This is a genomic window from Mucilaginibacter aquaedulcis, from assembly GCF_030409325.1.
Taxonomy (GTDB): domain Bacteria; phylum Bacteroidota; class Bacteroidia; order Sphingobacteriales; family Sphingobacteriaceae; genus Mucilaginibacter; species Mucilaginibacter aquaedulcis.
In genome coordinates this window covers 2,364,532-2,580,745 of sequence record NZ_JAUFPR010000002.1, presented here as the reverse complement: position 1 = coordinate 2,580,745, position 216,214 = coordinate 2,364,532, and the positions used below count along the sequence as shown (strand labels likewise).

The 216,214-nt window shown below is 41.8% G+C and carries 198 protein-coding genes and 1 pseudogene (1 of these 199 cut by a window edge); 126 read left to right on the top strand and 73 right to left on the bottom strand.

Going from position 1 to position 216,214, the window contains the following annotated elements; all coding sequences use genetic code 11:
* Positions 1-105 (bottom strand): annotated as a pseudogene (locus tag QWZ01_RS15215) (glucosamine-6-phosphate deaminase); the annotation flags it as partial.
* 556 nt (positions 106-661) lie between these two features.
* Here QWZ01_RS15215 and QWZ01_RS15210 point away from each other — a divergent pair.
* Complete coding sequence (locus tag QWZ01_RS15210; protein WP_290324570.1) at positions 662-3,442, top strand: DNA gyrase/topoisomerase IV subunit A; 2,781 nt, start codon at positions 662-664, stop codon at positions 3,440-3,442.
* Between the two features lie 53 nt (positions 3,443-3,495).
* Here QWZ01_RS15210 and QWZ01_RS15205 read toward each other — a convergent pair whose 3' ends face one another.
* The gene (locus QWZ01_RS15205; protein WP_290324568.1) at positions 3,496-3,840 is read right to left on the bottom strand and encodes a hypothetical protein; all 345 of its coding nucleotides are present in this window, start codon (positions 3,838-3,840) and stop codon (positions 3,496-3,498) included.
* A 107-nt stretch (positions 3,841-3,947) separates the two neighbouring features.
* On the bottom strand, positions 3,948-4,814 hold the full coding sequence (locus QWZ01_RS15200; protein ID WP_290324567.1) for an aldose 1-epimerase family protein: 867 nt from the start codon (positions 4,812-4,814) through the stop codon (positions 3,948-3,950).
* A 421-nt stretch (positions 4,815-5,235) separates the two neighbouring features.
* Between QWZ01_RS15200 and QWZ01_RS15195 the strand changes: the two genes are divergently transcribed.
* Positions 5,236-5,832 carry an HD domain-containing protein gene (locus tag QWZ01_RS15195; RefSeq protein WP_290324565.1) on the top strand — a complete coding sequence of 199 codons (597 nt, stop codon included), beginning with the start codon at positions 5,236-5,238 and terminating at the stop codon, positions 5,830-5,832.
* Between the two features lie 256 nt (positions 5,833-6,088).
* On the opposite strand, the gene QWZ01_RS15190 is transcribed toward QWZ01_RS15195, so the two are convergent.
* On the bottom strand, positions 6,089-6,565 hold the full coding sequence (locus tag QWZ01_RS15190; RefSeq protein WP_290324563.1) for a DUF6702 family protein: 477 nt from the start codon (positions 6,563-6,565) through the stop codon (positions 6,089-6,091).
* A gap of 68 nt (positions 6,566-6,633) precedes the next feature.
* Here QWZ01_RS15190 and QWZ01_RS15185 point away from each other — a divergent pair, with 68 nt between their 5' ends.
* Together QWZ01_RS15185 and QWZ01_RS15180 are read left to right on the top strand one after the other, a co-directional pair.
* Positions 6,634-7,224 (top strand): HupE/UreJ family protein, encoded by a 591-nt coding sequence (locus tag QWZ01_RS15185; protein ID WP_290324562.1) that lies wholly within the window; start codon positions 6,634-6,636, stop codon positions 7,222-7,224.
* Positions 7,221-9,557, top strand: a complete 2,337-nt coding sequence (locus QWZ01_RS15180; protein ID WP_290324559.1) for a M1 family metallopeptidase — start codon at positions 7,221-7,223, stop codon at positions 9,555-9,557. The genes QWZ01_RS15185 and QWZ01_RS15180 overlap by 4 nt, the downstream gene beginning before the upstream one ends.
* A gap of 50 nt (positions 9,558-9,607) precedes the next feature.
* Here the strand turns inward: QWZ01_RS15180 and QWZ01_RS15175 are convergent, their stop codons facing one another.
* Positions 9,608-10,000, bottom strand: coding sequence for a DoxX family membrane protein (locus tag QWZ01_RS15175; protein WP_290324557.1), 393 nt, complete (start codon positions 9,998-10,000; stop codon positions 9,608-9,610).
* A gap of 241 nt (positions 10,001-10,241) precedes the next feature.
* On the opposite strand from QWZ01_RS15175, the gene QWZ01_RS15170 reads away from it, so the two are divergent.
* On the top strand, positions 10,242-11,084 hold the full coding sequence (locus QWZ01_RS15170; protein ID WP_290324555.1) for a 5'-nucleotidase, lipoprotein e(P4) family: 843 nt from the start codon (positions 10,242-10,244) through the stop codon (positions 11,082-11,084).
* 99 nt (positions 11,085-11,183) lie between these two features.
* On the opposite strand, the gene QWZ01_RS15165 is transcribed toward QWZ01_RS15170, so the two are convergent.
* Positions 11,184-11,708, bottom strand: coding sequence for a DinB family protein (locus QWZ01_RS15165; RefSeq protein ID WP_290324553.1), 525 nt, complete (start codon positions 11,706-11,708; stop codon positions 11,184-11,186).
* 324 nt (positions 11,709-12,032) lie between these two features.
* Here QWZ01_RS15165 and QWZ01_RS15160 point away from each other — a divergent pair, with 324 nt between their 5' ends.
* The 4 genes from QWZ01_RS15160 (at position 12,033) to QWZ01_RS15145 (ending at position 18,697) form a co-directional block, all read left to right on the top strand.
* A complete protein-coding gene (locus tag QWZ01_RS15160; protein ID WP_290324551.1) occupies positions 12,033-13,346 on the top strand; it encodes a DASH family cryptochrome in 1,314 nt (437 codons plus the stop codon).
* Positions 13,347-13,529: 183 nt separating this feature from the next.
* On the top strand, positions 13,530-16,349 hold the full coding sequence (locus QWZ01_RS15155; RefSeq protein WP_290324549.1) for a 2-oxoglutarate dehydrogenase E1 component: 2,820 nt from the start codon (positions 13,530-13,532) through the stop codon (positions 16,347-16,349).
* A gap of 111 nt (positions 16,350-16,460) precedes the next feature.
* Positions 16,461-18,035, top strand: a complete 1,575-nt coding sequence (gene odhB / locus QWZ01_RS15150; protein ID WP_290324547.1) for a 2-oxoglutarate dehydrogenase complex dihydrolipoyllysine-residue succinyltransferase — start codon at positions 16,461-16,463, stop codon at positions 18,033-18,035.
* 467 nt (positions 18,036-18,502) lie between these two features.
* On the top strand, positions 18,503-18,697 hold the full coding sequence (locus QWZ01_RS15145; RefSeq protein WP_290324546.1) for a hypothetical protein: 195 nt from the start codon (positions 18,503-18,505) through the stop codon (positions 18,695-18,697).
* Between the two features lie 66 nt (positions 18,698-18,763).
* On the opposite strand, the gene gldB is transcribed toward QWZ01_RS15145, so the two are convergent.
* Entirely contained in the window at positions 18,764-19,801 is a 1,038-nt protein-coding gene (gldB, locus tag QWZ01_RS15140; RefSeq protein ID WP_290324544.1) for a gliding motility lipoprotein GldB, read from the bottom strand.
* A 128-nt stretch (positions 19,802-19,929) separates the two neighbouring features.
* Here gldB and QWZ01_RS15135 point away from each other — a divergent pair, with 128 nt between their 5' ends.
* Both QWZ01_RS15135 and QWZ01_RS15130 read left to right on the top strand, forming a co-directional pair.
* Positions 19,930-21,579 carry an NAD+ synthase gene (locus QWZ01_RS15135; RefSeq protein ID WP_290324542.1) on the top strand — a complete coding sequence of 550 codons (1,650 nt, stop codon included), beginning with the start codon at positions 19,930-19,932 and terminating at the stop codon, positions 21,577-21,579.
* Positions 21,580-21,670: 91 nt separating this feature from the next.
* Positions 21,671-25,417 (top strand): S8 family peptidase, encoded by a 3,747-nt coding sequence (locus QWZ01_RS15130; protein ID WP_290324540.1) that lies wholly within the window; start codon positions 21,671-21,673, stop codon positions 25,415-25,417.
* A 67-nt stretch (positions 25,418-25,484) separates the two neighbouring features.
* Here the strand turns inward: QWZ01_RS15130 and QWZ01_RS15125 are convergent, their stop codons facing one another.
* Positions 25,485-25,979 carry a hypothetical protein gene (locus QWZ01_RS15125; RefSeq protein WP_290324538.1) on the bottom strand — a complete coding sequence of 165 codons (495 nt, stop codon included), beginning with the start codon at positions 25,977-25,979 and terminating at the stop codon, positions 25,485-25,487.
* A gap of 244 nt (positions 25,980-26,223) precedes the next feature.
* Here QWZ01_RS15125 and ggt point away from each other — a divergent pair, with 244 nt between their 5' ends.
* The 4 genes from ggt (at position 26,224) to QWZ01_RS15105 (ending at position 30,298) form a co-directional block, all read left to right on the top strand.
* Positions 26,224-27,942: a gamma-glutamyltransferase gene (gene ggt, locus QWZ01_RS15120; protein ID WP_290324536.1), complete on the top strand. Its 1,719-nt coding sequence runs from the start codon at positions 26,224-26,226 to the stop codon at positions 27,940-27,942.
* A 139-nt stretch (positions 27,943-28,081) separates the two neighbouring features.
* Complete coding sequence (locus QWZ01_RS15115; RefSeq protein WP_290324534.1) at positions 28,082-28,525, top strand: MarR family winged helix-turn-helix transcriptional regulator; 444 nt, start codon at positions 28,082-28,084, stop codon at positions 28,523-28,525.
* 159 nt (positions 28,526-28,684) lie between these two features.
* Positions 28,685-29,188, top strand: coding sequence for an FKBP-type peptidyl-prolyl cis-trans isomerase (locus tag QWZ01_RS15110; protein ID WP_290324532.1), 504 nt, complete (start codon positions 28,685-28,687; stop codon positions 29,186-29,188).
* 120 nt (positions 29,189-29,308) lie between these two features.
* Positions 29,309-30,298, top strand: coding sequence for an FKBP-type peptidyl-prolyl cis-trans isomerase (locus QWZ01_RS15105; protein ID WP_290324529.1), 990 nt, complete (start codon positions 29,309-29,311; stop codon positions 30,296-30,298).
* Between the two features lies 1 nt (position 30,299).
* Here QWZ01_RS15105 and QWZ01_RS15100 read toward each other — a convergent pair whose 3' ends face one another.
* The 6 genes from QWZ01_RS15100 to trxA form a co-directional block, all read right to left on the bottom strand.
* A complete protein-coding gene (locus tag QWZ01_RS15100; RefSeq protein WP_290324527.1) occupies positions 30,300-31,613 on the bottom strand; it encodes a cryptochrome/photolyase family protein in 1,314 nt (437 codons plus the stop codon).
* A complete protein-coding gene (locus tag QWZ01_RS15095) occupies positions 31,606-32,517 on the bottom strand; it encodes a TIGR01777 family oxidoreductase (RefSeq protein WP_290324525.1) in 912 nt (303 codons plus the stop codon). The genes QWZ01_RS15100 and QWZ01_RS15095 overlap by 8 nt, the downstream gene beginning before the upstream one ends.
* A 21-nt stretch (positions 32,518-32,538) precedes the next feature.
* Complete coding sequence (locus tag QWZ01_RS15090) at positions 32,539-33,984, bottom strand: SDR family oxidoreductase (protein ID WP_290324524.1); 1,446 nt, start codon at positions 33,982-33,984, stop codon at positions 32,539-32,541.
* A 111-nt stretch (positions 33,985-34,095) separates the two neighbouring features.
* The gene (locus QWZ01_RS15085; protein ID WP_290324522.1) at positions 34,096-35,457 is read right to left on the bottom strand and encodes an ABC1 kinase family protein; all 1,362 of its coding nucleotides are present in this window, start codon (positions 35,455-35,457) and stop codon (positions 34,096-34,098) included.
* Between the two features lie 9 nt (positions 35,458-35,466).
* Positions 35,467-36,120 (bottom strand): TetR family transcriptional regulator C-terminal domain-containing protein, encoded by a 654-nt coding sequence (locus QWZ01_RS15080; RefSeq protein ID WP_290324520.1) that lies wholly within the window; start codon positions 36,118-36,120, stop codon positions 35,467-35,469.
* A gap of 310 nt (positions 36,121-36,430) precedes the next feature.
* Positions 36,431-36,727, bottom strand: a complete 297-nt coding sequence (trxA, locus tag QWZ01_RS15075) for a thioredoxin (RefSeq protein WP_290324518.1) — start codon at positions 36,725-36,727, stop codon at positions 36,431-36,433.
* Between the two features lie 122 nt (positions 36,728-36,849).
* Here trxA and QWZ01_RS15070 point away from each other — a divergent pair, with 122 nt between their 5' ends.
* A complete protein-coding gene (locus QWZ01_RS15070; protein WP_290324516.1) occupies positions 36,850-37,740 on the top strand; it encodes an alpha/beta hydrolase in 891 nt (296 codons plus the stop codon).
* A gap of 474 nt (positions 37,741-38,214) precedes the next feature.
* Positions 38,215-40,623, top strand: coding sequence for an ABC transporter permease (locus tag QWZ01_RS15065; RefSeq protein ID WP_290324514.1), 2,409 nt, complete (start codon positions 38,215-38,217; stop codon positions 40,621-40,623).
* Between the two features lie 27 nt (positions 40,624-40,650).
* On the opposite strand, the gene QWZ01_RS15060 is transcribed toward QWZ01_RS15065, so the two are convergent.
* Together QWZ01_RS15060 and QWZ01_RS15055 are read right to left on the bottom strand one after the other, a co-directional pair.
* Complete coding sequence (locus QWZ01_RS15060) at positions 40,651-42,321, bottom strand: ArnT family glycosyltransferase (RefSeq protein ID WP_290324513.1); 1,671 nt, start codon at positions 42,319-42,321, stop codon at positions 40,651-40,653.
* Between the two features lie 522 nt (positions 42,322-42,843).
* Positions 42,844-43,458: a 3-keto-disaccharide hydrolase gene (locus QWZ01_RS15055; RefSeq protein WP_290324510.1), complete on the bottom strand. Its 615-nt coding sequence runs from the start codon at positions 43,456-43,458 to the stop codon at positions 42,844-42,846.
* Between the two features lie 397 nt (positions 43,459-43,855).
* On the opposite strand from QWZ01_RS15055, the gene QWZ01_RS15050 reads away from it, so the two are divergent.
* Positions 43,856-45,109 carry an alkaline phosphatase family protein gene (locus tag QWZ01_RS15050; protein ID WP_290324508.1) on the top strand — a complete coding sequence of 418 codons (1,254 nt, stop codon included), beginning with the start codon at positions 43,856-43,858 and terminating at the stop codon, positions 45,107-45,109.
* Positions 45,110-45,199: 90 nt separating this feature from the next.
* Here the strand turns inward: QWZ01_RS15050 and QWZ01_RS15045 are convergent, their stop codons facing one another.
* The 5 genes from QWZ01_RS15045 to QWZ01_RS15025 all read right to left on the bottom strand — a co-directional run bounded on the left by QWZ01_RS15045 (position 45,200) and on the right by QWZ01_RS15025 (position 52,060).
* Positions 45,200-47,755, bottom strand: a complete 2,556-nt coding sequence (locus QWZ01_RS15045) for a phosphocholine-specific phospholipase C (RefSeq protein WP_290324505.1) — start codon at positions 47,753-47,755, stop codon at positions 45,200-45,202.
* A 252-nt stretch (positions 47,756-48,007) separates the two neighbouring features.
* Positions 48,008-49,174 carry a TIGR03364 family FAD-dependent oxidoreductase gene (locus tag QWZ01_RS15040; protein WP_290324501.1) on the bottom strand — a complete coding sequence of 389 codons (1,167 nt, stop codon included), beginning with the start codon at positions 49,172-49,174 and terminating at the stop codon, positions 48,008-48,010.
* Positions 49,175-49,187: 13 nt separating this feature from the next.
* The gene (locus QWZ01_RS15035) at positions 49,188-50,534 is read right to left on the bottom strand and encodes a DUF5690 family protein (protein ID WP_290324499.1); all 1,347 of its coding nucleotides are present in this window, start codon (positions 50,532-50,534) and stop codon (positions 49,188-49,190) included.
* Between the two features lie 4 nt (positions 50,535-50,538).
* Positions 50,539-51,225 carry an HAD hydrolase-like protein gene (locus QWZ01_RS15030; protein WP_290324497.1) on the bottom strand — a complete coding sequence of 229 codons (687 nt, stop codon included), beginning with the start codon at positions 51,223-51,225 and terminating at the stop codon, positions 50,539-50,541.
* A gap of 256 nt (positions 51,226-51,481) precedes the next feature.
* Positions 51,482-52,060, bottom strand: a complete 579-nt coding sequence (locus QWZ01_RS15025) for a helix-turn-helix domain-containing protein (protein ID WP_290324495.1) — start codon at positions 52,058-52,060, stop codon at positions 51,482-51,484.
* A 190-nt stretch (positions 52,061-52,250) separates the two neighbouring features.
* Between QWZ01_RS15025 and QWZ01_RS15020 the strand changes: the two genes are divergently transcribed.
* The 6 genes from QWZ01_RS15020 (at position 52,251) to QWZ01_RS14995 (ending at position 61,016) form a co-directional block, all read left to right on the top strand.
* Positions 52,251-52,835 carry a phosphonate degradation HD-domain oxygenase gene (locus QWZ01_RS15020; protein WP_290324493.1) on the top strand — a complete coding sequence of 195 codons (585 nt, stop codon included), beginning with the start codon at positions 52,251-52,253 and terminating at the stop codon, positions 52,833-52,835.
* A 179-nt stretch (positions 52,836-53,014) separates the two neighbouring features.
* Positions 53,015-56,311 (top strand): SusC/RagA family TonB-linked outer membrane protein, encoded by a 3,297-nt coding sequence (locus QWZ01_RS15015; RefSeq protein ID WP_290324491.1) that lies wholly within the window; start codon positions 53,015-53,017, stop codon positions 56,309-56,311.
* A gap of 18 nt (positions 56,312-56,329) precedes the next feature.
* Positions 56,330-57,931 carry a SusD/RagB family nutrient-binding outer membrane lipoprotein gene (locus tag QWZ01_RS15010; RefSeq protein ID WP_290324489.1) on the top strand — a complete coding sequence of 534 codons (1,602 nt, stop codon included), beginning with the start codon at positions 56,330-56,332 and terminating at the stop codon, positions 57,929-57,931.
* Between the two features lie 97 nt (positions 57,932-58,028).
* On the top strand, positions 58,029-59,123 hold the full coding sequence (locus QWZ01_RS15005) for an alkaline phosphatase family protein (protein WP_290324486.1): 1,095 nt from the start codon (positions 58,029-58,031) through the stop codon (positions 59,121-59,123).
* Positions 59,124-59,148: 25 nt separating this feature from the next.
* Entirely contained in the window at positions 59,149-59,967 is an 819-nt protein-coding gene (locus QWZ01_RS15000) for a glycerophosphodiester phosphodiesterase family protein (protein WP_290324484.1), read from the top strand.
* Between the two features lie 200 nt (positions 59,968-60,167).
* Positions 60,168-61,016: a metallophosphoesterase family protein gene (locus QWZ01_RS14995; protein ID WP_290324483.1), complete on the top strand. Its 849-nt coding sequence runs from the start codon at positions 60,168-60,170 to the stop codon at positions 61,014-61,016.
* A gap of 1 nt (position 61,017) precedes the next feature.
* Here QWZ01_RS14995 and QWZ01_RS14990 read toward each other — a convergent pair whose 3' ends face one another.
* The 6 genes from QWZ01_RS14990 to QWZ01_RS14965 form a co-directional block, all read right to left on the bottom strand.
* Entirely contained in the window at positions 61,018-61,983 is a 966-nt protein-coding gene (locus tag QWZ01_RS14990; protein ID WP_290324480.1) for a Gfo/Idh/MocA family protein, read from the bottom strand.
* A gap of 123 nt (positions 61,984-62,106) precedes the next feature.
* On the bottom strand, positions 62,107-63,174 hold the full coding sequence (locus tag QWZ01_RS14985) for a hypothetical protein (RefSeq protein ID WP_290324478.1): 1,068 nt from the start codon (positions 63,172-63,174) through the stop codon (positions 62,107-62,109).
* Between the two features lie 68 nt (positions 63,175-63,242).
* A complete protein-coding gene (locus tag QWZ01_RS14980) occupies positions 63,243-64,829 on the bottom strand; it encodes an N-acyl-D-amino-acid deacylase family protein (protein WP_290324476.1) in 1,587 nt (528 codons plus the stop codon).
* Positions 64,830-64,836: 7 nt separating this feature from the next.
* Positions 64,837-65,724, bottom strand: a complete 888-nt coding sequence (locus QWZ01_RS14975) for a class I SAM-dependent methyltransferase (protein ID WP_290324474.1) — start codon at positions 65,722-65,724, stop codon at positions 64,837-64,839.
* Positions 65,725-65,929: 205 nt separating this feature from the next.
* Positions 65,930-66,682, bottom strand: coding sequence for an ABC transporter ATP-binding protein (locus QWZ01_RS14970; protein ID WP_290324472.1), 753 nt, complete (start codon positions 66,680-66,682; stop codon positions 65,930-65,932).
* Positions 66,679-67,410, bottom strand: coding sequence for an MlaE family ABC transporter permease (locus QWZ01_RS14965; RefSeq protein WP_290324471.1), 732 nt, complete (start codon positions 67,408-67,410; stop codon positions 66,679-66,681). The genes QWZ01_RS14970 and QWZ01_RS14965 overlap by 4 nt, the downstream gene beginning before the upstream one ends.
* Before the next feature lie 1,050 nt (positions 67,411-68,460).
* On the opposite strand from QWZ01_RS14965, the gene QWZ01_RS14960 reads away from it, so the two are divergent.
* The 4 genes from QWZ01_RS14960 (at position 68,461) to QWZ01_RS14945 (ending at position 71,921) form a co-directional block, all read left to right on the top strand.
* Entirely contained in the window at positions 68,461-69,165 is a 705-nt protein-coding gene (locus QWZ01_RS14960; RefSeq protein WP_290324469.1) for an SDR family oxidoreductase, read from the top strand.
* 158 nt (positions 69,166-69,323) lie between these two features.
* Positions 69,324-69,923 (top strand): PspC domain-containing protein, encoded by a 600-nt coding sequence (locus QWZ01_RS14955; RefSeq protein ID WP_290324467.1) that lies wholly within the window; start codon positions 69,324-69,326, stop codon positions 69,921-69,923.
* A gap of 85 nt (positions 69,924-70,008) precedes the next feature.
* Positions 70,009-70,989, top strand: coding sequence for a toast rack family protein (locus QWZ01_RS14950; protein WP_290324465.1), 981 nt, complete (start codon positions 70,009-70,011; stop codon positions 70,987-70,989).
* A 221-nt stretch (positions 70,990-71,210) separates the two neighbouring features.
* Positions 71,211-71,921 carry a carboxypeptidase-like regulatory domain-containing protein gene (locus QWZ01_RS14945; RefSeq protein ID WP_290324463.1) on the top strand — a complete coding sequence of 237 codons (711 nt, stop codon included), beginning with the start codon at positions 71,211-71,213 and terminating at the stop codon, positions 71,919-71,921.
* A 1-nt stretch (position 71,922) separates the two neighbouring features.
* On the opposite strand, the gene QWZ01_RS14940 is transcribed toward QWZ01_RS14945, so the two are convergent.
* Complete coding sequence (locus QWZ01_RS14940; RefSeq protein WP_290324461.1) at positions 71,923-72,546, bottom strand: NUDIX hydrolase; 624 nt, start codon at positions 72,544-72,546, stop codon at positions 71,923-71,925.
* 41 nt (positions 72,547-72,587) lie between these two features.
* On the opposite strand from QWZ01_RS14940, the gene QWZ01_RS14935 reads away from it, so the two are divergent.
* A complete protein-coding gene (locus QWZ01_RS14935; RefSeq protein ID WP_290324458.1) occupies positions 72,588-72,842 on the top strand; it encodes a hypothetical protein in 255 nt (84 codons plus the stop codon).
* Positions 72,843-73,138: 296 nt separating this feature from the next.
* Here QWZ01_RS14935 and QWZ01_RS14930 read toward each other — a convergent pair whose 3' ends face one another.
* Positions 73,139-73,858: a hypothetical protein gene (locus tag QWZ01_RS14930; protein ID WP_290324457.1), complete on the bottom strand. Its 720-nt coding sequence runs from the start codon at positions 73,856-73,858 to the stop codon at positions 73,139-73,141.
* 127 nt (positions 73,859-73,985) lie between these two features.
* Between QWZ01_RS14930 and QWZ01_RS14925 the strand changes: the two genes are divergently transcribed.
* The 34 genes from QWZ01_RS14925 to dnaK all read left to right on the top strand — a co-directional run bounded on the left by QWZ01_RS14925 (position 73,986) and on the right by dnaK (position 95,868).
* Positions 73,986-75,245 (top strand): prephenate dehydrogenase, encoded by a 1,260-nt coding sequence (locus QWZ01_RS14925; RefSeq protein WP_290324455.1) that lies wholly within the window; start codon positions 73,986-73,988, stop codon positions 75,243-75,245.
* 210 nt (positions 75,246-75,455) lie between these two features.
* Positions 75,456-75,935: a hypothetical protein gene (locus QWZ01_RS14920; RefSeq protein WP_290324453.1), complete on the top strand. Its 480-nt coding sequence runs from the start codon at positions 75,456-75,458 to the stop codon at positions 75,933-75,935.
* Between the two features lie 336 nt (positions 75,936-76,271).
* Complete coding sequence (locus QWZ01_RS14915; RefSeq protein ID WP_290324451.1) at positions 76,272-77,126, top strand: ATP-grasp fold amidoligase family protein; 855 nt, start codon at positions 76,272-76,274, stop codon at positions 77,124-77,126.
* 445 nt (positions 77,127-77,571) lie between these two features.
* A complete protein-coding gene (gene rplC / locus QWZ01_RS14910; protein ID WP_290324448.1) occupies positions 77,572-78,189 on the top strand; it encodes a 50S ribosomal protein L3 in 618 nt (205 codons plus the stop codon).
* A gap of 1 nt (position 78,190) precedes the next feature.
* Positions 78,191-78,823, top strand: coding sequence for a 50S ribosomal protein L4 (gene rplD, locus QWZ01_RS14905; RefSeq protein WP_290324446.1), 633 nt, complete (start codon positions 78,191-78,193; stop codon positions 78,821-78,823).
* Positions 78,824-78,825: 2 nt separating this feature from the next.
* Complete coding sequence (gene rplW, locus QWZ01_RS14900) at positions 78,826-79,116, top strand: 50S ribosomal protein L23 (RefSeq protein ID WP_290324443.1); 291 nt, start codon at positions 78,826-78,828, stop codon at positions 79,114-79,116.
* 7 nt (positions 79,117-79,123) lie between these two features.
* Positions 79,124-79,951, top strand: coding sequence for a 50S ribosomal protein L2 (gene rplB, locus QWZ01_RS14895; protein ID WP_290324442.1), 828 nt, complete (start codon positions 79,124-79,126; stop codon positions 79,949-79,951).
* Positions 79,951-80,217, top strand: coding sequence for a 30S ribosomal protein S19 (gene rpsS, locus QWZ01_RS14890; protein WP_076377419.1), 267 nt, complete (start codon positions 79,951-79,953; stop codon positions 80,215-80,217). The genes rplB and rpsS overlap by 1 nt, the downstream gene beginning before the upstream one ends.
* 6 nt (positions 80,218-80,223) lie before the next feature.
* Positions 80,224-80,652, top strand: a complete 429-nt coding sequence (rplV, locus tag QWZ01_RS14885; RefSeq protein ID WP_290324439.1) for a 50S ribosomal protein L22 — start codon at positions 80,224-80,226, stop codon at positions 80,650-80,652.
* A 6-nt stretch (positions 80,653-80,658) separates the two neighbouring features.
* A complete protein-coding gene (gene rpsC, locus QWZ01_RS14880; protein ID WP_290324438.1) occupies positions 80,659-81,558 on the top strand; it encodes a 30S ribosomal protein S3 in 900 nt (299 codons plus the stop codon).
* Positions 81,559-81,605: 47 nt separating this feature from the next.
* A complete protein-coding gene (gene rplP / locus QWZ01_RS14875) occupies positions 81,606-82,028 on the top strand; it encodes a 50S ribosomal protein L16 (protein ID WP_076377413.1) in 423 nt (140 codons plus the stop codon).
* A gap of 82 nt (positions 82,029-82,110) precedes the next feature.
* Positions 82,111-82,320: a 50S ribosomal protein L29 gene (rpmC, locus tag QWZ01_RS14870; protein ID WP_290324435.1), complete on the top strand. Its 210-nt coding sequence runs from the start codon at positions 82,111-82,113 to the stop codon at positions 82,318-82,320.
* A 20-nt stretch (positions 82,321-82,340) separates the two neighbouring features.
* Positions 82,341-82,595: a 30S ribosomal protein S17 gene (gene rpsQ / locus QWZ01_RS14865; protein WP_090462782.1), complete on the top strand. Its 255-nt coding sequence runs from the start codon at positions 82,341-82,343 to the stop codon at positions 82,593-82,595.
* Position 82,596: 1 nt separating this feature from the next.
* On the top strand, positions 82,597-82,965 hold the full coding sequence (gene rplN / locus QWZ01_RS14860) for a 50S ribosomal protein L14 (RefSeq protein ID WP_073405786.1): 369 nt from the start codon (positions 82,597-82,599) through the stop codon (positions 82,963-82,965).
* Between the two features lies 1 nt (position 82,966).
* The gene (gene rplX / locus QWZ01_RS14855; RefSeq protein ID WP_290324429.1) at positions 82,967-83,311 is read left to right on the top strand and encodes a 50S ribosomal protein L24; all 345 of its coding nucleotides are present in this window, start codon (positions 82,967-82,969) and stop codon (positions 83,309-83,311) included.
* Positions 83,311-83,874, top strand: a complete 564-nt coding sequence (gene rplE / locus QWZ01_RS14850; RefSeq protein ID WP_290324427.1) for a 50S ribosomal protein L5 — start codon at positions 83,311-83,313, stop codon at positions 83,872-83,874. Before rplX ends, rplE begins: the two co-directional genes overlap by 1 nt.
* Positions 83,867-84,136: a 30S ribosomal protein S14 gene (rpsN, locus tag QWZ01_RS14845; RefSeq protein ID WP_290324426.1), complete on the top strand. Its 270-nt coding sequence runs from the start codon at positions 83,867-83,869 to the stop codon at positions 84,134-84,136. Before rplE ends, rpsN begins: the two co-directional genes overlap by 8 nt.
* 150 nt (positions 84,137-84,286) lie before the next feature.
* On the top strand, positions 84,287-84,685 hold the full coding sequence (gene rpsH, locus QWZ01_RS14840; protein WP_166095868.1) for a 30S ribosomal protein S8: 399 nt from the start codon (positions 84,287-84,289) through the stop codon (positions 84,683-84,685).
* Positions 84,686-84,702: 17 nt separating this feature from the next.
* On the top strand, positions 84,703-85,260 hold the full coding sequence (rplF, locus tag QWZ01_RS14835; protein WP_290324423.1) for a 50S ribosomal protein L6: 558 nt from the start codon (positions 84,703-84,705) through the stop codon (positions 85,258-85,260).
* Positions 85,261-85,265: 5 nt separating this feature from the next.
* A complete protein-coding gene (rplR, locus tag QWZ01_RS14830; protein ID WP_290324421.1) occupies positions 85,266-85,616 on the top strand; it encodes a 50S ribosomal protein L18 in 351 nt (116 codons plus the stop codon).
* A 12-nt stretch (positions 85,617-85,628) separates the two neighbouring features.
* Positions 85,629-86,147 carry a 30S ribosomal protein S5 gene (rpsE, locus tag QWZ01_RS14825; protein ID WP_290324419.1) on the top strand — a complete coding sequence of 173 codons (519 nt, stop codon included), beginning with the start codon at positions 85,629-85,631 and terminating at the stop codon, positions 86,145-86,147.
* 6 nt (positions 86,148-86,153) lie between these two features.
* A complete protein-coding gene (gene rpmD / locus QWZ01_RS14820; protein WP_183556590.1) occupies positions 86,154-86,333 on the top strand; it encodes a 50S ribosomal protein L30 in 180 nt (59 codons plus the stop codon).
* A 4-nt stretch (positions 86,334-86,337) separates the two neighbouring features.
* Complete coding sequence (gene rplO / locus QWZ01_RS14815) at positions 86,338-86,784, top strand: 50S ribosomal protein L15 (protein WP_290324415.1); 447 nt, start codon at positions 86,338-86,340, stop codon at positions 86,782-86,784.
* 6 nt (positions 86,785-86,790) lie between these two features.
* On the top strand, positions 86,791-88,131 hold the full coding sequence (gene secY / locus QWZ01_RS14810) for a preprotein translocase subunit SecY (protein WP_290324413.1): 1,341 nt from the start codon (positions 86,791-86,793) through the stop codon (positions 88,129-88,131).
* An 8-nt stretch (positions 88,132-88,139) separates the two neighbouring features.
* A complete protein-coding gene (gene map / locus QWZ01_RS14805; RefSeq protein ID WP_290324411.1) occupies positions 88,140-88,931 on the top strand; it encodes a type I methionyl aminopeptidase in 792 nt (263 codons plus the stop codon).
* Positions 88,932-88,995: 64 nt separating this feature from the next.
* The gene (gene infA, locus QWZ01_RS14800; RefSeq protein ID WP_022833270.1) at positions 88,996-89,214 is read left to right on the top strand and encodes a translation initiation factor IF-1; all 219 of its coding nucleotides are present in this window, start codon (positions 88,996-88,998) and stop codon (positions 89,212-89,214) included.
* Positions 89,215-89,222: 8 nt separating this feature from the next.
* Positions 89,223-89,339, top strand: a complete 117-nt coding sequence (gene rpmJ / locus QWZ01_RS14795; RefSeq protein WP_074487407.1) for a 50S ribosomal protein L36 — start codon at positions 89,223-89,225, stop codon at positions 89,337-89,339.
* A gap of 71 nt (positions 89,340-89,410) precedes the next feature.
* The gene (gene rpsM / locus QWZ01_RS14790) at positions 89,411-89,788 is read left to right on the top strand and encodes a 30S ribosomal protein S13 (RefSeq protein ID WP_290324410.1); all 378 of its coding nucleotides are present in this window, start codon (positions 89,411-89,413) and stop codon (positions 89,786-89,788) included.
* A gap of 132 nt (positions 89,789-89,920) precedes the next feature.
* Complete coding sequence (rpsK, locus tag QWZ01_RS14785) at positions 89,921-90,310, top strand: 30S ribosomal protein S11 (RefSeq protein ID WP_090529224.1); 390 nt, start codon at positions 89,921-89,923, stop codon at positions 90,308-90,310.
* 67 nt (positions 90,311-90,377) lie between these two features.
* Complete coding sequence (gene rpsD, locus QWZ01_RS14780) at positions 90,378-90,986, top strand: 30S ribosomal protein S4 (protein ID WP_290324406.1); 609 nt, start codon at positions 90,378-90,380, stop codon at positions 90,984-90,986.
* 95 nt (positions 90,987-91,081) lie between these two features.
* Complete coding sequence (locus QWZ01_RS14775; RefSeq protein ID WP_290324405.1) at positions 91,082-92,074, top strand: DNA-directed RNA polymerase subunit alpha; 993 nt, start codon at positions 91,082-91,084, stop codon at positions 92,072-92,074.
* A gap of 160 nt (positions 92,075-92,234) precedes the next feature.
* Positions 92,235-92,822, top strand: a complete 588-nt coding sequence (gene rplQ, locus QWZ01_RS14770; RefSeq protein ID WP_290324404.1) for a 50S ribosomal protein L17 — start codon at positions 92,235-92,237, stop codon at positions 92,820-92,822.
* 345 nt (positions 92,823-93,167) lie between these two features.
* Positions 93,168-93,650, top strand: coding sequence for a nuclear transport factor 2 family protein (locus tag QWZ01_RS14765; protein WP_290324402.1), 483 nt, complete (start codon positions 93,168-93,170; stop codon positions 93,648-93,650).
* A gap of 307 nt (positions 93,651-93,957) precedes the next feature.
* On the top strand, positions 93,958-95,868 hold the full coding sequence (gene dnaK / locus QWZ01_RS14760) for a molecular chaperone DnaK (RefSeq protein WP_290324400.1): 1,911 nt from the start codon (positions 93,958-93,960) through the stop codon (positions 95,866-95,868).
* A 240-nt stretch (positions 95,869-96,108) separates the two neighbouring features.
* On the opposite strand, the gene QWZ01_RS14755 is transcribed toward dnaK, so the two are convergent.
* The 3 genes from QWZ01_RS14755 to QWZ01_RS14745 all read right to left on the bottom strand — a co-directional run bounded on the left by QWZ01_RS14755 (position 96,109) and on the right by QWZ01_RS14745 (position 100,853).
* Entirely contained in the window at positions 96,109-98,373 is a 2,265-nt protein-coding gene (locus QWZ01_RS14755; protein ID WP_290324398.1) for a glycoside hydrolase family 31 protein, read from the bottom strand.
* Between the two features lie 362 nt (positions 98,374-98,735).
* A complete protein-coding gene (locus QWZ01_RS14750; RefSeq protein ID WP_290324396.1) occupies positions 98,736-99,638 on the bottom strand; it encodes a nucleotidyltransferase family protein in 903 nt (300 codons plus the stop codon).
* A gap of 99 nt (positions 99,639-99,737) precedes the next feature.
* Entirely contained in the window at positions 99,738-100,853 is a 1,116-nt protein-coding gene (locus QWZ01_RS14745; RefSeq protein WP_290324395.1) for a M42 family metallopeptidase, read from the bottom strand.
* A gap of 285 nt (positions 100,854-101,138) precedes the next feature.
* Between QWZ01_RS14745 and QWZ01_RS14740 the strand changes: the two genes are divergently transcribed.
* A complete protein-coding gene (locus QWZ01_RS14740; RefSeq protein ID WP_290324392.1) occupies positions 101,139-102,011 on the top strand; it encodes a DUF6340 family protein in 873 nt (290 codons plus the stop codon).
* On the opposite strand, the gene QWZ01_RS14735 is transcribed toward QWZ01_RS14740, so the two are convergent.
* Positions 102,001-102,414: a GNAT family N-acetyltransferase gene (locus tag QWZ01_RS14735; protein ID WP_290324391.1), complete on the bottom strand. Its 414-nt coding sequence runs from the start codon at positions 102,412-102,414 to the stop codon at positions 102,001-102,003. The two genes, QWZ01_RS14740 and QWZ01_RS14735, sit on opposite strands and share 11 nt — an antisense overlap.
* 685 nt (positions 102,415-103,099) lie before the next feature.
* On the opposite strand from QWZ01_RS14735, the gene pruA reads away from it, so the two are divergent.
* Positions 103,100-104,737 (top strand): L-glutamate gamma-semialdehyde dehydrogenase, encoded by a 1,638-nt coding sequence (gene pruA, locus QWZ01_RS14730; RefSeq protein WP_290324390.1) that lies wholly within the window; start codon positions 103,100-103,102, stop codon positions 104,735-104,737.
* Between the two features lie 162 nt (positions 104,738-104,899).
* On the opposite strand, the gene can is transcribed toward pruA, so the two are convergent.
* The 6 genes from can to QWZ01_RS14700 all read right to left on the bottom strand — a co-directional run bounded on the left by can (position 104,900) and on the right by QWZ01_RS14700 (position 110,133).
* The gene (gene can, locus QWZ01_RS14725; protein ID WP_290324389.1) at positions 104,900-105,562 is read right to left on the bottom strand and encodes a carbonate dehydratase; all 663 of its coding nucleotides are present in this window, start codon (positions 105,560-105,562) and stop codon (positions 104,900-104,902) included.
* Positions 105,563-105,591: 29 nt separating this feature from the next.
* Entirely contained in the window at positions 105,592-106,329 is a 738-nt protein-coding gene (locus QWZ01_RS14720; protein WP_290324387.1) for a YoaK family protein, read from the bottom strand.
* 246 nt (positions 106,330-106,575) lie between these two features.
* Positions 106,576-107,043 carry an N-acetyltransferase gene (locus QWZ01_RS14715; protein ID WP_290324383.1) on the bottom strand — a complete coding sequence of 156 codons (468 nt, stop codon included), beginning with the start codon at positions 107,041-107,043 and terminating at the stop codon, positions 106,576-106,578.
* 342 nt (positions 107,044-107,385) lie between these two features.
* On the bottom strand, positions 107,386-108,108 hold the full coding sequence (locus QWZ01_RS14710; protein WP_290324382.1) for a carbonic anhydrase: 723 nt from the start codon (positions 108,106-108,108) through the stop codon (positions 107,386-107,388).
* 9 nt (positions 108,109-108,117) lie between these two features.
* Positions 108,118-109,722, bottom strand: a complete 1,605-nt coding sequence (locus QWZ01_RS14705) for a SulP family inorganic anion transporter (protein ID WP_290324380.1) — start codon at positions 109,720-109,722, stop codon at positions 108,118-108,120.
* A 78-nt stretch (positions 109,723-109,800) separates the two neighbouring features.
* Positions 109,801-110,133 (bottom strand): hypothetical protein, encoded by a 333-nt coding sequence (locus QWZ01_RS14700; RefSeq protein ID WP_290324378.1) that lies wholly within the window; start codon positions 110,131-110,133, stop codon positions 109,801-109,803.
* Positions 110,134-110,239: 106 nt separating this feature from the next.
* Between QWZ01_RS14700 and QWZ01_RS14695 the strand changes: the two genes are divergently transcribed.
* Entirely contained in the window at positions 110,240-111,781 is a 1,542-nt protein-coding gene (locus QWZ01_RS14695) for an acyl-CoA carboxylase subunit beta (RefSeq protein WP_290324377.1), read from the top strand.
* A gap of 346 nt (positions 111,782-112,127) precedes the next feature.
* Here QWZ01_RS14695 and rpsJ read toward each other — a convergent pair whose 3' ends face one another.
* From rpsJ to QWZ01_RS14630, 13 genes are all read right to left on the bottom strand, one after another.
* Positions 112,128-112,433, bottom strand: a complete 306-nt coding sequence (gene rpsJ, locus QWZ01_RS14690) for a 30S ribosomal protein S10 (protein WP_022830652.1) — start codon at positions 112,431-112,433, stop codon at positions 112,128-112,130.
* Positions 112,434-112,545: 112 nt separating this feature from the next.
* On the bottom strand, positions 112,546-114,657 hold the full coding sequence (gene fusA, locus QWZ01_RS14685) for an elongation factor G (protein WP_290324376.1): 2,112 nt from the start codon (positions 114,655-114,657) through the stop codon (positions 112,546-112,548).
* A 150-nt stretch (positions 114,658-114,807) separates the two neighbouring features.
* On the bottom strand, positions 114,808-115,275 hold the full coding sequence (gene rpsG, locus QWZ01_RS14680; RefSeq protein WP_076377343.1) for a 30S ribosomal protein S7: 468 nt from the start codon (positions 115,273-115,275) through the stop codon (positions 114,808-114,810).
* 19 nt (positions 115,276-115,294) lie between these two features.
* Positions 115,295-115,708 carry a 30S ribosomal protein S12 gene (rpsL, locus tag QWZ01_RS14675; protein WP_002993550.1) on the bottom strand — a complete coding sequence of 138 codons (414 nt, stop codon included), beginning with the start codon at positions 115,706-115,708 and terminating at the stop codon, positions 115,295-115,297.
* Positions 115,709-116,185: 477 nt separating this feature from the next.
* Positions 116,186-116,356: a hypothetical protein gene (locus QWZ01_RS14670; protein ID WP_290324353.1), complete on the bottom strand. Its 171-nt coding sequence runs from the start codon at positions 116,354-116,356 to the stop codon at positions 116,186-116,188.
* Positions 116,357-117,144: 788 nt separating this feature from the next.
* Complete coding sequence (locus QWZ01_RS14665; RefSeq protein ID WP_290324352.1) at positions 117,145-117,351, bottom strand: cysteine-rich CWC family protein; 207 nt, start codon at positions 117,349-117,351, stop codon at positions 117,145-117,147.
* A gap of 198 nt (positions 117,352-117,549) precedes the next feature.
* On the bottom strand, positions 117,550-119,922 hold the full coding sequence (locus QWZ01_RS14660) for a ribonucleoside-diphosphate reductase subunit alpha (protein ID WP_290324351.1): 2,373 nt from the start codon (positions 119,920-119,922) through the stop codon (positions 117,550-117,552).
* A gap of 204 nt (positions 119,923-120,126) precedes the next feature.
* Positions 120,127-121,098: a ribonucleoside-diphosphate reductase small subunit gene (locus QWZ01_RS14655; protein WP_290324350.1), complete on the bottom strand. Its 972-nt coding sequence runs from the start codon at positions 121,096-121,098 to the stop codon at positions 120,127-120,129.
* A 568-nt stretch (positions 121,099-121,666) separates the two neighbouring features.
* Positions 121,667-122,038 carry a methionine-R-sulfoxide reductase gene (locus QWZ01_RS14650; RefSeq protein WP_290324347.1) on the bottom strand — a complete coding sequence of 124 codons (372 nt, stop codon included), beginning with the start codon at positions 122,036-122,038 and terminating at the stop codon, positions 121,667-121,669.
* 383 nt (positions 122,039-122,421) lie between these two features.
* The gene (locus tag QWZ01_RS14645; RefSeq protein ID WP_290324344.1) at positions 122,422-122,820 is read right to left on the bottom strand and encodes a (R)-mandelonitrile lyase; all 399 of its coding nucleotides are present in this window, start codon (positions 122,818-122,820) and stop codon (positions 122,422-122,424) included.
* 90 nt (positions 122,821-122,910) lie between these two features.
* Entirely contained in the window at positions 122,911-123,684 is a 774-nt protein-coding gene (locus QWZ01_RS14640; protein ID WP_290324342.1) for a TlpA family protein disulfide reductase, read from the bottom strand.
* Positions 123,685-124,700: 1,016 nt separating this feature from the next.
* Entirely contained in the window at positions 124,701-125,588 is an 888-nt protein-coding gene (gene sucD, locus QWZ01_RS14635) for a succinate--CoA ligase subunit alpha (protein ID WP_290324341.1), read from the bottom strand.
* Between the two features lie 145 nt (positions 125,589-125,733).
* A complete protein-coding gene (locus tag QWZ01_RS14630; protein WP_290324340.1) occupies positions 125,734-126,312 on the bottom strand; it encodes a PPC domain-containing DNA-binding protein in 579 nt (192 codons plus the stop codon).
* 188 nt (positions 126,313-126,500) lie between these two features.
* Here QWZ01_RS14630 and QWZ01_RS14625 point away from each other — a divergent pair, with 188 nt between their 5' ends.
* Positions 126,501-127,502 (top strand): hypothetical protein, encoded by a 1,002-nt coding sequence (locus QWZ01_RS14625; RefSeq protein WP_290324339.1) that lies wholly within the window; start codon positions 126,501-126,503, stop codon positions 127,500-127,502.
* 451 nt (positions 127,503-127,953) lie between these two features.
* Here the strand turns inward: QWZ01_RS14625 and QWZ01_RS14620 are convergent, their stop codons facing one another.
* On the bottom strand, positions 127,954-129,180 hold the full coding sequence (locus QWZ01_RS14620; RefSeq protein ID WP_290324337.1) for a dicarboxylate/amino acid:cation symporter: 1,227 nt from the start codon (positions 129,178-129,180) through the stop codon (positions 127,954-127,956).
* 569 nt (positions 129,181-129,749) lie between these two features.
* Between QWZ01_RS14620 and QWZ01_RS14615 the strand changes: the two genes are divergently transcribed.
* From QWZ01_RS14615 to QWZ01_RS14575, 9 genes are all read left to right on the top strand, one after another.
* Positions 129,750-129,980 (top strand): hypervirulence associated TUDOR domain-containing protein, encoded by a 231-nt coding sequence (locus tag QWZ01_RS14615; protein WP_290324335.1) that lies wholly within the window; start codon positions 129,750-129,752, stop codon positions 129,978-129,980.
* Positions 129,981-130,060: 80 nt separating this feature from the next.
* The gene (locus QWZ01_RS14610; protein ID WP_290324333.1) at positions 130,061-130,825 is read left to right on the top strand and encodes an ABC transporter ATP-binding protein; all 765 of its coding nucleotides are present in this window, start codon (positions 130,061-130,063) and stop codon (positions 130,823-130,825) included.
* A gap of 104 nt (positions 130,826-130,929) precedes the next feature.
* Complete coding sequence (locus QWZ01_RS14605; RefSeq protein WP_290324331.1) at positions 130,930-132,030, top strand: ABC transporter permease; 1,101 nt, start codon at positions 130,930-130,932, stop codon at positions 132,028-132,030.
* Between the two features lie 88 nt (positions 132,031-132,118).
* Entirely contained in the window at positions 132,119-132,892 is a 774-nt protein-coding gene (locus QWZ01_RS14600; RefSeq protein ID WP_290324329.1) for a DUF2490 domain-containing protein, read from the top strand.
* Between the two features lie 95 nt (positions 132,893-132,987).
* Positions 132,988-134,283: a phosphopyruvate hydratase gene (gene eno, locus QWZ01_RS14595; RefSeq protein WP_290324326.1), complete on the top strand. Its 1,296-nt coding sequence runs from the start codon at positions 132,988-132,990 to the stop codon at positions 134,281-134,283.
* A 58-nt stretch (positions 134,284-134,341) separates the two neighbouring features.
* Positions 134,342-134,662: a DUF7683 domain-containing protein gene (locus tag QWZ01_RS14590; RefSeq protein ID WP_290324323.1), complete on the top strand. Its 321-nt coding sequence runs from the start codon at positions 134,342-134,344 to the stop codon at positions 134,660-134,662.
* A gap of 78 nt (positions 134,663-134,740) precedes the next feature.
* Positions 134,741-135,280: a signal peptidase II gene (gene lspA, locus QWZ01_RS14585; RefSeq protein WP_290324321.1), complete on the top strand. Its 540-nt coding sequence runs from the start codon at positions 134,741-134,743 to the stop codon at positions 135,278-135,280.
* Between the two features lie 309 nt (positions 135,281-135,589).
* The gene (locus tag QWZ01_RS14580) at positions 135,590-136,948 is read left to right on the top strand and encodes a DEAD/DEAH box helicase (RefSeq protein WP_290324320.1); all 1,359 of its coding nucleotides are present in this window, start codon (positions 135,590-135,592) and stop codon (positions 136,946-136,948) included.
* Between the two features lie 152 nt (positions 136,949-137,100).
* The gene (locus QWZ01_RS14575; RefSeq protein WP_353959402.1) at positions 137,101-137,424 is read left to right on the top strand and encodes an FtsB family cell division protein; all 324 of its coding nucleotides are present in this window, start codon (positions 137,101-137,103) and stop codon (positions 137,422-137,424) included.
* An 88-nt stretch (positions 137,425-137,512) separates the two neighbouring features.
* Here the strand turns inward: QWZ01_RS14575 and QWZ01_RS14570 are convergent, their stop codons facing one another.
* From QWZ01_RS14570 to QWZ01_RS14555, 4 genes are all read right to left on the bottom strand, one after another.
* The gene (locus tag QWZ01_RS14570) at positions 137,513-138,682 is read right to left on the bottom strand and encodes an acyltransferase family protein (RefSeq protein WP_290324318.1); all 1,170 of its coding nucleotides are present in this window, start codon (positions 138,680-138,682) and stop codon (positions 137,513-137,515) included.
* Between the two features lie 54 nt (positions 138,683-138,736).
* Positions 138,737-140,818 carry a vWA domain-containing protein gene (locus tag QWZ01_RS14565; RefSeq protein WP_290324316.1) on the bottom strand — a complete coding sequence of 694 codons (2,082 nt, stop codon included), beginning with the start codon at positions 140,816-140,818 and terminating at the stop codon, positions 138,737-138,739.
* A gap of 287 nt (positions 140,819-141,105) precedes the next feature.
* Complete coding sequence (fabG, locus tag QWZ01_RS14560) at positions 141,106-141,849, bottom strand: 3-oxoacyl-[acyl-carrier-protein] reductase (protein ID WP_290324315.1); 744 nt, start codon at positions 141,847-141,849, stop codon at positions 141,106-141,108.
* Positions 141,850-141,929: 80 nt separating this feature from the next.
* A complete protein-coding gene (locus QWZ01_RS14555; RefSeq protein ID WP_290324313.1) occupies positions 141,930-142,322 on the bottom strand; it encodes a lipocalin family protein in 393 nt (130 codons plus the stop codon).
* A gap of 135 nt (positions 142,323-142,457) precedes the next feature.
* Here QWZ01_RS14555 and purH point away from each other — a divergent pair, with 135 nt between their 5' ends.
* The 11 genes from purH to QWZ01_RS14500 all read left to right on the top strand — a co-directional run bounded on the left by purH (position 142,458) and on the right by QWZ01_RS14500 (position 154,777).
* Positions 142,458-143,984 (top strand): bifunctional phosphoribosylaminoimidazolecarboxamide formyltransferase/IMP cyclohydrolase, encoded by a 1,527-nt coding sequence (gene purH, locus QWZ01_RS14550; RefSeq protein ID WP_290324311.1) that lies wholly within the window; start codon positions 142,458-142,460, stop codon positions 143,982-143,984.
* Between the two features lie 250 nt (positions 143,985-144,234).
* Positions 144,235-145,257: a rod shape-determining protein gene (locus QWZ01_RS14545; protein WP_090651245.1), complete on the top strand. Its 1,023-nt coding sequence runs from the start codon at positions 144,235-144,237 to the stop codon at positions 145,255-145,257.
* Between the two features lie 87 nt (positions 145,258-145,344).
* Entirely contained in the window at positions 145,345-146,178 is an 834-nt protein-coding gene (gene mreC / locus QWZ01_RS14540) for a rod shape-determining protein MreC (protein ID WP_290324309.1), read from the top strand.
* Positions 146,171-146,689, top strand: coding sequence for a rod shape-determining protein MreD (locus QWZ01_RS14535; RefSeq protein WP_290324308.1), 519 nt, complete (start codon positions 146,171-146,173; stop codon positions 146,687-146,689). Before mreC ends, QWZ01_RS14535 begins: the two co-directional genes overlap by 8 nt.
* Positions 146,686-148,698 (top strand): penicillin-binding protein 2, encoded by a 2,013-nt coding sequence (gene mrdA / locus QWZ01_RS14530; protein ID WP_290324304.1) that lies wholly within the window; start codon positions 146,686-146,688, stop codon positions 148,696-148,698. Before QWZ01_RS14535 ends, mrdA begins: the two co-directional genes overlap by 4 nt.
* A 1-nt stretch (position 148,699) precedes the next feature.
* Positions 148,700-149,962 (top strand): rod shape-determining protein RodA, encoded by a 1,263-nt coding sequence (gene rodA / locus QWZ01_RS14525; protein WP_290324302.1) that lies wholly within the window; start codon positions 148,700-148,702, stop codon positions 149,960-149,962.
* 561 nt (positions 149,963-150,523) lie between these two features.
* The gene (locus QWZ01_RS14520; protein ID WP_290324300.1) at positions 150,524-150,727 is read left to right on the top strand and encodes a hypothetical protein; all 204 of its coding nucleotides are present in this window, start codon (positions 150,524-150,526) and stop codon (positions 150,725-150,727) included.
* 190 nt (positions 150,728-150,917) lie between these two features.
* Complete coding sequence (locus QWZ01_RS14515; RefSeq protein ID WP_290324298.1) at positions 150,918-151,115, top strand: hypothetical protein; 198 nt, start codon at positions 150,918-150,920, stop codon at positions 151,113-151,115.
* Positions 151,116-151,230: 115 nt separating this feature from the next.
* Positions 151,231-151,416: a hypothetical protein gene (locus tag QWZ01_RS14510; protein ID WP_290324296.1), complete on the top strand. Its 186-nt coding sequence runs from the start codon at positions 151,231-151,233 to the stop codon at positions 151,414-151,416.
* A 70-nt stretch (positions 151,417-151,486) separates the two neighbouring features.
* On the top strand, positions 151,487-152,653 hold the full coding sequence (locus QWZ01_RS14505) for an HlyD family secretion protein (RefSeq protein WP_290324295.1): 1,167 nt from the start codon (positions 151,487-151,489) through the stop codon (positions 152,651-152,653).
* A 12-nt stretch (positions 152,654-152,665) separates the two neighbouring features.
* On the top strand, positions 152,666-154,777 hold the full coding sequence (locus tag QWZ01_RS14500) for a peptidase domain-containing ABC transporter (protein ID WP_290324294.1): 2,112 nt from the start codon (positions 152,666-152,668) through the stop codon (positions 154,775-154,777).
* A 65-nt stretch (positions 154,778-154,842) separates the two neighbouring features.
* Here the strand turns inward: QWZ01_RS14500 and QWZ01_RS14495 are convergent, their stop codons facing one another.
* Positions 154,843-155,850, bottom strand: coding sequence for a DUF8457 domain-containing protein (locus QWZ01_RS14495; RefSeq protein ID WP_290324291.1), 1,008 nt, complete (start codon positions 155,848-155,850; stop codon positions 154,843-154,845).
* A gap of 75 nt (positions 155,851-155,925) precedes the next feature.
* On the opposite strand from QWZ01_RS14495, the gene QWZ01_RS14490 reads away from it, so the two are divergent.
* The gene (locus QWZ01_RS14490) at positions 155,926-156,498 is read left to right on the top strand and encodes a thymidine kinase (protein WP_290324289.1); all 573 of its coding nucleotides are present in this window, start codon (positions 155,926-155,928) and stop codon (positions 156,496-156,498) included.
* 158 nt (positions 156,499-156,656) lie between these two features.
* Positions 156,657-157,025 (top strand): response regulator, encoded by a 369-nt coding sequence (locus tag QWZ01_RS14485; RefSeq protein ID WP_290324287.1) that lies wholly within the window; start codon positions 156,657-156,659, stop codon positions 157,023-157,025.
* A 56-nt stretch (positions 157,026-157,081) separates the two neighbouring features.
* On the opposite strand, the gene QWZ01_RS14480 is transcribed toward QWZ01_RS14485, so the two are convergent.
* Positions 157,082-159,253: a TonB-dependent receptor family protein gene (locus QWZ01_RS14480; RefSeq protein ID WP_290324285.1), complete on the bottom strand. Its 2,172-nt coding sequence runs from the start codon at positions 159,251-159,253 to the stop codon at positions 157,082-157,084.
* A gap of 316 nt (positions 159,254-159,569) precedes the next feature.
* Here QWZ01_RS14480 and QWZ01_RS14475 point away from each other — a divergent pair, with 316 nt between their 5' ends.
* Positions 159,570-159,761, top strand: a complete 192-nt coding sequence (locus tag QWZ01_RS14475; RefSeq protein ID WP_290324629.1) for a cold-shock protein — start codon at positions 159,570-159,572, stop codon at positions 159,759-159,761.
* Positions 159,762-159,870: 109 nt separating this feature from the next.
* Here QWZ01_RS14475 and QWZ01_RS14470 read toward each other — a convergent pair whose 3' ends face one another.
* The 4 genes from QWZ01_RS14470 to QWZ01_RS14455 form a co-directional block, all read right to left on the bottom strand.
* Positions 159,871-160,404 (bottom strand): DinB family protein, encoded by a 534-nt coding sequence (locus QWZ01_RS14470; protein ID WP_290324284.1) that lies wholly within the window; start codon positions 160,402-160,404, stop codon positions 159,871-159,873.
* A gap of 171 nt (positions 160,405-160,575) precedes the next feature.
* Positions 160,576-161,436 carry a sigma-70 family RNA polymerase sigma factor gene (locus tag QWZ01_RS14465; RefSeq protein WP_290324282.1) on the bottom strand — a complete coding sequence of 287 codons (861 nt, stop codon included), beginning with the start codon at positions 161,434-161,436 and terminating at the stop codon, positions 160,576-160,578.
* A gap of 303 nt (positions 161,437-161,739) precedes the next feature.
* A complete protein-coding gene (locus QWZ01_RS14460; RefSeq protein ID WP_290324280.1) occupies positions 161,740-164,202 on the bottom strand; it encodes an AsmA family protein in 2,463 nt (820 codons plus the stop codon).
* A 94-nt stretch (positions 164,203-164,296) separates the two neighbouring features.
* On the bottom strand, positions 164,297-164,887 hold the full coding sequence (locus QWZ01_RS14455; protein ID WP_290324278.1) for a DUF4202 domain-containing protein: 591 nt from the start codon (positions 164,885-164,887) through the stop codon (positions 164,297-164,299).
* Positions 164,888-165,166: 279 nt separating this feature from the next.
* On the opposite strand from QWZ01_RS14455, the gene QWZ01_RS14450 reads away from it, so the two are divergent.
* Positions 165,167-165,865 (top strand): Crp/Fnr family transcriptional regulator, encoded by a 699-nt coding sequence (locus tag QWZ01_RS14450; RefSeq protein ID WP_290324276.1) that lies wholly within the window; start codon positions 165,167-165,169, stop codon positions 165,863-165,865.
* A gap of 81 nt (positions 165,866-165,946) precedes the next feature.
* Here QWZ01_RS14450 and QWZ01_RS14445 read toward each other — a convergent pair whose 3' ends face one another.
* Both QWZ01_RS14445 and QWZ01_RS14440 read right to left on the bottom strand, forming a co-directional pair.
* Positions 165,947-167,794, bottom strand: coding sequence for a chloride channel protein (locus tag QWZ01_RS14445; protein WP_290324275.1), 1,848 nt, complete (start codon positions 167,792-167,794; stop codon positions 165,947-165,949).
* A gap of 87 nt (positions 167,795-167,881) precedes the next feature.
* Positions 167,882-168,535, bottom strand: coding sequence for a Crp/Fnr family transcriptional regulator (locus QWZ01_RS14440; protein ID WP_290324273.1), 654 nt, complete (start codon positions 168,533-168,535; stop codon positions 167,882-167,884).
* Between the two features lie 246 nt (positions 168,536-168,781).
* On the opposite strand from QWZ01_RS14440, the gene QWZ01_RS14435 reads away from it, so the two are divergent.
* Positions 168,782-170,662: a chloride channel protein gene (locus QWZ01_RS14435; protein WP_290324271.1), complete on the top strand. Its 1,881-nt coding sequence runs from the start codon at positions 168,782-168,784 to the stop codon at positions 170,660-170,662.
* 12 nt (positions 170,663-170,674) lie between these two features.
* On the opposite strand, the gene QWZ01_RS14430 is transcribed toward QWZ01_RS14435, so the two are convergent.
* Both QWZ01_RS14430 and QWZ01_RS14425 read right to left on the bottom strand, forming a co-directional pair.
* Positions 170,675-170,959, bottom strand: coding sequence for a hypothetical protein (locus QWZ01_RS14430; protein WP_290324270.1), 285 nt, complete (start codon positions 170,957-170,959; stop codon positions 170,675-170,677).
* Entirely contained in the window at positions 170,949-171,320 is a 372-nt protein-coding gene (locus QWZ01_RS14425; protein WP_290324269.1) for a DUF488 domain-containing protein, read from the bottom strand. Before QWZ01_RS14425 ends, QWZ01_RS14430 begins: the two co-directional genes overlap by 11 nt.
* Positions 171,321-171,458: 138 nt before the next feature.
* Here QWZ01_RS14425 and QWZ01_RS14420 point away from each other — a divergent pair, with 138 nt between their 5' ends.
* The 4 genes from QWZ01_RS14420 to QWZ01_RS14405 all read left to right on the top strand — a co-directional run bounded on the left by QWZ01_RS14420 (position 171,459) and on the right by QWZ01_RS14405 (position 174,787).
* The gene (locus tag QWZ01_RS14420) at positions 171,459-172,523 is read left to right on the top strand and encodes a hypothetical protein (protein WP_290324267.1); all 1,065 of its coding nucleotides are present in this window, start codon (positions 171,459-171,461) and stop codon (positions 172,521-172,523) included.
* 46 nt (positions 172,524-172,569) lie between these two features.
* Positions 172,570-173,139 (top strand): porin family protein, encoded by a 570-nt coding sequence (locus QWZ01_RS14415; RefSeq protein WP_290324265.1) that lies wholly within the window; start codon positions 172,570-172,572, stop codon positions 173,137-173,139.
* Between the two features lie 92 nt (positions 173,140-173,231).
* Positions 173,232-173,807, top strand: a complete 576-nt coding sequence (locus tag QWZ01_RS14410; protein WP_290324264.1) for an RNA polymerase sigma-70 factor — start codon at positions 173,232-173,234, stop codon at positions 173,805-173,807.
* Positions 173,804-174,787 (top strand): FecR domain-containing protein, encoded by a 984-nt coding sequence (locus QWZ01_RS14405; protein ID WP_290324262.1) that lies wholly within the window; start codon positions 173,804-173,806, stop codon positions 174,785-174,787. Before QWZ01_RS14410 ends, QWZ01_RS14405 begins: the two co-directional genes overlap by 4 nt.
* Before the next feature lie 176 nt (positions 174,788-174,963).
* On the opposite strand, the gene QWZ01_RS14400 is transcribed toward QWZ01_RS14405, so the two are convergent.
* The 4 genes from QWZ01_RS14400 to QWZ01_RS14385 all read right to left on the bottom strand — a co-directional run bounded on the left by QWZ01_RS14400 (position 174,964) and on the right by QWZ01_RS14385 (position 179,746).
* Positions 174,964-176,745 (bottom strand): peptidase associated/transthyretin-like domain-containing protein, encoded by a 1,782-nt coding sequence (locus QWZ01_RS14400; protein WP_290324260.1) that lies wholly within the window; start codon positions 176,743-176,745, stop codon positions 174,964-174,966.
* A 182-nt stretch (positions 176,746-176,927) separates the two neighbouring features.
* Positions 176,928-177,719: a CHAD domain-containing protein gene (locus QWZ01_RS14395; protein ID WP_290324259.1), complete on the bottom strand. Its 792-nt coding sequence runs from the start codon at positions 177,717-177,719 to the stop codon at positions 176,928-176,930.
* A 102-nt stretch (positions 177,720-177,821) separates the two neighbouring features.
* Positions 177,822-179,069, bottom strand: a complete 1,248-nt coding sequence (locus QWZ01_RS14390) for a sensor histidine kinase (RefSeq protein ID WP_290324258.1) — start codon at positions 179,067-179,069, stop codon at positions 177,822-177,824.
* Complete coding sequence (locus QWZ01_RS14385) at positions 179,066-179,746, bottom strand: response regulator transcription factor (RefSeq protein WP_290324257.1); 681 nt, start codon at positions 179,744-179,746, stop codon at positions 179,066-179,068. The genes QWZ01_RS14390 and QWZ01_RS14385 overlap by 4 nt, the downstream gene beginning before the upstream one ends.
* Before the next feature lie 157 nt (positions 179,747-179,903).
* Between QWZ01_RS14385 and QWZ01_RS14380 the strand changes: the two genes are divergently transcribed.
* The 30 genes from QWZ01_RS14380 to QWZ01_RS14235 all read left to right on the top strand — a co-directional run bounded on the left by QWZ01_RS14380 (position 179,904) and on the right by QWZ01_RS14235 (position 213,950).
* Positions 179,904-180,674, top strand: coding sequence for a phosphatase PAP2 family protein (locus QWZ01_RS14380; protein WP_290324255.1), 771 nt, complete (start codon positions 179,904-179,906; stop codon positions 180,672-180,674).
* 141 nt (positions 180,675-180,815) lie between these two features.
* Positions 180,816-181,544: a helix-turn-helix domain-containing protein gene (locus tag QWZ01_RS14375; RefSeq protein ID WP_290324254.1), complete on the top strand. Its 729-nt coding sequence runs from the start codon at positions 180,816-180,818 to the stop codon at positions 181,542-181,544.
* Positions 181,545-182,013: 469 nt separating this feature from the next.
* Positions 182,014-183,066, top strand: a complete 1,053-nt coding sequence (locus QWZ01_RS14370) for a response regulator (RefSeq protein WP_290324252.1) — start codon at positions 182,014-182,016, stop codon at positions 183,064-183,066.
* Positions 183,067-183,527: 461 nt separating this feature from the next.
* Positions 183,528-184,292 (top strand): polysaccharide biosynthesis/export family protein, encoded by a 765-nt coding sequence (locus QWZ01_RS14365; protein WP_290324249.1) that lies wholly within the window; start codon positions 183,528-183,530, stop codon positions 184,290-184,292.
* A gap of 42 nt (positions 184,293-184,334) precedes the next feature.
* A complete protein-coding gene (locus QWZ01_RS14360) occupies positions 184,335-186,647 on the top strand; it encodes a GumC family protein (protein ID WP_290324247.1) in 2,313 nt (770 codons plus the stop codon).
* 249 nt (positions 186,648-186,896) lie between these two features.
* Complete coding sequence (locus tag QWZ01_RS14355; RefSeq protein ID WP_290324246.1) at positions 186,897-187,442, top strand: UpxY family transcription antiterminator; 546 nt, start codon at positions 186,897-186,899, stop codon at positions 187,440-187,442.
* The gene (tviB, locus tag QWZ01_RS14350; protein WP_290324244.1) at positions 187,429-188,718 is read left to right on the top strand and encodes a Vi polysaccharide biosynthesis UDP-N-acetylglucosamine C-6 dehydrogenase TviB; all 1,290 of its coding nucleotides are present in this window, start codon (positions 187,429-187,431) and stop codon (positions 188,716-188,718) included. Before QWZ01_RS14355 ends, tviB begins: the two co-directional genes overlap by 14 nt.
* Positions 188,719-188,729: 11 nt before the next feature.
* Positions 188,730-190,169 carry a lipopolysaccharide biosynthesis protein gene (locus QWZ01_RS14345; RefSeq protein WP_290324243.1) on the top strand — a complete coding sequence of 480 codons (1,440 nt, stop codon included), beginning with the start codon at positions 188,730-188,732 and terminating at the stop codon, positions 190,167-190,169.
* On the top strand, positions 190,166-191,341 hold the full coding sequence (locus tag QWZ01_RS14340; RefSeq protein WP_290324241.1) for a DegT/DnrJ/EryC1/StrS family aminotransferase: 1,176 nt from the start codon (positions 190,166-190,168) through the stop codon (positions 191,339-191,341). The genes QWZ01_RS14345 and QWZ01_RS14340 overlap by 4 nt, the downstream gene beginning before the upstream one ends.
* Positions 191,338-192,195, top strand: coding sequence for a glycosyltransferase family 2 protein (locus tag QWZ01_RS14335; protein ID WP_290324240.1), 858 nt, complete (start codon positions 191,338-191,340; stop codon positions 192,193-192,195). Before QWZ01_RS14340 ends, QWZ01_RS14335 begins: the two co-directional genes overlap by 4 nt.
* 25 nt (positions 192,196-192,220) lie before the next feature.
* A complete protein-coding gene (locus tag QWZ01_RS14330) occupies positions 192,221-193,342 on the top strand; it encodes a glycosyltransferase family 4 protein (RefSeq protein WP_290324238.1) in 1,122 nt (373 codons plus the stop codon).
* 34 nt (positions 193,343-193,376) lie between these two features.
* Positions 193,377-194,144, top strand: a complete 768-nt coding sequence (locus tag QWZ01_RS14325; protein ID WP_290324237.1) for a DUF2334 domain-containing protein — start codon at positions 193,377-193,379, stop codon at positions 194,142-194,144.
* A gap of 30 nt (positions 194,145-194,174) precedes the next feature.
* Complete coding sequence (locus QWZ01_RS14320) at positions 194,175-195,446, top strand: DegT/DnrJ/EryC1/StrS family aminotransferase (protein WP_290324236.1); 1,272 nt, start codon at positions 194,175-194,177, stop codon at positions 195,444-195,446.
* 9 nt (positions 195,447-195,455) lie between these two features.
* Entirely contained in the window at positions 195,456-196,067 is a 612-nt protein-coding gene (locus QWZ01_RS14315; protein ID WP_290324234.1) for a sugar transferase, read from the top strand.
* A 3-nt stretch (positions 196,068-196,070) separates the two neighbouring features.
* Positions 196,071-197,306, top strand: coding sequence for an O-antigen ligase family protein (locus QWZ01_RS14310; protein ID WP_290324232.1), 1,236 nt, complete (start codon positions 196,071-196,073; stop codon positions 197,304-197,306).
* Between the two features lie 22 nt (positions 197,307-197,328).
* Positions 197,329-198,390 (top strand): glycosyltransferase family 4 protein, encoded by a 1,062-nt coding sequence (locus QWZ01_RS14305; protein ID WP_290324230.1) that lies wholly within the window; start codon positions 197,329-197,331, stop codon positions 198,388-198,390.
* Between the two features lie 21 nt (positions 198,391-198,411).
* Positions 198,412-200,253 (top strand): asparagine synthase (glutamine-hydrolyzing), encoded by a 1,842-nt coding sequence (gene asnB, locus QWZ01_RS14300; protein WP_290324228.1) that lies wholly within the window; start codon positions 198,412-198,414, stop codon positions 200,251-200,253.
* Between the two features lie 22 nt (positions 200,254-200,275).
* Positions 200,276-201,007: a GNAT family N-acetyltransferase gene (locus QWZ01_RS14295; RefSeq protein WP_290324226.1), complete on the top strand. Its 732-nt coding sequence runs from the start codon at positions 200,276-200,278 to the stop codon at positions 201,005-201,007.
* Positions 201,004-201,918: a glucosamine inositolphosphorylceramide transferase family protein gene (locus tag QWZ01_RS14290; protein WP_290324224.1), complete on the top strand. Its 915-nt coding sequence runs from the start codon at positions 201,004-201,006 to the stop codon at positions 201,916-201,918. The genes QWZ01_RS14295 and QWZ01_RS14290 overlap by 4 nt, the downstream gene beginning before the upstream one ends.
* A 7-nt stretch (positions 201,919-201,925) precedes the next feature.
* A complete protein-coding gene (locus tag QWZ01_RS14285) occupies positions 201,926-202,990 on the top strand; it encodes a glycosyltransferase (protein ID WP_290324222.1) in 1,065 nt (354 codons plus the stop codon).
* Positions 202,991-203,039: 49 nt separating this feature from the next.
* Positions 203,040-203,492, top strand: a complete 453-nt coding sequence (locus tag QWZ01_RS14280) for a hypothetical protein (protein WP_290324220.1) — start codon at positions 203,040-203,042, stop codon at positions 203,490-203,492.
* Positions 203,493-203,686: 194 nt separating this feature from the next.
* Positions 203,687-204,784, top strand: a complete 1,098-nt coding sequence (locus QWZ01_RS14275; RefSeq protein WP_290324217.1) for an NAD-dependent epimerase — start codon at positions 203,687-203,689, stop codon at positions 204,782-204,784.
* 193 nt (positions 204,785-204,977) lie between these two features.
* A complete protein-coding gene (locus QWZ01_RS14270) occupies positions 204,978-206,408 on the top strand; it encodes a pectate lyase family protein (RefSeq protein ID WP_290324215.1) in 1,431 nt (476 codons plus the stop codon).
* A 259-nt stretch (positions 206,409-206,667) separates the two neighbouring features.
* Positions 206,668-207,810 carry a glycosyltransferase family 4 protein gene (locus tag QWZ01_RS14265; RefSeq protein ID WP_290324213.1) on the top strand — a complete coding sequence of 381 codons (1,143 nt, stop codon included), beginning with the start codon at positions 206,668-206,670 and terminating at the stop codon, positions 207,808-207,810.
* 51 nt (positions 207,811-207,861) lie between these two features.
* Positions 207,862-208,665, top strand: coding sequence for a phytanoyl-CoA dioxygenase family protein (locus QWZ01_RS14260; protein ID WP_290324211.1), 804 nt, complete (start codon positions 207,862-207,864; stop codon positions 208,663-208,665).
* A 37-nt stretch (positions 208,666-208,702) separates the two neighbouring features.
* Positions 208,703-209,674 carry a hypothetical protein gene (locus QWZ01_RS14255; protein WP_290324209.1) on the top strand — a complete coding sequence of 324 codons (972 nt, stop codon included), beginning with the start codon at positions 208,703-208,705 and terminating at the stop codon, positions 209,672-209,674.
* Positions 209,671-210,177 (top strand): GNAT family N-acetyltransferase, encoded by a 507-nt coding sequence (locus tag QWZ01_RS14250; RefSeq protein WP_290324206.1) that lies wholly within the window; start codon positions 209,671-209,673, stop codon positions 210,175-210,177. Before QWZ01_RS14255 ends, QWZ01_RS14250 begins: the two co-directional genes overlap by 4 nt.
* Before the next feature lie 25 nt (positions 210,178-210,202).
* Entirely contained in the window at positions 210,203-211,231 is a 1,029-nt protein-coding gene (locus tag QWZ01_RS14245) for a GNAT family N-acetyltransferase (protein WP_290324204.1), read from the top strand.
* A gap of 113 nt (positions 211,232-211,344) precedes the next feature.
* Entirely contained in the window at positions 211,345-213,228 is a 1,884-nt protein-coding gene (locus QWZ01_RS14240) for a polysaccharide biosynthesis protein (protein ID WP_290324203.1), read from the top strand.
* 284 nt (positions 213,229-213,512) lie between these two features.
* Entirely contained in the window at positions 213,513-213,950 is a 438-nt protein-coding gene (locus tag QWZ01_RS14235; protein ID WP_290324201.1) for a hypothetical protein, read from the top strand.
* Positions 213,951-214,030: 80 nt separating this feature from the next.
* Here QWZ01_RS14235 and QWZ01_RS14230 read toward each other — a convergent pair whose 3' ends face one another.
* A complete protein-coding gene (locus QWZ01_RS14230; RefSeq protein WP_290324198.1) occupies positions 214,031-214,462 on the bottom strand; it encodes a hypothetical protein in 432 nt (143 codons plus the stop codon).
* 208 nt (positions 214,463-214,670) lie between these two features.
* On the bottom strand, positions 214,671-216,214 hold the 3' portion of the coding sequence (locus QWZ01_RS14225) for a CHAT domain-containing protein (protein WP_290324196.1). The gene runs 1,231 nt beyond the window's last position; 1,544 of the gene's 2,775 nt are visible here — the last part of the coding sequence; its start codon lies off the right edge, out of view; the stop codon is at positions 214,671-214,673.

The following is a 216,214-nucleotide window of genomic DNA, read 5'->3' as shown; positions in this document are numbered from 1 at the left end:
CGCTATCCGTTGTGCTACCGCTAATGACGCTTCCTGCTGGGTGCTGTATACGCTTACCGGCAGCTTCTCGTACCGGGTCTCTTCCAATAAATTTAATCGGGCCATAATTTTCTAAGAACTTGTGTTTTAGCTATATGTTGAATAAAAAAAGTCACTATACAAAAAACCCCCGCCGAAACGAGGATTTATCAAACCAATTAACAAAATCTTTTAAACCTCACCGACATAAGGCTAAAGTAAATTCCGTTGAGTAAAATGCTATACATTGTGTTACAAACTTAATAAAACTAAATTTCAATTTAAAGTACTTTTTAAATTTTTTTAATAAGTAAAAGATATGACCTGATTATTATTCCCGGATTAAATAAAAACTAAGAGAGTTCCTGATGGGCAGGAACTCTTTAGTCAATTGTAAAACATAAATATGAGAGAAGAGAGTTGCAGGGGCGAGAGTTGAACTCATCCATTGCTGCCGTATCAGCGCCTGCTATAGTTATTAAATGAACCACCATTTACAAACCATCTGCAGCAAATATAAATAATAAACTATTAAATCTATATATTTAGTAGATTAAAATAAATAATTAAATCAAATCGGCCCTCTCCGTACATCCGAGCATAATTTTTTATCTTTACCCATCCAAAAATTTTTTAGCATATAATGAGTGAAGATCTGAATCAAAACGATATACCCGCCAATAATGACGAAAAATTAAATCACAATGTTACCTCACTTGACGGGTTATACGAAAACTGGTTTTTGGATTATGCCTCTTACGTAATTCTTGACCGCGCCGTTCCGCACATCAATGATGGCTTAAAACCTGTACAACGCCGTATTCTGCACTCTTTAAAGGAAATGGACGACGGGCGCTTTAACAAGGCTGCCAACGTAATTGGTAATACCATGAAATATCACCCCCATGGCGATGCATCTATAGGTGATGCCATGGTACAAATAGGGCAAAAAAACCTGCTGATTGATTGCCAGGGAAACTGGGGCGACCCGGTAACAGGCGATTCGGCAGCGGCACCGCGTTATATTGAGGCGCGTTTATCAAAATTTGCTCTTGATGTTGTTTTTAATGCTGATACTACTATTTGGCAGGCCAGTTATGATGGCCGTAACAAGGAGCCCATTACGCTGCCTGTAAAATTCCCTTTGCTGCTGGCCCAGGGAGCCGAAGGTATTGCGGTAGGTTTGGCCACCAAGATATTGCCGCATAACTTTATTGAATTGCTTGATGCTTCAATAGCCGTATTAAAAGGCGAGCGCCCTAACCTGGTGCCCGACTTCCCTACGGGTGGTATGGCCGACACCTCTATGTATAATGAGGGGCAGCGCGGTGGTAAGGTGAGGGTGCGGGCCAAGATTGTAGAGCGCGATAAAAAAACGCTGGCTATTACCGAGATACCTTTTTCAACTACAACCGGCAGTTTAATTGATAGTGTAATATCTGCCAATGATAAGGGCAAGATCAAGATCAAAAAGATTGAGGATAACACGGCCCAAAACGTTGAGATCATTATTCACCTGGCACCTGGGATATCGCCCGATGTAACTATCGACGCGCTGTACGCCTTTACAGATTGCGAGGTATCCATATCGCCAAATACTTGCGTTATCCAGGATGATAAGCCGCGCTTCATGAGTGTGAATGATATGCTCACCGAAAGCACCTTCTTCACCAAAGACCTGCTTAAACAGGAACTGGAGATCAGGCTGAAGGAGTTGATGGAGAAAATATTCTTTAGTTCATTACTAAAAATATTTATCCAGGAGGGCATGTACAAGCATCCTGAATACGAGGGCTCGGGTAACTTTGAAACTGTACTGGAAGTGTTGAACCGTTTGTTTGAACCTTTCTTTTCGCAGTTTTACAGGGAGATATTACCCGAAGACTATAAAAAACTGATAGATAAGCCAATGAGCAGCATCACCCGCTTTGATGTTAAAAAAGCGGATGAGCTCATGAAAACGCTTGAGAACGAAATAAAACAGGTTAAACATCACCTGAAACACCTTACCGATTATACCATTGCCTGGTTTGAAAAGCTGAAAGAAAAATATGGTAAAGATCGTGGCCGTAAAACCGAACTACGCACCTTTGATAAGGTAGAGGCTGCACAGGTTGCCCTTGCCAACGTAAAACTATATGTAAACCGCGAAGATGGTTTTATAGGCTCGGGACTTAAAAAAGATGAGTTTGTGGGCGATTGCTCCGATATTGATGAGATCATAGTTTTCAGGGCTGATGGCCGTTGCATTATTACTAAAGTGCAGGATAAGGTATTTGTTGGCAAGGAGATCATTCATGTAGCCGTGTTTAAAAAGAACGACGAGCGTACGGTTTATAACATGATATATAAAGATGGTACCAGCGGTATCAGCTATATCAAGCGTTTCTCGGTTGTGGGCGTAACCCGCGATAAGGAATACGACCTTACCAAAGGAACCAAGGGCACCAAAGTACTTTACTTTTCGGCAAACCCTAACGGCGAAGCCGAGGTGGTTAACGTGCAGCTTAAACCTCACTCCAAACTCAAGAAACTGCAGTTTGATGAGGATTTTGCATCGATCGCCATTAAGGGCCGCGGATCAATGGGTAATATTATTACCAAGTACCCGGTTAAAAAGATCATACTTAAAACCAAGGGTGTATCAACACTGGCCGGCCGTAAAATATGGTATGATGATATTTTAAAACGCCTTAATGCCGATAGCCGTGGTAAATACCTGGGTGAGTTTGATGGCGACGACCGGATACTGACCGTAATGAGCAACGGTATTTATGAGTTGACCAGTTTTGATCTGAATAATCATTTTGATGATAAAATGATGCTGATCGAAAAGTATGATCCTAAAAAGGTTTTCTCGGTTATTCACCTGGATGGTAAATCAAAAAATTACCTGGTTAAGCGCTTTGTGTTTGAGAACATTGTACTGGGCAAACAGGTAAGTGTTATTAGTGAAGAGCCGGGCTCAAAACTGATCATGCTGGCTAAAACGGCACCTCTGGTAAGCGTGGTGCAGCTTAAAGGTAAAGATCAAACACCGGAAACCGTTGAACTAAACCTTGCTGATTTGATTGACGTGAAAGGCATGAAGGCAATGGGTAACCGATTGTCGCAATTCCCGGTAAAATCAGTTGAATTAATTTCTGAGGGCGAAAGTGCAGAAGAAGCGGTTGATGTGGAAGAACCAGAAGTTGAACCGAATGAGGAAAACGGCACAGATGAATCGCCTGAGCAATTAGCTGAAGAAACATCTCTCCCAAAAGCGGAGCAGGCAAAACCTGATGAAAAGTCGGCTTCTACCTCTGAGCAACCAACTAATACACCGGAGCCTGAACATAAGGAGCCGCATAAGAAAGTCGACTTTGAGATCACCAACCCCGATGATATTGATATAGACGATAAAGGGCAATTAGGATTGTTCTAAACATAAAAAAGCCTCCTGATAAATCATCAGGAGGCTTTTTTATGTGGAGCAAATTATAATATCAGGATCAATACTAAAATGATGATGATAATTGCACCTACTGAAAGGTAAATACCACCACCGCCAAGGGCGTTTGCTTCGTGTTTAAGGCCTTTAAGCTCATGACGCAGTTCTTTCTTATCTTCCCTGGTAAGTTCAGACTTGTCCATCGCTTTTATTTCGTTCACTCTTGCTTTAATTTCTTCTACGCGGGCTTGTTTTTGCTCGGTGGTCATGCTGGCTATTTGCTCTTTGCTTAGTATGGTTAAAGCACCATCGGTAGCGGTAGAAGCATAACTATTAAACGCGCCAATAGAAAGCAGCATGGTAAGAGCAATTAGATAGATCTTCTTTTTCATAGTGAGTAATTTAAATATGTATCGTTTTAAATATGTGTTTAATTATTGTAAATAAAAAAGTGAGTAAAATGTTTTGTTATTGCACAATATTTTACAAAAAAGCGTTATTACAGACTTATAAAATAAGGTGCTTCAAAAACATGCCCTGCATGCAGCGATTGTATGGCTTCTTTTTTATTGATGTTTACCTGGTGGTTTTCGGTATCGGCGCAGCCAAGCCATGGCTCAATGCACACAAAGTCGGCACCGGGTTTGGCCCACAATCCCATATAGTTATAATGCGGAAACTCTACCGATATGGATTGGTCATGTTTTTTGCTTTTGATGCTGATCATCCTGGAGTTCAATTGTTTAAAAACAAGGGCATCGGCATCAAACAGATGGCGGGTTAAGTATAGTTTATTGCCGGGAGTAGGTACCGTATGGGTTTCGCCTGTAAAAAAGCCATTGGCCGATAGCATATTTGCTTCTAAATGTTCGTCGGTTTCAAACTCCAGGTAATAATCCTCATAGCTTTCACCCTTAAAAAACGGAACGTTGAATGCAGGGTGCGCCCCAACAGAAAAATATATGGTCTTTTTATCCAGGTTAATCACTTTGTGCGTAACGCGCAGCGAGTTATCAATAAGCATGTACAAAACCTGGTAATCAAACTTGTATGGGTATACCTGCAGCGTTTTTTCGCAATATGGTAACGAGAAACTGGCCGATACTTCATCGGCTTCCAGCAATATAAATTCAGATGTTCTGGCAAATCCGTGCCGGTTCATTTCATAGGCCTGTCCGTCAACCATAAGCTGGTTATTAATTAAACCACCAACAACCGGGAAAAGGTTAGGGGAGTGCCATGGCCAAATGTTGGCATCGGCTTGCCAAAGGTGTTCAACGCCGGTTTTTTTGTTATAAAACGAACTAAGTTGAGCGCCCTTCAGATCAATGGTTACTTTAAGATATTCGTTTTCTAATACAGTCATAAGTCAACGGTAATTATTCAGAAAAATTAACTATTACGCATCCAAGTTACAATGATTTTTTGTGAAATAAACAGGTAAATCAATGTTCATAATTAATATAAATAAGCTATAAGGATTTTTTGAAGGATGGATGATGGATAAAGGATAACTCTTTTTAGAATATTCAAATTATTTTTGGCTAAAGCCCTCGTGGTTTTTGTTTATCTCCGTTCACTAAAGTGGAACGGCGATGAATCGTGCTGGTATTGGTACGCATGCTTCTGTTCATTGCCGTTTGGCTTCAGCCAACGGTATATTTATATCTGTAATGAAGGCTTTAGCCAAAGTTTTTACTGCTAATGTGTTTTCTATTTAAAAGACAATGAATCCTCAACAGAACCCGGTATAAACATTATATTTGCAATGCTTAAACATAACAAATATGAATTTTGAGCAACTTCAACAGCAAATAGCCTTTATCCACGAGATTGATAAAGTAAAGTACATCCAACGTAAAACCCGCCTTTTTAACAGTAACCGAAATGAAAATGATGCCGAACACAGCTGGCATTTAGCGGTAATGGCCATTATATTGGCCCAACATGCCAACGAACCCGTAGATACCCTGAAAGTAGTAAAGATGCTGCTTATTCACGATGTGGTTGAAATTGACGCAGGCGACATTTTTTTGTATGATACCGTATTGAATCACTCCAACTCCGAAGCGGAACGCAAAGCTGCCGAACGCATATTCGGTTTGCTGCCACCAGAGCAAGCTGCCGAACTGATTGCCATATGGGAAGAGTTTGAGGCCGGTGAAACACCCGAAGCTAAATTTGCCCGTTCCATGGATCGCCTCGAGCCGCTACTGCAAAATGTATCAAACAATGGCGGAACGTGGCAGGAGCACAACGTAAAATATGAGCAGGTGGTGCAAAAGAAAAGCGTTATTAAACAAGGTTCAGAAACGCTTTGGACTTTTGCTAAAACCTTGATAGATGGCAGCGTGGAAAAAGGAATATTAAAGAAAGAGGAGTAGGCGATAAAAAGGCATAGCCGTTGATTTGAATGGTGTATAAAAGACTCATCCGCCCGTTGCTTCGCTCGGGCACCCGCTCTTCGCCTTCGGCGGAAAGAGGGAACTTGAAAATGGGTGAAACATAAAGGAATAAAGAATTTTTTCTACACCCTCTTTCCGCCGAAGGCGAAGAGAGGGTAGACAAGCGTAGCGATGTCGGGGTGAGTCGATAGATAGCCAGATTTTATGAACTATTATTAAAGAAAGAGGAGCGGCGTTAAAACCCAAAGGAAGCATCGCTTTCCGGGTTATCAAGCTTGGTGCTCTTGCGCAGGCCACCAACGGTTACATGCAGCATATTGATCTGCTCAGGATGTTCGCTGAAAAGCAGATCGTCGTGTACTTCAAACTTTTTTACCTTGCTGATGCCTTTAACCTCAAAATAGGTCCAGGCAGCATCTTCCTGAATTTCATAGCCAACGTAACTTAGGGTAACCAGCTTGCCATCGGCCTTAATGATCAGGTGCTTTTTAATGTAATCGGTTAGCAGCTGGTTTACTTTATTTTTATCGGCAGGCTTCACAATGTCAACCCGGGTGTGGTATTGTTTTTCGAGGGCATGTTCCAGATCGTCATAAAACATGCGGCAGCTTACCTCTACAGATTGGGTGCGCGAGTTGTGGTTTATTTCGGTAACACTAACGAAAAACGGGTGAAAAAAGCTTAGCCAGCTGATGAATATTAATTGCAACATGATTGCGTTAAATAGTTTTATTTTACACAAAAAACGCTATTTTTATTCGCAAACACGAATTATACTGCATGGATGAGTTTTCTTTGTACTTCCAGTTAGGCTGGCAGCACATATGTAATTGGGAGGGATATGATCATATTTTATTTGTGACAGTGCTATGCGGTACCTATCTCCTGGCCGACTGGCGCAAAGTATTGGTATTAGTTACTGCCTTTACTATTGGTCATTCTATAACGCTGGCTTTGAGTGTTTTAAATATTATACACATCAACACCTCACTTATTGAATTTCTGATACCGGTTACCATCGTATTTACCAGTTTGGTTAACGTGCTCAATAAAAAACGCACGGCAATTACTATGCGCCTTAATTATACACTGGCGCTTTTTTTCGGACTTATACATGGTATGGGCTTTTCAAACTACCTCAAAAGTTTACTGGGCAGCAGCAGTAATATTACCGCGCAGCTGTTTGCTTTTAACATCGGGCTTGAGTTTGGGCAGGTGTTAATTGTAATATCTGCGTTACTTTTCTCGTATTTGCTCATTAAGTTTGCCCGGGTGGCACAGCGCGAGTGGACAATGTTCCTCTCTTCGGCTATATTTGGAATTGCTTTTATCATGTGCATTGAACGCTTTTTACTCATAAAATTCAGATGAATAAATTTTACCTCTCTTTACTTTCCTGTACTTTATTAACCACTGCCGCTTTTGCGCAGTATGACAACAACCCAGGTTCAAATCATGGCAACAGGTTTGAGCAACTGGGCACCATGGTATCCACACCGAATGAATACCGCTCGGCATCCGGTGCACCCGGCCCAAAATACTGGCAGCAAAAGGCCGATTATGACATCAGCGCTACCCTTAACGATGATAAGCAGCGTTTAGATGGTGTTGAAACCATTAACTATACCAATAATTCGCCCGATCCGCTTACTTACCTGTGGTTGCAGCTTGATGAAAATCAGCATAAAAAAGATGCTGAAAGTGCCAAGTTTGATGAAAGCAAAATGCAAAGCAAAATGAGCATGCGCCAGCTGCAGGCCATTATGGGCCATGATCTGGATCTGGGTAATCATATCGTGAGCGTTAAGGATGCTAATGGTAATGCTTTAAAGTATACCATTAATGAAACCATGATGCGTATTGAACTGCCGGTAACTTTACAGGCAGGGCAAAAAATCCGTTTTAAAATTAACTGGTGGTATAATATATCTGACCGTTTAACTATTGGCGGTCGTGGCGGTTACGAGTTTTTCCCGGAAGATGGCAATTACCTGTACACCATGACGCAGTGGTATCCACGCATGGCCGTTTATAGCGATTTCCAGGGCTGGCAAAACAAACAATTCACTGGTCGCGGTGAGTTTGCTTTAACCTTTGGCGATTTTAAAGTAAGCATGAATGTGCCTGCCGATCACGTTGTAGGTGCTACCGGCCAATGCTCCAACTATGCGCAAACATTAACCGCTTCACAGCTTAAACGCTGGAACGCGGCGCAGTCGGCTACAAGTCCTCAGGAAATTGTTACGCTTGATGAGGTTAAGCAAAGCATGAAAAGCCATGCCACAGCCCGTAAAACCTGGATGTTTCATGCAGAAAATGTACGTGACTTTGCCTGGGTATCATCCCGCCGCATAGTTTGGGATGCTATGGGCACCCAGATTGACGGAGGTAAAAAAGTGATGGCCATGTCTTATTATGGCCCCGAGGCTTATCCATTATATCGTAAATATTCAACCAAAGTTGTAGCACACACGCTTAAAACATATTCAAAACATACCTTCCCTTATCCATACCCGGTTGCTATTTCTGTAGAAGCATCAAACGGTATGGAATACCCGATGATCTGCTTTAACTATGGCCGTGCGGAAAAGGATGGAACCTACAGCGAGGCTACCAAGAATGGTATGATCGGTGTAATTATCCACGAAGTTGGGCACAACTTTTTCCCGATGATCGTAAACTCAGATGAGCGCCAGTGGACATGGATGGACGAAGGCTTGAATACTTTTTGCCAGTATATGGCCGAGCAGGAGTGGGACAGCAAATTCCCGTCGCAACGTGGCCCTGCCTATAAAATAGTTGATTACATGAAGCTGCCCAAAGATGAATTGGAGCCTATCATGACCAACTCAGAAAACATTGTGATGTTTGGCCCTAACGCCTATGCCAAGCCCGCAACAGCTTTAAACATTCTGCGCGAAACCGTAATGGGGCGCGAACTGTTTGACTACGCCTTTAAAACCTACGCTCATCGCTGGGCATTTAAACACCCTACACCTGCCGATTTTTTCCGTACCATGGAAGATGCTTCGGCAGTTGATCTGGACTGGTTTTGGAGAGGCTGGTTTTTCGGCACCGAGCCTGTTGACGTATCTATCGATAGCGTAAAATACTATCGCCTCAATACTAAGAACCCGGCTGTTGAAGCCACGGCTGATCGTGCACAGTTTGATCGTAACCTGGAGAATATCAGCACCACCCGTAACAAAGAGGCAGGAACCAAATTTGCTGTTGAGGCAGATACTTCCCTGCAGGATTTTTACAGCAAATGGGATCGTTTCGCGGCAACTCCTGTTACCACACAGAGCTATCAAACCATGTATAACGCCCTGAGCCCAGATGAAAAGAAGCTTTACGATAGCAAGAGTTATTTTTATGAGGTCAACTTCAGTAATAAAGGTGGTTTAGTTACCCCATTAATTATTGAATGGACTTACACCGACGGCACTAAGGAGCTTGAAAAAATACCGGCATACATATGGCGTAAAAACGAATTTAAAATAAGCAAGGTGTTCGCTAAGACCAAAGAGGTAAAAGGCCTTAAGCTTGACCCATACCGCGAAACCGCTGATATAGATGAAACCAATAACAGCTGGCCGCGCGAATATCAGCCATCAAGATTTGAGCTGTTTAAGCAACAAACTTTGCCTCGCGGCGCTACCTCAGGGCCTAACCCAATGCAGGAAGCCAGGAAAAATCAATAACAAAAAAGTCCCCGATAATTATCGGGGACTTTTTTGTTTATCAACAGATTTTATAATGTTGGTACAGCGGTGAATATACCTGAGTAATATTTGCGGTAGGCGAGGCCCAAAAACAAATTAAGCAAAATAACAGCTGTGCCTATAGGTACGCCATAAGGCGCCAGGATCAAGTGGAATAAAAATATATTCACTGAAATAGGGAAAAGGATCAATAAAAAGAACGCGGTATAACGATTAAACAATATGGCCAGTCCGCTCACAATTTCAATAATTTTCATGTACTGGAAAAAGTAACCTGAGCCCCATAGTCCGCCACTAAAAGCCTGTGCCTTGGCCGACATTGGCGGTGGTGTCATGGGAATAAACTGGAAAAAGAAATTAAGACCAAATACTACGAAGATGAGACCCAGCAAAACGCGGGCAATTAATACTGCAATTTTCATGAATTTAGGTTTTAGTGAAAGTGTACTTACTAAATTAATGATTAAATTAACATATTCAAATGGTGCATTTGTGCATGAATTTGACTGACATTATTTAACAATAATGCTATTAAGTGGTACTGCACATTTGTTATCCGGCCAAAACTGAATAAATTTGCCGGGCAGTATACATCAATTATAAAGTCTCGTTTTTTAGAAATTGACTTTATGATACATCCTCGGCATTATGGCCATTTATAAAATGAAAAAAATATCTTCTTATCTAATATCATCCTTATTGATCTTAAGTGCCTGTTCATCGGCTAAAAAAGTAAATACTACAGCAGTTAATACTCCTGCTGGTAATACAAATTCAGGAAACACATCTATTGCTAATGATGGTAAAGTATGGGCCTCTTTATGGCAGCAACGGGCGGCCGAATATCGCGCGCTATGCTTTCAGGCTTATAATATTGCTAAGTTACGGGTAGATGAAGGCGTTAAAAAAGTAAGCACCAAGCCATTGGCCATTGTTACCGATATTGACGAAACGCTATTAGACAACAGCCCCTATGATGCAACCCGCGCCCTACAAAACGAGGAATACAGCGATAAAACCTGGAAGGGGTGGACAGATAAAAGCAAGGCTGATACAGTACCTGGAGCACCGTCGTTTTTGAAATATGCGGCTTCTAAAGGCATCACCATATATTACATTACTAACCGAAACGAGAATGAACGCGGTGCCACCTTATATAGCCTGCAGCATTACGCTTTACCCAATGCCAATGATGAGCACTTGTTGCTTAAACAGGATAATTCAAGTAAGGAAAGCCGCCGCCAGGAGGTGTTAAAAACACATGATATCCTGCTGCTATGTGGTGATAACCTGCCCGATTTTGATCTGCTGTATGATAATCATCCAACCGAAGAAAGCCGCATGGTCACTACTCAAAAACTTCAAAAGGAATTTGGAAGCAGGTATATCGTGATACCAAACATTTCTTATGGCGATTTTGAGGGAGCTTTGTTTCAGTATAATTATAAGCTGAACGGCGCTCAAAAAGATTCCGTGATCAGGGCCAAAATTAAAATTGACCAATAGTAAAAGGGATTCTCCTTAAAAAATATACTACCAAAACATCAAAGCCCCGCTTAGCGGGGCTTTGATGTTTTAAGATGTTACTGTGAGCGTTGATCAGCCTTAGAATAACATTTCTTGCGGTGGCGTTACTCCTTTTAACCTGAGGTATAAAGTAGCTTGCCCGCGATGGTGTGTTTGATGTTCAAAGCCTTTTGCAAGCAGTAAGCCTCGGGTTGCTTTCTGCTTGCCTAAAGTTACTTCTTCCGCAAATTGAGCTTCGGTTAGGGCCTGTGTAACACCTATTGCGTAATCATAGCTGTCTAATACGGCTTTGGTGGTAGCCTCTTTGGTTGGCTCGATTGTTTTTTCTAACGATACGCCTTTAGCCAGCGGACTTGGTTTGCCGCTTACGAGGCTTAAAAAAAGATAGTTAGCATCGGCCAAATGCAGCATCTGCCCCGCAAAGGAACGAACCTCTGGTGTGGCTTTAAAAGTATAGCCATCGGCAGGCATGGCGTCTAAATAGGTTTTGGTGTACGCTTTGGCGCGTGTCCACTCGCTAATAATTTGGTCTTTGGTTAGTTGTGCAAATGCCGCGGTACAAGTGCATGTAAGCATCAGCAACAGGAATGATATTTTTTTCATGATGGTTTGGTATTAATTGATTAAAAATACAGAGAAAATGTAAATTATTATAAAGCTAAAGATAAAACCCAATCCATGTTAAAATAAAGATGGATAAATAAGAGGTATTGCATTTTAACAGATATAGCTTATATTTATCTAATTTAAAGGCTCAAAATAAGGCCTTTAATAGGTAACTTAAGGCTTGTCAATACGATGTTATAACTGTATAAAAAACAGCAATAATGTTGAAAAGATGTCAAATATTGCAACAAAGTGTGTAAATGACACAAATAAATTGCAAATTTGTGATCTTCATAATTTCAGTTAACACCCTGTTTAACTATGAGCGAAAAGACGATACTGGTTTGGTTTAGAAATGACTTGCGGATACACGATAACGAAATTTTGTTAGAGGCTGTCAGGAAGGCTGATAAAGTATTGCCGGTATATTGTTTCGATCCTTATTATTTTCAACGTACACCATCGGGTGCTTCTAAAACAGGTAATTTCAGGGCCCGCTTTCTTTTAGAAGCCGTAGCCGATCTGCGTAAGAATCTGCAGGCTTATGGCGCCGATCTGATCATCAGAACAGGAAATCCAGCCGAAATACTTCCAAAACTCTCAGAGGAATACCATGTGAACGAGGTATATCATCACCGCGAAGTAGCCTACGAAGAAACCGAAATATCGGAACAAGTGGAGGCTGCTTTATGGAAAATGAGGCTTAACCTTAAACATTTCATCGGGCATACGCTGTATCATAAAGAAGATCTTCCTTTTCCTATTAAAGACATTCCGGATAGCTTTGCCGTTTTTAAGAAAAAAGTAGAGCGCGACAGTAATGTACGCCCGGGGGTACCGACTCCTGATCATATCATAACCCCCGAAATTACAGATGCAGGCGAGTTGCCAACCCTACAGCAATTAGGGCTTGATGAACCGACTGACGATCCGCGGGCTACCAACTATTTTCAGGGTGGTGAAACCGCGGCATTAATTCAGCTGCACAAATATTTTTCACAAACTGAGCAGGCCGTTAAGCCTAAAAACGCTCGCGGCATAGGGGCAAATAATTCATCTAAATTATCACCCTGGCTGGCTGTAGGCTGTATATCGCCAAGGCAAGTGTACTGGGAAATATTTAAACACAGCCAGGATAGTTACGCGCAAAATGCCAGTATGCTAAAGCTCGAACTCCTGTGGAGGGATTATTTCAGGTTCATGTTTAAAAAGCATGGGCAAAAATTTATCAAGGCAGAAACAACTGAAAACAACGGCCAGGCATCAGCTACCAACCAACTTGATTTTAATAAATGGGCAAATGGCGATACCGGCATACCATTTATTGATGCCTGTATGCATGAGTTAAATGCTACCGGTTTTATATGCAACCAATGCAGGCAAATTGTAGCCAGCTACCTTGTGCATGACCTGCATGCCGACTGGACCCTTGGTGCAGCCTACTTTGAAGAAAAACTGATAGATTATTCACCAGCCAGCAACTGGGGCAACTGGGCCTTTGTAGCAGGTGTAAATGACGCCAAGGAAAGCAAATATGTTATAGCAACACTGCAACCCAAAGATGCCGTGAGCGATTTTGTGAATACCTGGCAGCACGCCACCATTGATGAGGCTGGCGATATGGTGCATGCATAAAAACCTGTTAATACCTTATCTTCATTAAACTATTCCTCAAATTAGTACTCTATAAAATATCGCTTTTGCTCAATAATATGTGTTTAACGCGGCTATTGGCCAAAAGCAAATTTCTTTGCAATTAATTATGAAGTATATAAGCCTATATGCTTACTTTTGTACCGTTTTAAAGATCAGTTTCTCATGGATCGTCTCAATTATATAAATAGCGGCAACGCAGACTACATCAATACCCTATACGATAGTTATAAAGAAAATCCCGAATCTGTGGATTTTGGGTGGCAAAAATTTTTTGAAGGCTTTGATTTTGGCAGGGATACCCAAGCTGCTGCCGGAACAACCGCACCAAGCGCGGGAGATAAAACTCCTGATCACTTTTTAAAAGAGATCAACGTATTAAATATGATTGATGGGTACCGCTCACGCGGGCACCTGTTTGCCAAAACTAACCCGGTGCGCGAGCGCCGTCATTACTTCCCCGGGAAAGAACTGGATACTTTTGGCCTGAGCGAGGCTGATATGGATACCGTTTTTAACGCCGGTGTTGAAGTTGGTTTAGGAGCCGCAACACTCCGCGATATTCGTCAGTTGCTGGAAGATACTTATTGCCGTGCCATTGGTGCAGAGTATAAATACATACGGAACCCTATAAAGATCAAGTGGTTTGAGGAGCGTATGGAAAGCCGCCGCAACACACCTTCATTCACTATTGACGAGAAAAAGTTAATATTGGATAAGCTGAACGAGGCTGTAACCTTTGAAAACTTTTTAGGTACCAAGTTCCTGGGTCAAAAACGTTTTTCTCTGGAAGGTGCCGAAGCACTGATCCCATCACTCGACTCTGTTATTAAAAAAGGTGCCGACCTGGGTATCGAAGAATTTATTCTTGGTATGGCTCACCGCGGCAGGCTTAACGTACTTACCAACATCATGGAGAAAACCTATAAAGAGGTATTCTCTGAGTTTGAAGGTAAAAACTTTGATTCTGAATCACCTTTTGGCGGCGACGTTAAGTACCACCTTGGTTTTTCAACAGACGTTATCACATCAAACGGTAAAAAGGTTCACCTGAGCCTTTGCCCAAATCCATCGCACCTGGAGGCTGTTGATCCGGTTGTTGAAGGTATTACCCGTTCAAAGATCGACTTTAAATACAATGGTGATCACTCTAAGATCGCTCCTATATTAATTCATGGCGATGCTTCAGTAGCAGGCCAGGGAATTGTTTATGAAGTTTTACAAATGGAAAAACTGGATGGCTACCGCACAGGTGGTACCATTCACCTGGTTATCAATAACCAGATAGGTTTTACCACCAACTATAAAGATGCCCGTTCAAGTACTTATTGTACCGATGTGGCTAAAACAGTGCTGTCACCAGTATTTCACGTAAATGGTGATGATGTTGAGGCATTGGTTTACGTAGTGAACCTGGCAATGGAATACCGTCAGGTGTTTAATGAGGATGTGTTTATCGATATTTTATGTTATCGCCGTTATGGCCATAATGAGTCTGATGAACCAAAATTCACCCAGCCATTATTATACAAAGCCATTGATGCACATCCAAACCCGCTTAAAATTTATAACCAAAAATTGGTTGACGAAGGTAGTATTGATGCAGGTTTCCTGAAATCAATCGAAAAAACCTTCCGCGATGAGTTACAGCAAAAACTGGATGAGATAAAATCGGAAGACAGATTTACAGAAACCATAGCCATGTTTGAAGGTGCCTGGAGCGGTTTACACTTAGCCAGCCACAAAGAGCTTGTTTCGGCAGTGGATACTTCAGTACCAAAAGAGGAGATCATTGAGATAGGTAATAAAATCACCACTTTGCCTCCTAAAATGGAGTTTTTCAAGAAAATTGAAAAACTGTTTGAAGACCGCAACAACATGGTGAATAATACCCAGGTATTTGACTGGGCTATGGCTGAATTGCTGGCATACGGAACCTTGTTAAAAGATGGTTTCCCGGTAAGGCTGAGCGGCGAGGACGTTAAACGTGGTACTTTCTCTCATCGCCATGCGGTACTTACCCTAGTTGATTCTGAAGACGAATACACCCCGCTGGCCACCATTGATACCGAGGCTAAGCTAAGTATATATAACTCATTACTATCTGAGTATGGTGTTTTAGGTTTTGAATACGGCTACGCGCTGGCAAACCCTAACGCCCTTACTATATGGGAAGCGCAGTTTGGCGACTTCTTTAACGGCGCGCAAATTATTGTTGACCAGTATATAGCCAGTGCCGAAACCAAATGGCAGCGTGGTAATGGTTTAGTAATGTTGTTACCGCATGGATATGAAGGTCAGGGCCCTGAGCACTCATCTGCACGTGTTGAGCGTTTTATGGAGCTTTGCGCCGATGATAATATCCAGGTAGCCAATTGTACTACACCTGCAAACTTTTTCCACATATTACGCAGGCAAATGCACCGCGATTTCCGCAAGCCGCTGATCATCTTTACACCAAAAAGCTTGCTGCGCAGCCCTAAATGTGTATCACCGATAGAGGACTTTACCAACGGTAAGTTCCACGAGCTGATTGACGATACTTACGCTGATGTTAAAAAGGTAAAACGCGTACTGCTTTGTACCGGAAAGATTTACTATGACCTGTTAGAGAAACAGCAGACTGATAAACGCAAGGACGTAGCCATTGTGCGTATAGAACAATTGTACCCAACACCGGTTACACAGATATTGAAAATTAAAGCTAAATACGATAAAGCTACCGAGTTTATCTGGGTACAGGAAGAACCTGAAAACATGGGTGGATGGCCTTACATTTGCCGTAAATTCCACAATGATAAATTTTTAAGGCTGAATGTGATCTCCAGGATCGAAGGCAGTAGTACAGCTACCGGTTTTGCCAAACAGCATGCCGCACAGCAAGCCTATATAGTTTCAAAAGCGTTTGAAGCACCGGCAGGTAAAGCAGTTAAGGAAGTAATAAAGAAAACAACAAAAAAAATGGCTGACGCCGGAGCGGATTAATACGTTGTAAGTATTACGTTGTACGTTTTGCGCAAGTATAAACGTGCAACCAGAACGTATAACGTACAACATAAAACGTACAACCCTCTTTACAAATACAATTACTAAAATATGAGTTTAGCGATCAAAGTTCCGCCGGTAGGCGAATCAATAACAGAAGTAACCCTATCGAGCTGGAAGAAAAAGGATGGCGACCACGTGGAAATGGATGAGGTTATTGCCGAATTAGAATCAGACAAGGCCACTTTTGAAATCACTGCCGAAAAAGCAGGCACTTTACAAACAGTTGTCAAAGAAGGCGATGTTTTAGCTATTGGCGCTGTTGTTGCCAATATTGAAGAGGGTGCCGCCGCTGCTGCCCCTACAAAAGAAAGTGCACCTGCTGCCCAGCCTCAGGCTGCCGCTGCTGCACCTGCTCCGGTAGCTGCTGCTCCTGCAACTGGTGGTGGTTCGTTAGAAATAAAAGTTCCGCCTGTAGGCGAATCAATTACTGAAGTTACTTTATCTCGCTGGATCAAAAAAGATGGTGATGCCGTTGAAATGGATGAGCCATTAGCCGAACTGGAATCAGATAAAGCTACTTTTGAACTTACTGCCGAAAAAGCAGGTATATTAAAAACCTTAGCCAAAGAAGGCGATGTGTTGCCAATTGGCGCGGTAGTTTGCACCATTGAAGGTGCGGGCGCTGTTGCTGCATCTGCCCCGGTAACACCTGCTGTTGTTAGCGCAACAGACGAGTCGCCACGCGGCGGTGCTGTTACCACTACTGAAGGTGCTGTTACTTATGCTTCAGGTACTCCATCGCCTGCTGCTGCCAAAATACTGGCAGAAAAAGGTGTTGATCCGAAATCAGTAAATGGTACCGGTGTTGATGGCCGCATTACCAAAGGCGATGCTCTTGGTGCGCAAACTCCGGCTGCTCAGCCTGCTGCTGCACAACCTGCCGCCGCTCCGGCCCCTGCCGCTGCACCAGTTGTAGCAGGCGAAAGAAGCGAAAAACGTGAAAAAATGACCTCGCTGCGTAAAACAGTTGCCAAACGTTTGGTATCTGTTAAAAATGAAACAGCTATGCTTACCACCTTTAACGAGGTTGATATGCAGCCGATCATGGAACTGCGCGGTAAATACAAAGATAAATTCAAAGAAAAACACGGCGTTGGCTTAGGCTTCATGTCGTTCTTCACCAAGGCTGTTACCGAAGCCTTGAAAGACTGGCCTGCTGTAGGTGCACGTATTGAAGGCGAAGAAGTAGTATACAGCAATTTTGCTGACGTATCTATCGCTGTATCGGCTCCTAAAGGTTTGGTTGTTCCGGTGATTCGCAATGCTGATAGCATGAGTCTTGCCGAAATTGAAAAAGCCATTGTTGTATTAGCAGGTAAAGCCCGCGAAAATAAATTGACCATTCCTGAAATGACAGGCGGTACATTCACCATCACTAATGGTGGTGTGTTTGGTTCTATGCTGTCAACGCCGATCATCAATTCACCGCAGTCGGCTATATTGGGTATGCACAACATTATTGAGCGCCCGGTTGCTGTTAACGGCCAAGTGGTAATTCGTCCGATGATGTACTTGGCTCTTTCATATGATCACCGTATCATTGATGGCCGCGAATCGGTAAGCTTCCTGGTACGTGTAAAACAATTACTGGAAGACCCAGCAAGATTATTGTTAGGCGTATAGTTTCCCTGATATTATCATATTTAAAAAGCCCGGTTACTTGTGTAACTGGGCTTTTTGTTATATAATTTGTAAGTGTTCTGGAGAAATAAAATGGAAGAATGATGGGTTGAAATACTCGAAAAAGCGGACTGTCAACCTGATCCCCTTCGAAGAGTAGGGCGCAGAGGCCTGCCCACCATGCTTCGACGAAGCTCAGCATGACAGCTTTTTTTAACACTGCTATTACTCTTGAATGGTACAAGAAAGATTTTCATCGGATGTGGTTATTTATTGAAACAACTCATAACTATCTCCCTGCCACCGCACAATTCCCACCGCACCACTTCCAAAGGCGGGAATTAAAAATCTTCCTAACATCTGTAGCCATCTTTAGAAACATCTATTCTAATTACTGCGATAAAATCATAAATAATGGTGGCATTTTCGGTAAACATTTCTATTTTTGCCAAACATTAAACAATAGTACAATGGAGTCAACACAAAACGCTAATTCAGAGCAACATTATAAAATATTGGTTATAGCTATTGCCATAGGCATTACAGGTGTTTTCATTCGTTTTTTGGGCGATGAGAACTCTACCTATTTTTCATGGATAGCGAACGTGTTATTGATTTTAGCTGTAGCTATAGGTTTAAGAACCGTTTTCAAGATCATCGAATAATTATTATTCCCGATATTATAAAAAAAGCGTTGAGATTACCTCAACGCTTTTTTTATGCCCAGTTTTTTATTTGGGCCTATATTTTGACTGATTCAATATTTTTTGAGCGTCCTTTTCGGCCATTAGCTGGGGCAGGGTAACTTCAGGATGTTTGTCCATATATTCCCGCACAATTTGCCAGCCAGTCCAAACCGCAAGTTTGGGTGCCGATTCATTTCTTTCACCCAGTCCCGGGGTAAATGGTGCTTCCGATAGATATTTCTGAATTTTAGGATAATCAGTTTCGTACAATAGATTTTCTTCCAGGAAATAGGCCCATATTTTTCCTTTAAAATCATTGCACCATTTCAGTTGTTCGGTGGTATAACCAATTTTTGTTGTGTCGGCAACATCGGGCATAATACGATCCATAAAATACATGATCTTGCCGTTGTATATCATTTTGCCCAGTAATGAGCGGTCGGCATCATCTTCCGGAAACATATCTTCACGGGCCATACCCTCCACCACCCGCGGGGTAATATTATCGGGCGTGAAATGTCTTGATAAATAATGCGGGAACGCATTGGTAAGTGCGGGATAAAACCTTGAATTGGCCCCTAAAAATAGATCGAGCCCAATGCCGAAATAGCCATCACCGATAGAGGTTTGTGCCTGGAAACCCGAAAAATAGGCATATACCTTTGGTAGTTTCTTTTGAGGATAATAATATTTAATGTATTTAAAGGCTTCGGTAAGGCTGGCGTTTTGCGCATCCATGTTGGGGTAGGTGGCCTCTACATCGTGCTTAAGATCAGTGTATGCTTTGCCATTAAAAACTTCACGCAGGGTTTTAAAATACACGGTGTCGTTGGTGCTGCCGGCCTGCAGAACGCGGCTTATAAAATCGGGATAAAAGGCGCCATACTTTTGCTGCAGGTATGCAGCTTGTGTGCCCATGGGTTTGGTACGCATGGCATCAAAATCTTGGTCAAAGCGCTCTATCTTAACATCAGCCTGAATATTGCTCAGATCAACTTTTTTGTTACGTCCGCATGACGCTAATATCAGGCCGATGGAAAAAATTAAGTAAATTTGCTTTGCGTTGAAACGGGTAGCTGTCATGGTTATCCTTTGAGCAAAAATAATTTTTATTTGTATTAATACGTTAGTATAATACTAAACATAAAACCATTGTGAGTTAAACGTAGCGCACAGTAGCTTTATCACTTTCAAAGAAATAATTATAATTGATGAAAATTGCATTAGCCCAGCTCAACTATCATATAGGTAATTTTGAATCGAATACCGCAAAAATTATTGATCATATACAAAAAGCTAAACAAAACGGTGCCGACCTCGTAGTGTTTGCGGAGCTATGCGTTTGTGGTTACCCCGCACGCGACTTTTTGGAATTTGATGAGTTTATTGGTTTGTGCGACGACGCTGCAAAAAACATAGCTGCCGAATGTACCGATATAGCCTGTATCATTGGCCTGCCAACATTTAATCATAAGGACGAGGGTAAAGACCTCAGTAACTCTGCATATTTTATTGAAAACGGAAAGGTAAAGGCTATTGTAAATAAGGCCCTGTTGCCTAATTATGATGTGTTTGATGAGTATCGCTATTTTGAACCATCAACCGAGTTTAATTGTATTGAGTTTAAGGGTAAAAAAATAGCGCTTACTATTTGTGAGGATCTTTGGAATACCATCGAGAATCCCTTATACGTAACAAGGCCAATGGATAGCCTTATCCACCAGCAGCCTGATGTGATGATCAATATTGCGGCATCGCCGTTTTCTTATAATCATGATGAAGAGCGTATTGCCATATTAAAGGATAATGCCAGCCGTTATCATTTACCGCTGCTTTATGTGAACCATGTTGGCGCACAAACCGAGCTGATATTTGATGGCGGATCATTAGTGTTTGATAATACCGGCAAGCTGATTGACGAAATGCCATACTTTGAAGAAAGCATGGCTTATTATACTTTAAATGACGATGCTTCAATAACCTTTGAGCATCCTACAACGCTGAAAACTGAGCGCCCGAGCGATATAGAACAGATACACCAGGGTATTATATTAGGTATCCGCGATTATTTTTATAAATCGGGCTTTAAACAGGCCATACTTGGTTTGTCGGGCGGTATTGATTCGGCGGTGGTTTGCGCGCTGGCTGCGGAGGCACTTGGCGCTGAAAATGTGATGGCTGTGTTATTACCTTCACGTTTCTCCAGCGATCATTCTTTAACCGATGCTGAAGACCTGGTGAAAAACCTGGGCTGCAAAAGCGAAACTATAGCCATTAAAAACATTACCGAAGCTATTGAAACTTCCCTGCATCCGCAGTTCAATAACCTTCCGTTTAACATTGCCGAAGAGAACATTCAATCACGTACACGCGCTATTTTATTGATGGCAATGTGCAATAAGTTTGGTTACATTTTGCTGAATACCAGTAACAAGAGCGAAGCTGCGGTGGGCTATGGAACTTTGTATGGTGATATGTGCGGTGGTATATCTGTAATAGGCGATGTATACAAAACACAGGTATTTGAACTGGCAAGGTACATTAACCGCGATCAGGAGATCATCCCTATAAATTCTATCATTAAACCACCTTCGGCAGAGTTAAGGCCTGATCAAAAAGATACTGATTCGCTGCCTGAATATGACGTGTTGGATAAGATACTGGCTGAATATATTGAGAACCGTTGTTCATCAGCTGAAATCATTAAAATGGGTTATGACGAACATACCGTTCGCCGGGTGATCAGACTTATTAACCTGGCCGAGCATAAGCGTTATCAAACCCCACCTATACTCCGGGTATCGCCTAAGGCATTTGGTATGGGGCGCAGGATGCCTATTGTAGGTAAATATCTTTCATAATTTACTTAAAATAAACAGTTTGGCTCAAAGGCTTTAATAAGTAAGGGAATATTTATAGATTTAAAGGTTCAAACACGCCTATATTAAATCCATGAATAAACCTTACACAGCAATATGTGTTTGTATTTTGTTGTTGTGTACAGCAGTTCAAACGTTTGCCCAGCAACAACCTTTGGTGAGCGAGGCAAAGCGTACGGCACTGGCCAATTTTTCGGCCCAATATAAAAATACCTATAGCGCAAGTTATAAGCAGGCAATGGCACTTGCGGCCAGCAAGGGTTGGCAGGTGCAGCGGCGTACCAAAAATGGTAACCTCATATCTTTACAGGGTTTAAATAAGATGGGTTTTCCCGTTTATCTTATTACGCATAATAATGCTATATCGGCAGCTACTACCTCTACCAATACCGTACAGCCGGGCGGGGCGCTTGGTTTAAGCTTATCCGGCTCCAGCACATTTTTAAATAATAAACTGGCTATATGGGATGGCGGTTCGGTATATGCGGCCCATCAGGAGTTTGCCGGCAAAAGTATCACCAATAAAGATAATGGATCGGTACTTGACCATAGCACCCATGTTGCCGGTACCATGATAGCCAAGGGCGTTTATGCCCCGGCAAAAGGTATGGCATTTAACGCGGCAACCCTGCAATCATATGATTTTAATAATGATATAACCGAAATGAGCACCGCGGCATCGGGCTTGTTATTGTCGAATCATTCTTACGGCGACGAGGCAGGTTGGAACTTTAACGACTCCCAAAACCGCTGGGAATGGTATGGCTTGCCCGGCGATTCGGTTGATTATACCTTCGGATTTTATGATACCCGCGCCCAGTCATGGGATAAAATTGCCTATAACGCGCCCTATTACCTGATTGTTGAATCGGCAGGTAACAGCCGTTCAAGCAATGGCCCGGCAGTGGGGGAAACCTATTATGGGTATAAGAGCAAGACAGATCAAACCATAATTAGCAAAGGGCCAAGGCCGGCTGGTATAAGCGATAACGGGGGGTACGATATTATAAGTACCACAGGTAATGCCAAAAATATACTTACTGTTGGTGCCGTAAACCCTTTGCCATTTGGCCCCAAGGTACGCGAGGATGTGAGCGTTGCCTATTTTAGCGGATGGGGGCCTACCGATGATGGCCGCATTAAACCTGATATTGTAGGCAACGGGGTGAATGTATTATCTGTTGGGGTGCAAAATCCTACATCATACCTTACGCTTTCGGGTACCTCCATGGCCGCGCCCAACATTACAGGCTCACTTTATTTGTTGCAGGAGTATTATGCTCAAAAGAATAATGGGGCATTTATGCTGGCCGCAACATTAAAGGGCCTGGTATGCCAAACAGCCTTTGATGCAGGCAATGTTGGGCCCGATTATATTTATGGCTGGGGTTTATTGAACACACAAAAAGCCGCTCAGGCCATCACCGATAACGGAACCAAAAGTCTTATTAAGGAAAACATCCTTCAGCAGAGCCAAACACAAACATTTACCGTAGTAGCTTCCGGCAATGATGTATTGGCCGCAACCATATCCTGGACAGACCCTGAAGGTTCAATTACTCCTGATGGCACGATAAACAGCCGTACCCCAAAGCTGGTTAATGATTTGGACATAAAAGTAAGCGACGGTACCACAACCTATAATGCCTGGGTTTTAAACCCGGATGCACCGGCCGCGGCCGCGACAACCGGCAATAACATCCGCGATAATATTGAGCAGGTTTATATCCCGAATACCACACCCGGTAAAAGCTATACCATAACGGTTTCGCATAAGGGTACATTAACATCGGGTTCGCAGGCATATTCGCTTATTGTTACGGGTGCGGGCGGTGTTGCCTATTGTGTCTCAGCCCCGGCGTCAAATGCCGATTCACGGATCAATAATCTGAAACTATCAAATATCAACAATACCCCGGCCGCGGGCTGCACAGGTTATTCTGACTATACCAACCTGACCGTTCAGTTGGAGCAGGATAAAACGTATCCCTTAAGCCTTACATTGGGTACATGCGGTAATAATTTTAACAAAGCCGCCAAAGTATTTATTGACTGGAACAGCAATGGGGTTTTTGATCCGGGCGAGCTGGCGGCCACTACAAATGTGATCAGCGCTACCGGAACATCGGTGGTGGGTATTAAAGTGCCTGGTTCTGTTATCCCGGGTAATTTTAGTTTAATGCGGGTAGTTTTAACAGAAACAAGCGATACCGCAAGCATACAAGCCTGCGGCGCCTACAATAAAGGTGAAACGCAGGATTACCGGGTGCAGTTTCTGCAAACCAGTATTGATGCCGGTGTGGTTGCTATTGTTAGCCCCGGTACTGATGGTACATGTTCGGCAAGTACGCCGGTTACCATCAGGCTTAAAAACTTTGGCAGTGCCAATATCTCTAATATTCCGGTTACGGTTACCATTACAGCGCCTGATAATACCCAAACCACCTACACCGAAACTTATACAAGTATACTGGCACCCCAGGCTGAGGATAATTTTACTTTTAGTCAGCAGTTTAATGCTTTGCCGCAGGCTACCTATACCATAACGGCAACCAGTAACCTGGCCAATGATCCGGTTACGGCCAATAACAGCATAACGGCAAGTGTTCTAATCAACAGTCCTGCGGCAATAGGCGCGCTTAGTGCCTATTATTGTACAGATAGCAAGCAGTACTTGTTATCGGGCACAGGCGATGGCACATTGCTTTGGTATCAGAACAGTACAGATGCCATTCCTTTTGCTTACGGCTCCCCTGCATTTACATCTCTTGCCCCGGTAAATAATACTTACTATGCAGGTATCAATGATTTTAAAGGATCGGTAGGTCCTGCAACCAAAAGCGCGTTTACTGCAGGCGGATATAACCAGTTTACTCCAGCCGTAAATGTAAGCACAAGTATACCTTTGGTAATTAAAAGTGCCCGGTTGTATGTAGGTAATTCAGGTAAGATAACTTTTAATGTAAATAACAGTAACGGGCAAACGGTTGCCAGCACTACCATTAATGCCAAGGCTACCCGTACCACACCGCTACCAGGACAACAAGCTGATGATCCGAATGATCAGGGAAAAGTGTATGAGCTTGATCTGGAATTGCCTGCAGCGGGTGATTATACCATATCTGCCGAGTATGACGCTACGGCAACCATTTATCGCAGCAATGGCGGGGTAACAGGCTATCCCTTTAAAATTGGTAATGTATTCAGCATAACCGGTAATAACGCAGCATCAGATGACCCTACGGATACAGCTTATTACAAAAACTTTTATTACTATTTTTATGATATGCAGGTGCAAAGCTTAGGCTGTTCATCGGCACAAAGGCAGGCGGTTACTATAAGTAAACCTGTTATAACACAAACAGCTAATACACTGAGCTCCAATTTTACAACCGGCAATCAGTGGTATTTGAACGGTAAGCCTGTAAGCGGGGCCACAGCCGCAAAGTATGATCCCTTGCAAAGCGGCGACTATCAGGTAGCCGATACGCTGGCTGGTGGTTGTGTAGCCTTGTCAGATGTTTACAAATACGCTCGTACGGTTGAAAACCCCGGCAATGCAACCGACATTGGCTTGGCAGTATTCCCCGTTCCAACAAATAATCAGCTTAATGTTGTATTTGCGGCAAAGGCTGCGTCAGATTTGAAATTATCATTGATCAATTCGGTCGGGCAAACCGTTTACCAGGACAAACAGAGTTTGCCGGAAGGTAATTACAGCACGGTGATCAATGTTTCGGGGCAGATACCCGGAGTTTATATATTGAAGTTGTTGTTGGGGCAAAAGATATACGCCCGGAAGATAATTATCAGTAAATAACAAAACAAGAAAGGCTCCTGAGTGGAGCCTTTCTTGTTTTATGTTCTTGATGTTTATACAGGTAAACTTAAAAGGTATATTTTAAGCCCAGCCCGGGTGCGAGGTCAAAAAATGGCCCCCTTGCCAGTTCAAGGCGCGGGTTAAGGTCAAGGCTTATAGCTATCGGCGCATTGGGTATGGTATATTCCAAACCCAGCGTAGCATCTGCACCAATTAAAATATGCTTCCCGTTATAGTATTCATCGTCGCCGCCAATACGTTTGTAAAAGCCGCTGCCTACCGAACCCAGGTGACCACCAAAGCCGTAGTAAAAGTTCAGCTTATCAACACTAAAAGCCGGCTGATGTATCTCATATAAACCGGTTATTACCACACCATGATCGCGGATACCAAGTATACCTTCAAGAGCGGTGTTTTTATCCATAAAGTATTTTATAGAAGGGCCTATTTCATAGGCACCGAATTTTAATCCAACGGCTGTTTGATAATCCTGAGCCTGTGAGCGTTTACTTACCAATAAGAACGAAACTGAGAGAAATAAAATGTAAGCTAATTTTTTCATGAAGTGATTTTAGTTAACGAATTAAATTATATACAACAACCATAAACACCTGCATAGCCGTGTTTTAGGCGTAATGTATCCTGCAAATAAACGGCAGATTTGAAATTTTATGGCATTTTAACCCGAAAACTACGCTTAGAAATTTCCATAGTGCTGATTTTCAGGTTAAAATAATGAGGCTTTAATATTTAAATAATATGATCAAATGGAGTATTTTAGGCAAAATAATCTATCTCTGATACTCATGAGTAAATTTAATAATAAGCCAAACAGGTACTTCGATGCGCTTTTAATGGTATTGTTTATTGTGCCTGTAGCCTGTGTGCAAAAGCGTTTAAGCGTAAACGGCAATGATGGGCAGTACCGTAATGGCATGGTAGTATGCGCTTATCCCGATGCGGCCAAGGTTGGGCTTGATGTATTAAAAAAAGGAGGTAACGCGGTTGATGCGGCCGTTGCTGTACAGTTTGCACTCGCTGTAACCCTGCCCGAAGCGGGGAATATAGGTGGTGGCGGCTTTATGGTTTACCGGTCAACCGGTGGCGAAACCAATACACTTGATTTCAGGGAGAAGGGTCCGGCAACATCCAATGCCAACATGTACCTTGACCAGGCCGGAAATGTGATACCTGATATGAGCCTTTACACACACAAGGCATCCGGCGTTCCGGGATCTGTTGATGGTATGGTACAGGCCCACGCTAAATATGGCAAACTAAAATGGGCCGATCTGGTGCAGCCTGCTATTGATCTGGCTCGCAAGGGCTTTAAAATAACCAAGCATCTGGCTTCTGATTTGAATTACGCGAGTGCCCAGTTTAAGCAACTGAATCCGGGTAAGAATTATTTAGTAAAAGATACACAATGGCAGGAGGGCGATTTGCTGGTGCAGGAAGATCTGGCTAAAACTTTTGAGCAGATACGCGACAAGGGCCGTGATGGTTTTTATGATGGTATAGTAGCCGACCAACTGGTTGCCGAAATGAATAGCGGAGGCGGTATCATATCAAAAGCTGATCTGCAGAATTATCATTCGGTTTGGCGTAAAGCTATTATCGGAACTTATTTGGGTTACAAGATCATTACCATGCCGCCACCATCAAGCGGTGGGATAGCTTTACTACAGTTATTAAAATCGGTTGAAAAATACCCTTTACAAAGATGGGGTTACAACCAGGATTCGACCGTAAGGCTGATGGTTGAGGCCGAGCGCCGGGTTTATGCCGATCGTTCCAAGTATCTGGGCGATCCGGATTTTTATAAAGTGCCTGTTGATAGTTTGTTAAACCCGGTTTACATTGCATCGCGCATGAATAATTTTAGCTGGGATGCGGCTACCCCAAGCACCAGTATTCAACCCGGAACCTTTGTAGGGTATGAGAGTGATCAAACCACCCATTATTCCATTGTCGACCGTGAGGGCAATTCAGTATCCATTACCACTACGCTGAATGATACCTTTGGTTCCCGAATATTTGTAAAAGGTGCAGGCTTTTTGCTGAATAATGAAATGGATGATTTTAGTTCCAAGCCGGGTGTGCCGAATATGTACGGGCTGATAGGAGGCAAGGCTAATAGTATACAGCCTGGTAAGCGCATGTTATCATCAATGACGCCAACCATAGTTGAAAAAGATGGAAAGTTGTTTATGGTAGTGGGTACGCCGGGTGGTTCAACCATTATAACATCAGTTTTTCAAACCATCCTGAACGTGATCGCATTTAACCAGAATATGCAGCAGGCTGTTGCCTCCAAACGCTTTCATCATCAGTGGTTACCCGATGAAGTGACCGTTGAAAAAGGTGCTCTTGACAGTGCAACCGTAATAAAACTGCAAAATAAAGGCTATAAAGTAACAACCCGCGGCGGTATTGGTCGTGTTGATGCCATATTGAAAACTCCGCAAGGTTATTATGAGGGCGGTGCTGACCCGCGCGGTGATGATACTAAACTGGGTTGGTAGAGTTTTACGTTGTAAGTTGTACGTTTTTTTGATCGCATGTTAAATTGATTTTTTTGCCTAAAACGTACAACGTATCACTTATAAGGTATAACATTTTTCGCTTGCGTAATCAACAGGCATTTCTTACGTTTGGTATTGCATGCAAAACAATGTAAAACATCAGGAAACCATTGATTATTTTTTAAAGATAGTTTGGCAAACCGTTGCCAACAGGTATAACCAGTTGGTTACAGAGTTTGGCATTACGCAATCAATAGGCTATTTGCTGATCAATATCGACGAAAAGGAGGGTACCACCGTTTCGCAGGCGGCTGCTTTGCTGGGGCTTAAATCAACCAGTTTATCGAGAATGCTTAGCCAGCTCGAAAAAACCGGCCTCATTTACCGGGAATCAAACAAAGGGGATAAAAGGTCGGTTAAAATTTACCTTACCGAGCTTGGGAAAGAAAAACGGCACCAGGCCCGTGCGGTTGTAAAGCAGTTCAATAATTATTTAGATTCCCACATCAGCGAGGCTGATAAACAATATCTCACCGAAATGCTTAAAAAGGTAAACAAACTCACGCTGAATTATAAGCCCTGAGTAATGCGGTTTGCCACACTTTTACTAAAAATTGAACGTTTTATTCAGGAAAATACGCCTAAAAGAGAGAGGATTTTAGGGGCTGCATTTTTATTAATTGTTAAAAAATGTTAAGCTGCCGTTTTTCTATTATAAAAGAATAAATTTGCCTTTTGAAAAATGAACAGGACGCTGTTAGTTTTATTGTTTTTAATTGTAAGTTTTGTTGCATGTCAAAAATCGGCGACCGATCCTTTGGTACAGTATAATGCACAAAAAGCTATTGATGATTCGCTGGTGAGTAATTATTTAAAGGCTAATCCGGGTCTTGGTGCCAAGCGTGTCACTGATACATCAGGTGTGTACTATATTATAAAACCAGGTGAGGAGGGTTCCGGGAACGATTTGTTCACTAACTCGACCCAAGTTACTGTTGGCTATACCGCGCAGTTATTAACTACAGGGAAGCTGATTGTGCAAACCAGTAACTTTCATCCATCGTACACGTTGGGGCAGGTTATAAGGGGATGGCAACTGGGTATACCGCTTATTAAAAAGGGTGGTAAAATAAGGCTGATCGTACCATCGCGCTATGCGTACGGGCCTTTTCCGCAGGACTCAATAGGGTTGCCGGCTAATGCCATACTTGACTTTAATATACAGTTGTATAACGTGATTAACTAATAACAAAAATAAATACAGGTAAAATGGTGTGTTTAATGAGCCATTAGCCAACAAACAAATAAAAGTAAATGAGCAGAGCAACAGGCCGCCCATTTATTAGCCAAAAACAAAATTGACTAAATGAAACAAACAATTTTTACGCTTTTATTAATCACTTCAATCGGCTTAATATCCTGCCGCAAAACAGGTAATGATCCGAATATTAAGCAGCACGACGATACCCAGATACAAAACTATATTCAAGCCAATGGATTAACCGGTATGAAAAGGGATACTTCTCATGGCGATACCAGCGGTATATATTATCAGATACTTTCACAAGGTTCAACTGTTGGTAAACAACCTATTGACTATGCTGATAGCATTTCCTTTGTAATATCAGTTAAAACATTTGATGGTAAATACATTAATCAGGATACACTTAACCTTGCACACTATGATGGTGTGGTCGGATATATTTCAACACTTGCAAGTAATGGCCCTATTATGGGTTTTACCAAAGGTTTGCAATCGGCTATACATGATCTGGTTAAATACAAAGGTACCAGGGCAAGAATATTAGTGCCATCGCGGGTGGCTTACGGTGTTAACGGAGCCGGTTCGGGAAGTTCAAGCAACGTAAATAACCGTATTGCGGGTAATCAATGTATTGATTACTATGTAAATGTGCTTACCTCGCAGCCAGTATACGATGATTACATAATTCATGAGTATATGACTAAAAATGGCCTTACCGGTTATATTCCTGTAACATCGGGCCGTGCAAAAGGATTGTATTACAAAGTAACCACACCAGGCGGCGGTACCGGTGATGTGATGCAAGATATTTCCAATTTTACAACCAACTACACAGGTAAATGGCTAAACGGTGCCACATTTGCAAGCACAGCTACAGATGTAGACACAAAAGGCACAACCACACTTTCCTCATTTACTTTAGGCTCGCTTATAGTTGGTATACAGGAAGCCTTGAGAGGACAAACTGCAGGTGCAGCAGTTTCCATGCTTATACCATCAAGGTTAGGTTACGGACAGGCCGGTACCTCAGGTATTGGTGCCAATGTTTGTTTGTATTATGATTTTACGGTAGCGACAGTTAACAATCCATAAATTATTTTGCCAGGGCCGCTTTAAAAGCTTTTAGGCAGCGGTCACGTGCAAAGGAATGATCAATAATGGGTTCCGGATATTTGCTGAAGTCGGCATATTCCGGAACCCATTTTTTTATGTACTTTAATTCCGGGTCAAACTTTTTAGTTTGCGCATCGGGGCTAAAGATCCGGAAATATGGGGCCGCATCGGTGCCCGAGCCTGCAGCCCATTGCCAACCGCCAACGTTACTGGCCATTTCATAATCAAGCAGTTTGCGGGCAAAATAATGTTCGCCCCAGCGCCAGTCAATCAGCAGATCCTTACTTAAAAAGCTGGCCGCTATCATACGCACACGATTGTGCATAAAGCCGGTGGCATTTAATTCGCGCATACCGGCATCAACAATAGGGTAGCCGGTTTTACCCTCGCACCAGGCTTTAAATTGTTTTTCATCATTCACCCATTTAATGCGGTCATATTCAGGCCTGAAGGCATGATCCATTGTTTGAGGAAAATGATGCAATATCATCATATAAAACTCGCGCCAAATGAGCTCATTGAGCCATGTTTTTTCGTGTTGTGCATGTGCGGTACGGGCCAGTTCGCGGATGCTCACGGTACCGAAGCGCAGATGCATACCCATATGCGATGTGCCTTTAATTGCCGGAAAATCTCTTTTCTCCTTATAATCGCCAATTACATCTTTGTACTGCTGATCGGGAAAATGCATTTGGCTTTTTTCAAACTCCATTTCCGCTAAAGTTGGCAGATGGAGGTTTTTAGTTTTAATTAAGTTCTTTAAATATTTTTCGGTAGGGTAGGCCTTCAGGTAAAATGGTTTAAGCGTGCTGTACCATTTGCGCTGATAAGGGGTGTAAACGGTGTAGGGTTTGCCATCGTCTTTAACAACCTCGTCCTTTTCAAAAATTACCTGATCTTTAAAGGTTTTAAATTCGATGTTGTGTTTGGCGAGCTTTTCTTTTACCGCATTGTCGCGTTTGGTTGCGTAGGGTTCATAATCATGGTTGGTATAAACCGCGGCAATTGTATGATCTTTAATGATGGTGTTCCAGGCATGTTCGGCTTTGTCATAAATTACCAGCAGGCTGCTGCCACGTTTATGGAGTTCCTGGCGTAAATTTTCAATGGTTTGATAAATAAAGGTAACACGGGCATCGTCCTTGTCTTCCAGTTCGTCAAGGATCTCTTTATCAAAAATAAATAGAGGCAATACCGGGTTGCCGCTTTTTAAGGCGTGATACAAGCCGGCGTTATCATCTAAACGCAAGTCGCGGCGAAACCAGAAGATGGTTAAGGGTGTTTTGTTATCCATAAATTTCTTTTAATGCAGCAGGCAGTTCGGTATAACTGAATTTAAAACCTGCATCCTGTATTTTTTGTGCCGATACCCTGGTGCTGCCCAGTACAACACTGCTCATCTCGCCCAATAATAATTTTAATACAAACGCGGGTACCTTTGGGGCCCATAGCGGTTTTTGCAGTTGTTTGGCCACCGCCCGGGTTAGCTGCAAATTGGTGACGGGGTTAGGGGCAACCATATTATATACACCTTTTAAACCGGTGTTTTCAATTCCGTGTAGGTACATGTTCACTACATCCAGCCAGTGTATCCAGGGCACCCATTGTTTGCCATTTCCCAATGCCGACCCTATATAGAACCTGATGGGCTTAGCCAGTGTAGGCAGTGCACCGCCATCTTTATCAAGCACTACCCCGGTGCGGAATTTTAATACCCGTAAACCAAGTTTTTCGCCCTCGTCAACAGCGGCTTCCCAAAGCACGCAGCAGTGGGCTATAAAATCATTAGCGGGGGTATCGGTTTCAGTCATCAATTCATCGCCGCGGTTGCTGTAATAGCCAATACCTGATGCCGAAACAACGGCGGTTACCTGGTGTTGCGTCTTTTTTAACAGCTCATATATCAAACCTATTGATTTGGTTCGGCTGTCAATCAGTTTTTTTTTGCGGGCATCTGTCCAGCGTTTTTCGGCAATTCCGGTTCCTGCCAGGTGTACTATGGTATCAACGCCCTCAATACAATGTTCATCAATAATGCTCTTGTCAACATCCCACACATAAGTTTTGATGTTAGGATTGTTACCCGGCTTGCGGCTTAAATGGCTAACTGTGTAACCCTTATTGAGTAATGCCTTGGTAAGCTGCCTGCCTAATAAGCCCGAACCGCCAGTTATTAATATGTGTTTTTTTAAGCTCATTAGTTTGTTGGTTACAGGTAACTATACGCCTTCGCCGTAATGTACAATTTCGCGGGCCATGCCGTTAAATATAAATAAATGGAAAGGCCACATGGCATACCAGTACAATCGTCCCCATAATCCGTTGGGCCTAAAGGTAGCTACCTGGCTCAGATTTTTTTTACCGTTGCGTTCAATTATTTTAAATTCCAGCCAGGCCTCGCCCGGGAGTTTCATTTCAGCATACAGCAGCAAGCGTTTGGCTTGTTTATCGGCCAACAATACCCTCCAAAAATCAATTACATCGCCCGGCGAAATATTAATGCTGCTGGTACGGCCCCGGCGCGATCCTACTCCTCCGAATATCTTGTCCAGGAAACCGCGTATATTCCAGATCCAGTCCCAATAGTACCAGCCCCGGTTGCCACCTATCGACATGAAATTACTGAATACCTCATCGCTGCCCCGTTCAAAGGGCATTTTAACTTTATACTCCAGCGTGCCGTTTTGCGGTACCTTGATCTGATCCATAAAACCCGAGTTAAGGTAACCCATATTCAGCGCATCCTTCCAGCTGGAAACTATGGAGTTTTGCTCAATTTTTACAAAGGCCAGGTTCAGGGCCTCCTCATAGGTTAAACATTTGCGGGGCACAATATCATCAATATTATGCTCGTGCATAATGGTTTCGTTCTTCATGCTGTTTACCAGGCTCTGGGCAAGCGTGTAACTTACCGAAGTAACAAAATAAAGCCAGTACGATGATATTTTGGGCGAAAGGAAAGGTATGGTAATGATGTATCTTTTAAGCTTACGCACCTTGGCATAGGTAAGCATCATTTGTTTAAAGGTTAAAATATCGGGGCCGCCAATATCAAAACAGCGGTTAAAGGTTTTCTCATTGAGCATTACGCTTTCCAAATATGCCAGAACATCGCGTATGCCTATGGGCTGGCAGCGGCTATTTACCCAGCGCGGCACAGTCATAACCGGAAGTTTTTCGGTAAGGTCACGGATGATCTCGAACGAGGCGCTCCCGGAACCAATGATGATGGCAGCCCTCAAAACCGTAAGTGCCGATTTCCCTTCCTTCAGTACATCCTCTACATGCCTGCGCGATTCAAGATGTTTGGAAAGGTTGCCATCATTAACAATGCCGCTCAAAAATATGGTTTGCCGGCAATTAGTTTTATCAAGCGAGTGGATGAAGTTATAGGCCGATAGCGCCTCGAGCATGGCAAAATCCTGCGTTTGTGACATGGAATGCACCAGGTAGTAAGCAGCCTCTATATCCGTTGGGAAATCCTCAATGCTTTTTTCTTTAAGTAAATCGCCGGTGATGAGTGCAACGCGATCGCTGAAGTCGCTGTGTTCGTGAAAACGCCTTTTATCGCGCACCAGGCAAACCACATCGTGGCCCTTCTCCAATAAAATTGGGATAAGCCTTGTACCTATATAGCCATTAGCACCAGCAATTAACACCTTCATGTAATGGTCAACAACTGAAAAGGCAGGGTGTTTTAAAATTGAACACCCTGCCTTGTAATATGTTTAAACAGAAGAGCTATATGTTGTGCTATTAGCTGCAACTGTTTCGCCTTAATACTCCAGCACCACGTGTGGTTTATAGGTATCGGTTTTAACCTCGGCTTTTAGCTCGTGCAGGATATTGTAGAGGCCAAAATTGGTGCGGTTTACATAAATGAAATGCTTTACGCCGCGGGCCTGTTTAAATTCGGGCATTTTTTTAAGGCGCTCGCCAAATTTGTAGAGTTTATCAAAAAAAGCTGTTTCGCTAAAGTCGAAATGATCGTTGATGTAAGGCATGGCAAACAGCTCGATCATTTCCTTATACTGGCTGTAAAAAAACTCTATCTGCGCCGGGGTATCATCCTTATGGATCATATCCAGCAGGCGAAAGGCCTTGATGGTTTCTTCCTTGTTATCCAGTAAATTGGTTGAGGTAAGGGAGAAGAAGGGGTAATAAAAATCCTCGGGCATCTCCTTGATACAACCAAAATCAATAACGCCTAAATTACCCTCGGGAGTAATCATGAAATTACCCGGGTGCGGGTCGGCATGTACAGCGCGGAGTTCGTGCTGCTGAAAGTTATAAAAATCCCATAGGGCCTGGCCAATCTGGTTGCGCAGTTCCTGCGATGGGTTGGTAGCCAAAAACTCACGCAGGTGCAGGCCTTCCAACCAGTCCATGGTGATGATACGCTTGCTTGATAGTTCCGGATAATAGGTAGGGAAAACCACATGATTTAGAACAGCACATGCGGTTGAAAACTCAACAGACCGGCGTACTTCCAGTTCATAATCTGTTTCTTCCAGCAAGCGTTCCTCTACCTCACGCATATAAATGTCGAGTTCTTTTTCGCTCATGCCCAACATCCGGAAGGCAAAGGGTTTAACCAGTTTCAGATCAGATGAGATGGAATCGCCTACACCCGGATACTGGATTTTTATGGCCAGTTTTTTACCATTCAGCTCGGCCTCGTGTACCTGGCCAATAGATGCCGCGTTGGTGGAGCGGATATTGAATTTATCAAATATCTGATCAGGGTTTTTGCCGAAATACTTTTTGAAAGTTTGAACAATCAGCGGCCCCGAAAGCGGCGGTGCATTGTATTGCGATTGCGTAAACTTATCTACATAGGCCTGTGGTAGCAGGTTTTTATCCATGCTGAGCATTTGCGCCACTTTAAGGGCGCTGCCTTTAAGCTCGCTTAGCGATTGGTATATGTCGGTCGCGTTATCCTCATTCAGCTCAGATCTGTCCAGATCAGGGTTAAACAGTTTTTTGGAATAATGCTTGATATAGTTACCGCCAATTTTTACTCCCGTGGTAATAAATTTGGCCGAACGCTGAACTTTTGTGGTTGGTATACTATTTTGTTCTTTCTGAACCTCTTCTGAATCATTCCCGTTAGGAGCGACTTTATTGTCATCTGCCATAATCAATTTTTAAAACCCCATTCTGTCTTTAATACCACCGTTTTGCACCAGGAATTTGCCATACTCAAACAGGTTGTCAATCGGCGAACGCTGAAACAGATCAAACGTTACATTAACACCTTTCTCAATGGCCTCATCGGTTTTTTCAAACCCGGTAGAGTTATCATTTACCCAAAAGTTAAGTACAAATACAAACTGTATCCACAAGGCATCTTTGTAACGTTTGCTGAAAAATTTACGATCGTTCAGCTCAGAGGTTTCGATACCCTCTTTCAATATTTCTTCGGCAAAGTTTTCATAAATAGCTTTTAGCTGTTCAAATACCCGCGGAGTGGTAAAGCCTTTGGGTTGTTTGTTAATGCTATACACAACAAAACTCCGGCTGCTTTTAAGCAGCTCAAAAAAGGCGTAAAAAAACGATAGTGCCTTTTCGCGGGCGGTGTACCCTGCCCAAACTTCCTGTGCCCTGATCTCGGTTAAGGTTTTCCGGGCAAAATAGGCCCAGATGTTTTGCTCAACGGCTTCAAACGAACCAAAGAACTGGTAAAACTCAGCCTCGGTCATTTCATTTTGTTTGGCGAAGATATAAACCGATTTTGGTTGCATGCCTTCTGTAAGCACAAAATCAATATACGCGTTCTGGATGCTTTCGGTAGTTGCCATAATAGGATTGCTTTAGTAATTAATACGTTAAAGTTATAAATGTAGTATTGGCCCTCGCTTAAAATGCAGTTTCATCGAATCAGGCTGTTCATCAACTCACCCCGACATCGCTGCGCTTGTTACCGCTCTCTTCAGCTTTGCTGAAAAGAGGGTGAGAGCGTTTTTCTTTTATCCCTCATCCATTTTTTAATTCCCTCTTTCCGCCGCAGGCGAAGAGAGGGTGGTCCAGCGAAGCGTAGACCGGGTGAGTTATTTGTATGCCCTGCCCTTTCAAAAATTGTTCCTTTTGAAAGGGCAGGGCTGAGGCGCCTTATATAAACTGCTCGACAGCTTGTTTCAACTGGCTGGCCTGTACCACGCCGCTCTGGCGCCATTTGGTTTCGCCTTTTTTAAATATCATGAGCGTTGGTACACTCTGAATACGGTAGGCATTAGCCGCCGAAGGGTTTTTGTCGATATCAATTTTGATGATCTTCACCTTGTCGCCAAGCGCGTGTTTAACGTCTTGTAATATAGGGGGCATCATTTTACACGGGCCGCACCACTCGGCCGAAAAATCAACCAGTACAGGTGTTTCTGATGCTATAATTTCCTGAAAATTTGCCATAACATTCTTGTTAAATTGTTGACCGTAGCCAAAGGCTACTGGCCTAATTATTAAACCATTAAATTAAGTAAAAGTTTACGCACATAACTACAAAAAGGCGCCTGTTAAGCTATATTTACTTTATGCAAACAAAACTATCCAATTACCTATGCCTGCTGCTAATTGCCCTGCCAATTTGGGCTATGGCGCAGGATAAACCTACTGTAATACCACTTTGGCCCAATGGAGCTCCGGGCTTTGAAAATCGCCGTAATGAGCCTGAGCAGGCTAAAGATTACTGGGTTAAAAACATCCACAATCCTTCACTCACGGTATTTACCCCACCTGCCGGTAAGGCCAATGGGGCAGCCATAGTAGTATGCCCGGGTGGGGGGCACCGTTTGCTGGTTTACACCGCCGAGGGTATTGATCCTGCCAAATATTTAAGCGACCTGGGTATTACCGTTTTTGTACTTAAATACCGCCTCGGGCGCGATACGCTTTCGCCGTATAAAATTGATGTGCATGCCAAACAGGATGGCTACCGAGCCATGCGCCTGGTGCGCAGCAAGGCTGCCGAATATGGCCTGGATATCAACCGCATAGGTATGATGGGCTTCTCGGCAGGGGGCGAGGTGGTTGATATGGTGGCCTATGGCCAGGGCATGGGTGATGCCAGTGCTCCTGACCCTATCGACAGGCTAAATGCCCACCCTAACTTTGTGATACAGATATATCCTGGTCCGCTGTATATACCTGATGTGCTCCCTGCCGATGCGCCGCCCGCCTTTTTGCTGGCTGCCAATGATGATGTCTGTTGTTCGCCATCTGTAGTGAAATTGCTGGATAGGTACCGGGCCGCCAAAATTCCGGTAGAGCTGCATCTGTATACCCAGGGCAGCCATGGGTTTAATATGGGTAACCGGTCAAAGCTGCAATCTATCCATTCGTGGCCGCAACGGATGGCCGATTGGCTGGCTGATAATAATTATTTAAATCCCGTAAAAACGGAGCGCCCCAAAGTGCTGCATTAATTGTTATATCCCTACTTTTTAAAATTTTATTTTAACATAAAATCGATCAAAAAAAGGCAGAAAAACTTCAGAAATTATGCGTTTTTGGGCTTTTTAACAGCTTTTGCTTTGTTTTTTACCGGATTTGGTAGCTTTTTTGAGCTTTAAAAAGTGTTAATGTTCTGATTATTAATATGTTGTTTTGGATTTGGTGATCCTGGTGATCTTTTTGCTCTTTTAATCAAATAGCCCGGCTCTCCTTTAGGATGGCCGGGCTATTTGGTTAATACAAATTTACGAAAAATTAGGTTGAGGTATCTTGTTTATAGAAAAACAACATCATTAAAATTAGCTCCTTAAAGGCTTACTGAAATAGACCCAACCTGCTTTTGTTAAAGTTTGTTAATTAGAGCAGGGCGACATATTGAATATCAAAAATGTTAACGTACTTTATATTGATATTGGCCTTACCAATAAGTACTTAAAATAAAACCTATGCTGAAAAATTACTTTAAACTTGCCTGGCGAACCCTCTGGAAAAATAAGGTTTTTTCGCTCATTAATATTTTTGGTTTATCAATAGGGATTGCTTTTACACTACTTATTGGCGCCTATGTGTGGGATGAGCTGCGAGTGAACCACCAGCTTAAAAATTCAGAAAATCAGTATATTTTACTAAGTAAATGGACCGACGCTAACCTTGGTAATGAGATTGGTACCATAGCACAACTTCCCAAAGCGCTGAAAGATAATTACCCGCACCTGCTAGCCAATTATTACCATTTTGACGCGGTTACCACCAATGTATCGTTAGGTGATATGCATTTTAGGGAAAGCCTGCAACTGGGCGACAGCACCTTACTTAAAATGTACGGCTTTAAGCTGTTACAGGGCGATGCCAGCACGGCGCTGAATGATCCTTTTTCGGTAGTGTTAACAAGCGCCATGGCCAAAAAATATTTCGGACGTACAGATGTAGTGGGGAAAACGCTCAACTTTGAAAGTTTTGGCGGCGAAAAGCACGATTTTTTAATTACCGGTGTGTTGGATGCTACACCGCGCAATTCGGTAACAAATTTGAACTCCAATATTAATTCTGGCTTCTTTTTTACGGCAGCCTCCGCTAAATTCTTTAAACGTAACCTTGAGGGCTGGAACAATACGAATATTGTTAATTATATAGAACTGCAAAAAGGTGTTACCGCTAAAAACCTGGAACAGCCCATCAAAGAGCTTACACTTAAAAACGCTCCCGAACAGATCAGCAAGAATGTTACCACCAGGTTGGTTGCATTGCATGATTATAACCTCATTGCTGATGGGGGCCTGGTAAAAAAAATGTTGTATACCCTAAGCTGTACCGCCTTGTTTATTTTGCTGATGGCGGTTATCAATTTTGTGAATATCTGTATCGGCCGTTCATCTGGCCGCATGAAGGAGATGGGGATACGCAAGGTTTTGGGCGGCCTGCGCAAGCAACTGATATGGCAATTTTTAACCGAGTCGGTTTTATTGGTGATAATAGCAACTGTGCTGGCACTGGTTATATTTTTAATTGCCCGGCCATATTTTAGCCAGGTGCTGGGTAAGGATATTACGGGGCTTTTCAGCTTCCCGGTTTATTTTATACCTGTTCCGTTCTTGTTTGCACTGCTGGTAGGGGTATTGGCGGGCATTTACCCGGCGCTGGTATTATCAGCCTTAAAATCTGTTGATTCTTTAAAGGGGAAATTGAGTTCGGTTAAGGAGAGCGTGCTGTTTCGCAGGGTGCTGGTGGCCTTTCAGTTTGGTACAGCGGCTATTGTATTTATAGGGGCCATCATCATATCTAAACAGATCAGCCTGTTTTTTGATAAAGATCTGGGCTATAACCGCGATTATGTGGTTTATGCCCAGGTACCGCGTGATTGGTCGGTAAAAGGGGTGCAAAAAATGCAGGCCATCAGGCAGCAGCTGGCCCAAATGCCGCAGGTGCAAAACGTATCCTTGTCATGGGAAATTCCAGACGGCAGTAACGGAGGCAACTCGCCAATATACAGGCAGGGGAGTAATCCGGCCCAAGCTATAACCTCGCAAAACATGGCGGCCGATAATCAGTATGCTTCCACTTATCATATCCCGGTGAAAGCCGGAACGTTTTTTAAACCGGTTTTTATGATAGCAGATACCGCAAAGGTGGTTATCAACGAAACCGCTGCTAAAGCCTTAGGTTTTGCTGCCTCCGAAAATGCCATAGGGCAAAATATCATGATACCTGGTGTTAGCATCCCTTTTACTATTTGTGGTGTTACGGCCGATTTTCATTTCGGATCAATGCGCGGGCTGATACAGCCTATGGTGTTTTATAACGTTAACTATACTACCTTTTATCGCTTTTTTTCAATCCGTATTAAGCCCGGCAACATGCAGAACGATTTGCAGGCTCTCCGGAAAAAATGGGCCGAGCTGATGCCCGGGGCACCTTTTGAATACAGTTTTGTTGACGATGCCCTGAAAAAGGTTTATCAGAACGAAATTCAGCTGAAACAGGCATCTTATATTGCAACTGCACTGGCCATTGTTATTGTATTGCTGGGCGTATTGGGCCTCATATCCTTAAGCATTCAAAAACGCACCAAAGAGATAGGTATCCGCAAGGTACTGGGTTCGTCGGTAGCGGGCATCATCAGTTTGTTTATGAAGGAGTTTTTGGGTGTTGTGCTTATTGCGGGGCTGATTGCCTGTCCGGTGGCTTATCTCATTATGCATAACTGGCTTAATGATTATGCCTACAAAATAGTGATCAACCTAAACCCATTCATGATGGCTATAGGAATGCTTACCCTGGTTACTGCCGTGTTAATTGCTTTGCAAACCATTAAAGCGGCACTGGATAGCCCGGTTAAAAGTTTACGATCTGAGTAAATCGACTTTGCGATTCTATCTTACCTGTTACTTAACCGGCTCCAACAGCACTACCTGTGTTTCTGAAAGCTCCTTATCGCGGGTATTATGGTTTAAAAACGCGGGTTTAAGTCGGGTTACCGGGTAGCGTTTAAAGGTTTTGAGCACTGTAAAACTCCAGCCATGCGCTTTGTAATCATTAATAACGCCGGTATTGGCATATAATATTGAAGGGCCGGTTATAACACCTTTTGCATCGGGCTTAAGCTCGGTTAGTGGTTCATCAAGGTAAAATATCGCATCATCATGAAACATGCCATCATCAATAAAAACCGGCAGCTTTTGCGGGTTGTTTTTGTTGAGCCAAATGGCCGCCTCACTGCCCGACTGGTAATGCAGTAGCGATGGGTAAAAGCACAAGTTAAGGTAAACGTTTACAATAAATGCCGCCAGCAAGGTGCGCACAATGGTTTGCTGCATACCTGCAGCTATTTTGGCCGGTACAAATACCAGGGCAATAAACAAAGCAAAAATGATAATGCAGGGTAGCCAGCCAAAAGTTTCGGGCCGGTAAAAATATTGAAGTACTGCTATCACAAGCAGCATCAGCACAATTACAACCGTTTGGGTAATCCGCACAGCCTTGATGCTTTTGGCCGATGTTAAATGAAAAAGGTATTGCGCGGTAATAATGGCAAAAAACGGGAACACGATCACGATGTAATGTGGCAACTGAAACTTGGATGCCGAGAATAACAGGAAGGTGATCATCGATCCGCAAAGGCAATACCACTCCTGCGCCTGTACATTTTTTATCCCTTTTTTGATGAACTGAAATATCGCGGCGAATAATAACAGCGACCAGGGTAAAAATGCCCAAAGCGTGGTATGCACAAAAAAGGAAGGATCGCCGTGCCCTTTAATTGGTCCGGTATTAAAAAAACGCCCAAACTGGCTATCCCAAAAAAAGAACTTGATGCCCGATACTCCTGTACGGCCAAACACTATTTTTTCGGGGTGAATATCAAACTGGCGATACAGGCACCAGATCTCGGGTATAATAAACAACAGTACCAATACCATAGCGAGCAGCCATCGCCAGTGAAAAAGTTGTTTCCATTGCCGGGTGATAATCAGGTGCCCTACAATAGCACCACCAATGGTGATGAGGGCAAACATGCCTTTGGTCATCACTGCGCAGGCGGTAAACAGGCAGGCCAGTACCAATTGCCCCAGTTTATTGCTGGTATAAGCTTTATAAAAACAGTAAACCGCCGCTATGATGAGCCCGGTTAAATAAGGCTCGGCACGTACATCGTTGTTGGAGAGGATGATATGCTGCGAGGTGAGCAGTATCAGCACCGCCCATAATGCTATTTGTTTGTTGTACAAGGCTTTGGCAAAGCGGTAGGTATATGCTGCGCCCATCATCACAAACAAAATACCCGGCAGCTTATATGCCCATGTACTAAAGCCGAAGCATTTGAAGAACAGGGCCGTAACCCAAAACGGAAAATGTGGCTTATCGAGCCAGTCATTACCCCAGGCGTACAGATTGGCGTAGTTATTACGCTGTACCATGGTTTTGGCGATGGTGGCGTATAAATTGCCGTCGGGCCCGATAATGGTGATGAACAAGCCACTAAAATTTAATACAACGGCCAGGCCTATAAAAAGGTAAAGCCATTTGGTTTGGTTAGTGGTGTTCGGTTGATCCATATAAAATAAGCCCGGGTAAGCGGCCGTAAATATAAACAGATTTGGTTGTAGGAGGGGAGTCTTAAAATAAAGGAAAACTTACGAAGTTTTGAAAACTCTCACCCCGACATCGCTACGCTTGTCACCCCTCTCTTCAGCTTGGCTGGAAAGAGGGACGGGAATTTTTTCTTTCGCTCTTTATCCATTTTCCTACCCTCTTTCCGCCGCAGGCGAAGAGAGGGTGGTCCAGCGTAGCGTAGACCGGGTGAGTCGGCTATATGCCAGTAACTTAGACCATTACTCCCAGGTAGTCTTCAGACTACCTGGGAGTAATGGTCTAAGTCAGAGACTTCGAACAGCGAAGGGCTTAAGCATCGAGAACGACTTTCATTCGCCGGTCATTACGAGGTATGAAGCAAAAGCCCCCTCTAAATCTCCCCCAAAGGGGGAGACTTTAAACTGTTTTTTTAAGCTCTCTCCTTTGGAGAGGGTTGGGTGAGGCCCTTGCTTCATACCTCTCAATGGTGCCTATATAGAAGTCTATTACAACTCCTTTATCTGGATATGGCGGTATTCCATCTGCCCGCGGTCGCCTTCCAGGCCTATGGGGCCGGTTGAGGGTAATATGAGGGCATCTTCCAAAACCTCGCCGTTACATTCGCAGTGAGCTATGTTATCTTTCACGGTAACTATGATGGTGTTCCAGTCCTGTGGTTTGTAGTTTTTTAAATCTTTATAAGGGCCAGCTACCAGGTAATCGCGGCATTGCAGTTGTTTGCCCCGCAGGAAAATACCGCTATCGGCATTTTTTGATGCGCGGAACTGGATCTTCAGGATAAAGTTTTTAGGAAACTCGCGCAGGGTCCAGGATTCCTGTACTTTCCGTTCAACCCCAACCGGATAATTTACGGTTAAGATACCATTTGTGGCAGAGTAACGCCCATCGGAAGATGCCGTTTTACCATCGAATTTCTCGGTTACCTGACCCGCCTTGCTCCGGTAACACCAGCCGTTGAGGGTACTGCCATCAAAAAGGCTTTCAAAACCTGCGTCCGGTTTCCAATTCTCGGCCTGGGCGCTGGCCCGAAGTGTTGTAAACATAAATCCGGCTACGATCATAAAAACCGGTACAAGGGCACGCATGTTCATTTTTTTCATAGTAATAGGTTATAGCATTTGGTAAATTGGTTAACCAGGTATCCCTATCATTCATCAAGATAACAAACTGTACGGTAGGCGATAACGGCACCCAAAAGGTAGAAATAAAGTTGGAGAAGAACAATAGGGACTGTGGGACTTTTGGGACTCTTGGACTGGGAGATTTATGGACTCTGAGACTGTGGGACTTTAGGACTTTTGCGATTCTTAGATTATGGGAGGAAGGAAAGAGATAAAATAATTCAAGATAAATGCATTCCTACTCCATTTAACTTATCCTATTGTCTTAAAGTCTCAGAGTCCAAAAGTCTCCCAGTCCACGAAAAACATAACAATTTATTAACGCCTTGATTTTTGTAAGGCCGTAGTTTAGTACCTTGTACCACTGATGTTTAATATGATGCGAAACCCCCTTAAACTTGGCGTAGCTATGCTGATGCTGTTGGCAACTCATAGCCTGAGCGCCCAAACAAGAACTAAAAAAGCTGTTTTTATAATTGCCGATGGCATCCCTGCCGATGTAATTGAAAAGCTGAATACCCCCAACCTCAAATTAATTGCTCAACAAGGAACCTACCTGCGAGCGCATGTAGGTGGCGAAAAAGGAGGTTACTCGCAAACGCCAACTATATCTGCCAATGGCTATAATAGCTTACTTACCTCAAGCTGGGTAAATAAGCATAACGTTTGGGGTAATGACATCAAAGACCCTAATTACAACTACTGGAATATTTTCAGGATGTTTAAAAACGCCTATCCTAACGGGAAAACGGCTGTTTTTTCGAGCTGGACAGATAACCGCACCAAACTCATTGGCGATGGCCTGCCGCAGGCGGGCAACATTCACCCGGATTTTGCTTATGATGGCTATGAGCTGGATACCGTAAAGTTTCCGCATGATAAGGCCGGCAATTATATGCACCTGATTGATGAACAGGTGGTAACATCGGCGGCGGCATGTATCAAGGATAAAGCGCCCGACCTTTCATGGGTTTACCTGGAATATACCGACGATATGGGGCACCGTTATGGCGATAGCCCACAATATTATGATGCCATTGAAAAAATGGACGCGCAGGTTGGCCGCATATGGCAGGCGATACAATACCGCCAGAAAAACTTCAAAGAGGATTGGATCATTTTTATCACCACCGATCATGGCCGTAGCGAACTGAATGGTAAAGATCATGGTGGTCAAAGCACACGCCAGCGGTCTACCTGGATGGTTACCAGCTACAGGCCGCTTAACAACTACGCCAAATATTACTACCCGGGCATAGTTGATATTACCCCATCTATCAACACCTTTTTAAATGTAAAAGTACCTACTGCACAGCTGCGCGAAATAGATGGCGTATCGCTCATCGGCCAGCTTTCGGTAGTACAACCCGATGCTAATTATGTACAAGGTGCGCTTGACGTAAGCTGGAAAGCCATGAGCGCCACAGGTAAAGTGAAGATATGGGTAACAGCAACCAACAACTACAAAGAAGGCAAACCTGATGATTACCAGTTACTGGCCGAAGTCCCGGTTACCAACGAACATGCTTTGATCAATGTAAAAAATATCCCATCCAAGTTTTACAAGGTTTGTATAGAGGGAGAATTTAATACTGTGAACAGGTGGGTTGTGCTGGAGGATAAGAAGTAAGAGCCTCACCCAATAACGAATAGCTTTAAACAAAACAGGCCCTGATATTAATGTCAGGGCCTGTTTTGTTATACTTGTATGTTCTTTAGCTTACGCTATCACTTTACCCATCAGCGGGTCGGTGTAGCTGTGCTGGCCAGTTTCAACGCGACCGGCGTAGCGTTTTTCATACGTTTGGCTGCCGGTTACCTTAATGCTGAAATCGTACCAGCCATGGCTTTGGGCAAGGTTTAGCAATTGTGTACCCTGACCTTTGGCCGCTATCACCTTTTGATGATTATTAGCTTTATATGCATGGTCAATAATTTGAATGGTGCATGGTTTGCTACCCGTGTTGCTCAGTTTCAGGGTGATGTTGCCGGTAAGTTTGTTGAGGGTATTAAGCTCATAGTCGCAAGCTACATCAAGCAGTGGATCGGCCGTGGTGCCTTTGTATTCGCGGAAAAAGCCATTTGGGCCATACACACGCAGGTGATATTCGCCGTTCTCAAACTCCTGAAGCGGCCAGTGGTCGGCAAGGGTGTCGCCCGCGGTAAGGGCATAGGCCCAGGTGCGCAACGGCTCCATTTGCTGCGGATTATCCAAACTGGCATATTTGCCTGGTGCATACACGTTAAATGGTGAACCCACGGCTTTTTGGCCAAATGCCTTATTGCTTGCTGTAAATTTAATCTCAAATGATTTTTTATCGGCACTTAGCTTGCCATCGGCATAAAGCTGGTAAGGTAGGGCACATGATGGCTTAATACCCGGTTCCTGCTGTGGCATGTGCGGCGATGAATGCGGATCGTGATTGATCTGCACTATTTCATCGGCAGTAAGCAACTTATAGGTTGGGAGTTGTTTAAACTTGGCTTTATGGATGCTCTCCACAAACTCATCTTTAACAACAAATTCAGGCTTGGCTATCTGATCACCGGTATAGGGGCGAAATACACTTGTTAAGTCGCCGCAGATGGTACGGCGCCAGGTGCTGATATTGGGTTCGGTAACTTTTTTACCTGTTTTTTTGGTTAAGAAATCTTCGAGAAACTGCAGGGTAGAGGTATGGTCAAACACCTCTGAATTTACCCAGCCGCCCTTGCTCCACGGTGAAGCAATCACCAGCGGCACGCGGTAGCCTAAGCCAATTGAACTTTCACGATCATATATTTCAGGGAAGCCGTTGCGTGCCTTTTCCTGCTCCAGGGTTACAAACTCAACGCTGGTATCAATACCTTTAGAGGTTAAGCCGGTGCCCGGTTTTTTAGAGTGAGGTACAACAAATGGTGGCACATGGTCAAAATAGCCGTCGTTTTCATCATAGGCTAAAATGAAGATAGTCTTTTTCCAAACCTCGGGGTTGTTTGTCAGTATCTCCATAACTTCCGACAGGTACCATGCGCCATACCAGGCCGCACCCGGGTGATCAGAAAAATTCTCAGGGGCCACCAGCCATGAAACGGTAGGTAGCTGCCCGGTTTTTACGTCCTGCCTGAATTGGTGCAATACATCACCTTTGGGTACCAGCAGCTCGCGAGGAGTGCCATTATCATCGTATTTTAAAGTTTCCAGTTCGCGGTAATCAGCATCGCCGGTGTTTACAGCCAGGCCTTTTTGATGCAGGTTTTTCTCAAGCTGTGAAAGCCTGGCGAATTTAGCCGGATCAAGGCTGGCCATTTCCTTTTTGGTATTTTCAAGATCGCGCTTTTTTTGACGCAATTGTTTTTGCAGCGGGGCAGCATTGGCATCGCCTGCGGGTAAAGCGGCTATTTGCTTTTCCAGGGCGGCTATCTCATCGGGCAAAAGGGTTGATTTCTTTTGCAGATGGCTTATGTGCTTATCGTATAGGTTAACATTGTAATGGTCAAAAAACTCCAGCGGGTTGTCGGTAAAGTTGGATAACCAGGCATCATAATCGCCCTGTAAGCCTGTATCAATTGAAAGTTCGTTCTGGTAAACTTTCCAGGGGATACCCGCGGCTTCCAGTCTTTCTGGGAAAGTAGCCCATTTCAGTGTGCCGAAGTCCGAATCATCGTTCCACACATGGGCACGTGAGTTTTCATGCTGCTCCTCACGAATTGTACCGCTCCAGAAAAACAGACGGTTAGGTGTGGTACCGGTAAGTGACGAGCAAAAATTCTGATCACATACGGTAAAGGCATCGGCCAGGGCATAGTAAAACGGAATATCCTCCCGGTTGTAATGCCCCATGGTAAGCGGCATATGCGCGTAATCTTTATTACCGGAATGTTTTACGTTGAGCCATTGGTCATATTTGCCATCGTTGCGGGCATTTACCTGGTTTGACCAAGAATGCGGTAACGACGACATCCAGGTAGCTTTGGTGCCCTTAATATCCAAACGGAAAGGGGCATAAGTTTCGCCTTTACTGTTTGATTGCAGCCATACCTTGTTTTTATTGGGCAGGTCAATTGCCCGCGGATCATTAAAGCCACGTACTCCTTTCAGCGTACCATAGGTATGGTCAAAAGAGCGGTTTTCCTGCATCAGTATAACTATATGCTCAGCATCCATATAAGTACTGCCAGGGGCCGGGTTAATGGCCATGGCTTTTTGTATAGATGCGGGCAAAATACTTGCAAAACCTGCGGCACCGGTAAGCAGGGCCGCTTTTTTTATAAAATCTCTCCGGGTATGAGACATATGGTAATGAGTGGTAAGTAGTGAGTTTTGAGTTCTTATCAGTTATTTAAACATTTTATTATTCCCTCCCTTGGGAGGGGTGAGTGAGGTTGCGCATGAGCAGGGAGGGGTTTCTACGTTAAATTAAATAACCGCATAAACCCTTTCCTTCTCCTTCCCCAGGGAAGGAATCGCACAAGCCTGCGCTTATTTTAAAAGTACAAACAAATTTATAAATCCATGAACTATCAACAAGAGTCCATTACCCAAAAACTACCCAACCCTTGCGGCAATTACCTCTTCGCAGAGGCCGAATGAAAGTGTCATGCCGTTGCCGCCTACGCCGTTTATTACGGTTACACCGGGTTCAATTTCTACTATCAGTTCGGTAGCGCCGTTGGTCATTTTGGGATAGATTCCGTGCCATGATTGTAGTAAGCTCCAGTCCTTAAAGGTGGCAAAAGTATGTAAGTACTCAGTTATCAAATTATTAATAAATGCCTTGTCAAATGGGTCGTGTACTAAGCCATATTCGTGCGAGTCGCCGATGGTGAGCTCGCCGCTGCCATTTTGTGATACCATTACGTGGATGCCCCATTTTAAGTGGGTGGCGTATTGTTCTTCATAACGTTTGCGGAGTGCAGGTAATGAGGCTGCTGCCTGAAAGCCGGGGTAATGGATCATGGATAAACCACCGCATAACGATGGGCCTATGCGCCATTCATCGGGCTGTGTAACCAGGCGCATCATTTGCAGTTTGCACTTGGTTATAGGAGTTTGCGCAAAAAGCTCAGGATAAAGCGTTTCAAATTCGGCACCACTGCATACAAATATCTCGTCGGCCTGCCAGCTTTGACTGCCCGAAATTACTTTGGGATGCTCAATACGGCTGATGGCGGTATTCCAGTGAAATTCTACGCCATACTTTTCGGCCAGGTATTTAGCAACCTGCCCTACAGCCTCGCGCGATTCAACGATCATATCCTCACCGCTCCATAAAGCGCCTTTTAAACCATTAGGGTTAACGGCGGGAGATTTGGAAAGCGCCTGCTCGGGGTTCAGCAGGGCGCAATCGCGAAAGGAGTGGTTAACGTCCACATATTCTTTTATTACCTGTAACTCATCATCATGATAGGCCAGGTGTAATGAGCCAACTTCATTATGCCATATACCTGCTTCGGTACAAATGGTTTTCCAGATGCTGCGCGATAGCATGGCACGGTCAAACAACGGGCCGGTGGCCTGGCCAATAGGCCATATCATACCAAAATTACGGATGGAAGCTCCAACCGCGCGTTCGTTACGTTCAAACACAGTTACTTTATAACCACGCGTGGCTAAAGCCCTGGCAGTGGCTAAACCCACAATGCCCGCGCCTATGATAATTGCAGAGCGCTCCTGCCCACTGAAGGGGGAGTTTTTTGATTGATCTTGATTCATATGATAAATATGATCAGGTTAATGATGTTATCAGATCATCAGTCTCCGGATCGTTTTTTTTTGAATTTTGACTTTTTAATTTTGAATTACTTCCCCCGGCACTTTGTAAAAAGTATAGGAGCGATAGCACGCCGCAAATACCGCCCACAACGGCTACGATCATGACGCCTTCTTTAAAAAAGTTACCCCAGCTAATGTTAGGGCGACCCAGTTCCTTTACCAGCAAAATACTTACGCTGCCCAGGTAACCCATAGAGTCTGCCACGTACATGATAAAGCCCACGTTGCTGCGATAGTTAAAGGTAGCTATCATGCGCTCAAAAAATATGGCGTTGTAGGGTACGTATCCTAAATAAAGACCGAGGCCGGCCATGGTCATCCAGCTTACGGAGCTAATGAGTTTCAGCGTGAACAGCATGGTTGAAACACCAACCAGCACACAGCCGCCAATAATAAGCAGGTGAATGATGCTGAAAGCTTTCAGGTTTTTTTTGACCAGGATAAGTAAGCTCATGGCCACCAGTACGATGACTGATATAATGGAATCAATATTGGTATAAATGCTGTTGCTTTTTACACCCAGATCGGCCCATATCTCTACCTCGAAATTATCACGTACATCGCGCATTATGGTGAGTAGTACATATATGATAATGGTGAGGATGATACCCGGCAAAAAGCGCATCAGGAATTGTTTACGCTCGGCCGCGTTCATAGGGCTGCGTTCGGCACGTTGTTGTTTATCTTCTGCAGTGGGGGCTGGCATCAGTTCCATGCAAAATACAAACAGCAGCAGGGGCAATACAAATATGGCGCCTGTTAAAAACGGCATATGATATTCGTTCACATGAAAAACGGTAAGCAGCGTGCGCCCAACCGTTTTTACAAAACCCGATGCAAATATTAAGCTGATAGACAACACCGCGGCCATAAACTCGGTAGAACGGCGGCCTTCCAGATAACCGAAAACCAAGCCCCAGATAAGGCCCAGGGGAAAGCCGTTAATAAACAGGAAAACAATATTATATGGGGCAGGCACCACGGCAAAGGCCAGCAGGGCCAGCCAGGCAATACCAATAAGCGTTAAAATATAACGCGCCCTGTTTTTGCTGTTTACCTCGGCAATAAAGCGGATACCATAAAACTTGCTGAAGGTGTAACCGATAACCTGTGTAATTACAAGCCAAACCTTATAATCAATATGCAGGTATTGTTGCCCGGTAAAAGTGCCGGCCGCAAATGCCTTTCGAAACGCATACATGGACGTATACAACCCAAAGGCCGCAACAGCTGCCATTACCGATAGCAGGGCGTATGGCCATTTGGCTACCCTTGCCCGCAATTGATCAATCAGCTTCATAGCCTTATTGGTTTATGATGTCAATTACTTGTGCTATATCATCAATAATATGGGTAGGGTTGTAGGTTTCCAGTTCGGCGCGCGAAAATATGCCGGTGGTTACACCTATAACATAACGGCAGCCTGCATTTTGCCCTTCGCGTACATCAACCTCGGTATCGCCAACTTTGGCTACTTCCAACGGATCGGTTATGCCGCCTTCGTTCATCATTTTCTGGATCATGTAAGGGTGCGGGCGACCAAGTTCTACTTCGTCTGACCCTACCACATGGTCAATCAGTCCTTTTTCACGCCATTGCAGGCGGGTAACAATGGTATCGGCAATATCACGTGAAAAACCGGTGTTAATACCTACCTGTACACCGGCCGCGCGCAGGGCAGTCAATGTTTCTTCAACATGGGGGAGTGGCTCAATACCGGGTTCAAACTGGTAAAAATTGATCATTTGCTGCACAAACTCTTTGTGAATGGTGTTTACCAAATCATCGGTGATCAGAGCGGTATCCGGCTCATGCTCATGAAGCATTTTGCGGATAGCCAGCGTTTTTTCATAACCCATCAGCGGATCAATTTTGGCTATCTCAACCTCGTATCCTGATTTTTTCATCGCTGCCTGAAAGGCTTTGCTTACCTCGTGATCGTCTTTAACCGTAGTGCCGGCAATATCGAATACTACTAATTTAATGGCCATAATAACATGTAATAAAGTTTAGCAATACTAAACTTTATTTATTAATACCAAACTAAATTAGTGTTAAGGTTGGGTTAAGGGAGGAGGATATGTAGAAACACGCCTAATTGCGAGATACGAAGAGCAGAAGCCTCACCCAACCCTCTCCAAAGGAGAGGGCTTTAAAATGCATTTATTAAGTCTCCCCCTTTGGGGGAGATTTAGAGGGGGCTACTGCTTAATAGTCGCAGCAATGCTCAATAAGAATAAAGGCTCCCTATTTTTTTTCTTCAAAAAAATAGATCACCAGCATGGTGGCGGTAATATTGCCCAGGTTTTTTGGGGTATGGGGTATGCGGCCGTCAAACAGCATCGAGTCGCCCTGGTGCAGGGTTACCTTGTCATCATTAAACTGGTATTCTACCTCGCCCTGTAAAATGTATTTGTATTCAAAGGCATCGGTTTCAACCAGTGGACGTATGGCGTTTGGTTCCAGTTCAAGTATCACTATATCAACCGTGGATTGGTTAATGGATTGCGTGAAAATGCGTTGATAATGAAAGCCTGTAGCATGTTCTTTTTCAAAATGTTCGTATTCGGCTTTTCGCTTTACTAAAACAGGCAGGTGATCGCCTTTGGTGCGGATATCTTTAAAAAACTCGTTCAGGTCAATTTCCAGAGCTTTAACAATATCAATCAGTACAATGAGCGATGGTATGGTGCGGCTGTTTTCAATTTGCGAGATAAGGCCTTTACTTACGTTGGCCCGGAGGGCAAGTTCCTGTACGGTGATATTTTTTTCGCGGCGGCGTTCTTTAATACGGTTACTGATCTGTATCAGTATGTCTTCTTCCATTATAACGTTATTACATATTAATTAAAAGCCGAATGTAGAACTCCAAAACCAAAACTCAAAATTCAAAAAAGTTAATGGTATGTTAAAAAAACGAAATCGGGCAAAGCTATGTTAAGCATGAAGTATATTTCACAAACATTTAATGTTTTGATAATGTGCAGGCCTTTTATTTGCAAACAAAAACCAAATTATGACTTTTTCTCAGTATAATCCGCAGGCCGTTGTTAAGGAAGTATTTTCTCTTTACGAAAAATTTGGTGACGAAGACTACATAGGCGAACCGGTTTCGCAGTTAGAGCATATGTCGCAGGCCGCGGCTTTGGCCATGGCCGAGGGTTATGATGATGAGGTTGTACTGGCTGCTTTTTTTCATGACATAGGCCACTTATGTGCCGATGCCGACGAGGCCGAAAGTATGGATGGCATGGGCAACGTTGATCATGAAAAACTGGGTGCCGATTACTTGCTGGAGCGTGGTTTTTCTGAAAGGGTGGCTAACCTGGTGCAGGGCCACGTAATTGCTAAAAGATACCTTACTTATAAATATCCTGAATATTATAATCGCCTGTCTGACGCCAGTAAGGGTACGCTGGAGTTTCAGGGTGGGGTAATGACCGAAGAGGAAGCTAATGACTTTGAGCTTAACCCCGATGCCGAACTTATTGTAAGGCTACGCTACTGGGATGATATGGCTAAAGAGATGAATGTACCTGTAAATAACATGGAACTTTTGAAGGCCATGGCTTTAACCCACCTGCAACTGGTTAATAGTTGATAAAGCTTGTTAACTTTTTGTAAGCATGATGTAACGCTCCTGTTACATAAATCAGCTGCTTAACGCAGGGTGAACATAAGATTAAGCATAGTTTAATACTAAGTTGGTTTACTAATAATAAACAAAGTTTAGTATTGCTGTATGAAAAAATCTTTCTCCTCACCCTTAAATTTTTGCAGATGAACAAGTTTTACCTGAAATTGAAAACCCTGATCACGGTTTTACTATTTTGTGTGGCTCCATCTATTTTATTTGGACAAACCAAAATAAGCGGAACAGTAACCGATGAAAACCACTTGCCGCTTCCAGGGGTAAGTATTATGTTAAAAGACCAGAAAAAAGGTACCATTACCGATGTTGACGGTCATTACTTCATCACCGCTACTGCCGGTCAAACCCTCACCTTTACATTTATAGGTTACGCACCACAAAATGTTGTGGTTGGCGATAAGGCCGTTATAAATGTAAGCATGAACGGCAACAACAAAACACTTAACGAGGTTGTGGTTACAGCCCTCGGTGTTAAAAAAGAAACACGCCGTATTGGTTATTCATTACAAGCCGTAAGCGGTGCCGATGTAACTACTGCCCGTGACCCTAACCCTATTACCGGTTTAACTGGTAAAGTGGCAGGTTTATCGGTAGGCCCATCGGCCGAGTTATTGGGTAACCCTTCGGTATTAATAAGGGGTAACTCGGTATCGTTATACGTTGTTGACGGTTTCCCGATCAATACGGATACTTACAATATCAGCCCTGATGATATTGAAACTTACACCGTGTTAAAAGGTCCTGCCGCGGCAGCATTATACGGTAGCCGTGCGCAAAACGGCGCTATTTTGATCACTACTAAAAAAGGTGATAAAAACAAAAAAGGATTAACTGTTGATATAAACAGCAGTACGGTTATGAATACCGGTTTCCTTGCCTTCCCACGTACACAAAATAAATTTGGCGCGGGCGAAAATACTTTTTACACATTTGTTGATGGTAAAGGTGGCGCACCAGGTGGTGTGGATAGTGATTACGACGTTTGGGGCCCTTACTTTGCAGGCCAGCTGATACCTCAGTATGACAGCCCTATTGTTAACGGCGTACGCCAGGCAACCCCATACACTGCCCGTGGTAAAGACAACTTGAAAAACTTTTTGAAAACAGGTTATCAAACCAACAACAACGTTTCATTAGGAGCAGTTGGCGATAATTATGTAACCCGTTTCTCTATTTCGCAACAGCACCAAACCAGCTATATCCCTTCACAGTATTTAGATATAGCCAACGCTAACTTTTATGCTTCATTTAACCCAACTTCAAAGTTGAAATTTGAAGCCAACGTTGATTTCAACAGACAATCAACTGATAACTTTCCAGACGTTCAATATGGTCCTAACAGTATCATCTATAACATAGCTGTTTGGACTGGTGCCGATTGGGATATCAACGCACCTGATATTAAGGCTATCTGGGCACCAGGTAAAGAAGGTGTACAATCAGTATTTGCTGAGTATACCCGTTACCACAACCCATACCTGCTTACCGAAAAATGGACAAGAGGTCATTACAAAAATGATACTTACGGTTACTTATCCGGTAACTATAAGTTCAATGATAACCTGAACGTTACCTTACGCTCGCAGATTGATACCTACAACATTTTACGTACAGAGGATCTGCCGTTTTCGGCTCACCCTTATGGCCGTGAAGGTAACCAGGGCGATTACCGCGAAGACCGCCGTAACCTGTTTGATAATAACACCGAGTTATTCATCAACTATAACTACACCATTGCCAAGTTTCTTAACTTATCAGGTTTAGTTGGTTCAAACCTGCGCAGCTTTAACTACAACTCCAGCTGGACCTCAACTGATTATTTGAACGTTCCTGAAGTTTATTCATTCAGTAACTCTAAAAATCCTATCCAGGCAAGCAGCTTCAGTTCACAGGAGCGTGTATTTAGCCAGTATTACTCTTTGGATGCTTCGTTTGGTAAATATGCTACCTTATCAAGCACCGGCCGTGTTGATAAATCATCGGCTTTCCAAAACGTAACTACTTATTACTATCCAAGTGCATCGGCAGCAACTGTAATTTCTGATTACATTAAATTGCCAACCGTAATTTCATTCTTAAAAGCAAGAGCTTCTTACTCAACTGTAAAAGCCGATGCTTCAAGCCCAACAATTGGTTCGGCTCCATTTAATGCTATCTCGGTATATGGTGGTCAAACAACAACCAGCAATCCAAAAGATAATCCTTTGTTCTTAAATCCGCTGGGTTACGGTACCGTTTACCAGTCGCCATACAATGGTCCAAGCTACCAGCTTAATCCGTTTTACTTAACCAGCAAACCATACAACGGTCAGCCTGCTGCATCAGCTTCAGACTTTTTGTATCAGAACAACATTAAAACCTCAACCCGTGTAAACTATGAAGAAGGTTTTGATATTAAATTCTTACAAAACCGTTTAGGTTTATCAGCTACAGCGTTCCAGTACATTGATGGTCCGCGTATTTTGGCTAATGATATATCAACCTCAACAGGTTATACAACTTTATATCTGAACGCGCTTAAAACCCGTAAAACAGGTTATGAAGTTTCAGTAGAAGGTACACCGATCAGGAACCTGGGTGGTTTCACCTGGAACGTATTGGTTAACGTATCAACCTTTAAAGAAGTTTACAAAGAACTGCCACCGGGACAAAGCACTTATCAGCAATTCTTTAAAGTTGGCGATCGTACCGATAAATTATATGGTACCGCGTTTGCCCGTACACCACAAGGCCAGATCATTAATGATGCTGCCGGTAAACCCCTTATATTACCTGTTGCTCAATACTTAGGTAACGAGAATGCAAAATACGCATGGAGCGTTGCCAATAAAATACGCTACAAGAACTTTAACATGGGTTTCCAGTTTGATGGTTCTGTTGGTGGTGTTATTATTGATTACATGCACAACAAAACCATGCGTGGTGGTTCAAACATTGAAACTGCTACCGGCGCACTGGGCGATGCCCGTTATAAAGACTGGCAAAACTTTGGTAAGGCAGGCTACAACGGCAGCTACGTGGGCGAGGGTGTAACCGTATCAAACGGAGCTTCAATTAACTATGATCCTGTAACCGGTAAAATAGTTAACTACACAGCTTTGCAGTACTCACCTAACAAGCAAACCGCCCTGGTGCAGGATTATGTTAGTAAGTATTACAATGCCGACGAGTCAAACCTGATGAGCAAAACATTCTCAAAACTGCGCGAGGTAACCCTGGGTTACGATTTCCCTAAAGCGTGGTTAGATAAATCGTTCATCAAAAAGGCTGCATTATCAGTTTACGGGCGTAACCTGCTGTATTTCTACGGTGATAAACGCTTTAAGGATGTGGATTTAGATCAATACAATACAGCTGTTTCAAGCACTGGTTTGCAATCGCCAACAGTACGTAGCTACGGTGTAAACTTAAATGTATCATTCTAATTAAAATAAGGAATAATCATGAAAAAGATATTTAGAATTTGCTTACTGCCGGTATTAGCGATAGTACTTACGGTAACAGGATGTAAGAAAAGCTTTGAGGACCTTACCAAAAACAACAACGTGCCAAGCACTGTGCCTGCATCGCTGTTATTTAACGGTGTAATTTATAAACTGGCCGATTTCCCTCAGAGTAACAACGAAATTTATTGCCAGTATTACCTGTATAACTATGATTATTATGGTAACAACCGTTATGATGCTTTTGCCAGCGGCGGTGATAATTACTACAGCACTATTAAAAACGTAATAGCCATGGAAAAACAGGCTGCTGCTTCGGGCGGTGCCGCAGTTAATCCGTATGAGGCTTTGGGTAAATTTTTCAGGGCTTACTTTTTCGCTAAAATGAGTTTGGAAGAAGGCGATATCCCAATGACCGAAGCTTTAAAAGGTTTGGATAACCTAACCCCGGTTTATGACAGCCAAAAAACAGTAATGACACAGGCACTGGCCTGGCTTGAAAGCGCTAATACCGATCTGGCGGCGCTTATAAAAGACCCTACTGTAGGTGGTGCCGGTGTTGGCGGTACTTTAGCTAATGACATTTATTTTGGTAACGATCTTTCTAAATGGCAAAAAACGGTAAATACCTTCCGCGTTAGGTTATTGCTGGCATTAAGCAAAAAAACAGCTGATATTGATGTTAAAACTCAGTTTGCCAACATCATTGGCAATCCAACACAATATCCTTTAATGGCAAGCAACGATGATAACATGCAATTTAAATTTGCTACGCCAAGCAATTACTATCCGCAAAACCCTGATAACTTTGGTCAGAACGGTTCACGTCAAAACATGTCTGCAACTTACGTAGGTTTGCTTACACAGTTAAAAGATCCGCGTGTATTTGTAACTGCCGAGCCATCACGTTACAGTGTTGATACCTTGAAGAAAAGCCCAACCAGCTTTGATGCCTTTATTGGTGCCGATGCCGGGCTTGACCTTGGTGTAATGTATAACAACGCTACCCTGCAACGTTACTCGTTCCTGAACCGTAAACATTTTTATTCAACCTATACCGGCGAACCTGCTATACAAGTTGGTTACCCAGAGTTAATGTTTAACATTGCCGAAGGTATTAACCTTGGCTGGGCAAGCGGCGATGCCGAAGCTTATTATACCAAAGGTATCCAGGCTTCGTTCCAGTCATACGCTATCCCTACATCAGGTATATTCACAGCTTACTTTTATCGCCCTGGTGCAACAAAAGGTCCGGCAGATCAAAGCAGCTATGATACATTCCCTATCACTGTTGACTGGAACGCGTATTACGCGCAGCCTGCTGTAAAATATGCCGGTGGTGCTAATGGCCGTACGCAAATATTACAGCAAAAATACCTGGCCTTGTTCCGTCACTCAGGGTTAGAGTCATACTTTACTTACCGCCGTACCGGGGTGCCAACCTTTACAACCGGCCCGGGTACAGGTAACGGTGGCCGTATAGCCCTGCGTTTTGAATATCCAACTTCAGAAAGAACTGTAAATGCTGCCAACTATAATAAAGCATTGAGCCAGTTTGGCGGTACCGATGATATAAACGGTATCATGTGGGTATTACAATAACAACATGAATAATCAATAAATAATGATAAAGGCTTCCCTGCATAGCAGGGAGGCCTTTGTTAAATAACATCGTCACTATCTAAAAACAATTATACCCATGAAAAAGCTGATTCTGATATTATTACTCTCGGCATCATTTACTTCACTTTTTGCTCAAAAGCACAAAACCGAAAATGTAATTATTGTAACCATTGATGGATTGCGCTGGCAGGAGATATTCCGCGGTGCCGATTCTGCGCTTATCAACTCCAAAGAAACCAATGACAAGGCCGAAGTGCGTAAAAACTTCTGGACTGATGCTGTAAATGAGCGCCGCAAAATGCTGGTGCCGTTTTTTTGGTCGACCATAGTACAACATGGTCAGTTGTACGGTAACCGCGATATTGGCAGTAAGGATGAAGTGGCCAATCCGTACCACTTTTCGTACCCGGGTTATAACGAAATATTTACCGGCTTCCCTGATCCCCGAATGAACACTAACGAGGCTATCACCAACCCCAACATGAACCTGCTGGAGTTCTTAAATAAGCAAAAAGGTTTTGAAAACAAGGTTGCCGCTTTTTCATCATGGGAAAGGTTTCCACAGATCCTGAACACTCAGCGTTCGGGTATTGTGAATAATTCAGGTTACATGAAACTGAACACACCGGGCATGAATGATCGTTTACAGTTTTTAAACGAGATTCAAAACGAGGGCCCTCATTTCCTGGGCGATTCTACCCGGATTGATTACCTGACCTTTGAATTTGCAAAAACCTACATGAAGCAATACAAACCACGGGCGCTTTATGTAGCTTTTGACGAACCTGATGATATGGCTCATGGTGGTAACTACAAGGTTTACCTTGACCGCATTCACCAGGAAGACGATTATATTAAACAACTGTGGGATTTTGTACAAACCGATGCGGCCTACAAAAATAAAACTACCCTTATCATCACCTGCGATCATGGCCGTGGCGATGTGCCTTTGCTGAAATGGCGCGATCATGGTAAGGAAACCACAAATTCTGAACAAACATGGTTTGCTGTTATTGGACCGGATACTCCGGCATCTGGTGAGATGAAATTACCAACCACCACTTATCATAAACAATTGGCACAAACCATTGCCAACTTGCTGGGCTTTGATTTTAAGGCAGCTGCAGGTCATGAAGTTGGTGATGCCATTGGCAGTGTAACCGGCAAATAATTCTGTACCGTTAAAACAGCAACAAATGCGTTTAGCTATAATATCAACACTTTTGTTTTTATTATCGGGAAATGATAACTGGCAGCCTAACCCCACTCCGGTATCAAAACATAAATTCATCGTGGCCGCCCATCGTGGCGACCACGTGATTTATCCCGAAAATACCCTCGCGGCCTATCGTGAAGCCATCAGGAATGAAGCCGACTATGTAGAGATAGACCTCCGAACAACCAAAGACGGCGAACTGGTTAGCATGCACGATGGCAGCGTGAACCGCATGACCAGCGGTCAGGGTTTGATCAAGGACCTTACCCTTGCCAACCTTCAGGACTTAAAGGTTAAAAGCAGAGATACCACTGATCATGAAACCTACCGTATCCCTACATTTAAGGAGATCTTGCAGTTATGCAAAGGCAAGATCAATATCTATCTTGATTTTAAGGCTGCCGATCCGGCTCAGGCTTATGCCATGATCAAACAATTTGGTATGGAAAAACAGGTATTGGTTTACATTAACGGTGCCGAGCAATTTACCGGGTGGCGCAAGGCCGCTCCCCAAATGCCGTTGATGCTGAGCCTACCCGATAGTGTTAAAACAGTAACGGCTATGGAAACCTTTATTGATAAATACCATGTGGACATACTGGATGGAAGTTATAAACAATACAGTACCGAAATGGTAAAGCTTGCCGAAAGCAAACACGTGCCCGTTTGGCCCGATATCCAGAGTGCAGGCGAAGGCCCGGCCGATTGGGATCAGGCGCTGGCAAAGGGTCTGTCAGGTTTACAAACTGACCACCCGGCAGCATTGGTAAAATATTTGAAAGGGAAGGGGTTGAGGTAGATTTAATAAAAATTGTCATTGCGAGCGAAGCGTGGCAATCGCGAATATTAAATGTTGAATCTGCATAGTTCGCCATTGCTTCGTTGTCCATTCGCCATTACAATTTTTTGTTATACCTCCCAGGCAGTTTATATTAATATTCCGCCCACCCTTAACTATCCCTTAACACACGCGCCTTACATTTACATAAAATTTATTCCATGACTACCCGCAGAGATTTTATTGGAACCGGTTTGGCCGGTATTGCAGCTTTAACTTTGTTGCCTGCAGTTAACACTTTTGCAAGTGTTAATAACGACTATAACCGCCATAGTAAAGGCAAGTTAAAATTACGCTTCGCCCTGGTTTCTGATATTCATTACGGCCAGCCAAATACCGATTATGCTACCAACACCGGTAACATGGTGAAATGGATAAATGCAGATCATGACAAGAACCACCTGGATATGGTGATCGTCAACGGCGACCTGGTGCACAACCGTCCTGATCTGCTGCCCGAAATAAAAACAAACTACCTCGATAAATTAAATGCCCCTTATCATACCATCCCTGGTAACCATGACTTTGCTGATGCCGCGCTTTGGCAAAAGAACTTTGGGTATGAGGATAAGTACACGGTAGATTTTGGCGATATAGGTTTTGTGCTTGCCAACACTGCCGATACTAAGGGCACTTACCTTTGCCCGGACAACGCCTTTATTAAAGCATCATTAGAGAAATTTAAGGATAAAAAGATCGTGTTTGTGATACTGCACATCGCACCGTTCAAATGGCAAAAGGATGATTTTTTTGTCGACTGCCCCGAAACTATGGAGTTATTGCACGGCTATCCGAATGTAAAGGCCACCTTTCACGGGCATGACCACCTGCTGGATGGCGTGCGTTATACCGGCAATAAGTTTCCGCACTTTTTTGATTCGCACATAGGCGGCGACTGGGGTACCGATTACAAAGGCTACCGTATAGTGGAGGTAGACAATGATAATGCTATTTATACCTACCAAATCAACGCCAGCCAAAACCCAACGCTTAACTCTAATAAATTGTAAATTATTTTTCTGAAGGGAATTTTAAACCGATCTCGGCACGGGCTCTGTCTATCAGGTTGATCATTTGTTTTGATAGTTGATGACTGATGATAGGGCTTTCTGTTTTGCCTGCTTTAATCAGGTCACAAAAATGGGCTATCTCATAATTTAATCCGCCTGCGGTAAAAGGTTCATGTAGTTCAATGCTGCGGCTGTCGAGGTAGTCGATAGTGGCACGAGCGGGATTCCACCAGTTTTTATGAATGGTGATATGGCCCAGCGGTCCGGCTATCAGCGCATCACCCTTGCCATGCATATCAAACCCCGCGTAAAGTTGGGAGTAACCACCGGTATGCAGCGTTTGAAACACCGCGAACATATCAATCCCCGTTTCGCCAAAGCGGCCCATTGCCTGCACATCCTGCAATTCGCCAAGCCAGTCTATCGCCAAAAAGGCTTCATAAATACCTATCTGCATTAGCGCGCCGCCAACCAGTTCATAACTAAAGTTAGGATGATCAGGAGGGCAGTCTGCCACGGATGATCCTGCGCGCACATAACCCGCAGGGCCGATAGGATCAATAGCCAGGTGTTCTTTTAAGCGGATGTATAAAGGGTAAAAGGCCGGTTTCATACCTTCCATAAAGAGCAGGTTGCATTCCTTGGCCACGGCAAGTACCAGCTCCAGTTCTGGCAGGTTAACGGTAAGCGGTTTTTCGCAGAGTACGTGTTTGCCTGCTTTAAGAGCAGCTATGCTGTAAGCGGCATGGCTATCGGGCAGGGTGGCAATGTAAACGGCATCAATATCGGTAGCCAGCAACTCCTCAACACTGGCGCAAGCTATGCCACCATGCTCGGCCACAAAGGCATCAACCGTAGTTGCCCTCCTTGACCATGCCGATACCAGTTCCGTATCAGGCATCTCACGCAAGCCCTGCATAAACCTGTGGGCAATGCGCCCGCAACCTATAATACCCCATTTAATCATTTGAGTAAAGAGTTTTAAGTGATGAGTTTTGAGTTTCCTTTAACGTAAAAAGTGATGAGCTTTGGGTGCCGGCCAATTGATTGCCAAAACTCAAAACTCATCACTTTTAACTTAAACAGCTATCTATTGGTATTGGATGTAGATAGGGTATGGTTTGTATCTTGATAAAACCTCCTCAGGGGTTAACATGTGGTGAGGAGCTTTCTTAATATCATTTTTATAGAACAATTTGAAACCTGTAAACTGAACCGGCTCCTGGTTTATGAAGTAACGGTAAGTTCCGGTTTTCAGATCGGGCTCACCCCACCCGTCCATATCCATTACCAGTTGTATTTCTTTACGCAGTTTTATGTTTTTATAGTTGGTCAACATTTTTTTAGTAAAGCGGTGTACTATTAAAATTTTTGGAGGCAGGTTATATTTTTTAACCAGGCCTGCTAAATAACCAGAAACGTAGTTAACATCGGCAGCGTCATAAGTACCAATTTTTTTACCTGGTTTGGTACCATCTTTCATAGAAAATTCAGGGTCCATACCAAAGTGTACCTGTGGCATAGCCAGGTATTTTTCAAGCAAAGGTAACTCTGCCTGAATGTTGCTCAATGCAACCTGAACATCTAAAAACACAATAGCATGTGCTTTTTTAGCTAATACCAAAACACTGTCAATCTGTTTAAACGGCATGCGGTAACGGAACTTACCGTCTTTACCGGGATCGCCTTGGGCCACTACAGCAATATAATGCAGTGCCGGTTGTACCGGAGTTTTAGGATCGGCTTTTTCCCAGTGTTTTACTTCGCCTTTTAGTTTGGCCAGCATCTCGTTAGGAGGTAACTCGCCCAGGATTCCCATTCTTTTTGAGTACAGGTTACCATAAAAGGCCACCACACGCTTAAACGGTAAAATGGCTCCGTTTAAGGGGTATGGGGTATTTTTAACCGGCCATCTGCCGGTGGTATCGCCGTGGGCATTAAATACCAGTAGGCTGTCGTAAAGTTTTTTATCCAGGGGAGGATAGCTTGATTTTACAACGCTTAAAGTGTCTTGAGTTTCCGTTTCGCCTTTAGCCGAATCAGCCTTGGCAGCTGATGTTTTGCCGGCCGCTTTACCGGTACTGCTACTTTGGTTGCAGTTGGTGAGCAGGGTTATGGATAATAAAAGAGCTGTGGCAGAAAGGAAAAAATGTTTCATTATAATGGTTGAGATAGTTTGATGTAGTTTACAGGATATAGTAAGTGTTATAAGTTGTTAATTATTAATTATTTCTGTTGATACCCGGGGCCGCGCAAAATAACACCTTTTCTGGTACCAATGTGTTTAAAATTATCAACAGTTATGTTTCCGTTTACCAAAACGTATTTAAAACCAGTTGAGTAGGCGTGAGGATGTTCAAAAGTTGATTGATCCTTTACCGAACCGGCGTCAAAGATAACAATATCTGCAAACATCCCCGGCTGTAACAACCCACGGTTGGTAAGGTGGAATTTTTGGGCAGGCAGTGAAGTCATTTTCCGTATGGCATCCTCCAGCCTGATGGCTCCTTTTTCGCGAACATAATAAGCCAGTACCCTTGCATTGCTGCCGTAACCCCGCGGGTGCGGCACGCCTGAGCCAAACAGGCGGATGCCTGAATCAGACGCTACCATGGTGAGCGGATATTGCAATATGCGGGTTACATCGTCCTCGTTTAAGCCATGAAAAACCATTGATGCACTGCCAGCTTTGGTAATATCAAGGATGGTTTCAATTTCATTAGGAATGGTTGATGGCCGCCCCTTATCCATATTGATCTGCATAATGTTTTTCCCGTTGATGGATGGATCGCCATCGCAGTGGGCCACCACGGCGTAATCAAAATGCTGACGGGTGCGCCTTTGCATATCTGTGATCATTTCGGCAACCACCTTTTGATGAATCAGCGGATTGTTCAATCTTTTCAATACCGAATCGTGTCCCCCATCCTGCAGCCAATCGGGCAGGAGCACATTTAAGGTAGTGCTGCTGGCTGTATATGGGTATTGATCAACGGTAACATCCAAACCCTCCTGGCGTGCTTTCTCTACCATGGCAATCATATCGGCCGAACAGTTCCAGTTGGGCAAACCAACCTTAAAGTGCGAGATCTCGACCGGCATGTTGGCTTGCCTGCCAATATCAATTGCCTCGGCAATGGCATCAAATATCTTATCGGTCTCGTTACGCATGTGCGAAGTGTACACACCATGGTATTTGGCACTTGCCTTTGCCAAAGCAATAACTTCGGGAGTTTTAGAGTACAGGCCAGGTGTATAAATTAAACCTGTTGAAAATCCAACAGCGCCATCGCGCATGGCCTGTTCAACAATGCCCTGCATTTTTAGTAATTGAGTAGCGGTAGGGGTTACAGCGGCTTTGCCTAAAACAGCCTCGCGCACATCATTGTGCCCAATTAAACTGGCTACGTTTACTGAAAGTTTGGTGCTTTCCAGTTGTTTAAAGTATTGTGCTATATTAATGTTTGAACTACCGCAATTACCGGTAATTACCGTGGTTACGCCATCGTAAATGAAATTATCGGCAGTAGGGGTTTTCTTTTCGTCGCCCTCAATATGGGTATGCACATCAATAAAACCGGGAGCGATGATGAGTCCGGTAGCATCAATGGTTTTGGCAGCCTGGCTTTTGGAAAGATCGCCAATACCGATGATCTTATCTTTAACGATGCCCACATCCCCATAAAACCATGGATTGCCTGCGCCATCTATGATCTTGCCATTCTTTAAAATTATGTCAAAACGTTGCTGCGCGTAACCGACGGATGCTATTATCAGTAACAGAAATACGGTATACAGCCTTTTTCTGAGCATACCTTAACTATGAACGCGTTTTAAAGAATTTTCCGAAAACCCCAAGCGGTAGTTTTGACCCGGCAGTGGCCTGCAGGTAAAGCTCACCAATTTCAAGGTTCTCTACTTTAGGGTAAGCGCTTTTAATCAGGTTTTCGATAATGACAGATGAAAAACCAAGCGAATAGGTATTCAGGATCAGGAAGTGTTCTTCCGGATCAAGCAGTTGGATCACATCGGCCATCATTTCGTTGATGTTATCTTCCAGTTTCCATTTTTCGCCGTTAGGGCCGTTGCCGTATGCCGGCGGGTCAAGGATGATACCGTTGTATTTTTTGCCGCGTTTAAGTTCGCGCTTAACAAATTTAAGCGCATCTTCCACCACCCAGCGGATGTTGCTGAGGCCAGAGATTTCCTGATTTTCATTGGCCCAGGTAACCACCTGCTTTATAGAATCAACGTGGGTGGTATCGGCACCTGCCGCCTGTGCAATTAACGATGCGCCGCCGGTATAGGCAAACAGGTTAAGCACTTTAGGCTGCGGAGTTTTAAATTTTTTGATGTTTTGAGAGATGTAATCCCAATTTACGGCTTGCTCTGGGAATATACCAAGGTGCTTGAATGAGGTTAAACCCAACCTGAACTTAATGGCTGCATCTTTATTTTTATATTCAATATGCCAGCGGTCAGGAGTTTTCTGGTCTTTCTTTATCCAGTCGCCGGCTGTAGCCGAGCGGCCTTTAAATTTAATATGGTGCAGGCGCTGCCATTCAGAAGCGGGCAATTGCTTGCTCCAAACAGCCTGAGGCTCGGGCCTGATGAGTATAATGTTCCCAAAGCGTTCCAGCTTTTCAAAGTCGCCGCAATCAATCAGTTCGTAATCTTTCCAGTGCGTTGGGGTTAATAGTTGAATCATTCTTTTAGTATCAAGTAGTTAGTATCAAGTATCAAGACTAACTGTGCCTTTGATACAAGGCGCAAATTTAATATTCTTTTTTGGTATCAGGTAGTTAGTAATCAGGTATCAAAAAATGACATAGTACAAGTTAATACAGATTGATACCTGTATTAGTCAGTTAAATGGTCCTGATACTTGATACTAACTACTTGATATTAAGAATTTATAGCTTCGCCTTAGCTGCCTGCATGAATTTGCTGGCGAATACAAAGTCGTTAAGTTCTTTGTTATCGGTGTGGGCAATTTCCTTGTTGCTGCCTTCCCACCATTTTTTACCCTGGTGTAAAAACAAGATATGATCGCCAATGCCCATTACCGAGTTCATATCGTGGGTAACCACTACGGTAGTTATCTGGTATTCTTCGGTAAGTTCGTTAATGAGTTCATCAATGAGGATAGATGTTTTAGGGTCGAGGCCCGAGTTGGGTTCGTCCACAAACAGGTATTTAGGCTGCATGGATATGGCGCGGGCAATACCCACACGTTTTTTCATACCGCCCGAAAGCTCTGATGGGTATAATTTATTTTTACCGACAAGGTTAACCCTTTCGAGGCAAAAATTGGCACGCTCCAGCTTTTCGGCTTTTGACTGGGTGGTGAACAGGTTGAGGGGAAACATGATGTTCTCTTCCACGGTCATAGAATCAAACAGGGCCGAGTTTTGGAAAAGCATACCTATTTGGGTACGGATGGGTACCCTTTGTTCAAAATCCATGTCGGTAAAGTTTTCGCCATTGAAGATCACATCACCCTTGGTAGGGTCATGCAGGCCAACAATACATTTTAGTAAAGTGGTTTTACCCGAACCTGAACCTCCGATAATGAGATTGTTTTTACCTGGTTTAAATATCGCGCTTATACCCTTGAGTACCTCGTTTTCGCCAAATGTTTTGTAGATGTCTTTAATTTCAATCATAGTAGCAGGCGTGATATAATCAGATCCACAAATAAAATCATGATACAGCTCCAAACCACACCGCGTGTGGCCGACTGACCAACTTCAAGGGATCCGCCATCGGTATAAAAACCCTGGTATGAGCAGATGGATGTAATAATGAAGCCGAAAAATATAGCTTTAACAGCACATACCGTAACAATAAGAGGGTTAAAGCCGTCGGTTAAACCGGTTACATAATCGGCAGTTGAAACTTCTTTTGATGCGGCACAAGCAAGGTAACCGCCACTTAAACCTAAAATAACCGATACAATAACTAATAAGGGAATCATACTTACGCCCGCTATGATTTTAGGCGAGATCAAATATCCCGGAGCATTTACGCCCATAATTTCCAAAGCATCTATCTGTTCGGTTACCCGCATGGTGCCTATTTGCGATGCCATGCTCGAGCCTACACGCCCGGCCAATACCAGGGCCGAAATAGTAGGGCTAAACTCCAGTATGGTTGAATCGCGGGTGATACCGCCTACAATAGTTTTGGGAATAAAATCGCTCACCAGCTGAAATGCGGTTTGAATGGTGGCTACCGCGCCTATAAACACCGAAATAACGGCGATAATACCCAGCGAGCCTACACCCACCGAAACCATTTCACGCATTACTTCGCTCCAGTATACACTAAATTTTTCAGGCTTCCTGAAACTTAAACGCAGTAGTAGTATGTATTTCCCTAAACTTTGAAACATTTGTTATTTTAAAAATCGGTTAAAAATACGTTTTTAATTTGTGTGCACTTTGAACCAATTTAAGCCTAAAGGGACAAAAAACGGACAAAATAATTGCTTATTTTACACATATAACCTTAGAACGATGAAACTGTTTGGCTACACACAACCAAAACTTTCAAACGCTCAAAGATAATAAATGCTTTGTAAGATATTCCATTACTTGCAAAGGGTAAAAAAACGAATGTATTAAAGATTAAAAGCATTCTTTCTTATAGTATCTTAAAAAATATAAAATGATAAATAAGTTATTAAATAACCTATAATGACCTATTATTTCTCATATTTACAACCTCAGGTTGTTTAAACGTTCAAAACATCTTAATACATACGAGGTTGTTGTACTGATGATAAAGTAAGGGGTTATTTTATCGTTTAATTACCCTGGTTATATTTTAATTAATATGCCGGGGTTTTTTATGCAAAACTTTTTGCTTAACTATCACGTATACAAGCTTGTTATTTGTAAAAGTTGTTGGTATATTATCTCTCCCGGTGTGCTTTATCCGGGAGTTTTAAAAAAATAAATGAGAGGCGAGAGTAAGGGAGTATTTATTAAGGTAATAGTTATAATAGTTTTACTCATAGTAATAACATTGTATATTTTTCATGAAGGCAGGTTTAAGTAATTGATCATTTCCCCCTTAATCAAAACTTACACCATTAACTGCAATCCCATAATTAAACGATAAATAATAGCTAACCCCAAAGCATGGAGTTTTGAGGATAACTTCGATGCACAACCCCGGTTGCCTGGCTGCCGGGGTTTTTTATTTTCATTTGGTAACTTATAAATTGTTTAAGCGTATAAAAAGGTAGTAAGTTAATTTATCATTTCTACGTTGGTAAAATCAAGGGTGTTAGTTCGGTGCTAACGCCCTTTTTTATTTTGTAATGATATTGGGCGAAACTATTTATATTGGTCTGCGGAATATACAATAATGCCTATTCCTTAATTAAAGACGCATTTTAGTGCCTCAATTATTTACTAAAACAACAATAACAAATACAATGAAGAATGCTCTTATTACCGGTTCAACAAAAGGAATGGGCCGCTCTATTACAATTTCATTTGCTAACGAAGGGTTAAACGTAGCAATATGTTCACGCAATGAGCAGGAACTGTTAAAGTTTAAAGCCGAACTGCAAACTACATATCCCGATATTAAGGTTTTTGCTAAGGTAACAGATGGCAGTAATAAGGCTCAGTTGCTGCAATTTGCCGCAGCCGCCGAACAGGAATTAGGTTTTATTGATGTTGTAGTGAACAGCCTGGGCTCTTTTGTACCTGCCAGTATATTGGATGAAGGCGATGATGTATTTACCAGCCAGCTCAACACCAACCTGATGCCGGCCTATGAGCTGTACCGCCACTTTGGCAAAACCATGAAAAACGCCCGCAAAGGCCATTTCTTTAATATATGTTCTGTAGCCTCATTAAACCCTATAGCGGCTGCGGGTGCCTACAGCGTAACCAAATACGCTTTGCTGGGGTTAACTAAACTGATGCGTTATGAAATGCAGGAACATGGCGTAAAGGTAACCGCCGTAATTCCGGGCTCAACGTTAACCGATTCATGGAAAGATGCCGTGGTTGATAAAGATACTATGGTGTTACCGGAGGATATAGCTTCGGCCATCATCAACATATATAAAATGAGTACAGGAGCTAATGTTGATGAAATAATTATTAAGCCTGCACCCGGCCAGATATAAGCATTAATTTATATAAAAACCAGTGCTGAAAGCAGGATCGTTCGTCGGTATTTTCAGGTGCTTTACCGAAAAATTGGTTACTTTCACCTAAAAGCATTACGGTAAAACAGCTATAGTTAGCACATTTGAGTCATAAATCACTCACTATACTAACAATTATGGAAAAGAAACTCTATCGCGATGATCGCCGCAAGGTAATAGGCGGTGTTTGCGCAGGTTTGGCCGACTATTTTGACATCGATATAGCTATTATACGTGCCCTGTTCTTACTCACATTTATTTTCATGGGCACCGGTTTTATGGTTTACCTTGTTTTATGGATCGTACTGCCTAAAAAAGATTATAACTATTTTAACCCGGGTGTTGACTATAGGGTGCCGCCACAGGATTCATCTAATCCTTTTGGCAGCGTACCACCGCAACCCGGCGACCCTTTTGTTAAAACGCCTAAACAAAATGCATCAACCGCAGGACTCATTTTTGGTGTGATACTGATATTTGTCGGCGGATCATTCCTGCTACATGAGTTGCACCTGTTCAGGTTTTGGCACATGGGTAAGTTGTGGCCGGTAATTTTAGTGGTTGCAGGTTTGGCCATTATGGTATCGGGCGAAAAGAAAAAGCCTTGGGAAAAAGACAACTGGCATAATGCTGAAGAAACCACAGATAAAGAGGAGATCAAAGATGATACCCTGCATAAAGATGATGAGCCTGCACAGGAAGATAAATCAACAGATACTCCGCCACCAACCATATAAAAACTAGGAAATTCAAAAGGGGAGGTTTCCATTAACCGGAAAAATAAAACCCCGTTTAGTTTCATAACCATTTAAAAATACTAAAATGAAAAATGATAAATTAGTTCCGGGTGCTATCCTGGTATGCATAGGAGCCATATTCCTGCTTAACAACTTTGGTTACATTGATTTTCACTGGATGAACATCATCCACTTATGGCCTATATTTTTAATTATGGGGGGCGTTAACCTGGTTTTTGCCGGTAACAGATCGGCCTGGGCTACCATCCTCAAGCTATCAGTAGTGATATTGGGTTTTGGCCTGCTTATATTCGGACATTTTGAACGCTATAGCTTTTGGCCTGGCAAATATAATTTCCAATATAACGATAAAGACGACGATGATGATGACGACAGCGACACCACCAGCACCGATCACGGCGTTGTTAAATTAGAAGGCAGCAGCGTTTTTAATAAGGATTATACACCCGATGCCAAACTGGCCCGCCTTAATATCAATGGCGGCGGTACCACTTATACCTTAAATGATACTACCAGCCAGCTTTTCAAAGCCGAAACCAAGGAGTTTTACGGTAAATATGAATTTACATCAAACAAGGAAGATTCGGTATATGTGCTTAACCTGCGCATGAAGAACAACAAAGGCTGGCATTTTAACTCAGATGACAATAAAGCCAACCAGGCCGATATTAAGCTGAACCCTAACCCGGTGTGGGATATTAATGTAGAAACAGGGGCTACAAAACTTGATTTTGACCTTACCAAATTCAAAATAAAAAACTTAACTTTAAAGGGTGGGGCAGCATCATTTGATATAAAGCTCGGAAACCCTTTGGCAAGTACTAATGTGGAGGTTGCTACCGGCGTTTCGGAAGTGAACATTAACGTACCCACAGGTGCAGCCTGCAGTATCCGTACAAACTCGGGCCTGTCATCAAACGAGTTTGCCGGTTTTGATAAAAAGGACGATGGCCGCTATGAAACACCGGGTTTTGACGCGGCAAAAAACAAAATATACATCCACATGAGTGGGGGTGTATCTGATTTTAAAGTTAACAGGTATTAATTTATTTGACCGATACCGGGACAGTATATATAATAAGTTTGCGGGCCGCTTCATGAGTTATCATGAGGCGGCTTGTTTGTTATATGGCTACCGGTGTTATGGCAATTTTGCGTGTTTAGCCTCACTATTGTGTCATTAATTGATTACACGCTTTTAAAAGTGTTAAATTCAAAACCATTATTGCAAAAAATAGGTTTAATTTACAGCTTAATTGATCTGCCATGAAACCTAACTATCTTATATTATTTTCCGCACTTTTTATGGCGGGTACCGTTAATGCACAAAGCACGTTAAAGGGTACTGTTTACGAATCGGGCAAAAGCACCCGTATGCCCAACGTTTTTATCCGCGACGATAACAATAAAAAACAAATAACCATTACCGACGATAAAGGAAACTTCTCTATCAATGTAGAAACAGGGCACACCCTGATATTTGAATCGCCGGGTTATGTATCTGATACATTATATGTAACTAATCTGGCTCCCAAACGGGTAGAGATGGTTACCAAAACCATAGCCCTGCGCCAGGTTGAAGTTACCTCAACAAGGCAGTCATTTGATGCGCACCGGGAGTATCCCGAAATATATACCAAGAGTAAGGTTTATCCACTGTCGCCGTCATCATGGTTCAGCAAGGATGCCCGTGATGCCCGCCGCTTAAAGAAATACTTTAAACACGAGGAAGAAGAAAGGCATGTTGACGAGGTATTTAATGTTACCTATGTAGAAAGCCTGGTGCCATTGCGCGGTCAAGAACTGGAGAACTTCATGACCCTTTACCGCCCAACCTACGCCTTTTTGAAAAACAACAATGGCCAATCGTTAACAGTATACATCAACGATTCATACAAAAAATTCATGACCCTGCCGGCAGATAAACGCACGCTGCCAAAGCTTACCAACACAGGCGTAAAGCTAAGCGATCAGTAAATTAATCGGCATAAACGCTGTTATCGCCAGATAGGATTTTTTCGTAAAGTAATTCTATCTGGCTTTTTAATATACGATCCTCAGATAGTTCGGGCAGATTGTTGATGTCAAAATATTGCACATCAAGCACATCAAAACCCTTGTTAATTACCGATGACATGGCCCTGCAATGGAAAACCATTTTGTAAACATAAAACGGCTGGGGTGGGTGAGGGTGCATCTTTTTATCAAAAACGGCCAGCAGTTTTTCGGGCACTACGGTAAGTCCGGTTTCTTCCTCAAACTCTTTAACAATTACCTCCTTGGCGCTATAGCCAATATCGGCCCATCCGCCCGGTAACGACCATTTGCCGTCGGCACTTTCACGAGCCAGCAATATCTTGTTATCGGCAGATAATAGTATGCCCCTTACATCAACTTTGGCGGTAGGGTAGTCTTTAGCCTGCGGGAAAAGGATGTTAATGGTATCCTCGCCAAAGCCGGTTACCTTATCCAGCATCTGGATACTGATATGACGCAGCTCGGTATAACGTTCTACATCATACTCGTTTTTGGCGTATAACAAGCCGGTATCGGCAACAGATCGTAATTGAGTTATCAGGGTTAACAGTTCAGCGTTGTTCATGGGGGCAATATAATAACAATTGTTAAGGAGCTGTGTGTGGTTTGGCAAATAGTGCGAAGCGAAGTCGCGCTCCTGGCCGCAGGAGGGCCAGTCACTTTTGTCGCCACAAAAGTAACCAAAAAGGCTTTCAGCAGAGAGGCTTCTTTGCCGCACAGGCCTTTACCCTGCAAAGCAGCCAGAACCACGGCCTGCTAAACCTTACCTCCACTTCGTTCGCTCATTGCCCTGCTTCGGCAAGGTTTGCTAATGCCCCTCCTAACACACAGGCCAACATGTTCTGCCTGCTTTTCGCCTGAAGCTGATCTGCTGAATGTTTGAACGAGAATTTATCGAATTAAGGAATTAACAGAATTTATAATATTGAATAAAAAGCTTGGAATGAAAAGATTGCGGGTAAATGCCTGACAAAAAAGCGGGCCGGGAGTTTTGCCTGTGGGGAGAAGCTTTTTTTTGTCTTGATTTTTGGTTACTTTTCATCAAGGAAAAGTGACAGCCTTAGCGGCAATTGAGCGTTTTACAATTTGCAAGCTCACCAAGCAATCTATATCACACGAAATATTATTATAAAAATCAGACTCCCCAAATCCCAAAACTATCCTCTGCCTAAAAGCTCATCAAGCTTGTTGCGTTCGGTTTGGAGTTCGCGGGCAAGTTTCTTTTCTTTTTCGTTGGCTTTGGTTTTGTAGGTTTTGTATTCCTCATCAAGCTCTTCGTATAGTTTGATGCGATATTTGGCCTCGCGGCTATGCGCGCCCGAGCGGGCAATAACAATGGCGGCTATCACTCCAAATGCAATAACCAGGCCCCACATTACTAAGTTGTAGGATGCTTTGGTAAAAGAAATGCCCAGAAGGCTTATTTCGTCGCGCTTGGCGTTGGCTTCAGAAAGTGTTTGATCTTTAGTAGTTGCGTCCGTTTTAAGGGTGCTGATATCTTTATTTTGAGCATCAAGCTTTGATTGTGCAGCGGCAAGTTTCCGGCGCTCTGTATTCAACGTATCGCGCATGTTTTTCCAAAGGGCCGATGCCAGCGGCTGCTGATAATGGAACAGCTTACTTAATAAATACTGATACTGGCCGTTCAATGATTTGTCTTTCACTAATGCCGAATCCTTGGCGGTGGGCTTGGGCTGTACGTATGGATTAGTTGATGGATTAGCAGGCACAGCAGGTTTTACCGCAGCAAGTTTTGTAACGGCGGGTTTTAAGCCGCTTGCTTTTTTAGTAGTATCCTGGGCACGGGCTCCGATAATGCAGCTAAAAAAAACGATCATTAAAATACAGGTACGGAATAAAAAGGGCTTGTTCATCATGTAAAATTAGGTATCCAATGTTAACAAATCAGGATATTAATAGTTTTTTGTTATTGATATTCTGTGTTTATGGGGGCTAATGTAAGGTTTCATACGTAATTTTGCTACTCATGGTTATATTAGCGGCATGAATATAGGTATTATTGGCTTAGGCGACATGGGGCGCCTGTATGCGAAGGCTTTTGCAAAAGCTGGCTACACCGTTTGCGGATGCGATTTGCCCGAAAACAGGAACAAGCTGGAAGAAGAGCTGTCACCTTATAAAATAACCATAATGGATAGCGGCAAAGAGGTTTCCCGCACCAATGACCTGATCATTTATTCTGTAGAGGCCGATAAAATGGAAGCTGTGGTTGCCGAGTGCGGTCCGCTGACTAAATATGGTGCCATTGTGGCCGGGCAAACCTCGGTAAAACATCCGGAGATAACCACTTTTGAGAAATACCTGCCATCTGATACCCAGATTATTACTTTTCACGGTATGCACGGGCCGGGTTTTGAACCTGCCGGCCAAACCCTTATTCTGATCCCACACCGCGCCAGCCCCGATGCCTATAAGCGGATGTATGATTTGTTTAATGACATCGGCAGCCATATTGTAGAGATTGCCGACTATCACGAGCATGATAAAATTGTAGCCGATACCCAGGCCGTAACCCATGTAGGCTTTGAAAGTATGGGCACCGCATGGAAATCGGCAGGATTTTTCCCCTGGGAAAATGCCTCCTATTTAGGGGGTATCGATAATGTGAAGATATTAACTACCCTGCGTATATTTAGCTATAAGGCACACGTATATGCCGGTTTAGCAATACTGAATCCTTATGCCAAGCAGCAGGTAAAACGCTATGCCGAATCAGAATCGGAGTTGTTTAAGCTCATGATCAAGGAGGAGGCCAAAACCTTCAGGGAACGTTTGTATCGTGCGCGCGACTTTGTTTTTCATGAAAGCCGCAAGCCCATTATGCTTAATGATACGGTTATGAAAGAGTTTTCGCTGTCGCAGAAGCCTGAGCAGCAAAAACCCAACTCGCACCTGAGTATTTTGAGTATGGTTGATGCCTGGTATCACCTGGATGTAAACCCGTATGATAACCTCATTTGCCAAACACCGCCATTTCGCCTGCGCTTAGGTATTGCCGAATACTTGTTCAAGAACGAGGAACTGCTGGAAGAATCAATAGAAACAGCCTTATACGATAAAACCATCCGCGGCGACGATCTGGAGTTTCACTCGGCCGTGAGGGAATGGTCGTCAATTATTGGTTATGGCGATATGGAAGGCTACAAAAAGCATTTTAACGATGTGCAGTCATTCTTTGACGGCCGTCTGGAGGAAGGCAAAAAGCAAAGCGCCGAACTCATCAGGAGGCTGATGGTGGATTAATTGGAATTTGGGATTCCGGATGTTCGATTTCGGATTGGAGGGCTTGTCATCATGAGCTTGTCGAAGGATCGCGCGTAGAGGCCACCCCACCATGCTTTCACAGGTTCAACATGACAACTTGGTCATTATTAGGTTAGGTATTTTAACATTACTGTATCATTTCTAATATCATGAACGTAAGGTAATTATAACCAGATTATCAAACCGTTTATGAAAAGATCAATTCAATACCGCGCAGTTCTGCTGCTTTTGCTGGCCTGTATCTCCTGCACCAAAAAAGAGAAAGCAAACTGTTTAATTGTGCCTGCTGCTTTAATTTTACCCGGCTATACCTTTCAGGTAGTTGATAAAACTACAGGGGCCGATCTTTTCTTTTCGGCGAAGCCCACTTATTCCATGAATGATATTAAGGTGGTATTTAAAAATGCCAGTAATAAAGTCGACTCCTTATCTCCCCCGCAAACTATCAATAACGGCTCGGGCGATCATTTTAAATATATAGTTCCACTTGGCAGGATGGCGGATACCTGCTTTATTAAGATCAAAAATTTAAAAACGGATACGTTAATAAGTACACTCGAGAACATCAAAAGCGAATGCAGTTCAAGCATTGTTGTTACAAAAGTTCAGGTGAATAAGAGCGCCCCGGTAGCTTATGCAAATACAGATATAGTTGTTATCAGGAAATAAACATTAATATTCCCATTCGGTAGTAACGCCGCAAGTTATGACATTGCCTTGCTAATCTGTAAATCAATTATTTCTCATCTGTGTGAATATCCCCTTTAAAATTATACACAATATGTATAAGTAAGCGAGCATGAACGAACATTTTTTACACGTTGTAAATTGTGATATAGCAACAACGAATATTTTTAAATAATTTTATGTTGCAATTATATTAAAGCCTGGTAATTAATATCTTATAAATAACAAAGCAATTAAGCCGTTCAGACCTGCAAGTCATTCCGCGGCTTAAAACATAAGCATATAATAAGTACAGGTTAACCTTATTTCAGTAATACCATGTTAGCATTTATCAGTAGCTTTTTACCGGTACCGGATATGATAGGTACCAGAATCAGAAACAGGCACAAACACTTTTGGCAGGATCCTGATGCCGAAGATATCAGAAACACCTTATTCCACCCGGAGGATCCGCTGGATGAATGGAAAAACGTTAAAAACTGGCAAAGAAGGCTGAGTAATAAATATAACTCACGCAATTTTGCCATAGCCCATGGTTGTAGGGTGCCTCAACTGTACTGGTGCGGCAGAAACATACAGGAGTTTGATTTTAACCAGCTTCCTGAAAACTATGTGATCAGGCCTACCATTGGGCATTCGTCAAACCTGGTTTTCCTGATGAAAAATGGCTTTAACCTGTTTGATGAAAAATCATACAGCACTGGTGAGTTAAAAGCCATTTTACAACAAGCGCTCAACAAGAACCCCCATCTGCAATTTTTGGCAGAGGAGTTTTTGAAGGACGAAGGAGCGGAGCAAAAAATTCATAAAGACTTTAAATTCTTCTGCTTTAACGGTGAAATTGCCTGTATTAACGTAGTGAACAGGTTTAGCCCTAAAACGGGTAACTGTACTTTTTATAGTGAACAATGGGAATTATTACGATCAGTTAATAAGATCTATCCTTCGGGGCCATACTTCCCGCCACCGGCATGTTTGCCTGAATTGATAGCTATGGCAAAAGAATTAAGTAAGGGTTACGAAATTTTTGTCCGCATTGATCTTTATGCTACCGATAAGGGTGCCGTATTTGGCGAGTTTACACCAACACCCGGCATGGGCCATGGCTTTACCAGTTTTGGGCAGCGTTTATTGATTGATTACTGGGATAAATACTGCGGCGGGAAAATTTAATTAAGTTATTCATCAACAGTAAAAGGGGGCTAATATTTAATATTAGCCCCTTTTTTTAATATATACGGCGCCGGCAATATCAGCTATTAATATTTTTATGGGCCTTATGAATGGTTATATGCAAAACACATTTTAAAATATAACAGACCTCAACAATAATTTTGAAAAAAAAATATTATCCGGCAAACGGTTTTACGCCGCGTTTTTTATCATGTCGGTGTAAACTCTCAAAAGCCGAATTTTGGCGATAAAATTAAACCTGTTCATCTTCATATAAATACCCCGGGCACCCCTGTTAAAAAACAATGTGGAAAAATATTAAAAAATAATTCATTAACTATTTGAGAGTTAATACAAAATTTCTATCTTTGCCGTCCCTTTCGGGGGAAATAATATGCCTTGAACGAAGCCCTACTGCTTCGATGGGCACAAACAAATTAAAGAAATGTCAGGAATTATTGGTAAAAAAGTAGGAATGACCAGCATTTTCGATGAATCAGGGAAAAACATCCCTTGCACAGTAATCGAAGCTGGCCCTTGCGTGGTAACACAAGTTAAGTCTGTAGATTCAGACGGGTATGCAGCTGTACAGTTGGCATATGGCGACAAAAAGGAAAAAAACACTTCTGCGCCTTTAAAAGGTCACTTCCAAAAAGCCGGTTCTGCTCCAAAGCGTAAACTGGTAGAATTCAAAACTTTCGAGGACGAAAAAAACTTAGGTGACACAGTTACCGTAGAGATTTTTGCTGCCGGAGATTTTGTGGATGTGGTTGGTACCTCAAAAGGTAAAGGTTTTCAGGGTGTGGTAAAACGTCACGGTTTTGGTGGTGTGGGTATGCAAACTCACGGTCAGCACAATCGTTTACGTGCGCCAGGTTCCTTAGGTGCGTCATCATGGCCTTCACGTGTATTTAAAGGTATGCGCATGGCAGGTCAAACCGGAAACGCCCGTGTAAAAGTTCAGAACTTAGAAGTTGTGAAAGTTTTCGCTGAGCAGAATCTGTTGGTTGTTAAAGGTTCCATCCCCGGAGCTAAGGGTTCATTCGTAATAGTGGATAAATAAGATGGAAGTTAACGTATTAAACGTATCAGGTAAAGAAACAGGTGCCAAGGTGCAGCTTCCTGAGTCAGTATTCGGTATTGAACCAAACGATCACGCGATTTATCTTGATGTTAAGCAGTTTTTAGCTAACCAGCGTCAGGGTACACATAAAGCAAAACAGCGTAACGAAATTGCAGGTTCAACCCGCAAATTATATAAACAAAAAGGTACAGGTGGTGCCCGTGCCGGTAGCGTAAAATCTCCATTATTTAATGGTGGTGGTCGCGTTTTCGGTCCGCAACCACGCGATTACAGTTTCAAATTAAACAAGAAACTGAAATCACTGGCACGTAAATCAGCTTTATCATACAAAGCAAAAGATAACAACATTTTAGTATTGGAAGATTTTAGCTTCGATAACATCAAAACTAAAACTTACATTAAAATGGAGGCCGACCTGAATGTTACTAATGATAAAACATTATTAGTAGTAGCAGGTGCCGAAAACAACAATGTGTATTTATCAAGCAGAAACCTGAAGAAAACTAAAGTTATTTCGGTTGAACAGTTAAACACTTATGATGTGTTAAATGCTGGCAAACTGTTATTAACTACAGGCGCTGTTAAAACTTTGGAGGAAGCATTAGCTAAGTAATTATGGAAATTTTAAAGAAACCCTTACTTACTGAAAAAGTAACTCAATTAACCGAGAAACTTAACCGTTATGCTTTCAAAGTTGATCACAGAGCAAACAAAATTCAGATTAAAGGCGCCATTGAGGCAATGTATGGTGTAAACGTTACAGCGGTAAACACCATGAAATACGTCGGCAAACTTAAAACTCGCAACACTAAGGCAGGCGCCGTACAAGGCCGCATTGCAACTTACAAAAAAGCGATCATTACGTTGAAGGACGGTGAAACAATTGATTTTTACAGCAATATATAATTAAGACATGGCAGTAAAGAGATTTAAACCGGTTACCCCGGGTACCCGCTTCAGAGTTGACGTATCTAATTCAGATATTACAACAAACGTTCCTGAAAAATCATTGGTTGTTTCAGCCAATACAAGATCAGGCGGACGTAACCATAGCGGTAAGATGACCATGCGCTACTTAGGTGGTGGTCACAAACAGGCTTACAGATTGATCGATTTTAAACGTAATAAGTTTGATATCCCGGCAAGAGTTGCAACTATTGAGTATGATCCTAACCGTTCTGCACGTATAGCACTGCTACACTTTGTTGATGGTGAAAAACGATATATGATAGCTCCGGAAGGCTTAACAGTTGGAACGGTAGTTGTATCTGGCGAGAGTGCAGCACCAGAGGTTGGTAATACCATGCCTTTGAAAAACATTCCGTTAGGTTCTATCATCCACAATATTGAGTTAAACCCAGGTCAGGGCGGTATCATTGCACGTAGTGCAGGTACATACGCTCAGCTTTCAGCACGCGATGGTAAATATGCTATCATTAAATTGCCTTCAGGCGAAACCCGTATGATTTTGTCAACTTGCTTGGCAACTATCGGTACCGTTTCAAATGGCGAAAGAGCAAACGCGGTGTTAGGTAAAGCAGGCCGTAACCGTTGGTTGGGCCGCAGACCAAGAGTTCGTGGTGTTGCCATGAACCCGGTAGATCACCCTATGGGTGGTGGTGAGGGTAGAGCCTCAGGTGGTCATCCACGTTCACGTAAAGGATTGTTAGCTAAAGGCTACAAAACTCGTGATAAGAAAAAAGGGTCGGATCGTTATATCATTGAAAGAAGGAAAAAATAATGGCACGTTCAATTAAAAAAGGACCTTATATTGATCATAACCTGGAAAGAAAAGTTCTTACCTTGAATGAATCAAGCAAAAAATCAGTTGTAAAAACATGGTCACGTCGTTCCATGATCTCTCCTGATTTCGTTGGTCACACATTCGCAGTACACAACGGTAATAAATTTATACCTGTGTATGTAACAGAAAACATGGTTGGTCACAAGCTGGGAGAGTTTGCTCCAACCCGTACATTCCGCGGTCACGCAGAGAAGAAAAAATAACAGGCAATGGAAGCAACAACAAAAATTAAAAAGTCTGTACTGATCAGGCAACAAAAAGAAGCTGCGAAAGCTCAAGTAGGTGGCGCCTCTGTTGCTAAGTTACAGGACTGCCCAACTTCACCACGCAAAATGCGTTTGGTGGTTGATTTAATCCGTGGTGAAAACGTTGAAAAAGCGTTGTACATATTAAAATACACCAATAAAGAAGCAGCTATCCGTGTAGAGAAGCTTTTGTTATCAGCAATCAAAAACTGGGAAGCAAAAAACGAAGGCAAACGTGTTGAAGACAGCGCTCTTTATGTAAAAGAAATATCAGTAGGCGGTGGCCGTCAACTGAAAAGGTTACGCCCTGCTCCGCAAGGAAGAGGATACCGTATCCGTAAACGCTCAAACCATGTAACCCTTATTGTGGATAGTAAAAACGTTAATAATTAATTTGAAATGGGACAGAAAGCACATCCAATAGGTAACAGATTAGGAATCATCAGAGGATGGGATTCTAATTGGTTCGGTGGCAACAACTACTCCGACAAATTAGTTGAAGACGAAAAGATCCGCAAATACCTTTCAGCTCGTATCGCTAAAGGTGGTGTATCAAAAGTGGTTATCGAACGCACATTAAAACGTATCACTGTAACTATACACACTGCCCGTCCGGGTATTGTTATAGGTAAAGGTGGTCAGGAAGTTGATAAGATCAAAGAAGAGTTGAAAAAACTTACCAAAAAGGAAGTTCAGATCAACATATTCGAGATCAAACGCCCTGAGCTTGATGCACAATTAGTTGCAGAAGGCATAGCAAAACAACTGGAAGCACGTATCTCTTTCCGTCGTGCCATGAAAACTACAATTGCTTCAACCATGAGAATGGGTGCTGAAGGAATCAAGATCATGACATCAGGCAGATTAGGCGGTGCCGAGATGGCACGTAGCGAACAATACAAAGAAGGAAGAATTCCTTTGCACACTTTCCGTGCTGATATTGACTACGCACTGGCAGAAGCATTAACTACTTATGGTAAAATAGGTGTTAAAGTATGGATCTGCAAAGGCGAGGTTTACGGAAAGCGTGACTTGTCTCCAAACATTGGCGGCACAAGCAGCAGCAGCGGTAAAGGTGGTCGTCCAGAAGGTGCTCCGGCATTTGGCGGACGTGACAACCAACGCGGTGGCGAACGTGGCGGCGAGCGCAGAGGCGACAGGAAACCAGGCGGTGATCGTCGTGGTGGCCCGGGTCAAGGTGGTAACAATGGTCCTCGTGGTGGTGGTAACCGTCCGGGTGGTCAGGGTGGCAATCGTCCAGGTGGTGGAAACCGTCCGGGTGGCCCAGGAAAGAGATAATAATTAAAGTAGAAGAAGATATCGTAACGATATAAAAGCTTAAGAAAATGCTACAGCCAAAAAGAACGAAGTTCAGAAAGATGCAAAAAGGCAGGATGAAAGGTTTAGCCACCCGTGGTGCTGAACTTTCATTCGGATCTTTCGGTATAAAATCACTCGAAGCGGCCTGGATCACCAGCCGCCAGATCGAGGCTGCACGTATCGCTGTAACACGTTTTATGAAACGTGAAGGCCAGGTGTGGATCAGGATATTCCCTGACAAACCTGTAACCAAAAAACCAGCAGAGGTACGTATGGGTAAAGGTAAAGGTGCTCCAGAATACTGGGTTGCGGTAGTACGCCCCGGAAGGATCATTTTTGAAGCCGAAGGTGTGCCTTTGGACGTTGCTAAAGAGGCCTTACGCCTTGCAGCACAAAAACTTCCGGTACAAACGAGATTTATAGTACGTAGGGATTACGTAGAAGCATAAATAAGTCAGCAGTTTTGAGTTTGCGGTTATCAGTTTGGATATAGCAGGCTTAGAACTAAAAACTCAAAACAATAATAAGAAAATGAAAAACTCAGAAATTTTGGAGCTATCAACAGAGGAATTGGTTGCAAGGATCAGCGAGGAAAGAACAAATCTGACCAAATTGAAATTCGCACACGCAGTTTCAGCTATTGAGAATCCATCCCGTATAACAAAGGTACGCAAGGGAATTGCTCAGTTAAATACTGAATTAACAAAGCGCAAAGCGGCGTCAGCTTCTGAAAAGAATTAATTTTTTAAGCGTTCAGAAAAATGGAAAGAAATTTAAGAAAAACACGTACCGGCCTGGTAGTTAGCAATAAGATGCAAAAATCTATTGTTGTTGCTGTTGAGCGGAAAGTGAAACACCCGATCTACGGTAAGTTCGTTAAGAAAACTACCAAATTTATGGCTCACGATGAAACCAATACCTGTGGTATTGGAGATACCGTACTGATTATGGAAACCCGTCCGCTGAGCAAAAGCAAAAACTGGAGATTAGTTCAAATTATAGAAAGGGCTAAATAAGATGGTACAACAGGAATCAAGATTAAACGTAGCCGATAATAGCGGAGCTAAAGAAGTTTTAGTGATCCGTGTATTGGGCGGTACTGGTAAAAGGTACGCCTCAATCGGCGATAAGATAGTAGTTACCGTAAAAAGCGCTTTACCTTCAGGTAACGTGAAAAAAGGTACCGTATCAAAAGCCGTAGTAGTACGCACCAAAAAAGAGATCCGCAGAAAAGATGGTTCATACATCCGTTTCGACGATAACGCAGCTGTTTTGTTAAATAACCAGGACGAGCCAAGAGGCACACGTATCTTTGGCCCTGTTGCAAGAGAACTGCGTGAGAAACAATTTATGAAAATTGTATCATTAGCACCGGAGGTATTGTAACATGGAAAAGAAAAAAAACGCACAGCCTGGTAAATTAAAGATCCGCAAGGGCGACCTGGTAAAAGTTATTGCTGGTGATTCAAAAGGAACACAAGGCAAAATTGTAGAGGTAATAGTAGATAAAAACAGGGCTATTGTTGAAGGTGCCAATATGGTATCAAAACATACTAAGCCAAATGCTGCTAATCCAAACGGCGGAATTGTTAAACAAGAAGCTGCTATACACATTTCAAACCTAATGCTGGTTGATCCTAAAACAGGTAATACAACCCGTGTTGGCCGTAAGAAAAACGATGCCGGCAAATTAGTAAGGGTAGCAAAAAAATCAGGGGAGGAAATTAAGTAATGACTTACGTACCAAGATTAAAAACAAAATATAAGGAAGAAATACGTACTGCACTGAAAGATAAATTTCAGTACAAAAGCGTAATGCAGGTTCCTAAATTGGAGAAAATTGCCATTAACCAGGGTGTAGGTGGTGCTACAACCGACAAGAAATTGATCGAGAACACCATCACTGAGTTAACTACCATCACCGGTCAGCAGGCAGTTGCTTCAAAATCTAAAAAAGATATCTCAAACTTTAAATTACGTAAAAACATGCCAGTAGGCGTACGTGTTACTTTACGTGATAATACAATGTATGAGTTTTTAGATCGTTTAATCGCTGTTGCCCTGCCACGTATCCGTGACTTCAAAGGTATCAACGATAAAGGTTTTGACGGAAGAGGTAACTATACATTAGGTATATCTGAGCAAATCATATTCCCTGAGATTAATATTGACAAGATCAATAAAATTCAAGGTATGGATATTACCTTTGTAACCTCCGCAACTAACGATGTTGAAGCATTGGAGTTGTTGAAACAATTTGGATTACCATTTAAAAATCAAAATAGCAATGGCTAAAGAAGGTGTAAAAGCACGTGAAATTAAACGCGCTAAATTGGTTGCTAAATACGCAGAGAAAAGAGCAGCCCTTAAAGAAGCCGGCGATTATGTTGGCTTAGATAAATTGCCTAAAGCTTCATCAGCGGTAAAATTACACAACCGTTGTAAATTAACCGGCCGCCCTCGTGGTTATATGCGCCAGTTTGGCATCTCACGTGTAACATTCCGTGATATGGCTTTAGCTGGTAAAATACCGGGAGTAAAGAAAGCAAGCTGGTAAAAAACATCAATGTTCAAAAGTAAAAATTCAAAACATCGTTAAATACGTTTTGAATTTTTACTTTTGCGCTTTGCTTTTTAAAAATGAATTAACCGATGGCAGGTCGTTCCGGATGTTACGGAAAGGAAACCACCGTCATAACACAATAAAATGAATACAGATCCAATCGCAGATTATCTTACAAGAGTAAGGAATGCTATTAAAGCCAACCATAGGGTTGTTGAAATTCCTGCATCAAATCTGAAAAAGGAAATCACGAAAGTGCTTTTCGACAAAGGTTACATTGCCAATTACAAGTTTGAGGAAGTTGGTCCGCAAGGCAGCATTAAAGTTGCTTTAAAGTACCACCCTATAACTAAAATTTCTGCTATCCGTAGCATACAGCGCATCAGTAAACCAGGTTTGAGGAAATACGCAGGCACATCAAATATGCCGAGAGTATTAAATGGTTTAGGTATCGCCATCCTGTCAACTTCAAAAGGTGTAATGACCGATAAAGAAGCTCGTCAGCAAAATGTAGGTGGTGAGGTTTTATGCTACGTTTATTAATAGAAGAAAATTAAGCAATGTCAAGAGTAGGAAAAGCACCGATAGCACTGCCTGCAGGAGTAACCGTTACCGTATCAGCTGAGAATGTTGTTACTGTTAAAGGTCCTAAAGGTCAGTTAGAGCAAGCGGTTGATAGCGATATCACCATTGCACAGGAAGACGGCAACTTGTTAGTTCAGCGCCCGTCTGATCAAAAACGTCATAAAGCGTTACACGGTTTATACCGCGCGCTTTTAAATAACATGGTAGTAGGTGTAACTGATGGTTACAAAGTGCAGCAAGAATTAGTTGGTGTAGGTTACCGTGCTACCAATACAGGTAATACTTTAGATTTAGTGCTGGGTTACTCTCACCACTATGTATTTGAATTACCAAAAGAAATTAAAGTTACAACCACTGCTGATAAGGGTAAAAACCCAACCATCATCTTGGAATCAATAGACAAACAACTTATCGGTCAGGTAGCAGCGAAAATACGCTCGTTACGTGCACCAGAGCCTTACAAAGGTAAAGGTATCAAGTTTGTTGGCGAGGTATTAAGAAGAAAAGCAGGTAAATCAGCATCTAAAAAATAATCGTCATGGGAGCTAAATTATCAAGAAGAGACAGGATTAAAAAAGGCATCAGAAAACGCCTTTCAGGATCAACAGAGCGTCCTCGCCTGTCAGTATACAGGAGCAATAAAGGTATTTACGCGCAGATCATTGACGATTTAACCGGAAAAACTATCGTATCAGCTTCATCTTTATCAAAAGATTTTGTAGCAGATGGTACTAAATCTGATCAGTCAGTAGCCGTAGGTAAACTGGTAGCTCAGAAAGCTATCGCCGCAGGTATTAAAGATGTGGTTTTCGACAGGAACGGTTATTTGTACCATGGTCGTGTTAAGTCACTGGCCGAAGGTGCACGTGAAGGTGGTTTAAACTTTTAATCGAAAAGAGAAATGTCAACAATCAACATAAAAAGAGTAAAAACAAGCGAGATCGAATTAAAAGACCGCTTGGTAAGCATACAACGTGTTGCCAAAGTAACCAAAGGTGGCCGTACATTCAGTTTCTCTGCCATTGTGGTAGTAGGTGACGAGAACGGCGTTGTAGGTTATGGCTTAGGTAAAGCAAAAGAGGTTACCGAAGCAATTGCAAAAGGCATTGATGATGCTAAAAAGAACCTGGTAAAAGTTCCAATTTTAAATGGTACTATACCTCATGACCAAATTGGTAAATTTAGCGGTGGTTTTGTTTATATTAAACCAGCTGCAAATGGTACCGGTGTTATTGCTGGTGGTGCAATGCGTGCAGTATTAGAGTCTGCAGGTATCCACAACGTATTGGCAAAATCAAAAGGTTCATCAAATCCGCACAACGTGGTTAAAGCAACTGTATCAGCATTATCACAATTACGTGATGCACATACTGTAGCTCAGCAACGTGGCGTTAGTTTAGGTAAAGTATTTAACGGATAATCAGTCATGGCCAAAATCAAAATTACACAGATTAAGAGCGTGATCGACAGAAGTGAACGCCAAAAGAAAACAATCGAAGCTTTAGGCTTACGTAAAATTAACCACAGTGTAGAAGTTGAAGCTACACCTGCTATAGTTGGTATGGTTAGAAAAGTTAACCACCTGGTAGCGGTAGAAAACATTTAATATTATGAACTTAAGTAATCTTAAACCTGCAGAAGGTTCTACTAAAAATAGAAAAAGAATAGGCCGTGGTACAGGTTCTGGCCGTGGCGGTACGTCAACCCGTGGCCACAAAGGCGCTGGTTCACGTTCAGGTACCAGCACTAAGGTTGGTTTTGAAGGAGGTCAGATGCCTTTGCAACGCCGTGTGCCTAAGGTAGGTTTCAAAAACCCTAACCGTGTAGAATATGCCGGTGTTAACTTAGATGTACTGCAAGAATTAGTTGAAAAATACTCATTACAAGTAGTTGATCTGGAAACACTGAAAGAACATGGTTTGGCCTCACGTAACGACCTGGTTAAAATCCTTGGCCGTGGCGAACTGAAAGCCAAATTAGAAGTAAAAGCACATGCATTTACTGCAACAGCGCAAAAAGCGATTGAAGCAGTTGGTGGTACCATAGTTAAGTTGTAAGTTTCAATGAAGAAATTTTTCACCACATTATCCAATATCTGGAAAATCGAAGATCTGAGAGTGCGTATTATTAACACACTCTTATTTCTTTTAATATATCGTGTAGGCTCATTCGTGGTTCTGCCAGGTGTAAATGCTACATCAATATCAGACCATAAGGCAGAAGGATTAGTAGGATTGCTGAATATGTTTGCAGGGGGCTCGTTTTCACGTGCCTCTATTTTTGCGCTGGGTGTAATGCCTTACATTTCGGCTTCAATTGTGGTGCAACTGCTGGGTATTGCAGTACCTTATTTCACTAAGCTTCAAAAAGAAGGCGAAAGCGGACGTAACAAACTTAACCAGTGGACACGCTACCTGACCATAGGTATCACTGCTTTACAGGCTATAGGTTACGTGCGTTCGCAAATTGCTCCTGACGCCCGTTTAATTAGCGATCCGATATTTACCGTATTAACTACCATGGTATTAACCGCAGGTACATTATTTGTAATGTGGCTGGGCGAAAAGATCACGGACAAAGGTATCGGTAACGGTATATCATTAATTATCATGGTGGGTATCATTGCCCAGTTGCCAGGTGCTTTCATTACAGAGTTCCAGTCACGCACCAGCGGTGCAGGTGGTTTGGTAACCTTTGTGGTTGAAATTGTAGCGCTTATAGGTGTAGTGATGTTCACTATACTTATAGTACAGGGTACACGTAAAATTGCAGTACAATATGCTAAACGTATAGTAGGTAACAAACAATATGGCGGCGTTCGTCAGTACATACCTTTAAAGGTAAATGCTGCCGGTGTAATGCCAATCATATTTGCCCAGGCCTTAATGTTTATACCACAAACGGTACAGCAGTTTTTCCCTGCAGCAGCGTCAAATGGTGTTTTGATAGCATTATCAAACTATAATTCGTGGGAGCATAACCTGTTGTTTGGTTTATTAATTATCGTGTTTACTTATTTCTACACTGCTATTACGGTTAACCCTAACCAAATGGCTGATGATATGAAAAAGAACGGTGGTTTTATCCCAGGCATTAAACCAGGTAAATCAACTGCCGATTTTATTGACGCTGTAATATCAAGAATAACTTTACCCGGATCAATATTCCTGGCGCTTATCGCAATCATCCCGGCAATTGCCAGCTTGGTTGGCGTATCGCCAATATTTGCAAGGTTCTTTGGTGGTACATCATTGATCATCCTGGTAGGTGTTGTTTTAGATACATTGCAACAAATAGAAAGTCACCTGTTGATGCGCCATTATGATGGTTTAATGAAAACCGGAAGAATCAAAGGCCGCACAGCAATGCCTGCTGCAGCCGGAACAACTCCGACGGCTATCTAATTATAAGCATGTCAAAAATTCTTTATAAGTCTGCCGAGGAAATAGAACTAATTAGGGCAAGTGCTCAGCTGGTGTCCAGAACACATGCTGAGATAGCGAAAGTGATTGGCCCTGGCGTTACAACTATTGAACTCGACAGACTTGCTGAAACCTTTATACGCGACAACGGCGGTATTCCTACCTTTTTAAATTACGGCGGTTTTCCTTATTCTCTTTGCATATCACTGAACGATCAGGTTGTACACGGTTTTCCCGGAAAGTATATCCTGAAAGAAGGTGATCTTGTATCTGTTGACTGTGGAGCTACATTAAACGGCTTTGTAGGCGATTCGGCTTATACCTTTGCTATAGGTGAGGTAAGCGAGGAGATTAAGAAACTGATGAGGGTAACCAAAGAGTGTCTTGATCTTGGTGTTGCTAAAGCTGTAATAGGTATGCGGACTGGGGATATAGGCTACGCAGTACAGGAACATGCCGAGAAGAATGGTTTTGGCGTAGTTAAAGAGCTTGTAGGCCATGGCGTGGGGGTTAAACTCCATGAAAAGCCTGAGGTACCAAACTATGGTAAACGCGGTGCTGGTATTAAACTCGAAGAAGGAATGGTGATTGCCATTGAGCCTATGATCAATGCCGGCAGGGCCGGTGTAAAGTTCTGGGAGGATGGCTGGACTGTTTCAACTATCGACAAAAAACCATCAGCTCATTATGAGCACACTGTGGCCATTGGTAAAGGTAAACCAGACATTTTATCGACATTTGAATATGTTGAAAATGTTTTGAAAGAAAAAAATAATAATTAAATAATTTTTTATTAATTTTGCATCCCGGTTTTAGGGCGGATAATTAAGTAATAATCAATAAAATATGGCTAAACAATCTTCGATTGAACAAGACGGTACAATTAGGGAGGCATTGTCAAATGCAATGTTCAGGGTTGAACTTGAAAATGGTCATGAGATTATCGCACATATATCCGGCAAAATGCGTATGCACTACATCAAAATTTTACCTGGCGACAGAGTGAAGCTTGAAATGAGCCCATACGATTTAACCAAGGGTAGAATAACTTATAGATATAAATAAACAAAGAGATGAAAGTTAGAGCATCCATTAAAAAACGCAGCGCTGATTGCAAGATCATTCGCCGTAACGGGAAACTTTATGTTATTAACAAAAAGAATCCTAAATACAAACAGCGTCAGGGATAATTAAAAAAACTGTGATAATTCGTACAACGGTGGCCCGCCGTTCGGTTATCATTTAAAAACAAACAATAAATATGGCAAGGATTTCAGGTATAGATTTACCGAAAAACAAAAGAGGAGAGATCGGACTTACTTACATTTTTGGTATAGGCCGTTCAACAGCTCAAAGAATTTTGACTGAGGCTGGTATTGATTTTAATACAAAAGTACAGGACTGGACAGATGAGCAATTATCTGCAATTCGTGGAATTATCAACGATCAAATCAAAGTAGAAGGTGCGCTTCGTTCAGAAGTTCAGCTTAACATCAAACGTTTGATGGATATTGGTTGTTACCGTGGGACACGTCACCGTAAAGGTTTACCATTACGTGGTCAGCGTACTAAAAATAACTCACGTACCCGTAAAGGAAAACGTAAAACAGTTGCTAACAAAAAGAAAGCTACTAAATAATTGATTAATGGTTAGAGAGCTTTGGTTAGTTCTCGTTTTGTAAATCATTAGGAATACCTCATTTAAAAATTATAGTTAATGGGTCCGGATTATTCGTTAATTCAGTAATTCATTAATTCAAAAATTAAAAAAATGGCTAAAGCTAAAAAAGTTACCAAAAAGCGTATTGTTATCGTTGAGCCGGTAGGTGAGGCGCATATCAATGCAACTTTTAACAACATTATCATAACCCTTACAAACAAAACCGGTCAGGCTGTATCATGGTCATCAGCTGGTAAAATGGGTTTTAAAGGTTCAAAAAAGAATACTCCTTATGCTGCCTCACAAGCTGCTGCCGATTGCGGTAAAGTTGCTTATGACTTAGGCTTACGTAAAGTTGAAGTATTTGTAAAAGGCCCAGGTGCCGGTCGTGAGTCAGCTATCCGTACATTGCAAACTGCAGGTATCGAAGTTACAACGATAAAAGATATTACACCGCTTCCACACAATGGTTGTCGTCCTTCAAAAAGAAGAAGAGTTTAATTAACAGATTTTTTAAAGCTAAGATTCGGCAGCTACAGGCTGCTTGATACTTTAAGAACACACACAAATGGCAAGATATACAGGTCCAAAATCCAAAATTGCACGCCGTTTCCGTGAGCCGATCTTCGGTCCGGATAAAGCGTTAGAGCGTAAAAACTATCCACCAGGAATGCACGGTGCTTCCAAACGTCGTGGAAAACAATCTGAGTATTCAACTCAGTTAATGGAGAAACAAAAAGTTAAATACACTTACGGTGTATTAGAGCGTCAGTTCGAGAACTTGTTTCACCGTGCATCAGCTAAAGAAGGTATCACAGGCGAAAACTTGTTGAAATTTTTAGAAGCTCGTTTAGATAACGCTGTTTACCGTTTAGGTATCGCTCCTACACGTTCTGCAGCACGCCAATTGGTAAATCACAAACACATTAACGTTAACGGTGCCGTTGTAAACATTGCATCATACGCGTTAAAAGCTGGTGATGTGATCTCTGTACGTGAAAAATCTAAATCATTAGAAGCAATCACACTTTCAGTAGCCGGAAGAAGAATCAGCAAATACAGCTGGTTAGAATGGGATGCTAATAGCTTAACAGGTAAATTCCTGAACTATCCTAACCGCGACGAGATACCTGAAAACATTAAGGAAAACCTAATCGTCGAGTTGTACTCAAAATAATAACGATACTTATCCATGGGATGATTGGCATGTTATGTCAATCATTTTCGTGGTTTAAATCAATTCAATTAGTAAACAATAAACAAAGGATATAAATGGCAATTTTAGCATTTCAAAAACCAGACAAGGTTATCATGCAGAAAGCAAACGATTTTGATGGTACGTTTGAATTTCGTCCGTTAGAACCAGGCTTCGGTGTAACCATTGGTAATGCTCTGCGTCGTATCTTACTTTCATCACTTGAAGGTTATGCTATCACTTCTGTACGTTTTTCAGGAGTTACGCATGAGTTTTCAACCATCAAAGGTGTTGTTGAAGATGTTACCGAGATCATCCTGAACCTTAAACAGGTTCGTTTCAAAAAAACAGGTGAATCGGGCGACAATGAGAAGATATTTGTTATAATAAATGGCCAGGACGCTTTTAAAGCCGGAGATGTTACTAAATTCTCTAATAACTTTACTGTTTTAAACCCTGATCTGGTTATCTGTAACATGGATTCGTCAGTAACTCTTGAAATTGAGCTTACTGTAGGTAAAGGCCGTGGTTATGTTCCGAGCGAGGAAAATAAAAACCCGGATGCGAATGTTGGCGTTATCGCTATCGATTCCATCTTTACGCCTATCAAAAACGTAAAATATACTATTGAAAACTATCGTGTTGAGCAAAAAACCGACTATGAAAAATTAGTTCTGGATATTGCAACCGATGGTTCAATTCACCCTGAAGATGCATTAAAAGAAGCTGCTAAGATCCTGATCCAGCACTTTATGTTATTCAGCGATGAGAACATGATGCTTGAAGCACAAGCTAAAGAAGAAACTAAAGAGGTTGACGAAGAGATCCTGCACATGCGCAAGATCCTGAAAACTGAATTGGTTGACCTTGACCTTTCTGTACGTGCACTGAACTGCCTTAAAGCTGCTGATATCCGCAGCCTGGCCGATCTGGTATCGTACGATGTTGCTGATATGCTGAAGTTCAGAAACTTTGGTAAAAAGTCATTAACTGAAATTCAGGACCTGGTTAAATCAAAAGGCTTATCTTTTGGTATGAACCTGTCTAAATTCAAGTTAGACGAAGAATAATATAACAGAATCAAGAGATAAGAAACAAGAGGTAAGATTTCCAATCTTGATTCTTGACTCTTAGCTCTTGATTCTAATTAATACAAACAATGAGCGAAAGCATAATTCCGAAGGCTTGAGTAATCGCTGGACGGTATGCACGTGAAATAATTTAATAACAATGAGACACGGAAACAAAAACAATCACTTAGGCCGTACTACCAGCCACCGCAAAGCGATGCTGGCTAACATGGCAACTTCGCTTATTTTACACAAGCGTATCACTACAACATTAGCAAAAGCAAAAGTTTTACGCGGTTATGTTGAGCCACTTTTAACAAAATCAAAAAACGATACTACTCACTCTCGTCGTACAGTGTTTAGCTACCTGCAAGACAAAGACGCAACAACTATCCTTTTCCGCGAAATTGCTGAGAAAATAGCTAACCGTCCAGGTGGTTACACCCGTATCGTGAAGTTGGAGAACCGTTTAGGTGACAACGCTGAAATGGCAATCATTGAGTTAGTAGATTATAACACTGTTTACGGTGTTGATACTGCTGCTGCTGCCAAAAAATCGACCCGTCGTCGTGGTGGTTCTGGTGCAAAAGCTAAAACTGCTGCTCCTGCTAAAGAAGCTGCTGTTGAAGAAGCACAAGTTGTTGAAGAAGTTAAAGCAGAAGCACCAGCTGCTGAAGCTACTGAAACTCCTGCTGCTGAAGCTCCTACTACACCAGAGAACGAAGAAAACGCTGAAAAAGGAGAATAATTTCTCTTTTCGGATATTAAGGAAACGGCCTGCTCAATTTGAGCAGGCCGTTTTTGTTTTAATTATACCTTCATTTATCAACCAAAGGGTACCCATTGTGATGGTCTTTATCATATTAGTTAATCTGCAACTTTACAACTTTTGTGAAAGCATTGTCGTGATAGCTTAAACATTAACTATACGGCAGTTTATTCTTGTTCTTATTATGGATTTTACACCTTGTGTAAAATTATTGGTGTTTGTAATTGTCTTATAATCAATAAATTGTAAACATGTAATTGTGAAATAATGTTTAAATTTAATAGAGATAAGTATCTGATTTTTAACCCCTAAAATTTTAGAAACATGAAGAATCTATTGATCCTGGCATTGATGTTAATGGCCGGTACCACATTTGCACAAGACGTTTTAAAGAACGGCACAATTTACAAGGAGCACCCCTACATTACCATTGTGAACAACTCTACCGAACTCTTTTTAAAGCAGGATTGGGATGGGCTATCCAAGCTTTATACCGATACAGTTAAATTTTATGATCCATCGAGCCCCAACAAGATTTCCCTGGCCGACCAGAAAAAAGGCTGGGCTGATATTGCCGCTAAATGGGAGCAAATAAAAGTGGTTAAAGTTGGCTACCCCGATGCGCTGGAGTATGACCATGATCCGTTCACAGTGCAATCATGGTGGAAGGTGACCGCTGTTAATAAGAAAACTAAAAAGACAGCAACATTTCATATGGTGCAGTTTGACGAATTTAATAAGGATGGGAAGATAGCGGTAGAATACGCCTACTACGATCAAACCCCCTTGATAGAAGCTTCTAAGTAGTTAGAAAGGCATATTAAACAGGCTTGCATACTATGTCAAGCCTGTTTGCGTTTATGAAGTGTTACAAAGCAGAATCGTTACTATATAAACCACGTTCAAACAATAGTAATATAGAACTCTCTGCAATCCTGTATGACGGCACTTCCTCATGTGTCAAGGCAAATTCTGCCAACCTGTCACCACATGATATTACATCTCTGACACGGCAATTGTCATCCTGACTATAATTCTGCCAAATGGATATTGGCACAAACGTTGATAAATAGCTGTAGTTAGAGAAAAATATTAAATCAAGTAAAACAATCATATGTCTAAAATAATTGGAATCGACTTAGGAACAACAAACTCCTGCGTAGCTGTAATGGAAGGTAACGAGCCTGTAGTTATAGCAAACAGCGAGGGCAAACGTACTACGCCGTCCGTAGTAGCTTTTATTGATAACGGCGAGCGTAAAGTTGGCGATCCTGCAAAACGTCAGGCTATCACTAACCCTACAAAAACCATTTCGTCAATCAAACGCTTTATGGGTAACCAGTTTAATGAGGTTACAAATGAGGCTGCTCGTGTACCTTACAATGTAGTAAAAGGCGACAACAACACTCCACGTGTTGAAATTGGCGACCGTAAATACACTCCGCAAGAGATATCAGCAATGATTCTTCAGAAAATGAAGAAAACTGCTGAAGACTTTTTAGGAACTGAGGTTACCGAAGCAGTTATCACTGTACCTGCTTACTTTAACGACGCGCAACGTCAGGCTACTAAAGAAGCTGGTGAAATCGCTGGTTTGAAAGTTCGTCGTATCATCAACGAACCTACTGCTGCGGCTTTGGCTTATGGCTTTGATAAAGCTCACAAGGATATGAAAATCGCGGTGTTTGACTGCGGTGGTGGTACACATGACGTATCTATCCTTGAATTAGGCGACGGCGTTTTTGAAGTTAAATCAACCGATGGTGATACTCACTTAGGTGGTGACGACTTTGACCAGGTAATTATTGACTGGTTAGCTGATGAATTTAAAAGCGACGAAGGTATTGATCTGCGTAAAGATCCAATGGCTTTGCAACGTTTAAAAGAGTCTGCAGAAAAAGCTAAAATTGAGTTGTCAAGCTCTGCACAAACAGAGATCAACTTACCATACATCACTGCTGCTGATGGTATGCCAAAGCACTTAGTTAAAACTTTAACCCGTGCTAAATTTGAGCAATTGGCTGATAGCCTGATCAAACGTACTATCGATCCTTGTAAATCAGCATTGAAAAATGCAGGTTTAAGCACTTCAGATATTGACGAAGTTATCTTGGTAGGTGGTTCAACCCGTATCCCTGCTATTCAGGAAGCTGTTGAAAAATTCTTTGGCAAAGCGCCTTCAAAAGGTGTTAACCCAGATGAGGTTGTTGCCATTGGTGCTGCTATTCAAGGTGGTGTATTAACCGGCGAGGTTAAAGATGTGTTGTTGTTAGATGTTACCCCACTTTCATTAGGTATTGAAACTATGGGTGGCGTAATGACCAAATTAATTGAGTCAAACACAACTATCCCAACTAAAAAATCAGAAACATTCTCAACTGCCAGCGATAGCCAGCCATCTGTTGAGATCCACATATTACAAGGTGAGCGCCCAATGGCTGCGGGTAACCGTACTATAGGCCGTTTCCACCTGGATGGTATACCACCAGCACCTCGCGGTGTGCCTCAAATTGAAGTAACATTTGATATTGATGCAAACGGTATATTACATGTATCTGCAAAAGATAAAGCAACAGGTAAAGAACAAAAAATCCGTATTGAAGCATCTTCAGGTTTAACTGATGCCGAGATCAAGAAAATGAAGGATGAAGCTGAAGCTAACGCTGATGCCGACAAAAAAGCAAAAGAAGAAGTTGAAAAACTGAACTCTGCTGATGCCCTGATCTTCTCGACAGAAAAACAACTGAAAGAATATGGTGACAAAATTTCTGCAGATAAAAAAGCGCCTATCGAAGCTGGTTTAACCAAGCTGAAAGAAGCTTACGCTGCTAAAAACTTTGATGCCATTGAAACAGCTCAAACTGAACTGAACGCTGCATGGGCCACTGCATCTGAAGAGATGTACAAAGCCTCCGCCGAAGCTGGTCAGCCAGGTGCAGACGGTGCCCCAGGCGCAGGTCCACAAGACCACGGCGACACGGTTACCGATGTTGACTTTGAAGAAGTGAAAGACGATACAAAATAATAAGTAAGTGTTATTTTAATAGCAAAAGGCCCGGTCAGGATTTCCTGAACCGGGCTTTTTTGCGTGAAAATGAAGGATCAAATTCCATGCGCCATTACGAGGCACAAAAAAAGAGCCTCACCCAACCCTCTCCAAAGGAGAGGGCTTTAAAAGTATTATTTAGAAGTCTCTCCCTTTGGGGGAGATTTAGAGCGGGCTCTACGCAATGAAGTGTTGATTTTTTTAGATTGCACCTCAACTTCAATACCCAATCTCCATAACTCCATTCTCCAAAGTAAATACCTCATTCTTCAGTTTAACTTTTCCGAAGCCATGTAATACCAACTGTATTTTATCATATTTTGAGGTGAACGAACCTGCTGCTGCCGATAAATGGATAACACGATTTATAGGCTCAAAACCGATCTCGCGTTTATAAAAAGCGCCTGACTGGTAATCATAGGATATGCCATCATCTTCATAATATATAAAAGTGCCGGGCTCTTCGTTGTGCCAAATATGCAGTTCCAGTATGTCATCGCCTTTTTCAGCGGTGCTTTGTACAATGTGCTGCATGGGGATAATGCTACCCGCCTTTACAAAAACCGGCAGATCTGTTAACGGAGCAGCTACATTTACGATCTCATCTCCATTGAATTTTTCGTTGGAATTTAAACGATACCAATTACCGGGTGGCAAGTAAACATCGGCGTTTAGGCGGGTACTTTCAACAGGTGCAACCAGTAAGGCATCACCAAACATAAACTGATTTTGGAAGCGGGTGTCGAAAACCAAATCATCAAACGGATGCTCAATAGCCAGGGTGCGGCTCAACGGCATACCTGTTATGTGCGACTGGTAAAAGCCCGAATAAATATAAGGCAGCAATTTATATCGCTGTTCAATATCTTTTTTAATGATCTGCTCGTTAGTGCTGCCCCATTGCCATGGCTCGCGCATTTTGCTGCCCTGTATGGCATGATTACGAAACATTGGGGTATATACACCCAACGAGTTCCAGCGCACCATGAGCTCGGGCGTTGGGTTACCACTAAAGCCGCCGATGTCAACGCCGGTAAAAGCCATGCCGGTAATGCCAAGGCTATTCACCAGGCGCTGGCCAAGCAGCATATGCTCGTCGGTTCCGGAATTATCACCCGTCCACACGGCCGAATAACGCTGCGTACCGGCATAAGCTGCACGGGTTAATACAAATGGGCGTTTGTTACCTAAAAGCTTGCGTGTGCCCTCGTAAGTGGCGCGAGCCATCTGTGTACCATAGGCGTTGCGCACTTCGGGCATATCTTTATCACCGAATTGCACCATCCAGGGTATGTTTTGCCCCCAGGCGGCTGGTTCATTCATATCGTTCCAAAAACCATCTACACCAACTTCGGTTAAGGCCTTGAATGCCGCACCCCACCATTCGCGAACGTTGTCCCTGAAAAAATCGGGGAAATGGCAACGACCCGGCCACACATAACCTGTATACTTTTCGCCGTTGGGATAGGTGGCAAAGTAGCCGTTCTTTACACCCTCATCGTATTGCTGATAACCTGCTTCTATTTTAATACCGGGGTCAACAATGGTTACCAAGTGAAAGTTCATGGCCTTCAGCTCGTCCATCATGGCCTTAGGTTTGGCAAATGTTTTTTTGTTCCAGGTAAATATCTTGAAACCCTCCATGTAATCAATATCGCAATACACTACATCGGCAGGTATTTGTTTTTTGCGGAAAGTTTTGGCAATATCCAGTACCTCGGCAGCGCTCATATAGCTCCAACGACATTGCTGATAGCCGAGGCTCCATAATGGCGGCATTTCCATGCGGCCGGTTAACCAGGTATAATCAGCTATCAGTTGCGGCACACCCTGCGCGCCGAAGAAGTAATAATTCTGATCGCCGCCATCGGCGCCAAACCAGCTCATTTGTTCATCAGTGGTGGCACCAAAGTCGAAATAGCTTTTATGCGGATTATCCAAAAACAAGCCATAGGTTAGCCCGCTGTGTAAACCGATAAAGAAAGGGAAGGTTTTATACAGTGGATCTGTCTTGGGGCCGTAATCAACCGCGTCAGTATTCCAGTTGGTGTACGAAGTGTTGCGGCGATTGAGATCGCCTGTTTTTTCGCCAAGGCCAATAAATTTTTCATCGGCATACAGCTTACGGTAGGTAATTACCCTTGAGCCCTGCCAGGTGGTGCCAAAACGTTCATCGTCCTCGCTCAGTGGTTTACTATCGGCAGTATAAAAATTAAACCTCAAGGGCGATTTATGAATACGGAGTTTAAGGGCCGATGTATTGATCCTGATAAACTCTGCCGATTCGTCAAAGTCAAAATCAGGCACAGGCTTTTGAATCACAGCGAAGGAAGTATCTGTATCGCCATGGTTTTTGCTGAGGCAAATCCTGATTATGGTTGGGCTGTAAATATATACCCGCGCCTCAGCTTCGGCAGCTTTGATCACCAGAGCCTCTCCCTGTTGTTTAAAACCTTGTATGTTTCCTGATATTGCTGTTTCCATAGTTTGCTGTAATTAATTAATACCGGCAAAAAAAGAGTAATAGCTCATCAAGAGGCGGTTGTATGTTTATCGACTCACCCCGACATCGCTACGCTGGTCGCCCCCTCTCTTCGCCTGCGGCGGAAAGAGGGGCTTTTATCTTACCCTCTTTGCCCAAAGGGCAGAGAGGGTGGTCCAGCGAAGCGTTGACCGGGTGAGTCTTTTGTATGCCATGCAATTTCTATGATTCTGCTAATTCATGGGCTATTGCTCAGAAAAGGAACGCTGCAAGGTTTTATTAGTTTTATAAATGTGAAAAGTATAGGAAACAAAAAATCCCGCGCAAGGGCGGGATTCTGTATGTTTCGGGAGATTGAATATGATTAGTCCCAAAGTTTTTCAGGGTAGGTGCCGTTGGCCACCAGCTCTGATATGCTTTTTTGTACAATAGGCTTATCTTCCTTGTAAGTTACACCAAACCATTTTGAGCCAGTAGGGATCACTTTAAATTTAGCAGTACCCGATTTGATGAGTTCATCAGCCGCCAGCGGAATAAAGAATTCTGATTTAGGGTTGTTTTCATTGGCCTCAACAAAACGCTGAAACATTGGCAGGCTTTGTTTGAATATAGCCGGAGTAAAGCCCCAGAAATTCATGGATACACGGGTATCGTTCGGTAAATCATGTTCGCCGGTAGCGTCTTTGTAAGCTACACTGCCGTCTTCTTTAAAATATACCTCGGTACGTTCGTTAATTTCAACCATGTTGCCATTATCGTCAACCTTACAAACACCGCGCGATACTGATCCATAATCAGACAAAGTGCGGTCGATCTGGTAACCAATCAGCGAGTAGGTATCATCAGCTACTTCGGTGGTTAAAAACTTTGCCATTTTTTCAAATGAGTCATAACCATAGTAGTCATCAGCGTTGATAACGCAAAATGGCTCTTTTACCTGATTGCGTGCAGCAAGCACAGCATGCGCGGTACCCCATGGTTTTGCACGCTCAATAGTTTTATCAATGCCGAATGGAGCAAGGTCAAAGTTTTGGAAAACGTAATCGGTTTCAATGCGGCCTTTAAGCTTAGGCTCAAAAATAGCTTTAAAGCTATCCAGAAATTCTTCACGAATGATGAAGCTTACTTTTCCAAAACCGGCCTTTATAGCATCGTATATGGAGTAATCAATAATTGTTTCACCGTTGGGGCCAAAGCCATCAACCTGTTTCATGCTGCCGTAACGGCTGGCCATGCCTGCGGCCAAAATTAATAATGTAGGTTTCATAAGTGAGAATAGGGCGTTTTTAATAACTAATAGAAGCTTTTACGTAAAATTTATTAGAAATGATTTATAACCCGAAATGTTTTAATTATTTGAATTGGATTATTTGATGTATCTGAAATCCTGACCGGCTTTGATATTTAATAAAGCCTGGTAAATAAGGCGTATCACGTTATCAACGTCTTCTTTATGGATCATTTCGACCGTGGTATGCATGTACCTTAATGGCAGTGAGATTAATGCCGATGGTACACCATCGTTTGAATAGGCAAACGCGTCGGTATCGGTACCGGTTGAGCGTGATGATGCCTGGCGCTGAAAAGGAATATTGGCCTCTTGTGCCGCCTCGATCAGTAATTTATTCAGGTTGTTTTGAACCGCCGGAGCGTATGACACCACCGGACCTTTGCCACAAGCCAGATCGCCCTGGGTGATCTTGTTGATCATCGGGGTTTGTGTGTCATGCGTAACATCGGTTACAATGGCAACATTAGGTTTTATTTTATGGGCGATCATTTCCGCGCCGCGTAAACCTATCTCTTCCTGTACGGCGTTAACGATGTACAAGCCAAATGGCAGTTTTACGTTGTTCTCTTTCAGCAGGCGGGCTACCTCGGCTATCATGAAGCCACCGGCGCGGTTATCAAGCGCACGACCTACATAGTAGCGATCGTTAAGTACCATGAATTCATCTTCGTAAGTAATTACACAGCCTACGTGGATGCCTAATTTTTCTACTTCTTCCTTAGAAGTGCAGCCGCAATCCAGAAATATGTTTTTAAGGGTAGGCGCTTCTTCCTTTTCGCCGCCTGTGCGGGTATGGATAGCAGGCCAGCCAAAAACAGCTTTTACTATACCGTTATCGGTGTGGATGTTCACTCTTTTTGATGGAGCGATCTGGTGATCGGAGCCGCCGTTACGTATCACGTAAATGAGGCCATCATTGGTAATGTAATTCACAAACCATGATATTTCATCGGCATGGGCCTCAATAACAACTTTATAATCGGCCTTTGGGTTGATAATGCCTACCGCTGTGCCGTAGTTATCAACGTAATGGGTATCAATGTAGGGTTTTAAATATTCGAGCCACAATTCCTGGCCCTTCCACTCAAAGCCGGTAGGAGAGGGGTTGTTGATGTATTTTTCAAGAAAAGAGAGTGAAGTTTCGTTTACAACAGGAATATGTGTAGTGTTCTCAGATTTTTTTTTAGCCATGTTTTTATTAAGCAAACTATTAATATGCGATAAGCAAATATAACAAACAGCACATTAAAGCCGTAAAATAAGCTGTTATATTGAAAATATAAGCGTTGTTTTTATTGCTAATTTAATACTAAGGCGGCAGGATAATCGTTTTTTTTGAAATTATGTAAAATTTGCCCTGTCCAATTAATGAGTTGCGATTAAATGTTAGTTTTACATTAATGGCACGTTTAATGTTCATTTCAAATTCATAGTAGTTTTGTAATTTTACATAATCTATAATTTACTCCGTACATCGTGAAACTGATTAAGCTTATCTATATATTTTTTGTTGTTGCCTGTTTAACTTCATGTGGTGTTACCCAGTACGCAACCGTACCTGTTGACTATGCGCCAAAACTGGCCTTTCATCCTGATACTACTCATATCCTGCTGGTTAACAGACTTGCTTTCGATTCAACCAAAATTAGCAAGCGAAGAATCGCAATACTTAAGGCAGCAGCCTACAGCGCCGTTAGCGGCATTGAAAAGCAATTGAGGCAGCTGCCGGGCGTTAAGGTTACCAGCCTGGTTGATTCGGTAACTTTTGCGGCCAATACCGATTCGATAAAGCTGCTTGCAGCAAACTATAAAACTAATTACGTTTTAACGTTCAATACTTTTAATGCCGGTATTGTGCTTGATAATGTAGAGTATGAGAACAATGCGCAGGTGGCTTATTATAATATGAAAGCTAAAGTAGGGCTTACCCTGTATGAAAATAACGGTATATACTTCAAAAAACTTACCGGTACTGCAGAGGAACCAACAGATAGCCGCGGCAATGGAGTATCGTTGTTTACCACCGCCCATGATGCCGGGCTCGACGCGCTGAAAGATTACCTGCCCTATACCATAACCAACAACCGCCCGCTTAACAGCCAGGGTGCTGCTTTACAGCAATCAGTTGCACAAATACAAAAAGGACGTTTTGACCTTGCGTTCAAAATACTTAACCCGCTTATTGATGGCCCCGATCCAAAACTGGCCAGTAGGGCCGCCTACAACCTTGCCGTAGTTTACGAGGCCCAGGGCGATATTGACGAAGCGCTTGAACTGGCCAAACTATCAAACCAGAAACAGGCTAATGATTATGCTACAGTACTTATTGCCGCGCTGATCAAAGAGTAAGGTTTTTCTCCAGTATTTCGTAATCAAACCCGTGGCGGGTGAAGAATTTACCGGTATGCTCAAACCCTGCCTTGGTATAAAAGCCAATGGCCGATACACGGGCATTGCACCATAGCTTTTTAGCCCCGTTTGTTTTGGAAAAATCAGTAATGTAGGCTAACATTTGCCCGCCAATGCCCATATTTTGCACACTCTCATCCACCGCAAACTTGCGAAACTGGTACTCCTCGCCATGGGCAAACAGGGATATTACGCCTACAATGTAGTTATCCTTAAAAGCAGCAAAATGGAAGCCGTTGTTATCCTCCTCCATCGCCATTTCGTTTAATTTTTGCTTTGGGTATAAAATCTTGTTCCTTAAGCGCCACGTAAGTTCGGGACGTATTTGTTCGATGTAGATCATGGGTGTGTTGGCTTAAATGCTGCGTTATTATGAACGTCGTAAGCAGAGCGGCAATGTCTATCGTAGAGCGCTCAATTGCCGCTAAGGCTGTTACTTTTGTCGCCACAAAAGTAACCAAAAAGGCTTTTAGCAGAAAGGCTTCTTTGCCACACAGGCCTTTACCCTGCAAAACAGCCAGAACCACTGGCTGCTAAACCTTACCTCCACTTCGTTCGCTGATTATCACTGCTTCGGCAAGGTTTGCTAATGCCCCTCCCGGCCGCACAGACCACCATGTTCTGCCTGTTTTCATCAGAAGCTGATCTGCTGAATGTCAAAATCAGAATTTGCTGAATTAAAGAATGAATAGAATTGAAAACAGTCTGAACCAGAATTTACGGAATTAGAGGATGGACAGAATTTAAAATGCAACCACAACAAAAGTTTCACAACTCATCACAAAAAAGCGGGTAAATGCCCGACAAAAAAGCGGGCCGGGAGTTTTGCCTGTGGGCGGAAGCTTTTTTTTGTCTTGATTTTTTGGTTACTTTTTTATCAAGAAAAAAGTAACAGCCTCAGCGGCAATTGAGCGCTCTGCGCCGGACAACTATGCACCTAACATAAACCACCCCCTCATTTTTGACATTCCATCAATTTCGCATCCCTGCAAAATTCCTATCTTTGCGGCAACATAAATAACCCATCTATGCTTAAAGGATTTTTTAATGTTCCGGTACCGCAAAACGAGCCTGTTTTAAACTACGGCCCGCGTAGCCTGGAGCGTGTAGCGCTTAAAGCTGCTTTAGAGCAAGCCCGCGCGCAACAACTGGATATACCAATGTACATTGGCGGCAAAGAGGTACGTACCGGCAACAAGCTGGAAATTCGTCCGCCGCATGATCATAAACACTTACTGGCTACTTTTTCTGAAGGTGATGCCAGCCATGTTACCGCCGCTATCGACGCGGCTTTAGCTGCCAAAGCGGACTGGGAAAATTTACCCTGGGAGCAACGCGCGGCTATATTTTTAAAAGCTGCTGAGCTATTGGCCGGTCCGTACCGTGCCGAGATCAATGCTGCAACGATGCTGGGTCAGTCTAAAAACGCTTACCAGGCCGAAATTGATTCTGCCTGCGAACTGATCGACTTTTTGCGCTTCAACGTGCAATACATGACCGAAATTTATCAGCAGCAGCCACCGGTATCAGGCAAAGGTGTTTGGAACCGTTTGGAGCAACGCCCACTGGAAGGTTTTGTGTTTGCCCTTACCCCGTTTAACTTTACCGCTATTGCCGGTAACCTGCCTGCATCTGCAGCTATGATGGGTAACGTGGTAGTTTGGAAACCAGCCTATCCGCAAATATTTGCTGCCAACGTGATCATGAAAGTGTTCAAAGAAGCAGGTGTACCTGATGGCGTTATCAACCTGATATATGTTGATGGCCCTGTTGCAGGCGAGGTTATATTTAACCACCCCGATTTTGCAGGTATCCACTTTACAGGTTCAACCAAAGTGTTCCAGAACATCTGGCAAACTATTGGTACCAACATTCATAAATACAAAACCTATCCTCGCATTGTTGGCGAAACAGGTGGTAAAGACTTTGTACTTGCCCACCCAAGCGCTGATGCTGATGTGGTAAGTACTGCTCTTGTTCGCGGTGCATTTGAATACCAGGGACAAAAATGTTCGGCTGCTTCAAGAGCATATATCCCGGCTTCATTGTGGCCTGCGGTAAAAGCTAACATGCAGCGCGATATTACTTCGTTTAAAATGGGTTCGGTTGAAGATTTTGAGAACTTCATTAATGCCGTGATCACCGAAGTATCGTTTGATAAACTGGCTAAATATATTGATGCCGCCAAAACCGACGAAGGCGTTGAAGTTGTTGCCGGTGGTAACTACGACAAAACAAAAGGCTGGTTTGTTGAACCTACCGTATTAAAGGTAGAGGATCCGTACTACGTAACTATGTGCGAAGAGCTTTTTGGCCCGGTATTAACCATTTATGTGTACGAAGACGATCAGTTTGATGAAGTGCTGAACATAGTAGATAAAACTTCTATTTATGCGCTTACAGGTTCTATCATATCGCAAGACAGGTATGCTATTGCTGAGGCAACTCACCGCCTGCGCAATGCTGCCGGTAACTTCTACATTAATGATAAGCCAACCGGCGCGGTAGTTGGTCAGCAGCCATTTGGCGGTGCCAGAGGTTCAGGTACTAACGATAAGGCCGGTTCAATGATCAACCTGCTGCGTTGGGTATCTCCACGTACCATCAAAGAAACCTTTGATCCACCTAAAGATTACAGGTATCCGTTTTTGGCGAAAGAACTATAGGTGAAGAGCCAAGAGATTAGAATCAAGAGATAAGAATCAAATTTTATAAATTAACAAGAGCCGGAATATTAAATATTCCGGCTCTTTTATTTTTATGATTCAACTTTGAATCACTTTTATTTTTTGTCTTGATTCTTGACTCTAATCTCCTGATTCTCTTCTCTATTTAAACTTAAACACATTATCCATGTGTTCATTGTTGTGGGCGCTTACCTTCATATCGGCTATCTGGCCGGTGCTGAGGCTGTATACCCAGCCATGTACAGAAAGCTCTTGGCCATTTTGCCATGCGTTTTGTACAATGGTTGTTTTGCACAGGTTGTATACGTTCTCAATAACGTTAAGCTCAACCAAACGATTGCCGCGTTGCTGCTCATCGTCAATAGAATTTAACTCTTCGGCATGTAAACGGTAAACGTCTTTTATGTGACGAAGCCAGTTGTCAATCAATCCGAAGCCTTTGTTGCTCATGGCGGCCAGTACACCTCCACAACCGTAATGGCCGGTAACAATTACGTGTTTTACCTTGAGTACGTTAACAGCATAGTCAAGCACGCTCAGCATATTCATATCGGTATGTACTACCATGTTGGCGATGTTACGGTGTACAAATATTTCGCCGGGAGCGGTGTTGGTGATCTGGTTGGCCGGTACGCGGCTATCGGCGCAGCCAATCCACAATATCGGCGGTTTTTGGCCGTTGGCCAGCTTGGTAAAAAACTCCGGATCGGACTTTAAAGCATTGTCAATGAATTTTTTGTTCCCTTCCAGCAAACCTTCATAGGTAATATGGCTGGTGTCGTGGATGTCGGTTTTAGCGCACATAGTTTATAGCTATTTTTTGGTTAAACAGATCAGTTTTTGGCCGCCCAAAACAGTCGGCTTATTTTATGCAATGCAACGGGCGAAAGATCGTAATATAAAATGGTAAGCAAAATTAAGGGAATAAAATAAAAGATGGCAAAATCAAACAGATTAAAAAAGTATCCCCCCATGATGCCTCCAAAAAAGTAAAAACCAAGCACCGTAAGGCGTATGTATATCTTGTTTCGGGTAACTTCGGTTTTGGCCACATTGGGGTGCAGCCATTCAGATACATCACCACCCAGATCGGTAAACAAACCGGTTAAATGGGTTGATTTGATGAGCCCGCCCGATATGGTTGATACCAGGCTGTTTTGCAAACCCATCGAAAAAATGATCACCCCGATTACCATTTCACGCTCAATTTGGGTTTCGCGGTAAAAGTTATGCCCGTAAATAGCTACAAAAAGCAGCAGTATAATTTCGATAATGATAGGGGTGGAGTGCGCACGGTAGCGGCTTTTATGCTCAAGCGACTTAACAATGAAGTTTGACATAAAGGCACCCATGAAAAACAGCAGCAGCCAAATCACAAAAACGATAATCTCGTTCCAGTTTTGTTCAACAACGTGCTTGGCTAGGTTGGCCACATGGCCCGTGATGTTGGAAGTAAATGCCAGGAAAGCCACCATGCCAGCCACATTGGTAACGCCCGATACAAAGGCGGTTGACGATGCCAGCAATAAGTTTTGTTTTAGGGTACGCGCCTCTTTTGCTTGTCTGAGCATAAAATATATCCCTGCTTTGTGCAGCCAGATAAAAATAACATAAAAAATGAAGCGGTAGGTGTATTAATAAGCCATTTTTATCTCCTGTCATCTCGAACGAGGTACGAGAAGAAATCTTATAAGCTGAACAAGCCAATTGTACAAGATTTCTCACTGCGTTCGAAATGACAAATTTTGTATTATTATAAAAAGAAGTGCGATTCTCAGTTTCTTACACTCGTCACAGACGAGCGCAAGGGTGATTATTTATACTTTTTTCCAAACAATCTTTACCGCCGAAATTGTTTCCGATTCAAGACGGCAATCGGGAAGAATATCAAAATGATTCTTCTTGTAAAAGCTTAACGGCGAATGGTATTTCCGGCCATTCGCTTTTGCATCCCGTTCATGATCAATTACCCATCCGGAAAGCTGTGTTTCATCTTTTTTAATTTTATCCAGGATCATAGTGCCATAACCCTTGCCATGAATTTCACTGTTGATGATAACGGCGAACCATTTTTCGGCATTACGTATGAAGGTGAGAGCCCAGGCTGCAATAATATCTTGTTCGTTAATGAGTAAATAATGCTTTTTTTCGGATAGTCCATTTAAATACGCGTCAAACTCCGTTATATGTTTGTATTGCAGATTTTGAGGATATTCGTTGTTCCATAAATTGTAGGCGCTTTCTTTTTGAGAATCGGTTAAGTATGTCGTGAATATGATCTGCATGAGTTGAGTCAATATGAATCACAATATAACTAAAGCATTTGAGTGGAGGGGGATTGTTGTTATTGTGCGCCGGGTGCAGGTGTGACACTTTTTTTAATAGGCATTGTCATTTCGACGAGCAAAGGTTGGATTGTGTGTTGGGGCGAGGAGAAATCTTATACAATATACCAGCGAATATGCAACTCATACAAGATTTCTCCTCGTATCTCGTCGAAATGACAATCTTATAAGCAAACAAAATAAGTAGATAAACAAACAACCCCGGCCATTCTCATGAACCGGGGCAAACCAAACATAAACCTTCGCTGCGGCTGGGCACAGCGAAGCATTTTTAATATTTACTTAGTGCTGGGCTGCAGCGTTAACACTATCCAGCTCGTATACATAGCCTAAATTATGCGGGCTGCTGCTGGTAACCTTCAGATCTTTGATAAGGCCTGTACCCAGGTTAATTACCCAACCATGTACTTCCAGATCGTGGCGTTCCATCCATGCGTTTTGGATAATGGAGGTTTTGCAAAGGTTATACACCTGCTCACTCACATTTAGCTCAACCAAACGGTTTTGCTTCTGGGTTTCATCAGTAATACGATCAAGCTCGTTGGCATGCAAGCGGTATACATCTTTGATATGGCGCAGCCAGTTGTCAATGATGCCAAACTGTTTGTTGCTCAGGGCAGCAGCTACGCCGCCGCAGCCGTAATGGCCCGCTACAATAACGTGTTTTACCTTAAGCACGTTAACGGCATAATCAAGCACGCTCAGCATGTTCATATCTGAGTGTACCACTACGTTGGCAATGTTGCGGTGTACAAACACTTCGCCTGGCTTGGTGCCGGTAACCTCGTTGGCCGGTACGCGGCTGTCTGAGCAACCGATCCACAATACCTGCGGACTCTGGCCTTTGGCCAGGGTAGCAAAATATTCTGAGTCTTCCTGTAATTTACGCTCAACCCATTCGCTGTTTCCTTTGATCAGGGCGTTATAGCTATCGGCCTGAGCCAATTTTAAACTGCTGGTATCAATGGCAGGTTTGCCATTTTTTTTATCTTCTGAAGTTGACATTTGTTTTCTTTAGTTAGGGTTATACATTAATTCTTTCAAAGGAGGTACGTCGTACTTATCCTTGATTTCCTGTAGTTGCACAATGATGCCTTTAGTGTAGGCATTGTGCTTGTAATTGTGAATAATCTCAAGCACATCCGGGTCAATGTACCTGGAGTTTGAGCCATCAATAACCACGTCTGCGCCTTTAGGCAAACTGGTTAGCGTAACCTGTATGGCCGCTTTATTTAAAAAAGACACCTCTTCGGCAAGCCTCAGCCTGATCACTTTTTTATCGCCGTTATGGGCAATGTGATAAAAATAAGGGTTGCGTAAATTGGTGCGCAGTATGTAAAATATACCCACCAGCATACCTATACCCACGCCTATTAGCAAATCGGTTAAAACCACGGCCACAATAGTTACCACAAATGGGATAAACTGGTTAAGGCCCATGTGCCACATATGCTTAAACAAGCTGATGCGGGCAAGTTTATAACCGGTCATGAGCAGTATAGCTGCCAGGCATGACAGGGGGATGAGGTTAATGATTACCGGGATAAACAACAAGGAAATAAGCAACAAGGTACCATGCACTATGGTACTCATTTTGGTACGCGCACCTGAGTTAACATTGGCCGATGAGCGTACAATTACGGCCGTCATGGGCAGGCCGCCCAAAAAGCCGCTGGTAATGTTGCCAATTCCCTGTGCTACCAGTTCGCGGTTGGTGGGCGATATACGCTTTATAGGATCGATCTTATCAACAGCTTCTAAACTAAGCAAGGTTTCTAAACTGGCTACCACGCCTATGGTAAAGGCCGTTATCCAAACCTGTTTGTTGCCGATGGCACTAAAATCAGGCGATTTAAACAGGGCGAAGAACTCTTTACTGCTGTTTACAATAGGTATATGTACAAATTGCTTGTCAAGCAGCGCCATGCCTGTGCCCGAAAAGGCGGCACTTAAACCAACACCCGCCAAAACTACCAGGAGGGGCGCCGGAACAATGGCCACTTTTTTAAACTTTGGCCAGTATATCATCAGTAGCAAAGAAACCACCGCGATAATAACAGCGCCATAGTTGATCCTGGCGAAGGCCAGGGTAATGGATGAGAATGTATTGTGCTCATCTGCCTGGTTAAAGCCTTCATCGCCTTCAAAACTGGCATCGTAGCCAACCGCATGCGGAAACTGTTTCATAATGAGGATGATGCCGATTGCGGCAAGCATTCCCTCAATAACCGCTGACGGAAAGTAATTGGCTATCGTACCCGCTTTTAGTACACCCAGAAGCATCTGAAAAATACCGGCCAGTACCAGGGCAAGCAAAAATGTTTCATATGTACCCAGGCTGGTTATGGCATTAAACACAATAACCGTGAGGCCTGCTGCCGGCCCCGCAACGCTAAGCTGCGAACCACTTAAACTACCAACCACAATACCGCCAATAATGCCGGTTAATACACCGGCAAATAAAGGTGCTCCTGATGCCAGCGCTATGCCCAGGCATAATGGTAAGGCTACCAGGAATACAACAATACTTGATGGGAGGTCTTTTTTTAAGTTTTTGGGTAAAAAATATTTCTTTAGGTTGAGATTGCCCACAGCAAAACCACCTTGCTTAATTTGCATAAGATCGATAATTTGAATGAAAGTTTAAATGAATTGTAAAGCGTTACCATCCGGATAGGTAGATATCCGGTTAATCATTTAAACGTTTGGAGGGGGCGTGGGAACTACAGGGTGATATACCTGTTTGTATAAGCAGTGTTCGCGGTTGTGGAGTATGTTGCTTTCAACAACAAAGGTTATAAAATCTGCGCTGTGTAAGTCGTAAGCGTCAAATCCCTTTTTCTCCTTAAAAACATCTTTGTCAGGACTGTCCTTTTCGGTTTTTGATTCCTGCTCAAGCTGAAGTATAACCGCGCTAACGGTTTTGTTATCAAGGTATAAAAATACAGGTGCGAGGGATATGGCCATCTTTACTACAAAGACACCCATAAACATTACCACTATCAGTATTTTAAAATCCCTGATCCTCATTATTACAAATATATGAAAAATACATATCAAAGCTTATGCGAATATAGTTTTAGGCTAATCTTACAATTTAATTACTATTTTTAACCTATTACAAACAACCTGAATTGTGAATAAAAAGCTCGGATTACTAAGGGAGAAACGCCAGAAAGCATTTGAAGGCGGAGGCACATTACGTATTGAAAGTCAGCATAAAAAGGGGAAACTAACCGCACGTGAGCGTTTGCATTTTTTATTGGATGAGGGTTCCTTTCAGGAGATCGGGATGCTGGTGGCCCACCGCTCAACCGACTTTGGTATGGAGAAAGAAAAATACCCGGGCGATGGTGTTATAACCGGTTACGGCACTATAAACGGTCGTTTGGTGTACGTGTTTTCGCAGGATTTTACCGTTTTCGGCGGTTCGCTTTCAGAAACCCATGCCGAAAAGATTTGCAAGATCATGGATTTGGCCATCAAGAACGGGGCGCCGGTTATCGGACTTAACGACTCGGGAGGCGCGCGCATTCAGGAAGGGGTAGTATCACTTGGCGGTTATGCCGATATTTTTTACCGCAATACGCTGGCATCAGGAGTGATACCGCAAATATCAGCCATTATGGGTCCCTGCGCGGGTGGTGCAGTATACTCGCCCGCTATTACCGACTTTATTTTAATGGTGGAGAATACCTCCTATATGTTTGTGACCGGTCCCAATGTGGTGAAAACAGTAACCCACGAAGAGGTAACCTCCGAAGAATTGGGGGGAGCTACTACCCATGCTACCAAATCAGGCGTTACGCATTTTGCCTGTGCCAATGAAATAGCGGCTATTCAAAATATAAAAGCGCTGTTGAGTTATATGCCTCAAAATTGCGAGGATAAAGCGCCATCAGTACCATACGAGATACAAAACGAACTACGCCCTGAGTTGAACAGCCTGCTGCCCGAGGTAGCTTCAACCCCGTATGACATCCGCGAAATTATGGATCATGTGATCGATAGCGGATCATTCCTGGAGGTGCATAAAGATTTTGCCGAGAACATTGTGGTAGGTTTTGCCCGCCTGGCCGGGCGCAGTATTGGCATTGTGGCCAATCAGCCTGCTTTTTTGGCTGGTGTGCTTGATATTCATTCGTCTATTAAAGCTGCACGCTTTGTGCGCTTTTGCGATAGCTTTAATATTCCGCTGCTGGTATTTGAAGATGTGCCCGGCTTTTTACCCGGTACCGACCAGGAGTGGAACGCTATCATAACCAACGGGGCAAAGCTGCTGTATGCTTTTTGTGAGGCCACCGTGCCGCGCATTACCGTTATTACCCGTAAAGCCTACGGAGGCGCTTACGATGTGATGAACTCCAAACACATAGGTGCTGACATGAACTTTGCCTGGCCATCGGCAGAGATTGCCGTTATGGGTGCTAAGGGAGCTGCCGAAATTATTTTTAAACGAGAGATCAATACCGCCAAAGACAAAGAAGCTAAATGGCGCGAGATGGAGCAGCTGTACTCAGATACCTTTGCCAATCCATACCGTGCCGCTGAGCGTGGTTTTATTGATGAAGTAATAGAGCCTGCCGAAACTCGTATAAAACTGATACAGGCCTTCAAAATGCTCGAAAATAAAGTGGTAAATAACCCACGGAAAAAGCATGGGAATATGCCGTTGTAGGGGACTTATGGACTGTTGGACTTTGAGATTATTGGAAAGAACGAATGGATGAGAAGAAATAAGTTTATCATTTATTCTTGCGCTCGTCTGTGACGAGTGCTTAATATGGTTTGGCGATTTTATCGCCGGTTCACCTCAATGGTTTTTAACATGGGTTTACGTTTTAAACGTAAACCCATGTTAAGCACTCGTCATAGACGAGCGCAATTGAGAAAAAATGTCGTTAGGAGGAGGAACAACTAAACAATAACAAAATTGAATGGCCCCTTAAAACAAAAAACACCACCCGGTTACCGGATGGTGTTTTTTTATGTTGTCCCACACCTTTCAGTGGGCCGGGCATCTATCAAACTTTGATCTCTACTTCAACACCGCTTGGCAATTCAAGTTTCATCAGGGCATCTACAGTTTTTGAGTTAGAGCTGTAAATGTCTAATAAACGCTTGTATGAGCATAATTGAAATTGCTCACGTGCCTTTTTGTTTACGTGTGGTGAACGTAATACAGTGAAAATTTTCTTTTCGGTTGGTAACGGAAGTGGTCCGCTAACTACAGCGCCAGTTGGCTTTACTGTTTTTACGATTTTCTCAGCAGATTTATCTACCAGGTTGTAATCGTAAGATTTTAATTTGATCCTGATTCTTTGGCTCATGTTAATTTGTTTTGTGACTTATCCTAAGAGCTATTTATTAGGGAAGTCGATTTATTGTATTTAAAAAGTTGATTGGTAACTATTCTCTAATCACCAATCAACTAATCTCTAATTACGCGTTAGCAGCGGCTTTTTTGCCTTTTACTTTAGCTATTACTTCGTCCTGTACGTTACGTGGTGCTTCAGCATAGTGATCAAACTCCATGGTTGAAGTAGCACGGCCTGAAGTAATGGTACGTAACTGAGTTACATAACCAAACATTTCAGAAAGTGGTACAGTTGCTTTAATAACCTGTGCACCTGCACGTGAATCCATACCTAACAGCTGGCCACGACGACGGTTCATATCACCGATTACATCACCCATGTTTTCTTCAGGGGTAAGGATCTCGATTTTCATGATCGGCTCAAGTAATACTGGTTTACATTTTGGCAATGCCTCACGGTAAGCCATTTTAGCAGCTAACTCAAATGACAATGCATCTGAATCGACAGCGTGGAATGAACCATCAATTAAACGAACTTTTAAGCTGGTTAATGGGAAGCCGGCTAATACACCGTTTACCATTGAAGCTTCGAAGCCTTTTTGTACAGATGGGATAAACTCACGAGGGATTGAACCACCGCTAATTTCGTTCACAAACTGTAAGCCTTCTTTACCTTCGTCATTTGGCGACAGGATAACCTGAATATCGGCAAACTTACCACGACCACCTGTTTGTTTCTTGTATGTTTCACGGTGCTGTACAGTACCGGTGATTGACTCTTTGTAAGCTACTTGCGGAGCACCCTGGTTAACCTCTACTTTAAACTCACGTTTTAAGCGGTCCATGATGATATCCAAGTGAAGCTCGCCCATACCTGAAATTACAGTTTGGCCGGTTTCTTCGTCAGAGTTTACACGGAAGGTTGGATCTTCTTCGGCAAGTTTACCTAAAGCCATACCTAATTTATCTACGTCGGCCTGAGTTTTAGGCTCAATAGCTAAACCGATAACCGGCTCAGGGAAGTTCATTGACTCCAGAATGATCGGATGTTTCTCGTCGCAAAGGGTATCACCAGTTTTGATATCCTTAAAGCCTACTACCGCAGCAATATCACCTGCACCTACGTTAGGGATAGGGTTTTGCTTGTTAGCGTGCATCTGGAATATACGGCTGATACGCTCTTTGTTATCTGAACGCATGTTGTGTACATATGAACCAGCCTCAAGGTTACCTGAGTATACGCGGATAAAGCACAAACGACCTACGAATGGGTCAGTCGCGATTTTAAACGCTAATGCTGCAAATGGTTCTTTAACATCTGGTTTACGCAGGATCTCTTCGCCAGTATCAGGGTTAGTACCGATGATACCTTCAACGTCCATAGGTGAAGGCAATAATTCCATCACGTAGTCAAGCATGGTTTGTACACCTTTGTTTTTGAAAGATGAACCACAAACCATAGGAACAATCTTAGCATCTAAAACAGCTTTACGTAAAGCATCAAGTACTTCACGCTCAGTGATTGTTTCAGGAGCATCAAAGAATTTTTCCATCAGGCTTTCGTCATACTCAGCTACTGATTCTAATAATTTCTCTCTCCACTCGGTTGCTTCCTCGATCATATCCTCCGGGATAGGCACTTCGGTAAAGGTCATACCTTTATCATGCTCATTCCAAACAATACCTCTCCAGTTAATTAAGTCAACCACACCTTTAAAGTGTTCTTCAGCACCAATTGGCAACTGCAAAGGAACAGCGTTGCTGCCCAGCATGCTTTTAACTTGTTTAACAACGTTCAAGAAATCGGCACCAGAACGGTCCATCTTGTTAACGAAACCGATACGGGCAACGTTATAGTTGTTAGCAAGTCTCCAGTTGGTTTCAGATTGAGGCTCAACACCATCAACCGCGCTGAAAAGGAAAACCAAGCCATCCAATACACGTAATGAACGGTTTACCTCTACGGTAAAGTCCACGTGCCCTGGGGTATCAATGATGTTCATGTGATAGTTGTGGCCTCTGTATTTCCAGTTTACTGTTGTAGCAGCAGATGTAATGGTAATACCACGTTCCTGCTCCTGAGCCATCCAGTCCATTGTTGCAGCACCTTCGTGTACTTCACCAATTTTGTGGCTAACGCCGGCATAGTAAAGGATACGCTCGGTGGTGGTGGTTTTACCGGCATCAATGTGAGCGGCAATACCAATATTTCTTGTATATCTTAGATCTCTTGACATTTTATTTGATTTATGATTTCACTGATTTTTTTAATGATTACACCGATCTGTTTTGATCTCACTTCATAATAAAGTGCAATCATACTAAACCGGTGTAATCTTAATATATAATCGGTGTAATCCTTTCTATATCGGTGTAATCTTTTATGATTAGAATCTGAAGTGTGAGAACGCTTTGTTGGCTTCAGCCATTTTGTGCGTATCTTCTTTTTTCTTCACTGCTGCACCTTCACCTTTAGCTGCTGATATGATTTCACCGGCTAATTTCTCCATCATGGTTTTTTCACCACGACGACGTGCATAGCTGATCAACCATTTCATACCTAAAGCTATTTTACGCTCAGGACGAACTTCAGTTGGAACCTGGAAGTTTGCACCACCTACACGGCGGCTTTTAACTTCAACAGCTGGCATTACATTGTTTAAAGCCTTTTTCCAGGTCTCTAAACCGCTTTCGCTGGTTTTCTTTTCAACAATATCAACTGCGTTGTAGAATATAGAGTACGCGGTAGATTTTTTACCATCATACATCATGTTATTTACAAACCTTGTTACCAGGGTATCATTGAACCTTGGATCAGGAAGGATAATTCTCTTTTTTGGTTTTGACTTTCTCATTGCTATCTATCCTCCTTAATTATTTCTTTTTACCTTTTGCAGGAGCTGCAGCAGCTTGTCCTGGTTTAGGGCGTTTAGTACCATATTTAGAACGACGTTGGTTACGACCGGCTACACCTGATGTATCTAATGCACCACGGATGATGTGGTAACGTACACCTGGTAAATCCTTAACACGACCACCGCGGATCAAAACGATAGAGTGCTCCTGTAAGTTGTGACCTTCACCCGGGATGTAAGCATTTACTTCTTTTCCGTTGGTTAAGCGCACACGGGCAACTTTACGCATTGCTGAGTTTGGTTTTTTAGGGGTAGTGGTATACACGCGGGTGCATACGCCTCTTCGCTGTGGACAGCTGTCCAACGCTGGTGACTTACTCTTGTCAACCAGAGCTACTCTACCTTTTCTAACTAATTGCTGAATAGTAGGCATTTTTCCTTTTTTGTATTTACAGTTTTATCCTTATTTTAAGGACTGCAAAGGTAGCTACTATTTTTTGATTTTCAAGCGGTTGAGTAAAAAAGTTTTTGTAATAGGTTGATATGGTGCGGGGAGTGGAGTGGAAGGTATGTTTTTTGGGGTGAATTTGACTGAAATATTATGTGGCAGGCTAATTGTAAAATTATAAGCGTTCGGGGAAATAAAAAGTTGTCATTTCGACGAGGAACGAGGAGAAATCTTATACGAGCAGCAAATCCGCTGACATATAGTATAAGATTTCTCCTCACCCCAGCACACTTCCCCACGCATGTTTGTCGAAATGACAACGTTTTCCAGTTTTTATTTTTTCGGATACGGATCTTAATAACGCCAACATTGCGATAGCCTTTAAACAAAAAAGAGCGATGATCTTTCAATCACCACCCTTTCATCATTTATCAATCAATCAACTCAATAACAACTCTTTAATTAATAACCGTGGTCATGATCATGGTTATGATCGTAGCCATTGTTATAACCGTTATGATACCTGTCATGATGGTACCTGCGGTTTCCGTATCCTTCGCGTACCATGCAACCTGAGGTTACTGATACTATTGATGCTAATAAGAATGCATATGCAAGAAATCTCTTTTTCATGGTGATAATCATTAATAGTACATCTAACTAAAAGACGTACACATATATGACTGGCATAAATTGAAAAGGATTAATGTTATTACTGAATGGAATTTAGCTTAGCTGTGAGTAACGGGAATGTTACTTATTTAAGCTAAAGCGATTGTGTGAATTATACAAACGCTTCAATTGATTGTGTGTATGTTATTACTGGGCGTATACCCGCTCTTGGCCGCGGGAGGGCCAGTCACTTTTGTCGCCACAAAAGTAACCAAAAAGGCTTTCAGCAGAGAGGCTTCTTTGCCGCACGAGGCCTTTTCCCCGCAAAGCATTCAGAACCACGGGCTGCTAAACCTTACCTCTACTTCGTTCGCTCATTGCCATTGCTTCGGAAAGGTTTGCTAATGCCCCTCCCAGCACAGAGACCAACATGTTCTGCCTGCTTTTCGCCCGAAGCTGGTCTGCTGAATGTCTGAATCAGATGCCCCTCCCAGCAGAGAGACCAACATGTTCTGCCTGCTTTTCGCCCGAAGCTGGTCTGCTGAATGTCTGAATCAGAATTTATTGAATTGAAGAATGAATAGAATTTAAAATAAAAGACGAAACGTTCAGGATGACAAGGATGAAATGATAAAAAAATGCGGGTAATGGCCCGACAAAAAAGCGGGCCGGGAGTTTTGCCTGTGGGCAGAAGCTTTTTTTTGTCTTGATTTTTTGGTTACTTTTTTATCAAGAAAAAAGTAACTGGCCTTCCCGCGGCCAAGAGCGGGACTTCGCCATGTAATTCCGGCAATCTAACAGGGATTAACCTACACCAACCCCATACTTTCCCTATACTCTTGCTGAATAACCAGGAGGCAGTTGGCGCAGAGGCATCCTTCATACAGTTCGCTTACGTACTGCACCTCGTTGAGGCTGAGCTGCACGGTGCTGCACTGGCACTTGGTGAATGAATTGGCTTTACATTCAAAAGGCGCCTCGCAGCGTTCGCAACGGATGATCTCGTGTTTGGTCATTTGTTTTTTAAATCCGGATGTCGGAAAGTCGGCATGAGTCCGGTGTGTTTAATACAAAATTACGGATAATAGCAATAGGCATAGCAAACTCTACGGTCAGGATAAAGCCATCAAAATAAAAACGTCCGTAAACCTTTCAGCTTACGGACGTTTGATAATAATCCTTTATCTTTTGTTTTTTATCCTATAATCAAAGAATTATGCAGAACAGGTAACGCAGCCTTCTTCCATTGAGCAGCTTGGGCCTTCTGGTACGTTGTCTGCAATTTGAGCTACGTGTTCTGGTATCACAGGTTCCATGTTTGAACCGCCCTGATTTTCAACAGTGAACTTAACCGCTTGTGATGCAGCTTGAGTACGCAAGTAGTACATACCGGTTTTTAAACCTTTTTTCCATGCGTAGAAGTGCATTGAAGTTAATTTCGACGCGTTTGGCGAGTTGATGAACAGGTTTAATGATTGCGACTGGCAAACATAAGCACCTCTATCGGCAGCCATATCAATGATGTTACGCATTTTTATTTCCCAAACTGTTTTGTACAGTTCTTTGATATCGGCAGGTATCTCGGCAATATCCTGGATAGATCCGTTTGCGGTGATGATCTTATCTTTCATCGCTGGGGTCCATAAGCCAAGGTTAACCAGATCGCGCAGTAAGTATTTGTTTACTACAATGAACTCTCCGCTTAGCACACGGCGGGTGTAAATGTTTGAGGTATATGGCTCAAAGCACTCGTTGTTACCCAATATTTGTGAAGTAGATGCTGTTGGCATCGGTGCTACTAACAATGAGTTACGAACACCATGGTTCATTACATCTAAACGCAGGTTTTCCCAATCCCAACGGGTGCTGGCCGGAGATACGTTCCACAAGTCAAACTGGAATTTACCCTTTGATAAAGGTGAGCCAGGGAAAGTTTCATAAGCGCCATCTTTTATAGCCAGATCTTTTGAAGCCGTCATGGCAGCAAAGTAAATGGTTTCAAAGATCTCTTTGTTCAGTTGTTTAGCCTCGTCGCTTTCAAACGGCATACGCAGCTGAATAAAAGTATCGGCCAGGCCTTGTACACCTAAACCAATAGGGCGGTGCCTTAAGTTTGAATATTCTGCTTCGGCAACAGGGTAGTAGTTGCCGTCAATAATACGGTTAAGGTTAAGGGTAGCCTGGTAAGTTACCTCATATAATTTCTGGTGATCAAACTCACCGTTGATCACGTAACGAGGCAATGCTAACGAAGCCAGGTTACAAACCGCAATTTCGTTGGCATCGGTATACTCCATAATTTCGGTACAAAGGTTTGAACTTTTGATGGTACCTAAATTTTGCTGGTTCGATTTGCTGTTGGCAGCATCTTTATATAACAGGTATGGTGTACCGGTTTCAACCTGAGCGTCCAGTACAGCAAACCAAAGATCCTGCGCTTTGATCACTTTACGGGCACGACCTTCTTTTTCGTAACGGGTGTACAGTTCAACAAACTCGGCACCGAAACAATCGGCCAGGCCTGGTGCTTCGTGCGGGCAAAACAGGCTCCAATCGGCATTGGCTTCCACACGCTCCATGAACAGGTCAGACACCCAAAGAGCGTAGAACAAGTCGCGGGCACGCATTTCTTCCTTACCGTGATTTTTGCGCAGATCTAAAAATTCAAATATATCTGCATGCCAAGGCTCTAAATAAATAGCAAAGGCACCTTTACGTTTACCGCCGCCTTGATCAACATAACGGGCAGTATCGTTAAATACGCGCAACATCGGGATAATACCGTTGCTGGTACCGTTTGTACCGCTGATGTATGAGCCTGTAGCACGTACATTGTGGATGCTTAAACCAATGCCACCTGCACTTTGTGAAATTTTGGCAGTTTGTTTTAAAGTATCATAGATACCGTCAATACTGTCATCCTTCATGGTTAATAAAAAGCATGACGACATTTGTGGTTTTGGTGTACCTGCATTAAACAGGGTAGGGGTAGCGTGGGTAAACCAGCGCTCGCTCATTAAGTGGTAGGTTTTGATAGCGCTTTCGATATCCTCTTTGTGGATACCAACAGACACACGCATGAACAGGTGCTGCGGACGCTCGGCTATTTTACCGTTAATTTTTAGCAGGTATGATTTTTCAAGCGTTTTAAAACCGAAGTAATCGAAACCAAAGTCGCGATCATAAATGATGGTGCTATCAAGTAGTTCGGCGTTCTTTTCAATTACTTCCCATACATCATCAGCAATAAGCGATGCGTCTTTACCGGTTTTAGGGTCAATATAGCCATGCAGCAAACGCATGGTTTCTGAAAACGACTTAATAGTGTTTTTATGCAGGTTTGATACCGCTATGCGCGAAGCCAGCAAAGCATAGTCAGGGTGCTTTGTGGTTAAGGATGCAGCTGTTTCGGCGGCAAGGTTGTCAAGCTCGGAGGTGGTTACACCATCAAATAAGCCTTCAATTACCTTTTTTGCCACATCAATTGGGTCAACCAGGTTAAACCCATAGCACAGTTTTTCAATACGTGCTGTGATCTTGTCGAATTTTACCGACTCTTTTCTACCGTCTCTTTTTACTACGAGCATATTGATAAGTATTTAGTGGTTTGGTATCGGGCAGCGATGTTTAAACCAAACTTGATGTATATATTATGTATGTTAATTCTTTTTTAGTATCGAGCTTTTAGTATCAAGACTTTTACTAACTCCTTTTATTTGGTGCCAGGTAGTTAGTTGTGATATCAACATTCTTTTGTCGTGATACTTGATACTAACTACTTGATACTATCTTTAAAAATCCTCGTCAAGTGAAAACGCTTTGCTTTCGGTATTGTTAAGTACGCCGCTTTTCTGGTAGTCGCCTACACGTTTTTCAAAGAAGTTGGTTTTACCCTGTAATGATATCATTTCCATGAAATCAAAAGGATTGGAAGCGCCGTAGTGTTTTTCGTAACCCAGTTCGCCAAGCCATCTGTCGGCTACAAACTCAATGTACTGGCTCATCATTTTGGCGTTCATACCAATCAGGTTAACCGGCAGGGCATCTGTAACAAATTCTTTTTCAATTTCAACCGCGTCTGTAATAATTTTGGTTACCTGCTCGGCAGGGAGCCTGTTCTGCAGCATTTTGTATAGTAAGCAAGCAAACTCACAGTGCGAACCTTCATCACGTGATATCAGCTCATTACTGAAAGTAAGACCCGGCATCAGGCCACGTTTTTTAAGCCAGAATATAGAGCAGAAGCTACCCGAGAAGAAGATACCCTCAACCGCAGCAAAAGCCACCAAACGCTCGGCAAAGTTGCCATTATTTATCCAGCGCAGTGCCCATTCTGCTTTTTTGCCCACGCAAGGAACGGTTTCAATAGCATGGAAAAGGCGGTCTTTTTCAACAGGATCTTTAACGTATGTATCTATAAGTAAAGCGTAAGTTTCTGAGTGGATGTTCTCCATCATGATCTGGAAGCCGTAAAAACAACGTGCCTCGGGAAGCTGAACCTCGCTCATGAAATTTACGGCCAGGTTTTCGTTCACAATACCATCGCTCGCGGCAAAAAATGCCAGGATGTGCGATATAAAATGCTTCTCGCCCGAGTTAAGGTTTTCCCAGTGTTTCAGGTCATCCGAAAGATCGATCTCTTCGGCAGTCCAGAAGCTGGCTTCGGCTTTTTTGTACATCTCCCAGATGGCGGGATACTTGATGGGCAGTATCACAAACCTGTCCTTGTTCTCTCTCAGTAATACTTCTTCTTCCTGTTTCATAGATACCTTTTTATGTCGTTATTCCTTTACGTAGCGTTATCAGACACGAAACCCAGCCTTATGTTAACACAGAGCTTTGTTTATTTCGTGACTGGCTCGGCCGTTCACGGGTTATATTATGTAATTTACTGACAGTTAAGTTGTTGTGTATTGGATGATGGATACATCCCACTGTCTTTCGAATACTTTTTACGAACCTTGTTGAACAAAGTTAATGTTTGATGATCAGTATTTTTAGTGTTAGTTTTTAACAAACCCCAGAGTTATTAACACTTTTAGGGATAATTTCAGAATTGATTTAAACGATCAAAAATTAATGAACTTGATTACAGCCAATTAAAAAACATCTCAAAAAGTAGCCGCCTAAACACTTGCAAAAAACAATAATTTAACAATGTAAATTACTTTACTTAACACCGACAATTATTACGAATAGCATAATGCTCCCGCTAAGTGCCAATTTAAATTTGGAAATGAGAAGTGGTAAAAGCGTTGATCATGCCATTGTGGAAAACAAAATACCCCGATAAGCAGTGGCTTACCGGGGTATTCCTTATAGTTGTATGAATTATTTCGCGTCGGCAACGGGAACAAATTTCATTGAAACTGAGTTTACGCAGTGGCGGGTGTTTTTAGGGGTAAAGTATTCGCCCTCGAAAACGTGGCCCAAATGGGCTCCGCAATTGGCACAAACAATTTCAACTCGGCGGCCATCTGCATCAGGTACCCTTTTAACGGCACCTGGTATCTCATCGTCAAAACTTGGCCAGCCGCAGTGCGATTCAAATTTTGATTCGGAAGTATACAGCGGCGTGTCGCAGCGTTTACAAACGTACAAACCCTGGGCCTTGTTATCTAACAAGGCACCGGTAAATGGTCGTTCTGTTCCTTTGTGCATAATTACCCACTCTTCATCCGGGGTTAATTTATTGTACTCCATATTGATCTTTTGTACTCCTGATTTGATTTTTATTTACTTAAAGATACGAAAATTAAGCGGGATAAATGGCCTTTGGAAGCAGTGTTTACATTGATTTGACGGAGCTTTTTTGTCTGAACTTGGATTTGTGGGATTAAGGGATTTTGGGATAGACTCACCCCGACATCGCTTTGCTTGTCGACTCTCTCTCTTCGCCTGCGGCAGAAAGAAGATGGTTAGTAAAAAGTTGTCATTGCGAGCGCAGCGCGGAAATCGCGAACTTTACAGAGAGGACATACATAGTTCGCGATTGCTTCGTTCCTCGCAATGACAACTTTTTTCCGCTCTCTTCGCCGCAGGCGAAGAGAGGATGGAACAGCGCAGCGCAGGCAGGGTGAGTTGAATCACAGGTTACCGTATTGCTGATCAGTAACCTGTTCCATCCAGTCAACAGGCGAGCCATTGTGTTTTTCCTGTATGGCTATGTGGCTTAGGGCGGTGGTGGCTGTAGCACCATGCCAATGTTTTTCGTTTGGAGCAAACCAAATCACATCTCCCTGGTAAATATTTTCTCTCGGGCTGCCTTCGCGCTGCACCCAGCCGCTGCCAGCGGTAACAATAAGTGTTTGTCCCAGCGGATGCGTATGCCGGGCTGTGCGGGCACCCGGCTCAAAGGTAACCAGGGCCATAGCCACGCGTGCAGGTTCTGGTGGACTGTTAAGCGGATCTATACGTACTGTTCCTGTAAAATATTCTGCCGGGCCTTTGCCCGAAGGCTGTGAGCCGCTGCGTTTAATTTCCATAAATTATTCTCTTTAAATATTGTATACAGTATACATCAATTTGCTCCTATGTGTTTGCACCAGGTTAGCAAAGGTGTATTAATGTGCAGGTTAAATTTTGTTTTGCAGCGCGTAAATGATCTCATTGGGAGTTTCTACCACACTTACAATGGTACCCTGTTTGTTAATAATAAACTGGGTAGGAAATCCATTTACATTCAGGGTTTTGCTGATAAACTGCTCCTGGCTTGGAATTAAAGCGTAATTGAAAGGTTTACGTTTTAAGAAAGCCTCAAGTTTCTTCCTGGAGTCAAGCGCCAGGCTCACGAATACAATGTCTTTCCGGTTTTTATATTGGCTTACCAAGTCGTTAAGCTCAGGCATTTCCTCTTCGCAGGCATGACAGCCTATAAACCAGCAGTTGAGCACTACTATTTTTCCTTTGGTGTTCTTCGAGTTGTATTTATTGCCATTCAGATCTACGAAGTTGAATGCTGGGAATTTTTTCCCTTCCCTTTTAAAATGGTCATAAAAAACCACCGACCATCCTTTGATATATCCTCCCACGTCGTGTTTTGCCACCGGGGATAATTTATAAAGTTTAAAATACATTTTAGCATCAGTTGAGCTAAGCCTTAATGGCAGATAATTGCCCGAGGTAAGCGTTTTTAAGAAGGTTGCTTTACTGATCACCTTTGAGCTGGCATCATAAGCGGTGTAATTTGCTGAAAGCTTTAAATTAGAACTGACATAGGCAAAAAAACTATCCATGGTTTTCAGGATATTCTCCGGTTTTTCAACCGGTGCACCCGGATTTTGCGCCTGGCAAAACGAAACATTGATCAGTGTGAAAATAAACAGAGCTGCTGTGATAAATTTTTTCATGATGGTAGATAAAGGTTATTGGTTTTGTGTGTGTTTAGGTTTACACAATATACAATTATTTATATTTCAAAAGGCAGTTGAATAAATCAGGCTGTATAATCAACTCACCCCCGACATCGCTGCGCTTGTCGACCCTCTCTTCAGCTACGCTGGAAAGAGGGTTAGGAGTAAAAAGTTGTCATTGCGAGCGCAGCGCGGCAATCGCGAACTTTACAGAGAGGACATACATAGCTCGCGATTGCTTCGTTCCTCGCAATGACAACTTTCTTCCCCTCTTTCCGCCGCAGGCGAAGAGAGGGTGGTCCAGCACAGCGCAGACCGGGTGAGTCGTTTGCGTGCCATGTAATTTATCAACTAATGCCTCATCAAAAGACAGTTGCATCAAATCAGGCTTTATAATCAACTCAGCCCGACATCGCTGCGCTTGTCGACCCTCTCTTCAGCTTCGCTGGAAAGAGGGTGATGAATTTTTTCTTTTACCCTTTTATCAATTTTTGCTCTCCCCTCTTTCCGCCGCAGGCGAAGAGAGGGCGGTCCAGCGCAGCGCAGACCGGGTGAGTCGTTTATATGCCATGTAATTTATCGGCTCTGGCGCAAGTATGAAGCTAAGAACTAAGAGCGATGGTTACTTGTGACATATGGATAATAAAGGTGGGCCCTGTCATCCTGAGCCCGTCGAAGGATCGCGCGCAGAGGCCAACCCACCATGCTTCGACGGGCTCGGCATGACAGCCGTTTTCCTTTGTTGCCGAAAGCTTATAAGATGATAAGGCCTGTCATCCTGAGCTTGTCGAAGGATCGCGCGCAGAGGCTCGCCCACCATGCTTCGACAGGCTCGGCATGACAGCCGTTTTTTGCTTCTGCAAGTTTTGAACCTGCCCTTCACACTGTATGAGAAAATCCCATAAATCGTATAATCCCATAAATCCCGGTTCAGACAAAAAACCTCCAACAAAAAAATCCCGGCCAAACCTGACCGGGATTTATATCTTAAAATAAAAGCCTTTAGCCTAAACTTAAGCTTTAACAGCTAATTTAGCCAGTTCCTCTGCCATGGCAGCACCAATTTCAGCTGGTGATTCAACCACGCGGATACCGCACTCGGCCATGATCTTCATTTTTGCAGCTGCAGTGTCATCAGCACCGCCAACAATAGCACCAGCGTGGCCCATACGGCGGCCCGGAGGCGCAGTTTGGCCAGCGATGAAACCAACAACCGGTTTAGTACCAAATTCTTTGATCCAGCGGGCAGCGTCGGCTTCCATGCCGCCGCCAATTTCACCTATCATGATGATCCCGTGAGTTTCCGGGTCGTTCATTAATAATTCAACAGCTTCTTTGGTTGGGGTACCGATAATCGGGTCGCCGCCAATACCAATGGCAGTAGTGATACCTAAACCGGCTTTAACCACCTGGTCAACCGCTTCGTAAGTTAAGGTACCTGATTTTGAAACCACACCTACGTTACCTTTTTTGAAGATAAAGCCTGGCATGATACCAATTTTGCTCTCGTCGGCAGTAATAATGCCCGGGCAGTTAGGGCCAATAAGGCGTGCATCCTTATCGGTTAAATATTCTTTTACCTCAATCATATCCTTTGTCGGGATACCTTCGGTGATACAAACAATAACCTTGATACCGGCTTCGGCAGCTTCCATAATGGCATCTGCACCAAAAGCAGGAGGTACAAAAATGATAGATACATCGGCACCTGTTTGGTCAACCGCGTCTTTAACGGTGTTGAAAACCGGCCTGTCTAAATGCTGCTGACCACCTTTGCCTGGTGTAACACCGCCAACAAGCTGTGTACCATATGCAATCATCTGCTCAGCATGGTAAGTACCTTCTTTACCTGTGAAACCTTGTACAATAACTTTTGAATTTTTATTTACGAGAACACTCATTGGTTTTTTTCGTTTTAGTAGGGCAAAGCTAAAGTTATTGCCCATAAAGTCAAATTTAATTTAATGCTGTGGCAATCTTTTTACAAAGATATTTTTGGCGGCCAGCCATGGGCCTCAGCAACATAGTGAGGCGCTATTTCCTGTTTTAAGGCTTATTAGGGTCGATCAGATTAATGCCCGACTCTTCATTGAAGCCTTTGTGCATAGCAATGGGGTCAACAGTAAGCACTACCTCAAGCGTGGGCGAAACAAATGCTTCCAGCAGATGGCCGCCGTGTACCAGGCCGCTGCTATCGGCCAGGTTTATGTGGGCATGAACAGATGGCTTGCTGTTATTTAGCCAGGCAATATCGCCCACCATGGAGGTAATTTCCGATTGCTCATTAATAGTTATCACCTTAAACATTTTACGTTCTTTATCATACCAGCCCACTTTGGCGGCAGTGGCATCGCCAATGGCTGTAAAGTGGGCGGTTTTGATATTATTCTTTTGAGCAAACTCGGTAATGCCCGATAGTATCTCATCGCCTTTGGCAAAAACAAGTATGTAGGTTTTTGGTGCCGAATTAATGAGCTTTGATTTAACTCCCGGCGACCGACCCGTTTCGATAGGTTTTACCGGCGATACATATTCCTGCGCGGCAGCATATTGGGCAGTAAACACCCATATCGCGGCAAATAGGATGATAGTGCCGAATGCGTTTTTGGTAAATAAGTTTTTCATGATAAAATGCTTTTATCCAAAACCATTTTACGGCTTAAAAGTTTAAGCATTTAATGTTTGCCCGGCCTAAACTTTTATTTCCTGTTGATGCGCTGCTCCCTAATAGCAGCAAGGGCTACGGTTATTCGGTCAATTTCACATCGTACGTATATCATTTTCACTAATTTAGCTTTACAAACCTGTTACTTATGAAAAAAAGCAAACACCTTATTATTACGCTCTTCGTATGCCTGCTCTGTGTTACTGCTGCCCACGCGCAGTTTGGCGGTTTCGGAAAAAAACTGCTGGACAAAGGCTCAGACATGGTATCGGGCGGCGGTTTAAGCAAGATATTGAAACAACCGCAAGCCATCAGCACCAGTTTTAAAGATGTTGACAAAACCGGTTCCAAGCCGCCATCATTTATGGAAGGCAAAACTCCCGAGCCTTTATATCTTTTACCAAAAACACCCGAAGGGGCTTATAAGCTTTGTGCCGGTTATTATGAAATGACTAATAAAAGTTATTGTCTGCACGCTGGTACACGCGGCCCCAGCACCGGCGATGGCTATATGCTTGCACCCGTGATTGGCCCCAAACGCGACGTGGTGATACTGATACTGAAACATGCCGAAAAACATGCCGAGGTTGATCAGCACAGCATACAGGTATTACTATGGGCTATTATTGCCCGCACCCGCTTTGTTGATATGAGCAACAGCATTAAACTTACGGCTACCAAGCTGCTATCAACTGACGAGCTGCTGATGCTGGAGGGAGGCGCGCTTGGCGTGCTGCCGGCCAGCGTTATGGACAAGGCTAAAAGCCAGCTGCCGCCAGCCGCGCAGAGTGTTTTTGAGGCCGAAAATAATATTCGCCAGTTAGCGGCCTCCAGCAATGCATCCTACGAGGATATGGAAAAATATGCGGTACTGGCGGGCCTGGCACCCCAGCCCGACCCAGAAGTACCATCAGGCATATGGTCGTTGCATCCGGATGGATATTATATCCGCTTTATTCCGCATGGCTACCAACGTACCACCGTGCAGATCTATGTTCCGCAGGAGCTTATCAGCACCAAACCCGGCTTGATTTATGATGGTCCTAATGGCATTGCCTGCCCCGCCAACGTAGGTGCCCAGCGCCTGGCCCAAACCAACGAACCACTTAACCCGGATTATACAAAGAAGTTGAAGGTAGTTTGTAATTAATCCCGGCCACCTGAAGGGGGAACTTTTGATTTGCGGTATTATCAACTTTGTTGTCATTTCGATCGTAGGGAGAAATCTTATACGTTGAACATAGCAAGTGCGCAAGATTTCTCCTCGTACCTCGTCGAAATGGCAAACATTAATGAAATTGCTTTTACCCCTGAATTTTCGTACCTTTAAAATACAAACGGCCCGTTACTCTGAACTAAAGAGTAACGGGCCGTTTGGTTAAAACAGAAGTTCTTTAAAATGGTGATATTTAGTAAATATTATCTGATAGTCAATAATTTATAACTTTTTAAAGTTTAAAAAGCGCATCGAAAACCGTCAAAGCTGATATAAAACAGCAATTTCTGCCAAATTTTAAGTGAATTTTAATGTAAAACGATCAAATTTTGAGCTAAAAACTATTAAAATAAAATTTTAAGAAGTTTACAAGGAAACTCCCCCTTCAGTTGGTCGGGGGGGTAAACTCTTTTTCGCTTTTGGCAATCACAATGGTGGCAACCCCATTCCCGATCACGTTGGTGATGGCCCGCGCTTCGGACATAAACCTGTCGACACCTAACAATATGGCCACGCCCTCTACCGGGATAACCTTGATGGCCGCCAGGGTGCTGGTAAGTACTATGAAGCCGCTGCCGGTTACGCCTGCCGCCCCTTTGGAGGTGATCATCAAAATACCGATGATGGTTAGCTGCTGGTAAACAGATAATGGGATATGAAAAACCTGTGCCAGAAATATCACCGACATAGACAGGTATATCGTAGTGCCATCCAGATTAAAGGAATACCCTGTGGGGATCACCAAACCCACTACCGATTTGGAACAGCCGAATTTTTCGAGCTTATCCATCATCCCCGGCAGGGCCGATTCCGAGGAGGAAGTGCCCAGTACTATGAGTATCTCTTCCTTGATATGTACCAGGTATTTCCAAAGGCTAAACTCAAACATGTAGCAGATAAGGTTGAGCACCACAAAAATAAACAGGAACATGGTCAAATAAACAGAACCCATTAACATGGCCAGCGGCTGCAGAGTTTTGATACCATACTTGCTGATGGTAAAGGCCATGCCTCCAAAGGCACCAATAGGGGCCACCTTCATCACGATCCGCATAATGTTGAAGAAAACCTTAGATAGTTTATCAAACAACTGGATAACAGATTGCCCGGTTTCGCCCATGCGGCTAAGGCCAAAGCCAAACAGAATGGCAAAGAATAGTATCTGTAAAATATCGCCCTTGGCAAAAGCTTCAAACGCATTGGATGGAATGATGTGGGTAAAAAAATCGGCCCAATGCATTTCTTCGGCAGCTTTTTGATAGTTAGCCAGTTTGTTGGTATCAACAGCGGTATGGTTTACAAAGCCTTCACCGGGTTTAATGAGGTTGGCTACAGTAACCCCAATAACAAGGGCAAAAGTGGTAACCACCTCAAAATAAAGCAGGGCCTTGCCGCCTACACGGCCCACCTTTTTCATATCGCTCATGCCTGCAATGCCCAGCACTATGGTAAAAAAAATGATAGGCGCTATGATCATGGTGATCAGGCTGATGAACATCTTGCTAATCATCTCCGCAGTAGGGCCAAAACCTTTAAAGTTTAGCCCTACGATGATACCTAAGGCAATAGCAAAAAGAACCTGGAAAGTTAGGTTTGATAAAAGGCGTTTCATTAGCCAATGATACGATTTTAGGTTCAGGCTTGCAAAGATGCAGGTGGTCCCGGTAAAATATTCGCCCCCGCTTTTATGCCGTTTACCGAAAATTTCCGGTGACTGGTCAAAAAGCACTGTTTACTATAAAGTTAGGCTGGCATCTTTGAATAAAGAAACAAGATCACGATGAAAACTTTAGCTACCCCATTTATATCACTCATAGTTTATTTACAGGAACATTCGCCATTATTTACACAGGTAATGGCCGCATTATTTACCTGATAAGTTCGGTAATGCTGATTATTTAACAGCAGAATTTTTCATCGGTAATTTTCGGCCGTTTACCGGAAGTTTGATGGACTTCGCCTAAAAGCATTACTTAAAAAACTATTCTGTTAGCACATTTGAACTACAAACTACTCATATCATGAAAACTTTACTTGCTGTACAAATTATACAATTATTGCTAAAGGCAGCCGAATATGCTGAAGCATGGTGGCACTCCATAGGGCATTTGATAAAATAATAATAATCAAATCATTATGCGGTATCTCCTGTTAATATCAATACATCAATCCTACTTTATAATGAAAAAGGGAGATACCGTAAACTGGAAATGGGGCAAATCAGAAGCCCAAGGCAAAATTACCGGCAAGCATACCGAACCGGTTGCAAAAACCATTAAAGGCACCAAAGTAAAACGCAATGCCAGTAAAAATGAGCCTGCCTATGATATTAAGCAGGATAACGGCAACAAAGTACTAAAATCAGAAAGCGAATTAACTCCCGCCCACGCTCACCGAAAGCAGAAGTCTTGAAAGAGGTGCCGGGTTGTAAAAATTCTGTAATACAAGCAAAAACTCATGGTTATTTCATTAATCTGACGCATTTTTACCCTATGACCAAACAACCCATCATTACTGTAAACGACCTTGTTAAAAACTATGGCGATTTTGCAGCTGTAAAAGGCATAAGTTTTGAAGTATTTGAGGGCGAGATTTTTGGCTTGCTCGGCCCCAACGGTGCCGGTAAAACAACTACACTCGAGATCATTGAAACCCTGCGCGAAAAAACTTCGGGCCGCATTGTTGTGGATGGCTTTGATATTGAAACTGATACCGACAGCATTAAAAAGCGAATAGGCGTGCAACTGCAGGCTGCCGGTTACTACCCAAATCTTAACCTGTCTGAACTCATTACCCTTTTTTCGGGCTTGTATGGAATTGATAAAAGCCCGATGGAGATGCTGGAAAAAGTAGCGCTTACCGATAAGGCCAAAGCAAAGTACAAAGATCTATCAGGTGGTCAAAAACAGCGTTTTTCTATTGCTACCACGCTCATCAATAATCCCCGGATCATTTTTTTGGATGAACCTACTACCGGCCTCGACCCGCAGGCCCGCCGTAACCTTTGGGATCTGATACGCGAAATACGCGACCAGGGCACAACCGTTGTAATTACCACCCATTATATGGATGAGGCCGAGGTATTGTGCGATAGGGTAGCCTTTGTTGATGGCGGTCATATCATCGGCATTGATACACCCGATCATTTTATTGATGAATTGGTAGCATCGGGCTTTGAACGCAAAAAGCAGGTTAAATTAGCCAACCTGGAAGATGTGTTCATTAACCTTACCGGTAAAGAATGGCGGGAGGGGTAAGAGGCCAAAGTTTCCAGTAATGAGTTCCAAGTTATAAGTTAAGTTAACAAATCAAGACACTTCCGGACTTTCGGTCTTTCCGTCATCCGGACTTTAATAATCAAATGAACCCAAACCAATCATATAGTAACACAAAAGCAACGCTGGCCATTGCTAAGGCCAGTTTCAGGTCAATATTGCGCAGCCCATCGGCTGTGGTATTTACGCTGGCTTTTCCGCTTATATTTATTATTGTTTTTGCCAATATTGGCGGCGGCGGCGTTACCGTTGATGTGGGTGTAGCCAAAGGCAGCGATACCATCAGCCCGGTATACAAGGCGCTGAAAAGTGTGAAAGTGGTAAACCTGGTACAGGATCAATCTGCCGAGGAGATGAACACCAACCTGTCAAAAGGCAGCCTTGATGCTATTATCAACATCCAAAAAAACAATAGCCGCCCGCCATTCACTATCAATGTACAATACACCAAAGCCTCGGCCGAAAAGGGGAATATATTGCGGTCGGTACTGAGCAACATATACTATAATATTAACAACAACGCGCTGAAGGGCACACCGCCCGTAGCCGAGATCAGGGAAAGTACCATACAGGGGCGCGAGTATAAATACATTGATTTTATATTGCCTGGGCAGTTGGGTTTCTCGCTGTTAAGCAGCGGTGTTTTTGGTACAGCCTTCGTGTTTTTAAGTTTGCGTTTAACGCTGGTTATTAAACGCTTTTTTGCTACCCCGGTTAAACGCTACAGCATTGTACTGGGCGAGGCGCTGGCCCGCCTTACATTCTCGTTGTTAGGTTCGCTGTTTATTATACTGGTAGGGCATTATATGTTTGGCTTTACACTGGTGCATGGCGTAACTACGGTGCTTAATATGCTGGTGCTCTCGGCCATTGGGCTCATTATATTCATGGGCTTTGGTTTTACCGTATCCGGTATTGCTAAAAATGAGAGTACTGTTCCGCCTTTGTCTAATATTATAACCTTACCTCAGTTTTTATTGTCTGGTACATTTTTTTCGGTAACCGCCTTCCCGAAATGGTTGCAGGTTATCAGTAATGTACTGCCACTTACACATTTGAATAATGCCATGCGTAAGGTAGCTTTTGAAGGTGCGGGCCTGGGCGATGTTACCCATCAATTGTTAATATTACTGGTATGGTTTTTCATTATATACGCTGTAGCTGTTAAAACCTTTAAATGGGAATAACTTGTAATAAACTAAGCTTTCCCTGTTTGCTTTTGAAATTACTTAACATTAATATAACATTAACAGTGTTTATATTAACATTAAGGTAATGTTAAGGAAATACTTTTGCGGTATTAACCTTAATATGATGTTAAAAAACTTAAACGCAATTGTTCTGATTGTTGCTTTGTTAACAATATGTTCACTTAATGTTAAAGCTCAGGATTCAAAAGTAGGTACATGGGGCATAGCCACAGTGGTATTACCCGGCGATAGTTTGCATAGATGGGGTGGCTATTCCGAATTACAAATCCGTACGAATGGCCCTATTTCACAATTTCAATATTATGAGGCCAAAGCCGGTGTTAGTTACGATCTGGATAAAAACTTTATCGCCCTTTTGGGTACCGGTACTTACCATACCTATGATTATACAGATGTGAATGCCGGACCTGTAACTAACGAATTCAGGCTGTGGGAGCAGATGACAGTTAACCAGTTCCTGGATCGTATAAAATTTGAACATCGGTACCGTATAGAACAACGATGGGTAAACGGCGATTACCGAAACCGCTTTCGCTATCGCCTAAATATGTTTATTCCCTTAAATAATAGAAAGATTATTGCTAAAACCTGGTTCTTATCCATTTTTGATGAGGTGTTTTTTAATAATAAGGCCCCAAATTTCGAGCGTAACCGGGTTTCGGCGGCATTAGGCTATCAGTTTGATAAAAAATGGATAGCACAGGCAGGCTGGATCAATCAGCGAAACTACTCCGCAACTACCAGCAGTGGTAAAAATAACATTATGCTTATGTTAATGTATCGTATAAATCGGAAAAATGGAGTTCAAAGAGAGCTTTTACCAACAACTACCGATTAAGAATCATAACAAATACAAAATTTCAATTGTGATTTCTTGATTTTGCTATTAACTTAGCCCGCGGTTTACAAATTACAAATATCTGACAATAAACTATGAGCTTAATAATTGACGTACATGCCCGCCAGATCTTAGATTCGCGTGGTAACCCTACCATCGAGGTAGAGGTATTAACAGAGAACGGTGCTTTCGGCAGGGCTGCTGTACCATCAGGTGCATCAACCGGTGTTCACGAAGCCGTTGAACTTCGCGATAACGATAAAACAAAATACATGGGTAAAGGTGTGTTAAAAGCCGTTGCCAACGTAAACGATATTTTAGCTCCTGAATTAAAAGGTATTGATGTATTTGATCAAAATGCTATCGACGCGTTAATGATCGAGATCGATGGTACCGAAAACAAAGGTAAATTAGGTGCTAACGCTATATTAGGTGTTTCTTTAGCAGTTGCCAAAGCTGCAGCTCAGGAAAGCCGCCAGCCTTTATACCGCTACATTGGTGGTGTAAATGCAAACACTTTACCCATCCCGATGATGAACATCATCAACGGTGGTTCACACTCTGATGCGCCTATCGCTTTCCAGGAATTTATGATCATGCCGGTTGGCGCTCCTTCTTTCTCAGAAGCACTGCGTTGGGGTACTGAAGTATTTCATAACCTGAAAAAAATTCTGCATGACCGTGGTTTATCTACTGCTGTAGGTGACGAAGGTGGTTTTGCTCCAACTTTTGAAGGTACTGAAGATGCGGTTGAAACCATCTTAAAAGCAATTGAAAAAGCTGGTTACAAACCAGGTGAAGATATTTACATCGCGTTTGATTGTGCTGCATCTGAGTTTTACAAAGATGGTAAATACGATTACACTAAGTTTGAAGGCGATAAAGGTGCTATCCGCACCAGCGCTGAGCAGGCTGATTACCTGGCTGAATTAGCAGCTAAATACCCTGTTATCTCTATTGAAGACGGTATGGCTGAGGATGATTGGGATGGCTGGAAAATTTTAACCGACAAAATTGGTAAAAACGTTCAGTTAGTAGGTGACGATTTGTTTGTAACCAACACCAAACGTTTACAAAGAGGTGTTAGCGAAGGTATTGCTAACTCAATCCTTGTAAAAGTTAACCAAATTGGTTCATTAACTGAAACCATCAACGCAGTAACTTTAGCGCAAACCAATGGCTTTACTTCGGTAATGAGCCACCGTTCTGGCGAAACTGAAGATGCAACCATTGCTGATTTAGCTGTAGCATTAAATTGCGGTCAGATCAAAACCGGTTCGGCTTCACGTTCAGACAGGATCGCTAAATACAACCAATTGTTACGTATTGAAGAAGAATTAGGCAGCAATGCAAAATTCATCGGTAAGGATTTCAAATTCTTAAAAAAATAATATAACTCATTAAAGAGCCATCTGCTTAAAACAGGTGGCTCTTTTTTAATTGATACAAATGGGCAACGTTAAACAGCCGGAGTGGTTAAAGCGCGAAATTCAATACTTTGATAAAACCGACGATTCTTTAGCCGGGCAGGTTGACCTTGCACCTATTGAACTTTCCATTCTGCAAAACTACTACGAGGTAGATTCGGAAGACCCGCTGTTTGACATGTATCAGATTGAGCCCGTAGATGCTACATTTTTAAAACCATACACCACCCTGGAGTTTGATTTTGATAAGTATGATTACTGGCTTGCGGCTTATACCGATAACTGGGAGCAAACCAAACGCGATAAGGGTTTCATGGGCGAATATCCACCGCCAAAGCAATAACCACTGCTTATACTCGCTGATAATTAAACCGTTGCAACTACGTTATTGTACCATAATAATTTATAATTACATATATTAATGAACAGAAAAGGGATTTTGAGGGGATTGGTAATACTGGTGATCCTGATAGTTGATATCGGGCTTGATCAGCTTTCAAAAATATATGTACGCAAGCATTTTAATTTCTACGAGGTACTGTATCCCTTTAAATCAGAACATTTTCAGCTGGTACGTACCGAAAATACAGGAGCGTTTTTAAGTCTTGGCGATTCGTTGGGTAACCCGTGGCGCTTTATACTGCTAACCCTGTTGCCGGCAGGGGTGTTGCTTTTTGGCTTGTTATATGTGTTGCTAAAAAACAATTTAAATAAACTGAATGCCTTAGGCATAGTACTGGTACTTGCAGGAGGTTTTGGTAATCTTTACGACAGGTGGGTATACCACAGCGTAACCGATTTTATGTTCATTAAATTTAGTTGGGCTCAAACCGGCGTTTTCAACGTAGCTGACATGTCGATCATGGCAGGTGTAGGCATTTTACTTGTACAATCATTTCTTAAAGACCGCCAGATCAAGAACCAAAAGCAGGCGGGTAACGGCGAAAAGGTAGAGGTTTAGTCACAGTTGTAAATCTAAGTGCGTTGGATAAGTGTGATTCCTTCCTTGGGGAAGGAGGAGGTAGGGGTACTTTGCAGTAGATCAACCCCTCCCTGCGACTGCACAGACCAACCGCACCCCTCCCGTTGGGAGAGAATTAAAAAACCTCAATGGCAACTCGATGCACAAAAAGCCCTCATCTGTGCATCTGATATAAAAAGTGTATCTTTGCAAAAAAATACTTATTCGCCCCTACGGTTTTGATTACCGAAAAACTCGTCAGACCCGCATTTGCTTTGGCGATAGCACAATACACATTACAACCATTACATGTCATTTGAAAATTTAAAATTAATTGAGCCCTTACTCAAGGCCTTAAAAACTGAGGGATATACTACACCTACACCAATACAGGCACAAGCCATCCCCATTATATTGCAGCACCAGGATTTACTGGGTTGCGCGCAAACAGGCACCGGTAAAACCGCTGCTTTCGCCCTGCCTATTTTGCATTTATTGCATCAGGACAGGATTGCTCATAAAGAGCAAAAAACAATTAAAGCACTGATATTAACCCCAACCCGCGAACTGGCCATACAAATTGGCGAAAGCTTTACTGCTTATGGTAAACATACCGGTTTAAAGAACCTCGTGATTTTTGGCGGTGTGTCACAAAACCCACAGGTTGATGCTTTAAGGCGTGGTGTTGATATTTTGATAGCAACCCCTGGCCGTTTGCTTGACTTGATGAACCAGCGTTTTATTCATCTGGAGCACGTTAAAATGCTGGTACTTGATGAGGCCGACCGCATGCTGGATATGGGTTTTGTAAATGATGTTAAAAAGATCATTGCCAAAGTACCTGCAAAAAGGCAAACTCTTTTCTTTTCGGCTACTATGCCAAAAGAAATTCAGCACTTGGCCGATACCATATTAACCAATCCTGAAAAAATTGAGGTTACCCCGGTATCATCAACTGCCGATACCATACAGCAATCACTTTATTATGTAGATAAGAACGATAAAAAATCGTTGCTCATCCATATCTTAAAGGATAAGAACATTAAAACCGTACTTGTATTTACCCGTACCAAACATGGTGCCGATAAAGTGGTGAAAGACCTTACCCGTGTAGGCATCACTGCTGAAGCCATTCACGGTAACAAATCGCAAAATGCACGTCAGCGGGCTTTAACCAATTTTAAAAACCGTACTACACGTGTTTTAATAGCTACGGATATTGCAGCACGCGGTATTGATATTGACGAGCTTACCCACGTTATAAACTACGAGATCCCTAACATTCCTGAAACCTATGTACACCGTATCGGCCGTACAGGCAGGGCGGGTGCCAACGGTATAGCATTTTCTTTTTGCGACGAGGATGAAATTGAATTTTTAAAAGATATTCATAAACTGATAGCCAAAGAAATCCCGGTTGAAGAGGCACATCCTTATCCGCTTAGTCCGGTTGCGGTAGCGGCGGGTATGGCGGCTAAAAAAGGCACAGCTAATGCCAATTTGCGTAAAAGCTCACCATCGGGCAGAGGCGGCGGCGGTAACAGGCGCGGCGGCAAACCAGGTGGTAATCGCTCTGGCGGTGGTAACAGGCAAGGCGGTAAAAGCAAGTCGGGCGGTAATAGCGGAATGAGCGGAGCAAGCCGTTCATCTGGCGGAAACAGACACTAAGCACTTATTACATACTCAAACAAAAAGCAACACCGAACAAGTGTTGCTTTTTGTTTGTAATAACCGGGCGTATTTTTTATTTCAACCGAAACTTTATTGTTAATAAGTTAATAAGCATATTTGTGCCTCTCAAAAAATTTAAATAGCTTTAAATGAAATTCAAAGAGCCCATATCAATGAAACGCCTTATTGACCTTTTAAAAAACAAGTTTTTTTTGGTTACCCTGGCCTTTGTGGTGTGGATGATATTCTTCGATCGGAACGATCTGTTTTCGCAGTATGAATATCGCCGCCAGGTAAATAAGCTTAAAGCCGAACGTGATTTTTATAAAGCCCAAACAGATGAGGTTAATAAAGAACTGAACGAGCTAACATCGAACCCAAAACAACTCGAAAAATTTGCCCGCGAAAAGTATCTCATGAAAAAAGATAATGAGGATGTTTTTGTAATAGTACACGAAAAGAAGGACAAATAGATAGAGAGTCAGGACTTTTAGAGTCAGGAAACAGGATATATAAAGCGATGGGTCAATTCATCGCTTTTTTTGTGCATTTAAAAAAATACTATGTAGCGGCAATGGCTGCGGATTCCTTTAGCTTTTCCCGTTTCCATTTTTGCAATACTTTGTCCCGTATTTTTAGTGAAGGTTTTTCAATAGTATATCTTAAAATTACAGCACCCCCAATAGCAGCAACGAAACAACATGCCATCATGAGATTGCTGTTTTTTTCGATGCCTACTTTTGGAAGCATATTTTGACAAAGGTGGATCAGTAATTTATGGGATAGGTATAAGCCATAGGATAACGTTGCCAATTGAGTAGTCACAACTGATTTAAGTTTATAAAAGAAATTAGAAGGGCATACTATGGCTGCCACAATTAATCCATAGCCTGAAGCAATCAGCGGGAAGCCCCATAGGGCAGTTATAAAAGTATCTTCAGGAGTACAAATAAACCATGCTGCTATTAAAATTATTAAGCCTGAGCACATAAGTAAATTACTATATCTGTTCATTGCTTCCTTCATTTGAGGATAAAAAGTATAAGCTCCTGCAATGCTAACACCAACAAGTAACCCATCCAACCGGTTATAAGTAGGGTAGTAGATAAATTGGTTCCATACAGCACCAAAATAATCTGAAGATAATTCAGGCTCAACAAAATAATGCCAGCTCACATATCTGAAAATAAAACCGAGAATAAACAAGCCCGGGAGAATATAAGCAGCTTTTTTACCCGCCTTAAAGTGGTTGAACAATAAAAGGGTTAACGGTAGTATCAAATAAAACTGTTCTTCAACACATAATGACCAGGCATGAGTAAATGTGCCTGTTGTTCTTAAATCTAATCCGAAATTAAGTGTAAAGGTTAGGTATTTCCACCATGCAGCTAAATGCTCCCGCTCGCGTAAAAAAGGAATGAGAGTGTATAAAAAAAACATAACCAGGTAAGGCGGAATTATCCTGAAAAAGCGTTTGGCAAAAAACTCTTTTAACGAAATTGATTTTCCTTTTTTTACTGCATCAAAGAGCTGCCCGGCAATTAAGAAACCGCTTAGCACAAAAAACAGATCAACCCCTGTCCATCCAAAGTTGCCTATACTATTCACCCAATCAGGATGTGCGAACAGTTGATAATGGAATAGCAACACGTAGGTGATAGCCAATGCCCTTAAGTGATCTAAGCCTTGTAGCTTATGTTTTTCTGGTAGGCTGGATGTAACCGAAGGCATGGGCTGATCTATAATTTATTGTTTATGTTTAATTGGAGATGACAGTAAGCTCTTTTACACTTCGCCCTCACGTTTTCTTAAAAACCATTCGCCGGTTAATAATAAAAGGATAAGTACAAACAGCCATTTGATATCAATAATATCGCTGTAGTGTTTATCTTCATAAACCACAGTTTTAATATTATCGTTTTTGCGAATTATTCCGGCCAGCTGACTCAACTGTGCAGGGTACAACATTTGGCCACCGCTTTGTTTGGCAATAGTGTTAAGCAAAGTATGGTTAGCTGCGCTTTGCCTGGTTTCCAGGTTAAGTGGTTTTACGGTTAATAATCCTGTAGCTTTAAATTGTTGCTTGCCGTTTTGTGTGGTGGCTGTATAGTTGTATTCGCCAACAGGCAGGGTGCCTGCATCAAGTGTATAGCTTTGTCCGCTGCGGCTAAACAGGAAGCTGTAGTTTTTTCTTGTACTGTTCTTTAATTCTATTTTAACATCAGCTGTGTTGATCAGTTCAAGGGCATCATTATACAATTCAGCATTTAGGATCACATTTTCGCCCTCATCAAAAACGTTTCGTGCCGGGTACACCCGAAAACGCTGACGGTTGGCATTGGCAGTTAAATATTGTACGGTTTGGCTCAATAGCTCATCAGTAGCATTGCGGTTACCATAATTTTGGTATTCGGCCAGTTGCCAGCGCCAAAGGCCTTCGCCGGTTAGTATGGCTATGCGGCGGTCGGCTTCATCGGCAAAGGCCAGCAGAGGATAAGTAGTTGTAACAGCGCCTATCTTTTGCCTGAGCAAAACGGCGGTGTTGGTTGATGTGCCATAACTACCAAATGGAGCAAGCAACGGAGGCAGCGAAACAATTTTTTTGCGCGATGAATCAGATAGCGTAAAGGCTGCAAAGCCCGCATCCGGCAGGGCAAATACCTCTTGCGATTCTTCACGACCCGAACTGATCTTTACATTATTTTGCTCGGCATTGAATGCCTGAAGGTCTGTTTGCGAGCCCAGTATGTACCAGACAGGGGTTTTGCTTTTAGTTATGAAGCTCTTTAAAGGAGCTGAAACACTGGCAGGAATTTGATAAAGAACGATCAAACTGTAATCTGCAAGTTTAATGCTGCTTAAGTCAGCAAGCAAACTGGTTTTTACTTCAAAGTTTTTGTTGGTTTCAATGGCCTGCTTAATAACCGTAATGTCGGGGTGGGGGCTTTGATACAGTACCAAAACTTTTTGCCGGGCATCCAGCACATCTATGTAAATAGTTTCAGTATTGTTTTGAGCAGATAGCTCGTTTTTTACCGGGGCAATGCTGATGTTATATTTACGCAGTCCCTTTTTATCGGCAGTTAGCTTAATGGGGATCACCTTTTTGAAATCTGAAGATGTAACAGGAACGGTTTGGGTAAAAGCCTGTCGCCCATCATTAGTTACGGTAAGTCGGATATTTTCGCCCTTGCTTTGATAGGCTTCAGTCAAAACCTCAATCTCAAAGTCGTTGCCTAAAAAAGCTGTCTTGTTATAATTTACGTTACCAATGAGTAAGTCGCGTTTGGCAGTAGTATCGCCCAGGGCAATGGTATAAATGCTGGTCTTGATGTTTTTGGCCTCATACTGCGGATCGTTACCCTGGTTGTACAAACCGTCGGTGGCCAAAATTAGTGCCCCAATGTTTTGATTGACGAAACGATCATTAAGCTGTTTCAGGGCATTGGATATATCGGTTTGCTTGCCATTAAATTTGTTGGAAAGTCCGTTACCCAGATCTTTGCTGAAATTAAACTCCTGCACATCGTATTCATCGCCCAGTTCCTGTTTTAGTTTAGCCAGGTTGGTTACAAAATTATCTGCATTGAAACCGGGAGCTTTGAATGTGTTTACAGATGAGGAGTTATCCTGGGCAATTAATACCAGCGGTTTCTGTGGTGAGTATTTTACCGATTTCACCAGCGGCGAAACCAGGAGCAGAGCGATGAGGAAAACTACCAAAGTCCGGATGGCAGCCAGCCCTAACCTAAAGTTTTTACCCAGGTTTACAGGTTGCCGGTATAAAAGCCAGGCATAAAGTATGCCCAATATAAGGCATACAGGTACCCACCATCCAGAAACAGAGCCCCAGGTTATTGAAAACATTTTTATTATACGTTGTAAGTATTACGTAACACGCTTTACGTTCACCTGCAAAATGCGAAATTATTGTGAAATAGGAGGGTAATAAGTTTATTGTTTTGTAATTGATACAAAACTCACAAAGGCCGGCTATTGCCGGCCTTTGTGATAGGAATTCTGTCATGCCGAATTTATTTCGGCATCTCACTTGCAAAGAGTTTACAGCAAGAAAATAACTTATCCTGAGAGATCCTGAAACAAGTACAGGATGACGAACATCAAGATTTTGACTTTTGTATTTTAATTTACAATTACAACATTCCACCGTCAACAGGAATTACCTGTCCGGTGATGTAGGCAGCCATGTCTGATGCCAGGAAAACGCAGGCATTGGCTACATCTTCAGGCTGGCCGGCACGTTTCAACGGAATACCAGCTTCCCAACCTTCAACTACTTTAGGGTCTAATACCTCGGTCATTTCCGTTTTAATAAAGCCCGGGGCAACCACGTTGGTACGTATGTTACGTGAGCCAAGCTCTTTAGCTACCGATTTGGAGAAACCAATGATACCTGCTTTTGAGGCCGCGTAATTGGCCTGACCAGCGTTACCCTGTACGCCCACAACTGAACTCATGTTGATGAATACACCCTGGCGGCTTTTCATCATTATTTTTGATGCTGCCTTAGTAACGTTGAAAATTGATTTCAGGTTAACATCAAGCACTTCGTCCCAGTTTTCTTCGGTCATACGCATCAGTAAACCATCTTTGGTTATGCCAGCATTATTTACTACAATATGTAAGGTGCCAAAATCGGCAACAATGTCGTTGATCAGTTTTTCAGCTTCGTCAAATTTTGATGCATCAGAACGGTAGCCTTTTACCTTGGTGCCAAAGCTTTGCAGCTCCTGCTCCAGTGCCTGGCCTTTTTCTACCGATGACAGGTAAGTAAATGCTACATTAGCGCCGTGCTCGGCAAACTTTTCTGCTATTTTACGGCCTATACCTTTTGATGCACCGGTAATAAGCGCTGTTTTTCCTTCTAATAATTTCATAAATTGAGTATATGATTTCGGGCGGTGAAGTTAGGTAATTTAGTCGGGAAGTTAGAGAAAGCCGTAAATCATCCAGCCTTTTAGTCCTTAATAAACTGCATAATGCAGCCCTCAATACATATAATTGGCCCGCTCAGACTCATGTTTAGTGAGTCGCCTTTTATTTCATACCTGTAATTCTGGTACTGGGTTTTATCATCGTCGGTTAAGGTAAGCGTTACACTGTCTTTTATCGTGTATTGTTTAAAATCGGGGAAAGTAGTTCCGCCGAGTGTGCTATCATTATTGAACAGCACATTGGTTGTGTTGGCGGCCTTTACCCAATACATAGGGCCACCACTGCTGATCTTGTTGCGGGCCAATTTCCACTTACCTGTTAAGGTAGTATTAGCAATAACTTCGTGATTGTTTTTTTTGCAGGCACTAACCTCTATGATCATTGCCGTAAGCAGTGTGAAAATAAGGTATTTCATAATCTTGGTTTTCTATACATTACGATTATCCTGCTTGTTACGCTACATCATGAATTTTTTATAAAGTATCTCCAATTAACTAATCATCAATTAACTAAATATCACTACCTTTGCGGCTCAAAAAAACACCCGTACATGAGCCAGTCTGTTCAAATAAAAAATGCTCTGATTTCTGTTTATTATAAAGATAATTTAGAGCCCATCATTCATGAGTTAAACCGCCTTGGTGTTAATATCTATTCAACCGGTGGTACCGAAACTTTTATCCGCAACTTAGGTGTTAATGTTATTCCGGTTGAGGATCTTACATCATATCCGTCTATTTTAGGTGGCCGTGTTAAAACCCTGCACCCTAAGGTGTTTGGTGGTATTTTAACCCGCAGAGGTTTTGAAAGTGATGAACAGCAGATTGCACAGTACGAAATACCGGAAATTGACCTGGTAATTGTTGATCTTTACCCTTTTGAGGAAACCGTAAAATCAGGCGCGGCCGAAGAAGATATTATCGAGAAGATAGATATTGGCGGTATTTCTCTGATCCGCGCGGCAGCTAAAAACTTTAAAGATGTAGTGATCGTTGCCTCAAAAAACGATTACGGTACATTAGAAAACATCCTGAAAACCCAGGAAGGTGCAACTACTTTAGATCAGCGCCGTTCATTTGCACACAAAGCATTTAATATATCATCACATTACGATAGCGCCATATTCCAGTACTTTAACCAGGAAGAACCGCTGCCGGTATTTAAACAAAGCATACAAAGCAACCAGGTTTTGCGTTACGGCGAAAACCCACACCAAGGCGGCGTTTTCTATGGCGATCTGGATGCCATGTTCACCAAGCTGCATGGTAAAGAGTTATCATACAACAACCTGGTTGATGTGGATGCCGCTGTAGCTCTTATTGATGAATTTACTGAGCCAACCATCGCTATTCTGAAGCATACCAATGCTTGTGGTGTAGCCTCGCGCTCAACTATCAAGGATGCGTGGATTGATGCCCTGGCTTGCGATCCGGTTTCTGCTTTTGGTGGTGTGATTATTGCCAACGACGAAATTGATGCAGATACCGCTTCAGAGATCACCAAATTGTTTTACGAAGTACTGATTGCCCCTGCATTTACCGACGAAGCTGTACGTATATTACAGGAAAAGAAGAACCGTATCCTTTTGGTTCGCCAGCCGGTAGACTTGCCAACCAAGCTATTTAAAACATTGTTGAACGGTGTTATTGAACAGGATAAAGATGCAGTGATTGAAGGCCCGGCACAAATGACACCGGTTACCGAAAGGCAGCCAACAGAGCACGAACTGCATGATCTGTTTTTTGCCAACAAGGTTGTAAAGCATACCAAATCAAACACTATTGTGTTTGCTAAAAATGGTCAGCTGCTGGCCAGTGGTGTTGGTCAAACTTCAAGGGTTGATGCCTTGAGGCAGGCGGTTATTAAAGCAGAAAGTTTTGGATTCGACCTTAAAGGCGCGGTAATGGCGTCTGACGCGTTTTTTCCGTTCCCTGATTGCGCCGAACTGGCTGCAGAGGCAGGCATAACTGCCATTTTGCAACCAGGTGGTTCTATTAACGATAAACTGTCTGTAGCCATGTGTAACGAAAAAGGTATTTCGATGGTTACTACAGGCGTTCGTCACTTTAAGCATTGATTTTGGCTTGCTAAACAAGTGATTGGTTGAGTTGATAAAGTTGTTAGTTATTAGGATTAGGGAGGTGATTGAGTTGAAAGGGCGAAAAAATAACTTAAATATATTCAACTCAACCCAACTTAGTAAACCCTGTCAACTAAATCTAACCTCAGAACAATAAATATGATTTTTTAACGCTTTTAATTGCAACTATGTAGTTTTATAAAGCGTATTTTTATAAACTTTGCAGATTATTTGAAAGAAACATTAAATGGGTTTATTTAACTTTTTTACACAAGAAATAGCTATTGATTTGGGTACGGCAAATACCCTCATTATACATAATGATAAAGTTGTTGTTGATGAGCCATCTATTGTGGCGTTTGACAGAACAACCAATAAAGTTATCGCCATTGGCAGGCAGGCCATGCAAATGGAAGGTAAAACACATGATAATATCCGTACCGTACGCCCGCTTAAAGATGGTGTAATTGCCGACTTTAACGCTGCCGAACATATGATACGTGGTATGATCAAAATGATTAACCAGGGTAAGGGATGGTTCTTTCCGTCGCTGCGTATGGTGATCTGCATTCCATCGGGTATTACCGAGGTGGAAAAACGCGCGGTACGTGACTCGGCCGAGATTGCCGGTGCCAAAGAGGTGTACCTGATTCATGAGCCAATGGCTGCCGCGGTGGGTATTGGTATTGATGTGGAAGAACCAATGGGCAACATGATCATTGATATTGGTGGTGGTACTACCGAGATCGCGGTTATTGCCTTGTCGGGTATTGTTTGTGACCAGTCTATCCGTGTGGCGGGTGATAATTTTGATTCAGATATTGTACAATATATCCGTCGTCAGCACAACATCATGATTGGTGATCGTACTGCCGAGAAGATCAAGATAGAAGTAGGCGCGGCATTGCCGGAGCTTGCCGATCCGCCGGCTGATTTTGCCGTTCAGGGTCGCGACCTGATGACCGGTGTGCCAAAACAGATTATGGTATCATATACCGAAATTGCACATTGTCTTGATAAATCTATCTCCAAAATAGAAGAAGCTATTTTAAAAGCATTGGAAATTACCCCGCCCGAGTTATCTGCCGATATTTATCAAACAGGTATCTATTTAACAGGTGGCGGCGCTTTATTGCGTGGTTTGGATAAACGTGTGGCCGCCAAAACAAAACTGCCGGTTCACGTTGCTGAAGATCCGCTTCGCGCGGTGGTACGCGGAACCGGAACCGCGCTTAAAAACATAGGTAATTTTAAATTTTTAATGCAATAGTTTAGTGAGTGGTGAGTAGTGAATGGGGAGTAGTTAATTAAAACTTTCCAACTACTCACTACTCACTACTCACAACTCACTGACACAATGCGTAACCTCTTGATTTTTATCACTAAGTATAACGCGTTTTTTTTATTCCTGATTTTTGAGATAAGCTCGCTGCTTATTTATGTAAAATACAACTCTTTCCAGAAAGCTACTTTTATCAGCTCAACCAATAAGGTTACCGGCAGTCTGTTTGCGCAGGTGAGCCAGTTTAAAGGTTTCTTATCTTTAAAAGAGGTAAATGACAGCCTGGCACGTGAAAATGCCAAACTAAGGGGCTTGGTTAAGTCATCATTTTATGTTGATACAGTGGAGAAACATCAGGTGGTAGATACTGTTTACAAACAGCAATACACCTACATTGTTGCCAAGGTAATCAATAACTCAACCAACAGGCGCAGCAACTACATTACTATAAACCGCGGCAGCAAGGATGGGATTGAAAAAGAGATGGGTGTAATATGCGGAACCGGTGTAGTGGGCCTGGTTGTTGATGTTACCGAGCATTTGGCCATAGTACAATCTGTACTGAATAAAAATACGCGGTTTAGCGCAATGCTGGCTAATAATAAAGAAATCGGCTCGTTTATATGGGGAGGAGATCTTGACCCTAAAAAAGGCTTGTTGATCGATATCCAAAATAACGCGCAGCCTAAACTGGGCGAAGGTGTAGTTACCTCCGGATATTCACTTTTCCCTACAGGTGTTCCGTTTGGTAAGATAACAAATTTGCATGCCAAGGGCGGCGGTTTGCTGCTCAATGTTGAAGTGGCTCTTTCTGTTGATTTCAGTAAGCTTGAATACGTTTACGTGGTAAATAACAAATTTGCCAAAGAACAGGCGGGGCTGGAGGCCGTGAAAAATAAAAATGAGTAGAACTATCTTAGTTAATACCATCAGGTTCCTGGTACTGGTTTTTATGCAGGTGTTTTTGTTTAAAAACATTACGTTTTACAACCTGGCCACTCCGTACCTGTACATATTGTTTATTTTATTGCTCCCTTTTGAGATACCTAATGTATTGCTGTTTATACTGTCATTCATATTAGGATTAACCATTGATGCCTTTTACGATACCCCGGGCCTTCATGCCGCGGCATGTGTAGTGCTGGCGCTGGTGCGTGTATTATTTATCAGTATAACGGTGCAAAAAGAAGGGTTTGATAACGAGCCCGAACCCACCCTGAGCATTATGGGCTTCCGCTGGTTTTTTACCTATGCTCTGGTGCTTACCTTGTTCCATCACTTTTTTCTGTTGAACTTAGAGGTATTTAGTTTCTCTGAATTACAGTATACACTAAGCCGTGTTGTTTTGAGTTCATTATTTACGGTATTTTTAATGCTGATTTCAGGACTGCTATTTTTCAGAAGGAAAGAACGTAAATGAATAAGTTTTTTGAACGACGCTACGTTGTTACAGGTATCTTCATTGCTATTATGGGTACGCTTCTGGCAAGGCTTTACTATATCCAGATAGTTGATGACCGGTATTTGCTGTATGCCAACAGTAATGTGATCCGCAAGCAGATATTGTACCCGGCACGTGGCCCCATTTTAGATAGGAACGGTAAAATATTGGTTCAAAATGAACCTATATATGACATTATAGTGAATCCCAAAGAGGTGAAGCCATTTGATACGCTTGCTTTCTGTAAAATGATAGGTATCGATAAGCCGGGTTTTGATAAGCGTTTTGAAAAGGCCAGGAAATATTCACCCAATCACGAATCTATATTTGAAAAGCAGCTTCCGGTGCAGCTTTATGCATCCTTTCAGGAGCGTTTATCTGAGTTCCAGGGTTTTTATGTGCAGCCGCGTACCATCCGTACCTATCCCGATTCGGTGGCCGCGCAGTTTTTAGGTTTCATTGGTGAGGCTCAGGATCGTGATATTAAGCGCTCTGGCGGGTATTATCGCCTCGGTGACTATATTGGTGTTACCGGTGTTGAAAAAGCCTATGAGAATGTTTTAAGGGGGCAGCGCGGGGTGCGTAACCTCATGGTTGATTCGCGCGGAGTACCAAAGGGCTCATATGCTAATGGTATTTACGATACTGTAGCCCGTTCAGGTGAGCGATTAACTTCGTCACTTGATATCAATCTGCAAAAACTGGGCGAACAACTGATGCATAATAAGCTGGGTAGTATTGTAGCTATTGAGCCTTCAAGCGGCGAAATTCTGGCCTATGTGAGCAGCCCTACTTATGATCCTAATTTAATGGTAGGGCGGGAGCGTGGTAATAATGCCGCCAAAATGTATAATGATCCTTATAAGCCATTCTTCATAAGGCCTATACAGGCGCAGTATCCTCCAGGTTCGTCATTTAAGCCTTTAAGTGCATTAATTGCGTTGCAGGAAGGGATCATCGACCCCAACGAAACTTTTTATTGTACCGGAAATTACCGGGCGGGCAACAGAATTGTGCACTGTAACCATGGTGAAGCGCATGGTACTGTAAATATGGCGCGGGCTGTGGCCGAATCGTGTAACGGCTACTTTTCGATGGTGTTTCAGCGTATTGTTGACCGGTATGGCGTGAAACGCACTGAGGCAAATTTTACTGCATGGCGAAATAATGTAATGAAATTTGGTCTTGGTGCACGGCTTGACCTTGATATGCCGGCCGAAGGCCGTGGAAACGTACCAACGCCTTTACATTATGATAACGTTTATCATAAAGGTGGTTGGCGTTCAAGTACCATTGTTCCGCTGGCTATAGGCCAGGGCGAGCTTTTAGCTACACCTTTACAAATGGCTAATCTGGAATGTACCATAGCCAACCACGGTTTTTTCTATAAGCCCCACCTGATTAAAGCTATAGGTACTGAAAATGTTATTAAAAAGGAATACACCGAAAAAAATTACGTTGGGATAGATCCCGGCTATTTTGAACCTGTTATTAACGGAATGCAGGCGGTAGTGGAAACCGGTACCGCGCGTCGGTCAAAAATCCCGGATATTATTATGTGTGGTAAAACCGGAACGGCGCAAAATCCACGAGGTGAGGATAACTCGGTATTTGTTGCCTTTGCCCCGCGTGATAATCCTAAAATTGCTATAGCTGTTGTAGTTGAAAACTCGGGTGAGGGTGCTCATTGGGCAGCCCCGATTGCCAGCTTTATAGTTGAAAAATATTTAAAGGGAAAGATCACTCCACGTGAATCGGGAATTACGGTTGATTATTTTGCAAATGCCAACCGCCTGCCCGATCTTAGTTTATACGAGCGCGATCTGAAAAAAGAAAGGATGCGCGATAGTATTCGCAGTGCACGGGCTGATTCCATCAGGAAACTTAAAGCTGATTCTATTAAAAAGGCAGGTCAGATAAAATCAGTTAAAAATAATAAGCCAAATATTTTGGATGGCTTGTTAGCAGGCAGGAGGGCCGGTAAATAAGATGAACAACCAACGCAGCTTTTTTTTCAATGTAGATTGGTTAACAGTACTCCTGTACCTCATGCTGTGCGTAATTGGCTGGTTCAATATTCACGCCGCTGTGTTTGACGAAACTCATCCAAGCATTGTGGATACCGCTACCAATTACGGTAAGCAATTTATTTATATCAACGTATCAATTGTAGTAGCCATTGTTATACTATTACTCGAAAGCCGGTTTTTAACGGCGCTTGCACCTGCGTTTTATGGTGTAACTGTACTGTTATTGATTATTGTGCTTGTAGTAGGCCGTAACGTGGGTGGTAACCAGGCTTGGATAAACATGGGGGGCGGTTTTAGGCTGCAACCTTCGGAGTTTGCCAAGTTTTCTACTTGTTTGCTGCTGGCGCGTTATTTAAGCTCGGTAAACATTAAGGTTACAGAGCTTAAATCGTTTTTTATAGCGGCGGCAATCATTGGCTTCCCTATGTTATTGATCATGCTGCAGCCAGATACCGGGTCAACGCTGGTTTTCTGTTCGCTTATTTTTGTGCTTTACCGCGAAGGCTTGTCGCCATACTTTCTGATAATAGCAGGACTGCTCATTAGTCTTTTTGTACTTACACTGTTATTTAACCCGCTTTATATTATTTTGATAATGGCTGTTTTAACCGGACTTATCATTTATATGTTTAAGCGTAACCGGCAGTTTGTGCTAACTATGCTTATTGGCCTGGGAATTTGTATAGCCTTTATTTTTTGCGTTAAGTTTATTTATACCTCTGTTTTAAAACCTCACCAAACCGAACGTATCAATATACTGTTGGGTATCACCACCGATTTAAGGGGTAAGGGATATAACGTAAACCAATCAAAAATAGCTATTGGTTCGGGCAAGCTTTGGGGTAAGGGTTACCTGCACGGTACACAAACAAAATACGCCTTTGTACCTGAGCAAAGCACCGATTTTATTTTTTGTACCATAGGTGAGGAGTGGGGTTTTGCAGGCTCGGTGGTTGTGCTCAGTTTGTACCTGTTTTTGATATTAAGAGTGATTTACCTGGCCGAACGGCAACGATCGCCTTTTTCTCGTATCTATGGTTATGGTGTTGCCTCAGTTTTATTTTTCCATGTTGTTATCAACGTCGGCATGACCATAGGGTTAGTGCCTGTTATTGGTATCCCTCTGCCATTTATAAGTTACGGTGGCTCATCCTTATTAAGCTTTACTATATTATTATTTTTGCTTATTAAGCTTGATTCTAACCGTATGGGAATTGTTTAATATATTGTCTTTGAATCCCCTTAAAGGGTCTTTGATCGACTTGTTTCCCTATTATTTTATTGTAATTTATCAGAATATTTTATTAAATATTAAATTAATTATTTAATATTAGTCATTGTATTTTTAGTATAATTTACAATTGCATATTGATTAAAATATTTAGTTTTAATAAATTAATTTATTATTGTATTAGTTAATATATTGATTAATTAATAATTATGTTAATTATAGCGTACTAATATAAAGAGCCATCAAAATATTCCTATTTTGTTTATTTGTTTATTAAATAGTTATTCAGTGGATAAAAAGGTCACATGAATTTCAAAATGAATAAATTGAATATTCTTCACTAAAAGTGCATTTTTATTCTCTAAAAGCACTTTTTTGCTTATTTATATCACATATTTAATGTTCTTTTAGTAATGGTGACAAGAGCTGAAATGGCTCTTTGATTAAGTATTTATTGTTATTATTATATTTGTTTAAAGCGTTTGGCCAACCTTAGGCGCATCCTGAAAAGCCTTGAACAGAGTAAGGGATTAAACAAAATACTGCACTATTATGAAAAAATTAGAATTAAAAAATCTTAACGTTCAGGAAATGAACTCAGCCGAAATGAGCAAAGTTAACGGTGGCGGTATATTAAATGACCTGGTGTTTAACACCGTAGCTACAGTTGGTGCTACCGTAAATATTTTAGCAACTAACACGCTAACATTTTTGGGCTATACTTTAAATAAGCTTGTAGGCATAATCACAAGCTAATTTAATTTATTCAACTCTTTCCCCAAAAAGTTCCCACTACCGTGTTTTCTCGCAGGTTGGCTTTGTTAGCATAGCTGATCTAAGCATGATCGTGGATTTATCTATTGCGGCATTGTTATTAATTACTTGCCGGCAGGCGTATCCTGAAAAGCCTTAACAGAGTAGGGATTTGATGAACAAAAATAGTATTATGAAAAATTTTGAATTAAAAAATCTTGGTGTTCAGGAAATGAATAAAACCGAAATGACTAAAGTTAATGGCGGTTTATTAGGTATCAGCATTAATCTTAACCCATTGCTTACTCAGGTTGGCACAACCCTTAGCAATACTTTTGCTTTTATCAGTGCACAACTTACCCTGATTTCTACAGCTCTTAAAAACTTATAGTAAATAAACAGTCGGTGCCTTACGTTGGGTAACGGCTGTTTTTTATTTAATTGGGCGTAACCTGAAAAGCCTTTTAAAAGAGTAAGGACTAAACTTTATACACAAATCTATTATCATGAAAAACTTTGAATTAAAAAATCTTGGTGTTCAGGAAATGAACGCAACTGAAATGACCAGTACCAACGGTGGTGGTTTTGGTGATATTCAGGTTAACATCAACCTTGAGCCTGTTTTTAAAATGCTTGCTGATGTTTTAACAAACGTAGTAAGCGGCTTAGGTAAATTACTGCAAGGTTTATAAGAATCAATTTTATCATATAGCTGTTATTCCTGCCATTTGGGAATAGCAGCTATTATGTATTCCATATAATATGGCTTTATATAACTACTCTACCGAAGCAATTACCAATACTTCTATTGTTTACCGCTCGCAAATAAGTAAGCGCACACAACTTATTTATCTTATTACTATTGTGGTTACACTGGCAACCTTTGCCTTGCTGCCATTTATCAAAACATCAATAAGTATAAAAGGCAGTGGTTTTATACAATCCTCTATCGAAAAAACAGAACTGACCATACCTGTTAGCGGCCGCTTAGTAGGGCTCAAGCTTGCCGACAATCAAAAAATTAAAGCGGGTGATACTATTTTAGTAATAGACGCATCCGTGCAAAAACAACAAGGTGACCTGGCTGAAAAACGTAAAAAGCAAATTGGTGAGTTTTTAGGCGACATTGACCAATTATTAGCCGGAGTTAATAGTCGTAGTTTGAGAACTTCTGGCTTGCAAACAGGGCAATACAATGCCTCATGGCAGCAGTTTGCCCAAGAACTACAAAATGCCGGTATAGCCAGGCAGCAGGCAGCCAACACTTTTAAGCGTTACGATGAATTGTATAAAAATAAAGTACTTACAGAATCAGAATACGAAAAATATAAGTTTGAATATGAGCAAGCCAAATCGGCTTACTTAATGATACTGGCAAAGTATAAAACCCAGTGGCAAACCGAAGCTAATAGTTTCAGGAACGAATTAAGGCAACTTAGTGGTCAGGAAGCTGAGTTGAACGAACAAAAGAGACAATACACGCTTAGAGCTCCTATAAGTGGCTCAGTTCAAAATATAGCGGGCATCCAAAACGGTGCTTATGTTTTTGCAAATCAAAAAATTGGCGAAATATCTCCCGATTCAAATTTAACCGCCTTCTGCTACATCAGGCCGGCTGATATAGGTCTGATAAAAAGGGGGCAGGAGGTAAGATTTCAGGTTGATGCTTTTAACTATAATCAATGGGGTTTGGTGACAGGGAAGGTGATAGATATCTCTGATGATATTATTGTTGTAAATCAAAACCAACCCGTATTTAAAGTGAAATGCTCGCTTGATAAAAACTACCTCACACTAAAAAATGGGTATAAAGGCTACCTGAAAAAAGGTATGAATTTTACTGCCCGTTTTAAGGTAACCAGCCGAAGTCTGTACCAGTTATTATATGATAAAGTTGACGATTGGGTTAATCCTAATATAGGAGCATAATACATTAAAGCTATGAGCATTAAGATAAAACAACGGGATATTACAGATTGTGGTGCAGCCTGTTTAGCTTCTATTTCATCACATTATAAGCTTGACCTGGCTGTTGCGCGCATCAGGCAGCTTGCCGGCACCGATAAAAAAGGTACAAATGTTTTGGGCATGGTAGAAGCCGCGCAAAAGTTGGGCTTTGAGGCCAAAGGTGTAAAAGGGCCGTTTGAAAGCTTATTTAAAATACCAAAGCCTGCGGTAGCCCACCTGGTTGTTAAGGATATTTTGCACCATTATGTTGTGATTTACAAGGTCACGGATAAGTATGTGGAGGTGATGGATCCTATTGATGGGCAATTGCACCGCAGAACACACGAAGAGTTTAAAGCAGAATGGTCGGGCACATTAGTGCTGTTACTGCCTTCTGATGATTTTAAAACCGGGAATGAAAAAAAGTCGGTTGAGAGTCGTTTCTGGAGTTTGATAAAACCGCATAAAAATATCCTGATACAAGCATTGTTTGGCGCGGTTATCTATACTATTTTAGGTTTATCTACATCGGTATTTGTACAAAAACTGGTAGACTTTGTTCTGGTTGATGGTAACCGGAACCTGCTTAATCTCATGGGGATTGGTATGGTTGTTATTTTGGCAATTCAGCTTTTTATAGGTACGGCCAAAACCATTTTTACACTAAAAACGGGGCAAATGATTGATGCCCAACTTATATTGGGCTATTATAAGCACCTGCTGAGGTTGCCTCAACAGTTTTTTGATACCATGCGTGTAGGCGAGATCATCTCGAGGATCAATGACGCGGTAAAGATCAGAACGTTTTTAAATGATGTGAGCATCAACTTTTTGGTGAATATATTTATTGTGGTGTTCTCCTTTATCATGATGTTTACCTATTACTGGAAGTTGGCACTCGTGATGCTTACCGTAATTCCGCTTTACCTGGCCATTTACTTCATAACAGATAAGATCAATAAAAGAGCGCAAAGAACCTTGATGGAAGATTCGGCCGAACTGGAAACCCAATTGGTAGAGAGTTTAAATTCGGTAGGTACTATTAAACGCTTTGGCCTGGAAGATTATGCTAACGAGAAAACCGAAGTACGCTTTGTAAAGCTGTTGAAAACCGGTTTTAAATCAAATATGAATTCTGTTTTTTCGGGTACGTCATCAGAGTTGGTATCGCGTATGCTCACTATAGTTTTGCTTTGGGTTGGTGCAGGTTTTGTGATGGATAGTACCATTACTCCTGGTGAGTTGTTATCGTTTTATACGCTGATAGGTTATTTTACTGGGCCTGTTTCATCGCTCATTGGCATGAACAGAACGGTTCAGGATGCCGTGATAGCAGCCGACAGGTTGTTTGAAATTATGGATCTGGAACGCGAGAATGATGAGAATCAAATTGAACTTACACCAGATAAAATAGGTGATATTCAGTTTGAAAATGTATCATTCAGGTATGGTACAAGGGTTCCTGTTTTTGAGGATCTTAATTTAAATATCCCCAAAGGAAAATTTACAGCTATTGTAGGCGAAAGTGGCTCGGGTAAATCAACCCTGATGTCGATACTGCAAAATATTTACCCCATACAGGATGGCAACGTACGTATAGGTAAATATGATCTGAAATATATCAGGATAGCTTCCCTGCGTAAACTTATATCTGTTGTGCCCCAGCAAATTGACCTGTTTGCCGGAAATGTAATTGACAATATAGCCGTTGGTGATGATGAGCCTGATATGCAAAAGATCATCGATATAGCTACCAAACTTGGGTTGATGGGTTTTATTGAAGCGCTGCCAAAAGGGTTCCAAACCTATCTGGGCGAAAATGGTACGTCGTTATCAGGCGGGCAAAGACAGCGTATTGCTATAGCCAGGGCACTGTACCGCGATCCGGAGATACTTATTTTAGATGAGGCCACATCGTCGCTTGATTCCACATCCGAAAAATATGTACAAAAAATGATAGAGCTTTTAAAGGCCGAGCATAAAACCGTAATTGTAATTACTCACCGTTCAAGTACCCTGAATAATGCCGATAATATCGTTGTGCTTGATAAGGGGATAGTTATTGAGCAGGGTAGCCATAAATTGCTCAATTACAGTTTGAGTTAATTAAAAATAAAAGAGTTGTTAAACAAGAAAGCCGGGCATTTATGCCCGGCTTTCTTGTTGCCTTTTTAGCTGGCAGGGTATCTGCGCCTTAATAAGTCGTAAAACTTTTCGGCGGTTATGGGTTTATCTGCCCAGTGATTTTTTACTACGTAATTGGTCTTCAGAAAACGCTCTGCTTCCTCAAATGAATTAAACCGGTTCACGATCTCAACAGCTTCGCTGTAAGCCAGGCTATAGCCGTTAAACAAATCTTTGATGTACAAAAGCTTATCGTTCAGGTTTATGGCCGATTTAAGATCGGTTATGGGTAAAAGAGCCGGTTGTGATGGGCCTTTTTCCTTTTCGGCCTTTAATGCCGATATCTTTTGATTGATGGTTAGTACTTTATCTTCGCTATTTTCTTTTGATCCATTTAGGTCCTGGCCATTTGTTGCCAGTGTAAATGGCGGCTCAGGTATATGTTCTTTTTCAACAGAGAGAGGTGGTAGTTGTTCAGTTAGTTCTTCTTGTTCAAACTGATCATCTTCATCTTCCCATTCCGAAGCAGCATCAATCTCCAATTCCTGTTTCAGAAGCTCAGGATCTTCTCGTTCAAACGAATAAGAATCAACCACAGGGCTTTCCGTTGTCAGGTCTATTTGAGCAACAGGTTCCTCTTCATGCTCCGGGGTAATTATTGGCTCAGGAGCAACCGGGTTATAAGGTGGCTGAACCGGGAGCTCAGTTGTTGGGCTCAACTCAAATTTTTCTGTAGTTAGCTTTTGTTGTACAACAGGCTCAAAGTAATGTTGCTCATGAACGGGTTCCTGTTTTTTTTCAGGTGTTGGTGCAACGGTTGGCTTTTCAATAACAGGTTCTGGTGTTTCGGCAGGTGGGGCCGTATGGGTTGGTAAGCTGCGCTCATGTAGCCGGCGCAATATTTCGGCATGGTCCTTTAAAAAATGAGCGTTAGCAACAAAAAGCTCCAGTTCAAGCTCATTTAAATCGTTGCTATCGGCTGCAAGGTAATCATATTGGTCATTAAGCTCTTTTAAAATACCACCTATCTTTTTAAATACATCCATTTGCTTCATGGCTTCCAATGTTGTGAAAAATGCTTACCAAAAATAGGATTAAATTCTGATATTTGCCCCCCAGAATAGTCATAAATGGTATTTAGCGAGGAAGTTTTTAAGCGTAAAAGTGAGTTTGGCGGCAGTATAGAATTAATCTGCGGATCAATGTTTTCAGGTAAAACCGAAGAGCTAATCAGGAGGCTTAATCGTGCCCGGATAGCAAAGCTTAAAGTTGAAATATTTAGTCCTAAAGCCGATACCCGTTTTGTTGAAGACGCGCTTGTATCTCACAATGCCAGCTCTATTTCCTCAACTCCTGTTGATAGTGCTTCGGCCATATTGCTGCTGGCCAACGGCGCCAATGTAATTGGTATTGATGAGGCCCAGTTTTTTGATAACGAGCTGCCCGAAGTTTGCAATGCGCTTGCCAATAAAGGTATCCGTGTAATTGTTGCAGGTTTGGATATGGATTTTAAAGGCCGTCCGTTTGGTCCTATGCCTGCCATTATGGCCATTGCCGAATCGGTTACCAAGCTGCAGGCCGTATGTGTTCAGTGCGGAAACCCTGCCCTTTACTCGTACAGGCTGGTGCCTGATGATGCCCGTATACTATTGGGCGAAAAGGAAAGTTATGAGCCACGCTGCCGCATTTGCTATCACCATTAAGCATTCTTGAGTAAAATTTAATATAAATCCCTGTTTTTCAAAACAAAACATAGCCTGTTGACTGTTATGTTTTTGGATTGCTTAAATGTATTTTTATAATTAATTTATTTAATTAGAATTAAACTTTGAGTTATATTAAAATTTAATTGAGAGGATTTATGCCAAAAAAAATCTTAGTGATCGAAGATGATAAAGACATCAGAGATACCATTGTTTATGTGCTGGAAGAAGAGCAATATGAGGTGATTGCCTCAGAAAATGCCAAGATCCTTAAAAGACTAAGCGATGTTGAGCCCGATCTGATATTGCTTGATAACTGGCTCACCGATTGGACGAGCGATGCCAACGGACAGCAGTTAAGTAAGGAATTAAAAAAAGACCCGGCCACAAGCCATATCCCGATCATTATCATTTCGGCTGTAAATAATTTAAAGGAAATTGCCGAGGCAGGCGATGCTGATGGCTATCTGAAAAAGCCATTTGACTTAACCGAGCTGATTGATATCGTTAAAAAGCATGTTAAATAGTCAATAGGTTCAGCAATAAAAATGGCCCCTCATAATTATGTAGGGCCATTTTTATTTTAAAGCTTTAAGCCAAGGCTAATATTGAATGTTCGTCCGTCGGCAGGTAAAATACCAGGGCCGGGGTACATATTTATTCGGCGGGTGAAGTATTTGGCGTTAAAAATATTATTAAGGTTGGCACCTATACGGTAGTTTTTCAGGAAATTATAATTAAATGCCCAATCGGCAATGCGGTAGGCAGGTACCAAGCCTGTAGCTCCAGTGGGGTTAAATACCGTATTGTTGGCGTCGCTAAAACTTTTGCTGGTGTAGCTATATTGAATGGTGCTGGTTATATGACTGCTTAAAAATGTTAAACCCGTGCGGTTTATCCAATCGGGAGTACTTTCGGTATGGTTGTTTTTAAGGCCGATATTGGAGCCATTCTGATTGATGGAGCCGCTGGTATAACGGCCATGGGTATAAGCCAGGGAATTGAACAGACGCAGATCCCAATCGGTATGTTCATTAAATGATCTTAATAAGGAAACAGATGCATATGCTTCAACACCCTTAGCTACCGCATTGCCAATGTTGGTGGCAAATAAATGTGTTACATTATTGGCATCGGTTTGGGTTAAGGTACCAGCACGGTTGCCATAGTATACATAGAACCCATTGACATCATAATTAAGTATGGAGCTGATGTGTCCGCGATAGCCCAGATCTATATCATACCCGCGACTATCCTTAATGTTCGGATCAATAATGGTAAGCTGATCTGCTGGGGTAACTGCCGCGTACAAATAGGGGCGATATGCCTGTGATATATTGGCATAAAGCTGACTGCCATTATTAAACTGGTATTGCAAACCAGTGCCAAACAATGGGTAGTTACGATTGCCTTTATAACCTATGGGGAAGCTGGCGTTATTAATAACTCCCGATGTAGTGGTTTTAATAACCTCATACCTTACACCGGGTGTAACGGTGAATGCCGGGGCTATCTGGAAAGTATTTTCGGCAAAGACGGCATAATTTAAACTGTGTAGTTTTAAATCGATACCATAGGGCTTAACCAGGCTCAAGTCAAAATCAGACGCGGTTGTGCCGGTGCCTTTTTGCCTGCGTTTGGTGGTTTCCTCAAAATACCTTAGACCGGTTGTAAAAGTGCTGTTTAAGTTGCCCAGCTTGTAAGTGTGCAATAGGCGGGCTTCAGTAGTAAAACCGGCGTAATAGTCGCGGTCAACCTGCCGTGGGTTATAGTTGTTTGTTTTGGTGTTAACCGTATCGGCTATGTTAGGTGTATTAATAAACTGAACACTGTTTCGCTGACCAAATAATACGTGCGAGGTAACCTCCAGTCGTGTGTTGCTGTTAAATGCGTAATTAAAGAGTAATGCCGGGATGTTGATCTCCGGATTAAAGAAATTGCGAAAACGTGTAGACTGACGATTGTTGGCATCAAACTGTGCATCTGTTAAACCGCCTGCTATCTGCTGGCGATAATCTGATCTGGAAAACTGTAGGGCAATGCTGCCCTTACTGTTAAACTGATAGCGTATGTTAGCGTAGTAAGCCCGGTAATTGAAAGCAGCATCAGGTCGCCAGCCATCACCAGTACGGGCCGAGTAATAAGCATAATAGCTGATTTTGCCAACTTTACCGCCAATAGCATTGTAAGAGTTAAAAAAACGATTTGAACCGCCACTTTGCTCTGTTTCAAAACCAAATACCTTAGTGCTGTCACCTTCTTTAATTTTAAAGTTCATCATACCACCAAACTGGCTGCCAAACTGCAGTGCTGCCGAACCACGTACATATTGAATTTCGCTGATGGCCTGGAAAGGAATATTATAATGATTTTCGGGGTAGCCAAATACATCGGAGTTGGTATTGTAACCGTTTTGACGCATGTTCATCTCAATTGACCGGTGTGGGTCGGTACCGCGTGTGCCCACGTTAATTTGTAAGCCTGCACCATCCATCTCCCATACATTAACTCCGGGCACCTGCGATAGAAGCATTCGGGCGGTATTATTGGCCAGGTTCGTTTTACCCGCATCGGGGTAGATAAGATTTGTTTTTTTTCCGGCGAAAGTGTATGTGCCAGATGTATTGGGTAAATAATTAGGGCGAGTTTCTTTAATAATTACACTATCGAGCTGAACAGTTGTTTGCTGTGCGTGCAGATAATCTGAACCGGAAATAAGCAATGCAACAAGGAAAAATTTGTAAAGTTTAGTCATGTATTATAAATCAGGTTATTTTCGCCAGGAGGATTGGCATATAGGCTAATATAGAATTATACTCTTCAATAGCCAATAAATAGACTGGAAATAGTTTAAATAAAAATAAAAATTGCCGCTTGATATAAAAAAATATCATAGTGTACTTTTTACATTTTAACTGAGGTAAAGCGCTCAAAGCAAGGCAATCAGCGCTGTTAGAGGATACTCTTTTTTAGTTAGCTTTTTAAAGTTTTAGAGCGAGTAAAAACTTAATTGCCTTATTTATAGTTAATTATTGCTTATAAATCGTATCTTTACTTAATTAAATAAAAATATAATGCAAGGAACAGTAAAATTTTTCAATGAAAGCAAAGGTTTTGGATTTATCGTGCCAAGTAATGGCGGTGCCGAAGTTTTTGTACATGCCTCAGGCCTTATTGACACTATCCGTGAAAACGATAGCGTTACCTACGATGTAGAGCAAGGTAAAAAAGGCTTAAATGCGGTAAATGTAAAAGTAGGTTAAATAACTATTATTATAATCGTACAAGCATCTGCACACCGTGCAGATGCTTTTTTTGTGCTTTTTGCAATCGTATTATTATAATCCAGAAAGATTGGAAAATCTATACAAGTTAATTGCGGTTATCTTTATACAGCTTTCTGATCATGCTGATTTGCCCGCGGTGGTAGATCTCATCTTCGGCCTTGTGATATAAGACCCAGGCCAGATTACAGCCGGTTTCCTCGTCATAATCTTCAATTCTCCTGGTAAAATCCTCATGCGTGATGTTATTAAGTGCATTAAGCAATTGTTCGCCTGATGAGGTAAGTTGAGCTATATAATATTCAAGGGGCTGTTGATTAATAAGCTGCGGAAGGTATTCTCCCATGTAAATTGCCGGTGTCAATTCTGTATTTTCTTCATCAGTCAATTTTCTGCCCTTAATGTACTCGATTCTGAATAGATTGTCGATAGCTACGATATGTGATAGCAAAGCGCCAATGGTATTCCAGCCTTCTTTATATTGCCAGTTCAGTTCGTGTATCGAAAGATTTTTCATAGTAAGGATAGTTGTAGTTCGGGTATCCTTTAAAATTCCTTGTATGTAATCAACTGAGTGATCTCTTAATTGACCGAACTCAATGTTATATGTCCTTTTTATCACAGGTTAAAGTTCAATAATAATATGGCTGATAAATATATGCGAAAATTGATAATAGAGGTTGATCGGATTATATTATTAATTTCCTTTATTATCACCGGTAAAACAAAAAGCGCCAATGATTTAACATCGGCGCTTTTAATTATATAGAGTGCAGTACACCCTGCAGGTAACTTAGTTCAAATAAGATTGTAACAGGTTTGATTTGGAGTTGTGACGTAAGCGCATTAAAGCTTTGTCTTTTAACTGGCGAACACGTTCGCGTGTTAAGTTAAATTTCTCTCCAATTTCTTCTAAAGAATGCGCGGCATAACCACCCAAACCAAAGAATAAAATAATAACCTCGCGGTCGCGCTCAGCAAGTATGCTTAATGAACGTTTGATTTCCTGAGATAATGAATCAGTCATCAGTTCAGTATCAGTAGCCGCATCCGTACTTTGCAGTACATCAAGCAAAGTGTTTTCTTCACCTTGTATAAACGGAGCATCCATTGATATTTGACGACCAGCATTGCTCAGTGAATCAGAAATTTTATCAACAGATATTTCCAGATCTTCGGCAAGTTCTTCAGGTGTTGGCTGGCGTTCAAATTCCTGCTCCAATTTTGAAGCGGCTTTATGTATCTTACTTAATGAACCTATTTGGTTTAAAGGTAAGCGTACAATACGTGATTGCTCGGCCACGGCAGATAATATTGACTGACGGATCCACCATACAGCGTATGAAATGAATTTAAAACCTTTGGTTTCGTCAAAACGTTTTGCCGCTTTAATTAAACCTAAGTTTCCTTCGTTTATAAGGTCACCAAGAGTAAGGCCCTGGTTTTGATATTGTTTAGCTACTGATACCACAAAGCGAAGGTTAGTTTTTGTTAACCTTTCCAATGCAGCCTGGTCGCCCTCACGAATCTTTTGTGCCAGGATCACTTCTTCCTGCGCGCTGATTAAATCCACTTTACCTATTTCATGCAAATACTTTTCAAGCGACTGAGACTCGCGGTTGGTAATGGATTGGGATATTTTAAGTTGTCTCATTTTTTTGAATAGATTTTTTTCAAGCTAATAACAGTCCGATAAGAATATGTCTGGTTGGTTTAACCAGGCGGTAATAAAAAATAAATTAAATTAAACTTTGCTTCGGTGATCTTTTCTTTCTGTACCCGGGATTGTTACGAGGGTTGGATAATGCAATTAATGCTGAACGAAGCGTGGTGTTAGTAACCAATAAATGTTTAATCAATATATGATCTCTTAAATGGATGCACAAAGATACGCATTTCAATGCCATTATTGTGTCAAAAATACAGCTATTTGCAGTTATGTTTTTTTAACCATTGTTTATTGTTTAACTTCAGCAGCCTCTTCAACAGGGCTGTCTTTTTTTGGTCTGTTTTTGTTCCATTTTATCTTGATTTTGCCATCGTCGCCATCAGTAGCTAATATATGCAATACTATGCCGCGCATGCGCTTTTTATTTCGTTCAGTTTTATCAACAATGGCCGTGTCCTTCTTGGGGTTACGAAGAGGTATATCTAAAGCTATATTGGTGCCTTTTGATAGAGAATATACACCCGCCACATCCATATTAAGTACGCTGGAATTAATTTGCATGGGGCTGATATTTATTTTATCGCCTGCAATATCAAACCGCCCGGTAAGGTTTGAAAAAGTAATGTTATCCAGATCACGAAAAGGAAACGCGAATTTGCCAACACTTTGTATAGGTTCAAATTTAATTAATGCGCCTTTTTTCAGATCAATAGTAGTAACTCCATTGATTGATTTGGGCACCAGGTTGCCCTCGCTGTTTATACTCCCGGTAATATGTGCCTGTGCCGAAAGAAATCCCCTCAGGTTTTTATAGGTAAAGCTTTGCAAGCCAAAATTATTGAACGAATAAAAAAAGTTGCTTACGTTCACGTTATCAACCTGGGTGTTAAGTAAAAAGTTATTTACAGCACCATTCTGCGTTATGTTTCCCGCCAGTTTTAATGAACCACCGGCATGTTTTACGCTTACATTTTGCACCTTTATGCTGTTATCGGCCAGTAACAGATCGGCAGTGGCATCGGTTGCCAGGAATTTTTTATAGTAAACCTTGGCAACACGCAAGTGCAACTCAGCTTTGCCTTTATCAAAGGCCGTATTAAGCTGGTTATTTATATTAACCTTACTTCCTTTGGGGGGCGCCTCGCTTTTGCGGGCATTTAAAAAGCCTAAAAATTCGGCTATATGTAATTGCGGACTCCTTATTTGCCAGCTGATCAATATTTTTTCCGGATCGGTGTAGTATAGGTTCAAAAAGTTATTCACCCGCCCTGACATATATACGATGCTATTGCCGCTTTGCATCCGGATGTTATCAATCAGCAGATCGGTTTTAGTGAATTTGAGGGATATGCCTGTGTTTTTAAAATTAAGGTTGCGGGGCAAATAACTTACATCGGCATTTTTAATATTAACAATACCATTTAAAACCGGTTTGTTGAGTTTGTAATTCACAAGATCGGCACGGTATGCGAGTTTAAGATCCGCAGTTCCTTTTGTGAATTTAAGACTCTGCTCGCCAATTACCTGGTTAAGCTTGCTCACATCAAAGTGCGATTTAAATATACCTGTAGCAACAGGAGTGTTCAGGTTATTAATAAAAGCGGTATCAACAGCAAATGGAAGTTCTTTATAGCTGCCGTTAAAATGATACAACTTAATAACTGAATTATCATCACCTAATCCTTTACCGTTAATATAGTTATTGGAGAATATGCCATTAAAACTTGCATTATCAATTTTGCCCCCCGGGGTAGTAACTCTGTTGTTTTCTACTTTGGCCGTTACGTATATTAGTGGGTCGCCGCCACCGCCAAAGCTACCGTTGAGGTCGCAGGTTACGGCAATAGGGTCATCAATGTTAAACATATTAAGGCTTTTGGTGATGTTTGGCGCAAGCAGGTTGGCGGCACTTGTCCACAAAATATGATCATCGGCAATATTCAGTGTAAAATCAACGGGGTCTTTTGCCAGGTTAAATTTACCGCCAATAGTAAAAACATCATCACCAATATGCAGTTTATTAGGGTCGACGATGATTAGCTTATTTTTATTGTTAAAATGAATATCAAATGGGCCATCCAGAAGTTTGTTTTTCATGAAACTGCCCCGTTTTGTATTAAAAGAGAAGCTTTTTACCAATGTTTTTAATTGCAAATGCGCGTTCCAACCGGCAGATGGATAATCCATTTTTCCGGATACATCATGAACCTGAAATTGAAATAGTTTATATGCTTTCCTATCGTCAACGGCAAAATTTACATTATTCAGCTCAAAGCGTTTAATCTGGGTTGAAGAGTTGCTCTTATCTTTAGGTTGTGGGTTGTCTTTATTGCTGCTTTTAAAAACTGCGGTATTGCTGTAGCCGGTACTATCAGTAAACAGATCAATATTGGCATTGCTGATCTCAATTTTATCAATATCAACCGTGCCTTTAAGTAATGCCATCATATTTACCGATACATATAGATTATGAGCATCAAGAAGGGTATGGTGATGATTTGCCCAAAGTTTATCCTTTAATGATACATCTTTTAACAACACCGATACGCCAGGAAACCCTCTGAAAAAAGTTGGGTCAAGTGCGCCGATGCTCAGGGTGCCGTTAATATTCTTATTAAGCTCAGTAGTGATTAGTTTGAGTACTTTTTGTTTATTAAATATCACATAAGCGGTTACGGCAATAAATGCTACTATAACAAAAGCTATAGCGCCACCGGCAATTTTTAATATTATTTTAACCCACTTAGGCATTTCTGTTAATTTAACATTAAAGTATCGAAACGCCTAATTGTTTGACTATAAAGCTTGTGGTTGTGTAAAGTAAGCAGATTGTTACCCGGGATACTTATTTTTTCATAAGCTTTAGAGCCTCCTGTATATAATACATCCCTTTTTCAGAGTAATTTAAACCAAGGGCAAAGCTATGGCCATGTGCATCCATTTTTAATAATGATTTTTTAAGGATGTTGATCACTTTGTCGGCTTCGTATTTAGGATGGAAATCCTCATATTGAAACTGAAGAAAAACAAGGCAAAGGGCGTTTTCTATAGTCTGTACATCATGGTCAACCTTGAGTTTTTGTTTTAGGAGTATTTGTTTTACACGCGCAATTTGGTCGGTCGAATAACCTACGTTTTCCATGATTGCTGCTGCCTTTTCAGCGTGATATTGAGCAAGATCTTTGCGCCACTTCAGGTAGGCTTCCCTTCCTTCAGGATAGGTGCTGCGGGGTATTTCCCAGCGGCCAATGTGCTGGCTCCTGGAAGCAAGCAATAATTCTTCGCCGGCATTCGCATCGAGTTCTTTAACCCAATCATGTAATTTAACGGCCAAAAAATATTCCTGAGGATAACCCACCCCGTTCCAGGTAAAGGTGTTGGGATCTTTTTTGTTGTAAGCATCAAAATGCTCAAATGCCGCGGTTAACATATTCATAGCTGTAAATATAATTTATTTAGCAATGTTGGAATTATCTAAATAGTTGTTTTAAATTTTATATCTGCATGTTGATTTTTTTTTGATATTTTTTTATTTTAAATATGTTTTATTGGGATTTTTAATTGAATTAGATCTGGTTTTTAGATTTTAAATTGAAAATTATTCAAATAAATGAATTAATTATGATTTTTATCATTGTATTATCATTGTTAATTTATAGTTTTTATTAATTAATATTGTAAATTCTGTTATTTGTATAGAATAAAATACTTGTTAATGAAAAAAAGCCAAAATATTTGCGACAATAAGAGTTGTTTTTTATGTAAAAACAGTTTAAAGGAGTGGTTGCCTGCTATTGCAGCTCATAAACTGAATTATAAAATAAAAAAAGGTGAAGTTATTTTTAAAGAGGGAGACCCTGTAACCGGCATTTATTTTGTTAACTCGGGTAAAGTAAAGGTTTACAAACAGTGGGACAAGGATAAAGAACTGATTGTACGTTTTGCAAATGAAGGATCACTTTTTGGGCATCGTGGTTTAGGCAAAGGAGGTACTTATCCTATATCGGCTGCTGCTCTTGAACCTACCGTTGTTTGTTATGTTGACCTTGCTTTTTTTGAAGCTACTTTAAAAGTAAATTCAGATTTAACCTACCAACTACTCATGTTTTTGACTGAAGAGTTAAAACAATCTGAAAGGAAAATGCGAAACTTGGCGCATATGTCGGTAAAGGGACGGGTTTGCGAGGCATTGATATCTCTGCAAAATCAGTTTGGTGTTACTGAAGAAGGTTTTATAAATATCGAACTAAGCAGGCAGGATTTGGCTTCGTATGCAGGTGCTACTTATGAAACCGTTTTCAGGATGATGAATGAACTGGTGAATGAAAAACTCATAAGTTTATCAGGTAAAAGCATCCGCCTGGTAAATAGAGAGGAGCTTTTGAAACTTGCGCAGGATATTGTTTTTCTATAAAGATGTGATATGAACCGCTCGTGATCTCATCAGGATCCGAACCTGAGACCGACAGATCAGAAACCTGTTGGTCCATCCAATTTAACTTGAATATTCTTTAAGTAACTGTCGGTACTGGTTCAGTATACTCGATTTTGAAATGAAGCCAACAAACCTATGCTCATCAACTACGGGCAGGTTCCATGTGTTGGTTTCATCAAATTTCTTTACTATCTCGCGTACGTCATCGCTGGTATTGATAGTTGCCACCGGGTTAACCATTACTTTTTGAACGCTTAGTTCATCATACATATCTTTATTAAACATTACCGGCCTGATATCATCAAGCAGGATAATGCCTTCCAGCACATGCTCGTCATTGGTTACGGCTATAAAGTTTTTCTTCCCCTTACTTATCAAATCTATCAGTTCGGTAAAAGAGGCATAAATATTAATTTCCGGAATATCCTGATCAACCAGATCGGAAGTGTTTAATAATAGTAATAGATTTTGGTCATGCTCCCTTGTAAATATCTTTCCCTCGTCTGCCAGGGGTTTCAAATCTGGCGAAATAGCTGAAAAGCGTTTGGCTATCAGGAAAGAAGTTACCGAAACAATCATCAAGGGTATAAATAGGTCGTAGCCCGAGCTTGATTCAGCTATCAGGAATATGGCTGTTAAGGGTGCATATAAAACTCCGCTCATTACACCTGCCATACCAACAATTACCATATTGGTTGTAGGTACATCGGTTATACCCAATTGGGTGCATAAGGTGGCGATAAAATAACCCAATGTTCCTCCCGCAAACAATGCAGGCGCGAAATTACCTCCATTACCACCACCGTAAATAGTTATTGATGTGGCAAATGCTTTTAAAAGGCAGATAAAACCAAGAAACAATAGGATGAACCATTCATGAAAGGTAAAATACTTGAAAAAACTTGCCTCCATAAACGTTGTGGCCTGCCCCGTGGCCCAACCTTTTACAGCGGTGTATCCCTCGCCAAATAATGGAGGAAATATTACACATAATAAGGAGAGTAAAGCGCCCGCAATTAATGCCTTTTGTAACCGGCTTCGTTTAGAATGCTTGAACTGATGTTCTACCCATTGCGATATCACCACGAAGTAGCGCGCATATAATCCACACGCTACGCCTAATACAATATAAAATGGAATGTTTTTATAATTAAACGCCTGTCTTGAAGTGAATTGAAACAATGCCTCTTCATTCAGGATAACCCGCGATACTAAGCTGCCGCATACGGCCGCAACCACCAGTGGAATAAAATCGGTAAATACTACGCCGGTAAGCAATATCTCGAAAGCGAACATCATACCTGCTATTGGGGCGTTAAAAGCCGAGGCTATACCGGCTGTGGCACCGGCGGCGAGCAGTAGGGTGCGATCCTTGTAATCTAACTTATAGGTTTTGGCAAAATTAGAGCCAATGGCCGATCCGGTTACGGCAATAGGGCTCTCTAATCCTGCTGAACCGCCTAAACCCACGGTAATAGCGCTTTGCACTATTTGCGAATACATTTTTACCGGCGATACGAGACTGGAATTTTGAGCAATTTCATATAATATGGCCGGTATACCTTTGCGGTCATTACCCCGGTATATATATAATACCACCAGTGTGGTAAGTACTATACCCAGCAGTGGAAATACCACATAAAATACTATTTGCTGTTCAAACTGAAACTTTGATGTAATAAGGTAGTGGATGTAATGTACCAGCATTTTTAACACCACGCCTGCCAGACCGGCTGTGCAACCTACCAGTATGCCCGATAATATTAAAAAATGACTGTGTGAAAGGTGTTTGCGTACCCAAAGTAAAATGATCTCATAACTTCTAACCTTCTGTACGCTGTTGGCCCTGAAATCTCTTTGGAATTTTAAAAAATTATGAAACTGTTTTAATTTGCTGTATTTACTCACCTTAATACCTCCGGTCGCAATTTACAAATTAATTATTTGCGATGTTTTGAAAGTGCTAATACAGAAAGATTAAAAGTAAGCTGCTTACTATTTCTTTCTGCCCAGGGTTATTTCCTTTAAGGCATCTTCATTCAATAGTTTAAGGCTTTTGCCATTAAGTTCTATCAGGTTGTTTTGAATAAATTCCTGGGTTACCTTAAAAAAGGTTTCATATACTACACTGGCGTATGAGGATATATCCTGACGGGTTAATTCAATGTCGATATAGCCGTCTGCATTTAAACCAAACTGTTTACGAAGCGATAGCAGGGCTTGTGCTATACGTTCTTTCACAGGCATGTGGGCCAGGTTTCGCATCCTTTTTTCCGACTCCTGTAATTCATTGGCAAAAAACTTCAGGAGCTTATAAGTGAGCTGGTGGTTTACATTCAATGTCGATTCAAAAAAATCCATCTTCACATAACAAACTATAGCGGGTTCAACAGCAGTGGCAGATATGGGGTAGGTTGAAGTATCGCCCAAGCCTAAATGGCCAACAATATCACCAGCTTTAGCAAACCGTAGTATCAGGTCTTTTTCATTATCCCATTGTTTATGAACCTTAACAATGCCCTGGTATACAAAATATATTCCGGTTACATCATCACCTTCCTTAAATAACTGCTGCCCTTTTTTTAAAACAAAGTTTTCACGGTTGGCTCCAATGGCAGGCAGCCAGTCTTTCAGGCTGTTCCTGCACATAAAGCAGGTATTTAAATCGCATGTGTTTTTACTCATAAATATTGTTTGCCTTCGGATGTGCAATAATTATTATTAAAACGCTGATCCATCTAAAATGAGTTTCATTATTGCCAGTGTAATGTATTTTAGCTTCAAATTGTAAAATTAATCTTTATTTATATTGTTTGTGCAATATAAATTGAAATAAGTCTTAATTTTGTACCATTAAAAAGCTGGTATGAACAATAAAAAGCCGGCAAATCAAAAATGAAAGCAACAGTAAATAAAATCGGCATACCTATTTCGCCTGCATTAAGTAATATGGAAGCACAGGCAGCCAAATCCAAAAAAAGCCATTTTTTAAAAGAGCGACTGATCATGATCTCGTGCCTTTCGGTTACAGTTGCCATAGCCATAAGCCTAATAGCCAGGGTTTTGGTATACCTTATTAACCTGGTTACCAATATTTCCTTTTACGGCATGTTTGATCTGGGTTTTCATTCACCGGCCAATAACCATTTAGGTGCATGGGTTATCATCATCCCTGCTATTGGCGGCATATTGGTAGGCATCATGGCTTATTATGGCTCTAAGGCTATCAGGGGGCATGGTATACCCGAAGCAATGGAGCAGATATTGGTTAACGAAAGCAATATCAAACCATCCATCACTTTTTTAAAACCGGTTTCATCGGCCATTGCTATAGGTACAGGCGGTCCTTTTGGTGCCGAAGGGCCTATCATTGCTACAGGCGGAGCGCTTGGATCAACCCTGGGGCAGTTGTTTAAAATAACAGCCAATGAGCGTAAAATTATTTTAGCCGCCGGGGCCACCGCAGGTATGTCGGCAATTTTTGGTACGCCTATAGCGGCAGTGTTTTTGGCTATTGAATTGCTATTGTTTGAGTTTTCGCCAAAAGCCATTTTGCCGGTTGCCTTAGCTTGCATTACGGGTGCTGCCGGGCATCATTTGTTGTTTGAGTCTGCCCCGGTATTTGCCATGCCTGATCTGGTTACACCATCAAATCTTGCTTTGGGTATTTATAGCTTTATGGGTATCATCATTGGGTTTTTATCTATAGGGATAACCAAAATAGTTTATACCATTGAAGATAATTTTGAAAAGATCCCTATCCACTGGATGTGGTGGCCGGCGATCGGCGGCCTGGCAGTAGGCCTCATTGGCTATTTTGCTCCGCATACTTTGGGTGTAGGGTATGATAACATTACCGGTTTATTATCGGGAAAATGGCCGCTTATCATCATTTGTAATCTGTTATTCCTGAAGTTTTTGTCATGGGCTATTGCTTTGGGCAGCGGTACTTCCGGCGGAACTTTAGCCCCTTTATTAACCATGGGTGGGGCAGCAGGTGCACTTATCGGAACCGTAATATTATCTTTCTTCCCTAATTCGGGAGTTACCATACCTATGGCCGCTTTGATCGGCATGTCGGCCATGTTTGCGGGGGCTTCAAGGGCATATTTAACCAGTATCACTTTTGCACTGGAAGCCACCATGCAGTCGCATGCATTACTACCCTTACTGGGTGCTTGTACCGCGGCTTACATGGTTTCATTTTTCCTGATGGAGAATACCATCATGACCGAGAAGATCGCACGTCGCGGTATTTTTACTCCTGACTCTTTTGAACCTGACCTTTTACAAAAGATGATCGTAGCGCAGGTAATGAGCGAAGAGGCAACGGTGATCAATATAAACAATACCATAGCCGATGTGCGGAGCTGGGTAAGCACCCATAAGGTAACAGACAATTATCTCATCATCATCAACAACGATGATGAATTTAGCGGTACCTTAAAACTTACCGATTTATACAGCAGCGCAGTTGATCCGGAATTATCATTAAAAAACATACTTAAAAAGGAGAAAGGTGCTGCCGTAAATGATAAAGATACTTTAAGGTATGCTATGGAATCTATGTCAAAAGCAGATGTTGAGGTATTGCCCGTATTATCTGCAAAAGACCGTAAAGTGATCGGTATATTATCTTACCGCGATATTATATCGGCTTTTAAAATAGATGCCGATAAAACCCAGCAACCGTACGTAAATATCTCCTTAAAACGTCAGCGGATGAAAATGTTGGTTAAACGCAAAACAGTGAATGTTGATACCACCGCCGAATAATTATTAACTCAACTATGGCGTGTATGGTAAAATGCTAAATACCTTATTGGCCAGCTCATCATTAATGGGGAGCTGGCACGATAAATTTAAATCGGGTTTATTTGCCGGGTTTACAGGCTGTATGGCTACCATACAGGTTGCGCAACGCCCCATACCATCGCAGCGGCCAAAGTTTGGCGGTTGTATTTGTTTGTTGATCAGCTCGCGCAGATCATCGTATTCGCCTGCAAAGGTTTTTATTTGGTAGGTTTCATCGCCGTATAGCAGTGTAAATAGGATATAGCGCTTAAACAGCATGATCGCTTTTTAATAGTGTATTCAAAAACTGTTGTAAAACCAGTGCATGGTTCTGCTTTTCGTCGTGCGAGGCGTAGAGTAGTGTTACCGCTTCCTGGTTTTGTATTAAATGGGCCAGTTCTTTAACGGCTTCCTGTTGTTTAAGTTCAGCTATGTATTCGTGTTCAAACCATGGCCAGTTTTGTGGGTTTTGGTGAAATTGTTTTCTCAATTGGGGCGATGGTGCTACCTCTTTCAGCCATTGATCAATATGAGCGCGTTCCTTACTAATACCGCGTGGCCACAGGCGGTCGACCAAAATCCGTGTCCCATCCGTTTTTTCAGCGGGTTCATATATTCGTTTGATCGTAAAGTTTCCCATTTTTTGAAGTATATGAGGGTTGTACTGAAGCTATATATTCAAAGATACTACAGTCAATTCTAATTTTTTCAAAAACAGAGTCAGGGTAAAGTTTAAATAGTGTGTCATTGCTGTAAATACACAGTAAATAATACAATTATGAATTTTGATCCTTACAAAAACAGCATCTTATCCATCATTTTAAAGATCTGGACACTTTTTTTAATTCTATTCAATGGCACCAATATTTACGCTCAAAGCAGTGATCATGCCAAAACAAACATTGGTTTAGTTTATCCATTAAGCAGCAATTGGACAAGCGCTCCACGCGATACCAATAGCTTTTCGTTAAACCTGATTGCAGGAGTATCGGCTGCAGAACGGGGTATCACAATTGCCGGTTTTAGCAATATTATTCATAACGATGTCCGTGGGTTGCAGGTTGCCGGTTTTTCAAACCATGTTGGTAAAAATGCTGATGGTACTATGGTAGCCGGCTTCTTGAATACTTATGGTAGTGGCAAAGGCGTATCTGTTGCAGGGTTTGCCAATATAGCGCGCAGCAGTAGCGGTGCCCAGATAGCCGGTTTCCTGAACAAAGGCGGCGATGTTTCCTCATTGCAGATAGCCGGTTTCTCCAATTTTGCCCGCAACGTGAAAGGTGTGCAGATAGCCGGTTTCATGAACGTAGCCAAAAAGGTTAAGGGTACCCAACTATCTTTTATAAATGTTGCTGATAGTGCAGGCACACAGATAGGCATCATTAATCTGGCAAAAAATGGTGAGGAAAGCATTGGCGTTACTATTGATGAAAATCAAACAACATTATTAACCTTCCGCTCCGGAGGCAAGGTAATGTATGGCATCCTCGGCGTAGGTTATAATTTTAATAACAAGCGCGATAAGTATGCCTATGAGGCCGGTTTAGGGGCCCATTTGCTCAACATAGAGTCGTTTCGCCTCAATACAGAACTGGTTAGCGGCAGCCTGGAAAGCTTTAAAGGCGGCAGCTATTTCAAATCGACCTTCAGGTTATTACCAGCATTTAAAATTACCCGCTCGCTGGAAATTTTTGGAGGGCCATCTATCAATTATGTAAATACCAATACGGAAGAAGGCCGCAAGCTAACCACAAAATACATCTCCAGCTGGACGCGCAACAATGGCCGCGACCTGTATGGTTTTTATGTGGGGTACACCGCAGGCCTGCAGGTTATTTTTTAACATCATTAATAATCATATGAAATCAGTAGTAAACAAAAATCAAAAAATGAAAACAATCAAATTATTGGTAACGGCCATATTATTAACCCTTGGCTTAAGCCAGGCAAAGGCACAATCGTCTGATCTTGAATTTGGTATTAAGGCCGGAGTTAATTTTTCAACGCTGAAAACCGGATTAAACGCCGTGAGCGATAAGGACGGAAAAATTGGACTCAACGCGGGTATATTTGCCAGGGCAGGTAAAACCCTATACTTTCAACCAGAGCTGAATTATGTGACCTTCAGTGATAAATATCGCTTCAGCGGAAACGATTATGATGCCAAATTCAGACAATTGAATGTGCCTTTAATGGTTGGTTATAAACTGGTAAATACAGAAGACTTGAATTTCAGGATATCAGCTGGTCCTGATCTGTATTATAACCTTAAAAAGCCAGTAGCACCCGCCGGTTTCAAATATAAAGATATAAGCGCGGGAGGTGTTGTAAACGCGGGGGTAGACATAGGCAATTTAACCTTTGATGCCCGCTACAGTTTGGGATTGAGTAAGGTTAATAAAGAACTTGGCCAGAAAGCCAATATCTTTAGCCTGGGAGTTGGCTTTAAATTTCAATAATAATTAAGTTTGATGGAGCGGATAGCTGCCGTGATAGCTATCCGCTTTCAAATCATTTGGCATACATCTATTTACGAACCTAAAAGCCTATAATGGATAAAAAAGAGATGACGGTTGACTGGCCCAATGAAAACGAGGCCGTTTTTGAGCAGCTGTTCAAAAAACATTTCAGGGAGCTCCATGCCTACGCTTATTCATTACTCAAAGACTGGGATGTGGCCGAAGAAATTGTGCAATCATTATTTCTTAAAATTTGGGAAAAGAATGAATGGGGGCATATTCAAACCTCTATCAAATCATACCTATATAAATCGGTGTACCATGATAGTCTTAATTACATCAGGCGACAAAAAGTTCAATTAAAATATCAATCCACAACCGCGTACTCCATGAAAGATCATACAGACGATGCTGCGGGGAAATTAAAAATGGGCGAACTGGAGCGGCACTTGCAGCAGGCCCTGGCCAAGTTACCCGAAAAATGCCGGGCTATATTTCATTTAAGCCGGTTTGAGGAGTTGAAATATCAGGAAATAGCAACCCAGTTAGATATATCTATAAAAACAGTTGAAACGCATATGGGCAAAGCTTTACGTATATTAAGGAAAGAGATGAAGGAGTTTTTACCGTTCATAGCATTGATGTTATTTAATATGTTTAAGTCATGAAACAGCATATGAGCGAAGACATATTGATCAAATATATTCTTGGTGAGGCAAGCGAGAGCGAAAGGCGTGATGTTGAAACCTGGATAGCTGCCAGTAATGCTAATGCAAAAAAGTTTGAGGATGTAAAAACTATCCTGGAAACCAGCAAGCGCCTGGCACAGGTAAGTCCGCTTAGTGAAGCGGAGGCCTGGGATAAGTTTAAAGCGAAACGGGCAGAGCATAAGCGCAAACCCACCCAGATCAGATCCATCAACAGCCATACAAACTGGTTGCGGGTAGCCGCGGCGGTAGTACTTTTGGTAGGTGCAGGCTGGATAAGTTACTACCTGTATCAGCGTAGCGGAATGTCATCACAATTGATCAGTTTTAGTACTATAAACAACATAAGAGTTGATACGCTGCCTGATGGCTCGATAGTCCACCTTAACAAACATTCGGCGATAAGTTATGTGGGTAATTTTAAATCGCAGCGGGTTGTTAAACTTACAGGAGAGGCTTTTTTTGAAGTTAAGCATAACCAGTATGTTCCGTTTACTGTAAATGTTAATGATATTACAGTAAAGGATATTGGCACTGCTTTTAATATTAAAAGTAAAGAGCAAAGCACCCAGGTTATTGTAGAAAGTGGCATTGTGCAGGTAAGCAAGAGCAGCAATTCGGTACGGTTGAATGCCAGCGAAATGGTAAATATAAAGCATGGCGATCAGCAGTTTAAAGTTGAAAAAAGTACTGATATGCTATATGGCTATTACAGGAATAATGTATTTAAGGCCAATGATGTGCCGCTATGGCGCCTGGTAGAAATATTGAACGAGGCTTACAATGCCGATATTAAAATTGATAACAATGCCCTGCGTAATACTTCTATCACCGTTACCATCAGGCTGCAAGACTCGCTTGAGAATATAATGGAGCTGATCAAATCAACCACTCCCGAAATGCGTATTGAGCAAACGGGGCAGGGGATTGTTATTAAGTAAAACTATTGGTTAAAAAGATCTTAAAATATCGGGTACTATTGTCATTTCGATGGAGCATGGGGAGGGTACTGCGTTAGTGCGAAAGAGAAATCTTATAAAACCTGCAAACTCATTTTTATGTTATACAAGATTTCTCCTCGTTCCTCGTCGAAATGACAATTTTATTTTCTCATCCGTTACCACACAAGCTGCAACCCGCCGGTTATACCAACATTCACAGCTGATAGCTTATTATCGTTGCTGATGCTTTTGCTGAGTTGCCAGCCGTGTATTTTTACATTATCGCTCACATCGGCAGATGTGATATTGAAGGAAGGGCCTGCAAAGAACCTCACTAATTTGTTCAACTTATATCCAGGCAATATTTTGAATGAACTGATTTGATAAAATTTATCATGAAAATTGGTAGTTAGCTGAGCAACATATTCGCCGTTTAAGTAAAATTTATTATGATTGATAATATGCGCGCCGAAACCGATATCCAGGGCGTATTTTGCCTGGGCATCATCAAATTTATACACTGCACCAACTAATCCGTAAAGTACCCTGCCTCCCGAACGGAAGTCAAGATGTATCATTAAGTTTTCGTCGGTACTGATGGCCAGGCTTTTTTCGCCGTTTTTGACGAAATTAATGAGTCCAATAGGGTAGTCGCTGCTATCGGCTACGTTTACCAGTGCTGCAAACTGAAAGCCTTTTACCTTTTTTGCAACATTAAAAAGAGATGTAAATTGCGAACCGGCATCATTAGCCGATAAATTGAACAGGCCCGAAAGCTGTAAGCCTTTTGATTGCTGAGTTGAGTTGAATAAACCAGCAACCTGCACACCACCATTAAAAGTTTTTACACGGTTAAACAAACCCGCTATCAGGAACCCTTTTGCCTGCTGATCCATATTGGCCGCGCCGGCCACCTGCATACCTCCTGTAAAATTGTGTGTTTTATTGGCAATGCCCGCCAGCTGTATGCCCTTGGCATCATGTAAAACATTATTGTAAACACTGGCAGCCTCAAATCCATTTAAACTCCCGCCTACCACATTGAACAATCCAGCTACTTGAAAAAAGCTTACATCCTTACGATTAATGTTGAATAAGCCCGCGGCTTCAAAGCCTTTTATACCTGCAGTATATCCACCTAAAAGATTGAACGAAAAATGATCAATAACCTGGCTGTTATACATACCATGCGAGCTTAGGCCCGGGGTGAGGGAAATTTGATAAGGAGCCGATGCAAAAAAGTTACCCAGGTTGAGGCCCTGTACCAGTTGTTTGGAACTGATAAAAAAACGGGCAACCCTACTATGCTCTATCCCGGTTTCTGACCCCTCGTCGGGATAGTACTGATAGTTTTTATTGGTGTTTTTGGAGTCGACATTGACAACAGGTAGTACATAAAGTGAGGTATCACGATAATTCTCTTTACTAACTGTCAGTAAAAGCGATCCGTTCCAGTTTTTAAGCTTAAGTTCAAAATATCCCTTGTCGTCGGTAAGTGTTGATATCAGTTGATTTTTTTCATAAACACTGGCCTTTGCAATTTGCTTTTCGGTGGCAATATCATTTACGTATCCTTTTACTATATTTTGCTTTCCGGGATATTTGTCAACCTCGGCGGTTATACGTAGTTTGCCTGGAGCATGCCTGAGTACAACATAGCCGGGCACTTCTTTAAATTCATAACTATTCCCAAGCAATTTGTCGAGCAAGCTAAATAGTGTTCCGTGATAACCCGAAACAGATACAATACTATCAGCCGGAATGGTTTTATTATTATAGGCGAAATAGAAATTACCCTTGCTGGCAATTTTATCGAGCACACTGGCCATGCGTTGCTGCTTAATGTCGCCAATGCTTATTTCCTTCATTAAATTGTTTTGGGCATGCAGATTGGCGCAAAAGAACATGGGTAAAAAAAGCGATAAAATGCTTGTTATTAACTTTCGGTTTACTGTCATCAAGTTATAATTTGAACCGGCTTAAAACCAAAATTAGGTGATTAGGCGATACTGTGCCTGATCATGACACGCAAACCTGGTTTTACCCTTACTCTATTTGATACTTTTAGTTAGATAAAAGTTTTGCCAAATAGTGACAAAAAAATATTTTTTAATGAAGCGAACTGATAATTGAGTAGCTGTTAACTTACCTGCTGAACAGGTAGATCGACAGTTGTGGTAGCCTGATTATATAGATCTTTTGTTAAATGAGTTATACGGGTTTTGTACTTTGTATTTTGCTTTTTTAAAGCGTTCGCCGCTGTTTTATCATTTACCGTGTTTCCTGAAAACAGATCAATTGCCTGTACATGATCATGCCAGTGGCCTATAGCCGTTTGTACCTGATCAAGGTAGTGTTCATTAAAGCCGATAGCCACAACAGGATGGGTTAATTTATAATTATATATTAAAATTTTAAGCTGTTTACGGTTGGTGTGCAGTGCTTCATTAAATTGAACCGTTGTTAATGAATTTGCAATTTGTTGAAGTTGGTTCTGATAAAACAGACTGATGTGTACATCGTTAATAGCTTTTATTTTTTCTTTCAGTACTTTGTACACACTATCAACTTTTTTAAGGTTTTTATGTCCGTTGGCCTTAAACTGGGCATGGGTTTGTGATTGCAGATCCTGTTGCTGGTTGATGTAACTCTCGTTGTCAATTTTATAGGTTTTGCCTAATTCAAGGTTGATATGTGCATTACGTATGTAACCGGCCTGTTTAAATATTCTTTTTACAGGTTTAAAATGCTTTATCAATACGGGATGACGGTCGGTACTTTCAGACAATATTAAAAAAGCACTTATTTTTTTAACCTGTACCCTGAAATGGTGAAGATCTGCCTGTTGTTCATTTTGTAAATAAGCTTTTAAGCTGGCTTTCATTTCTTTCCACTCTTTTTCAAAATATTTTATTTCTTCTTTTTTTGTCATACCCTGATAACTGTGTGGTTTTAAATGGTATATAAATATACGTTTTCAGTATGCTATATTTTCAAAAAAACATTTGGAATAGCAGGTAGTGTACGCAACTAATTAAAAGGTGATCACAAAGGTGTGGTGTGGAGACAGAAATTGATAGCTAAGTGCAAAATTAAAGTTTTCGCAGATTTGTTTACTGATGGTAAGGCCGAGACCGCTGCCATCGGAGCCTGATGATTTATGGAAGCGTGTAAAGATCTTTGTTCCGGGTAGGGGAGTGATATTGCCTGTATTTTTAATGGTGAGGGAACTTTGGGTTAAATTGATAATGATATCACCACCCTCATAGTTATGCCTTACGGCGTTGATGATGAGGTTACTCAATAAGATTTCAATTAAGTAACGGTTAGCAACAATTTGTTTATCCTCAAGAATACTTGTAATTGTTAGTCGCTTATCCTGAAAAATATCTTCCAGCTGCTGCAATAGCTCTGTTATTAGCTCGTGCAAATTAACATTCTGCTCTTCCGGAAGTAATCTGTTTTCAATTTTAACCAAGAGTAATAAGGATTGATTAAGTCTGCTTAACCTGGATACTGCGCTGTATAAATCGGTAAGGAGTTTGCTTTGTTTTTCGCTAAAATTTTCAGTCTGTATGAGCGTATCTAATTTAGAATTGATCACGGCTATAGGGGTTAGCAGTTCATGTGAAGCGTTTTCAGTGAATGCCTTTAAATCCTTATAGTCGTGCTTTGCCTTGGCTGCCATGGTTATGGCAACTTTGTTAAGCTCATTAAATTCTTCAATTTTGGTAGCTGTTTGTGTAATTTCCAAATTGTCAGTTATGTTAAATAGCTTCAATTCCTTTAAAATGGAATAGAAGGGCTGCCATAAACGGTTTAAAATTAGCCTGTTGGCAATCTGTAATATCAAAAGCAAAAATAAAACAACACCCACCGTTATGCTGAAGATGATCTGTATCAAATCTTCAGTCTCTACTTTTGATTCAACAATTAATATTTTATAATACTTACCGTTAACCGTAACTGAACTGATAAGTCCCCGACCGGCCTCATAGCCGCTTTTGCCGTTATGATATTTGGTGTTTATAAATTTGCGGGTTACGGAGTTTGGCGCTACTTCGGTAAAACTTATCTGCTGATCTTTGGAGTCAAATACCTGCGGTAGTTGGTGGTTAAGCTTTACATAATCAAAAACCTCATCTTCTTCAACACGCAGGGCTTTATCATTTTGGCCATTCAATATCCAACTGATGGCCATATAATAAAGAATGCCCGTTATGATCATTACAATAATGGTAGTGATGATATTTACACGGTTGTATAAGGCCAGCAGTTTCATTTACCGGTAAATTTATAGCCCATGCCATAAGCGGCCTCTATGTAATCATTACCACCTGCCTCCACTAATTTTTTGCGTATGTTTTTTATATGTGAATAAATGAAATCAAAGTTATCGGCAATGTCAATACCATCGCCCCATAAATGCTCGGCAATGGCGTTTTTAGAAACCACTTTGCCTTTGTTGGCTATAAAGTAAATAAGCAGGTCAAACTCCTTCCGGGTAAATTTAACAGAAGTATCATGCACCTTCACCGTTTTTGCCTGCAGATCAATACTAAGTTCATTAAACAGGAGCAGGTTACTGCCGTTATACATTTTTCGCCTGATGATAGCCGATACCCTGGCTTTGAGCTCAGACAGGTGAAAAGGCTTTACAAGATAATCGTCTGCACCCAGATCAAGGCCTTGCAGTCGATCGTCAAGTGAGTTTTTGGCCGAAATGATGAGCACACCATCGGTATAATTATTTTCCTTCAGTTTTTTAAGAATGCTGATGCCGTCGCCCCCACCCGGTAGGGTAATATCAAGCAGTATACAATCGTAACGGTATAATTCAACCTTGGTTAAGGCCATGGAATAGCTGGCTGCGGTTTCGCAAATATTGCCGGCTTCCGTAAAGTATTCTGCTATACTTTCGCGCAGGCCCTCCTCATCTTCTATGATCAGTATCTTCATTTTTTATTAAATGTACAAACTGAATTTGTATACATTCTGTATTGTGCCTTGTGAATCAATTAAATTATGAAAAAATAATCAATGGGTATTCCCCTACAGAATAAATTCAGAATTCAATCATATTATTGTTTATTTCATCAAGCTATTGGTTGTCGCAATGTTCTGGAATAAGCTTATATTTTTTTCGATTTTAATACTACCGTTGGGTGCCATTGCCCAGGATACGGTGAAAACAGATTCATCTGTAATTATAAAAAAGCAATCATCTTATAGTCATCCGCCACTTACGGCTTTTATTCCTCCGGCTGTTTTTGTTACCTATGGTATCCTCTCATTTCATATCAAAGGCATAAGACAAATTGATTATAATGTTTATAATGATATGCAAAAGGATCATCCGGGTTTTAAAACTCATGCTGATAACTATCTTCAGTACGCTCCTGGTGTTGCAGTGTATGCCTTAAATTTAGCGGGTATACAGGGTAAACATAACTTTGCCGACCGCACAATACTCTATGTATTATCAGAAGGGATATTTGCAGGTTCTACATTTTTGGGTAAGCGCATAAGTCACAGATCCAGGCCAAGTAATGCCGATGAATATTCTTTCCCATCAGGGCACACCGGTAATGCCTTTGCATCGGCCGAATTTTTAACACAGGAATACGGTGATGTTTCGCCATGGTATGGTATTGCGGGATACTCTGTTGCCGCCGCCACTGGGGTATTAAGGGTGTACAACAATGCCCACTGGTTTAGCGATGTGGTAGCCGGGGCAGGTGTAGGCATCTTATCAACAAAGTTTGCCTATTTAATATATCCCCTGCTTAAACAAACATTTGGCAGCGGTAAAAAAGATGCAAGCACTGTAATTATGCCTACTTACCAAAACTCCATGTTCGGTTTTACGTTTGTAAAGACACTTTAAATAGGTTAGCAGGTTAAGGATTGATTTAATATAACAGGTCAATAAGTGATGGTTGTCATTAATTTTAGTGACGGTCGTCACTTATTAACCTGTAATAAGTTTTATCTTTATAGCACAACCTAATTTAATGGTTTGAAGTTAATGTCAGAGGATATTAATAGCAATCGTATTGAGTGGAATCATCTAGAAGTTGCAGACCACACGCTGGCCATGCTTGCGTATTGGGACAGGAATTTGATTTGCAGGTATGCGAATCAGGCCTTTCTGGAGTGGTATGGCAAAACCCGGGAGGTGATGGTTGGTATCAAGATGGAGGATTTTTTAGGGAGTCTTTTTCAAAAATATGTACCTTATGTAATTGGCGTTTTTGAAGGCAAAATCCAAAGGTTTGAGCGTGACATTGTAACCCCATCCGGCGAAAAAAGAAAAGCGATTGCCACCTTTAGTCCCGATTACGAAGACAAAGAGGTAAAGGGCTTTTTTGTATATATATCAGATATTTCCGTTCCCGAAATTATTCAGGGTCAATACATGTTAAATGACTCTCACAATAGCACATCAACCAGCGAAAACATACTTGATAATATTGTAAACACATTAAAAACGTGTTTATTGACAGGTTTCCCGGGCATAGCTAAGCTATCCAGGCTGCATTTTATTTCTGAATCAAAGCTTAAGCGGGATTTTAAGACCCAATTCAACTCCAGCATATTTTCTTATTACCGAACGCTCCAGATGGAACTGGCCGAGAAGTATTTACAGGATAAAAAATTCAGTAAAAAGCAACTTGCCGGAATACTTAATTTTTCAAACCCCTCAAACTTTTCGGCCTGCTACAAAAAATATCTCAACACCAAAAAGAAAGCTTAGAAGGTATTTGAGTGCGGTAGATGATACCCTGAAAAAGGTTACCAACAAGTGTAAATTGCTGTTATTTTCTGTGCAAATAAAATTAAACGTAGGGTATGCGTTTACATTGATTTATAAATCTTAAATTGTATTGTTTTAATTGCTATAGGCTTGATTATGACTAAGCTATGGAGCGGTAAGTTGGCCTTCTACAGGTAAATATTGGGCTTTTACAAGTGTGCATTTTATTTTTAAATGATGTAAGTTTGTTTCATCCCTGCCAAAGATAAGCCGATTCGTTATTTCTGAATAATGTGCGTGTTTGTATTATAAAATTATAAGTTAATAATTTTTGTATGAATAGTTATCCGGACACAAGGTCAGCAATAGTTATTCTGTATAGAATACGGAAGCGAAGTTTTATAAAGCTTGTAATTAAAATTTGTTTCCTGTAAGTCAAAAACAATTTGAACCTTAACCCTTATTGACTATGAATGAATGCATACTTGTTATTGACGATGATGATATTATGAGAACCGTAGCCGTTAAGATCTTAAAAAAAGCCGGCTATAGTATAATACAAGCAAACAATGGTAAAACTGGCCTCAGTTTAGCCACCCAACTAAAACCTGACCTTATACTGTGTGATATCATGATGCCTGAATTAGATGGCTTTGATGTTTTACAATCATTGAACAACAACCAGGAAACGGCAATTATCCCATTCATATTTTTAACGGCTAAAACAGAAAGGCTTGATTTTAGAAAAGGCATGGAGATGGGAGCCGATGATTATATAATTAAGCCCTTCGATCAGCAGGAACTGTTAAACGCTATTGAAAGCCGGTTGAAGAAAAATGCCATCAGGAAAGATTCCTTTACCAAGGCTCTACAAAACCTGGATAACCTGGCCAACAACTCAAAAGATGAAAAGGCCGAACTAAAGGCTTTAATAGCCAGTCGCAAAATTCGTCAGATTAAGAAAAAACAAATATTGTATTATGAGGGCGACCAGCCCACTGGTATATACCTTATTCTTGAAGGCACCGTAAAAACAGTAAAGTTTACAGATGATGGCCGTGAGTTTATGACGGGCCTTTATAAAACAGATAATTATTTAGGAGTAAACGCCCTATTGCTCAACGAAGCGTTTAAAGAAACCGCGGTAGCCATTGAGGATGCAACAGTATGCCTCTTGCCAAGGGATATTATATTGTCATTATTAAGCAGGTATCCGGCTATAAGCCAGCAGTTTTTAAAGATGCTTTCAAATAATATCAGCGAAAAAGAAGACCAGTTGCTGGAGCTTGCCTATAATTCTGTTCGGAAACGCCTTGCTCAGGTATTGTTGCGGTTAAACAAACAATCAAGCGATCCGCTGTTGCTAAAAATATCAAGGGAAGAACTGGCAGGTATGGCAGGCATGGCCATGGAAACAGTTAGCCGTACCTTGACAAATTTTAAGGAGGAGGGCCTCATTGATAAAAAGAGCGGTCATATTACGATACTTGAACTCAACGGTCTTGAAAAAATAAAGAACTAATAATTTACACCCCTTTATACAAAGGCCGGTAGCTATACATTAATAGTTACCGGCTTTTTTGTTTCATCAACCATTCATTGAGGGTGGTATCACCCTAAATTAATATCATAGTAGGTTAATTTAACAGGTTTTTAACCCTGGGTAAATACACTATGCCTGTTGTTTTTGATAGCATGATAGTTAATGTATTTATTAAGCTTTTTTTAAATGAAAAAAGCAAATTGAGTTATCTGAAATCTGAATAACAATAGCCGTTATTTCAACACAAACTCCAAAGCATTATACAACATTTTTACAGCAAATGTAAACCACGATTTAAGCTTATTTTACAGGTTGTGTAAAAAATAGAGGTGTGTTTTACAATTTTATTTCAATCCTGAAAAGTTATATAATATTGAATGTCAATTAAATAGATTTGAAATATCAAATGAGATAATGATAACCAATTAGCCTTATCACTAATGAATAACAAAATATTAACACGAAGCTGCATACTGCTCATCCTGGCAATGAGCGCATGTGCTCCAAGAAGAGACCTGGTTTATTTTAGCAATATGGCAAATGCTACTAAAGTAACTAACCTGAAAGATCAAGAGGTTCATATACGTGAAAACGATATAGTTGATATCACGATGAATAGTTTGAGCCCCGAGTCAAACAACTTGTTCACTACTAATAAACCAATTGCAGGTTCAACGTCAAAAAGAAACGGTTACCAGGTAAAGGTTAATAAAGACAGCAGCGTTTATTTACCCCTTATAGGTTACTTTAAAATTGGAGGGTTAACGATTGATAAGGCCGAGGAAGGAATTACTACCGCATTAAAAAAGAATGTTAAAAACCCGGAGGTTGATATTCAGATTGTGAACTTCAAAATAACAGTTATAGGCGAGGTAAATAAACCCTCCACCTTTGTAATGGATGATACTAATGTAAACCTGCTCGAAGCCTTGGGAATGGCCGGAGATATGACAGTTTATGGTAAAAGGGAAAATGTATTGGTGATACGTAATGAAGATGGCCAGAAAACCATGGCGAGGCTTAACCTCAATGACAAGGAATCAATGAATTCGCCATACTTCTATCTTAAACAAAATGATATTGTATATGTAGAGCCTGACCGGGCTAAAGCGGTTGAGTATAGTTCAAATACACGGGTTATTCCAATTGTGGTGGCATCTATATCCGCTATTGCGGTTTTGGCTGCTGTGCTGTTAAGACGATAAATTTTTAGACGAAACTATTTGCCCTATATAAAAACTGATAACATGGCTGCAAATTTTATTTACAAACCTGCTATTCGGTCCGATAATTTTCAGGATAAATTTATGCCGTATTTAAAGCGTTGGTATATATTTCTAATAGCGCTGGTTGTAAGTTTGGGCATTGTTTGGCTTTATCTTGATTATGTAACACCTCAGTATAAAGTAAGCAGCACCCTGCTTATACCCGATGATAAAAAAGGCGACGGCATTTTGAAAGCTACCGCGTTTAGCGACCTAAACATGTTTCAGGAACCTAAAACGGTAGATAATGAGATGGAGATCCTTCGTTCCCGCGATTTGATCTACACCGCACTCAAGAAACTTAACCAGCAAACGGTTTACTTTGACGAAAGCAGCTTCAAGACCCGGGAGCTATATTCAGATGATCTTCCTTTTCAGGTAATTGTAAATAAACTGAAAAAAGCGGCCTATTTTAAAGAGTTGAAGTTAAAAAGCTTATCGTCAGACAAGTTTATACTGGAGGATGGCCCTTCAAGCTTCATATACCGGTATGGCCAGGAGGTTAGGCACAATGATTATGTATTTACGGTAATTAAGGGCCCTGCTTTTTCAGCTGAGTCAAGGCTGATCGGCATTCAGTTTAAAGATCTTTATAAAATGGCGGCATCCTACAGCGCTTCCAGGTTAAAGGTAAACCCCGTAGTTAAAGAATCCAATACTATTATATTAAGCCTTATTGATCCTATACCCGAAAGAGGGGTTGATATCCTGACCAATATTATAGATACCTATAATGTTGAAAACGTACAGAAAAAGAATAAAATGGCTGTTAATACCATTTTATTTATTGATAAACGCCTGAAGGCCATGGAGCAGGATCTGTCTTCGGCCGAAGGTGGGATAGAGGCCTACAAACAACAAACCGGTGCAACAGATGTAAATGCCGGTGCACAACTTAACCTTACCAAATCTGCCGAGTATAACCAGTTGTTGGAAGCCTCAGACGTTCAGCTGGGTATTGTAAGATCAATTGAAAGCTATTTAAGCAATTCCAAAAATCAGTTCAGCGTAGTACCCAGTAGCATGGGGCTTAAAGATCCGGTGCTGAATAATTTAATAAGCCGTTTTAATGATTTGCAATTGGAGCGCAACCGTATGCTGCAAAGTGCAAGCTTGAGTAATCCGCTGGTTCAAAACCTCAGCAGCCAGATAGCCAGTCTTCGTGTAAACATTAAAGAAAATTTAAGCAATATTAAACAAGGTTTTATTATCGAACATAATCACCTGAAATCAAACTCAGCACAGTATAATTCACGGGTACGTTCGGTGCCAACGCTTGAAAGAGGTTTGCTGCAGCGCAGTCGCGAGCAAAGCGTAAAAACCACGCTGTATCAGTATTTGCTTCAAAAACGCGAAGAAACAGCTTTATCACTTTCGGCAACTATACCAACATCACAGCTTGTTGATAAACCCGGTTTTGATCCTAATCCGGAATACCCTAAACAGCCTTTACTGTATTTATGCGGTAGTATCATCGGTCTGCTCTTTCCTGCTATGTTTATTTATGTAAAGGAACTGCTTAATATTAAGGTTAAAGATTCCGCAAGTTTAAATTACATACCAGGGGTAAAGGTATTGGGCGAGCTAAGCCATAATGAAGTTAAAAGCCCGATTGTGATACAAAAGGGCGGCAACTCCATCATATCCGAACTCTTCAGGTATATACGTACCAATCTGGGAGTATTGAACCCGGATTTGCCTAATCAGGTTATGCTGGTTACCTCATGCATGAAAGGAGAGGGTAAAACCTTTTTCAGCATCAACCTGGGTTTAACGCTGTCATTGCTCGATAAAAAGGTACTGATAATGGAGTTTGACCTTCGCAAGCCCGATCTGCTTCAGAGTTTAGGAATAAAACAACAGCAGGGAATCACCGATTATTTGCAGGGCGATACAGATATGCCATACGATTGCATTCAACAGTATGAAAATTCTGATAACCTGTTTGTAATGGGCTGTGGTCCAATGCCGCATGACCCTGCAGAACTGCTCATGAACGACCGCATGTTTAAGCTGTTTGATTGGGCTAAAAGCAGGTATGATTATTTAATTGTAGATACATCGCCGGTAGGCTCGGTTGCTGATGCCTTTAGTTTGGCCCAGTTTGCCGACCTCAGTATTTACCTGGTGCGTTATAATTACACTAATACGCAACAGCTGGATATTTTGAGAGATATATATGATCAGGAAAAGTTAAAGAATTTGATGGTGGTATTTAACGATGCTAAAAAAGAAAACCGTCCGGCTTATGCCTATGGCGGTTATGGTTACGCTGCCGAAAAAAGCAGCAAATAATTTGCTTTATAAACTTAACCGGCCTTTAGCCGGCATATAATCAAAATTAATTATTTGTTAAAAAAATAAGCTATGTAAGTGGAGTGGCGGAGCTATACTCGCTGCTCAAATTTTTGAAACATTACAGTGCATTACCTCTGTTGGCCCCGGCCAATAACCTAAATAAATAAGTCTTTTATTTTTTAAGCAATGGCGTCATGTAAGTGATATGGCGAAGCTATTGGCTAATCTCAAGCTATGACCGCATTTATGGAAATTAAACAATTACATGAAAAAAGATGGCTGGTAATTTATACCAGGCCCAGATGGGAAAAGAAAGTTGACGCCTTGCTAAAGCAACAGGGTATTGAATCATATTGCCCGGTAAGGCAGGTTGAAAACCAATGGGCCGACCGCAAAAAGGAAGTAAGCTTCCCCTTATTTAACTCTTATGTATTTGTTAAGGTAAGCCTCCGCGAAGAGGCGCAGGTACTTTACTGTATGGGCGTAATGGGATATGTGTACTATATGCAAAAACCGGCAGTAGTGCGCGATGAAGTGATTGAGGAAGTGAAAAGGAACTTAACCCTTTACAAAGATTTAGAAATTATAAACCTGCAGGATATTTCCGTAGGCGATCGCGTACTGGTAAACCAGGGAGCTTTCGCCAATCACCCGGGGCAGGTTGTTCAAATACAGGGTAAAAATGTACTCATGGTTTTCGACAACATCCACTGCGCCCTGGTAACCCGCATTCCATTTCAACACATCACCATAAACAACTTAAATCAAAACAACAAAAATGCTACAAAATAACAAAATTGGAATCATCGGCCTTGGGTATGTCGGTCTTCCATTGGCTGTAGAGTTTGCAAAGCAGTATAAAGTATTTGGTTTTGATATCAATGCCAAGCGTATAGATCAGCTCAGATCAGGCATCGACCATACCCTCGAAATCAGCGAACAGAAGCTCAAAGCAGTAACAACCCCTGTTTGTACAACACCAAAGGGCTTGTACTTTACTGACGAAGTTGAAAAGTTAAGGACTTGCTCTATTTACATCGTAACGGTACCAACCCCGGTTGATAAAAATAACCGTCCCGATCTGAGCCCCCTCATCAATGCCAGTTTACTGGTTGGTAAGGTATTGAAAAAGGGAGATATTGTTATTTATGAATCAACAGTTTACCCCGGTGTAACCGAAGATGAATGTATGCCCGTACTTGAAAAGGTATCAGGCTTAAAATTCAATGTTGACTTTTTTGCAGGTTATTCGCCAGAAAGGATTAATCCTGGTGATAAGTTGCATACAGTAGCTAATATCCGCAAGATCACGTCAGGATCTACTCCAAAGGCGGCTGAAATTATCGACGCGTTGTACAGTTCTGTAATTACTGCAGGTACCTTCAAGGCCGATTCAATCAAGGTTGCAGAAGCCGCAAAGGTTATTGAAAATGCGCAGCGCGATATCAACATTGCCTTTGTAAATGAACTGGCCATGATATTTAACCGGTTAGGTATTGATACCAGCAAGGTTTTGGAGGCGGCCGGTACAAAATGGAATTTTTTGAACTTTCGCCCGGGGCTTGTAGGTGGCCATTGTATAGGGGTTGATCCTTATTACCTGGCTCAGAAAGCGCAAGAGGTTGGTTATCATCCCGAAATTATACTTGCGGGTCGTCGTATCAATGATTCCATGGGTTCATATGTGGCCGATCAGTTTATCAAAAAAATGATCTGTAAGGGTACATCTTTAACTACTGCAGAAGTACTGATACTTGGTTTTACATTTAAGGAGAATTGCCCTGATGTTCGTAATACCCGTGTAATTGATATTGTACGCCGGCTGGAAGAATATAAGGTAAAGGTTCACATTCATGATCCATGGGCCAACCCCGATCAGGCCAAACGGGCTTATGGTATCATTTGCGAAAATGGCGAATCAAAATCCCGTACCTATGATGGCGTTTTATTGGCTGTAGCGCACGAAGAATTTAAAGCGATGGATTTAAAAGCGCTTTGCAAGCCAGATGCTGTTTTATACGATTTAAAGGCCTTTTTGCCAGATGAGTTAGTAACCGCCCGCCTTTAAGCTTATTAGTCATGAGTTTAAAAGAAAAAGCTGTTTCCGGAATATTATGGTCATTGTGGCAGCAGTTTAGCGGCAAGTTAGTTGGCTTTGGTATCTCCATAACCCTGGCCCGCATACTTGAACCTGCCGAGTTTGGGCTTATTGCCATGCTATCACTTTTTATAGCAATAGGCAATACTTTGTTAGACGGAGGCCTTACCACCTCCCTGATCCGGACAACAGATGCAGACCAGCGAGATTATTCAACCATATTTTATTTTAACCTCATTGGCAGTACCATTTTATATGCCCTGCTTTTTTTAGCCGCTCCCTTCATAGCCGATTTTTATAAGCAGCCCCTTTTAAGTTCGGTAGTAAAGGTGTACGGACTTATCCTGATAATCAATGCTTTTTTTGGTGTGCAAAGTACCCTGCTCATCAAGGATATGAAGTTTAAACAGCAAACCAATATCCAGATTCCTGCTGCCATCGGAGGCGGCATATTGGGTATTGTGCTGGCCAAAATGGGTTATGGTGTTTGGAGCCTGGTTTGGATGGGCTTATGTACATCGTTTTTAGCAACAGCCATGCACTGGATCTATTCGTCATGGCGGCCAGCTCTCATTTTTGATAAAGCATGTTTTAAAAAGCATTTCAACTTTGGTTATAAAATGACCCTTTCGGGGATATTAGATACGCTTTACCAGAATATATACCTCATTATCATTGGCAAATACTTTTCGGCAGTTCAGCTTGGGTTTTATGCCCGTGCCGATTCTATCAGCCAGTTGCCCATAAGCAATATATCGGCAGCCATTAACAAGGTGGCATATCCCATGTTTGCCGAGATATCTGATGATGTGGCTCAGTTAAAGAACGTGTATAAGAAGCTCATGCAGCAGGTGCTTTTTTGGAATGCCCCGATACTGATCTTTTTGTGTGTTGCAGCCGACCCCCTCTTCCATTTTTTATTAACAGATAAATGGATGCCATCTGTACCATACTTTCAAATTTTGTGTATCTGCGGTATCATGTATCCGCTGCATGCTTACAATTTAAATGTTTTAAAGGTGCTGGGTAAAAGCGCTTTGTTCCTGAAGCTTGAAATTGTGAAAAAGGTACTCAGCGTTGTGGGTATTTTATCCTTCATCTCATTCGGGATTTACGGGCTCCTTTACTTTCAGTTGTTTTTCAATTTTGTTGCCTATTACATCAATTCATTTTACAGCGGTAAGCTGATCTTTTACCCGGTTAAAGAGCAAATTGAAGATATTTTGCCAATTCTGGCGCTGGCTGGTATTGTTGGCCTGGCCTGCTACTTTCTGGATATGCTGCTCGCTCACCTGTTTGTGCCCGATCTGCTTCGGATAGCTATTATAGGTATTAGCTATGCCGGGTTTTACTATGCATTTAGCCTGCTGGCAAAACTTACAGCCATAAGAGATTTTAAACAACTAATTCTGAAAAAATGATACCAGTAACTAAACCATTTCTGCCCGCCGAGAAAGAATTTAAGAGTTATGTAAAAAGTATTTGGGAGCGGCAATGGCTAACCAATAATGGCCCGCTTGTAAATACACTGGAATTAAAGCTTAAAGAATATCTGGGTGTTGATCATCTGCTGTATGTATCAAATGGTACCGTTGCATTGCAATTGGCTATACAGGCACTCAATTTAACCGGCGAGATTATTACCACGCCTTTTTCTTTTGTTGCTACAACAAGCACTATAGTATGGCAAAACTGTAAGCCTGTATTTGTAGATATAGACCCTGATACATTTAATATCGACGCATCAAAAATTGAAGCAGCCATTACCCCGCAAACATCGGCCATATTGGCTACACATGTTTACGGAACCCCCTGCGATATTGATGCCATACAATACATTGCCGATAAACACGGCCTCAAGGTAATTTATGATGCCGCTCATTGTTTTGGTACACGTTACAAAAACAGATCGATATTTGATTATGGCGATATCAGTGCCACAAGTTTCCACTCTACTAAGGTATTTCATACTATTGAGGGTGGGGCTGTGTTTACCCGTCAGCCCGCTTTACTCAAAAAGATGGCGCTCATGCGCAATTTTGGATATTCTGGGGTTGATGAGTTTTCTGAACTGGGCATAAATGCCAAAAACTGCGAGTTTCATGCGGCTATGGGTTTGTGCAATTTAAACCATATCAATGAAGTACTTAAAAAGCGGAAGTACTTGTCGGCTCAATACATGCTGCGTTTGAGCAGGCTTGATGTTCAGTTTCAAAAGCTACATAGCATTGAAGATTATAACTACGCCTATTTCCCCATTATGTTTAAAAGCGAAGAACTGATGAAGGAAAGCAAAGCCAAATTGGAGATGGCGCAGATTTATTGCCGCAGGTATTTTTATCCGTCATTATCGGCTTTACCCTATGTTGATAATGTAAAAATGCCTGTTTGCGATTCGGTGGCCAGCCGTATCATGTGCCTGCCGCTTTACCATACCCTTACAATTTCTGAGCTCGACTTGATATGCCGCCTGCTGTTAAGGATACAAAACGAAAGCCAGGTAAACGAATCAAAACATTTTGGAATGTTGATTGCCGATCAGATAGAATCTGAAATTAACACTGCAACTGTAAAAGTAAACGGATCATTATGAGTACTCAAAAGCCTATGCTGAGTATTTGCTGTATTACTTATAATCATGGAAAGTTTCTTGCCCAGGCTATTGAAAGTTTTCTGATGCAGCAAGCCAGTTTTGAATTTGAAATTGTTGTTGGCGACGATTGTTCAACCGACGAAACCGTTAGTGTTGCAAAATCATTTGCCGAAAAATATCCTGAAAAAATAAGGTTTACTTCAACAAAAAAAAATCAGGGATCGCACTATAATCTTATTAATACACTTCAGTATTGCACCGGCAAGTACATAGCCCTTTGCGAAGGCGACGACTATTGGACAGACCCGCACAAACTGCAAAAACAAGTTGATTTTTTAGAACATAACCCCGACTACGTTATTTGCTGCCACTACACCAGGGTAATTGACGAAAATAATAATACACTGTATGTGCATCCAAAACCAGTGCCGCTAATACATACTTATCATGACCTGCTTGCAGGTAAACAGGAAGAAACAAAAACGGCTACAGTAATATACCGTAATGTACCGGGGATACATCAGTTATTTCACAGGCCGTGGTTTTTTTCCTGCCATGCCGGCGATAAAATATTCAAGCTTTTTGCAACCCACCAAACCGGTAGCAAAATTTATGTTATGCCCGAGGTAATGAGCTGCTACCGCAACCATGTTGGCGGTATATGGAGTATGATTAATACACAAGTGCGGATGGAGCGCATGATCAGTGATTTTAATCTGATCATTAAAAATTTCAGCTATCCTGCATTACAGAAAAAGTTACTGCTACTGCTATATGTTAAAAGGTATCTGTTATTTGAGCTAACCAGGTTTAGGCTGCGAAAGGCCTATGATACTGTAAAATACCTGCTGTAAGTTAATTCAGGAATCCCCCATTTTCATGAAAACACTATCCGCTTTGCAATATAAGCCCACGTTGTTCTTTATTATTCCGTCGTTAAAAGGCGGCGGTGCCGAAAGGGTACTTATAGCGCTGGCCAACCATTTTAACCAGTTAAACTGTATAGCAATAATTATTGCCTTAAACTATGGTGAACCGGCATACACTATTGATGATGGTGTAGAGGTTATTTACCTGCTTGAGCGCAAAAACGATTTGCTGTTGTACAGGGGATATTATGTTTTGCTTACATTTTTCAAGTTGTGCAGCCTGCTGATGAAAAATAAGCCCATGTGTGTGCTATCGTTCATTACATCAGCAAATATATGGACAGGTATAACCTGCGCTATTACAGGTACGCCTTATGTTGTTTCGGAAAGAACTTCGCCCAAACGTACGGTAAACCAGTTCAATTATTTATTTAAACGTTTGGCTGCGTTGCTGTATAAAAAGGCCGAAGTTGTGGTTGTAGGCGCAAAAGGTGTTGAAGATTGCCTGCGGGAAGACAAGGCATTTAAAGATTTGAATAACATTCATAAAATAACAAATTCTGTACCCGCATTTAAACCATTATCGGGGCAGCCTGTACATCACCGCAAATTTATACTGGGAGTTGGCAGGCTTGAATATGTAAAGGGTTTTGATCTGTTGATAAAGGCCTTTGCCAATGCGCAAATTAATGATACCGACCTGCTAATCGTTGGCGATGGAGATGAGAGAAACAAGTTGGAATCTCTTACTGCAGATTTAGGCTTATCTGACAGGATTATATTTACGGGTTCCCGAACCGATCTTCAGGATTATTACAGCCAGGCCGAATTATTTGTACTGCCATCCCGAAACGAAGGCTATCCTAATGCTTTGGTTGAGGCCATGAGTTTTGGTTGCCCAAGTATTGCAATGGATTGCGAGTTTGGCCCTTCAGAAATTATTATAAACGGGCAAAATGGTTTATTGGTTGAGGCAGGAAATGTAGCCGATTTAACCAGCGCCATCAACAGGTTAATGCATAACCAAACCTTAAGGGATGAGCTGGGCAGCGAAGCCGTACAAATTAATGATACTAACAGCCCTCAGCAAATATTTAAAAAATGGGAAGACTTGCTTTTGAAGCATGCCTGAAACTTCGTGAACCCGATTAAATCAATCAAAAATTATGGTGCAATACTTGATCCGTTTGGATGACCTGTGTCCGACCAATAATTTAAAAAAATGGGAACGGTTCTTTAACCTGTTTGATCTTTATGATATTAAACCCATTATAGCTGTTATTCCGGATAACCAGGATCCTAAACTAAACGCCTGCGGCGAATTTAACCCTAACTATTGGTCGCTGGTGCGGCACCTGCAAAAAAAGGATTATGTTATTGGGATGCACGGGTTTGAACACCGTTATCAAATTCAAAATTCGGGTTTGTTTAAAGCCAACAACCGCTCAGAATTTGCCGGTTTGCCCTTATACATTCAGGAGCAAAAGGTGAAGGCCGCGTCGGCCATATTTAAACGTGAAGGAGTTCGTACACCACTTTTTATAGCGCCGGCTCATACGTTTGACCGCAACACTCTTAAAGCACTTGATAAGCACTCTGATGTAATGATCATCAGCGATGGCTTATTAACATCACCATACGTAAGATTTGGTTTTGGATGGATTCCGGTACAACTTTCTGAAGTTGCCGCTAAATCAAAGGATACTTGGACATTTAATTACCATCCGGAAACCTGTACCGATGAGGCATTTGAAAAGCTTAAAAAATTCATAGCTGAAAACCATAAATGCTTTGTTTCGCTTTCGCAATTAACTTTTAAAGATTATACGCTGACAGATTATTTTAAAGAGTACTACAACATTTATAGCCGCCTGGCTATAAACTTTATAAAAGACCAGTTAGCAGGTTTCAGAAATTTTAAACCGGCCAGGTAAATCCCCTTTATCGGCATAATAACCTTTTTTATGATAAATATCCCGTTTTCTCCGCCATTTATTGACCAGACTGTAGTGGATGAGGTTTTACATACATTGCAATCAGGATGGATCACCACTGGTCCTAAAGTAGCTGCATTAGAGCAGGAAATTGTGAGGCTTACATCATCAAACGCCGCTGTTTGTGTTAATTCATGGACCTCGGGAACCATATTGATGCTCAAGTGGTTCGGGGTAAAAGCAGGCGACGAAGTAATTGTACCAGCATATACTTATTGTGCAACCGCGTTGAGCGTTTTGCATTGTGGTGCCGTACCTGTTATGGTTGATATTAATAGTGATTTCAGTATATCGCCGGAGGCAGTTCGTAAAGCTATAACTCCTAAAACAAAGGCCATCATTGCTGTTGATATTGCTGGCTGGCCCTGCGATTATGATCAGCTGAACGCGATCATTAACGAACCTGAGATAGCTGGGTTGTTCGTGGCTGAATCATTTAAACAAAGTTTGTTGAGCAGGATTTTACTGATTAGTGATGCGGCACATTCTTTAGGTGCGCGTATCAATGGTTTTGCTGCGGCAAAAAAGAGCGATATTACTATTTACTCTTTCCATGCGGTTAAAAACGTTACTACTGCAGAAGGAGGCTGCATTTGTTTGAATCTTCCAGAAAAATTTGATACCGCGGCCGAATACAAATACCTCCGGATGTATACCCTAAACGGACAAACTAAGGATGCTTTGTCTAAATCGCAGGGTGCAGGCTGGCGGTATGATATTTTGTTTCAGGGACTTAAAATTAACATGCCAGATATTTGCGCGTCAATAGGGTTGGCTCAACTTAAAAAGTATGAGTCTGATCTGCTGCCGATGCGTAAAAGTATCGCCCTAAAATATTGTGATGGCTTTAAGGATATGGATTGGTTTGTGCCGCCTCCTTTAATGGATGATAAACGCGAAACCAGTTATCATTTATTCCCTCTCCGCATTAAAAATATTACGGAAGATCAGCGCGATCTTATTATAGAGGATATAACCCATACCGGTGTTACAGTGAATGTGCATTTTATACCTATGCCTATGCTAACCTATTTTAAAAGCCTGGGCTATCACATTACCGATTATCCGGTTGCTTATGAACAGTATGCCTGCGAAATTTCGCTCCCGATATATCCTCAATTAACTGATGATAAGATCAGCTTTATTATAGCATCTGTTATCACAGCTGTTGAAAAACAAGTGGGTGTTCGCAAACTCAACAAAGTAAGCGGAAAATACGAGCCTGTTGGGGTGAGTTTTTAAACTGAAAGCATGTTTTTGAAGAGAGCTTTTGACATTTGTTTTGCATTGATTGCCATCATGTTCCTGCTACCGTTGTTTTTAATAATAACGCTGTTGGTATGCATGGGCTCTCGTGGCGGTGCCTTGTACGTTCAACGCAGGGTTGGTCGTGATGGTGTTGATTTTGACCTGTATAAGTTCAGAACTATGTATACTAATGCAGACCGGGGGGGCTTGTTAACCATTGGCTGCCATGATTATCGCATTACCCCGGCCGGATATTGGCTGCGCAAATATAAACTTGATGAATTGCCTCAGTTATTCAATATTCTTTTAGGCGATATGAGTTTTGTGGGTCCCAGGCCTGAAGTTCGCAAATATGTAGAACTGTACACCCTGCATCAGCAAAGGGTACTGAGTGTTAAACCCGGTATCACAGACCGTGCATCAATCAGATATTTTGATGAGAACGATATACTTGCAAAAGCCGACGACCCAGAAAAGCTTTACGTAAGCGAGATTATACCATCAAAAATTCAATACAATTTGGATTACATTGATAATCAAAGCCTGTGGCTTGATATCATCATTATATGGCAAACCATCAAACGGATTGTGAGTGATAAACCTGCTACCTTTTAGGTTATGTTAATTAAAAAAGTTGTTGTGTTTGGTTTAATGGCCGGATACCTGTATACACTTGCCTTTGGCATTTTTATGACAGATATTTTCAGGATACCTGCTCCTATGATATTTGGCCTGTTGCTTTTGCCTTTTATACAAAGGCCGTTGCCGCCATTTATTTACTATCGCGAGTGTTTTTTATTTACTCTTGCGCTGTTTCTATACCATATTGTGGGAATGAACGATTATACCGGGTTTTTCCTGAGTTTTGTTACCATTATAGCCGGTGCCCTTTACTTTAATTATTTTGTAGGGACAAACAAATCACGGTTCCATATTTCGGTGTTAATGTTGTTTGCCTGGCTGGCATTTTCCATGATAATTATGGTGCTTGACCACACCCATCCCGATATTATTGACGCGCTCAGGTCACGCATGCTTGACGAGCAGGTTAAACAAAGCCCGGCAGGTTTAGCCACCACACAATTTACTTTTGGCTACCAGATAGCAGCCTTCACCACTTTGGCATTTATAGCCACGTTTACATTCAGGCTTAATTCTTTGGCCAAGGTATTGGTATTTTGTGTGTGCATGTTGTTCTTGTACCTGGGTATGAACAGGTCGGCACTTATCAGTTTTGGCGGCGCGGTAATGGTGTTCTTGTTTATCCAGTATCGTTTTAAAGCTGTGATCTTAGTTGCATTGGTTGCCATCATTAGCCTGCTCATCTATAACTATGTACTCAAAGATAATTTCGATTCCAAGAATAATATCCTGGCTAAAAATGAGGCTAAAGAAGCCAATGATTTCAACAGGGCCAACATGGCCGCCGAAAACCTGAAGATATTTGCAGATTACCCTTTCGGGCTGATATTTTATGGAAAAGACTGGGACGAGGTAACCTATCGTAATTCATTATTCACTTTTGGCTTAAGCTCGCACAATGCCTATTTAATGTTTATAACCTACTTAGGCCCATTTTTAGGCATCGGTTTGCTGGGAGCCATTTATTACCGAATTATAAGATTATCGGGCGAGGTTATAAGGCATATAAAGCTTAAACAAAATGCCTTATTGGTGGCAATGGTTTTTGCTTTTATAGCCATATCACTAAACGCGCTATCGCACAATGGCTGGCTGATAGATGCCGACGGGCCTACCTTATTTTTGTACTTCGCTATTTTACACAGTGCCCGGCTCACATCACCCTCGCCGGTTGAGGAGCCCGCCGAAGAACTTAGTTTGGTTGACGCATAAACCCGGTTTATACCAATTTACCATGAAAAAAAAGATATTCCTGATTGTGGGCTCACTTGGCGCGGGCGGTTCTGAAAGGGTTTACTGGCTGCTTTCGCAATATTTTAACAAGGATGACTACGAAGTATCAGTTGTGTTTTTAAATGCAGGCGAGCAATGTTTCTCCACAAACATTGAGGGCATACAGTTTATAGATCTTAAAACAGTTAAGGCATCCAGATCATTTTTTAAACTATACAAGCTTTTAAAGGCGGCTAAACCGTTCGCGGTTTTTTCAACTACAGATCATATTAATATTTTAACCGCAATGGTGGCCTGCTTTTTAAAAGTGCCCCATCTTATAGCGCGGGCGTCAAATAACCCGCAGCAAATGAAGCAATTTTACGGGTATAAGGCCCGGTTTTATAACCTTTTTACCAGGTTCCTGGCTGTCAGGTTTAATTTTATTGTTTGCCAATCGGCCGAGATGCAGCAATCAATTTCAAGGTTATACGGCATCAGCTCACGTAAACTAAAGGTGATATCAAACCCGGTGTTGCATACCCCGGTTATCAAAAAACAATTGAATAATACTCAACTAAAAAAACTGATCGTAGTGGCACGGTTAAGTCCCGAAAAAGGATTGTTTCGCCTGATTGAAGTGATGCAGGGGTTACCTTCCAATTATATTTTAACCATGGTAGGGGGCGGGCCGCTAATGGCCGATCTGCAGGCAGAGGTGAGTTTGAAAGGCCTCCATAACAGGGTCACTTTTCTGGGAGAGATCAATGAAGTTTCCGCGCAGGTAGTACAGCATGATCTTTTGGTGTTGTGCTCATTTACAGAAGGTTTTCCGAACGTAGTTTTAGAGGCACTGGCACTGGGCGTTCCGGCTGTTACTTTTCGGGTGGGGGGAACCAATGAACTGATACAGGAAGGTTTTAATGGCTATGTGGCCGAGCAGGACAATATAGCCCAGTTAAGAAATCTGATTATCAGGGCATGTACGCAATCATGGCAGCATGAAGCCATTAAGGCCGATGCTTATAACCGCTTTTCGCTTGATAAAATAGGGCAAGCCTATGAAAGCCTGCTGCAGGACTGATCACTATAAATAATTATAAATATGTGTGGTATATACGGATCTACAGTTTATTATAATGATGATACTGTTCGGGCTAAGCTGGCGAGCGTAAATTTCCGTGGGCCGGATCATTCCGGCTTTGAACACGTTGGTTCTGTAATACTGGGGCACAACAGGCTGGCTATTGTTGATCTTGATCCGCGGTCAAACCAGCCATTTACCTATAAACACCTCAAAGTTGTTTTTAACGGGGAGATATATAATTACCAGCACCTTAAATGCAAGTTAAAAAAATCGGGATATGAATTTAATACCGATTCGGATACGGAAGTGCTTGCAGCCGCTTACCTGGAGTATGGAGCCCATTGCGTTGATTATTTTAATGGAATGTTTGCTTTTGTAATTTTTGATACGATGGAGCAAAATTTTTTCGGAGCCCGCGACCGCCTCGGGAAAAAACCATTTTATTACGCGCATAACGGGCTTGATTTTGAATTTGCCAGCCAAGCCATACAGATTACTATCGGGCAACAGACTAATATTGATCTACAGGCTATTCAGGAATATTTTATATGGGGATATGTACCTGAGCCGCGCTCTGCATGGCAGGAGATCAAGAAACTACAGGCTGGCCACACTTTCATGTTCAATTTAATCACGGGGCAATTCCAAACACAAAAGTACTGGGATATTGAACAGGAAAACACAAATATATACACCGGTAGCTACCAGGAAGCCAAAACAGAACTCAGGGAACTGTTAAAAGATGCCGTTGGCATCCGGATGCATGCCGATGTACCCCTCGGCGTTTTCCTTTCAGGTGGCATCGACTCCTCACTGGTTGCAGCGCTTGCCGCAGAAAATACTGAGCAGATCAAAACGTTTTGCATTAAATTTAAAGAGAAGGGTTTTGACGAGAGTGTTTTTGCAGGGAATATTGCCAGGCATCTGAAAACCGATCATCACGAAATTGTATGCTGCGAAGACGAAGGTATGGGCCTGATCGAGAGCTTCGGAAAATACTATGATGAGCCTTTTGCCGATTCAAGCGCCATCCCATCTTTATTGCTCAGCAAGTACACCAAAAAACACGTAACGGTTGCCCTTAGTGGCGATGGTGGAGATGAAAGTTTTATGGGTTACTCCAGGTACAAATGGTTAAATATGGCAAACCAGTTTTTTGATTGCCCTATGGCTCTGCGCAAAATAATGAGCGAGCTCATCAAATTATCACCTAATTATCGTCATAAATTAATAGCCATGGGCATCAGTACCGCCTCCATTGATGTGCTTTACGCGCTCATGTTGGGCGGTTTGGAATATTCCTGGCTTCAACAGCCACAATTGGGGTTGAGGGTTCCTTTTATGGATATTTTAAGTTCCGAATCGGGTAGCTTTTTGCAGAAAATGTCGGCCTTTGATATCAAGACATATTTGAACGGTGATATCAACACCAAAGTTGACCGCGCTTCAATGGCGTTTGCAGTCGAGGCCCGTGCTCCGCTGATGGATTACCGGATAGTGACGTTTGCCCAGCGGCTGCCCGATAATTACAAATTTGGTAACCGCGTGCAAAAAAGAATATTGAAGGATATTTTATATCAATACGTACCTGCCAATTTGTTTAACAGGCCAAAATCTGGTTTTACCATGCCCTTTAATCATTGGTTCAGGAACCAGCTTAAAAACTATGTTTATGATCAGCTATCGTTAAATGAGTTAAAAGATATTCCGGGCATTGATGCCGATAAGGCGTTTTGTATGATCAACGATCATATGGCCGGCAAATGGAACCGCTCGCCCCAGATATGGAAGCTCCTTGTGCTTAAACAGTGGTTGAAAAATCAAAAAGTAACTGCCCTGCCAAACTATCAATTGGCTTAAAGAAAACAAATACCTGCTATCTATGATCCAGATTAAAACCAAGGCATTCCGGCTGATGCCCGTTAACGTAATTTGGTTTGCCGATAAACCCCAGAAATGGCAATGCCTTTACAGTTATTACAAACAAAGCACGCATGTAACTCCTGTTGCCGGTTACCATCGTGAAGATTTTTTTACAAAAATTATTGATTTAACCACCCCGTTAGAGATTATTGAAACGGGGTTTGACCAAAAAACAGCATACGAAATCAGGAGGGCCATTAAGGATGGGGTTACAACCACCATCGAAACCGATTTAAAACATTTTGTAAACTTTTACAACCTATTTGCCCAAACCAAACAATTACCCCGTATTGGTGTCAATATCAATAAGTACAAATCGCGCTTGGTGGTAACCAAAGCTGTTTATGATGCGCAGGATATTGTGATGCATGCTTACTTAGTTGATAACAGCATGAAAAGGGTAAGGTTGTTGTATTCAGCATCGCTATTCAGAAATGAGCAGGATACACAGCTAAGGGCAATAGTAGGCAGGGCCAACAGGTTATTGCATTTTAAGGACATGTGTTTATTTAAACAGCAGGGATTTGATGTGTATGATTTAGGTGGGTATGCAGTAAACACAAATGATGAGGCACTTATCAGGATCAATTACTTCAAAGATAGTTTTGGAGGAACACTTGTACATGAGAGTGATTATTTGCCTTTCCCTGCCCTGGTTTTATCTTTTTTTAACAAAATGTTTAAATCATGACTGTAATAAGCCTGCTGCTCATATGCTTTAATAAGTTGTTTGTATCTGATAAATGGAATATCGGTTATTTACAACAAACACCTGAGGACCTCATTGCTACTAAAAAACTCAAAGGCGAAATCAATTGGCTCAAAGAAGGAGCCGACGATTACGCTGCTGATCCCTTTATTGTTAACATAAAAGGTCGCCTTCATATTTTTTACGAACAGTTAAACTTTTGGAAAGGCAAAGGCGAAATAATGTTTATTGACGAGTTGAGTCTGAAAAAGAAAAAACGGGTAAAAGGTATCATAAAGGGGTCTGTACATCTGTCATACCCATATCTGTTCAGGATAAACGAAAAATTATACTGTATACCCGAAACGTCAGAATCTAAACAGGTTGCACTGTATGAGGTAGATGAGGATAATCCCCGGAATTTTAAAAAGATAAAAACGCTTTTAAAAGGGAATAACTATGTAGATAGCTCCATCATATATTTTCAGGGTAAGTATTGGTTATTCACCAGCGTTTCAGGGAAGCATGGTGAGTTATACATCTATCATTCAGATGATCTTTTAAGTGATTTTAAAGCTCATGAACAAAACCCGATCAAGGTGGATAATCATGCCAGCAGATCGGCAGGCGAACTGTTTGTGGTTGATCAAAAGCTTTATATGCCAACACAAAACCCTGCAAAGCGTTATGGCGGCTCTATCATGATCAACGAGATCATGAAACTATCCGGAACTGAATTTGAATATCATACCGCGTTTGAGTTATTGCCGCAGGCACCTTATAATAAAGGCTTACATACCATAAGCTTTGCCGACGGTTTGCTTATTGTTGATGGGAAACGCAGCGCTTACAACACGCTGAATCCCGTAAAAAAAGTGGTCAGGAAAATCAGGAACAGCAATGTGTGGAGTTAAAAAAAACATGGTTTTTATTTCCATGTCTGATGAGGCAAACGGTGCCGAAAATGTACTGTTGATGGCTGCCACAGCTGCCAGGGCTCCTTTATTGTTTTTAAAAAAGGCAAAAACAGGGGGCTTGCATATCCCTGAAGGGCAGGTATCAGAATATGTTACGGATAAAAGCATGCTCAGGGGATTTTTTGGACTTCCCCGTTTGCTTAAACCCTATCGCAGAGGGTTTGTCATTATGAGCACCCATCCGTATTTAAATGCATGTATGGGTTTTTTAAAACGGATAGGATATTTGAGGTCAGAACTTATTGTACGCGAATGTACCTCTGTTTTCACCAGGTTCACCGGTTTAAAAAAATGGAGTTATAAATTGGCTTACCGCTTAGGTTACCCGGGTGTAAACCTTGTTGTATGCCAAACAGAACTGATGCGCAACCAATTTATGCAGCATGTAACTTTTGTGCCGGGGCAAAAAATAGTGGTACAAGCCAACCCTGTTGATTTAGAGCAGATTTTACTAAAGGCCGAATCTTCGCTTAAGGATGTTGATACCGATGCCGGTTTTATCTGTGCTGCCGGCAGGCTGATCCCTGAAAAAGGCTTCTCGCTGTTAATACATGCGTTTGAAGGAATCTACAGACAATATCCCGGACTTAAGCTGCTGATACTTGGTGAAGGACCGGAAAGAATGGCCCTAACCAACCTGATCAAAAGCCTTAATTTATCACAGCAGGTGATATTGAAAGGCCGTATAGATAACCCGATACCTTATTTTAAAAAGGCAAGATTATGCGTAGTGTCATCAATTAAAGAAGGCTTCCCCAATGTTTTGCTTGAAATGATGACCGCTAACCCAACAGTTATATCAACATTGTGCGCCGGAGGAATTGAGGACATACCAGGCATTTTGAAAATAGATACCAATAGTGTTAATGAACTTGAATTTGCCATAAAAAGGGCCTTGGATAACGGCTCTGTCAATAAAAGTGAAATAGTTCAGGAGTACCTGCATAACAGAACGCCTAAAGTATTTATAAGCTCGCTAATACAAAACTTTGAAAATATACCTATCTAATAAACAACCCTTAAGCCGGAGGTAATTATGAAACCTAAATTAAATTCAAATGAAAGGCAAATTAAAAATCTTTCAAAAAGTAGCACTATCCGGTTTTTTACTTACAGCACCATTCTTTTTTAACGGCTGCAAAAAAGAAGAAGCAACTAAAGTAACACCACCTACAGTTATTGCAACGGTAAAGGAAAAAAAGCCTGGCCTGTACATCATAAATTTTGATGGCTTAAGATTAGATGGCGGGTTTTCTTATAAAATTGGCTATGTAATTGAAGGTGGCGATTCAAATGACGAACCCGAGAAATCGGCTATGAGATTGTTTGAAAACGGCATTGAGTTACATGAGGCACACACTAACCACCAGGATATTCGCGATTTTGGTAAAGGCCGCTTCAGCCATTGGGGTACAACCCTTTATTTTTCTACCTCAGATAATACCGATCCGGTTGCAAACGGAAGGGAGTATACCTACACATTAAATGGTTCAGGATACCCTGCAAATTAATAAGGTATAAAGCAACATCAGCCGGATATGGCAACAACCTGTTTATTGGCGGGTTAAAGTCAACTCTCAGACTTTGCCCTCCAATATTTTCCTGGCCTGTTATCAGGCGTTCAAAAGCTTTTAATATTAAAAAACATACCTGTTTGCCTTGCTCGTAAGGCCCCCATTTTTTCATTTCTTAAACTGTAAATCTTATGAAAATTTTAATTACTGGTACAGCTGGTTTTATTGGCTATCATTTGGCAAAACGTTTGCTTGAAAGAGGTGACACCGTAGTTGGTATAGACAACATCAATGATTATTATGATGTTAAATTAAAGTATGCTCGGTTAACCCAAACCGGCATAACCGCGTCAAAAATTGAGTATGGCAAACCGGTACGCAGCAAATGTTATCCTAATTACACCTTTATCAAACTTGATCTGTTGGATAAAGACCAGTTGGAACAATGCTTTCAAACCTATCAGTTTGATGCGGTATGCAACCTTGCTGCACAGGCCGGTGTAAGATACAGTTTAACCAACCCGGAGGTTTATATAGATTCAAATATTAAAGGCTTTCTGAATATTTTGGAATGCTGCAGGCATTTTAAAATAAAACACCTGGCTTATGCCAGTTCGTCAAGTGTTTATGGGCTAAACAAAAAAATGCCCTTCAACGAGCATGACATCGCCGATCACCCGGTTTCTTTATATGCGGCATCGAAAAAGGCAAATGAAATGATGGCACATACCTACAGTCACTTATTTAATTTACGCACTACCGGTTTACGCTTTTTTACAGTTTATGGCCCATGGGGACGCCCGGATATGGCGCTCTTTATTTTTACAAAGGCCATGCTTGAAGGCAAACCTATCGAGGTATTTAATAGTGGTAACATGATGCGTGATTTTACCTACGTTGATGATATTGTTGATGGTATTACACATGTGATTGATAAACCTGCCGAACAAAATCTGAATTGGGATGCGCAAAATCCTGACCCGGCAACATCAAAGGCACCTTTCCGGATTTTCAACATAGGCAGGGGAGCTCCTGTTAATTTGCTCGATTTTGTTACCGAAATTGAAGCACAGATGCACATTACTGCTAAAAAGATATTCTTGCCGATGCAGGAAGGCGATGTGGCCGAAACCTGTGCCGATGTGTCAAACCTGGATACGGTGTTGAATTATAAGCCCCATACCTCGGTTCATGACGGTGTAGAGAAGTTTACCGCATGGTATAAATCGTTTTATAAGGTTGGTAAGAGGTATTTTGAGCCTGTTTCATCCGAAGTTGTAGTGGTTTAATGTCATATTAATGTCATGAAGTGTGTAACTTTATACAAGTGGTTTACAACTAAGTTTACACATTTTAAGAGTAAAAAGTTGTATAAACGCGGTTTTTGAACCTTTTTAACTTTAAGACTATTCTTTCCATGTAAGTTTTGCTGGCAATTTTTCAAACGGAGTGCCGTTTGATGGCCTTACTAAAAAAACATACATGGAAAGAAAAACAAAACCTTTTAGAAAAGTGGCTGCCGTCAGTATGATGTTAAGCGTAATTATCTTTTTTGGTAGTTGCACAAAAAATGGAGAAGCACCGTTACGCGCATCAGGCACCGACTCATTATCAACACAATTAGAAACTTCGGCAGCTACAGCCACTACCACTGCAGCAGCAACCACCTACACAGTAAATGTAAACAGTTTAAAATCAGATGATGGTTATGCCTACAAAATTACTTACGCTTTAAGTAAATCAGGCGATTCAAACGAACAGCCTAAAGCATCAACGTTAAGGCTTTTTGAAAATGGTGTTGAACTAAAACCGCCGCATTCTGTTCATCAGGATATCCGAAATTTGGGTAAAGGCCGGTTTAGCCATTGGGGTACAGGATTAGTTTTTTCAGCTTCTGATAATACCAATCCGGCAACCAACGGTCGCAAGTATACTTACACGCTTGATGGCTCTGCAAATTCAACAACTCCGGTAACGCCTCCGGCAACTACACCTTCTAATCCAACAACTACCGATGGCCTTATTGGTTACGCAATGGTTAGCGGAACAACTACCGGCGGTGCCGGCGGAACATCAGTTACCGTAACAACATTAGCTGCCTTAAAAACAGCCCTTGGCGATAACACAGCTAAGATAGTTTATGTTAGCGGTGCCATTAAAGGATCTGGTGATGATCCGGTATACGTAAAGTCAAACAAATCTATCATCGGTAAACCAGGTGCTTCTATTGAAGGTATATCGCTGTATATGTTTACTGTAAGCAACATCATTATACAGGATGTAAGATTCAAAAACTATGTAACCGATGCCGCGCTGATGATCAAATTTCAAACAAACCATGTGTGGGTTGATCATTGCGAGTTTTCTACAGACCGCACACATGGCTGGGAGTACTGGGGTAAAGACATCTCCATTACCCGTGGGTCTGATTTTATTACCGTTTCATGGAGCAAGTTCCACGATACCAACCTTTCTGTGCTGGTAAGCGGCGGAATAGATGCAAGTAATGCAACTGATGATAAAGGTCACCTGCATGTTACCATGCACCATAACTACTGGTATAACGTGAGTGAAAGAGAGCCTACCATGAACTATGGTAACATACACATGTTTAACAACTACCACTTAAATAACAGCAGCTATTCATTAGGTGCAAGGGCAGGTGGTACAGTACGTACTGATAATGAGTATTTTTCGGGCTGTCATAAACCAATCACTACTAATTTAGATGGTGATCCTCCGGGCTATTTCAGCGGTGTTAATACCAACATTTATTCAAATTGCGGTGCCAATGATATTACTACAGCAACTTCAACATGGGTACCTCCATATAGCTATGCTTCTGCATTAGATGCAGCTGCAAACGTGCCTGCTAAAGTTGTAGCTGGTACAGGCCCAAGAGCTATCCACTAATTTTCAGAATTAGTATAAAAATATAATTTAATACCCTCTCTGGCCGCTGAAGCGGTTGGGGGGTGTTATTAAATGGTTAATAACTAACCAACATACCTGTTATCTATCACTATTACGGTTCTTAAACCGTTGGCATCCAACGCCTGTGGAATGCATTTGTAACCAATAAACGCTTAATCTCATTTTGTTTTAAAAGTAATTATGCCTTGTGGCGGTATTTGCGCTATACGCAAGTAGCAGGTATTAATATTATACAGGTATGAACAGAGCAGGACAGAAAGTACTGATCGTTTGCGATTCGCCTAAATCGTTAATTGATTTCAGGGGTAAACTTATTGAGCAGTTGGTACAACACCACCAGGTGAGTGTGTTTACACCTCAAATAAATCATCAAAGTATACGCGAAAAGCTTAACCAGTTAAATGTTGATGTTTATGAAAATAAGCTCGACGGCAGCAATGTTTCCGTTTTTGCCGATTTAAAGTTTATTGGTCAGTTATATAAGCTCATTAAAAAAATCAGGCCCGACGTTTTTTTTCCGTACACCTTTAAGCCGGTTATATACGGAACGGTAATTGCCAAATTATTCAGGATAAAGAAAATAACCCCTATGCTTACAGGGCTGGGATATAATTTTACCTCAGAGGGCAAAACAGGCTTATTGAGCTACATAACCCGGGGGCTTTTAAAATTCAGTCTTGGGAAAAACAGACGGCTGAAGATCATTTTTCAGAACAGGGATGATTATCAAACCCTGCTTGACCATAAAATTTTAACCGATAAGCATAAAGTAGCTATAGTGAATGGCTCAGGTGTTGACCTTGAACATTATGAATACACCAGTCCCGATGCCAACAACATCAGCTTTTTGATGATAGCCCGTTTAATTAATGCCAAGGGAATTAATGAATATTATGAGGCTGCCAGTAATGTAAAACTACAATATCCGGATATACAATTTAAGCTCATAGGAGCTTACGGCCCCAATGTAGATACAATAAGTAATGACTTGTATAACAAGATCAAAGCGGGCCACACCATTACCTACCTGGGCGAAGTTAACGATGTAAGGTCTTATATAAATGAGTCGTCAGTTGTGGTATTGCCCTCTTATTACGGAGAGGGGGTGCCTCGCTGCCTTCTTGAAAGTATGGCCATGGGCAGGGCTATTATCACTTGCGATTCTGTAGGTTGCCGGGAAACCATCGAATCGGATATGGCCCCAAATGGGTTCCTGATCCCGGCAAAAAATGTTGACGAGCTTGTTTCCAAAATGAAATTTTATCTGCAAAACAAAGATGCTGTACATAGTTATGGTATTAATGGACTTGCCTTTGCCCGCAAAAAATTTGATGTAAACCTTGTTAACACCGAGATGCTGAAAATTATGCAGCTTAACTAAACGCTGCCCCTCAAAACAAACCTTATTTATTAACCGATAAAATTATATGCGATGGAAAATAGATTGATCTACGCTAACCGAACGTTGGGCGATTTTCAAAACATTATGGACGAATATGGCTGGATTGTGTATGAAGGCGCTTTGACTCCCGGTTTTATTGATGAAATAAACAGCGATTTGGCTAAGGCTAATATACTTAGACGAAGCATCCAGATCAAAAATGGTATTAGTGCCAATATGGATGGAACGCTGCACCATCTGCTTGAACGCGACAACTTTGCGCTCAGTTTTTTAGATAATATGTATTGCAATGAGGAGATAAGCTGGTTTTTAAATGGCAATTATATACTTAATGGCATTAATGCCGTTGTTCATGCAAGGCAGGAGCACCCTTACCTGAGTAATATGCACCGTGATGTACGCACCTTTATGAAAGAAACCAAGCTACTGATTCAGATGATTGTTACGCTGGATGATTTTACTGTGGATAATGGTGCAACCTACTTATTATCCGGCTCACATAAAGTTGACGTAAGGCCCGATGAAACTTATTTTTATGAACATGCAGATCGGGCCGTTGCACCAAAGGGAAGTATCATCATGTTTAACTCAAACCTTTGGCATGCAGCCGGCGAAAACAAAACCGATGGCTTAAGAAGGGCTTTAACCCTGGGCTTTACACGGCCGTTTTTTAAACAGCAAATGGATTACCCTCGCTTTTTAGGTTATGATTTTGGTGAAGGGCTTAGTCCGCAGCTGCGCCAGGTTATAGGTTATAATGCTCGCACGCCAGAAAGTTTAGAAGAATACTATCAGCCTCCGCATCTTAGAATGTATCAGCGCGATCAGGGTTGATGCGCTTTAGCAACACCATCCACTTTAATTTGTAGCAATGCCTAAAAGTAAAGCCACTCCAAGATCTATTGGGGGGTATTTTGAGTTGCAGCTCACTCCCGGTTCTGAGTATTACCCCAACCTTATAAAGTTAAATACGGGCCGTAATGCCTTAGAGTATATTTTGAAGCAAAAGGGATATACGAAAATTTATATACCCTATTTTACTTGCGATGTTATACTTGAACCCATTACCAGGCTAAACGTTGAGTATCAGTTTTATTCAATTAATGAGCAGCTTGAGCCTGTTATAGATTTTACCATTGAGCCTCACGCGTGCTTTTTATACACCGATTATTTTGGTGTTAAGCGTGAAGCCGTAAAGCGATTGAGTAAGCAGATCAAACATATTATTATTGATAATTCGCAAAGCTTTTTTTCAGAAGCCCTGCCTGGTATAGACACTTTTTATTCATGTCGAAAATTTTTTGGAGTGCCTGATGGAGCATATCTGCAGATCCGCAAAAAACTGAGCCGCAAGCTGCCTGTCGATTCATCGTTAAACCGCTTTTCTCATCTTATAAAAAGTATAGAACAGGGTACCGAAGCAGGTTATGCAGACTTTAAGGCAAATAATGAGGACCTGGAAAATAATGAGATCAAGAGCATGTCGCTTTTGACCCAAAAAATTCTGTCGGGTATTGATTATGCAGAATGTGCCAGGATACGAAAGCGCAACTTTGACTTTCTGCACAAACATTTAGAGGTCAGCAACCTGTTTAAGTTTGATATCGCCGATGATTGTGTACCAATGGTATATCCATTTTTACATAATGCCCATGATTTAAAGGTTCATTTGATACAGAAAAAAATATTTGTGGCCACCTATTGGCCAAACGTATTTAAATGGACAAGCAAAAAAATGTATGAGAACTACCTTGCCCGGTGTTTGGTGCCCTTGCCAATAGATCACCGGTACAATCTTCAGGACATGTTTTTTATGTTAACCATTTTACAGCAGTTTATATGACCTTTTCAGTATATATCCGCCCTTTGGCATTGGAAGATGCGCAAACCTCTTATTTATGGAGAAATGATCCGCAGGTATGGACTTTTACCAACTTTAAAGCCACTCAACGCATCACATCAAAAATGGAAACCGCCTGGCTGCAGGAAAACCTGAACAAGCCCGACCAAAGCCGCTTTGCCATTTGCCTGAAAGAGTTAGATACCTACGTAGGCAACATCCAACTGTTGGATATAAGGGATAAAACCGCGGAGCTGCACCTGTTTATCGGTAACAGGCTTTACTGGGGCAAAGGGATAGGCTACCAGGCCACCATGCTGATATTAAAATATGCCTTTTTTTACAAGGAACTGGAGAGCTTACACCTGAGGGTACATCCGGCAAATGTACCGGCATTATATATTTATGAAAAGGCCGGGTTTGAGATTACCGGTGAAGTAGATGGCCTTGTTAAAATGAAAATTCTCAAGAAAAATTTCATAAATCACGGACAACTCGTGAAGTGACAGACACCTAAAAAACAATATTCTTATGACTAAGTTACTTACCATTGATGATAAAATGGAGTGGGCTTCGTATGTACGCAAGGCCGCGGAATATGACTTTTATCATACCTGGCACTATCATGCATTAGAGACCAAAGTTGGTGCACCAATTTTGTTTGTTTATCAGGAGCATGGCGATTTTATAGCATTTCCATTACTCAAAAGGCCAATTCCCGAAACAGAACATTACGACCTGAGCAGTGTATATGGCTATTCGGGCCCTTTTTCAAACCGAAAAATGGAGGAACTGGACAACTCGCTACAAGAAAACTTTAAACATGCTTTTCTGAATTTCCTGTCAGACGAGAAATATGTTTCAGTATTCACCCGCATTCACCCTTTTTATAAACAGCAGTTATTGCTCGAGAAATTTGGAGGGGTACACCACAATGGATTAACGGTAGTGATTGATCTGTCGGAAGATATAGAACACCAACGTAAAAAATACAGGCAATCAACCATGGATGCCGTAAGGCACGCCTGGAAAAAGGGCTTTGTTGTTAAAGAGGAGAGCGGCCCTGAGGCTATTGCCACATTTGTAGATATCTATACCGAAAATATGCAGCGGGTAGGGGCCTCTGATTATTATTTGTTTAATGAAGAATACTTTTCGCGGGTTTTAAACACACAGGAATATGATGCAAGGCTAATAACCATGTATGATGGCGATACAGCAATTTGCAGTACCATAGTTATGCTGACCAATGGCATTATACAGGCTCATTTAATAGGTACACGCACGGCATATCTCCACCACAGTCCTTCAAAATTTATGGCCGATCAGATCTCAGTCTTAGGCCGAACGTTGGGGATGCACTATTACAACTTAGGAGGTGGACTTGGCTATAAGGAGGACGCGTTATTTAAATGGAAATTAGGCTTCACCGACCTTTGTTTTGACTTTAAAAGCTGGCGATATGTTGCCAACCCTTCCATGTATCAGGAATTACTGGAGAAAAAAGAAATAGATAAAGATGCCGATATCGATTTCTTTCCACTATACAGATACGCCTAAATCTAATAACCTACCTTTTAACTACATAAAACTTATTTGTCATGATATATATCAGAAATTTATTATTTCAAGAAAGATTTCATTCCAGGTGGTTGGTTCTTTTAATTGATCTGATGATCGTATTTATATCACTATGCCTTGCTATTTCTTTAAAAAATAAACTTGATTTAAAACAAGACAACATCTATTATTTGTTTTTTTATTGCAGCAGCGCCATCCTTACTTTTCTGGTAATGCGTATTCATACCCGTATTATCAGATACTCCAATACCAAAGATATGCTGCGCATTTTTATGGCAGTACTGGTAAGTAACGTTGCGTTTATGCTGCTTTGCAATATATTGTTTGCACCATATTTTCAATTTAATCTTATTGGCCTGGGTGATATATTATTGATCAATTTTTTCATCTCATCATCCCTGTTAATGGGCATACGCATTGTGATAAAGGACCTCTTTGTATATCTTGAAGAGCCTGCCCAAACCGCTAACCGGGAAAACGTGCTGATATTTGGCTCAGGCGCTTCATCTATTTTGATTAAAAAGGCCGTTGAATCGCAAAAGGGACTTATGTTACAGGTTCAGGGTTTTATAGATGTGGGTGCCGATAAAATTTATAAATGCATTGAACAAAAGCAAGTTTATCCGGTACGAGCTCTTGCAAATCTGAAACAAAAGCAGGCTATTAAAACCATGCTGATAACAGCCGAAGACCTGAATATGGCAGGCAAGCGGGCAGCTGTAGAAAGGTGTATTGAGCTTGGCATCAAAGTTATTACCGTTCCACCTTCTGATCAATGGCTTAACGGAACGCCGAGCCTCAACCAGTTTAAGGACCTGAAAATTGAAGATCTGCTTGAACGCGAACCCATTGAACTATGCAAGGATCATATTTTAAATGAATTTAACGGGAAACGGGTATTGGTTACGGGTGCAGCAGGCTCCATAGGATCAGAGATCGTTAGGCAGGTAATGGGTTATAATCCTGAATGTATCATATTATGTGACCAGGCCGAAACACCTTTACATGATATCCAGATGGAGATTGAGGACGGAAAAAACTCCTGTAAAACAAAAATGTTCATTGCCGACATTCAGAATACGGCACGTATAAGATGCCTGTTCAATTTATACAAGCCACAAATTGTTTTCCACGCAGCAGCATACAAGCATGTGCCCATGATGGAAAATAACCCGACAGAGGCTGTATTAACCAATGTATGGGGTACCAAAAATGTGGCCGATATTTCAAGGGAGTTTGGGGTAGAGAAATTCATCATGATATCAACAGATAAGGCGGTACGTCCTACAAATATCATGGGTGCATCTAAACGTATTGCTGAGATGTATATTCAATCATTAAATGAAAAAATTAATGATCAGCAACATTTATTACAGGATATTGACGGGGCGGCAATCAATAAAACCAAGTTTATTACCACCCGGTTTGGAAACGTGTTGGGATCGAATGGTTCAGTGATCCCAAGATTTAAAGCCCAGATTGAACGCGGCGGACCGGTAACGGTAACGCATCCGGATATTACACGTTATTTCATGACCATTCCCGAAGCGGTGCAATTGGTACTCGAAGCAGCTATAATGGGTAAAGGATCTGAGATATTTTTGTTTGATATGGGGAAACCGGTGAGGATAGCTGATCTTGCTGCCAATATGATCAAACTGGCAGGTTTTATTCCGGATAAAGACATCAAAATTGTTTATACCGGATTGCGGCCGGGCGAAAAACTTTACGAAGAATTGCTGAATATTGAGGAGCAAATTATCCCTACCTACAATAAAGATATTAAGATATCTAAAACAATACCTAACCGTTATAGTGAAGTTAATAATCTGATTAAAGAATTGTTGGAGCTGAGCAAATTAAACAACGAAGAATTGATGGTTGCCAAGATGAAAACCATTCTTCCTGATTACATCAGTAACAACTCACAATATGAAAAACTCGACCTTAAATTTGTTGATACAGAAATAGCTTAAATTGTAACAAATTTGTTATATTGTATTGAAATTCAGATATAAACCTGCATTTGACGAGAATCACTGTGAATAGTGATTTGCATCATTTTTAAGTGTTTTGTTTAACCTATTTTTATTGTAACAAAGCGCAACTTATGTAAACATATGTGTGCATTTGTAACAATAATTATAATAAATGTTTATTAGTAAACATTTGGTTAAATATCCTTTAAAGTTGATGTGAGCATTTACATCAACCTGATAAATTTTAAATAGGTGGATCATCGTATATAGAATTTTAAGGTATGCACAACAAAATTGATTATCCGGTTATGGGTTATGTAATTAACAACCGGACCGCTGGCAGTTCAAACAGTTCGAATCCTAATTTCGGGCGTATTGTTGAACGGGTTGTAAGGAGAGATAGAATGGGTATTAGCGAACTTGCAAGAAGACTCAAAGTAAGCCGGCGAACAATTTATAACTGGTTTGAAATGGAGCGGCTGAGTATAGATATTATCAGCAAAATTGGCTTCGTGATAGGTCATGATTTTTCAGATGAGTTTCCTGAAGAATTTGCCAATGCAGATAATCATTTAGCTGGCGATGCTGTAGCACAAATTCAAACAGAGCAACCTAATAATGCCATTTATTATTGGATGGACAGATACATCAAATTACTCGAAAAATTTAATGAGGTTTTGAGTCATGAAATTAAAGATCATGACGCACCGGTTCAGTAAAATTATAATTCAAAAATATAACAAAAGCCTTAAGTATTAAACTTAAGGCTTTTGTTTTGGTAACGATGTGAGAGAGGAGCTTAATTAATACTTGTTTGCAGAGGAACTGAGCATGGGCCAATTTTTACGCTTTCATATCTTGCGGTTGGTGCCTTTACATCAGGCTTGCCATCCATAAAAAAGCCGTGGCTTGTGAAGTTACCTGTAGGGGGTATTTGAATGTTATATATGCCTGGCTTTACATCCACTGTTTTACTTCCATATGCAGGGAAAGCAAATGAATAATTGTTTTCCCCCGAAAAATTAATTGTAAAAGAGCCTATCCCGGTAGAATTATACAAAACGTATTTTACAAACGCGTTAGAATCACACCTTTGGTTTGGTGATTCGACAGCTGCAAGAGAATCTGCCTGGCTTAAGCCTTTACGGGGTTGTATGGCATCATTCTTATTGCAGGCCATGATTATCATAAAAGAAAATATCAGGGCTGATGAATAAATTAAATTTTTCATGACGTTGTTTGATTAAGTGATCAATAAAAGTTTTAATATTCAGTTGTTTGTGATTGATGAGCATTGTTAACAGGATGTTTTTGCTATTACCATCCAAAACGTTAAGCAAATAGTTAATTAATCCGGATTTACTTTATTAGTCGAAAAACGGATGGAAATAGGAAACACTTTTCTGAATTTTATTTAATTGATCTGCAGAGAGGGGTAATTAATCTATTTGTTCAACAGATTTCTTTTGGTTGAAAGAAAGGAGATAAATGCCGCCCGCAAAAATTATCAATACCGGCAGGAAGCTAATGAGGCAATAAAAACTAAGTGAGGGAGAAGATACTGGAAGGGCATTGAAGGCAGAGCTATCACCCAGGATAATGGTACTGCCCCAGTAAAATGGCAACAAATAGGTTTGATTGTTTTTCAAAAGATCAAGTTTAGCCAACCGCAGTGACTCATCTTTTGATGATCCGGTACGTAGATACTTATAAAAGCTTTCTGTAAGCTGGTAGGTAGCCTGATTGTCTGCCTGCCATAGGTTGGTTACTGTGCTTGGTATACCGGCTAAACGAAAGCCCCTGGCCAGACTAAATACACCTTCGCCAACTGCCAGATATCCGGTGCCAGTGTTACAGGCAGATAGTACTACCATATTGGTATACCTGCACCTGAGTTTTTGAATATCGCTCATGAGCACTGCCGAATCGGCCATGTAAAGCACCGGATCACGACTATTACTATCTGATGCAGCATGAGAATATATCTGGATAATTTGGGAATGGGGGAGTTGGGAAAGAAACCGGCTCTTCCTGGCATCTTCTCCTTTTAATAAAAGTGCCGATTTAAATTCGGTTTCAATACGATCAAGTGATGCCGAAGAACCAACGAGGGGCTGCAGGTTAGCAGCTTTTTCATAATTTTCCGGAGCAATGCCCAAAAACACACTCTTTGCATCAACACTTACCGGCTGGTGGTTAAATAATACCTGCATAGAATATACGTAGCTAAAGGCATGTTTTTTAAGTAAAAAACTATTATTCACCATAGGATTGTAGAGCAATGCATCAAAAGGGATAAAATACTCTCCGGGCGATATTATAACACGTTGGGTGTTGATAGCAAGCGGTTCAAATAGTTTTTTAAATAACCTGTTGGCCAACTGGGTGTATCCATCATAGTGTTGATTCAGTAAGCTCTGATTGGAACAGTATTTTAAAAACTCTTTACTATTAGTAAGATAGCTTGCATAAGGAATCTTGTGTATTTTAGCCTCTGCAGCGCTTACCTGTAAAACGTAAACAATATTGTTGTTATAAAAATACTCAATCAATGATTGTTTATCTTTTCCTAATTGTTGTTGCAGTCTTTTGATAGACCAAAAGGAGTTGCCGGGCAAGATAGGACTTTCGGCCAATTGGGAATTTTGCTCGTTCTGCTTGTTTTCCCATTGCTGATGAACCGAGATCCAGGTTTTATTTAAGCTTGTATCTGTGTCTTTATAAGTTAATGATGAAAGCTTTTTATTAAGGCTATCCATTGTAATTAGCAGATTTTTATCCTTCCTGGTAACAGGCTTTGACAGTGTTTTTAGTGTAAAATTCAATTGATCATTCAATAAAGCCGACCGGCTTTTTTCAAAAAAATAAAATGCTTTTTCGGTATCGTTTAACAAATAGCAAACCTCAATGGCATTTTCATAGGTTTCTTTGATCTTGCTGCGCCAAAGCAGTTTTGATAGCTCTGAATATTGTTTCCAGCGCA

What these genes read in the sequence shown, in the direction of transcription:
- QWZ01_RS15210 (WP_290324570.1), top strand. Translation starts at nt 662, where the DNA reads ATGAGTGAAGATCTGAATCAAAACGATATACCCGCCAATAATGACGAA.
- QWZ01_RS15205 (WP_290324568.1), bottom strand. Translation starts at nt 3,840, where the DNA reads ATGAAAAAGAAGATCTATCTAATTGCTCTTACCATGCTGCTTTCTATT.
- QWZ01_RS15200 (WP_290324567.1), bottom strand. Translation starts at nt 4,814, where the DNA reads ATGACTGTATTAGAAAACGAATATCTTAAAGTAACCATTGATCTGAAG.
- QWZ01_RS15195 (WP_290324565.1), top strand. Translation starts at nt 5,236, where the DNA reads ATGAATTTTGAGCAACTTCAACAGCAAATAGCCTTTATCCACGAGATT.
- QWZ01_RS15190 (WP_290324563.1), bottom strand. Translation starts at nt 6,565, where the DNA reads ATGTTGCAATTAATATTCATCAGCTGGCTAAGCTTTTTTCACCCGTTT.
- QWZ01_RS15185 (WP_290324562.1), top strand. Translation starts at nt 6,634, where the DNA reads ATGGATGAGTTTTCTTTGTACTTCCAGTTAGGCTGGCAGCACATATGT.
- QWZ01_RS15180 (WP_290324559.1), top strand. Translation starts at nt 7,221, where the DNA reads ATGAATAAATTTTACCTCTCTTTACTTTCCTGTACTTTATTAACCACT.
- QWZ01_RS15175 (WP_290324557.1), bottom strand. Translation starts at nt 10,000, where the DNA reads ATGAAAATTGCAGTATTAATTGCCCGCGTTTTGCTGGGTCTCATCTTC.
- QWZ01_RS15170 (WP_290324555.1), top strand. Translation starts at nt 10,242, where the DNA reads ATGAAAAAAATATCTTCTTATCTAATATCATCCTTATTGATCTTAAGT.
- QWZ01_RS15165 (WP_290324553.1), bottom strand. Translation starts at nt 11,708, where the DNA reads ATGAAAAAAATATCATTCCTGTTGCTGATGCTTACATGCACTTGTACC.
- QWZ01_RS15160 (WP_290324551.1), top strand. Translation starts at nt 12,033, where the DNA reads ATGAGCGAAAAGACGATACTGGTTTGGTTTAGAAATGACTTGCGGATA.
- QWZ01_RS15155 (WP_290324549.1), top strand. Translation starts at nt 13,530, where the DNA reads ATGGATCGTCTCAATTATATAAATAGCGGCAACGCAGACTACATCAAT.
- odhB (WP_290324547.1), top strand. Translation starts at nt 16,461, where the DNA reads ATGAGTTTAGCGATCAAAGTTCCGCCGGTAGGCGAATCAATAACAGAA.
- QWZ01_RS15145 (WP_290324546.1), top strand. Translation starts at nt 18,503, where the DNA reads ATGGAGTCAACACAAAACGCTAATTCAGAGCAACATTATAAAATATTG.
- gldB (WP_290324544.1), bottom strand. Translation starts at nt 19,801, where the DNA reads ATGACAGCTACCCGTTTCAACGCAAAGCAAATTTACTTAATTTTTTCC.
- QWZ01_RS15135 (WP_290324542.1), top strand. Translation starts at nt 19,930, where the DNA reads ATGAAAATTGCATTAGCCCAGCTCAACTATCATATAGGTAATTTTGAA.
- QWZ01_RS15130 (WP_290324540.1), top strand. Translation starts at nt 21,671, where the DNA reads ATGAATAAACCTTACACAGCAATATGTGTTTGTATTTTGTTGTTGTGT.
- QWZ01_RS15125 (WP_290324538.1), bottom strand. Translation starts at nt 25,979, where the DNA reads ATGAAAAAATTAGCTTACATTTTATTTCTCTCAGTTTCGTTCTTATTG.
- ggt (WP_290324536.1), top strand. Translation starts at nt 26,224, where the DNA reads ATGAGTAAATTTAATAATAAGCCAAACAGGTACTTCGATGCGCTTTTA.
- QWZ01_RS15115 (WP_290324534.1), top strand. Translation starts at nt 28,082, where the DNA reads ATGCAAAACAATGTAAAACATCAGGAAACCATTGATTATTTTTTAAAG.
- QWZ01_RS15110 (WP_290324532.1), top strand. Translation starts at nt 28,685, where the DNA reads ATGAACAGGACGCTGTTAGTTTTATTGTTTTTAATTGTAAGTTTTGTT.
- QWZ01_RS15105 (WP_290324529.1), top strand. Translation starts at nt 29,309, where the DNA reads ATGAAACAAACAATTTTTACGCTTTTATTAATCACTTCAATCGGCTTA.
- QWZ01_RS15100 (WP_290324527.1), bottom strand. Translation starts at nt 31,613, where the DNA reads ATGGATAACAAAACACCCTTAACCATCTTCTGGTTTCGCCGCGACTTG.
- QWZ01_RS15095 (WP_290324525.1), bottom strand. Translation starts at nt 32,517, where the DNA reads ATGAGCTTAAAAAAACACATATTAATAACTGGCGGTTCGGGCTTATTA.
- QWZ01_RS15090 (WP_290324524.1), bottom strand. Translation starts at nt 33,984, where the DNA reads ATGAAGGTGTTAATTGCTGGTGCTAATGGCTATATAGGTACAAGGCTT.
- QWZ01_RS15085 (WP_290324522.1), bottom strand. Translation starts at nt 35,457, where the DNA reads ATGGCAGATGACAATAAAGTCGCTCCTAACGGGAATGATTCAGAAGAG.
- QWZ01_RS15080 (WP_290324520.1), bottom strand. Translation starts at nt 36,120, where the DNA reads ATGGCAACTACCGAAAGCATCCAGAACGCGTATATTGATTTTGTGCTT.
- trxA (WP_290324518.1), bottom strand. Translation starts at nt 36,727, where the DNA reads ATGGCAAATTTTCAGGAAATTATAGCATCAGAAACACCTGTACTGGTT.
- QWZ01_RS15070 (WP_290324516.1), top strand. Translation starts at nt 36,850, where the DNA reads ATGCAAACAAAACTATCCAATTACCTATGCCTGCTGCTAATTGCCCTG.
- QWZ01_RS15065 (WP_290324514.1), top strand. Translation starts at nt 38,215, where the DNA reads ATGCTGAAAAATTACTTTAAACTTGCCTGGCGAACCCTCTGGAAAAAT.
- QWZ01_RS15060 (WP_290324513.1), bottom strand. Translation starts at nt 42,321, where the DNA reads ATGGATCAACCGAACACCACTAACCAAACCAAATGGCTTTACCTTTTT.
- QWZ01_RS15055 (WP_290324510.1), bottom strand. Translation starts at nt 43,458, where the DNA reads ATGAAAAAAATGAACATGCGTGCCCTTGTACCGGTTTTTATGATCGTA.
- QWZ01_RS15050 (WP_290324508.1), top strand. Translation starts at nt 43,856, where the DNA reads ATGATGCGAAACCCCCTTAAACTTGGCGTAGCTATGCTGATGCTGTTG.
- QWZ01_RS15045 (WP_290324505.1), bottom strand. Translation starts at nt 47,755, where the DNA reads ATGTCTCATACCCGGAGAGATTTTATAAAAAAAGCGGCCCTGCTTACC.
- QWZ01_RS15040 (WP_290324501.1), bottom strand. Translation starts at nt 49,174, where the DNA reads ATGAATCAAGATCAATCAAAAAACTCCCCCTTCAGTGGGCAGGAGCGC.
- QWZ01_RS15035 (WP_290324499.1), bottom strand. Translation starts at nt 50,534, where the DNA reads ATGAAGCTGATTGATCAATTGCGGGCAAGGGTAGCCAAATGGCCATAC.
- QWZ01_RS15030 (WP_290324497.1), bottom strand. Translation starts at nt 51,225, where the DNA reads ATGGCCATTAAATTAGTAGTATTCGATATTGCCGGCACTACGGTTAAA.
- QWZ01_RS15025 (WP_290324495.1), bottom strand. Translation starts at nt 52,060, where the DNA reads ATGGAAGAAGACATACTGATACAGATCAGTAACCGTATTAAAGAACGC.
- QWZ01_RS15020 (WP_290324493.1), top strand. Translation starts at nt 52,251, where the DNA reads ATGACTTTTTCTCAGTATAATCCGCAGGCCGTTGTTAAGGAAGTATTT.
- QWZ01_RS15015 (WP_290324491.1), top strand. Translation starts at nt 53,015, where the DNA reads ATGAACAAGTTTTACCTGAAATTGAAAACCCTGATCACGGTTTTACTA.
- QWZ01_RS15010 (WP_290324489.1), top strand. Translation starts at nt 56,330, where the DNA reads ATGAAAAAGATATTTAGAATTTGCTTACTGCCGGTATTAGCGATAGTA.
- QWZ01_RS15005 (WP_290324486.1), top strand. Translation starts at nt 58,029, where the DNA reads ATGAAAAAGCTGATTCTGATATTATTACTCTCGGCATCATTTACTTCA.
- QWZ01_RS15000 (WP_290324484.1), top strand. Translation starts at nt 59,149, where the DNA reads ATGCGTTTAGCTATAATATCAACACTTTTGTTTTTATTATCGGGAAAT.
- QWZ01_RS14995 (WP_290324483.1), top strand. Translation starts at nt 60,168, where the DNA reads ATGACTACCCGCAGAGATTTTATTGGAACCGGTTTGGCCGGTATTGCA.
- QWZ01_RS14990 (WP_290324480.1), bottom strand. Translation starts at nt 61,983, where the DNA reads ATGATTAAATGGGGTATTATAGGTTGCGGGCGCATTGCCCACAGGTTT.
- QWZ01_RS14985 (WP_290324478.1), bottom strand. Translation starts at nt 63,174, where the DNA reads ATGAAACATTTTTTCCTTTCTGCCACAGCTCTTTTATTATCCATAACC.
- QWZ01_RS14980 (WP_290324476.1), bottom strand. Translation starts at nt 64,829, where the DNA reads ATGCTCAGAAAAAGGCTGTATACCGTATTTCTGTTACTGATAATAGCA.
- QWZ01_RS14975 (WP_290324474.1), bottom strand. Translation starts at nt 65,724, where the DNA reads ATGATTCAACTATTAACCCCAACGCACTGGAAAGATTACGAACTGATT.
- QWZ01_RS14970 (WP_290324472.1), bottom strand. Translation starts at nt 66,682, where the DNA reads ATGATTGAAATTAAAGACATCTACAAAACATTTGGCGAAAACGAGGTA.
- QWZ01_RS14965 (WP_290324471.1), bottom strand. Translation starts at nt 67,410, where the DNA reads ATGTTTCAAAGTTTAGGGAAATACATACTACTACTGCGTTTAAGTTTC.
- QWZ01_RS14960 (WP_290324469.1), top strand. Translation starts at nt 68,461, where the DNA reads ATGAAGAATGCTCTTATTACCGGTTCAACAAAAGGAATGGGCCGCTCT.
- QWZ01_RS14955 (WP_290324467.1), top strand. Translation starts at nt 69,324, where the DNA reads ATGGAAAAGAAACTCTATCGCGATGATCGCCGCAAGGTAATAGGCGGT.
- QWZ01_RS14950 (WP_290324465.1), top strand. Translation starts at nt 70,009, where the DNA reads ATGAAAAATGATAAATTAGTTCCGGGTGCTATCCTGGTATGCATAGGA.
- QWZ01_RS14945 (WP_290324463.1), top strand. Translation starts at nt 71,211, where the DNA reads ATGAAACCTAACTATCTTATATTATTTTCCGCACTTTTTATGGCGGGT.
- QWZ01_RS14940 (WP_290324461.1), bottom strand. Translation starts at nt 72,546, where the DNA reads ATGAACAACGCTGAACTGTTAACCCTGATAACTCAATTACGATCTGTT.
- QWZ01_RS14930 (WP_290324457.1), bottom strand. Translation starts at nt 73,858, where the DNA reads ATGATGAACAAGCCCTTTTTATTCCGTACCTGTATTTTAATGATCGTT.
- QWZ01_RS14925 (WP_290324455.1), top strand. Translation starts at nt 73,986, where the DNA reads ATGAATATAGGTATTATTGGCTTAGGCGACATGGGGCGCCTGTATGCG.
- QWZ01_RS14920 (WP_290324453.1), top strand. Translation starts at nt 75,456, where the DNA reads ATGAAAAGATCAATTCAATACCGCGCAGTTCTGCTGCTTTTGCTGGCC.
- QWZ01_RS14915 (WP_290324451.1), top strand. Translation starts at nt 76,272, where the DNA reads ATGTTAGCATTTATCAGTAGCTTTTTACCGGTACCGGATATGATAGGT.
- rplC (WP_290324448.1), top strand. Translation starts at nt 77,572, where the DNA reads ATGTCAGGAATTATTGGTAAAAAAGTAGGAATGACCAGCATTTTCGAT.
- rplD (WP_290324446.1), top strand. Translation starts at nt 78,191, where the DNA reads ATGGAAGTTAACGTATTAAACGTATCAGGTAAAGAAACAGGTGCCAAG.
- rplW (WP_290324443.1), top strand. Translation starts at nt 78,826, where the DNA reads ATGGAAATTTTAAAGAAACCCTTACTTACTGAAAAAGTAACTCAATTA.
- rplB (WP_290324442.1), top strand. Translation starts at nt 79,124, where the DNA reads ATGGCAGTAAAGAGATTTAAACCGGTTACCCCGGGTACCCGCTTCAGA.
- rpsS (WP_076377419.1), top strand. Translation starts at nt 79,951, where the DNA reads ATGGCACGTTCAATTAAAAAAGGACCTTATATTGATCATAACCTGGAA.
- rplV (WP_290324439.1), top strand. Translation starts at nt 80,224, where the DNA reads ATGGAAGCAACAACAAAAATTAAAAAGTCTGTACTGATCAGGCAACAA.
- rpsC (WP_290324438.1), top strand. Translation starts at nt 80,659, where the DNA reads ATGGGACAGAAAGCACATCCAATAGGTAACAGATTAGGAATCATCAGA.
- rplP (WP_076377413.1), top strand. Translation starts at nt 81,606, where the DNA reads ATGCTACAGCCAAAAAGAACGAAGTTCAGAAAGATGCAAAAAGGCAGG.
- rpmC (WP_290324435.1), top strand. Translation starts at nt 82,111, where the DNA reads ATGAAAAACTCAGAAATTTTGGAGCTATCAACAGAGGAATTGGTTGCA.
- rpsQ (WP_090462782.1), top strand. Translation starts at nt 82,341, where the DNA reads ATGGAAAGAAATTTAAGAAAAACACGTACCGGCCTGGTAGTTAGCAAT.
- rplN (WP_073405786.1), top strand. Translation starts at nt 82,597, where the DNA reads ATGGTACAACAGGAATCAAGATTAAACGTAGCCGATAATAGCGGAGCT.
- rplX (WP_290324429.1), top strand. Translation starts at nt 82,967, where the DNA reads ATGGAAAAGAAAAAAAACGCACAGCCTGGTAAATTAAAGATCCGCAAG.
- rplE (WP_290324427.1), top strand. Translation starts at nt 83,311, where the DNA reads ATGACTTACGTACCAAGATTAAAAACAAAATATAAGGAAGAAATACGT.
- rpsN (WP_290324426.1), top strand. Translation starts at nt 83,867, where the DNA reads ATGGCTAAAGAAGGTGTAAAAGCACGTGAAATTAAACGCGCTAAATTG.
- rpsH (WP_166095868.1), top strand. Translation starts at nt 84,287, where the DNA reads ATGAATACAGATCCAATCGCAGATTATCTTACAAGAGTAAGGAATGCT.
- rplF (WP_290324423.1), top strand. Translation starts at nt 84,703, where the DNA reads ATGTCAAGAGTAGGAAAAGCACCGATAGCACTGCCTGCAGGAGTAACC.
- rplR (WP_290324421.1), top strand. Translation starts at nt 85,266, where the DNA reads ATGGGAGCTAAATTATCAAGAAGAGACAGGATTAAAAAAGGCATCAGA.
- rpsE (WP_290324419.1), top strand. Translation starts at nt 85,629, where the DNA reads ATGTCAACAATCAACATAAAAAGAGTAAAAACAAGCGAGATCGAATTA.
- rpmD (WP_183556590.1), top strand. Translation starts at nt 86,154, where the DNA reads ATGGCCAAAATCAAAATTACACAGATTAAGAGCGTGATCGACAGAAGT.
- rplO (WP_290324415.1), top strand. Translation starts at nt 86,338, where the DNA reads ATGAACTTAAGTAATCTTAAACCTGCAGAAGGTTCTACTAAAAATAGA.
- secY (WP_290324413.1), top strand. Translation starts at nt 86,791, where the DNA reads ATGAAGAAATTTTTCACCACATTATCCAATATCTGGAAAATCGAAGAT.
- map (WP_290324411.1), top strand. Translation starts at nt 88,140, where the DNA reads ATGTCAAAAATTCTTTATAAGTCTGCCGAGGAAATAGAACTAATTAGG.
- infA (WP_022833270.1), top strand. Translation starts at nt 88,996, where the DNA reads ATGGCTAAACAATCTTCGATTGAACAAGACGGTACAATTAGGGAGGCA.
- rpmJ (WP_074487407.1), top strand. Translation starts at nt 89,223, where the DNA reads ATGAAAGTTAGAGCATCCATTAAAAAACGCAGCGCTGATTGCAAGATC.
- rpsM (WP_290324410.1), top strand. Translation starts at nt 89,411, where the DNA reads ATGGCAAGGATTTCAGGTATAGATTTACCGAAAAACAAAAGAGGAGAG.
- rpsK (WP_090529224.1), top strand. Translation starts at nt 89,921, where the DNA reads ATGGCTAAAGCTAAAAAAGTTACCAAAAAGCGTATTGTTATCGTTGAG.
- rpsD (WP_290324406.1), top strand. Translation starts at nt 90,378, where the DNA reads ATGGCAAGATATACAGGTCCAAAATCCAAAATTGCACGCCGTTTCCGT.
- QWZ01_RS14775 (WP_290324405.1), top strand. Translation starts at nt 91,082, where the DNA reads ATGGCAATTTTAGCATTTCAAAAACCAGACAAGGTTATCATGCAGAAA.
- rplQ (WP_290324404.1), top strand. Translation starts at nt 92,235, where the DNA reads ATGAGACACGGAAACAAAAACAATCACTTAGGCCGTACTACCAGCCAC.
- QWZ01_RS14765 (WP_290324402.1), top strand. Translation starts at nt 93,168, where the DNA reads ATGAAGAATCTATTGATCCTGGCATTGATGTTAATGGCCGGTACCACA.
- dnaK (WP_290324400.1), top strand. Translation starts at nt 93,958, where the DNA reads ATGTCTAAAATAATTGGAATCGACTTAGGAACAACAAACTCCTGCGTA.
- QWZ01_RS14755 (WP_290324398.1), bottom strand. Translation starts at nt 98,373, where the DNA reads ATGGAAACAGCAATATCAGGAAACATACAAGGTTTTAAACAACAGGGA.
- QWZ01_RS14750 (WP_290324396.1), bottom strand. Translation starts at nt 99,638, where the DNA reads ATGAAACCTACATTATTAATTTTGGCCGCAGGCATGGCCAGCCGTTAC.
- QWZ01_RS14745 (WP_290324395.1), bottom strand. Translation starts at nt 100,853, where the DNA reads ATGGCTAAAAAAAAATCTGAGAACACTACACATATTCCTGTTGTAAAC.
- QWZ01_RS14735 (WP_290324391.1), bottom strand. Translation starts at nt 102,414, where the DNA reads ATGATCTACATCGAACAAATACGTCCCGAACTTACGTGGCGCTTAAGG.
- pruA (WP_290324390.1), top strand. Translation starts at nt 103,100, where the DNA reads ATGCTTAAAGGATTTTTTAATGTTCCGGTACCGCAAAACGAGCCTGTT.
- can (WP_290324389.1), bottom strand. Translation starts at nt 105,562, where the DNA reads ATGTGCGCTAAAACCGACATCCACGACACCAGCCATATTACCTATGAA.
- QWZ01_RS14720 (WP_290324387.1), bottom strand. Translation starts at nt 106,329, where the DNA reads ATGCTCAGACAAGCAAAAGAGGCGCGTACCCTAAAACAAAACTTATTG.
- QWZ01_RS14715 (WP_290324383.1), bottom strand. Translation starts at nt 107,043, where the DNA reads ATGCAGATCATATTCACGACATACTTAACCGATTCTCAAAAAGAAAGC.
- QWZ01_RS14710 (WP_290324382.1), bottom strand. Translation starts at nt 108,108, where the DNA reads ATGTCAACTTCAGAAGATAAAAAAAATGGCAAACCTGCCATTGATACC.
- QWZ01_RS14705 (WP_290324380.1), bottom strand. Translation starts at nt 109,722, where the DNA reads ATGCAAATTAAGCAAGGTGGTTTTGCTGTGGGCAATCTCAACCTAAAG.
- QWZ01_RS14700 (WP_290324378.1), bottom strand. Translation starts at nt 110,133, where the DNA reads ATGAGGATCAGGGATTTTAAAATACTGATAGTGGTAATGTTTATGGGT.
- rpsJ (WP_022830652.1), bottom strand. Translation starts at nt 112,433, where the DNA reads ATGAGCCAAAGAATCAGGATCAAATTAAAATCTTACGATTACAACCTG.
- fusA (WP_290324376.1), bottom strand. Translation starts at nt 114,657, where the DNA reads ATGTCAAGAGATCTAAGATATACAAGAAATATTGGTATTGCCGCTCAC.
- rpsG (WP_076377343.1), bottom strand. Translation starts at nt 115,275, where the DNA reads ATGAGAAAGTCAAAACCAAAAAAGAGAATTATCCTTCCTGATCCAAGG.
- rpsL (WP_002993550.1), bottom strand. Translation starts at nt 115,708, where the DNA reads ATGCCTACTATTCAGCAATTAGTTAGAAAAGGTAGAGTAGCTCTGGTT.
- QWZ01_RS14670 (WP_290324353.1), bottom strand. Translation starts at nt 116,356, where the DNA reads ATGAAAAAGAGATTTCTTGCATATGCATTCTTATTAGCATCAATAGTA.
- QWZ01_RS14665 (WP_290324352.1), bottom strand. Translation starts at nt 117,351, where the DNA reads ATGACCAAACACGAGATCATCCGTTGCGAACGCTGCGAGGCGCCTTTT.
- QWZ01_RS14660 (WP_290324351.1), bottom strand. Translation starts at nt 119,922, where the DNA reads ATGCTCGTAGTAAAAAGAGACGGTAGAAAAGAGTCGGTAAAATTCGAC.
- QWZ01_RS14655 (WP_290324350.1), bottom strand. Translation starts at nt 121,098, where the DNA reads ATGAAACAGGAAGAAGAAGTATTACTGAGAGAGAACAAGGACAGGTTT.
- QWZ01_RS14650 (WP_290324347.1), bottom strand. Translation starts at nt 122,038, where the DNA reads ATGGAGTACAATAAATTAACCCCGGATGAAGAGTGGGTAATTATGCAC.
- QWZ01_RS14645 (WP_290324344.1), bottom strand. Translation starts at nt 122,820, where the DNA reads ATGGAAATTAAACGCAGCGGCTCACAGCCTTCGGGCAAAGGCCCGGCA.
- QWZ01_RS14640 (WP_290324342.1), bottom strand. Translation starts at nt 123,684, where the DNA reads ATGAAAAAATTTATCACAGCAGCTCTGTTTATTTTCACACTGATCAAT.
- sucD (WP_290324341.1), bottom strand. Translation starts at nt 125,588, where the DNA reads ATGAGTGTTCTCGTAAATAAAAATTCAAAAGTTATTGTACAAGGTTTC.
- QWZ01_RS14630 (WP_290324340.1), bottom strand. Translation starts at nt 126,312, where the DNA reads ATGAAAAACTTATTTACCAAAAACGCATTCGGCACTATCATCCTATTT.
- QWZ01_RS14625 (WP_290324339.1), top strand. Translation starts at nt 126,501, where the DNA reads ATGAAAAAAAGCAAACACCTTATTATTACGCTCTTCGTATGCCTGCTC.
- QWZ01_RS14620 (WP_290324337.1), bottom strand. Translation starts at nt 129,180, where the DNA reads ATGAAACGCCTTTTATCAAACCTAACTTTCCAGGTTCTTTTTGCTATT.
- QWZ01_RS14615 (WP_290324335.1), top strand. Translation starts at nt 129,750, where the DNA reads ATGAAAAAGGGAGATACCGTAAACTGGAAATGGGGCAAATCAGAAGCC.
- QWZ01_RS14610 (WP_290324333.1), top strand. Translation starts at nt 130,061, where the DNA reads ATGACCAAACAACCCATCATTACTGTAAACGACCTTGTTAAAAACTAT.
- QWZ01_RS14605 (WP_290324331.1), top strand. Translation starts at nt 130,930, where the DNA reads ATGAACCCAAACCAATCATATAGTAACACAAAAGCAACGCTGGCCATT.
- QWZ01_RS14600 (WP_290324329.1), top strand. Translation starts at nt 132,119, where the DNA reads ATGTTAAGGAAATACTTTTGCGGTATTAACCTTAATATGATGTTAAAA.
- eno (WP_290324326.1), top strand. Translation starts at nt 132,988, where the DNA reads ATGAGCTTAATAATTGACGTACATGCCCGCCAGATCTTAGATTCGCGT.
- QWZ01_RS14590 (WP_290324323.1), top strand. Translation starts at nt 134,342, where the DNA reads ATGGGCAACGTTAAACAGCCGGAGTGGTTAAAGCGCGAAATTCAATAC.
- lspA (WP_290324321.1), top strand. Translation starts at nt 134,741, where the DNA reads ATGAACAGAAAAGGGATTTTGAGGGGATTGGTAATACTGGTGATCCTG.
- QWZ01_RS14580 (WP_290324320.1), top strand. Translation starts at nt 135,590, where the DNA reads ATGTCATTTGAAAATTTAAAATTAATTGAGCCCTTACTCAAGGCCTTA.
- QWZ01_RS14575 (WP_353959402.1), top strand. Translation starts at nt 137,101, where the DNA reads ATGAAATTCAAAGAGCCCATATCAATGAAACGCCTTATTGACCTTTTA.
- QWZ01_RS14570 (WP_290324318.1), bottom strand. Translation starts at nt 138,682, where the DNA reads ATGCCTTCGGTTACATCCAGCCTACCAGAAAAACATAAGCTACAAGGC.
- QWZ01_RS14565 (WP_290324316.1), bottom strand. Translation starts at nt 140,818, where the DNA reads ATGTTTTCAATAACCTGGGGCTCTGTTTCTGGATGGTGGGTACCTGTA.
- fabG (WP_290324315.1), bottom strand. Translation starts at nt 141,849, where the DNA reads ATGAAATTATTAGAAGGAAAAACAGCGCTTATTACCGGTGCATCAAAA.
- QWZ01_RS14555 (WP_290324313.1), bottom strand. Translation starts at nt 142,322, where the DNA reads ATGAAATACCTTATTTTCACACTGCTTACGGCAATGATCATAGAGGTT.
- purH (WP_290324311.1), top strand. Translation starts at nt 142,458, where the DNA reads ATGAGCCAGTCTGTTCAAATAAAAAATGCTCTGATTTCTGTTTATTAT.
- QWZ01_RS14545 (WP_090651245.1), top strand. Translation starts at nt 144,235, where the DNA reads ATGGGTTTATTTAACTTTTTTACACAAGAAATAGCTATTGATTTGGGT.
- mreC (WP_290324309.1), top strand. Translation starts at nt 145,345, where the DNA reads ATGCGTAACCTCTTGATTTTTATCACTAAGTATAACGCGTTTTTTTTA.
- QWZ01_RS14535 (WP_290324308.1), top strand. Translation starts at nt 146,171, where the DNA reads ATGAGTAGAACTATCTTAGTTAATACCATCAGGTTCCTGGTACTGGTT.
- mrdA (WP_290324304.1), top strand. Translation starts at nt 146,686, where the DNA reads ATGAATAAGTTTTTTGAACGACGCTACGTTGTTACAGGTATCTTCATT.
- rodA (WP_290324302.1), top strand. Translation starts at nt 148,700, where the DNA reads ATGAACAACCAACGCAGCTTTTTTTTCAATGTAGATTGGTTAACAGTA.
- QWZ01_RS14520 (WP_290324300.1), top strand. Translation starts at nt 150,524, where the DNA reads ATGAAAAAATTAGAATTAAAAAATCTTAACGTTCAGGAAATGAACTCA.
- QWZ01_RS14515 (WP_290324298.1), top strand. Translation starts at nt 150,918, where the DNA reads ATGAAAAATTTTGAATTAAAAAATCTTGGTGTTCAGGAAATGAATAAA.
- QWZ01_RS14510 (WP_290324296.1), top strand. Translation starts at nt 151,231, where the DNA reads ATGAAAAACTTTGAATTAAAAAATCTTGGTGTTCAGGAAATGAACGCA.
- QWZ01_RS14505 (WP_290324295.1), top strand. Translation starts at nt 151,487, where the DNA reads ATGGCTTTATATAACTACTCTACCGAAGCAATTACCAATACTTCTATT.
- QWZ01_RS14500 (WP_290324294.1), top strand. Translation starts at nt 152,666, where the DNA reads ATGAGCATTAAGATAAAACAACGGGATATTACAGATTGTGGTGCAGCC.
- QWZ01_RS14495 (WP_290324291.1), bottom strand. Translation starts at nt 155,850, where the DNA reads ATGAAGCAAATGGATGTATTTAAAAAGATAGGTGGTATTTTAAAAGAG.
- QWZ01_RS14490 (WP_290324289.1), top strand. Translation starts at nt 155,926, where the DNA reads ATGGTATTTAGCGAGGAAGTTTTTAAGCGTAAAAGTGAGTTTGGCGGC.
- QWZ01_RS14485 (WP_290324287.1), top strand. Translation starts at nt 156,657, where the DNA reads ATGCCAAAAAAAATCTTAGTGATCGAAGATGATAAAGACATCAGAGAT.
- QWZ01_RS14480 (WP_290324285.1), bottom strand. Translation starts at nt 159,253, where the DNA reads ATGACTAAACTTTACAAATTTTTCCTTGTTGCATTGCTTATTTCCGGT.
- QWZ01_RS14465 (WP_290324282.1), bottom strand. Translation starts at nt 161,436, where the DNA reads ATGAGACAACTTAAAATATCCCAATCCATTACCAACCGCGAGTCTCAG.
- QWZ01_RS14460 (WP_290324280.1), bottom strand. Translation starts at nt 164,202, where the DNA reads ATGCCTAAGTGGGTTAAAATAATATTAAAAATTGCCGGTGGCGCTATA.
- QWZ01_RS14455 (WP_290324278.1), bottom strand. Translation starts at nt 164,887, where the DNA reads ATGAATATGTTAACCGCGGCATTTGAGCATTTTGATGCTTACAACAAA.
- QWZ01_RS14450 (WP_290324276.1), top strand. Translation starts at nt 165,167, where the DNA reads ATGAAAAAAAGCCAAAATATTTGCGACAATAAGAGTTGTTTTTTATGT.
- QWZ01_RS14440 (WP_290324273.1), bottom strand. Translation starts at nt 168,535, where the DNA reads ATGTGCAGGAACAGCCTGAAAGACTGGCTGCCTGCCATTGGAGCCAAC.
- QWZ01_RS14435 (WP_290324271.1), top strand. Translation starts at nt 168,782, where the DNA reads ATGAAAGCAACAGTAAATAAAATCGGCATACCTATTTCGCCTGCATTA.
- QWZ01_RS14430 (WP_290324270.1), bottom strand. Translation starts at nt 170,959, where the DNA reads ATGCTGTTTAAGCGCTATATCCTATTTACACTGCTATACGGCGATGAA.
- QWZ01_RS14425 (WP_290324269.1), bottom strand. Translation starts at nt 171,320, where the DNA reads ATGGGAAACTTTACGATCAAACGAATATATGAACCCGCTGAAAAAACG.
- QWZ01_RS14420 (WP_290324267.1), top strand. Translation starts at nt 171,459, where the DNA reads ATGAATTTTGATCCTTACAAAAACAGCATCTTATCCATCATTTTAAAG.
- QWZ01_RS14415 (WP_290324265.1), top strand. Translation starts at nt 172,570, where the DNA reads ATGAAAACAATCAAATTATTGGTAACGGCCATATTATTAACCCTTGGC.
- QWZ01_RS14410 (WP_290324264.1), top strand. Translation starts at nt 173,232, where the DNA reads ATGGATAAAAAAGAGATGACGGTTGACTGGCCCAATGAAAACGAGGCC.
- QWZ01_RS14405 (WP_290324262.1), top strand. Translation starts at nt 173,804, where the DNA reads ATGAAACAGCATATGAGCGAAGACATATTGATCAAATATATTCTTGGT.
- QWZ01_RS14400 (WP_290324260.1), bottom strand. Translation starts at nt 176,745, where the DNA reads ATGACAGTAAACCGAAAGTTAATAACAAGCATTTTATCGCTTTTTTTA.
- QWZ01_RS14395 (WP_290324259.1), bottom strand. Translation starts at nt 177,719, where the DNA reads ATGACAAAAAAAGAAGAAATAAAATATTTTGAAAAAGAGTGGAAAGAA.
- QWZ01_RS14390 (WP_290324258.1), bottom strand. Translation starts at nt 179,069, where the DNA reads ATGAAACTGCTGGCCTTATACAACCGTGTAAATATCATCACTACCATT.
- QWZ01_RS14385 (WP_290324257.1), bottom strand. Translation starts at nt 179,746, where the DNA reads ATGAAGATACTGATCATAGAAGATGAGGAGGGCCTGCGCGAAAGTATA.
- QWZ01_RS14380 (WP_290324255.1), top strand. Translation starts at nt 179,904, where the DNA reads ATGTTCTGGAATAAGCTTATATTTTTTTCGATTTTAATACTACCGTTG.
- QWZ01_RS14375 (WP_290324254.1), top strand. Translation starts at nt 180,816, where the DNA reads ATGTCAGAGGATATTAATAGCAATCGTATTGAGTGGAATCATCTAGAA.
- QWZ01_RS14370 (WP_290324252.1), top strand. Translation starts at nt 182,014, where the DNA reads ATGAATGAATGCATACTTGTTATTGACGATGATGATATTATGAGAACC.
- QWZ01_RS14365 (WP_290324249.1), top strand. Translation starts at nt 183,528, where the DNA reads ATGAATAACAAAATATTAACACGAAGCTGCATACTGCTCATCCTGGCA.
- QWZ01_RS14360 (WP_290324247.1), top strand. Translation starts at nt 184,335, where the DNA reads ATGGCTGCAAATTTTATTTACAAACCTGCTATTCGGTCCGATAATTTT.
- QWZ01_RS14355 (WP_290324246.1), top strand. Translation starts at nt 186,897, where the DNA reads ATGGAAATTAAACAATTACATGAAAAAAGATGGCTGGTAATTTATACC.
- tviB (WP_290324244.1), top strand. Translation starts at nt 187,429, where the DNA reads ATGCTACAAAATAACAAAATTGGAATCATCGGCCTTGGGTATGTCGGT.
- QWZ01_RS14345 (WP_290324243.1), top strand. Translation starts at nt 188,730, where the DNA reads ATGAGTTTAAAAGAAAAAGCTGTTTCCGGAATATTATGGTCATTGTGG.
- QWZ01_RS14340 (WP_290324241.1), top strand. Translation starts at nt 190,166, where the DNA reads ATGATACCAGTAACTAAACCATTTCTGCCCGCCGAGAAAGAATTTAAG.
- QWZ01_RS14335 (WP_290324240.1), top strand. Translation starts at nt 191,338, where the DNA reads ATGAGTACTCAAAAGCCTATGCTGAGTATTTGCTGTATTACTTATAAT.
- QWZ01_RS14330 (WP_290324238.1), top strand. Translation starts at nt 192,221, where the DNA reads ATGAAAACACTATCCGCTTTGCAATATAAGCCCACGTTGTTCTTTATT.
- QWZ01_RS14325 (WP_290324237.1), top strand. Translation starts at nt 193,377, where the DNA reads ATGGTGCAATACTTGATCCGTTTGGATGACCTGTGTCCGACCAATAAT.
- QWZ01_RS14320 (WP_290324236.1), top strand. Translation starts at nt 194,175, where the DNA reads ATGATAAATATCCCGTTTTCTCCGCCATTTATTGACCAGACTGTAGTG.
- QWZ01_RS14315 (WP_290324234.1), top strand. Translation starts at nt 195,456, where the DNA reads ATGTTTTTGAAGAGAGCTTTTGACATTTGTTTTGCATTGATTGCCATC.
- QWZ01_RS14310 (WP_290324232.1), top strand. Translation starts at nt 196,071, where the DNA reads ATGTTAATTAAAAAAGTTGTTGTGTTTGGTTTAATGGCCGGATACCTG.
- QWZ01_RS14305 (WP_290324230.1), top strand. Translation starts at nt 197,329, where the DNA reads ATGAAAAAAAAGATATTCCTGATTGTGGGCTCACTTGGCGCGGGCGGT.
- asnB (WP_290324228.1), top strand. Translation starts at nt 198,412, where the DNA reads ATGTGTGGTATATACGGATCTACAGTTTATTATAATGATGATACTGTT.
- QWZ01_RS14295 (WP_290324226.1), top strand. Translation starts at nt 200,276, where the DNA reads ATGATCCAGATTAAAACCAAGGCATTCCGGCTGATGCCCGTTAACGTA.
- QWZ01_RS14290 (WP_290324224.1), top strand. Translation starts at nt 201,004, where the DNA reads ATGACTGTAATAAGCCTGCTGCTCATATGCTTTAATAAGTTGTTTGTA.
- QWZ01_RS14285 (WP_290324222.1), top strand. Translation starts at nt 201,926, where the DNA reads ATGGTTTTTATTTCCATGTCTGATGAGGCAAACGGTGCCGAAAATGTA.
- QWZ01_RS14280 (WP_290324220.1), top strand. Translation starts at nt 203,040, where the DNA reads ATGAAAGGCAAATTAAAAATCTTTCAAAAAGTAGCACTATCCGGTTTT.
- QWZ01_RS14275 (WP_290324217.1), top strand. Translation starts at nt 203,687, where the DNA reads ATGAAAATTTTAATTACTGGTACAGCTGGTTTTATTGGCTATCATTTG.
- QWZ01_RS14270 (WP_290324215.1), top strand. Translation starts at nt 204,978, where the DNA reads ATGGAAAGAAAAACAAAACCTTTTAGAAAAGTGGCTGCCGTCAGTATG.
- QWZ01_RS14265 (WP_290324213.1), top strand. Translation starts at nt 206,668, where the DNA reads ATGAACAGAGCAGGACAGAAAGTACTGATCGTTTGCGATTCGCCTAAA.
- QWZ01_RS14260 (WP_290324211.1), top strand. Translation starts at nt 207,862, where the DNA reads ATGGAAAATAGATTGATCTACGCTAACCGAACGTTGGGCGATTTTCAA.
- QWZ01_RS14255 (WP_290324209.1), top strand. Translation starts at nt 208,703, where the DNA reads ATGCCTAAAAGTAAAGCCACTCCAAGATCTATTGGGGGGTATTTTGAG.
- QWZ01_RS14250 (WP_290324206.1), top strand. Translation starts at nt 209,671, where the DNA reads ATGACCTTTTCAGTATATATCCGCCCTTTGGCATTGGAAGATGCGCAA.
- QWZ01_RS14245 (WP_290324204.1), top strand. Translation starts at nt 210,203, where the DNA reads ATGACTAAGTTACTTACCATTGATGATAAAATGGAGTGGGCTTCGTAT.
- QWZ01_RS14240 (WP_290324203.1), top strand. Translation starts at nt 211,345, where the DNA reads ATGATCGTATTTATATCACTATGCCTTGCTATTTCTTTAAAAAATAAA.
- QWZ01_RS14235 (WP_290324201.1), top strand. Translation starts at nt 213,513, where the DNA reads ATGCACAACAAAATTGATTATCCGGTTATGGGTTATGTAATTAACAAC.
- QWZ01_RS14230 (WP_290324198.1), bottom strand. Translation starts at nt 214,462, where the DNA reads ATGAAAAATTTAATTTATTCATCAGCCCTGATATTTTCTTTTATGATA.